Source organism: Paraburkholderia sp. GAS42, assembly GCF_050436565.1.
Lineage (GTDB): Bacteria > Pseudomonadota > Gammaproteobacteria > Burkholderiales > Burkholderiaceae > Paraburkholderia.
Genome location: NZ_JBNDML010000018.1, coordinates 1 through 182,579, shown reverse-complemented (window position 1 = coordinate 182,579; position 182,579 = coordinate 1). Strand labels below are relative to the sequence as shown.

The window sequence follows — 182,579 nt, the reverse complement described above, 5'->3', positions numbered from 1 at the left end:
CGGTCGACGGCTGCGCGAAAAGGCCCTGAAGATGGATCTCAGCGAGGCAACTGGCCTCGCGCCAGACGAGTTTGCTAAAGTGCAGAAGGCGATCGTGACGCTACGTAACAATCTCGTCAACGCAGTCCAGGCCGGCGAATAAGCGTTGAGTAGCCCGATTGACGCAATCCTTTTCGCGCCGTGGCCAATCGAAAGCTCAGCGGCCGTGGCGCAGCCGGGCCGGCCTCCTCGTTAAATTGCGATTTGTTCCCGCGGCGCAAGACTGTTTGTTCGATGCGGGTATTCGAAATCCGGGTCAATGCGCCTACATTCGCGTCTATTGGAGCCGTCGGCCCGATCGGCGTTGAAGCCGAACAACCGATGTTCGAAGGCATGAGTAGGCGCGGCGCGAGCAGCGCCGGCATCCCCACACAGAGGAACGTATGAACGAAGCAGATCAAGGCGCTGTGCGCGAGCTGAGTCATTTCATCGACGGTCAACGCGCCGCTGGCGCGAGCGGGCGGTTCGGCGACGTATTCGATCCGGCGCAAGGCCGGGTGGCGGCCCGCGTGCCGCTCGCAAACGCAGCTGAAGTCGCCGCCGCCGTCGCCGCTGCGAAAGCCGCGTCCCGGCCTGGAGCGAAACCGCGCCGCTGAAGCGCGCCCGTCTGATGTTCAAGTTCAAGCAGCTGCTTGACGCGCATCACGACGAACTCGCCGAGCTCGTTACGCGCGACCACGGCAAGCTGTTTTCGGACGCGAAGGGCGAGGTGCTGCGCGGTATCGAAGTCGTCGAATTCGCGTGCGGCATTCCGAACCTGCTCAAGACCGATTTCACCGATCAGATCGGCGGCGACATCGACAACTGGAATCTACGTCAGCCGCTCGGCGTGGTCGCGGGCGTCACGCCGTTCAACTTCCCGGCGATGATTCCGCTGTGGATGTGTGTGATGGCAGCCGCGTGCGGCAACACGTTCGTGCTCAAGCCCTCGGAGCGCACTCCGTCGGCATCGGTCCGGCTTGCCGAGCTGTTCCTCGAGGCGGGCTTTCCCAAAGGTGTCTTCAATGTCGTGCAGGGCGACAAGGTCGCCGTCGATGCGCTGATCGAGCACCCCGATGTGGCCGCGATATCTGTCGTCGGCTCAACGCCGGTCGCCGAATACATCTACAGCGAAAGCGCAAAGCGCGGCAAGCGCGTGCAGGCGTTGGGCAGTGCGAAGAACCATCTGGTCGTCATGCCCGACGCCAATCTCGACCAGGCCGTCGATGCGCTGATCGCCTCGTCGTATGGCTCGGCCGGCGAGCGCTGCATGGCGACCTCAGTCGCAGTGGCGGTAGGGCGTATTGGCGATGAACTGATCGAGCGCCTCGCGCCGCGCGTCCGCTCGCTCAAGATCGGCGGCGGCATGGAGCCCGATCTGGACATGGGGCCGCTCGTCACCGCCGCGCATCGCGCCAAGGTGTCGGGCTATATCGATGCGGGCGTCGCGGCAGGTGCCAGGCTCGTCGTCGATGGTCGCGGCCATACCGTGCCCGGCCATGAAGAGGGCTTCTTTCTCGGCGGCTCGCTCTTTGACGACGTGAAGCCTGATATGAGCATCTATCGAGAGGAGATTTTCGGGCCGGTCCTCTCAGTTGTCCGCGTGCCTGATCTCGCGAGTGCGATAGCACTCGTCAACGCGCACGAACTGGGTAACTGTGTCTCGCTGTTCACATCCGACGGAGGCGCGGCGCGCGCATTCTCGCGGCAGATTCAGGTGGGCATGGTGGGCATCAACGTGCCGAGTCCGGCGCCGGCGGCGTGGCATTCGTTCGGGGGCTGGAAGCGATCGCTGTTCGGCGATCATCACCAGTACGGCCAGGAAGCCGTGCGCTTTTACACGCGCTACAAGAGCGTCATGCAGCGCTGGCCCGACAGCATCGCCAAAGGTGCGGAATTCGCGATGCCCGTGGCTAAGTAAGCCGACCTGAGCGTGGCGACGCCTCTCTTGCGGGTAGTCGCTCTCGACTGGAAACGTCCTAGAACTTCACCTTCAGCTGAAACCCGATCGTGAACGGCAGATTATCCGAGGGGATCGGCGGAATCAGAATGACGTTCGCACCGACGCGCTTATACTCGAACATCAGAATCGGCGCGACCACAGGCCCGATCGTGTGATCGTGACCGAGTCCCCAGTTGCCGTAGTTGTAGCCTGAGATGATGCCGCCGATCACCGAGAGTCGCACAAAACCCCAGTGCGTGAAGTCTGGCGACCAGACGCCGCCGCCATACCACGACGGACGTGACAGCGAATTGCGAAAGCCGCCAGCCGTCAGCGCCCATTCGTTGTTCAACCAGCATTCGACGCCGAGCCCCGGATTGAACTGGTTGAAGTGTTCATTTGGATCCGGGTTGATGTGATACGACCCGAGCATCACGTCTGCCCAGACGCCGCCCTTGCACCAGTCGGCCGCGTGCGCGGCCGTCGCCATTGTCAGACTCGCGGCTGTTGCCATAACCGCGCATGCCATTTTGATTTTCGCGCGCCAGAAACGCATGTCCTCTCCGCCGTCGGTCGGATGCCGACGTGATCATGTTCTTGTCGAGTGTTTGTGTGACCACCGTCGCGCACTGTACCTCAACCCAAAGGACACGAAGTGGCAGGCACGCTCGGAAAAGCGGGCACGCGAACTGCGCCGCGTGCCGCTCAGGCAGAACAATAACGGAGAACCGATGGCGAATCGGTGAAATAAGGGCCCGCGTGCCTGAGACTACAGGCCCAGATCCGACAGGCCGGGATGATCGTCTGGACGACGCCCGAGCGGCCACCGGTACAGGCGATCGGACTCGCGGATCGGCATATCGTTGATGCTCGCGTGGCGATGCGCCATCAGGCCATCCGCATCGAACTCCCAGTTCTCGTTCCCGTAGGAGCGGAACCAGTTGCCCGAGTCGTCGTGCCATTCGTAGGCAAAACGCACGGCGATCCGGTTATCGGTGAACGCCCACAGCTCCTTGATCAGCCGGTAATCGAGCTCCTTCGCCCACTTGCGCCGCAACAGGCCGACGATTTCCGCGCGGCCGGTGACGAACTCCGCGCGATTGCGCCAGACGCTTTGCGGCGTGTAGGCCAGCGACACACGCTCGGGATCGCGGGTATTCCATCCATCTTCTGCTCCACGTACTTTCTGGATCGCCGTTTCGCGCGTGAAAGGGGGAAGGGGCGGGCGGCTTTCGATCGGTTCGGTCATGACTTCTTCTCCTGAGCTCGGGTGGACGCCCGACGGGCCGACGGGCGAGAGACTGCGGGTTCTGCTTCCAGCAACCGTTCGGCTGCGGCACGCGCATCGAGCGCGGCATCGGGGTCGCCGCTGACGAGCGCCACGCCGATCGCGCCATCAATCAGGATCAGCCATTGACGCGACAGACGCGCAGCGTGTTCTGCGCCCTGATCGGTGGCGTTTTTGCTGGTGGCGTTTTTGTCGATCGATACGACGTATTCATCGCAAACCGAGCGCACGAAGCGCAACAGACGCTCCTTGTGTTCGCGTGCGACGACACGGATCGGATCGTCGGCGGCTTCGATTTCGCCGGCGGCATTGAGGAATGCGCAACCGTGGAAATCGTCCGACGTGAACCACTCGCGCAGCACATCGAACATGCCAATGAGCCTCGCGCGCGGCGTTGTGCCGCGATTCAGCGTGTTGTCGGTGAACCAGTTCATCCAGCGTTCGTCACGCCGTTCGAGTGCGGCAGCGACGAGCGCGTCCTTCGAACCGAAATGCGTATAGAAGCTTTTGCGCGCCGTGCCGGACTGACGGACGATCGCGTCCACGCCGGTCGCGTGAATGCCGCCGGCGTAGATCAGTGCCTCGGCAGCTTCGAGAAGCCGCTCGCGCGCGCCGGCTGTTGACGGGTTGTCATTGGAGGTAGCCATGCACGAAAGGTAGAACGATCATTCTCCCTTGTCAAGTAGCGATGTTGAATCGGGCTGGATCTGGTTCGGCTTCGGCGCTTTGCGTTATCGTGGTGTTCTTCGAAACCTGGATCGACGTCATGCGGACACTCACGCTTCGTGCAGCTTTCACGCGCGTTCTTTTTCTCACGGCGCTTGCAACGGCTGCCGCCTGCACGCCACTTCAGGTCGTCACGCATACGGTAAGCACGACGGAAACCCGCGTTCCCGTCGGGCACTACACGCTTGATCCAGACCATTGCAGCATTACGTTCGACGTCGATCACTTCAAGTATTCGCGCTTCACGATGCGATTCGATCGCAAGACGGCGCAACTCGACTGGAATCCGGGCGGCCTCGATAAAAGTTCAGTGGCCGTCGTGATCGACGCGGCAAGCGTGGATACCAACGTGCCCCTTCTGGACAGGATGGTGAAAGGCGAACAGATGCTGGACGCTCTCCGCTATCCGGAGATACGTTTCGTGAGTACACGTTTTCTGCGCACCGGCGAATCGCGCGGAACGCTGAGCGGTGATCTGACGATTCACGGCACTACGCAGCCAGTCACACTCGACGTGACGTTCAACGGCTTTGCGCCCGATCCGCTCACAAAGAAGGACACCCTCGGCTTTTCGGCGGACGGCCATTTCAGCCGTGCGAAGTTCGGTCTGTCGACGTGGTATCCGGCCGTCGGCGATGACCTGCATGTGCGCATTCAGGCCGAATTCGTGAAGCCGCCCGCGGGAGTTTAGTGTGTGAATGCGTGATTGTGTGATTGTGTGGGTGGGCGGCGAGTGTCGTGGTGAGGTGGTGGTGAGGCCGTCGTGAGGTCGTGGCGAGGCCGTCGTGAGGTCGTCGCGATGCGTTGCGTTGCGTTGCGTCGCGGCAGACGGGCGCCCCGTCGCGCCGACAACACGCGACGGGGCGCTGAATCAGACCGTCGTCCAGTCGAGAATGACCTTGCCGCTTTCGCCGGAAAGCATCGTTGCGAATGCGAGTTCGTAGTCGTCGACGGGAAAACGATGCGTGAGAATCGGCGACAGGTCGAGCCCGCTTTGCAGCATCGCGACCATCTTGTACCAGGTCTCGAACATCTCGCGTCCGTAAATGCCCTTGATTTCGAGACCCTTGAAGATCACCTGAGTCCAGTCGATCGCTGTCTGCGCAGGCGGAATGCCGAGCAGCGCAATCTTTCCGCCGTGATTCATCGCTTCGAGCATGCCTGTAAACGCGCTCGGCACGCCGGACATCTCAAGCCCGACGTCGAAGCCTTCGGTCATGTGGAGATCGTCCATGACATCGCGCAACGATTCGCGCGAGACATTGACCGCCCGCGTTGCGCCCATCTTTCGAGCGAGGTCGAGACGATAGTCGTTGACATCGGTGATCACCACGTTGCGGGCGCCGACGTGCTTCGCGATCGCTACAGCCATGATGCCGATCGGTCCAGCACCGGTGATCAGAACATCTTCTCCGACGAGGTTAAACGAGAGTGCGGTGTGCGTCGCGTTGCCAAATGGGTCGAAGATCGCGGCAAGATCGTCGGAAATCTCGGGCGGAATCTTGAATGCGTTGAAGGCTGGAATCACGAGATATTCGGCAAACGCGCCCTCGCGATTGACACCAACGCCTACCGTATTGCGACACAGGTGACGCCTGCCTGCGCGACAGTTGCGGCAAAACCCGCAGGTAATGTGGCCTTCGCCCGATACACGGTCCCCAATCGCAAAGCCGCGTACCTCCTGCCCCATCTCAACGATTTCGCCAACATATTCATGCCCGACGTGCATTGGCACGGGAATCGTCTTCTGCGCCCAGTCGTCCCATTTCCAGATATGAATGTCTGTGCCGCAAATCGCGGTGCGCGTGATGCGAATCATCACATCGTTGTGCCCGACTTCGGGTTTTTTCACGCGCGTGAGTGTGAGTCCCGGAGCGCGTTCGAGTTTGGCGAGTGCTTTCATGTTGGAGGCTCCGTTTCAGATAATGCCGAGCGTTCGGCCAACTCGCGCGAACGCGTCGACGGCGCGATCGATCTGTTCAGGCGTATGCGCCGCACTCATCTGGGTGCGGATGCGGGCGCGGCCTTTCGGCACAACCGGAAACGAGAAACCGATGACATAGACACCCTCTTGCAGCAGCGCGTCGGCCATACGCGACGCGAGTTGCGCATCGCCAAGCATGACGGGAATGATCGGATGCTCGCCCGGCACGAGCTTGAAGCCGAGCGCGCTCATCGCGCCGCGGAAATGCGCGCCGTTGGCACGCACGCGCTCGCGCAGCTTCGCGCCTTCGTCGCTGGCGAGAAGTTCAAGCACCTTCAGCGATGCCGCGGCAATGCTCGGCGTCAACGTGTTCGAGAACAGGTACGGACGTGAACGCTGCCGGAGCAGTTCAATGATTTCCTTGCGCGCGGCGACGTACCCGCCCGATGCGCCGCCCAGTGCCTTACCCAGCGTACCCGTGATGATGTCGACGCGCGACAGCACACCGCAATGCTCCGGCGTGCCGCGTCCGTGTTCGCCGACAAAGCCGACTGCGTGCGAGTCGTCGACCATGACAAGCGCGCCGTAACGATCTGCGAGGTCGCAGATGCCCGCGAGGTCGGCGATGATGCCGTCCATCGAAAACACGCCGTCGGTGGCGATCAGCTTGAATCGCGCGCCAGCCGCATCGGCTTCGCGCAACTTTGCCTCAAGATCGGCGAGATCATTGTTCTTATAGCGAAAGCGCTTTGCCTTCGACAGCCTCACGCCGTCGATGATGCTCGCGTGATTCAGTTCGTCGCTGATGATCGCGTCGGATTCGTCGAGCAGGGTTTCGAACAAACCGCCGTTCGCGTCGAAACAGCTGGAGTACAGGATGCAGTCTTCCGTCTGCAGAAACGCCGAGATCTCGCGCTCCAGTTCCTTATGCACCGTCTGCGTGCCGCAGATGAAACGCACTGACGCCATGCCGAACCCGTCCCGATCAAGACCGTCTTTCGCCGCAGCAACCAGCCGCGGATCGTTAGCGAGACCGAGATAGTTATTTGCGCAGAAGTTCAGCACCTCGGCGCCGCCTTCGAGGCGCACGTCGGCCGATTGCGGACTGGCGATCACGCGTTCGGTCTTGTAAAAGCCATCGCTGCGAATCTGGTCAATCGTGCTGCGCAGATGGGCAAGAAAGGGATCACGCATGAATCAGGCTCCTGAATGGGTCGGCGGATCACGCCGTGGTAATAGCTCGCGGACCGGCAGCCTGTTATAGTCGGCTGTCAGCTTTACCGGATAAATTCGATTTTTCGAACTAAAGTTCGATATGTCGAACAACTTTAAACGATAGGTCACCCGATGGCAAGTTCCGGGACACGGCGCGCTTCGACTTTGTCCGCGCCCGCATCCACTGCCCAGTCCGCCGCGACGGTCGCGGCGCCACCGCGCGTGGGCGAGCAGATCCAGCGTTTGCGCGGCGAACGACGGATGACGCTCGACGACCTCTCGCGCGCAGCGGGCGTGTCGAAGTCGATGCTGTCGGAGATCGAGCGCGACAAGGCCAACCCGACGATCGCCGTGGCGTGGCGCCTGACGAATGCGCTCGGCGTCAGCCTCGATTCGCTGTTCGCGCAGCAGAAGCCGCCTGAAGCAATTGCCGTGTCCGGGCCGCACGAGATTCCGACGCTGAGCGGGCACGACGGCCGCTATCAATTGCGCGTGTGGGGGCCGATTGAACTGGCCGGGAAGTTCGAGTGGTACGAACTGACGCTGCAGCCGGGCGGGGCGCTCGTCTCGAACGCACACGAACCCGGCACGCGCGAACACCTGACAGTATTGAACGGCACGATCGAGATCGAGGCGGCGGGCACGCACCGCAAGCTGAAGGCGGCCGACACGGCGCGCTATATCGCCGACGAACCGCACGCGATCCGCAACATCGGAAAAGGCGACGCCAAAGCGTTGCTGGTCGTGATCCACGGGTGATGCTCCGATCTGATGTAACCCTTGCACGATAGCGCAGCGGCAAACATCTGGCGCCTCGGCCGAATGGCCGAGGTTGCGTCAACCACTGTATATTTGTACAGTACAGGTGGATTGACCGGAGCCGAACATGAACCATCCAAACGACCATGACCTTGCCGCGCTGCGCTTCCAGGCGGCAGCGCGCGATCTCGAACACATCGTGCGTCACATTGCAGAGCGCTACATCGCGCAGCAGGTGCCACTAACGTGGCGGTTGCTGCACGCGATCGAGGCGGAGGCGCTCGCCGATCTGGGATTTGCAAGCCGCCACGATGCGTTTTTGCTGGTGCTGTTTCAGCGCCCGGACGGCCTGCCGTACCCCGAGACTGACGACACCGCAGACTTCGGCGCATCAAACGCGTTGCCCGCTGTGTTCGCCTTCGCTGTCAGCGCCTATGACAAGGCGCGCAACGCATCCTCGCAGCCCGCGGCAGCGCGTGCGGGGGCAATGCGCTCGCGGCGGACCCGGGCGTGGAGAGGCTGAACCGGCATGCCCGTTCAGCCCGGGCGCGCACTCGAACGCGCCCGTGCGTAGCCGTCGTTGCAGCGTCGTCCAGATTATTGCCAGCCGTGGAAGACCTCGCGCCTGGAAAATCCAGTCTGGATGACCTACACTGCCACGCAACTAACGGATATTCAATCATGGTCACTTCGCCTACTTCCTCGCAGTCGCACCGGCCATCGGCAGTCACCGATCTGTTCGACCAGCAAAGGGAAGACTGGCGTCGTGACCCACGCATTGCGTTCGACGCATGGCTGGCGGGACAAAATTTCCGCCGCTCGTCGGCCGAGGTGTATCGCGCGCAGTGGGGATTATTTCTAGACTGGTTGAAGGTTCGACGAAGAAGTCTCACGACTGTCGACATGCGGACCATTGCTGACTTCGTCGCGGGTCTCGATATCCGAAAACCGCAACGCGTCAGGTATTTGCGCCTGATCGAACGCGTTCTCGATCACGTCCGCGAGATCGAACTGGCATCGACGAACCCGGCGCGCTTCATTGCCCAGGACGGCGAAGCGGCCTGGCGCAATGCTCGCGATAATGAGCCTACCGGATTCCTGACTTCGGTGGAGCGGTCAATGCTGGTCGCACATCTGTTCTCGTCTTTGGCGGACCTCTCCATTGCAGCTCGATGGCGTGAACGTCGCGACCGCGCGTTGATCGCAGTCTTTCTCGGAGGCGGACTCAAGACGGGCGAAGCTCGAGCGCTAACCATTAGTTGCGTGAATTTGGGTTCACCATGGGTTGTGGTCGAGGCGGCCAATCCCGCTTTTACACGACGCACACGGCTCTCGCCGTTCGCCGTGGCTGTCATGGATGCATGGCTGGCGGAACGGCGTCTCTCTGAACTGGCCGGCAATCTCGTATTTCCCGCGTCACCTTCCGGACGGCCGATGCACAAGGCCACGATGCTGCGATCGGTCGATGCACTTATCGAGACAGCGGGCATTGCAGGATCGCGCGCGGCGCGCGCAAGTCCGCATACGTTGCGCAATACGTTCGCGGCGGATCTGTTTGAAACCGGCGTCGAGCCAGAACTCGTTGGTCAGTGGCTCGGATTCATGCAACCTGTCTCCGCGAACCGACTGCATCGTGCGTGGCAAAACTGGACAGGTCAACAGGAAACACCTGCGTCCGACGAACCCGATCCTGCGTCTGCGACGCGCTCCACCTAGGCGCCGGTCCGTGCGCGGGTGGGAATCTCCTCCCGACAGTGCTCACCTTTCGGCTCCCGAAACCGCTCACCTATATAGCGCGGTAAACAAGGTAAGTTCGGACACGCATCGCGCTGTCTCTACTCAGTTCTCCACTGATACGCGCTCGATGGACAAAAACCGGGTCACGGCCTCGAGTCTCGAATCGCCCAAGCCCGAAGAGTGGTCGCATTCCGGACACAGCAATTCGTAACGGTGATCGACCTGCGACAGCTCCGGTTCTCCTTCCTCACATTTCGGGCAGTGCGGCGGTAGAGCGACCTGAGCGTCGGCCAAGGTTCCGATCGCGCCGAGTTCGTCGGGTGTCAAGCGTCCAGCACCTGCAAGCGCGCACAACAGGTCGGCGATCGCCGGATCGATGCCTTCCTGCGCCCGCAGAACAGCGACTTCCTTGCTCAATGCATCAATTTCGTCCGACTGCTCGCGCACCTGCGCATCCAGGCGGTCGCCGCGAGCCTTTGCAGAAGCAATTTGCTGGATGAAGTCGAATTCCTTCCGGCTCGCGTCGCGCACGCCGGACTGATACGTCGCGGCCATGCTACGAAGCGAGTCCAGTTCGACTAGCATCGGTTTCACGCGGCGCTCGGCTTCGGCGACCGCATCCTTGATCTGCTGCGCATAGTGTTCCGTACTTTGGAGCATGTCCGTGTGCAGCGCGTCGATCCGGTCCCGCAATCCCGCATTGGTTGCCTGCTCGGTGTCGAGGCGTTTGCGGAGCGTCTCATTTTCCGCTTCGAGGCGGCGAACCGTCGCCCGCAGACTGTCCTGATGCGCCGATCCATGTGAATTTGCTGCAGCGAGCTCGGTTTCCAGTTCCCGGATCCGGTTCCAGGCTGAGTCGGCGCGAATTTCGGCGCGTTCGACTGCTTCTTCCGACGCGTCCCGACGAATCTCCGCTTCGCGGGTTTTCTGCTCGGCGGCCTGGAGCTGAGCCTGCATCGCCTCGCGATCTTCGTCGAGGGTGGAACGCGCGTGCGTCATCGCCTCCTGGAACAACTCACCCAGTAATTCACCCGCACGGTCTTCAAGTGCTTTCGGAATGGCGCCAACGCCAATACGCACCTTCGATGCGCCGCGAATGCGCTCCCAAAAACTGTCGATGTCCTTCGGAATGTCACTTGCGCTACCCGTTTGAGTCAGGTCGCGCACGGTCGCCATTGAAGGTCGTATGCCCAGGTCAAAAAAAAGTCGCTTGCATGCGTGAAGCGAAAGTTCCTGACGGCGCGCGCCGTTTGCGCGCATCAACTCAAGTTCCTGGCGGATAGCCCGGCGTTCTTCGTCTGAGTTCATTCATGCCTCGATGAAACCACGATTCGGCGAATCATAACAATTTACGTAGTAAACGATACGAATTTATGCTTCGAGGTGTGGTTACTGCTCAGGTGCTGTCCCGGATCGCTTTCTGGTCACGTCTGTTGCTCAATGAGAGGGAATTACCGTGAAACAAAACGAAGAATAGCCAATAAGCGACTGTAAATAAAGGAGATTACGACGTTGTCGGCAAAATTGGGACTGTTTCACGAAGCGTAATGATGGGCTCGATTTTGATGTCCGGAAATTTTCCGGCGACACCGCAAGGTTCTCGTTGAGAGTAATAGAAGTAAACACCCTTGAACCTAGGTTAAAAACGTTAACGCCGCGGCAAACCCTTACCTGGTAAGGATCTCCGGCCGGTGAGGTGAAGCTTTACGGGACAGTTGGTGAGGATTCGCGGGACGCCGCGGTGATGGGGTTCAGGGACGTCGGTGAGATGGTTCAGGACAATGAGTGAGCGGCTTCGGGAGCGCTGCCTGAGGTGAGGGCGCGGCAAAGGTGAGTTTTTTCAGGACCCGATCGGCCGGTGGGCCAGCATTGACCTGAAAGACGACTGAAGAAAGTTGAATTCCGCGGGTGAGCACCTGCGGGACGCTGCCAGGGCCTTCGTTTTGCTCGATTTTTGGCCCCAAAACGACGACTGGTGAGTCATAACGGGACAGAACGCGACTCGAAGGTGAGGTTTTTCGGGGCTCGGATGCCGAAACGCCCCATTTTTGGGCGCTTGCGTGCCTTGCGGTGAGTATTTACGGGAGTTGCGGTGATCGATGCCTTCACCTCGAATCATGATTTCTGGCGTCGACGGGCGCCAGAATCCGCAAAGGTGAGGAGATTCGGGACGTGGATCGGGATATCCATGGAATTCGACGATTGCCCTGCCCCGTGTGTCCATGGTGAGCTTTTTCAGGACCCCTGTTTCGTGATGTGTTCCAGACGGATGAGGTTTTTCGAGGGATAGTTTGTAGTTACTCACCGGAAACGCCCCGCCAGCGTTCGTCGGTGAGAGGACTTTTCGATCGATTCAAGATTGAATGGTGAGGAAATGCGGGAGGTGCGCTGGATTTTCCTCTTTGAGAGCACGGCGATCCATGAAAGCCTTTCGGTGAGTATTTACGGGAGCGTGTCCACCCCGAGACAAAGCTTGATGAATCGATGGTAAGTGCCGGGAATGATTGGCTATTTTTCTCAGATTGCCGAAAGGTGAGAGTTTCCGGGACCCCCAATGCGCGACACGCCCGGCAGCCTTCGTTTGCCCAATGGTGAGCTTTTTCGGGAGTAAAAACGTTGATCTGGTGTGCCACTCGGACGACGATCCCGGGTAAACGGGCCTTCGCGAGCGTCAAAGGTGAGGTTTTTCGGGACTACGTTCCCTTCTATCGATCCTTTTGCCCGTCTGGACCCTCCTCCGCGGTGCCGGGCTGGACGGTCTTATCGATTTTCCCGGCTCAAAATGCCCGCACGGCCAGATCGAAGAGGTGTCCGCTCCGTTTTTTTCGATCCCTGTCGTCAAAATCATGGATTGGTGCTGCTTTGGGCGACCGGCGTCGCAAAATTGCGACGAAGTTGGTCGGTGAGTTGATACGGGAGCTGAAATTACCTCGAATATCGGGCTCAATTTGAACTACTTTTCCAGACCCCGCGACGGGCAACGCTCACCGCCGCGACTACAATTCAGCGGCGGTGAGGACTTACAGGAAGGGTTCGAGGTGAGTTGCCGTTCGTAAACACACTTCACCGGCAATGGTGAGAGGCGCCCTATAGACGTGCTTCACCGCAGCCGGTATCCTTTCGCCAAATCCCTCCTCGACCCGACGCATGGCCACGAAGCGCGCGAAGAAGACTGATGTGGTGAGCCCGAGCTCCGCCGAATTGCGCAAGGCCGTTGAGGCTATTGCCATTCAGCCCAAGAGCGGCAAGATCACACTGCTTACCCGGAAGCTGTTCAATGTGCTGCTTGCGGTGGCTCAGCAGGCAGACGAATCCGGCGACACCTATCGCGCGTTGCTGTCCGACATCGTCGCGAACTCTGCCTTCGATTCGAACGACACGGCGCTTGTTAAGGAGCATCTGCGGCGGATGGTGTCGGTGCAGGTGGAATGGAGCACGGGTACCTCGAGCCAGAAGCCTGGCCGCAAGTGGGGCATTTCCACATTGATCGCCGACGCGGAAATTCTTGAGGATCCGGCGACCCGGCGTGTGTGGGTGGAATTTTCGTTCGCGCCGAAGATCAAGAAAAAGCTGCTCGATCCGGTGCAGTACGCGCGGCTGAGTCTGCAGTTCCAGAGCCAGTTGCGTAGCAGTGCGGGTCTTGCGCTCTATGAAATCTGCGTCCGTTACCTGACGAACCCGAGCCATCTGACGATGCGCGAGGCTTGGGAGTGGTGGCGCCCTATCCTGTCCGGCACGCCGGACACTGAAGCCGGTGACGAAGCAAAGCGCGAATATAAGTACTTCAAGCGCGACTATCTTCGCCCCGCGATTGCGGAAGTGAATGCCGTGACCAACATCTTCGTCGAGCTGATCGAGCATCGCGAAGGCCGGAGGGTCGCGGAGATCCAGTTTCGCGTCACAGAGCGCAAGCAGCCGATGCTGGCGCTCGATGAACATCCGAACGTCTTTGACAGCACGCTCGTCGACCGGATGGTGAAGATCGGCATTCCGCTGAAAGAGGCGCAGACGCTCTACGCCGATAGCGAGGAAAACCGGATCCGTGCGGCCTTGCAGATGACCGAGCAGCGTATGCGCAGCACCACGTTGCCGCCGGTACGCAGCGCCCCGGCGCTGTTCAAGGACGCGTTGAAGAAGGGCTACGCCCCGCCGGTCGAACCGCTGCCGTCTGTGGATGGCGTCAAGGGCATTGCGACCGCCGTGCCGGCGGACGATCTGAAGGCGCGGCTGCTTGGAGAGTATTCCGCCTACCGTCGCAAGGAGGCGCGCGCACTTTACGACGAGCAGGGTGAGTCGGAACGGGATCTGGCGCGCCAGTCATTCGAGGAAGATGAGCTGCCGGCGCTGGGTGCGCATATGCGTGACGACTGGCGCCGTCGCGGCCTGGATTCGAAGCTCGCGGAAACGGCTTTCTTCGACTGGCTGGCTCGCAAGACGTGGGGCGATCCTACCGATGGCGATCTGCTCGCCTTCACCCTGAGCCAGTCCAGAGCCGCCTGACACCGCGGCGTGCTATCGGGATGCCCGCCCGCGTCGGCGCGCATCCCGAGTGGTTTGCTGCGTTACTTCGGCAGCAGCATCTGTTCAATCTGCTTCAGAATGTCATCGCGCTTTTCGCGCGAAAGCCCACGCAACCTGAGTTCCAGACGATCGTCCCCGTACGATTTCAAATCTCCAACTGTCATGCCGTCGAGCTTGATATCAAGTCGTTGGGCGTAGCGTTGACGCCCTGCTGGCTTTGAGCTTTCCTGTGCCGACGCCCTGCCCTTGACGATGTCAGCGACCTGTCGCGTGCTCAGGTCGTCAGAGAGGATCTTGTTGATCAGGCGTAGTGTCGCATCAGCGCCGCGCGCGCTGTGATATCTGCCGACCTGATAGGCCATGTTCGAGCCGAAGCGATCCGGCCGTGCAACCATTTCATGCATGACCGTTTCAGGTAGCTTGGAGATCGACAACGCGACGGCAACCGTCGATTCGTCGAGACCGAGGTGTTCCGCGAGTTCTTTCTGGCTTTGAAAATGTTTGTCGTCGAGAAAGCGCTTCCAGACGACGGCGTTATCGAAGACGGTCTGCGAATCGCGCTGAACATTGAGGTCGTAGCCGAGTTTGTAGCTCTGGATACCGATTGGGAGATCGATAACGATCGCCTTGACGGAGTCTTTGTTCGCCTCTTTCAATGCGCGAACACGGCGACCGCCGTCGCTGACGAAATAGCTCCCTGGACTGTCATAGTCAGGGATCACGTGGATCGCCTGTTGTTGCCCCTGCTTCGCAAGATTGACGGCGAGTTCGGCAATCGACGACTTCAAGTAGAAATGACGCGGATTGAACGGGCTCGGCTTGATCGTCTTCAGCGCAAGTTCAATCACCTGCCCGGGGCGGTACCCGTGTTCAATGCGCCAGGCGTGGTATTCGGCCGATTCACTCGCAGTCTGCGAGTGTGCTGTTTCGTCGGCGACGGCGACGACCGCGATGTCGGGTTGGCTCGAACGGCCTGGCGCCTCCGGAGATTTCGCGTCGTTGCGCTGGACGAGTCCATCAATGGCGTTAAGTCGATCAAGCGCGGTGCGCTTTTCGCTGCTGGTCGTATCCGGACGCGCCTGGAAGCCTTTTGCGAATTGAGAGGGTTTCATTCAGGGTCCTTTATGCGCATAAATTCAGGGAAGCAAGGCGGCGATCTCATTCGCGCACGCCCGTATTTCGAAGCTGGCGAGTTTAGCGCCGCGGTCGTTCATCTGCAGGACGGTCTGTCCAAGCGCCATAGCCTGTTTATAGGCTTCGCGCGTCGGGATCTGCGTTTTGAGCAACGGGAAACCGAGTTCTTCCAGCGCGCGCTTGAGTTCGCGGGTCAGCATGCGCTTCTCTTCTGTTTTGTTTAGAAGGAAGACCGCGCGAAGATCCTCATTCATAACCTGTGCCTGCTGAATGAGTTTGACGAGGCCCACGCTCGACCAATAGTCCGCAGGCGACGAAGAAGTGGGAATGACAGCAACGGTGGCGGCGAGCAGGACAACGCCGGAGACTTTCTCGGTGATGGACGGCGGGCAGTCAACGACGATGATGTCGTAGTCCCCGACGAACTTCTTGATCTCGCGATGGATCTGGCCGCCCGCCTCGGAAAGATTGACGACGGGAAACGGGATTCCCGACTCTCCATCAGACGATGCGCTTGCCCAGTGAACGAGGGTGTTCTGACCATCGGCGTCTACAACGAGGACGCGCTTGCCTTTTTCGTGGAAGGCGGCGCCTAGATGCATGGCGATGGTGCTCTTCCCGACTCCGCCTTTTTGTTGCGTGACCGCGATGATTTCAGCTGCCAATTCTTCACCTCATTTTTAGACGCTGATGGATTTTACCGTGATGAATTTTGATTTCAATGATTTTGTAGCTTAGGCACGACGAATTAACCATTCGGCCAAGGTTTATGCGCATAAACCGACGTGCCCTCTGGTGATTTGCGCGGCGGAGGTGGTTTTCGGACCTGCGGACGCTAAGTGAACTGAGAGCGCGTTGAGAGCAGGCCGCTCGATTTATATCGATACCGCTTCGAGACGGATTGTGATTTTCGGGTCCTGCTTCCAATGCGTTTGCACGTCGACGGACCGGCGAGGGAGTCGCCCTGCGCTAACTGGCAGGTCTTGCCGGATTCGCGTTTATGCGCATAAACCAGGGGGCGGCGCTTCGCCTGTCGATAAAAAATGAGACGCGAGGTCGATGTTGCTTCCGCCAGGCGTAGCGGTTGCCACAGTCGATCGAAATCCAGTTCCGCCACGCAAACTCAATGACCCGTAGGACGTGCCGGATCCGGAGAGCAATCGCGGACGCGTTTATTCGACGACCTACGATCAAAAGGCGCCGCATTCTGCAGTTGGGAGTCGCATGTGTTTGGCTACCCTCGATCTGAACGGAATGAAGATCTGGTTCTTCCCGGAGTCTCGTAGCCCTTCAATACCAACACTCCGCACCCAACTCCGGCAACAAGCACGCACCCCTTATCGCCCCGCGGGCAGCAACAGCTAGCACTGCGGAATAGCGACGCTAAAAGTCGAAAGCGACGAAAGTACGTGGACCGGCGACGCGAACACGAGCCGGCATCACCCGAAAGCCGTCGCGCGGGCACGGACTTCGCAAATCGCGATGCCCGCCCTTCGTCCAATCCGGAAACGCATTCGAGAACCCGTCGACCATCCTCGCAACCCTAAGCCGGGAACGGCCAGAATTAGTACACTCTCAGTTGCTCAACGATCCGCAATCTGCATCCACTCATGATCACCATCTATCACAACCCTCGCTGCTCGAAATCGAGAGGCGCGTGCGACCTTGTCGCCAACGCCGTCAACCCGAAGAACGAACCGGTGGAAATCGTTGAATATCTGAAGAACCCGTTGACGGTCGCTCAACTGAAGGAGCTCAACCGGATGCTGGGTTGTCCCGTGCGCGACATGCTTCGCGACACCGAGCGGGAATTCAGCGAGTTGGGTCTCGCCGATGACGCGAAGACGGACAATCAGTTATACGAAGCAATCGCAGCGCATCCGATTCTGCTACAACGGCCGATCGTCGTGCGGAACGGGCGCGCGGTCATCGGTCGCCCGCCGGAGAACGTGGTAGCGCTGTTCGACGAGGCGGACGGTCAATAACGAAGAAACAGCCTGATCAAAAGCAACGCATCGGTGCGCAAATCATCCCTGGGCTACAAGAACAGCATCTCGAGTGACGATTTTTGTGGGGATGATCCGTAGTTCAGCGAAGGTATCCGCGATACGCTGCTGTGAGGCCAGCACACCGGCGTCGACCGGTTTGTAGATGTGTTCGTAATGGCGAAGACCCGCTTCGATCACATTCGCATCGAGCCCCTGGATCGGCGCGAGCTGGGCCGCCGCCTCTGCGTAGTGGCCGCGCACCCATGCGCCTTCCTTGCCAACTTCTTCGATCACGATGGCTAGCACGTCGCCATTCTGTTGCGCGAATGGCCGTGCGCTCAGGAAGAACTGGTGATGATCCACGATGCCGCTCGCATCGGCGAGCAGTCGAGCGTTCGGTTGGCGCTTTGCCGCTTCGAGGAAGGGATCCCAGATCGCCCATGCGTCGATGGCGCCGCGCTCGAACGCGGCGCGTGCGTCCGCAGGCGGCAGGAAGACGGGCTGGATCTCGGAATACTTCACGCCCGCTTTCTGAAGCGCGGCAACCAGAAACCAGTGCACATCGGAACCCTTGTTGAGTGCGATTTTCTTGCCCTTCAGGTCCGCGAGCGTGTTGATCGGCGCATCCCGGTGGACGAGGATGCCCTCGGCGTGCGGCGTCGGCACTTCATAGGCGGTGTAGACGAAGTTTGCGCCTGCTGCCTGCGCAATCACCGGCGGTGCTTCGCCCACGTAACCGAAATCGATCGCGCCGACGTTCAAGCCTTCGAGCAGTTGCGGACCTGCCGGAAACTCCGTCCATTTGATCGTCACGCCAAGCGGCGCGAGGCGTTTCTCGAGCGTCTGATGCGACTTGAGCAACACCAGTGTGCTCGCGGCCTTCTGGTAACCAATGCGCAGTTCCTTCGCCGACGCGTCAGCGAAAACGGGGAGGGCCGCCGCGGCCAGCGAGGCGCCAGCGCCGACGATAAATGCGCGACGCGTCAATGAAAAAGATCGTGACATAAGAGAGATTTCGACGTTTCGACGGACGCAAGATGGACCGATTGCGCCCAACAATAAAACGCCCGGCGACAAAAACGAACCGATGGATTCGCATAAGCAAATCACGTCGCCCTTTCGTGACGACCACTAGAACAGACCGGTGCGCCACACGCAGTATCGGCCGAATGGCCAGGGTGTATCGCTCTTCAGCGCCCGCTACAATCCAGGTGTCTTTCTCACGTAGCCGCTTCAACCGACACCAGGAACCATCGTGCATCCCCGCAGACAATCGTCTCGGTGGTTGGGCTGGCTTTGACGCTCTTGTTATGGGGCGTCCTGGCCTGACACGTGTTCGGATGGCGAAAACCGACGAACCGGTAACGCGACGCGTCAAACTTGCCCCTCGCGTGCTGGCAGGAATTGACCGCTGACTGGCAACTGCGCCGTGCGCCCCGTCGCTACACTGGTTAACTCAAGCCGGAGCGTTGCCGCGCACAACGCACGTTGCCCGTACTATGCCGATCTGGAGCCCTGCAATGCTGGAATTGAGACCGTCCTGCGAAGGTTGCGGCAAATCGCTGCCGCCGCATGCCACCGACGCAATGATCTGCACATACGAATGCACATTCTGCGAGGTCTGTGCGCTAACCGTACTGCGCAATGTCTGTCCGAATTGCGGTGGCAATTTTCAGCTCCGGCCGAATCGTCCGAAGGCGATGCTCGCGAAACATCCGGCGAGTGCGGAGCGGCACGAAGCGAAGATCGACGAGATGTCGCACGCCGGGTTTTTCGAGCGCTATCGCGCGACACCACCGGCAGCGCGCTGATCGACAAAGCCACCGCCGCGCCAGGAAGCTTACTCGTCCTGGCCAGCCTCGGGGCCGCGCGCGGTGCCGTTGATTTCCTGTGACGCTTCGCGCAGCAGGCTGATATGTCGCCGGTAGTTGCGACAACCGCTGCATGTCGGCAGATGAACGCCGATGGCGATCCACTCGCCCGCTGTCAACGGGCGGTCGAGCGCGTCGGATAACAGTCGCGTGATGTGCTTACACTTGCCCATTGGCATCCTCGCTAGAAAAGCCCTTCTCGGTGAGGCAGGTGCGCAATCGCAGTCGCGCCCGGTAGATCAGGACGCTGCAGTGATTTGCCGTCATTTGAAGTTCGGTGCAGATGTCAGCCGTCTCCAGTTCGAGAAACTCACGCATCATGAATACGCGCCCGATGTGTTCGGGTAGATGGTCGAGACAGATCTCGAACAGTTCCCAGAACTGCTGCTGACGCAACGCGGTTTCGGGCGTTGGCCACGGACGCGGCTTCGCCTGCGCCGACCAGTGGCCGTTCTCCTTGAACAGTTCACGGTCGAGCACGGATTCGTCGTCGAGTTCAGATTCGAGCGCCGAGATGTTCACCGTGCGATGCCGTGCACGCAACGTGTCGACCAGCTTGTGACGCAGGATGCCGAAGACCCATGTCTTGTGCTCCGACTGTGCCGCGAAGCGATCGGCCTGCGTCCAGGCTGCGGTGAGCGCTTCCTGAACTGCGTCCTCCGCGGCTGCTGCGTCGCGGAGTTGCAGTCGCGCGAAGCGCAGCAGGTCGCGCCGTAGTTGAGTCAGGTATGCAGGATCGTCGAATGCTGGCCGCGCCGGGGACGTCATACGCACCGCCCCTGCCGGACAAAGCCACACCCTGACAGATAAACCCGCGCCGCATCAGCACGCGCGTCCAGCGCATCGTGACCTGCCGCGCCCGCGCCCGACCGCACGATGTGCGGCGGTCGGTTTCCTGTGGTCGTCGATGTGATTGCATGATTGCTGTTGTCTCTGTCCGCAGAATCAATCGTATTCATGTGTGCGATGACGGGTTGGTGCCGACGCGGGCTCAGGTGCGTGGCACGGTCAGAAAATAGCCTGTAACTCCCACCGCACGAAACGAGCGCCGGCTTCGGGCACGCGGGTCTCGGTTCGCGGCGTGGATTGGCTCGAGCTTGCCTGCCCGCCATTCTCTCGCACGTTGTCGTGCCGCAAGACGAAATTCTGCGTGTCGCGGGCAGCAGCCCGGTTCAAGTCATCCCGGCTTGGTCGTGCGAATCACGGCTTTATGACAACAGGCTTGCGAATTTCATCGGGCGCGCGGCAGAACGCATCGCGCCGACGCATTGCCCGCGCCCGAACGCGATGAAAAGGCATCCGGACAACACTTCTCGTGAACGCGTCTTTCATCGCAAGAACCCGTTGTGGGCGATCCGAAAGGATCTGACTGAGCGCGAAGCAGACGTGTTACAGTGGGTCTTCCGCTTTCCCTCCGTCGATCGCTCGTGCGATGAAGCGAAAAGCTTCGCGTATCGACGCACGCCAGATCGGACACGATTCCTTCGCTCCCCGCCAGCCCGGATCCAACCGGGCCTGCTTTCCCAGAACTACACGCTGACGGATTGTGCGGATTTTTCCGCCCGACGTCATTTGCGCACGTCTTCACGCGTCACTGTCTTTCGCACCCATCGGCCCGAGCCGCTAACGTCGTGCACAGCCAGCGATCAATGCATCCGGAGTCATCATGGACAACATCGTTAGAAGTTATCGGGGTCTCGAAATTTATCCACTTGTCTACCCGCATCAGCCGCGTGGCGTCGATGGATCGCATCACTACGATCAGGGCTTCGATGCCGCGGTCAGAATCTGCCGTCGCGGCGATGGCAACACGCTCACGTCGAGCCGTGTCTTTCGCGTCTCCAGCATCGTGCCGTTCGAGGGCGCGGGAGAAGCCCGTCGCGCGTCGACCGATCACGCTGAACGCATCATCGATGGCGAAATTGCGGGGCAGTCGATCGCCGGCCTTTGAATAGAAGGCCGCACATGCCGGCGGCCACCATCCGGCAGTTCGACTAATCGATTGAAAAGGAGAGATTTGAATGCAGCAGACGAGAACGAGCCGCGCTGATTACAACGTCACCGCGGCTTCATGCCGGACCACAAGCGGCACGCTGCCGACGCTGAAAGTTATACGTCTGCACGACAAACGGGTGATTTATCCGTTTCAGGGCAAGGCGGACATGCCGCTCTTCGAGAACGCAGCCGAAGCGCAGCATTACGCGGAAACCTATGGCTGGCATCTGGTCGACGCCGATATCGCGGTTCCCGAGTAAAGGCCGCGTCAGACGGCAGAGCGTCCGGGCAGCAACGTATCCGTGGACATCACTACTCAGGCGTCTTGGGCACCGTCGGAACGGGTTTGTAGCGCCACTTGCCCGCGCCGGAATCAATATGCACGGAATCCTGCTTGCGCCGCTCTGCGCGGGCGTCGTCTGCGACGGTGTACTCAATACGGCGATCACGCAAGGGGCGTGTCGCTTCGGGTCGGTAAGGCATGAGACCTCCGTTTTTTATCTGATCGTCAGGTTCCACTCCCCGGGAAAACAGCATAGCCCGTTAAGGTTCGATGCCGCCGCGTGAGCAGTGGTTCAGTTATATGTTGTAACGTGTCCCGGGCTGCTGCCCCAGATTTTCTGTCGTTTATGCGTACCGGACGAAATACCGGGCGACTCCCTTGATGGACAAGGTTTGTAGCCCACTTATCCACAAGGTTGTTCAGCGAAACTGTGGATATCTCGGGCGCACCTCAGGTTATCCACTGGCGGCGGGCAGTGCGGCGCACCGACCCACCCGGCGAACGGCCCTTCTCCCTTCTGTCAACGCCCGCGCGGATGACCGCCTATGATTGACCATTCGGACCTTTCGCGCTTCACGCGCTCCAACCGAGGAAACGAAGATGGCTTATCAGATCGCGGTTATCGTAGGCAGCCTGCGTCGGGATTCGACAAACAGGCAACTGGCGCACGCGCTGACGTCGCTCGCGCCGGCCGACTTTTCGTTCGACTTCGTCGACATCGGCGGATTGCCGCTCTACAGCCAGGATTACGATGCCGATTTCCCGCCGGTCGCGCGGGAGTTCAAGCAGAAAATCCAGGCAGCCGACGGTCTGCTGTTCGTGACACCGGAATACAACCGTTCGATCCCCGGCGTGCTGAAGAACGCGCTCGACTGGGCCTCGCGGCCGTGGGGCAAAAACGCATGGGGCGACAAGCCTGGCGCGGTCGTGGGTACCTCGCCAGGCGCGACCGGTACGGCGCTCGCGCAGCAGCATCTGCGTAACGTGCTCGCATACCTCGATGTAGCGACGCTCGGCCAGCCGGAAATGTTCATCAAGCACAATCCGGCCGCGATCGATGAAACGGCAAGATCCTCGACGATGACACGCGCAAGTTCTTCCAGTCGTTTATCGATCGCTATGTCGCGTGGGTCAAAACGCATGGTGGAACGCGTTAGCGCCTCAAAAGCCCACTAGCGAAAGCACGCAAAAAGACGGCGCTTCCAGAAGGAGCGCCGCGTGTCCTGCTACATGCTGGACGAAAATTCAACCGGTTAAACGTGGTGGTGTCCGGTCACGCGATCCCAGCCGTGACGCACGGCTGCCTTGAAGCGTTCCCACGTATCGCCGTTAGGCGTCGTTTCCCAGTCGCGACGGGCTTCGGGCTCGATATCTTCCCAGGGACGGTCGCGGTAACGCACGTCCTGACCCATCTTCGCGCCGTAGTGATAGGCGCCCGAATAGTCTTCGTAGCGCGCGCCCTGGCCGGCATATTCCTCGTCATAGTGACCGCGGAAGTCCTCCTCGTACTCGAGAAATTCGTCCGGGATTGGCGCGCCTATGCTGCCACCCTCAGCTACGGGCGCGGCGGGCGCCATGTACGCGCCTGATCCCGGCACGGCGCCTGTTGAGACAGCGCGCGCCGCGTCGTCGTAACGTCCGGGCGTGTCGTAGCTTGCCGGCGTACCGGCCAACGGCGCGTGGTCGCGTGGTTGAACGCGCATTGGATCGGCGCCGCCGGGCGGATCGACCGGGTCAACCGATGGCCGTGCCGCAGCCGAAGGCGCCCGCGGCACCGGCTCGCTGACCGGCCGCGTGGACGGCGAAAGCGGCGACGGCATGGCGCCGGCCGCGCCGATGCCCAGTTCATCGAGTATCGAATGGTCGCGGGCGGTTGTCGTGTCCACCATCGGCGAATCCCAGCTCGGCGAGCGTTCGCCTGTTTCGATCGCACCAAGCTTCTTCAGCGTCCGTTCGGCGAGTTCCGCGTGCGACCCGCTCGCTGCGCTCACGCACACGAGTACCGCGCCGCGACGTACAGCGTCGGTGTAGCGCGCAGTCATTGCCGGATCGGCGGGCCGAGGTCCAGAGGCGAAGAGGCTCGACAGAAAACGCTCGATGTTCGCGATGAATCCGTGTCCGGCGGCATTGGGGTCGGCGGCTGGGTCGATTTCGGCTCCGGACGGCGGAACAGGATTGGCCTGCAGTTCGATGTCGGAGCGGGCGAAACCGGTCTGTACGAGCGTGTCGCGCGCGGTTTCGGCCTCGGTGTAAGTGTCGAATAACCCTATCACTGTGTGTCGCATGGCTGCCTCCCTCCAGTTTTGCAGGACCGGTCCGGTGAGGCCGGATCGCGCGACGCGAGGCGCGTCGCCGTCCAACTATCAGAGTGACGCAACGATCATGCCGGGTCGTCAGACGCCTCGTGCCAGGCCGCGCCCATGGCGCATCGGCGGATGCGTCGACGCTGCTGCCGCCCCGACGCCCGCGCATTTTTTACAACACAACGTAATTAGCACTGCGGACGGGCGTCGAATCAGTCGCGTTCGGCTAATCAGCCGGATGCGTCGGGGTAAGCGTGCCTTGAATGGTTTGCAGAATCTTGTCGAGGAGGGCGATATCGAACGGTTTCGACAGCACGCGTACATCGACATGACGCGCCCGTTCCAGTTCTTCCGCGTAACCGGTCACGAGAATCACCGGCAGCTTCGGCTCGAACGCGAGAACCGCCTCCGCGAGGTCAATCCCGTTCATCGCGCCCGGCATGTGGATGTCGGAAATCACGAGGTCGAACGGCAGGGGTTCGGCGGTTTTCAGCTGCCGCGCGTGCGCGTCGTCGAAGAGCTGAATGGCGGCGTCGGCGTTGAACGCGCAGGTGATCTCGTGCCCCATCATTTGCAGCAACGCTTCGGTTCCTGCAGACACCTCTTCGTTGTCTTCGACGAGCAGAATCCGCAGGCCCTGTTGCGGCGTGGACGGTTTGTCCGCGCCCGGCTCAATGGGATAAACGATATTCGGCGCAGCCTCGGCGCGTGGCAGATACAGACGCACCGACGTGCCGGCGCCGATTGCGCTGTCGATCGCGGCGAGACCGCCTGAGCGCTCGCAGAACGCGAACACCTGCGGCAGACCGAGGCCCGTGCCCATGCCTTTCGGCTTTGTTGTGAAGAGCGGTTCGAACGCGCGCGCGAGCACCTCGGGCGGCATGCCGACGCCCGTGTCTTCGAGGGAAATCTGCACGAAGTCGCCGGTCAGCGGAAAGCCGTCGTCATGCCGGAACGCGACGTTACTCGCACGCAGTGTGAAGCGCCCGCCGTTCGGCATCGCGTCGCGTGCATTGACCGCGATGTTGATCAGCGCAAGCTCAAGTTCGGCGACGTCGACGCGCGTCGGCCAGACGCCCGCGCTTACGTCGACGACGAGCGCGACCTTCGCGCCAAGCGATGCCGCGAGCAGTTCGCGACTGCCAGGCAGCCAGCGTCCGACGTCGATCGTTTCGTTACGCAGCGGCTGCTTGCGCGCGACGCCGAGCAGTTGCCGCGTCAGCGACTGGCCGCTTTTCAGTGCGCGCTCGACGGCGGACAGTTCGCGGTCGAGCCCGGGCGCACCACGCCGACGTGCGATCTGCACGTTGGTCGAGACGATCATCAGCAGGTTGTTGAAATCATGTGCGACGCTGCCGACCAGGTTCCCCAGCGCTTCCATCTTGCGCGACTGCCGGTATGCGGATTCGATCGAACGACGCATCGATGCTTCCGCCTGCCAGCGCTCCCACGCTTCTTCTTCCGCACCGAGGCGCTTGAGAGAGAGCCAGATCACGCACCACAACACAATCGATGGCATGAACATCGACAGGATCAGCAGGCTCAGATGGCGATACCAGCCCGCCCAGATCGCCGACGTGCGATAGCCGCACGACACGTACACCGGATACGACCCGACGCGGCGGAACGCGAGAATCACGCTGTCGCCGTCCGCGCCGCGCATCTTGACGACGCCCGCGCGGCGGCCTTCCGACAGCGCTTCGGTGAACGGCGAGCGGGGCGCGGTGAGCGCCGGCTCGCGCAGCCGCTGCGGATATTGCGCGAGCGGGGCACCGTCGGCGCGGGTGAGGCCGAGAGTCATCGGCGCATCGTCGCCGCCGAGGAGTTCGCGATAGAACGCATTGAAGTAACTCGGCCGCAGCGCAACGGAGACGACGCCAGCAAAAGCCCCAGTCTCGTCATGCCGCGCGACACCGGTGTTGAACACCAGTTCGCCGGCGACGTGGCCGGCCATCACCTTCGAAACATGCTCGATCACCTTGTTATCGCGCACGCCGGTGAAATCGTCTCGGCCGGCGATCGAGACTGGCGGCGCCGGATAAAAGCGGCTGCTCACGAGTAGCTCGCCCTCATGGTTGAAGATCGACACCGCGGCGACCTGCGGATAGCCGCCGCCCATCGTGCGCAGCTTTTCGTGGATCCCGGCTTCGCGATCGCGGATGCCGTCGTCGTCGAGCCCGTTCACCAGGTCCACGACGCGCGCGTCAAGCGCTTCGTTCATGTCGAACACTTTCAACGCGTGTTCTTCAGCGACGCGCACGGTGCGCAACGTGACATCGGTCGCGTCGGATTCGCGCGCTTTCAGGTCGCTCCACGCCATCGTCGCAACGTAGATGCACGGCAGCACGACGGCTGCAACGAGCAGCGCGATCAGCGTCAGGCGTCGGATCGCGAAATGATGTTCGGGAGGCGCGGCCGGGAACAGTGTTTCGTCGCGCCGGCTGGCAGGAGGGCGGCTCGCTCGGGACAGGTCGGGCCGGTCAGGGTTCATCGTCGGGAAAGGCTGGAATCGTCGGAAAACGGGGACACCGCGTATGACATCATAAACGAGAAGAAAGTCAGCCCTCGATTTGCGCATTGGCCCAGAGAAAGCTTTTCCGCCCCGCGCGCCGTCCGAAGTGGTTTTTTCGCGAGGCGGATCCAATCAGCGACAAATCCCGAAGCGCAAACGTACACAAAAGGATAAAAGCGAACTTTATATAGTCATGCTGAAACGAGTTTTCTGAATTAAAGCCAATATTGGGTAATTTCTGTTCGCCGATTCCATTTTGGCGCGTTGCTTTTTCGCCAGTTTAATTCAAGAATCATTCTTACGACAATTATGCGTCCGCCATGTTCGGACGTATCTCCCGCGGGGCCCGTCAGACAATGTGCGCATAACGCATGCTGTGGAGGCTCGCGGATGCAGGCGCGAAGGCACCAGGGTCCGAGGTCGTCTACCGCCGCGCCGGTTCACGTACGGGGTAGGCTTCCACCATGCCGGATTGTGTCGTCGTCTTTCGCGCCCACGCACCTTGCCGTGCGCGAGCCGGTTTTGCGCATTCCGCCGTTTGCGGCGTTGCGTGTCCGTATTCTTTTGATTTTTCTCCGCTTTTTCGCTCGCACGGCCGCTCCGACGGCTCAAGAACGGCGTATTGCCGCCGTTAACCCGATTGAGCCAATAACGTCTTCCGACCGCCGCCATGCCTTTGCCCATTGTGATTGCCGACGACTCGCTTCTTGCTCGCAAGGTGCTGACCAAAGCCCTTCCGCAGGACTGGGATGTCGACATCGCCTATGCGTCGAATGGCGTCGAGGCGCTCGATCTGTATCGCGCCGGCAAGGCTTCCGTGATGTTCCTCGACCTGACGATGCCCGACATGACGGGCTTTCAGGTGCTCGAAGCGCTCCAGCATGAGGACCTCAATACGTTCGTGATCGTCGTGTCCGCCGACGTTCAGCCGATGGCGCAGGCGCGTGTGCGCACACTCGGCGCCATCGCGTTCGTCGCCAAGCCGGTGACGCCCGAGGCGGTACTGCCCATCCTCAAGGAGTACGGGTTGTATGTCTGAGCCAGCCCTGAACGAAGACCAGCGCGACGCGCTGCAGGAGGTCGCCAATCTGGCGATGGGTCAGGCCGCGACCCGTCTCGCGACGTTGCTCGACACGTTCATCGAGCTGTCGGTGCCGCGCGTGCGCGTGGTGGACGTAAGCGAGGCGGCCGAGGCCCTGCGCGACATGACCGGCATCAACGAAGCCGTCACCGCGGTCAGACAGGGTTTTCGTTCCGACATCAAGGGTGAGGCGCTGGTGATCTGCCGCAGCGGCAGCATCGCGCAACTGTGCGCGCTCGTGAACGATCCGTATGTCGGCTCGGCGTACGAGTCCGTCTCGCAGGAAGAACTGATTTACGACGTGGCGAACGTGCTGACGGGCGCCTGTGTGTCGTGCATTCTCGACCAGCTTGGCCGCACGCCGGTGTTTTCGGCGCCGGGGCTGCTCGGTGCCGCCATGTCGCTCGACGACGTGTTCCAGCCGAAGGTGCTCGCGTGGGAAGTCGCGCTGCTGGTCGAAGTGAATTTCGCGCTGGAAGACCAGAGCTTCCGCGCCCATCTTGTGATGCTGATGGCGGAAGACTCGATCCGTCACATGAATGAAGCGCTCGACGCGCTGCTGTCCAGTCTATGAATGAAATGTCCGCGTCCTTGAGCGATCTGGTTGTCGAGCGTGTGGGCTTCGGCATCTTTGTGCTCGACCGCGACATGAACGTGCTGATGTGGAACCGGTTCATGCACGACCACAGTGGGCTCTCCGCGGAGCAGGTGGTCGGGAAATCGATATTCGCGAGCTTCCCGGAACTGCCGCGCGTGTGGCTCACGCGCAAGCTCGAAAGCGTGTTCCAGCTGGGCAGCTTTGCATTCAGTTCGTGGGAGCAGCGTCCGTATCTGTTCAAGTTCGACCACGACCGGCCCATCACCGGCGGCGTCGATTTCATGCAGCAGGACTGCACCTTCATGCCGCTCACGCGCGACCGTGAAGTGGTGGCCGTCTGCGTGACGATTTCCGACGTGACGGCGGTCAGCATTGTGCAGCGCGAACGCGAGGAGGCGGTGGCGAAGTTGCAGGAATACGCGGACCGCGACGGCCTGACGGGTATCGCGAACCGACGTTATTTTGAGTCGCGGCTGCGCGACGAATACACCCGCTGGCAGCGGTACGGCGGCGACCTGTCGGTGCTGCTGTTCGATCTCGACCACTTCAAGAAGATCAACGACCGGTTCGGACACGTGGTCGGCGATACGGTGTTGCGCGTGATGGCGCAGCGTGTCGCGGAAGTGGTGAGGGTTCAGGATACCTTCGGCCGGTTCGGCGGCGAGGAGTTTGCGCTCCTGCTGCCGTGCACGCCGCTGGAAGACGCCATGCTGGTCGCCGAAAAGATCCGCCGCAAGATCGGCGACACAGCGATCGACGTGCAGGGCACGCTGGTGCCCGTGACGGCGAGTGTCGGCGGCGCGTGCGCGCGTACCGGCGTGCCGGCCTACGAAGTGCTCATCAACGAAGCCGATGCGGCGCTGTATAGCGCGAAACGACAGGGACGCAATCGCTCGGTCGCGTTCAACTGATTGCGGGCGTTCAGCGGCCGATGCCTGCGATGCGTACCTTCAGTTCCTCGAGCGAGGGCGTCGAACCCTCGACACGCGGCGCTGCGATAAGCAGGCCGGGCTCCGGGCGGCTGTCTCCGTCGGGCGTGATTCCGATGAACGACTCCTGGATCAGCTTGTCGAGCGTCGCGTGGCCGGTCTGAATGCTGGCGGTGACCGACGTCTTTTCAATCGATTGCAACGGGCTGTATTCGTGCCGCGCGGCGTGAACCTCGCACGTTGCCGCGAACAGTAATAGCGATGCAGTGGTGAGCCGGATAGAACGTTTCATGATAATTCCTGTTAGTTGCCGTTTAATCGGCAGGCGCGATCTGTCTTCTCCGGGGGCAATTGGCCGGAGAAATGAAGTCGTATTGATTAACGCGGGCGTGATGTGACCGGCGACCTGTCGCACGCATCGTCGCGACGCTGTGCCATGTCTCGATAAATCGCGTAACCGATGCCTGTTGGGCGCCACGAAGGTTCGCGGCATCTCAATAAGGTCAGTTTAGGCAGCCGGCGTCTGCTGCTGAATAGGAGCAGTCTTAAATGAAGATGGACGTTGTCAGGCGGATTCGGGAGTAGCCGTTCTTCAGTGGATTTGAATCCGGTGCGTGACGATCCGATTATCTTTCCAGCAGAGTTTCATATTTATCCGCGACTTTGGCGCGCGGTTGCCCCGGACTGACGCGGGATTCCGGTCGGCGAGGCCGTCGATCGCCGCGCCACGCAACCCGCCGCATTGTTACGCCGGCCGCGTCCGCCGACGTGTTTTCAGCGGCGATGGCCAAAGATTGTTATACTTTTCGTCGTTTCCGGCATCCCAGCCGGAGTGTTTCGCGCGTGTCCGCGCGCGCGGACGACATGCCCTGCGGGCGGCGACCCAGTCGCTATCAGCGGGCGCTTCAGCGGAGATCGTCTTGGCCGTTTCCAATCTTGTCGTGGACGATACAGAAACCGACGCAGCTGCCGTGACTTCGGGCAGTTCGTTCTATCTCGCAATGCGCATCCTGCCGGCGGCACAGCGCGATGCGATGTATCAGGTCTACGCTTTCTGTCGCGCGGTCGATGACATCGCCGACAGCGACATGCCACGTGCAGAACGTGCCGCCGCGCTCGAGCGCTGGCGTGCCGACATCGACGCGTGCTACGCGGGAACCCCGCGCGCTTCGTTGCGCGCGCTGACCCGGCACATTCACACGTTCCATCTGCAGCGCGAAGATTTCCACGAGATGATCAACGGTATGGCAATGGATGCAGCCGCTGACATCTGCGCGCCCGATGAAGCCACGCTCGACCTCTACTGCGATCGTGTCGCGAGCGCGGCGGGCCGTCTGTCGGTGAGGATATTCGGGATGCAGGAAGCGCCCGGCCGTGACCTCGCGCATCACCTCGGCCGCGCGCTGCAGCTCACCAACATCCTGCGCGATATCGACGAGGACGCCGGCATTCACCGCTGCTATCTGCCGCGCGAACTGCTGGCGCGCGAAGGCATCGCGACCACCGATCCCGACGTCATCGCCGACGATCCGTCGTTGCCGCGCGTCTGCGCCACCCTTGTCGCGCGTGCGCGGGAGCACTTCGCGAAGTCCGACGAAATCATGGACGCGCAACCGCGCCGCGAGGTCCGCGCGCCGCGCATCATGTCCGGCGTCTACCGTTGTCTGCTCGAACGCACCGTTGACCGGGGCTTTGACATCCCGCGCACGAAAGTCAGCAAGCCGCGCGCGCGGCTGCTGTGGATCGTCGCTCGCTACGCGTTCTTCTGATGGCCAGAATTGTCCACGTGATCGGCGCGGGCCTCGCCGGTCTGGCCGCCGCGGTGCAGTTGCAGCGTCGCGGCGCCCAGGTCGTGCTGCATGAGGCTGCCGCGCAGGCCGGTGGACGTTGCCGTACGTATTACGATCGGACACTTGGCGCGACGATCGATACGGGCAATCATCTGATCTTCTCGGGCTATCACTCGACGTTAAGTTACGCACGCGCGATCGGCGCGGCGGATGAACTCGTCGGCCCGACGCAGCCCGAGTTCCCGTTCACGGATCTCGCGATCAGCGAACGCTGGACCGTCAAGCTTTCGCCGGGGCATCTGCCGCTGTGGATCTTCGACGCGAACACTCGCGTGCCCGGCACGTACTGGGCGGATTATCTGTCGATGATGCCGCTGCTGTTCGCAAAGCCCGGCCGCACGATGGCGCAGACGATGCGGTGTAACGGCGTCCTGTGGGATCGTCTGCTGCGTCCGCTGTTTCTCGCTGTGCTGAACGTGGAGCCGCGCGAGGCGACGGCGCAGCTGGCGGGCGCCGTCGCGCGCGAGATGTTCGCGACGGGGGGGCAGGCGTGTCGGCCACTGGTCGCGCGCAACGGGCTCGGCAGCGCGTTTGTCGATCCTGCGTTGCGTCTGCTGCAGCACGGTGGCGCGCAGATCAAGCTCGGCTCGCGGCTCAATGATTTGACGTTCTCCGAATCCGGGCGCGTGTCGACGCTGCATTTCGCCGACGAAAGCATCGCGCTTGGCGCGACCGAAGGCGTGGTGCTCGCCGTGCCACCAAACGTCGCGCAATCGTTCGTGCCGGGTTTGCAGGCGCCGCAGCGCTTCAGCGCGGTCGTCAATGTGCACTTCGCCATCGAGCCGCCGTTTGGCCTGCCACCCATGATGGGTCTCCTGGGCTCGACAGCGGAATGGCTGTTTGCCTTCGACGGCCGGCTTTCGGTGACGATCAACGGCGCCGACCGTTTGATCGGCACGCCGCACGAAGAACTCGCGAAAACGATCTGGGCCGAGGTCGCGCTCGCGGCCGGTTTGCCGGCCGAGCCCATGCCGGTCTCGCAGGTCGTCGTGGAAGAACGTGCGACGTTCGCGTCGCTGCCCGACCAGGAAATGCTGCGCCCAGCCACGCGCACGCGCTGGAACAACCTCATGCTCGCGGGAGACTGGACGGCCACTGGCCTGCCCGCGACGATCGAAGGAGCGATCCGCTCGGGCCAGAAGGCCGCGGACCTGCTTCTGAATGAACCGATGGAACGCCGATGAACGATTTATCACAGATCCCGCCGCTGGACGGCGAGACGTCCGCCACAGCCGCCGCGCTGGCGCCTGCAACCGACGCTACGATGCAAACCGCCGCGCCGCAAAATGCGCCGCTCGAAGCCGCCATCACGCGCGCGACCGATGCGATCCTCGCTGACCAGCGCGCCGATGGCCACTGGGTCTACGAACTCGAAGCCGACGCGACGATTCCCGCCGAATACATCCTGCTCGTCCACTACCTCGGCGAAGAAGCAAACCCGGAACTGGAGCAGAAGATCGGCCGTTATCTGCGCCGTATCCAGCTCGCGGACGGCGGCTGGCCGCTCTTCACCGACGGCGCGCTCGACGTCAGCGCCAGCGTGAAGGCGTATTTCGCGCTGAAGATGATCGGCGATCCGGTGGACGCGCCGCACATGTGCCGCGCCCGCGAGGCGATTCTCGCGCACGGCGGCGCGGAAGCGTCGAATGTGTTCACGCGCATCCTGCTCGCGCTCTTTGGGGTCGTGACGTGGTACGCGGTGCCGATGATGCCGGTCGAAATCTCGCTGCTGCCCAAGTGGTTCCCGTTCCATCTGTCGAAGGTGTCGTACTGGGCGCGGACGGTGATCGTGCCGCTGCTGGTGCTGAACGCGAAGCGTCCGGTCGCGCGCAATCCGCGCGGCGTACGGATCGACGAACTGTTCCGTGGCGCGCCCGTCACGACGGGTCTGTCGCCGCGCGCACCGCATCAGCACAAGGGCTGGTTCGGCTTCTTCCGTGGTGTGGACGGCGTGTTGCGGGTCGTCGATGGCCTGTTTCCGAAGACCCTGCGCCAGCGCGCGGTCAATGCCGCGGTGGCCTTCGTCGACGAGCGTCTGAACGGCGACGACGGCCTCGGCGCGATTTTCCCGGCGATGGCGAACGCGGTCATGATGTACGACGTGCTCGGCTATCCGGCCGATCACCCGAACCGCGCGATCGCGCGCCGCTCGATCGAAAAGCTGCTCGTCATTCACGGCGACGAGGCGTATTGCCAGCCGTGTCTGTCGCCGGTGTGGGACACATCGCTCGCGGCGCACGCGCTGCTCGAAACCGGCGACGCCCGCGCTGAGGAAGCCGCGCTGCGCGGTCTCGAATGGCTGCGACCGCTGCAGATTCTCGATGTGCGCGGCGACTGGATTTCGCGCCGCGCGGACATTCGCCCGGGCGGCTGGGCGTTCCAGTACGCGAACCCGCACTATCCGGACGTCGATGACACGGCTGTGGTCGCGATGGCGATGCATCGCGCAGCCGCGCTGACGCAATCGAACGTCGATAACACAGCCATTGCGCGCGCCCGCGAGTGGGTCATCGGCATGCAGAGCAGCGACGGCGGCTGGGGTGCATTCGAGCCGGAAAACACGCAGTACTACCTGAACAACATCCCGTTCTCCGATCATGGCGCGCTGCTCGATCCGCCGACGGCGGATGTGTCGGGCCGCTGTCTGTCGATGCTCGCGCAATTCGGCGAAATGCCGTCGGCGAGCGAGCCGTCGAAGCGCGCGTACGACTACATCCTGAAAGAGCAGTTGTCCGACGGCAGCTGGTACGGGCGTTGGGGCATGAACTACATCTACGGCACGTGGACGGCGCTCTGCGCGCTGAACGCTGCCGGTATCAAGCACGACGACGTGCGTATCGCCCGCTCGGTGCAATGGCTCGTGAAGATCCAGAACGACGACGGTGGCTGGGGCGAGGACGGCACCAGCTACAAGCTCGACTATCGCGGATACGAGCAGGCGTCGAGCACGGCGTCGCAGACGGCGTGGGCGCTGATGGGTTTGATGGCGGCCGGTGCCGTCGATCACCCGGCGGTTGCGCGCGGTATCGAATACCTGCAACGCGAGCAGCGCGATCATGGTCTGTGGGATGAAACGCGCTTCACCGCGACGGGCTTCCCGCGCGTGTTCTATTTGCGTTATCACGGCTATCGCAAGTTCTTCCCGTTGTGGGCGCTGGCGCGCTACCGGTCGTTGAGGCGCAGTGGCACTACGCGCGTCACGGTCGGGATGTGATGACGGTGTCGCAGACATCGTCCGCACGCGGTGACGCATTGCCCGTGATCGTCGTGACCGGCATGGCGTTCGAAGCGCGGATCGCGCGCGGCGCAGGCGTCGTGGTCGTCTACGCGGCGCGCGCCGATCTGCTCGAACGTGCGCTGAGCGCGGCCGCGGCGCGGGGTTGCAGCGGGATCCTGAGTTTTGGAACAGCCGGCGGTCTTGCGCCGGATCTGGAGCCGGGCACGCTGATCATCGCAGAGGCGGTCGAAGGGCCGTTCGGGCGCATCGTCACCGACGTCGACTGGTCCGCGCGGCTTGCGCGTGCGATCGGCGCCTCGCCATTGAGTGCGCGCCTGCGCCGCGGCGTTCAGGCAGCTGTCACGGCGCCGCTGACGGGCGCTCAGGACAAGCTGGCGCTCAACCGCTCGACCGGCGCGCTCGCCGTCGATATGGAATCGCATATCGCCGGCGCCGTCGCAACGGCACATGGCGTGCCGTTTGCGGTGTGTCGCGCGATTGTCGATCCGGCGTGGCGCACGCTGCCTTCCGCCGCGACGGCCGGCCTGCGTGACGACGGTCATACGGCGCTTGCGCCGATCCTGCGCGAACTGCTGCGGCAGCCGTCGCAACTGGGTGCGCTGCTTCAGCTGGCCGCGGATGCGCGCGCGGCAAAACAATCGCTGGTGCGGGCGCGGCACGCGCTCGGCGCCGCCGGCGCGTTGCGGGCGGCTTGACGCGAGCGGGGCGGCACGCTGCGCCGGGCGAAAACGGTCGCAGCGATCCGCGCGTTTAGAAAAAACCGCCCGACAGGTGCAACCTGTCGGGCGGTTTTCATTCCGGCGCGCAAAGAGCGCGTCTTACTGGACGGTCGGCTTTGGCAACGGAGCAACCTCGGGCGCCTTTTTGTCAGCGGGCGGCGTCGATCCAGACGAACCCGACGCGGGCGCTGCCGACCCTGCCGCACCTTCGCCCGGATCAGCATAGTCCGGCACGCCCGCAGGCGCGGTTCCCGAAGCGCCCGGCGCAGGCGCAGGCGCCGGCGCCGCGCCGGAATCGTCCGGATCGCCATAGTCAGGCGGTGCGGTCGGCGAGGTGCCCACGGCGCCTGCGGCGCGCAGCAACGAAATACGCTGCTGGGTATAGGCATCGCGAACGAACGAATACTTGTCGAGCGCCGCCTGCGACAACAGATCGGTCGCACCCAGCAGGTTGGCGCGCGTGTTGACGAACTGGAGGCCGTAAAGCGGATTGCGCACCGCCGGCTCAGCGTAATTAAGCGGATTGAAGCGGAAATCGACCGCGAACCCGACGCTGTCCCGGAACGAACTCGGCCCGAACAGCGGCAGCACCAGATACGGACCCGACGGCACACCCCAATGGCCCAGCGTCAACCCGAAATCCTGATGATGCTTCGGCAGACCGGCCGGCGTCGCCCAGTCGAGCAGGCCGAAGATGCCGAACGTCGAGTTGAACGCGAAGCGCATGATGTCTTCGGTCGCGTCCGTGATGTTCAGCTGCATCAGGTTATTTGCCGCGTTGCCGAGATCGCCCAGGTTCGAGAAGAAGTTGGTGACGGCCGTGCGCAGCGGGCTCGGCGTCACCTTCTGGTAGCCCTTCGCGATCGGCTGCGCCACGTACGTGTCGAGCGAGTCATTGAACTTGAAGACCGCCCGGTTCATTGGCTCCAGCGGATCGCCGGGCTTGCGGTCGGGACCGGTCGCGCAGCCGGTGACAGCACACGCGACGACCAGCGCCAGCGCGGGGGTTTGCATCTTCATCCGTCGATTCCTCTGTGTCTCTTTGAGGCGCGCTTTGGGCGCGGTTTTCCCATCAGTACAGGTTGAAATACCACAGCGCCGACAAGTGTGCAGAAAAGCGACAACGCGAGCAGCTTCCCCATGCTCGACGTGCCCGGGTGATGCGACAGCCACAGGCTACCGAATGCCGTCGCCGTTGTCGCGGCGCTGAACATCACGGCATGCGTGAGGCTCGATTGCAGCAGCCCGGTCTGGCCATTGCGCCAGGCCATCACGAAGTAGATCTTGAACGCGACACCCACGCCGAGCATCAACGGCAACGCGATGATGTTCGCGAAGTTGAGCGGCATGTTGAAGACGACACACAGTTCGAGCGTCACAACCGCCGACACCAGCAGCGGGATCATCGTGCGCAGCACGTCGCCGAAACGACGCAGCGTAATCCACAGCAGGATCGTGATTGACAGGACCGCCCAGCCGGCGGCCTGCAGGAACGCCTTGATGATCGTGTCGGCGGAATGCAGGATCGAGATCGGGCCGCCGATCGCGCCTGGCTCAGCGGCTTTCACGGCGTGCGCGAAGTGGCGCAGCATCACGTCGTCGCCGGGATCGGCGCCTGGCACCACCTTCGGCGAGATATCGACGAGCGCGTGGCCGTCTGCCGAAACCCAGTTGCGCGCGATCTCTGCCGGCACCGTTTCGCGTGTGATTTGCGTGGGCTGAAGCAGCGCGGTCAATTGCCCGAGCGCGATTTTCAGCGGCGCGGACATCGCCTGCTCGGCGTGGTCGCGGGTGGCGGCATCGGCGGCTGCGAGTTTCGTCAGCGTTGCCGACAGATGCTGCGCTTCGGCGGCGCCGGGCCCCGGGTGATCTTCGGCGGCAAGCGCGAGCTGGTTGGCGGCGCGTTTGAGCGCAGCGACACGGTTGGCGTCGGTGGAAGGCGGTGCGGTGGGTTGCGTCAGCGCCGGCAGCAGTTGCTGCGCGGCGCTCGCGATCAGCGCGAGTTTCTGCGGCTGGTCGGCGGGCACGAAGGTGTCGAGCGTCGTCACGCGGCCAACTTCGGGCAACGCCGACAGCTTCGCCGCCATCTGGTCCGCGACCGCCAGCGAAGGCGCCAGCGCGTGCACATCGTTGACCGACGCCTCGGGGGCATCCTGCAGCGACATCAGCGTCGCCATCGATTCGGTGTGCGGATCCTTCAGATGGAGCGGATTGAAGTCGAAGCGCAGATGCAGAAGCAGCGGCAGCGCGCCGACGATGATGATGAGCGTCGTGATCAGCACGGGCTTGCGGTTGCGGTCGAGGAAATCGTCGACCGGCGCGAGCTGCCTGAAACCGGGCGATACCGGTTCGCCGAGCGGCGCGAACACCTTGAGCAGCGCCGGCAGCAGCGTCATGTTCGTGAGGTACGCGACGAACATCCCGACGCCCGCGATTTTCCCGAGCTCCGACACGCCGCGATAGGCGGTCGGCAGGAACGAGAAGAAACTCTCCGCGACGGCCACGGCGGCGAGCGTCAGCGGCACGCCGATGCTGTGCGCCGTGTTGAGCAGCGCGGCGGGCAGGCGGTCGTCGTGGTGGCGCTCCTCGCGGTACTTCACGCCGAACTGCACGCCGAAGTCGACCCCCAGTCCGACGAACAGCACCATGAACGCGACCGAGATCATGTTGAGCGCGTCGACCATCATCAGGCCGAGTGCGGCGGTAATCGCGAGGCCGACGAACAGTGTGATGAAGACCGCGATGATCACCCGCTTGGAGCGCAGCGCGAGCAACAGGATCACGAGCACGACCATCAGGGTGCCGATGCCATTGACCACGGCGCCGTCCTTCACCGAGGCGAATTCTTCGTCGGCGAGCGGCTGTTCGCCGGTCAGGCGCACGGTCGCGCCGTACTGGGCGTCCAGATGCAGCGCCGCGGCGGTCGCCCGGATCTCCGAGGACGCCCGCGCGCCGGGTTCGAGCGCGCCGAAATCGACGACCGGCTGCACGGTGACGAACGCGCGCGCCGGCTGTTTGGCCGTGTCCTTGTCGACCAGCCCGCGCCACGAGAACACGGCAGGCTGGCCGGCGAGCACGCCGTCGAGCACCGTGGCGCTTTGCGACAGCAGGTGACTCATATCGCCGAGCTTGATCTGACCAATCTGCAACGGCAGCAGCAGGCTCGTGGTCAGGACGCCGGCGAGGCCGGTCAGACTGGGATCCTTTGCCAGCGAATTGATGAGCGGACGCGCCTGCGCAAGCTGCGTTGTGGTCGATTGAACCTGACTGAGCGGCAGAAATAGCAGCCCGTTATGCTCGAAAAACGGGCCGGCCGCAGGCTGCGAGACGGCAACGAATTCCTTAGACTGTTTCTGCAACGCGGCCGTGAGATCGCGCGCGGCGGCATCGGCGAATTCCGGCGCGCGGGCTTCGACAACCACCAGCACGGTCTGGCCACGGTCGGGGAACGCGGCGTCCATCGCGTTTTCGAGGCCCGACCATTGCGCGTCGGTCTCAACCAGGCGGCTTATATCGGTATTGATCTTGAAGTGATGCGCGACGTAAAAGCCGCTCGCGACGGCGAGCAGGAGCGAGAGCGCGATGACCCACAGGGCATAGCGCACCGACCACGCGACGAGGCGGACGAGGGATAACTTCAGCATACAGGTGGGAGAGCCCCTGTTGTTAATGGCGTATTTGGCGGAAGGGCACAAGTATACAGACGCAGCGACCCCGCGCGTGCGAAGGAAGGCGGGGCGGCGCAGTCAAAATCGGTATACTGGCCCTCAATGGTCCCCCGCTGGCGCTTCAGCGGATCATTTTCTTCCCTGTCCTGAAGAGCGTATGAAACGTTATCTGTCTGCATTTTTCGTGGCCGCCGTGATGTCCACAGCGGCCTTCGCACAAACCGCGCCTGACGCGGTCGTGAAAGCCGCGGTCGAAGGCACGGTCAGCGCGATGAAGGCCGACCCGCAGGCGCGTGGCGGCGACATGGGCAAGATCACCCAGGTCGTCGAGGCGCACTTTGTACCGTCGACGAACTTCCAGCGCACGACCCGTATCGCGGTCGGCAAGGCGTGGACAACCGCGACGCCCGAACAGCAGAAGCAGCTGTACGAGCAGTTCCAGAAGCTGCTGGTGGGCACCTACGCCGCTTCGTTGTCGCAATTGCGCGATCAGGACGTCAAGTTCAACTTCCTGCCGTCGACGGCCGCACCGGGCGACAAGGACACCGTCGTGCAGACGCACGTCATCAGTAACGGCGGCGACGATTCGGTCGGCTACCGGCTGGAAAAGACGGCCAGCGGCTGGAAGATCTACGACATCAACATGATGGGTGCGTGGCTGATCCAGGTGTACCAGACCCAGTTCGCGGATCAACTTGCGAAGGGTGGCGTGGATGGTCTGATCAAGTTTCTGACGCAGCACAACGCGCGTGGCGCGGGTTGATCGACCAGAGCCCGGACGCTTTGCACATTACGCGCCGTGCCAGGCCGTGTCCGCCGGCACTCTATCCAACTCCCTGAATAGAAAAAGGCGCAACGGCTAAACCGTTGCGCCTTTCTTATCAAGGCAGAGAAAACCGCCGCCGCTCAAACCACCGTCGCTGCCCGCTCCACCTTCTTACCCTTACCCGCACGGCCGATCTCTTCCAGCTTGATCTCGACGTGACGCGAGAACACGTATTCCGCCGGACGTTGCTTGTCCAAAGGAATGTCCTTCGCGAACGCGCCGGTCGTCTTCGGGCCCGAGATAGCGACCTTCAGTGCCTTCAGCGGATGCGTGACCGTATCCATCACGGCCGTCGCTTCGAAACCGCAGTGGACCATGCAGTCCGCGCACTTTTCGTAGTTGCCGGTGCCGTAGTTTTCCCACTGGGTGGTGTCCATCAGTTCCTTGAAGGTCTCCACATAACCTTCGCCGACCAGATAGCACGGCTTTTGCCAGCCGAACACCGTGCGCGCCGGGTTGCCCCACGGCGTGCATTCATATGTCTGATTGCCGGCCAGGAAGTCGAGGAACATGCTCGACTGGCTGAACGACCAGTTCTTGCCGTTGTTGCCGCGCTTGAAGATTTCGCGGAACAGGTGCTTGGTCTTGTCGCGGTTCAGGAAGTGCTGCTGGTCCGGCGCGCGTTCGTACGCGTAGCCCGGCGACACCGTGATACCGTCGACACCCATCGGGCCGAGCGTGTCGAAGAATGCAGCGACGCGTTCCGGCACGGCGTCGTTGAACAGCGTGCAGTTGATGTTGACGCGGAAACCGCGGCGCTTCGCTTCCTTGATCGCAGCGACGGCCTTCTCGTACACGCCTTCCTGCGACACCGAGTGATCGTGCGCTTCCTTGTCGCCGTCAAGGTGAACCGACCAGACGAAATACGGATTCGGCTCGTAGTCGTCCATCTTCTTTTCCATCAGCAGCGCGTTCGTGCACAGGTACACGAATTTCTTGCGCGCCATGATGCCCTTCACGATCTGCGGCATTTCCTTGTGCAGCAGCGGTTCGCCACCTGCAATCGAAACGACCGGCGCGCCGCATTCGTCGACCGCGCCAAGGCATTCTTCCAGCGACAGACGCTGGTTCAGGATGGGATCCGGATAATCGATCTTGCCGCAACCATTGCAGGCGAGATTGCAGCGGAACAGCGGCTCCAGCATCAGTGCGAGCGGGTAGCGTTTGTTGCCTGCGAGGTGCTGACGCATGATGTATGCGCCAACCCGGACTTTCTGTAGCAGCGGAATAGACAAGGCGTCCTCCTTAAACTTCGCGTGCAGCGAGTGGTTGCGTCAGCTTCAACGGCAACTTGAATTCAACTTTTTCTTCACGGCCCGCCATCGTCGTGACATCGACGGACCCCAATGCGCGCAGCGCATCGATCACGTTTTCAACCATTTCTTCCGGCGCCGACGCGCCCGCCGTAATGCCGACGGTCTGCGCATTTGCAAACCACTCCGGCCGCACTTCGGAACCATCGGCGACGAGGTAGCTCGGCACGTTGGTTTCGCTGCCGATTTCGCGCAGACGGTTCGAGTTCGAGCTGTTCGTCGCGCCGACGACCAGCAGCACATCGACCAGCGTGCACAGCTCGCGCACCGCCGCCTGGCGGTTTTGCGTCGCGTAGCAGATGTCGCGCGTATCCGGGCCGACGATGTCGGTGAAACGGCGCAACAACGCGTCGATGATGCCACGTGTGTCGTCGACCGACAGCGTGGTCTGCGTGACGTACGCGAGCGGCGTGTCGAGCGGCAGGTCGAGCGTGCCGACTTCGGCTTCGCTCTGCACGAGCAGCACCTTGCCCGGAATCTGACCGATCGTCCCTTCGACTTCCGGGTGACCAGCATGACCGATCAAAATTAACGTGCGGCCGGCAGCGACGTACTGACGACCCTGCACGTGCACTTTCGTGACGAGCGGGCAGGTCGCGTCGAGCACGTCGAGGCCGCGTTGTTCCGCGTCCCGTTCGACGGTCTGCGCGACGCCGTGCGCGCTGAAAATCGCGACGGCGCCTTGCGGCACTTCGTCGAGTTCCTCGACGAAGCGGGCGCCTTTCCGGCGCAGGTTATCGACCACATGACGATTGTGGACAATTTCGTGGCGCACATAAACGGGCGCCCCATGTTGTAGCAAAGCACGATCGACAATCTCGATCGCGCGGACAACACCCGCACAAAAGCCGCGGGGTTGAGCAAGGATGACTCGCATAGGCAGGCGAACTCCGACTGACGCGGGTTTCGAAGAAGTCGGTAAAAACGACCTTATCGCCGCGACATCATATTAGATGGTGTGTTAAGTCCGACGAAAGGCCGGTACACCGAAAACCAAACGCGCATTCTAACGCTATCGGGCGAGACGTGCTTTCCAGGACATATCCGATACCACAACCTGTTGTGGCAAGAATGACTCGGTGCAGCATAGGTGCGGAACCCTTAAACTATTGGGCCTTGCGGTATCTGCTTATAACGGCCGCATCGCTGGCTGCTTGATGGGCCTCTTCACTGTCCGGATTACCGGATGCATTTCAAGGCTCGCTGGATGGACGTCGATCGCTTCAAATACATTCCCGTCGCTGGCAGGTTGCTGCCTGAGGCACTGCGCTCGCGCGCTTCCGGGCGGGCACTATCGGTTGAGGGCAACGCATGATGCTGGTTCTGTTTGCGCTTTCGTGTCTTTCGCTGCTGATCTGGGGCGTCCTGCTGCTCGCGCGTGGCGGCTTCTGGCGGGCGCGTCCCGCGGCGCCGCTGCCGGCAAAGCCGCGTGACGCCGGCGGCTGGCCCGCGGTGGCCGCCGTCGTGCCCGCCCGTAACGAAGCCGACGTGATCGCCCGTGCGGTCGCTTCGCTGCTGGGTCAGGACTACGCGGGCGCGTTTCACGTGATCGTCGTCGATGACCACAGCACCGACGGCACTGCCGACGCCGCCCGTGCGGCCGCGCTGCAACTGCAGTGTCCGGACCGCCTGACGGTACTGACCGCGAAGCCATTGCCGGCGGGCTGGTCGGGCAAGGTATGGGCGCAATCGCAGGGCATCGAAGCCGTGAAGACGCTCGGCTTTCCCGCCGACTACCTGCTCCTCACCGACGCCGACATCGGCCATCCCGCCGATGCCGTGACGCAGCTCGTCGCACGGGCTGACGAAGAAAAGCGCGATCTCGTCTCGCTGATGGTCCGGCTGCGCTGCGACTCGTTCTGGGAAAAGGCGCTGATTCCGGCATTCGTGTTCTTCTTCGCCAAGCTGTATCCGTTTTCGTGGGTCAACAACCCGCGCAACAAGACGGCGGCCGCGGCGGGCGGCTGCATGCTGGTGCGCCGCACCGCGCTCGAGGAAGCCGGCGGCATCGAATCGATCCGTGCCGAACTGATCGACGATTGCAGCCTGGCGGCGCGCATCAAGCACCGGGGCGAAGGGCGTCATCCGATCCGGCTGGATGTTGCGGCGCGCAGCATCTCGTTGCGTCCATACGACAGCTGGAAGGACATCTGGAACATGATCGCGCGCACGGCGTTCACGCAGCTGCGCTATAACGGCTGGCTGCTGGCCGGCACGCTGGCGGGCATGACGATCATCTATCTGATTCCGCCGGTCGCGGCGCTCGTGCTCGGGCCGGTCGGCTGGCCGGCGTGGCTCGCCTGGGCGCTCATGTGCTGCGCCTACGCGCCGATGCTCCGGTATTACGGACGTTCGCCGCTGTGGGCGCCGTTCCTGCCGCTGGTGGCGCTGTTCTACGTTGGCGCGACGTTTGCGTCGGCGGTGCGTTACTGGCGCGGCAAGGGCGGTCAGTGGAAGTCGCGGGTTCAGGCGCCAGTGCAGGAACGATAGGCAGGATGGCGGCGCGCAACGCGCCGCCTGCGCATCACAGGCGCGAGCGGCGCCTTGCAGGCATTGGAGACATCCCGGCAGGCGAGGAATGCTGCGCGGGCGTGAGAAGCACTAGAAGCGTCGGACGCGCATCACCGCTGCGTCAGCATCGCGTACATCTGGACGACCATTTCCGGCGAGAACGTGAACGGCACCCAGCCGTGGCCGGTATGACGCAACACTAGCAGACGGTCGCCGTTGGACTGCTTCTGCGCAGCCATCACCGGATTCTTCGTCGACACGAAACGCCAGCCCGGCGGCAGGCCACCCGGCGGCTCGGGCGTCATCGACGCGCGCGCGTTCGCCAGTTCCTCGATCAGTTGACCGACCTGCTCGGGGCGCAGCGAGACCGTCTGGCCGCCAATCGTCATCGTGATTTCGTTCTGCGCCGGACGGGCGATGCTCAGCGTCGGCTTTTCGCCGGCGGTGGGTTCAGCGGCGGGTTCAGCGGATTCCGGCGATCCAGCGGCCTGATCAACAGGCTCAGCCGACGCAGCGGAATGAGCAGACGCGTCCATTGACGGCGCCGTTTCCGCAACGGGTTCTGCGGTGGCCGCGGCTTTCGGGGCCAGCGCGACCTGAATGAGCTGATTGAGCTGATCGACGCCCGTTTCAAGCGCGCCAATCTGTTCTTGAAGATTCATGCGAGGCTTTCTCTGGTAAGACCGGCGATTTTAACCGCTGCGCGCAGCCTTGAACTGACGCCGAACGGCCGACGTTGTAACAAAGTGCGTGTTCGTGCCGTACGGCGGCGACGCTCACGCCTTCAGATATCCGGCCTGCCTGAACCACTCCAGCGCATCGCTCAACCCTTCGCGATAGGGGCGCGCGCGATAGCCGAGTTCGCGCTCCGCTTTCGCCGATGTGAAATACATCTTGTTTTTCGACATCTTCAGACCGTCGACCGTCACGAACGGCTCCCGCTTCGTGATCTTCGCCACCGCTTCCGCGCCGACGGCCAGCGGATACAGCGGCCAGCGCGGCAGCGCGATGGTCGGCGGCTTGCGGCCGGTCAGGTTCGCGATGTCGGTGAGCATTTGCTGCAGCGGCAGGTTTTCGCCGCCCAGAATGTACCGTTCGCCGATCTTGCCGCGCTCCAGCGCCAGGAAGTGCCCGGCGGCAACATCGTCGACGTGTACGAGATTCAGACCCGTATCGACGAAGGCCGGAATCTTGCCCAGTGCCGCCTCGACGATGATGCGGCCGGTCGGCGTCGGCTTGACGTCGCGCGGACCGATCGGCGTCGACGGATTGACGATGACGGCAGGCAGCCCGTCGCTGGCAATCATTCGTTCCACCGCGCGCTCGGCCAGCACCTTGCTACGCTTGTACACGCCGATCGCTTTTTCCGGCGTCAGCGGCGAGGTTTCGTCGGCGGACTGGCCGGAACTCGTCACTTTCAGCGTGGCCACGCTGCTCGTGTAGACAATGCGCTCGACGCTTTCCTTCAAGGCGGCGCGCATCGTCGCCTCGGTGCCCTCGAGGTTCGAGCGCTCGATGTCGAGCGGGTCCGGCGCCCACAGACGATAGTCGGCGGCGACGTGAAACAGATAGCGCACGCCGCGCAGCGCGGCACGCATCGACGCTTCGTCGCGCATATCGCCGACGACGATCTCTGCGTCGAGCGCTTCGACGTTGCGCCGCGGACTCGTCGCGCGCACCAGCACGCGCACGGCGAAACCCTTTTGCTGCGCGATGCGCGCCACCGCCGATCCGACAAAGCCGGAGGCACCGGTGACGAGCACCAGATCGCGATTCTGATCGGTCATTCGTTACGATTTCCCTGCATGGCGCGCGGCATTTTTCGTTCGCGTGAGCGGCGGATAGCGGGCAGCGCCGGTTGAATGGTCGACGGATTGTACGTGGAGCGCGCGATGTGGTCACCGGAGCGCGGCCGCGGCCTCGTTTGCGTCCAGCATCAATTCAGCGGGGCGACTAGAATGCCGGCTTGAAAAGATAGTCAGGAGAGGTCCGCATGACTGCGCCGGATCTGGATTCACGAATCGAAACGTATTACGTGCGCGTGCGCGGCCTTGTGCAGGGCGTGGGCTTTCGTCACGCGACGGTGCGCCAGGCGCACGCGCTCGGCATCAAGGGATGGGTGGCGAACCTCGACGACGGTTCCGTCGAAGCGATGCTGCAGGGCGCGGCCAATCAGGTTGACCGGATGCTGTCGTGGCTGCGTCACGGGCCGCCGGCCGCGCGCGTGACCGAAGTCACCGGCGAAGAACGGTCGACGGAAAAGCGCTACGAGCGCTTCGAGCAGCACTGACCCGAACTGCGCGGCGCGTTCATGCCGCGCCGCGCAAAACCACAACGCTATCGCGCCACCAGCAAACTTTCCGCAAAGCCCCAGTCGCGTTCGATCCACTGATGCTGGCATGTAAAGCCCGCATCGCCCGCGATCGGGCCGACTTCGTCCGCGCGGTATTTGTGGCTGCTTTCCGTCCAGATCGTTTCGCCTTCCTCGAGCGTCACCGTGAGCCTCGCGGCCGCCACGTGCGCCGTCACGCGACGTTTCGCGCGCAGATGCATCTCGATACTGCGTACTTCCGGATTGAAGCGCGCGACATGTTCAAACGCATCGAGCGGAAAATCGCCGCCCAGTTCGCGATTGATCCGCGCGAGCAGGTTCAGGTTGAACGCCGCCGTGACGCCGATCGGATCGTCGTAGGCGGCGACCAGCGTCGGAACTGGCTTGTCGAGGTCGGTGCCGAGAAGCAGCGCGTCGCCGGGCTTGAGCATCGTGCGAATGTCGCGCAGAAAGCGCGTCGCAGCGAGCCGTCCGAAATTGCCGATCGTGCTGCCGAGAAAGAGAACCAGCAGCTGTTCACCGTCGGGCCGTTTTGCGCTGACTTCCGCGAGCCCCGCCAGATAGTCCTTCTCATAACCGACGATCGAAATCCGCTCGATATCGCCGAGTTCGCGCCGGCACAACTGCAAGGCGGTGCGCGAAATTTCAATCGGACAGTAAGACGTGGGGTGCTTTTTACACAGTGCTTCAAGAATCCGGCGCGTTTTGCGACCGCTGCCACTACCGAGTTCGGCGACGGTCACATCCGGTGAAAGCTGCGCGACGATGTCGGTGGCGTGACGCGTCAGCAGACGTTCTTCCGAACGCGTGACGCCGTATTCGGGCAGCGCGGTAATGACTTCGAAGAGCGCGGAGCCCACTTCGTCATACAGATATTTCGAGGGCAATTCCTTCTGCGGTGTCTTTGTGAGGCCGGCGCGGATCTCGACGGCAAATCCGGGCGTTACTTCTTGCAATAGCGCAGGCTGAGTCATGCAGTGTTCCTCTTTTCGGTGGTGGCTGCTGGCCGTGCGGTTTGCGCGCATCGGTGACGCACGCATCGGAAAGGCGGGTAACGTGCACGCGCAGATGATGGAAAAAGACGTGCCTTCAAGCAAGAAACGCGCTTGGCACACGCTCAAGGCAGTTCGGAAAGACTGGGCATCCAGACATGACGGCAAGGGATGAAGTTACGTTCTAGTTCATCGAGCGCCGATGCGCACGGAATAAATGCAGGCGTTGATGGCGGCGAGGCGTCTAGAATGCGGGCTTGCCTTTACGGGGCGGTGACAGTTGTGCCTGCCGCCCGCCTGGATAAATTCCTGCGATGAAAATGAAAGACGCCGCCTTCATGCGCGGCACGACGTGTGCTTGCCTGAATGCGTTGAGCGCCTTGAATACTGCGGCACTGCGGACGGTCGGCCGATGAACCAGTACGAACCGGGGCGTGGCATCGCGTTATCCGTCGGCGCTTCGGCGTTGTTTGCGCTGCTGTCGGCCTACGCGAAACTGCTCGCGCCGCTGACGGGCCTCGATATTTTTGCGTGGAGAATCATCTGGACCGTGCCCGGCGCGCTGCTTCTGATCGCGTTGCGCGGACGGATACCGCAATTGCGGGAACTGGCGGCGCGCGCCGTGAAACGCCCTCGCATCGGGATTGCGCTCGTGATCAGCGCTGCGCTGCTTGGCTTGCAGTTGTGGGTTTTCCTGTGGGCGCCGCTGCACGGCCGCATGCTCGAAGTCTCGCTCGGCTATTTTCTGTTGCCGCTGATGATGGTGCTCGTCGGCCGGTTTTACTACCACGAGCGGCTCGACGGGCTGCAATGGCTGGCAGTTGCGTGCGCGGCGGTGGGCGTGGCGCATGAACTGTGGATGACGCGTGCATTTTCATGGCCGACGATGCTCGTCGCGCTCGGCTATCCGCCGTACTTCGTGCTGCGCCGCAAAATCAACGCGGATTCCCTGACTGCGTTTGCGCTCGAAGTGATGCTGCTGTTTCCCGTTGCGATCGCTTTCGTCTCGACAGGCGGCTCGCTGGCGCTGCTCCACGGCCGCTACGACATGTGGTTGCTGTTATTGCCCGGGCTCGGCGCGTTGAGCACCGCGGCGCTCGCGTCGTATCTGAAAGCGAGCCGGCTGCTGCCGATGGCGCTGTTCGGCATCCTCGGCTATGTCGAGCCCGTGCTGCTCGTGATCGTATCGGTGACGTTGCTTGGCGAAACGCTCTCCGCTGCGCAACTGGCCACCTACGGGCCGATCTGGATCGCCGTCGCGCTGACGGCGCTGCACGGCGTGCGGCTGGTGCGTTTCGCGCCGCGTTAGCGTCGTTGCGGCGCGGCGGGCACAGCGGGATTGATGCGCGTCGCGCCGACCTGTGCCTCGATCGCCTCGCGTAACGCCGGCCGCCATCGAAAGGCGAATAGCGCTTCGGCGAGCACGAAGAGCGGGCCGATCGCGAGGCCGATCAGATCGTCGACGAACGCCGGCTTGCGATGTTCATACGCGACGTGGCCGACCAACTGGAACACCCAGCCGACCACGAAGAGGCCCACACCCGCGAGCAGCCACGTCAGCGTGGACTGCGCCGCGAGCCACTGGCCGACCACAAGGCACAGTGCGAACGCCAGCGCCATCATGATGCCGAGCGGCACATCGAGCGCGAGGTAGTACAGCGTCGTGACGACCAGCAGCAGCCACGCGGGCGAAAGCGGAAAGGGCAACGCGGAGAAGCTCCACGCGGGCCGGCTCAGCAGCACGGCGACGGCGAGCACGATCATCGGAATGCCGACAAAATGCGTGGCGATATTGCGGCGGTCACGGTGATAAGCCGCGTACTGGGTCAATTGTTCTGTGAGTGTTCTCATGGGCGACGTCTCCAGATCGAGGTCTTCATCATCGCGTGCAATGCGATTTTCAAACCTTCGGGTAGTCGACAATCTCGCACAGATACCGCTCAATGAATTCGAGTCTTTCCTCGACTTGCCGTCAACCTGCGTTGCGCGGCACGCTTTAACTGCGTTATAGCGAAATCGATTTTCGATGCGGCGTTGCCGTCGATAATGACCGGAGCCGGTTTTTGCCGGACAAGCGCGCATTCATCGCCTGAAACGAAAAAGGGCGAGTCTTGCGACTCGCCCGCGAGGGACATCTTCCGTTTAAATCGGCGCAACGGAAGATGTCTGGCCGATAACGTTATTGGGTTTTAGTCGTCTCGGCCTTGGTGTTATCTGCTTTTGTCTGCGTAGCGTCAGGTGTCTTGCTGGCATCGGTTTTTGCTTTGGCCTGCGTGGCATCCGCCGCCTTGCTGGAGTCAGTCTTCGCCTTTGCCACATTTGCGTCCGACGGATGCTTTTTGTGCGCAACCTTCGTGTGGGTCTTTGCGGTTGACGCGTGCTTTGCGGCCGGCGCGGCAGCAGTCGTCTTGCTGCCGGCAGTCGTGTCCGTCTTTACTCCGCCGGCTGTCGATGCCTTCAGATGCGCCTCTGTTCCCGCGGGCGCCGAAGCGGGCGCGGTGGTCTGGGCGAATGCTGTCGAGACGAGCAGGGCGGAAGCGAGCGCAGCGAAAATGGTCTTCATTGAGTGACTCCTTTTTATCGCGCCGGGTAAGTGGTCAGCGCTGCCGGTTTAACGTCGGGCAGATGACGCAAGTTGACGTCCTTCTGGTGACAAAACGTAACGGCGCATTGCCCGGCTAAAACCAGAAGAGCCACGGTCGGCAGGACCGCGGCTCTTTTGCGCATACGCCCGACACAATCGAGGCGCGCACATGCCTGAAGCAGTCGCGAAGACGTTGCGATACCGATATACTTTCGCGCTCACCCGAACGGCACAAACAGAACATCAACATCGCATGCATCTCCGTATCCTCGCCGTCGTCGCTCTAGCGTTTTCGATTCCTGCTGCCCATGCCGATTCTTCGCTGGCCACGTGGGGCAAACAACTCTTTTCGCGCACTGAACCCGCCGCGCCATTCGCGTCGGGTGCTTCGTATAAGGTCTGCTTCGTGCCGAACGGCGCAAGCTGTCAGGACCTGCTCGTCGATGAAATCAACAACACCCGGCGCAGTCTGCTGATTCAGGCCTATTCGTTCACGAGCGCGCCGATCGCTTCGGCAGTCAAACGCGCCAAAGACCGGGGCGTGGACGTTCACGTCATTCTGGACAAGAGCCAGGTTTCGCAGCGATATTCGAGCGCGACGTTCCTGCGCAACGCGGGCATTCCTGTCGTGATCGACACGAGGCCTGCGATCGCGCACAACAAGATCATGGTGTTCGACAACGCGAGCGTGTTCACCGGCTCGTTCAACTTCACAAGGTCCGCTGAAGAGCGCAACGCCGAGAACGGGTTTCTGGTTCGAGGCGACGAAAAGATCGTGAAGGCATACGTCGATAACTGGAACGAGCGATTCAGGGTTTCCACGCCTTATTAGCGGTTCAGATCCGGCGCGGCGTAGTGCAGCGTGGACAACATGGCAATTCACACCTATGAAAACCAGTGGTCAGCTGCATGACCGCTGCAACGGCCGCGTGGCTAATCGCCGCTCACTTTTCTGACACCGTTCACGACGCCCACGCATGCTGCGCCCTGGTCTTCAGAAGGCGGCCGATCCGGCCTACAGGTCGACGAGCCAGACGTATAACGGACTGAATCCCAAGGTCGGCCTGCTGTGGCAGGCGAACAGCGACATTCAGGCGTTCGTCGACATCACGCGCAGTCAGGATGTACCGGACTTCGGCGACCTCACGCAGACGTTCAGCAAAACGACGCGCTTCACGCCGCTCACGTCGCAGCATGCGTGGACGCTTGAACTCGGCACGCGAGGAGCGCGCGACCGCGTGAGCTGGGATCTCACCGCGCATCACTCGATTGTGCGCGACCAGTTGCTTCAGTACACGACCAGCCCGGACATTCCCGCCTCGACGTTCAATGCGAACAGGACGGTCATTCAGGGGATCGAGGCGGCTGCGTCGGTCGATCTCTTCCGCGACATCGCGCGGGCGGGAGCGGGCGACAAGGTCACGTTGTCGGGACTCTGGAACCTGAGCGACTTTCGCTTCAAGGACGATCCGCAATGTGGCTCGAATCGCATCGCGGGCGTGCCGGTGAATGTATTGCGTGCATCGCTCGGTTATTCCCGTCCAGACGGTTTTCACATCTCGACGAGTGTCGACTGGGTGCCTGCCGGCGCATGGGCAGACGATGCCAATACGTTGCGCGTGCCCGGCTACGCGCTGCTCGGCGTAGAGGCGGGTATGGACTTTCGCAATGGCGTTTCAGTGTTCGTCGATGCACGCAACCTGACGAACAAACGCTATGTGAGCGACATCAGCACCGTTGCTGACGCTCGCACGGTAAGCAGCACCGCCATTTTCTATCCTGGCTCGGGCCGCAGTGTGTTTGCCGGAATGCGCTACGCGTTCTAAGGATCACATCGATGACCTCGACTCCGCCTCGTCCGGCCCGGAGAAGCGCCCGCTCGTGGAGAACGCCGGCCGTCTGGGCGCGCCAGTTGCCGGCATTCGTCAGATGATTGCAATCGGTCTGAATTACCGCCATCACGCGAAAGACCTCGCGGACGGCGACGCGATCGATATGTCGACTACCGGCTGGGCACGCAACGGCATCAGGTTCGCGACCTGCGCGAATACTGCCTTTTAACTGGTGCTAATGCAGCAAAGCGGGGGCGGCGCGGCTGGCCGCCCCGTGTCAGATCAGATCAGCTGTCGAACACGCCGTGTTCAGCGTGCACAGGCTGTCGATCGACGGCCTGAAGCCGCCAATACCCATTCATCGGCTTGTGCGCCGATGACGAAGACCACGCGGCCGAACCCTGCGCGGCGCTTACGCGCTGCTTGCGGTCGACGTGTAATCCGCGCAGCGTGCAAAGCGGCGCGTCGTCGCTGGGTGCGCACAGCATCGTGACGCCATCGACGTCACGCAGTTCGCCCCAGGCGGGAAAGTCAATGCCCTGATGTGATTCTCTGGACCATCGGTGCTGATCCGTGTCGAGCCAGAGGACAGCGTAATCGTGGTTCACGCTGGGATCCGACCCGTTGATCAAGATCGTAAGACGCATATAAAGCTCCAACGAAAAGACAACGTGAAGGCTTGGATGCCTTTCAGTCTAGGTCGGAGCAACGCTTTAGCAAGACGTTCCCGCAAACTGCGTCACGCACTTGTTACGAAATGCTTTTGCTGCGGTACTGCTGCGCGGCGACAACCGTCGGCAATCGTTGGCTATTGCAGAAATTGCCTGGCAGAGCGATGCGAAATGCGTAAAAACGCCAGTTTCTGGCTATCGACGGCATTGAAAAACACAATTGGGGAAGGGGTTGCGCAACCTCTAGATTTAGAGAGGCACGATGAGACGCGCGGCGTCGGCTCGTGCGCTCGAGGCGCGTAAAGAGACGACAAACGTCCAGCGCGCACCCACAATACAGGTACGGATGGAGGCAACAGATGTCACAGCTCAAAGGCTCCAGAACCGAAGAGAATCTGAAGTTCGCGTTCGCCGGCGAATCCCAGGCAAACCGTCGCTATCTATATTTCGCAGCCAAGGCCGACGTCGAGGGACAGAACGATGTTGCTGCGCTGTTCCGTTCGACCGCCGAAGGCGAGACTGGCCATGCACATGGTCACCTCGAATATCTGGAAGCGACCGGCGATCCGGCAACGGGTTTGCCGTTTGGTCCGTCGCGCCTGAATCTCGAGGCCGCGATTGCCGGCGAAACGCACGAGTACACTGATATGTATCCGGGCATGGCGAAAGCAGCGCGCGAAGAAGGTTTCGATGAAATCGCGAACTGGTTCGAAACGCTGGCCAAAGCCGAGCGCAGTCACGCGAACCGCTATACGAAGGCACTCGAAGCGCTGGTGGACTGACAGGCTCTGCTTGCTGGTCTGAATCGACGCCGCTGAAACAGGCACGCCCCTCACATGCGCATTGCATGCAGTATGCACGTGCGGCGCGTCCGGTCGACGCCGCGCGCACTGCGCGGAGCGGTGCCGCTTCGTCCGATCGCATCGCTTTCGCACAGGAGGAGCCCGACGCCATGCCGCATAAGGAAGGCAGTCTGGACGCGCCCACACGATATCCGCTCGACTGGCTCTCGGACGGGTTCTACGATCAGGCATCGCTCGACAAGGAGTTGTCGCGCGTCTTCGACATCTGCGCTGGATGCCGACGCTGTGTGTCGCTATGTGGCGCGTTTCCGGCACTTTTCGATCTCGTGGACGAAACGGATAGCGGCGAAGCGCACGACGTCGACACGCGCGAGTTCGGCAAGGTCGTCGACCAGTGCTATCTGTGCGACCTCTGCTACATGACGAAATGTCCGTACGTGCCGCCGCATCCGTGGAATGTCGATTTTCCGCATCTGATGCTGCGCGCGAAGGCGGTCGATTACCGGCGCGGCGATGTGCCGTTGCGCGATAAATTCCTCTCCAACACGGATGCGCTCGGCCACTTCGCGGGCATTCCGGTCGTTACGCAGACCGTCAACACTGTGAATCACACGGCGGCCGCGCGCGGTGTGATGGAAAAGGCGCTGGGCGTCGACAAAAAGGCGTGGTTGCCTGATTTCGCCGCGCGCAAGTTTCGCAGCGCTGCGCAGGAATCTCCGAAAAAGCCCGTGCGCGATGGCGAGCGCACGCCCGGCAAGGTCGCGATTTACGCGACCTGTTACGTGAATTTCAATGAGCCTGGTATCGGGCACGATCTGCTTGCAGTGCTCGCGCACAACGAGATTCCTTACGAACTCGTCGCGAGCGAGGCGTGCTGCGGCATGCCTTTGCTCGAACAGGGCAATCTGCAAGGCGTCGCGGGCAAGAAAGAGAAGAACATGCCCGTGCTCGCGAAATACGCGCGCGAAGGCTACGCGATCATCGGCGCGATTCCGAGCTGCGTGCTGATGTACAAGCACGAACTCCCGCTGATGTTTCCCGACGACGAAGACGTGCGTGCCGTCAGCGATGCGTTCTGGGACCCGTTCGAATACTTCGTGTCGCGCCATCGTGATGGCCTTTTGAAGACCGACTTCAAGACTGCGCTCGGCAAGGTGTCATATCACGTCCCATGTCACGCGCGCGTGCAGAACATCGGGCGCAAGACGTTCGAAACGTTGTCGCTCGTGCCCGATACGAAAGTGACCGTCGTTGAGCGCTGTTCGGGCCATGCGGGCACGTTCGGCGTAAAGAAGGAGTTTCACGCGATGGCGATGAAGATCGGTACGCCGGTTTTCAAGGCGATGGCGCAGGCGGAGCCGGATTACATTTCGTCCGATTGCCAGCTTGCAGGACATCACATCGAACAGGGTATCGACGAGAACGGATTGCGCCGCTCGCAGCTCGCGCATCCGCTGACGCTGTTGCGCAAGGCGTACGGCATCTGAGCATCTGACTCCGACAACGTGAGGCACGCCATGAGCATTGCCAGGAATTCGCTGCTGTCGCTGGAAACGTATGCGAAGTCGCGCAAAACGATGCGCGAGCAGGTCATCGAACACAAGAAGGAGCGTACCGTTCCGCTCGGCAATCACGTCACATTCCTGTTCGAGGACGAAACGACGATCCGCTATCAGATCCAGGAAATGCTCCACATCGAGAAAATTTTCGACGAAGCGGGCATTCAGGGCGAGCTCGACGCGTATCTGCCGCTCGTGCCGGACGGCAGCAACCTGAAAGCGACGATGCAGATCGAGTACGAAAACGAAATCGAACGACACGCCGCGCTGGCCCGGCTGATCGGTATCGAGGATCGCGTGTTCGTGCAGGTCGATGGCGAAGCGCCCGTGTACGCAATCGCCGACGAGGACATGGAGCGTGAGAACGCCGAGAAAACTTCAGCGGTGCATTTCGTGCGCTTCGAGTTGACGCCTTCGATGAAGGCGCGTCTGCGCGACGGCGCAGCGCTCAGGATCGGCAGCGATCATCCGAACTACCCGGTGCCGCTTTATACGATCGAGGCTGGGGTTCGCGCCTCGCTGCTCAAGGATCTGAAGTAGCGCGCGCTGCCAGGCGCGGCCGGTCGGGTAAACGCTGGCGGGAGTGCAGATCCGCTGAACGTCCGCGCCATGTACGATGACCGCGTCTGCATAACAGCTGTGGAGTCAGGTGATGAAAACCTCCTGGCGGTGCATCGCCTTGATCTCGTGCTGGCTCGCAGCGGTCGCCACCACAAGCCTTGCCGCTGATTCTTCAGGCACGCCGATTCCGTCCAGTGTCGTCTACGTCGCCGACTTCGATCTCGACGCCGCCGCCGTCAAACCTGACGACAGCCGGCCGCAGCGCGCCCGGCGCCTGATCGGCGGCCTGTTGCCGACCGGCCCGGTGATGCCGGAACAGGATCCGCAGGCACACGCCCAAAAGATCGTCGCCTCGATGGCCGGGCAACTGACCGCCGATCTGACGAAGGCCGGCGTGGACGCACGGCGGCTCGCGCCTGGCGCCGCGCGGCCGGATAAGGGCTGGTTGGTGCACGGCGTTTTCCTGAGCGTCGACGAGGGCAACCGGATCAAGCGTGCGGTTGTTGGCTTCGGCGCGGGGCAGGGCAGTCTGCAGGTCGCGGTGGCCATCGACGATCTCGCCACGCCGGGCCAGCCGCCGCTGTATGAAGACGTTGACAGCGGATCGGGCGGACATAAGCCAGGCGCCGCCATCAAGCTCAATCCGTATGTCGTCGCGGCAAAGTTCGTGCTCGCGGGTCACGACGAAGCCACCATGATCACGCACACCGCACAGCAGATCTCCGACGCGGTGGTTCAGCGTCTGCAAACCGCACCGAAGCAGTAGCTCAAGGCCACCTGAGGCCAGATCATGTACCGTACGATAATATTCAACCATATGGTTGAATAATGCGCGTTGTCCTCCTATACTCGCCTGCATGATCCAATCCGATTCCGCTCTGGACGGCGTCTTCCGTGCGCTGTCCGACCCGACGCGTCGCGCGATGCTGCGTCAGCTGGCCACTGGAGAACGCAATATCCGCGAACTCGCGGCGCCGTTTGACATGTCGTTCGCGGCCGCGTCCAAGCACGTGAAGGTGCTCGAAGGCGCGGGGCTGATCCGCCGGCGCATCGACGGACGCTCGCACGTCTGCCAGATCGAGGCAGGGCCGCTCGCGGCTGTCGATGCATGGCTGCGCTTCTACGAAAGGTTCTGGACCGCACACCTCGGCGTACTCGATGGACTGCTGCGCGAAGCCAGTGAGCGTGACGCAGGTTCTCAACCTTCCCAACCTGATGGGCCAGAACAGAAAGGAGAACACGAATGAACGAAGACGACTGTGGCGTGGCGCAGGGCACCCAGGTGATCCGCTTCGAGCGGTTGCTGCCGGGCCCGATCGAGCGGGTCTGGGCGTACCTGACCGATTCGGAGAAACGCGGCCAGTGGCTGGCATCCGGCGTGATGCCGGTCTATGCAGGCGGCGAATTCGAACTGCACTTCAATCACCGGAATCTGTCGTCAGTTCCGGCGCCGACGCCCGAGCCTTATCGCAAGTATGACAAGGGCCATGTGTCGCGCCATCGCGTGACGCGTTTCGAGCCGCCGCATGTGCTCGCCTTCACATGGGGCGACGAGAAGGAAGGGCAGTCGGAAGTACTGATCGAGTTGAAGCAGGCGGGCGAGCGCGTGCGCCTCGTGCTGACGCACGAAAAGCTGCCGGATCCGCAGCAGCAACTCGGCGTGTCCGGCGGCTGGCATGCGCATCTCGCGGTGCTGGAAGACCGGCTCAACGAGCGGCCGACGCCGTCGTTCTGGGCGATCTTCGCGGAACTCGAAGGCGTGTACGAAAAGCGGCTGCCGAAGTCCTGATCTGCGATGACGCTTCCGTTTTTCACGATCGGCCATTCGACGCATCCGCTGCCCGAATTCATCGGCATGTTGAAGGAGTCGGGCGTCGGGATGCTGGTCGATGTGCGCAGCATTCCGCGTTCGCGCACCAATCCGCAATTCAATCGTGACACGCTGCCCGACGCGCTTGCCGTCGAGCAGATTGGCTATCTGCACGTCGCGGAACTCGGCGGACGGCGCAGCAAAAGTCACGCGCCCGAGCCTTCGCCGAATGGTTACTGGACACATCCGGCGTTCCGCAACTACGCCGACTACGCGATGACAGACGCATTCCGCGATGGCCTCGCGACGCTGCTCGCAACGGGCCACCAGACGCGCTGCGCGGTGATGTGCTCGGAGGCGGTGTGGTGGCGATGCCATCGACGCATCATCACCGACTATCTGCTCGCGGGTGGCGAAACCGTGTTGCACATCATGGGCGCCCACCACGTGGATCCGGCGACGATGACGCCCGGCGCGCAGGCGCAAACCGACGGCACGCTGATTTATCCACCGGAAAAGCGTGACTAGAACCAGCGCCGTTCCCGGCGGGCTGCTCCGCTGCGGGCGCGCTACGCTGCCCGCTTTGCGGGCCGTCCCACGAAAATACGCCGCGTCATATCGAAGGCAACGAGATTGCCCGCGACAACCAGCACCAGCCCCACAATCGCCAGCGCGGACCATCGATATCCTTCGAACACCGTCGACAACGCAAGCGCGACGATCGGAAACAGCACGGTGCAATACGCGGCCCGCTCCGGCCCGATGCGTCCGACCAGCGTCAGATACGCGGTGAAGCCAATCACCGAACCCGGAATCGCGAGATAGAGCAGCGCGCCGAGATAGCGCGGGCCCGGTTCCAGCGCGAAAGGCAACCCGGCGACAAGACTGCCGACCGTCAGCACGCTCGCGCCGATCAGCATCGCCCAGCTGTTGGTGGCGAGCGGATGCAGACCCATGCCCTGCATCCGGCTCGACAGCAGATTGCCCGCCGAAAAGCACATCGTGCCGAGAAACGCGATCCCAAGGCCACGCCACATCGCGACGTCGCCGGCGTGGAGGGCCATCTGCTGCTCGAACAGGCACGCGATGCCAACGAGTCCAAGCAGCGCCCCGATGATCGCGGTCGGCTGCAACGTGCGGCCCATGAAAAGCCTGCCGTTGATCGAGTTCAGGAGCGGTGCCGTCGAGAACACGACGGCGACGAGCCCGCTCGGCACAACCTGCTCGGCGTAGTAGAAGCACAAAAAGTTGACGCAGAAGAGCGCAAGACCCTGCGCGGCCAGGAAGCGCCAGGCGGCGCGCGGCGGCCACATCGGGCGGCGCATCACGCGCAGGATCGCGAACAGCACCAGCGCGGCGAGCCAGAAGCGCAGCGCGATCGATACCGGCGGCGGCGTCACGCCCAGTTGCCATTTGATGGCGATCCACGTGGTGCCCCAGATCAGCACGGTCACGGCGTAGAGAAGCGGATTCATAAGGTTTTGCGCAGAAAGGGGAGAATTCGGGAGCCCGACTATGCGCCCGCGGGCGTCGCGCGACTTGTCCAGGATTGCGCACTTTTCCGGGCGCCGTCAGCGGCGCTCAGGTGTTCCCCGTATACTCGATGCATCTTTCCTGCTTATCGCCGCGCTAGAAGCCGTGAATCCGAACCCGCCCGCTCCCGTGATCGACCTTGCCGAGACGCCGTTTGGCCTGCACTCGGTGTGCCGCACGCTGGGCGAATCGAACGCGACGCTGGAGCGGTTCGCGTGGCTTGGCGACCAGCTGGCAGTCGCGATCTGGCGGCGCGAAACCGAGGAAGCCGAAACGATCTACGACCAGCCGGGCCATCACACGCTCTCGTGTTATCTGAATGGCGGCTACAGGACGGAACGTCAGAAGATGCCGGGTCTGTATGGCGCGCCGAGCCGGCTGTGCGCGCTGCCGGGTGACCATGAGTCGCGCTGGTGGGTGCGCGGACATATGCACTTCATGCATCTGTACTTCCTGCCGGAGCACTTCACGCGCCGCGCCGTGCAGGAACTCGACCGCGAGCCACGCGAACTGACGCTCGCCGATCGCACGTATTTCGAACATGCCGAAATCGCGCAGCTTTGCCAGACGCTCGCCAACGAACTGTGGGATGACCCCGACGGGCGGCTGCGTGCGAACGAGACCGCGCACGACGTGCTGAGCCTGCTGCTGCAGGCGCAATCGGTGCAGCGCACGAACGTGGCGCACAAGGGCGGATTGTCGGTGGCGACGCGCCGGCGCCTGCGCGACTATATCGAGGCGAATCTGACCCAGCCTGACACTCGGCGATCTCGCCGACGTCGCGTGTCTGTCCGAATTTCATCTGGCGCGGATGTTCCGAACGTCGTTTGGTCTACCGCCGCATGCGTGGATCGTGCAGCAGCGCCTCGATCGCGCGCGCGAATTGCTGCGAACGACCGCGCTACCGCTTGAACAGGTTGCGATTCATAGCGGCTACGCGAATCCGAGCCATCTGAGCCATCGCTTTCGCGCAGCATCAGGCGCGACGCCGACGGCTTACCGGCGGGCGATGCGGTCTGTTTGAACCTTCTATCCCCGAACAGGGCTCCGGAAGGCGACAAAAAAGGGACGCCACTTCAACTGGCGTCCCTTCGTCCTGCTGAACTGCTCCGTCAATCCTGACCGCTTACTTCTTCATGATCGCGTACTTGCCCGGGCCCGTGACTGCGAGGAGCAGCAAGCCGCCCATGATGCTGACGTTCTTGTAGAAGTTGATCATGTTGCCCATGTGCTCGGCGCCTTCCATCGTCCAGTAGTGGTGGCCGATCAGCGCGGCGCCGAACGTGTACAGCACGAACAGCAGCGCCAGCGGCCGCGTGAAGATGCCGAGAATCAGCGCGATTGCGACAAATACTTCCATCACCACCGCGATGATCGCCGACAGCATCGGCGCGGGCGCGCCCAGCGACCCCATATAGCCGACCGTGCCGCCGAAGTTGGTCAGCTTGCTCCAGCCGAACGCCAGAAACAGCACCATCAGCAGGACGCGCGCGACCAGAATCAGGCCGTCCCGGTTACGCTCGATCACATCATTCAACATGGTTGTTCTCCTTTTAAAATCGATCAGGACCACAGCGACGATACTTCAATCGGCCGCAGGTCGAATACCAGTACTTCGGCATTGTCGCCGTCCGCAAACTTCAGGGCAGTTTCGTGACGCACCCGCGCGCCGTCGCCTTCGGTCAGACGCGTGCCGTTCACCGTCACACTGCCACGCGCCACATGCATGTACGCAAAACGGTCAGCCGGCAGTTCGAGGCGCGCCGTTTCTTCGCCGTCGAAGAGGCCTGCGTACACCCGCGCGTCCTGACGCACTTCGAGTGAATCGTTCGCTCCGTCCGGCGAAATGATGAGGCGCAATGTGCCGCGCTTGTCGTCCGCCGAAAAATGCTTCTGCTGATAACGCGGCTCGGCGTCCTTCGTCGACGGGGCAATCCAGATCTGCATGAAGTGCACAGGCTCGCTCTTCGAGTGGTTGTACTCGCTGTGCGCGACACCCGTGCCTGCGCTCATCAATTGCACGTCGCCGGGACGGATGACCGAGCCGGTGCCCATCGTGTCCGCGTGTTCGAGCGCGCCTTCCAGCACGTACGAAAAGATTTCCATGTCGCGGTGCGGATGCTTGCCGAAACCGCGAGCGGGCGCGACGCGGTCGTCGTTGATGACGAGCAGGTCAGAAAAGCCCACCTGTTGCGGGTCGAAATACTGTGCGAACGAAAAGCTGTGGCGTGAACTGAGCCAGCCGTGTTCGCCACGACCGCGTTGATCTGCCTTGCGAATGTCCAGCATGTTTGCTTCTCCCGGTAAGTGAGTCGCTCCGGCGGTTGATCTGGTTGTTTCGAGGAACCGTCGTTGTCGCGATGTGAAGCTATTCTAGGTCAATCCACGGGGCTATAATCACATCGAAAAGTGACAGTTCGTCCTGTTTGAGTGGACGATTCACCTCAGGCACTCACCAATGCAACTGGATGATCTGAAGATCTTCGTGGCCACCGTCGACGCCCAGAACTTCACGGCGGCGGCCCGCAAGCTGTCGCTGTCGAAGCAGTTCGTCAGCCGGCGCGTGATGGCGCTCGAAGCGGAACTGGGCGTGCGGTTGCTGGTGCGCAATACGCGCAAGCTGGCGATCACGGATCTGGGTCGTGAACTCTACGAGCGTGCGCGCCGCATCCTGACCGAAGTCGAAGAAGCCGCTCAGGCGATGTCGTCGCAACAGGCCGAGCCGCGTGGTCTGTTGCGCGTCAGTGCGCCGATGTCGTTCGGCATGACGCATCTGTCGCCGCTCGTCACGCAGTTTCTGAAGCGCAACGACGCGGTGCGTTTCGAGGTCGTGCTGAGCGACCGCTCGGTGGATGTGATTGGTGAAGGCTTTGATATGGCGATCCGTATCGGCATGCTGGCCGATTCGACGCTGATCGCGCAGAAGATCGCCGATCTGCGCGTGGTGGCGTGTTGCAGCCCGGGTTATCGCCGGCGGCGCGGCGAGCCTTCGAGTCCGTCACAGCTGGAAAAGCACGAGTGCCTGCTGTACGGGCACCAGCGGCCGGTGATGTGGGAATTCGTGACCGGCGGCGCGCGTAAATCGTTTGAAGTGGCCGGGCGGCTGCATGTGAACAACGGCGAACTCGTGCGCGATGCGGCCGTCGCCGGTCTCGGCATCGCGTGGCTGCCGGAGTTCATCGTCGCGGATGCGTTGCGCGCCGGGACGCTCGTCACCGTGCTGGACGACTTCGAGCCGTCGCCATTCGGCTTGTACGCGGTGTATCCGCAGCATCGGCAGGGTTCGGGGACGATTCGTGCGTTTACGTCGTTCCTGCGCGAGGCGCTGGCGGGCAAGGCTGGGATGTGACGCGGGTTGCTGCGGCGCTGTCGCACCGCGCGATCGCGTAAAACGCATTGAATCCGGGGCGGGTAGCCGGCGCGCCCGGCTTTCCGCGCTTACTCTTACTGCATGGTCTTTTCGTTGTCCTTGGGCGCGACGGCCTTCCCGGCCTTCTTTGCGTTCTTTTGTCTGGCCGCGTCTACCTTGGTGTCGGAAGCCGCGAGGACCGGGTTGGTGTACTCGGCCGTCGCTACCTGGTTGTGCGTCGATCCATATCCGTTCGACGCCTGGCCGCCCGGCTTGTCGCCGTTTTCATCGTCCTCGCTGGGCGGCGGTGGACGCGCGGTCACGGTGCCGGCGTGTGCGTCGCCAGCCACAAACAAGGTCGCCATTGCCACCTGCAACAGGCTGGCCGCCAGTGCTGCGAAGGTCCAGTGCGCTTTCATTTCGCCTCCTTCGGTGTTTCGACGACCGCAGGCGGTGTTTTGACGACAGCAGCCTGTCGGTGCGCTTCTTCGGTCTCGAGTTCCGCGAGCCGTTCGCGCATCGTCGAGTGTTCGTCGTAGAGCCAGTGGAGGAACAGCAGCACGACGACCACCGTACATTCGAAGAATACGCCCGCATTCTGCGCGGCCACATACTGAAGCGCGATCAGGACCAACGTGGCCACGCCGAAAATTGTCCAGCGGACCCGGGGCTTTTCGAGCGCGAACGCGAACCCGACCAGCACGACGAGCAGCACGTCAGCAGCGAGATTGACCCACTCGGGCACGCGGTGCGCGAAGCGGCTGTCGAGCAGGGCTGCGACGTAGTTGAGGTGCAGCAGCACGCCCGGCGTCATGCCGAGCGGCGACCGGTGCAGGTCCACCATATCGCCGCGGCCAAACGCATACGCATGCCAGCCCGCGCCAATCAGGATCGTCTGGCCGTGGATGTGGTTCTCCAGGTCGTCGTCGCTCATTCGTGAGATCGCGTCTGACATCAGGACGCTATCGGCGCTTCTGAACTCGGCGTCCGTCATGAATGTGCCGTATGGAAAACTGTCCGAATCGCGCAAGGCGTCGGCGCGCTGCGCGTTGCGCGCCCGCACGATGGCCATCGTGAACGACTCGGCCGATCCGCCGTCGCGTAAGTGGGCGCGGATCGGCACCTGGCGCGTATCGTCGGGCAGATTGAGATAGCCGCGCGTGATGTTCTTCGTCACGAACGGTTGCCCGTCGAGCACGCCCGATTCGAGGACGCACGGTTTGCTGCTGCAGTTCAGCGTCGTGGGAAGCACGATGTGGCAGCCGGATGTTGCGGCCTTGTTGACGTCGTCGACGAAGGTGGCGGTTTCGCTGCGGTAGTCGCTGTGATCGCGCACGCTGCCGTCCACCACGGGTGAGCGCATGTCGAAGTCGATCGCCACCACGTTGGCGTGCGCGCGGCACAGCCGGGTAATGAGGTCGCCGAGGTAGTCGCGTTTAATCGGCGAGCGGCGGGCGAGCCGGGGATTCTTCCAGAAATCCTCATCGGAAATGAGGACGACGGCGGAATCGGCGGGAAGCGGCGCACGGGCAGTCCACCGGCTGACGACCTGGTACGCCCACATCCGGAGCCTGAGCAGATCGTCGGGACTGTTCTTCGTCCAGTACGCGTTGAGCGCGATGCCCAACGCGCCGATCACGGCCACGCGAATCCAGTAGCCGAGCTTCTTCCTCGCGAGCTGCGCCTTGACGTTCGAGAGCCAGGTCGGCGTGGGCATCGCGGACCCTCCGGTTTGCGACTCACGACTGAGACGGGACGACGCGCACGGGTTGCCCGGCCGGTTTTGTCTGGGGAATCAGGTCAATCGCGGCGGTCTGCGATGTATGAGACCGCCGTCTTGTTTCACTCAGCTCGACATCCGCGTTAGCGGCTGCCACGAATCAGCTTTCTTCCGGAGGCTTTCGCCGCGCGGCGTCAGTTCAGACGCGCCGCATTCGCGCAGCAGATCGCGCAGATCGTTGATGACCGGAAACACTTCATGATTCCAGTCGGCGCCCTGTTTATCGTGCGCGGCCTGTTCGGCTTCGACGATCTCACGGTCTTCCTTAAAGATGCGCTCGGTGAACCACACCAGCAGCGGCCACGCCAGATCGAGCGCGCCCGGAATACCCGGTTTCTTGATCGACAGCAGCCCGAACGTGCGATTCGTACGCTGTTCAGCGTCGACCGGCACGTAGATGATCCAGAGATTCATCACGAGTGTCTGGTCGGAGGTGCGGATCTGTAGCGTCTGATACGGATATTCCGTACGGATCGTCATCACGTCCTTGTCGTTCTGGCCGCCGCCATTGCGGTTCTGACCAAACACAAGCGCCTCGCCGACCGGCTGCTTGCCTTCCATCCGCGCAAACGTGTAATCGACTTCGACCCAGCCTTCGCCGCGACGGCGCCCGAGCGAGCGGGCGCGCATCTGGCCCATCTGCCGGCGGTGCAGGAACTGATGGTTCATGTCCATCAGGTTCTCGTGCATGAACGAGTAGTGACACTTGACCTCGCGGCCAAAACGACGCGTCTTGTACGCCTTGTCCGCGACCGAGGCGAGAGGCGGTAAGGGCTTGTCTTCCGCGAGCGCAGGATCGCCGGGGAACACAAAGATCAGACCTTCGACCTCGCGGCACGGATACGCACGCACGCCGTTCGGGAGCCGCTCACGGCCCAGATACGGGACATCGATGCAGCGGCCTGAGCAGTCGTAGGTCCAGCCGTGATAGCAGCAGCGGATCGATTCGCCATCGACGACGCCCTGATGCAGCGGTACCTGGCGATGCGCGCAGCGGTCTTCAAGCGCGAACACGGAGCCTGATTCTGTGCGCACCAGCACGATCGGCTCGCCGGCGAAACGTACGCCGTGCGCCTTACCGCGCTTGACTTCCCGCGACCAGGCGAGCGGATACCAGTTATCCGGATGAATGGGCACACGGCGCAGATCGCGCACGGGCGCCCCTGCGGGTGCGCCGGAAGCGCCCTCGTCAAGGGTGCTGCTATCCAGCGTGGGAACTGCATGCATGGGCGACGCCTCCTCGCGACTGAACTGGATCTCGGGGTTTCACTATGAGTTGGATGAACATCGCCGGTCAGTCTACTAGAACCAAAGTCCATGCGCAGGGTTTGCGGAACCGGGTTTGCACGCAGTTGACCGGCCGGGTGGGTGCGCATTGTGGCGTCTCGTGGAGCGCGAGCGCCTGAAAAGCGCCCTCTCACGGCTACTTTCGATGCCGGACGTCGGCCCGCGGCGATCTGCCGTTCCGCGCACACGGGGCGGCGCCACGTCCTACAATGGCCGTCATCTTCTTTGAGGGAGGCTCGACCATGAATCCATCCGCTGCGATTGCCGCCATCCTTGCCGCATTGCTGATCGGCGCGATGAGCCCCGGCCCCAGCTTTCTGATTGTCGCGCGCAGTGCGATCGGTCTGTCGCGGCGCGACGGCCTCGCCACGGCGCTGGGCATGGGCGTTGGCGGCGTGTTCTTCAGCGGTATCGCGCTGGTCGGGCTGTACACCGTGCTGGCCGCCGTCGGCTGGCTTTACCTGGGCCTGAAGGTAGCGGGCGGCCTGTATCTGATCTGGATCGCGTCGAAAATCTGGCGCGGTGCATCCTCGCCGTTCACCGTCGACCCGACAGCCGGCAGCGGGCGGCAGAATGCACGGAAGTCGTTCTGGATCGGCCTCAGCACCCAGCTGAGCAACCCGAAGACGGCGATCTACTACGGCAGTATCTTCGCCGCCCTGCTCCCGCATCATCCGCCGCTGTGGTGCTATTTCCTGCTGCCGCCCGCTGTGTTCGCGATCGAAGCCGGCTGGTACACGGTCGTCGCGCTGGGTTTTTCGAGCCGTCGTCCGCGCGAGCTTTATCTCGGCGCGAAGGCATGGGTCGACCGGATTGCGGCGGGCGCGATCGCCGCGCTTGGTCTGCGGCTGATCTGGACGGCGCATAAAACCGGCATCTGATTGTGTGCTGCCGCTGATCGGCTGGCAGCTTTAAAGGCGTCGGCCCTCTGGCCGTTATTGCGCCGGGCCGAAGATGTTGATCATGTTGCCTTCCGGGTCGCGGATCATCGTCGAGCGAAGATGTTCGGAAAGCTGCTGGTCGGCCCACACGATTTCGACGTTGTGCTGTACGAGCGCGGCGGTCGTCGCGGTCAGATCTTCCGTTTCCAGAACCAGCGCTTTCCAGCCGGGCACGTTGAGATGATCGGGCGGCGCGGTGCGGTCGACCGGACGACGCATTTCCCCCGCGCGGGACACCAGTTCGATACGCATGCCACCGGCTTCCACCATCGCATACGCGGCGTTGACGGCGTCGAACCGGCCCCGCTCGCTGACCACGAAGCCGAGCACCGTTTCGTACCACGCGATCATCGCGTTCAGGTCGCGCACGGCCAGCGCGAAGTTATGCAGCCGCAAACCGCTGACTGGCGCGGGACGGGGTTGATTCGTTGACATCACAGGCTCCCTGGGACGAATACGACGCTTCGTCTGGCGTTATTGGTTGAAGGGGTTGAAGGGGTTGAAGGGGTTGAAGGGGTTGAAGGGGGTTGAAGGGGTTGAAGGCCGGCGTATTGCCGGCCTTTATTTGCTTGCGTCAACTGTTCCGCTTACGCTGCGGCTTCTTCGTTCTGCGGGAACAGCGCGCGACGTGTTTCTTCGTCGAACTCTGCCTTCAGTGTCAGCTTTTCCTTCAACGCCTGCGCGCGGGCAGCCGCCGGACGCGCCGAGATTTCGTCGACCACGCGCTTCACGTTCGGATAATCCGTCAGGCCTTTTTCGCCAAGGATGTAGCCGGCGAAGTTCGCCCAGCCCCACAGCGCCATGTCGGCGATCGAGTATTCGTCGCCGGCGAGGTACTTCGACTGTGCGAGGCGATCGTCGAGCACGCGGTAATGACGCTCGACTTCCTTCAGATAACGGTTACGTGCGTAGGGCAGCGCTTCCGGCGCGTGATGCAGGAAGTGGACAGCCTGACCCGAGAACGGCGACAGGCCGGTCGCGACGAACTGCAGCCACGACAGCATCTGCGCGTGTTCCTTCGCCGTCGAAGGCACGAAACGGCCGTGTTTCGCGCCGAGGTACAGCAGGATCGCGTGCGAGTCGAACACGACGACGCCGTCGTCGTCGATCGCGGGCACTTTCGCGTTCGGGTTGATCTTCAGGAATTCGGGCTTGTGCTGCTCGCCCTTGAAGGTATCGACGGCGATGAGTTCGAACGGCGTCTGCAGCTCTTCGAGCAGCAGCGCGGCTTTCATCGGATTCGGCGATGGGTGGAAGTAAAACTTCAGCATGATGTTTCCTTGATGAATGAAAGACGAAAGGACGAGGCTGGCCACGACCATGCGGCGAACCGCGTGGTCGAAGGTCGTTGAGTCGGGAGCGGCGCGCGCCTCACGCGCACCGTGATGACCGGAACCGCTTCGGCCAGCTCAGGCCGGTACGGGATCAGGCGACCGGCGGCGCGTGATCCGAGAGCCGTGCACGATCGTGCGGCGCGGTGAAATCCTGCACTGGACCGAGCGGCACAATGCCGGTCGGATTCACGGAAGGATGGCTCTCGTAGTAATGCCGCTTGATGTGCTCGACATTCACCGTCCCCGCGACGCCCGGCAACTGGTAGATGTCGCGCGTGAAGGCGGACAGATTCGGGTAATCGGCGATCCGGCGCAGGTTGCACTTGAAGTGGCCGACATACACCGCGTCGAAGCGGATCAGCGTCGTGAAGAGACGGATGTCGGCTTCGGTAACATGGTCGCCGGTCAGGAAGCGGCGCGTGGCGAGCTTGCCTTCGAGCCAGTCGAGCGTGTCGAAGAGCGGCACGACGGCTTCTTCGTACGCCTGCTGCGTCGTCGCGAAACCGGCCTTGTAGACGCCGTTGTTGACCGTGTCGTAGACACGCGAATTGATCGCGTCGATCTCTTCGCGCAGTGCGGCGGGATAAAAGTCGCCTGCTTTCGCTCCGATGCCTTCGAACGCCGAATTCAGCATCCGGATGATTTCCGACGACTCGTTATTGACGATCGTCGCCTGTTTCCTGTCCCACAGGATCGGCACGGTGACGCGGCCGGTGTAGCGCGAATCAGCGGCCGTATAGACCTGGTGCAGCAAACCGGCACGGTTGACCGGGTCGGGCACCACGCCCGGACCGTCGGCGAACGTCCAGCCGTTTTCGAGCATCAGCCAGTTGACGACCGACACGCTGATCATGTCTTCCAGCCCTTTGAGCGCGCGCAGGATAAGCGTGCGGTGCGCCCACGGGCAGGCAAGGCTCACGTACAGGTGGTAGCGGCCCGCTTCCGCCCTGAAGCCGCCGACGCCGCTCGGTCCCGCCGATCCATCGGCGCTCACCCAGTTGCGGAACGCCGCGTCCTTGCGCACGAACCGGCCACCGGTCGACTTCGTGTCGTACCACCGGTCCTGCCACTGACCGTTCACGAGAAGTCCCATTTCGCTGCTCCTTGAGTTGTCCTTCAGTTGCCAGCCGGCAACCCGCTTGCATGATCCTGCCAGCCGTCGTCGCTTACTTCGGCGACGGCGTGTTGATGAACTGGACGATGTCCGCAATCGTCTGCTCGGGCGCTTCTTCCATCAGCCAGTGTCCGGAACCCTTGACGATCACGCCCTGCACGTTGGTGTCGACGAGACGCGCCTGATTGATCAGGAAGTCGCCCGACGCCTTTTCGCCGGCCAGCACCAGCATGGGCATCGTCAACGGCGTCTGTGCGAAGTTCGCGAAATCTTCAGCGTCCTGCGGGAAAGCGTGGAAGTACTCGAAACCGGCGGCCATCCGGCCCGGCCGCGCGTAATTCGCGGCATAGCGACGGCGATCCGCTTCCGGTACCGAGTGCGACGGATCGGCGGCGAAGTCGTTCCAGAAGTGCTCGAAGTACGTCCGTTCACGACCTTTCACCAGCGCGAGCGGCGTCGGGCCGTAGAAGTTGAAATGCCACTTGTCGCGCAGCAGCCAGACCTTCTGCCAGTCGCCGACGCCCGGCAGAAACGCATCCATCAGCGTGATGCTTTCGACTTCGTCCGGATACTGCGCCGCATAAGCGTACGCGACCATCAGGCCGATGTCGTGGCCGACGATCTTTACCTTGTGATAACCGAGCTGCTGGACCATTGCGTGGATGTCCTGCGCCATCGTCTTCTTGTCGTAACCGCTTTCCGGAATCGCCGACTGGCCGGCGCCCGGCAGGTCCGGCGCGAGCACGACGCGACGGTCGTCGAGCTGTTTGATCAGCGGCAACCACATATGGCTCGACTCGGCATAGCCGTGCAGCAGCACGACCGGCGTTTCGTCGCCTTGTCCTGCGACGAGGTAGTGCAGATCGATACCGTTCGCATTGATCGAACGATCCTGGACGACGGGATTGGTGGCGGCGTGCGACGCCGGCAGCATTGCGCCAGCGATCAGAAGGGCAGCGCCGACGTGCTTCGCGACTTTATTCAACAGGCTCATGACGGGTTTCTCCGGTGGAAGTCCAGCGATCGGGTCGAACGATCTTCTGGTGACGTGATGCCATGGTGGACTGGCGGACCGGTTTTGCCGTACGATTTTTCCGATGAACTCGTTCGATGGAGTTGAACATGTTGTCAGAAGACGAACTGTCTCTGCTGGAGGCGATCCGGGAAAGCGGCAGCCTGTCGCGCGCGGCGGCGCGGCTGGGCAAGGCGCCGTCGACGGTGTCGCACGCGGCGCGGCAACTGGAAACGCGCTTCGACGCGCTGCTGTTCGACCGTCGCCGTTACCGGCTGCAACTGACGCCGGCAGGTCATCTGCTGGCGGAGGAGGCGGCCCGGCTGATGCAGGACGTGTCGCGGATGACCCAGCGCGTGCGGCAGATCGCGAGCGGTTGGGAAGATCGCCTGTGGATCGTCACCGACGAAATCCTTGAATTCGAGTTCCTGATGCCGGTCGTGCACGCGTTCGACGAGCTGCAGTCAGGTGTCACGCTGCGTATGACCGGCGAAGTGCTGTCCGGCACGTGGGAAGCGCTGCGCGATGGCCGCGCGGATCTGATCGTTGGCGCGACCAATGAGCCGCCGGCGATTCCGGGGCTGCGCTGGTTCGAACTTGGCTCGATGGAGTGGGTGTTCGCGGTGTCGCCGCGCCATCCGCTCGCAGCGATCGAAGAGCCGCTCAGGCGCGAGCAGATCGTCGCGCATCGCGCCGTCGTGGTGGCGGATTCGTCGCGGATGACAGGCGGGCGTGCTTATGGTGTCGTCGGTGGTCAGCCGGCGCTTGCTGTGCCGAGCATGCGCGCGAAGATCCTCGCGCAGCGCGACGCGCTCGGTGTCGGCTGGTTGCCGCGGCACCGGGTTGCGTCGCTGTTGAAAAGCGGCGAGCTGGTGGAAAAGGTCACCGCCGATCCGCGTGAGCCGAATGTGCTGTATGTCGCGTGGCGTGGCGATCACGAAGGCCGTGCGCTGCAGTGGTGGCTCGACCAGTTGCGTCAGCCAAGGCTGGCGCAACGGCTCGTGCAGGGGATGGATATGTTTGCCTGATCTCACACCATCTTGCGGTGCGCATACGAATGGGCTTTGTTATATTCCGCGCCGCGCTTCATCACGTCTGCCTTGCTGTGCTGCCCGCTCATCGCGGGCGCGGGCGTTTGCACGCTCTTTACGGGGAGCGTCGATGCGTCACCGCGACAAGGCAAACGCTTTTAAGTCTCGCTCCAGAGCCGGAGCAGGTTGTGATACACGCCGACGAGCGTGCGCTTCGCCGCTTCGTCACCATTGGTCGCGTTGAGACGCTGGATCGCGTTGTCCATGTCGAACAGCAACGCGCGTTTCGTGTCGTCGCGCACGAGGCTCTGCGCCCAGAAGAAGCTCGACACCCGCGCGCCGCGCGTCACCGGCCGCACCTGATGCAGACTCGTGCCCGGATAAAGAATCGCGTGGCCCGCGGGCAGCTTCACTTCCTGCACGCCGAAGGTGTCTTCGATCAGCAGTTCGCCGCCATCGTATTCGTCGGGCGGCGTGAGAAAGAGCGTGATCGACAGATCGGTGCGCACGCGCGCGCCGTGACCCGGAACGAGACGGATCGCGCCATCGACGTGGCTGCCGAAATGCATGCCGCCTTCGTAGCGGTTAAAGAGCGGCGGATACAGCTTGTTCGGCAGGCCTGCGCTGATAAAAACCGGATGCCGCTCCAGCGATGCGACGATGATCTCGCCCATTTCCTGCGCGATCGGCGAGCCTTCCGCGATCTGCTGGTTGCGCTTGACCGGCGCGCCCTGATAGCCCGCCGTCGCGCGGCCGTCGACCCATGAACTGCTGGCCGCTTCGAGCCGCGCGCGCATGGTGGCGGCGTCTTCGGGACTGAGAACGTCCGGGATCGTGACAATCATTGTTTGATACTTCCTGCGTCAGACCGCCCGCTTCTCCTGAAGAGAAACGGGCGGTGTTTCGTGAACCGTCGCCTGCCTGATCGAGTGCAACGATCAGAAGAAGCGATAGTTTACCGTGGCGAGGAATGTACGGCCGACACCCGGCACTGCACGCCCGCCATCGGACGGGATCAGCGCATCGTAGTACTTCTTGTCCGTGAAGTTCAGCACGTTGAACTGCACGTCGTACTTCTTCGCGTGATACGCGGCCATTGCGTCCCAGCGCGTGTAGCCGCCGACCGACACGTAGTTGTTGTTCGCCGCATAGCGCGACGACGTGTACACCGGGCCGCCGCCGATCTGCCACTGCGGCGTGAAGTCGTACGTCGTCCACAGCGTGATCATGTTGCGCGGCGTGTTGGCGGGCGTCTTGCCGGCGGTGCCGTCGAGTGCCTTCAGCACGGTGCCGTCCATGTACGTGTAGCCGCCGAACACCTGCCACTTGTTCGTAATGTGGCCGGCGAGACCGAGCTGATAGCCGCGCACGCGGATGTCGCCGTCGAGCTGGTAATTGCCGGTCGCATCCAGCGTGCGCGCATTCGTCTTCTCGATGCTAAAGAGCGATTGCGTCACTGACAGACCGCCGCCCAGCAGGTCCCACTTCGAGCCGACTTCATACGAGCGGTTCTTTTCCGGCGGCAGGTTCTGCTGGCCGTTGGTGAGCGTCAGCGCTTCGAGCGATGGATCGAACGACGTGCCGTACGACACGTAGTACGACTGCCAGTCGGTCGGCTGATAAATGATGCCGCCGCGCACGCTGGTGAAGAAGTTTGTCTGCGTCGCGTAGCCCGGCGCGTTGATCGAGTTGTTGATCGACGCTTCATAGCGATCCCAGCGCACGCCGCCTACCACCTTCCAGTGCTCGCCGATCGAGATCGTGTCGTTGGCATAGAGGCCAATGCCGTTCGCGCTCGATTCGGCGAGGTTGGTCGCCACCGTCTTCACATTCGCCGGACGCGTGGTGTACGTCGGATCGACCAGCGGCACGATGGCGAGCGTGTTCGACGGCAGCCCCGGTGTGGTCGACGTGAAGGTCTGGTTGCTATACGTCTCGTGACTCAGGTCGACGCCTGTGATCACATCGTGCTTGAGAAAGCCGGTATTGAACTTCGCTTCGAGATCGGTCGTGTTGTACAGCGAGTGATCGTTGATGTTGCGATCTTTGCCCTGCAATTTCACGTAGAGCGACGAGAGCGGCAGCGACGTGTAATTGCCGTTCGTCAGCGCCGTCGAGGTCGCGAGCGGTCCGGTCAGCACGGACGCCGCGTTGGTCGCGCGCGCTTCGGTGCTGTAGTGGCTGAACTGCGTCTGGTTGCGCAGCGTCAGGTTCTCGTTGAAGCGATGCTGGATGCGCGCGGACAGCGTCTGCACGTCCTGGATCGTACGGTCGTCGGTGAAGCCGTAGAACGTGCCGCGGTTCACCGGCGCCGGATGACCGTTCAGCGACGGTACGCCGTAGTCGGGCTGGTCGCGGTTGTGCTGGATCAGCGCGGACAGTGTGATTTCGGTCGGCGTGCCGATGCCGAACTTCACCTCCGGCGCGACGCCGTAATCCTTGCTCTTCATGACGTCGCGGCTCGAGCCGAGATCCTGACCGAAGGCGTTGATACGGAAGGCGGCGGTGTCGGTAATCGGCTGGTTCAGGTCGACGGTCGTGCGATAGCGGTCGTGCGTGCCGGCCTGCACCGACACGTCGGCGCGCTGCTTCAGCGTCGGCTGCTTGCTGACCTGGTTGATCACGCCGCCCGTCGAGCCGCGCCCGAAGTACAGCGACGAGGGACCGTACAGCACGTCGATCGATTCAAGGTTGAAGGTATCGCGATAGTACTGGCCGCGATCACGGAAGCCGTCGAGGTAGATGTCCGTGCGCGCCGTGAAGCCGCGCAGGTTGATGTTGTTGCCGATCTGCCCGCCTTCGGCTGCGCCGAGCGTGACGCCCGGCACGTTGCGCAACGCGTCGCTGAACGATGTCGCAGCCTGCGATTGCAGCACCGCTTTCGGCACGACAACAACCGCCTGCGGAACGTCGCGCAGCGCGGTCGGCACCTTGGCGCCGACACTCGATTTTTCAGCCTGGAAGTCACTGCTGGTGTCGGCCTGGCCGGTCACCTTGACAGCGGGAAGCGTGTTGCTGGCAGCTGCGGGTTCTGCGGAACCGGCGGCCTGCGCGACCTTCGTGGTTTGCGTGGTTTGCGCCGGTTGAACAGCGGGCGCGGCCGGTTGTGTTGCGGTCTGGGCGTAGAGCGGCGCCGCGAAAACAGTCATGATGGCCGCGGCTAGCGGTGTCGTCCTGATCATCGTGCTTGATTCCCTGTCGTTGTTACGTTGTTTTTGTCGGTCTGGCCGGACGTAAAACGTCCTGCGTCGCCCGCTGCGCGTCATTTCGCGCGCGCGATTCAACCCCGCCAGACCGCTGTTCAGGGACCGGCTAATGTCGTTAAATGCGAATCATTATCATTTCATAAATGGTAACGATTCGCAACAAAGCCATGCGTTATGTGGGTATTTAGTAAGCGCGCTTACAACTGGGATCGGGACGGACAGGCGGGGGTAATCAGTCGATGGCGGCTTCGGCGAGAAGCCATTCCTTGACGGCGACAACCGCGGGCGGGAGGCCACGCGCGTCTTTGTGGACGACGTAGTACGCGAGCTCACAGCTTTGCGCATCGCAGAAAGGCCGCACTAGCCAGCCCGCTGCGAGATCGCCTGCGACCAGCACGCTCCGGCCCGGCTCTTCAGGCACGCGCCGCGCGCTTGATTGCCTGAGGCGGTTGACCGAACGCGCGCAGGAATGCCCGACGCATGCGCTCCGTATCCACAAACCCGGTCTCCGCAGCGACGGTTTCGAGCGAGTGACGCCCCGTTTCGATCATCGAGCGCGCCGCTTCGACGCGCAGGTTTTCGATGGCTTTCGCTGGCGACTGCCGCGTTTCGTCGCGAAATGCGCGACTGAACTGGCGCGGACTCAGATGCGCGACTTCCGCGAGCGTTTCGACCGAGAGACGCTCGCGCAGATGATCTTTCGCCCATGTCAGCGCCGTCTGGATGCGGTCGGAGCGCGGTTGAAGATCGAGCATGGCGGAATACTGCGACTGCCCACCCGTGCGACGGTGATAGACCACGAGCTTTTTGGCGATCGAACGCGACGCCTCGACGCCCAGATCGGCCTCGACGAGCGCCAGACACAGATCGATACAGGCAGTCATGCCCGCCGACGTCCACACCGAACCGTCGACGATGAAGATGCGGTCGTCGTCGACTTTCGTCTTTGGAAAACGGTGTTGCAGTTCGCGTGCGAAGCTCCAGTGCGTCGTGACGCGCTTGCCGTCGAGAATGCCGGCTTCGGCGAGCACAAACGCGCCGGTACAGATGCTCGTGGTGCGCCGGGATGCCGCCAGCGCGCGGTTCAGAAACGCGCACAGACCGGGCGAAGAAGGCTCGAGGAACATCGCGCCGGTGACGACGACCGTGTCGTACGACGGATCGTCGAACGCTTTCGATTCGACCTGCACGCCTGATGAACTACGCACCGGGCCGCCATGCTCCGAAATGACTTCGATCTCGTACGCCGGGCTATCCGCCCCGAGATTGGCGAGTTCGAACACCGACACGGCGACCATGTCGAGAATCTGGAATCCTGGAAAAACCACCACGCCGATTCGCTTCATTACACCACCCTCAGCAATGTCTCAAAACGAGGTAAATACGTCATTTGAGACACAAAGATACGCGCCTAGACTCTCCCATGTCAACACCGGAAGCCGCCCGACAAGGCGACCAACCGGGGCGATATTCCCTTATTGATCAACATGATGGGCGCCGCGCATGGATGAGTGCCGGCGCCTCAAGGAGAGATTCACATGGCAACGTCATCGAACAAGGGCACGGCGCTGATCACGGGCGCATCGTCGGGGATTGGCGCGGTTTACGCGGATCGCCTCGCGCGCCGCGGCTACGACCTGATCCTGGTGGCGCGCGATACGCAACGCCTCGCGAACCTCGCGGACAAACTGTCGAAGGAAACCGGCCGCACGGTCGAAACACTCGCCGCCGACCTGACCGCGAATGCCGATCTACGCCGCATCGAGGCACGCCTGCGCTCCGACGCGGGCATCACGATGCTGGTCAATAACGCTGGCGTCGGCGCGACGTCCAAGCTGATCGATTCCGATCCGGACAGCCTCGAAAGCATGATCCAGCTGAATGTCGTCGCGCTGACGCGGCTGACCTCGGCGGCGGTCCCGGGTCTGGTCGCGCGCGGCAAGGGGATCGTGATCAACATTTCTTCGATCGTCGCGGTTTCGCCGGAGTTGCTGAACGGCGTGTACAGCGGCACGAAGTCGTTCGTGCTGAACCTGACGCAGTCGCTGCATCACGAAGTCAGCGGGCACGGCGTGCAGGTGCAGGCCGTTCTGCCGGGCGCGACCAGCACGGAATTCTGGGATCGCGCGGGGACACCGGTGTCGGCGCTGCCCGAGGCGTGGGTGATGTCGGCGGCCGATATGGTCGACGCCGCGCTCGCCGGTCTCGACCAGGGCGAACTCGTCACGATTCCGTCGTTGCCGGAGGCGGCCGACTGGCAAAAGGCCAACGACGCGCGCCTCGCGCTCGGGCCGAATCTGTCGCACAGCCGCCCGGCCGCGCGTTACGGCGTGGGTAAGGGCGTCGCGGCTTGAGCTTTGCTCTCGCGTATGACGAAAAACGGGCCTGCGATACACGCTGGCCCGTTTTCTGACGCGACATCACGTCGCGCAGTACCTGGGCAGGGAGCATTGCTTCGTGCTCGCGGCTTTTGTCCGCCTGTTCTCCCGGTGATCTATAAATAGATTTCATTCGTCATTTATAGGGGCCGTCAAATGGGCATGCTTCAGGACAAGATCGCACTGGTCGTAGGCGGAACATCGGGTATTGGCGCGGCTGCCGCGGCGCTGTTTGCGGACGAAGGCGCGGAAGTCGTCGTGGTTGGCCGCCGTCAGTCGGAAGGCGATGCGGTGGTCGCGCAGATTCGCGAGAAGGGCGGCCGTGCTTCGTTTATCGCCGCGGACGTTGCGGATGGCGCGAGCGTCGCCGCGATGACCGAAGAAGTGATGCGCCGCCACGGTCGCATCGACTGCGCGTTTAACAACTTCGGCATCAGCGCGGGACGCGGGCCGCTGGCAGAGCAGGACGAAGCAACGTGGGACCGCGTCATCGATATCAACCTGAAGGGCGGATTCAACGTCCTGAAGAGCCAGCTTCCGATCATGGCGCGTCAGGGCAGCGGCTCGATCGTGTTCACCTCATCGGTGCTCGCGGAAGTGTTCGTTCCGGGCCTGGCGATCTACAGCGCGAGCAAAGGCGGGTTGACCGCGCTCGCGCGCTCGGCTGCGATTGAAATGGCGTCGAAGGGCGTGCGCGTCAACGTCGTGAGCCCGGCCATCACGCGCACGCCGATGACGGAAGGTTCGTTCGTCAAGGGCGAGAGCGGCGAGAGCGAACATCCCCTTACGTCGATGCATCCGCTTGGGCGGGTCGCGGAACCGGAGGAAGTCGCGCAGGCCGCGCTGTTTCTGTTGTCAGACCGCGCGTCGTTTATCACGGGACAGGTGTTGAGCGTCGATGGCGGACTGACGTCGCAGTAATTCCGCCGCGTGAAACCCCGCTGACGCTAACGCTAACGCCATCACGAAGTCACGCCGTTAGCGGGGTACTCCCTTCATTGCTGGCGCGCAGTGCTCGTGCAGTCGCGCATAACACTTTTGCGCGCCTCCCCTTCGCTTGCTAGACTGCCTTCGCACATCGTCCGGGCGATTCATCGCCGGTCGCATCGACGCATACCGCGTCGCATGAATTTGCGGAGGCTCCATGTCTTACATGCTGCTCATCGTCGAGCCCATCGAACAGCGCCAACAGCGCACGCTCGAACAGGGCCACGAAGTCTATGACCAGATGGTGCGTTTCGCCGAAGACCTCAAGTCGCGCGGCGTGCTGCGCGGCGTCGAATCGCTGAACTCACAGGCGAAAGGCGCACGTGTCCAGGTGCGCAACGGTCAGAGCAAGGTCATCGATGGTCCGTTCGCCGAGGCGAAGGAAATGATCGGCGGCTTTTTCATCATCGACTGCGAGACGTTGAAGGAAGCCGTCGCGATTGCCGGGGAATGTCCGGCGGCATCCTGGTCCACGATCGAAGTCCGCAAGGTCGGCCCCTGCTGGGACTGAAGCCTTCGCGCGTCCTTCTTCGCGGCTAAGGGAATTCCCTGGCGCGGTCATTCGCGTGTCGATCCTGCCCCGCGTGATTCGTCGTGCATGCAGAAGCCGAAAAACGAACGGCTTTTCTGACCAGCCAGGGAGAACTGCGATGCGATTCATGATCATTGTGAAGGCGACGGCGACATCGGAAGCTGGCGTCATGCCCGACGACGACACCGTGCTGAACGCCATGGGGACGTACCACGAAGAACTCGCGAAAGCGGGCGTGCTGCTCGATGCGAACGGCCTGCGACCGACGTCGAAAGGCTGGCGCATCAAATATTCCGGTGGCAAGCGCGCCATGATCGACGGCCCGTTCGCGGAGACGAAGGAACTGATCGCGGGCTATACGCTGATCCAGGCGCGTTCCCGCGAAGAAGCGATGGAATGGGCGCGCCGCTTCCCCGCGCCATTCGGCGAAGACGCCGACGGCGAGATCGAGGTGCGCGAGCTCTACGAGGCGGAAGACTTCGAACCCGACGGAATGCTCGGACGGACCCGCAAACCGCAGGCGCAGAAGTAGAAGCAGAAGCAGTAACACGCACACCCAACCTTTAATGAGATCCCTCATGCATAAACAGATCTTCGTGAATCTGCCCGTCGACGACCTGCCGAAATCGATGGCGTTTTTCAGCGCGCTGGGCTTGAACTTCAACAAGCAGTTCACCAACGATTCAGGGGCCTGCCTCGTGATTGGCGAAAACATCCACGCGATGCTTCTCGTCAAACCCTTCTTCAAGGGCTTCACAGGCAAGCCGATCGCCGACGCGAAAGCGACGACCGAATGCCTGGTGTGCCTCTCGTGCGAAAGCCGCGCGGAGGTCGACGCACTGGTCGCCAAAGCGGTCGCCGCCGGCGGCACGGCGCCGCGTGCGCCGCAGGATCATGGCTTCATGTACGGCCACGGCTTTGAGGACCTCGACGGCCACATCTGGGAACTGGTGTACATGGACCCGAACGCGGCGGGCGCGCCCTGAGGCCCGTCGTGACGTCGACGGACACGCATCGGGCCATCGAGGCGGTCTGGCGGATCGAATCCGCCAAGGTCATCGCCCACATCGCGCGCATGGTGCGCGACGTGGGCCGCGCCGAAGAGCTCGCGCAGGACGCGCTCATCGCCGCGCTCGAACACTGGCCCGACGCGGGCGTGCCGGCCAACCCGGGAGCCTGGCTGATGGCGACAGCGAAGAATCGCGCGCTCGACTGGCTACGTCAGCAGGCGCTGCACGCGCGCAAGCACGAAGAACTCGGGCGCGACATGGACGCGCTGGAGACGCATGTTGTGCCCGATTTCGTCGACGGACTCGATGCCGCGCGCGAAGACGATATCGGCGACGACCTGTTGCGGCTCGTTTTCACGGCGTGTCATCCGGTGCTTTCGACTGACGCGCGCGTTGCGCTGACGCTGCGTCTGCTCGGCGGCCTGACCACAGATGAAATCGCGCGCGGGTTTCTCGTGCCTGAGCCGACCATCGCGCAGCGCATCGTGCGCGCCAAGCGCACGCTCGCGGCGGCGCACGTGCCGTTCGAAGTGCCGCAGGCTGACGCACGGGCGGCGCGGCTCGATTCGGTGCTCGAAGTGATCTACCTGATTTTCAACGAGGGCTATTCGGCCACGGCCGGCGACGACTGGACGCGCCCCGCGCTCACCGACGAAGCGCTGCGGCTCGGCCGTGTACTCGAAGGACTGACGCCGGGTGAGAGCGAAGTGCATGGTCTCGTCGCGCTGATGGAAATCCAGGCGTCGCGCATGCACGCGCGAACGGACGCGTCAGGCCGTCCCGTGTTGCTGCTCGACCAGGATCGCAGCCGCTGGGATCCGCTCCTGATCCGTCGCGGGCTCGCGGCGCTCGACCGATCGCTCTCGCTGGGCGGCGCGAGCGGACCGTACACGTTGCAGGCCGCGCTCGCCGCGTGCCACGCGCGCGCGCGCACCGCTGCCGAAACCGACTGGTCGCACATCGTCGCGCTCTACGATGCACTCGCGGAGGTGTCGCCTTCGCCGGTTGTCGAATTGAATCGGGCGGTCGCAATCGGCATGGCGTTCGGTCCGCAGGAAGCACTGCCCATCGTGGATGCGTTAGGCGACGAAGGCGCGCTCGCGAACTATCACTGGCTGCCGAGCGTGCGCGGCGATCTGCTCGCCAAGCTCGGTCGTCAGGAAGAGGCGCGCATCGAGTTCGAGCGTGCGGCCGCGATGACGCGAAACGCGCGCGAGCGTGAGTTGCTGCTGGAGCGTGCGGCTGCGATGGGCAAGCACAGCTGAGCATTGGCCCTGCAATGGCGCAATGGCGTCATGCGCGGCGAGCGTTACCGGCGCCCGGCCGACCCGCGCGAGACGCAGGCGCTGACACACTGCTGCGCACATCCGCCTGACCGTGACATACTCTGGAAGACTGTTGCCGGAGTTTCTGACATGACGCACGCCTCCTGCGAACCCGCCCGCATCACCGAACCGGACCTCATCGCCATTCGCGACGACCTGGCGAGCCGTGAGCCGATTTTTCATCGTCCGGAGTGGGGCAGTACGCGTGCAGACTTCGAGCGGATGATTGCTGAGGGCTTCTGGGAAACGGGCGCGTCGGGCCGGCGTTACAGCCGCGCGTTCGTGCTCGACGAACTCGAACGCCGCTATGCGTCGCCGCCACTCGATGACGACTGGGAGAGCTGCGACTTCCATTGCCAGCGTCTCGCCGCCGACATTTATCTGTTGACCTATTCGTTGCGTCAAGGCGCACGCGAGACAAGGCGTTCAACGATCTGGCAGCGTGCCGGATCCGACTGGAAGATCGTTTTCCATCAAGGCACAATCGTTCAGGACGCCTGACGCGTGCCTTGAGGATTGCGCTGCAGCAGGCCTCGGTGCGCGAGCTTCTCAACCAGAAAATCGACGAAACTACGCACCCGCAGCGACAGATGCCGTCCGTGGGGATACAGCAGCACGAACGGCCTCGATGTGCCGCCGAACGCCGATAGCACTTCCACCAGCGAACCTTCGCGCAGATCGCGCTCCACCACGAAGCGGTACGTCTGAAACAGGCCGGCGCCGGCACGCGCTAGCGTCACACCACCCAGCACGTCGCCGCCGCTCGAATAACCGCCCTCGGTTGGGCGTTCGACCATCTGGCCTGTCTCGCGATCGGTGAAAAGCCACGGGATGCGGCGTCCGCTACTTGGCAGATCGAACTGGACGCAGTCGTGTTGCGTGAGGTCGTCGGGCGAGGCGGGCGTGCCCGCGCGCGCCAGATAGCCCGGCGTTGCGACCACGACCAGTTCCGCGTCTTCCAGCTTGCGCGCGATGAGATTGGATTCGTCGGGCGCGCGTCCGCGAATCGCGAGGTCGTAGCTTTCCTCGGCGAAATCGATGTTGCGGTTGCTGATGTGCACGTCGACCTGGACTTGCGGATGGCGGGCCCGAAACTCCGGCAGCAGTGGCAGCACGCGGTAATGCGCATACGGTGTCGGCATGCTGATGCGTAGCTTGCCGGCGGGCGCGGACTGCTCGCCGGTCGCCTGCCGCTCGGCGTCGACGAGTTGCGCCAGCGCGTCGCGACACTGCTCGAAATACGTGCGACCGGCGTCCGTCAGACGAATCTGCCGCGTCGTTCGCACGAACAGCCGCACGCCCATCCGCTCTTCCAGACGCGATACCGAACGGCTCACCGCAGCGGGTGTCACGCCCGCCGCAGTAGCTGCCGCTGTGAAGCTCGCCAGCTCAGCCGCCCGACAGAACAGCTCGATGCTGCCCAGCAGAAGGTCGTCGAATTGCCGTTTCGTATTCATTACACGATGTATGAACAAATTTTCCAATTGCCGGATTTATCGCTGAGAACGACATAAGTATAGTGGTTCGTGCGGGAGCCAGAACACACGTCCGGTTCCTTGCAGCAAGTGCCGCCCGGCGCTTCCTGCAATCGCGTTTTATCTTTGCCGCCGAAACCATGACGACGGCGCGCGCCAGACAGAGAGCGGCCGCGCGCTGATACAGGGATAATCGGTCTAAATAAAGGAGCCGATGATGAACCCGTCCAACACTTCCACCACGCTGCTGGCGAAGCTCGGCATCAGCGTGCCGATCATCCAGGCGCCGATGGCGGGCGTGAGCACGCCCGCGCTGGCCGCGGCGGTGTCGCATGCGGGCGGACTGGGCTCGCTCGGCGTCGGCGCGACGACGGTCGAAGGCGCACGCGCGATGATTCGCGAGACGCGCGCGCTGACGAGCAAGCCGTTCAACATCAATCTGTTCGTGCATGCGCCCGCCACCGCCGACCCGGAACGCGAAGCGCGCTGGCTCGCCTACCTGGCACCGGAGTTCGCACGTTTCGGCGCCGAGCCGCCGAAGGCGCTGCGCGAAATCTACAAAAGCGCGGTCGACGACGACGCCATGCTGGCGATGCTCGTCGAAGAGCGTCCGGCGGTTGTGAGCTTTCACTTTGGCCTGCCGAAGCCGCACATCATCGAAGGTCTGCACGACGCGGGCATCGTCCTGCTGGCAAACGCGACGAATCCGGATGAAGCAGCACAAATCGAGCGGGCGGGCATCGACGCGATCGTGGCGCAGGGCATCGAGGCTGGCGGCCATCGCGGCATGTTCGATCCCGAACAGCCCGACGAAGCGCTCGGTACCCTCGCGCTGGTACGCGTTCTGGTCCGGCAAACGAGCCTGCCAGTGATTGCAGCGGGCGGCATCATGGATGGCGCGGGCATCGCGGCCATGCTCGCGCTTGGCGCGCAGGCGGTGCAGCTTGGAACGGCTTTCGTCGCGTCACCGGAATCGGCTGCGGATGCGGCTTATCGTCAGGCGATCGTTGATCCGGCGGTCCGGACGACATTGATCACATCCATTTCCGGCCGGCCGGCGCGGGGAATCCAGAACCGCATCGCCGAACTGGGACGTGCTGCGGGGCGCCCACCGTTCCCCGATTACCCTATCGCCTATGATGCCGGCAAGGCTCTGCACGCCGCGGCCAAAGCGCAGGGCAATTACGAATACGCGGCGCATTGGGCGGGTCAGGCGGTGCGTTTGTCGCGCGCGATGCCGGCGGCTGAACTGGTGGCGACGCTAGTGCGTGAGACGGCCGAAGCGTTTGAAGCGACCGCTTAGGGCAGCCCGTTCGGGCCACGTCAACTTACTGCTCCTGCCGACGGCGAAACTGCGCAACCTTGTGCCGGTTGCCGCACATCGCCATGCTGCACCAGCGCCGCCGGTGCGACTTGGTGCGGTCATAGAAATGCAGCACGCAATCCGGGTGCTCGCACTTGCGCACGAGGCTAAAGTCGCCCGTTGCAAGCAGTTCCGCCGCCGATTCCGCGAGCGGCATCAATACCTGTTCCGCCGAACGCGCCTCGTATCGGCGACTGATCTGAACGCTCCCGTCCGTCGCGGCTACCAGCTGCGTCTGGTAGTGCCCGTGCGCCAGAAAGTCATTCAGCGCAGCGATTTCCACGGTTTCCTCTGCTTTGCGCTGGGCCAGCAGCGTGCGGACGAGCTCGCGCAATCCGCGCGCCGCGTCGCGTAACGCAAGCGGCTTGAGCGCGGGCGCTTCGCCAGGCACCACCAGATTCATTTCGCCCAGCCAGTTCAGCACGTCCTCGTCCGTCTGCCAGAAGTCGACCATCTGGTCATCGACCACGGCGACCGTGTTGAGCATATCGAGCGCGGGGTGATCGCCGACGAACGACGGCCGGGCACCGGGTGCAGGCGCGAAAGTGTGTGTATGAGCAGAGAGCATGACAGTTCCTGATTCAGTGTTTCCACTGTAACCGTTAAAAATAAGTTTGACAAGTTACGTCGCCGGGCTATGATGTAACCGTTTTACCTAGTTTTTAGCGGTTTCAAACGATCCCTGTCAGGAGAACCTCATGTCTAATGCTTTATCGGCGCAAGCCACTGTTCCTTCGATTTCCCGCGTGGGGCTCAAGCGCGTCGAAGCTGACGGCGTCAGCGTTTTCTATCGCGAAGCGGGGCCGGTCGATGCGCCGGTGATTCTGCTGTTGCATGGCTATCCTTCGTCATCGCATATGTACCGCGATCTGATTCCGCGTCTTGCCGCGCAATATCGCGTGATCGCGCCGGATCTGCCGGGCTTCGGTTTCACGACGGTGCCGGCCGGGCGCGAGTACGTCTACACGTTCGACGGTCTGGCGCAAACGGCTCGGGCGTTTGTGGATGCGCTCGATCTCCAGCGCTACGCACTGTACGTATTCGATTACGGCGCGCCGGTTGGCTTTCGTCTGGCGCTGGCGTGTCCGGACCGCGTGTCGGCACTCGTTTCGCAGAACGGCAACGCGTACGAAGAAGGGCTGGGCGATGCATGGGATCCGATCCGCCGCTACTGGGCCGAGCCGAGCGAAGCCAACCGCAATGTGATCCGCGATGCTGTACTGACACTCGAAGGCACGCGCTGGCAATACACGCACGGCGTGAAGAATCCGGACGACGTCGCGCCCGAGTCGTACACGCTGGATCAGGCGCTGCTGGAGCGTCCAGGCAACAAGGACATCCAGCTCGACCTCTTCCTGGACTACGCTTCAAACGTGAAGATGTATCCGGAATTCCAGGCGTTCTTCCGCGACTTCAAGCCGCCGACGCTCGCGATCTGGGGCAAGCACGACCCGTTCTTCATTCCGCCGGGCGCCGAAGCGTACCGTCGCGACAACCCCAATGTGACTGTAGAGTTTCTGGATACGGGTCACTTCGCGCTGGAAACGCACGTTGATGAAATTGCGGCAGGGATTCACCGGCTGATGCGTTCAGCGCAGGTGTAAGCGGTCGGTTATGGGCGATGGCGGCCGTCCCGGTCGCCATCGGCGTGATGTGCATCATCTCAACGCACGCGAGATTCCGGCGACAGCGCCAGTCCGAAGCGAAGGACGAGGTTCGGAAGTCTCAGAACTCCACATCCAGTTCGTCGATTTCCTCGACTTCCTTCTGCGCGTCGGCGATCCATTCCTGCATCTCGGGCAGCGCGAGTATCGCCTGCCCATACGCGACGATATCCGGATCGAGCTTCACGTCGTACGTGACGAAGCGCGTCACGACCGGCGCATACATCGCATCGGCGACCGTCGGCTTTGCGCCGAACAGAAACGGCCCGCCATATTGCGCGAGACAGTCGCGCCAGATCGCGACAATCCGTTCGATATCGGATTGCGCGCGCGCCCACACCTTGAAATCAGGAAAATGCGCTTTCAGGTTCATCGGCAACGCGGAACGCAGTGAACCGAAGCCTGAATGCATTTCGCCGCAGATCGAACGGCAATGCGCACGCTCGCGGCGGCCGTCGGGCAGCAGGCCCGCGTCGGGACGAATCTCATGAAGATATTCGGCAATGGCGAGCGTGTCCCAGATGCGGATGCCGTCGTGAAGCAGGCATGGCACGAGAATGGAAGGCGACAGCAGCAACAGTTCCGCGCGCGCGCCGGGATCGTCGATTGGCATCACGATTTCTTCGAACGGAAGCCCGCTCAGCTTCACGAGCAGCCACCCGCGCAGCGACCACGAAGAATAGTTCTTGCTGCTGATGGTTAGCGTGGTGTTGGCCATACGTATCTCCTCAACCGATGCGCGGTGCTGTCTGTCATGCACGTTATCGTGCGCGGCGCGCACCAGATCACGGCAAAACGTGCGCCCTGCACGAAAGCGCGCAAGTGCCATGCCAACTGCAGGTGCCTTCGGGGGCCCATGCTGCCGCCTGGCATACGTATTGCCTCATTACAGTCATCACTTTTTTAGAGCATCCGTGCGAAGGGCCATGAATCCGCTGTCCTACCCCGCCTACCAGGCCTTCGCCAATATGATGCAGCCGTTTCGCCACGGCGCATCGCTGGTCAACAGCACGCTTAAGCTGTGGCCAGAAATGGGCGAGACGCCCCACGGCCGGTCGCTTCGCGCCACATGCGAGCTGATTGCGCTGTCGGGTCTCACGCATCAACGGCCGCCATTCGATATTGATTCGATTGAAGTGGATGGTAAAGCCGTTGCCGTCGTCGAGGAAGTCTCCACAGCGACGCCGTTCTGCTCGCTGCTGCACTTCCGCAAGGACCACGCGCCCGCGCAGCCGCAACCGCGCGTGCTGGTGATCGCGCCGATGTCGGGACACTTTGCGACGTTGCTGCGCGGCACGGTCCACACGATGCTCGCCGAGCACGACGTCTACATCACCGACTGGCACAACCCGCGCGACGTCCCGCTTTCGCAGGGCCGCTTCGGCTTCGACGAGTTCGTGCAGACGGTCATCGACTTCACCGAAACCATCGGTCAGGGCACGCACCTGCTGGCCGTGTGCCAGCCGACGGTCGCGGCGCTGGCCGCCGTGGCGCTGATGGCCGCCGACAATCACCCTGCACAGCCCGCCAGCATGACGCTGATGGCGGGCCCGATCGATACACGCATCAACCCGACGCGCGTGAACGAGCTGGCGAAGAGCAAACCGATCGAGTGGTTTGAGCAGAACCTGATCAGCGCCGTGCCGTTCGGTTTTGCAGGCGCAAGCCGGCGTGTCTATCCGGGTTTCGTGCAGCTGAACGCGTTCATGGCGATGAATCTTCAGCGCCATATGGACTCGTTCGCGACGATGCACTACGAGCGTGCGAAAGGCGATCCAATGAAAGCCGACGCAATCCAGATCTTCTACGAAGAATATTTCGCGACGATGGATCTGACCGCGGATTTCTATCTGGAAACCGTCGATACCGTGTTCCAGAAACATGCGTTGCCGCTGCATGCGCTGGAAGTGCGCGGACGACGCGTCGATACGTCGGCGATCCGTCGCACGGCGCTGATGACGGTCGAAGGGGAAAAGGACGATATCTGCGCGGTCGGCCAGACGCTGGCGGCGCAGGATCTCTGCGACAAGCTGCGGCCGTATCTGAAAACGCATCACGTGCAGACGGGCGTCGGACACTACGGCGTGTTCAATGGCAAGCGCTGGGAACGGCATATCTATCCGCGCGTGCGCAGCATGATTCAGGACAATGAGCCGCGTGCGGTCGTCGTGAGCCCCCGCGCGCAACCGATCCAGCTGGCGGCTTCGTCGCTGGTCAATCCGCCGCCGGGTTCGGCGCCCGCCGCGCCCGCCACTGATGAAGAAGCAGACGTCATGACGAACGTCGTTCCGTTACGGCGTAATTCGGCTTCCTCGCATTAGGCCGGGCGATCGCGTGGGTTGAGCGCCTGGCTTAACACGAACGCGAGAACGCGCGAACACGCGCGCGTCGATGAGATCGCGCGCGGTTCGCCAGCGTCTTTACGTCACTTCGCTTTTCCACGGCGTGACCGCCGGCACCTCACACGGCCCTTCAGCATCGATCGACTTGAAGTCGGCGGGAGAGACGATCTCCAGATACTCCATATCTTCGGAATAATCGAACAGGTAGTGGATGATGCCTGGAGCCTGATGCACGCAGTCGCCGGCGGCGACGAGTGTTTCCTTGTCGCCGTACATGAAGCGCGCCCAGCCCTTCAGCATGATCACGATGTGGAAGTCGGCCTCATGACGGTGCCAGCCTGTGCCTGCTGCTGGTGCCATGTTCGCCTTGACGAGCTGCGCGAGCACCTTGCCGCCCGTCGCCTTCGCGATACCGAGATCGCGATACAGAAAGAAGTCGCGCAAGCCCTGGTCCTCCCAGGCGGTGTCCTGCGGACGGACATGCGAAAACTCAGTGGCGAGTCCGGTAGTCATAAGCGCGCTCCAGAATGATGAACGGTCCAGGGAAAACAACACGCGGATCGTCTTTCCAAGCATCAAGCATTCCAGGCGCTCCGCGCTGCTGGGTGCAGCCGTCACGGGTCATGCGTCTTTTGCGACCAGCGTCCAGTTCAGACGAAAACGCGGATGCACGCTGCGCACGCCGAGACGTTCGACGAACAGTGCTAGCGCACCGTCAAGTTGCGCGAGCGCGTTCGCCGCCGCGGGATCGATCGAAGACAAAAGATGCTGCATGGACGTGCTTTCGGCGGCCGCGCCTGCCAGCAAAGCCGGGTTGGCGACGCTGTATTGTGCGATCAGCGTGTCGACCCCGGCCAGTATCGATGTTGCCAGATCGTGGCCGAAAACGACAGGAGAAGACGGCAATGCGGTGCGTGTTTGCCCAATCGGGTGACTGGGCGCACGGGTCCAGTGCAGGCAGGCAAGCAGCGATCCGCTCGCCAGTTCGAGGCTGGGATTCCATACGAAAACGCGGCGAGGCGGGCGGCCAGCGTCGCGCCGGATTCCTGCGTGCGAGCTGCGATGACGCGTCGATCGGCGCGGGAGCGCATATTGCCGACGAAGCGACGCCGGGACACCGCGACCACGTCGTGTCGTGGTTCAACCCCGGTTCGCGACGTAGTCGGGCGTGTGATCGTACCCGGCGTCGGGCACGGCCGGGCGCGGCGCGAGTTCGAGCGGCAGTACGCCGGCCCAGACAGGCAGGCTCATGTCTTCCTCGTCGTCCTTCGGGCCGCCTGTGCGGACCTTGCAGGCGTACTCATCGAGCGCAATCCTCAGCACGGTCGTGGCGGCCAGTTCCTTCGAATTCGCGCGCCGCGCTTCGCGGGAACGGCCACGCGCGATGGTTTCCACGAAGGCGTCGAGCACCGCGGGCTTATGTTCGTCGGGAACCCGCTCGCAGACGCCATAAATGACCGCCGAGCGGTAATTCATCGAATGATGGAACGCCGAGCGCGCCAGCACGAGGCCGTCGAGATGCGTGATCGTCACGCAGATCTGCGCGCCCGACGCCGCCTGCCTGATAAGACGGCTGCCGTTCGAGCCGTGGATGTACAGATGATCCCCTTCGCGCCAGCAGGCCGTCGGAATGCAGTGCACGCCACGTTCGTCTGTGAACGCGACGTGGCAGATGTGCGCGGCGTCGACGATCGCATTGAGCGTCTCACGCTCATACCCGGCGCGTTCAGCGACGCGGCGCACGCGGGTGCGCTCGCTCGGGGCGGTGGCCTTCATGTCCATCTGCAGGGTTCCTTTTGTGTGGGGTCTGCTGGCAGAATAGGGTTTTCGTGGCTCTACGTGTAGACCCACAATGCACTTAAACTCTGGAGCCACAGCTCGATGGATCTTGGATTGCTTCTGTCCGCGTACGCGCGACAGCAGAACGACCGCAAGCTGCCGCGCCAGCGGATGCTCTACGAAGCGTTGCGCAGCGCGATCCTTGACGGCACGATCGCGCAGGGCACGCGGCTCGTCGCGACGCGCGTGCTGGCTGAAGAACTCGGCATCGCGCGCAACTCCGTGCTGTATGCGTACGAGCGGCTCGCCGCCGAGGGCTTTCTCGAAGCCGACCGGCACGGTTCGGTGGTGGCGCACCTGGGTTTGCAGCAGCAGTCGTCCATGTGCGCGGCCGCTCCGCTGCCCGCTACGTTGTCGAAACGCGTGGCGGGGTTGAGCAACGATCGGGATGCGTTGAAGGAGCTCGTCGCGTTTCGCCCCGGGCTTCCGGCGCTCGATGAATTCCCGCTCGCGCAATGGCGTGCCGCGATGGAGCGCGCGTGGCGTGGCATCGATGCATCGGATCTCGGCTATGGTGGAAGTCACGGGCATCCGTGGTTGCGCCGCGCGATCGCGGACTATCTGAAGGTGTCGCGCGGTGTGCGTTGTGATCTCGACCAGGTGTTCGTCACCGATGGCACGCAGACGAGTTTCGACGTCGCCGCACGCGTGCTCGCAGACCCGGGCGATATCGCATGGATCGAAAACCCCGGCTACAACGGCGCGCGCGCCGCGCTTCAGGCGGCCGGCCTGCGCGTCGTGCCGATTCCCGTGGATGCGCACGGCATCGCGCCGACGCCGGCTCACTGGCAACAGTCGCCGCCGAAGCTGATCTATATCACGCCGTCGCACCAGTATCCGCTTGGCAGCGTGCTGAGCCTGGAGCGGCGCGTTGCGTTGATCGACGCGGCGCGCGCACACGGTACATGGATCATCGAAGACGACTACGACAGCGAGTTCCGCCACGAGGGACCGCCGCTGTCGGCGGTGCAGGGGCTCGCGGCCGATACGCCCGTGGTGTACGTCGGCACGTTCAGCAAGACGCTGTTTCCCGCGCTCAGGCTCGGCTTCATGGTTGTGCCTGCACAACTGGCGGATGCAATTTCGCTGACGATGGGCGAAATCTCGCGGCGCGGGCGCGTGGCGGATCAGGTCGCATTAGCGGACTTCATCGATCGCGGCATGTACAGCCGTCACCTGCGACGCATGCGAAGGCTCTATTCGGCACGACGTGAGGCACTGCTCGAAGCGATCGAGTGTCATTTGCGCGGCGTCGTGACGGTGTCGGGTGGCGCGGGTGGCATGCATCTCACCGCGCGGCTTGACGTGCCGCTTTCCGATGTCGAAGTCGGCAAGGTGGCGCTCGTCAGGCGCATCGTCGTGCCGCCGGTCAGCGGTTATTGCCTGCCGGCGCCGGATGCGGAGCGATACAACGGGTTTGTGCTCGGTTACGCGGGTGTGCCGGCTGATGAGACCGATGGCCTCGTCGCGCAGGTGGCGAACGTGATCGAGACGATGCTGTCAGCGCGCGAATCGTAGCGATCCGCGCGCCATGCCCTCAGTCGCGATGGATCACGACTTCAGCGGAACCCAGAGTTCGACGCCGCCCATGCCCGTCGTCGGGTTGAACTGCTCGCTATAGCACTCGAACACGGGTGCATCGGCGACCTGGTGTCCGGACTCCGGCAGCCATTTGTTCCAGATCGTATTCCATGTGCGGCGGATCGCAGAGATGTGATCGCGATGCGTGAATATGGCGTAGCGCTGTTCGCCGATTCGCACACGCGCCAGATCCGCCGGCAGCGATGAAAAGTCCGTGACTTCGACGCCGCACAGATAGTCGAAATTGCCGGCGTCGTCGTTGTTGAAGCAGACGCCGTACGCGATCTGTCCAACCTGTCCCGGCACCTTGCCGATGTGTGGACCGAAGCGCTGCCATTGCGCGGGAATGCCTTCGCTGTGTTCGAAGTGATACCGCTCGCTCAGGCCCGCGACAAGCAGCGGTTTGCCGGTTTCGATGCGCGGCGGCGCGAGGTCTTCGAGAAAGGATTCGTTCATTTTGATGGGCTCCACGAGTTCGATGTTGCACACGTTGCCTTGCGTACGGACCGCTTCGGGCGTGACGCCGAACTGGTCGCGAAACGCGCGGGTGAATGCCTCGTGAGAGCCGTATCCTGCGTCGACGGCCACCGCCAGGATATCGGGCGCGCCATTCGCCAGCGCGCGCGCCGCTTCCGACAGACGACGGCCGCGCACATAGCGCATCACCGTGCGACCTGTCGCGGCTTCGAACGCGCGCGACAGATGGAAGCGCGTGACGCAGCCACTCGTCGCGATATCGTCGAGCGTGATGTCGCTTGCGAAGTGACTTTCGATAAACCAGAGTGCTTTTCCGACGGGGTTCATGCCAGCTCTCATGTCAGCATGGAACCAGCATAGCCGTGGCGAATGCGGCGCATTTGATCGCGCTTGCGCACATCGTCCGCGCGCTCGGACGGGGCAACGTCATTGCTTTCATGGCCCATGATGACGTCTCCCCATGGTTCAACTGCTGCGAGCTGTGGCTCCGCTGCCAGGGCGTTTTGCAGTGCCGTGCGGGGAAGGTAAGGACCCGGGCGAGGACGCGCGTGCGCGCAGGAATGCTGCGCCCGCGAGACTCGCGACCGCTGCGAAGATTGCCCCAGATAGAAACGCAACGTGATAGCCGGCGTTGAGCGCGACGGGCGCCGGTGCGCCGCGCGCAAGAAGCTGGTCGCTGCGCGCGGCGGCGAGGCTCGCCAGAATCGCGAGACCGAGTGCACCGCCCATCATGAACGCCGTGTTGACGATACCTGACGCGAGCCCGGAATCTTCCGGCTTCACGTCGCTCATTGCGGCGAGCAGCAGCGGATTGAACGCGATACCTGCGCCGAAGCCGAGCAGCAGCATGCCGGGCAGCACGTCGATCGGGAAGTGACCATCCACCGGCGCGCGCGCGAAAAGCGCGAGTCCGCACGCCGCGATCAGGAGGCCAACGGCCAGCGGCAATCGCAAACCGAAGCGCATCACGAGCCGCGCAGAGAGCCCAAGCGAGAAGAACGCCATGATCAGGTCCGCGGGCAGAAACGCGAGACCGACCTGCATTGGCTGGTAGCCGAGCACACGCTGCAGATAGAGCGCAGAGATGAAGAACCACGCGAACATCGCAGCTGCCCACAGCACCCCGACGACATTCGCTGTCGCGACATTGCGCAGTGTGAAGAGGCCGAGCGGCATCAACGGATGACGCACGCGCGATTCGATCCACAGAAAGACTACGAGCAGTGCGGTGGCAATGGCAAGAAGGCCAAGCGTGGTGAGAGACGTCCAGCCGGCCTCGTTGCCGTTGACGATCGCATAGACCGCCAGCATCAGCGATGCCGTGACGCTGGCCGCACCCGCGACATCGAGCTTGCCTGCCTCCTGCTTGCCACGCCCTGCTGGCAATAGCGCGAGACACAGTGCATAGACAGCGATGCCGATCGGCAGATTCACGAGGAAAATCCAGTGCCAGCTGAGCACATTGGTGAGTAGCCCGCCGAGCAGCACGCCGATACTGCCGCCGCCCGCGCACACGAAACCGTAGACGCCCATCGCTTTTGCACGCTCGCCCGTTTCGGTAAACAGATTCATGATGAGCGAGAGCGAAACCGCCGATACGACAGCGCCGCCCAGACCCTGAACGGCCCGCGCGCACACGAGCAGAACCTGCGTAGTCGAAATGCCGCAGGCGAGTGATGCAACCGTGAAGAGGGCGATACCGGCAAGGAACAGCCGCCGGTGCCCGAAGAGATCGCCGAGACGCCCGCCCAGCAGCAGAAACCCGCCAAAGGTCAGCATGTACGCGTTGACGACCCACACGAGCGAAGTCTCTGAGAAGCCGAGGTCCGCTGCAATCGACGGCAGCGCGACGTTCACGATTGTCGTGTCGAGGACGATCATCAGCACGCCCATGCACAGGACGATCAGCGCGAGCCAGCGTTTGTTCCCTTCGATGTGGTGCGTCATGCGTGGGTCTCCGTTACGTTCGCTGCGCGCGAACAGAGGGGCCAGTCCCTCATCATCCCGCTTGGGTCGAACTCGAAGTTTAGTACGAGACGGCAGGTTGGGAGCGTGGCCGCGGAGGTCACATCATAAGGGCGTCCCGTGGAGATGGGGTCATGGCGGAACACTCCAGCAAAAACGACGGTGTCAGGATGAACTACATCGCGCGCAACGCAAACCGTTTGAGCTTGCCCGTCTCCGTGCGAGGCAGGGCATCGACGAACGTGATCACGCGCGGGTATTTGTATGGCGCAATCGTATTCTTGACGAAATCCTGCAGTTGCGCGATCAGTCTGTCGTCAGGTACATAGTTTGGGCGCACCACGACGAACGCTTTCACGATCTGCCCGCGCGTTTCGTCGGGCATACCGACGACGCCGCATTCGGCCACCGCTTCGTGCTGCATCAGCGCGCTTTCGACTTCCGGGCCGGAGATGTTGTAGCCCGCGGATACGATCATGTCGTCGGCGCGTGCCTGATAGAACACGTAGCCGTCTTCGTCCTGATACACCGAATCGCCGGGCAGATTCCAGCCGTCGCGCACGAATTTCAGCTGACGCTCGTCTGCAAGATAGCGGCAACCCGTGGGTCCGCGTACCGCAAGCTTGCCGATCGTGCCGCGTGGAACGGGTTGCATTGCATCGTCGACCACCTGCACGACATAACCCGGCACCGCGCGGCCGATCGCATTCGGGCGCACATCATCGGCTGCCGCAGCAATGAAAATGTGGATCAGCTCCGTGCCGCCGATACCGTCGATCATCTCGATGCCGCTCGCGTTGCGCCACAGCGCACGCGTCGAGTCAGGGAGCGCTTCGCCCGCCGACACGCTTTTGCAGAGGCTCGATGTATCGAAGCGCGGCAGCAGCGGCGCCATCTGCCGGTAGAACGTGGGCGCGGTGAACATCACCGTCGCGTGAAAGCGTTCGACGGTTTGCAGCAGCGTTTCCGGCGTGAGTCGCTCGATCAGCACAGTTGATGCACCGGCGCGCAGCGGAAAGCACAGCATGCCGCCAAGGCCGAACGTGAAAGCAAGCGGCGGTGTGCCGCAGAACACGTCATCGGGCGAAGGCTTGAGCACGTGACGCGGAAACAGGTCGCACATCGCGAGCACGTCGCGATGAAAATGCATGCAGCCTTTCGGCGTGCCCGTCGTGCCGCTGGTGAACGCGATGAGACAGACGTCGTCGCTGGCGGTGTCGCACGCGGTAAATTCGGCCGGCTTGTTGACCGCGAGTGTTTCCAGCGAATCAGCGGAGTCATCGTGAAAGACGCGTGTTTGTTTGAGATCCACGCAAAAGAATTCATCGTTGGGATTCGCGCAGCGTTTCAGTTCGTCGAGCAGGCGGTTGTCGCACAGTGCGGCGCTGATCTTCGCCTTGTCGATGATCTGCTTGAGTTCCTTCGCGCGCAGTAGCGGCATGGTCGGCACGACGACGAGCCCGGCCTTGAGCGCCGCGAGAAACGCCACGGCCATCTGCAACGTATTCTGACCACGCAGCAGCACGCGATTGCCGGGACGCAATCCCATTTCTTCGACCAGTACGTGCGCGCTGCGATTCACCAGGGTTAGCAGTTCGCCGTACGTGGTGGACTGCGGTCGTCCGTCCACTTCAGACCAGATTGCGGGACGGTCGCGCCAGCCAGCTTCGACGCTGCGATCCAGCAGTTCCGTCGCGCAGTTGAAGCGCGCGGGATACGCCACGTCAGGGTTGTCCAGCAGAAACACGGGCCATTGATCCTGCGGCGGGAGATTGTCCCGTGCGAAGGTATCGACGTGTGCTGACGGTTCCATCATGGTCTCCGGAGCGGGTGAGATGTTTAGCGGGCTTCGTGAGGGATCACAGCAGTCGCTTCAATTTCAACTTTTGCTTCGTCTTCGATCAGCGCGACCACCTGAACCGCGCTCATCGCGATGTCGTAGTCGCCGATCAGTTCGCGGAATGCGCCACCGATTTCCTTTAACGAAGCGAGGTACTCGCGCTTGTCGGTGACATACCACGTGAGGCGCACCAGATGCTCCGGCTTGCCGTTCGCTTCGCGCAGTACCGCGACTACATTGCGGAGGGCCTGGATCGCCTGCGCGGCGAATTCCGTGCTCTTGAAGCGCGCCTCTTCATCCCAGCCGATCTGTCCGGCGATGAAGACCTGCGTGCCGCTCGCGGCGACGCCATTTGCGTAGCCGCGCGGCTTGACCCAACCGGCTGGCAGCAGAGGTTTTTTCATGAGCGAAGCTCCTGCGTGGATTGGTATTGCGGGGCGAACGCCGTCATGGCGGCGGCGATGTCTTCGGGGATATCGACCGACGCGCCCGTTTCAAGCGACGTCGTCACCAGCACCTGATGTGCGCGGAAACGCACTTCATTACCGCACTGGCCGACGATGTCGATTTTGACCGAGCGTCGGCCAATAGCGTCCAGCGAGAGCGATAGGGTGACCGTTTCACCCATCCGGCTCGGTCGCGAAAACTCGCATTCGAGCTTGACGATCGGTAAGCCGACGCGCCGCGTTTCGATCATGTGCGCGTAGTCGATCTTCAGGCCTTCGGTGAACCAGTCTTCGACCAGTGCGTTGGTCATGATCAGGTATTGAGGGAAATAAACGATGCCCGCCGGGTCGCAATGCGCGAAGCGGATGCGCACGGGCAATTCGAACGCGGCACTCATGGCTTCGGCTCCCGACGTTCACGTTGCGATGCATGCGCCTTAAGCACGTCACGCCCGACGATCAGTTGCTGCACTTCCGTCGCGCCTTCGTAAATACGCAGTGCGCGGATCTCGCGATACAGCATTTCGACGGCCATGCCGCTTTGCACGCCCATACCGCCCCACAGTTGCACGGCCGCGTCGATCACCTGTTGCGCGCCTTCACTGGCATGCCATTTCGCCATCGCTGCTTCGCGTGTGACGTTTTCGCCCTGATCGCGCAGCCACGCCGCGCGGTAGACGAGCAGTGCGCTGCTGTCGATGGTCAACGCCATCTGTGCGAGTTTTGCCTGCGTCAACTGGAAGTCGCCGAGTGTCTGGCCGAACATCTTGCGTGATGCCGCGCGTTCAAGGCCCGATTCCATTGCATGACGTGCAAATCCAAGCGATGCCGCCGCAACCGACGTGCGAAAGACGTCGAGCGTTCGCATCGCTATCTTGAAGCCTTCACCGGGCGCGCCGAGCATGTGACTGCGCGGCACGCGTGCACCCGCAAAATGCAGTCGCGCGAGTGGATGCGGCGCGATCACGTCGATGCGTTCGGCGATCTGCAAACCCGGCGTGTCCGCATCGACGATGAATGCGGAGATGCCGCGTGCGCCGGGCGCTTCGCCGGTGCGTGCGAACACGACGTAAAAGTCGGCGATACCCCCGTTGGATATCCACGTTTTTTCGCCGTCGAGCACGTATGAGTCGCCATCCAGGCGCGCGGATAGCGCCATCGCGGCAACGTCCGATCCGGCTTCCGGTTCGGATAGCGCGAAGGCGGCAATTGCCGTACCGCTAGCGACACGCGGCAGATAGCGCTGCTTCTGTTCATGCGTGCCGGCGAGCGAGATTGCACCGGATCCCAGGCCTTGCATTGCCAGCGCAAAATCGGCGAGGCCTGAATGCTTTGCGAGTGTTTCGCGCAGCAGGCACACGGCGCGCGTGTCGATCGTATCGCCGTGGCCGCCATAAGCCGTGCCGCCGACGCCGTATTTCAGCCAGCCCGCTTCGCCCAGCGCGCGGACGAGATGGCGACAGGTTGCGTCAACGTCATCGTGTTTTTCATCGCGTAGATGTGTCGCGGCCCACGCTTCGATTCCGGCTGCGAGTTCGCGATGACGGTCTTCGAAGAATGGCCATGCGAGTGCGCCATGCATGTCTGGTTTAGCGAAAGCGTTCAACTCAGTCTCCCTCGAACACAGGGCGTGATTTCGCTGCGAATGCGCGATATGCGCGGTCGAAGTCGAGCGTGCTCATGCAGATGGCTTGCGCTTGCGCTTCCGATTCGATCGCTTCGTCGACACTCATGCTCCATTCCTGATGCAGCATCTTCTTCGTGATGCCGTGAGCAAACGTCGGTCCGGCGACAAGGTCAGCGGCAAGCTTTGCCGCTTCATCAAGCAGCGCATCAGGTTCGCACAGGCGGTTGTAAAAGCCCCAAGCGAGGCCTTCTTCGCCGCTGGCAGACCGACCCGTGAGCAGAAGCTCGGTGGCGCGTCCCTGGCCGATGATGCGCGGCAGGATCGAGCACGCGCCCATGTCGCAGCCCGCGAGACCCACGCGGGAAAACAGGAACGCGAGTTTGCTGCGCGCCGTGCCGAGCCGAAGATCGGACGCCATCGCGAGAATCGCGCCCGCGCCGGCACACACGCCATCGACGGCCGCTACTACCGGTTGTGGGCAATGACGGATCGCCTTCACTAGGTCGCCCGTCATGCGCGTGAACATCAGCAGTTCCGGCATCGGCAGATCAATCAGCGGCCCGATGATTTCGTGCACATCACCGCCTGAGCAGAAGTTTTCTCCCGCGCCGTGAATCACGACGGCCTTCACATCCGTTGCATATGCAAGCTGACGAAAGAGGTCGCGCAGTTCCGCGTACGATTCGAACGTCAACGGATTCTTGCGTTCGGGGCGGTTCAATGTGACCGTTGCGACGCCTGCCTTAACCGACCATCCGAAATGCCGTGCTTCGTAATTCGCCAGCGTGACGCGATTGCCGGCGAAGAGCGCATCGGCGTTGTGTTGTGTCATGGAAGTCTTCTCCAGTTCGGTGCGGATCAGCTGCCCAGGTTATCGAGCAGATGTTTCTTGAGCTTGCCTAGACGCAGATGCATCCGCGATTTTTCGTCGAGGTCGAGGCCGCCGAACATTTCGACGACCCACTGTTCGTGCGCAATCGCCATGCTGTCGAAGAGCGCGCGGCCGTCCGCGGTGAGCTTCACGCTGATCGAGCGACGGTCGTTCGGATCGACATCGCGCACCACGAGCCCTTCTTTTTCGAGCTGATCGGTGATGCCCGTGACGTTGCCACCTGTCACCATCATGCGGCGGGACAGCTCGGTCATCTTCAGTCCGTCGGGATGGCGCTCGAGTTGCGCCATCAGATCGAAACGCGGCAACGTCGTGTCGAAATCAGCGCGCAGACGTTTGCGCAATTCGGCTTGCACGAGGTTGGTGGTGGTCAGCATGCGCAGCCACAGACGCAGACCCATATGGCTGTCCGCGCCAGTACTCATCTCAAGATCGACGACGTTGTCGGCGGGTTTGGCCACGCCTTTGCGCGCTGTCTTTGCTTCAGCAGCAGATGTCTTTTTCACTTTGGCTGTAGGGGTCACACTATTTCTCCACCTGAGACGGAGATCGACTGTCCGGTGATTGCATCGGAGCCCGGCGCGCATAGCCAGAGCACGCTGTTCGCGACTTCTTCCGGCGCGACGAAACGGTGTTGCGGATTCTGACGCAGCAGTGCTTCACGCCCTTCCTGCTCGCTGCGTGAAGTCTTCGCGGTGATCTGATCGAGCGATGCGCGCAGCAGTTCTGTTTCGGTATAACCGGGACACACTGCGTTTACGGTGATGCCCTTTGTAGCGACTTCGCGCGCGAGTGAGCGGGTGAGGCCAATCACGCCGTGTTTCGCGGCGCAGTAGGCGGCGACGTAGGCGTATCCCGTCTGTCCAGCCGTGCTTGCGACGTTGACGATCCGGCCTGTGCCGCGTTCGAGCATCGCGGGCAACACGGCGCGCGTGCACAGGAAAACGCCGGTGAGATTCACGTCGAGCATGCGTTGCCAGAGCGACATGTCGGTGTGCGCAAAGGGTGCCGCCTGCGCCTGACCCGCGTTGTTGATGAGCACATCGACCGGGCCCGCACGTTCGGTTGCCCGCGCGAATGCCGCCACAACCGAAGCTTCCTGCGTGACGTCGACGCTGACGAAGCTCACTTCGCCTGCACCGCTTAACGCATCGCGTTGCGCTTCGAGTCTTGCCGCATCGCGGCCCATCAGTGTGACGCGTGCACCCGCACGTACAAGCGCGGTGGCTGTCGCTGCACCGATGCCGCTGCCGCCGCCCGTGACGACGGCATGTCGTCCTTCAAGTCCCTGCCATGCGTTGCTCACACTGTTCCCTCCGCGCGCTGCGCGCGCTCCTGTGGCGACAGCTGCGCGTTCTCGACGGCCTGCGCGCGTTCGCGCTCGAGATTACGTTCAAGCTGCGATTTCGCGGCGATGTACTGCCTCGGCCACGCAACGTCGAAATAGCCGATTCGCGCAGCTTCGTTGAGCGTCCACGAAGGATTGGCCAGATGTGGACGCGCGACCGCGCACAGATCGGCGCGTCCCGCAGCGATGATGCTGTTGACGTGATCCGCTTCCGAAATCGCACCGACGGCGATCGTCGCGATGCCAGCTTCGTTGCGGATGCGATCGGCGAACGGTGTCTGAAACATGCGGCCGTAGACGGGTTTTTCTTCCTTGCTGACCTGTCCCGACGAAACGTCGATCATGTCCACACCTGCCGCTTTGAATGCGCGTGCGATTTCAACGGCATCATCCGGGGTTGTGCCGCCATCGACCCAGTCGTGTGCGGAAATGCGGACTGAAATCGGCTTGTCCGCAGGCCACACCTTGCGGATCGCAGCGAACACCTGCAGCGGATAACGCAGACGGTTCGCGAGCGAGCCACCGTATTCATCCGTGCGTTTGTTGGTAAGCGGCGAGAGAAAGCTCGAAAGGAAGTATCCGTGCGCGCAGTGCAGTTCGAGCCAGTCGAAGCCGGCCTTAACGGCCATTTCCGTTGCACGCACAAATTGCGCTTCGATCGTTCGGAGATCGTCGTGCGTCGCTTCGCGCGACCACTGGCTTACGCCATGCAAATACTGTTGCGGCGAAGCTGAAACCAGCGGCCAGTTGCCGTCTGGAAGTGGCTGATCGATGCCTTCCCATGCGACGCGCGTCGATGCCTTGGCGCCAGCGTGTCCGAGTTGCAAACCGATCTTTGCATCCGACTGACGATGCACGAATTCGACGATCCTTCGCCATGCGTCGAGATGTTCCGGTGCATACATGCCAGGGCACCCGGGCGTGATACGCGCTTCCGGCGACACGCAGGTCATTTCGGTCATCACAAGCGCGGCGCCGCCCATGGCGCGCGCGCCGAGATGCATCAGATGATAGTCACCGGCGATGCCATCGACGGCAGAATACTGCGCCATTGGTGACACGACGACCCGGTTCTTCAACGTGACGCCACGCAGCGTGAACGGAGTGAACATCGGCGGTATCGGACGTTGGTGTTCGGCACGCGCGGTGCCTGATTCGCTCGCGAGCCAGTCTTCGAATTGCGACACGTAGCGCGCATCGCGTGCTCGAAGGTTCTCGTGTGAGATGCGCTGCGAGCGCGTGAGCAGCGAATAGGCAAACTGTTCCGGATCGAACGACGTGTAACGGTTGACGTTCTCGAACCATTCCGTCGAATTGCGCGCAGCGTTTTGAATCCGCAGCACATCGACGCTGCGGACCTCGGTGTAGTGCTTTAGCGCTTCGCCGAGATTGTCGGGATGCGCGTCGATGCTGCTGGCCAGTTCGATTGCATCTTCGAGGGCGAGCTTCGTGCCCGAGCCGATCGAAAAGTGCGCGGTGTGCGCGGCATCGCCCATCAACACGACCGGCGTCTTGCTGCCGTCCGCGCGTGGTTTCCAGTGCACCCATTCCTTGTTGACGACGCGCGGAAAGCGGATCCATTGCGACGAGCCGCGCAGGTGGCTCGCATTGGAAAGCAGCGGATTGCCGTCGAGATATTTCGCAAAGAGCCGCTCGCAGAATGCGATGCCGTCTTCCTTGCTCATCTCTTCAAGACCCGCGGCCCGCCACACGTGCTCAGGTGTTTCGACGATGAATGTCGACGTGTTGTCGTCAAAGCGGTACGCGTGCGCCTGGAACCAGCCCCATTCGGTTTCTTCGAACGCGAACGTGAATGCATCGAAGAGCTTCTTCGTGCCGAGCCAGACGAAACGGCAGTTGCGCATGTCGATGTCGGGCTGATACGTCGCCACGTATTTCTGGCGGATTGCGCTGTTGGCGCCGTCGCAGGCGATGATCAGGTCGGCGTCGTAGACGTCGTCATTCGTCACCTGGGTTTCGAAGACGAGCTTGACGCCCAGTTCCTCGCAGCGCGCCTGCAGGATATTCAGCAGACGCTTGCGGCCAATGCCGCAAAAGCCGTGGCCGGACGAGCGAACCTGTTTGCCGCGAAAGTTGATCTCGATGTCGTCCCAGTGATTGAACGCGTCGAGGATGTGATCGGCACTGGGCGCGTCGGCCGCGCGCAGGTTGCCGAGTGTCTGGTCCGAAAACACGACGCCCCAGCCGAACGTGTCATACGGACGGTTTCTTTCAACCACCGTCACTTCGTGCTGCGGGTTCCGGCCCTTCATCAACAGCCCAAAGTACAGGCCAGCGGGGCCTCCTCCGATACAGACGATTCGCATGCCGTGCTCCAGACGTGGATTTCTGGATTTAATTTAGCCCTTGATAGTTTAGATGTCAAGTAAATTGGAGCTTTGGGGAAATGAAGAATTTCTTCAGACAAGATGGCTGACGACATTGCACTGCGCCGGATGGAGCGCGGTGGCGTCACGCTGACGAGTACCAACCAGATGATCGCGGCACTTGCCGGTAGCTGGGCCACGCCGGAAGGTGGCCGGTTAGTGCAGGTGCTGATGGAAGCGTTGCAAGCTTGAGGAGGAACAGAACCATTCATGGCAACGGTGTATAAAAGAGCTCAAACGGCAAGACGTGCATCACGACCGCCAGCAACCGGAGTTGTAATTAGAAACATGGTGCTACTGTTCGACCACCGCGCTCGTAGTGGCCGTGGCAGTCGAATCGGTCCATGACGCAAGGCGGCTTCACTTAATCGGCCAGAAACGTGGGGGTGTCAGGTGACCGCTGAGCACAAGCGTCTTCAGGAAGAGCGCGAGCAGGAGGTGGCCTGGAAGAAGTGGGGGCCTTATCTATCGGAGCGGCAGTGGGGAACAGTGCGCGAGGACTATAGCGAGTCCGGCGACGCATGGAACTATTTCACTCACGATGAGGCACGTTCCCGCGCATATCGTTGGGGAGAGGATGGCCTCGCCGGCATCTCCGATGACCACCAGCGCCTCTGCTTCGCGCTGGCCCTGTGGAACGGCAGGGACGCCATCCTCAAGGAGCGCCTGTTCGGCTTGACCAACAGCGAGGGAAACCACGGCGAAGACGTCAAGGAATGCTATTTCTATCTCGACTCCACGCCGACCCACTCGTACATGAAGTATCTGTACAAATACCCGCAGGCGGCCTATCCGTACGATGACCTCGTGGCGACCAACCGGCGCAGGAGCCGACAGGATTTCGAATACGAATTGCTCGATACGGGCGTGTTCAACGATGACCGATATTTTGATGTATTCGTCGAATACGCGAAGGCTTCGCCAGAAGACGTTCTCATCGAGATCACCGTTTGCAATCGCGGCCCGGAGGCGGCTACGCTGCACGTGCTGCCGACGGTATGGTTTCGCAACGTATGGTCGTGGGGTGCCGATGTTCCAAGACCGTTACTGCGGCAGTCGGCCGGGCACGACGCCTGCGGTACGGTCGTTGCGTCAGATGCGGATCTCGGAGAGCGGTTCCTCTTTTGCGAAGGCGAATGCTCGCTGCTGTTCACCGGGAACGAGACCAACACCGAGCGCCTTGCGGGCGTTCCCAACCGGACGCCGTACGTCAAGGACGGCATCAACGACTATATCGTTCACGGTCGCGAGGGCGCAGTCGACCCAGCGAATGAAGGCACAAAAGCTGCGGCCCATTATTCGCTCACTGTTGACGCACACGAATCCCGAACGCTTCGCCTGCGTCTGAGCGATCAGGCACCCGCGCCGTCCGCTGCGCCTGGAAACGCGGATGACGGACCGTTCGGAATTGCGTTTGCTACGACAATGAACGCTCGACGGCGCGAAGCCGACGAGTTCTACGCTGAAGTGATCCCTTCTTCGCTGGCCGCGGATGCCGCCAGCGTGATGCGCCAGGCGCTCGCGGGCGTGCTGTGGTCGAAGCAGTTCTACTTCTACGATGTCGACAAGTGGCTTTCGGAGGCCGGCACCGGCCCGTCCGGGTCGAAACGCCGCGCACCCCGCAATGACCGCTGGCGCCACCTGTACAACGCGGACATTCTCTCGATGCCGGACAAGTGGGAATACCCATGGTATGCAGCCTGGGACCTGGCGTTTCATGTCCTTGCGCTGACCCTCGTCGATGAGGACTTCGGCAAGCAACAGCTGGAACTGATGTTCCGGGACCGCTATCTCCACCCGAGCGGACAGATTCCGGCGTACGAGTGGAACTTCGGCGATGTGAACCCGCCGGTGCATGCATGGGCCACGATCTTCACGTATCGACTCGATCAGGCGCGGCACGGAAAGGGCGACGTCGAATGGCTCGAGCGCTCCTTTCAGAAGCTGCTGCTCAACTTCACCTGGTGGGTGAACCGCAAGGATCGCTCAGGGGACAACGTCTTCGAAGGCGGATTCCTGGGGCTGGACAACATCGGGGTTTTCGACCGCAGTGCGCCGCTGCCGACGGGCGGCCACCTGGAACAGGCCGATGGCACAGCGTGGATGGCGCTGTTTTGCCAGAACATGCTTGAGATCGCGATCGAGCTGACGCTCGAGCGGCCCGCCTACATCCAGATGTGTGTCAAGTTCACCTCCCATTTTCTGTGGATTGCGTCGTCCATGCTTCATGCCGGCGAAAATACTGGAATGTGGGACGAAGAAGACGGCTTCTTCTACGACGTGCTTCGACTGCCGAACGGTGGCTCACAGCGCCTCAAGGTTCGCTCCATGGTGGGACTGCTCCCGCTGTGCGCGGTCACCTCCTTTACCGGAGACCTCATGGACGCGGTTCCCGAGGCGAAACTGGGATTGCGCAAATTCATGGAGGCGCGCCCGGAACTCACCGCATTCATTCATAACCCGAACAGGCCTGGCCATGCCGGTCGGAAGCTGGCGGCCGTCCTCGACGAGAGCAAGCTGCGCCGCGTACTGGCGACGATGCTCGACGAAAACGAGTTTCTGAGTCCCTACGGCATACGCTCGCTCTCCCGCTACCACGCGGAACATCCCTACGTGCACCGCGTGGGCGACGAGGAGTACCGGGTGTCATATCTGCCGGCCGAGTCCGATACGGGAATGTTCGGGGGCAACTCCAACTGGCGCGGCCCGATCTGGATGCCGGTCAATGCGCTGATTATCCGGGCCTTGCTGCAGTACTACAGCTACTACGGGAATGATTTCACGGTCGAATGTCCGACGGGCTCCGGCCGGCACATGACCCTGTATCAGATCGCCGAGGAGATTGCGCGTCGGCTGGCCAGCATTTTCCTGCGCGACGACGATGGGCGGCGGCCGGTCTATGGGGGCAGCCGGTTGCTTCAGGAGGACCCGCTATGGCGCGACCATGTCCTTTTCTACGAGTATTTCCACGGCGATAACGGAGCGGGTCTTGGTGCGAGCCACCAGACCGGCTGGACCGCCATCATCGCGCGCGCCATGCATCTCTTTTCGACTACGACGGCAGAGCAATTTCTCGACCTGGGCAAGAGCGCCATTTTTACGGCAGGGGAGAGGCCGATGGGCGACGCGGCAACAGGTTCAAAAGCTGTCGGGCCGAATCGATGATTCCGCTACTTCACGGCCCCAAGCGCAAGCCCCTTAACCAGGTACCGCTGCAACCAGGCAAATACAACCGAAACCGGCAAGGTCGCGCACAGCGTCGCAGCCATCACCAGATGCCATTCGACGACATACTTGCCGGCCACCATATCGGTCACCTGTACGGTTAGCGTCTTGTTCTCAGGCGAGCGGATCAGCGTATAGACCACAGCAAACTCATTCCACGCATTGATGAACGTGAAGATTGCAGTCACGACGATCGCCGGCACGGCCAGCGGCAAAAACACCTTGAAAACAGCCTTCGTCCGACTGCATCCTTCAAGCCAGGCCGACTCTTCAAGATCCCGGGGCACCGTCTGGAAGTAAGACGAAAGCATCCACACCGCAAACGCGATATTGAAGGCCGCATACGAAACGATCACGCCGATCTTCGAATCGACCAGATTACCGTCGCCGTAAGGAATCATCGCTGCAAGCCGGAACAGACCGACCACCAGCAGAATCGGCGAAAGCATCTGCGTAACGAGCAGGAACTGGCGATACACGCCGCGTCCCTTGAACGGAAAGCGCGCAAGCGCATAAGCGGCCGGAAGGCTAACGGCAAGCGCCAGCGCCGTCGAAAGCAGACTGATGACCGTGCTATTACGCAACGCGACGCCGAAATTCGCCGCCGTCCACATATCGACGAAGTTCTGCCACTGCCAGTGCACCGGCAGCCAGCGTGCCGGATAAACAAACACTTCGTTAGCAGGCTTGAGCGCGGTGAAAAGCATCACCGCGAACGGAAACAGGATCACGATAATCAGCGGCGTGAGGGCGAGCCAGCACCACACGGTGCGCTTCATCTTGATGCTCATGCCAGGTCTCCTGACGACTTCGGCTGGATGCGCAGATACGCCATCGAGAACACAAACAGCATCACGAGCATGATGAGCGACACGGCTGCCGCCTGCCCCGGTCTGCCAAGCCGGAAGCCCAGCTCATACAGGTACGTGACGAGAATATGCGTGCCGTTGTCCGGACCGCCCTGCGTCATCACCCAGATAATCGGGAACGAGTTGAACACGTAGATCACGTTCAGCAGGATCGCCATATTGACGAACGGACGCAGCAGCGGCAGCGTGAGCTTGCGGAACATCTGCCACGCGCTCGCGCCATCCATCCGCGCGGCCTCGTAGATGTCGCCCGGCACCGACGACAGGCCGCCAAGCAGGATCGTCACCGTAAAGGGAACCGACACGAGAATACCCACCGCGATTTCCACCGGGAACGCCAGTTCAGGGGTAGCCAGCCAGTGGATCGGACCAGAGATCAGACCAAGGCGTTGAAGCGTGACGTTGACCATGCCGTAGTCGTCGTTGAACGACCAGCGCCAGACCACGGCCGTCATCGTCAGCGATACGGACCACGGCAGCATCACGAGCGTGCGCGCGATGCCGCGGCCGTAGAAATCCTGATTGAGCACCAGCGCAACAGGCACCGAAGTCAGGACAGTGCCGCCGACTACGCACACCGTCCACACGAGCGTACGCCGCAGCGCATCGAGGAACGCGGGATCGGTGAAGACCGTGCGGAAGTTCTCGAGGCCGGTGAAATCGCGGATCGCACCGAAACGCGACACCTCATGCACCGATTGCCACACGATGTTGAAAATTGGATAGGTGATGATGAAGAGCGCGAGGATCAGACTCGGCGCAATCAGCAACCAGGGCGCCGGAAGGCGCGACGAAGCGGGACGGCTCATGCGTGCTCGATCAAAAGAGGCGCCGGCCATGATGCAATATCACGCCGGCGCGCCAGAATGGGCCGATCAAGGCGGGGCTTGAGCAGGCGCCGACACCACCCGTTCAAGCCCGGAAAACATCAAACGGGCCGCAATCGAAGCCATAATGGCTTCGACACGGCCCGCCACATCAATGACCCAGCGCCTTGTTCGCCTGCGTGGCCGCGTCGTTCAGCGCGTCCGCCGGCTTGGCCTTGGCGAGGTAGATCGATTGCATTGAGTTGGTCACGGCTTTCGCGGTGTCTTCCCAGCCCGTCACCGTCGGCGCGAACTTCGCCGTCGGCAGCAGTGCAACGAATGCCTTCGTGTCCGGATCGTTGAACACCGGGTCCGTCGCTTCGGCCTTCGTCGTCGGCAGGAAACCTTCCGTGCTCGTGAATTCGACGCGCGGTTGCTTCGTGAACAGGAAGTCGAGGAACTTCCAGGCGTCCTTCTTCACCTTCGAGTTCTTGAACATCACGATCGAATCGGTGACCGCGTACGTTGCTGCCTTCGTGCCCATCGGCACCGGATCGATACCGTACTTCAGGTTCGGCGCTTCCTTCTTGATCTGCTTGGCGAGGAACGGTGCGGAGATCACCATCGCGACGCGGCCCTGCTTGAACAGATTCTGCACGTCTTCACGGCTGTAACCCGTGACGCCCGGCTGCGTCAGACCTTCGTCGATCATCTGCTTGTACATCGTCGCGGCCTTCACGCCAGCCGGCGAGTTGAACGCGGCCTTGCCGTCCTTGCCCAGTACGTCGCCACCTTCCGTCCACAGCGCGTAGTAGTAGTACACGTCGGTTTCGATTTCCTTGCCTTGCAGACCGAAGCCTGCAACACCCTTGGCCTTCAGTTTCTTCGACGCGTCCATCACGTCATTCCACGTCTTCGGGCCGTTCGGATAGCCGACCGAAGCGAGCAGATCCTTGTTGTAGTACAGCGCGCGTGCCGAAGCTGCGATCGGCAGGCCGTAGGTCTTGCCGCTGATCTCGCTCGGTGCGAGGAACGGGCCGATGAAGCGGCTCTTGAACGAGGCGTCCATGTAGCCGTCGAGCGGCTCGGCAACGCCGTCCTTCACGAAATCCAGCAGCCAGCGCGTGCCGACAATGGCCAGATCGGCGTTTGCGTTGCCCGAAATGTCCGTTTGCAGCTTTTGTTGCAGCGTGTCCCAGTTCACGTCCTCGATCTTGATCGTGGTGCCGGGATTGGCCTTTTCGAACTCCTTGGCCATTTTCTCGAAGTACGGCGCGGTGGCGTCGCTGTAGTGGGCGACGGTCACGCGGACCGTATCGGCGTGTGCCGAGATTGCGATACCTGCAACGGTAAGCGCAACGGCCAGCTTGCCGAGCGTAAGTGAAGCACGTGCATGCAACGACATTTTCGTCTCTCCTGGGGTGGTCTGCCGCCGTAGCCGGCCGCTGGGTTTGGATTGTTTGAAAAAATCCTACAGGACGAAAAAATAGTTGTCACGTAGGGTTCGCCATATTTTTTCTTTGAGCCTTTTCTGCTTAATATGCTGTAAAGAAGGCATATTTTGTGCGGTGCAGGAAAAGACCGGACAAAGGCCGAGCGTGCTGGAAATACCGCTGGGCGCTGTGTTTGTTGGAAATTTACACGCGCCGCGAAGCGAAAAACAACGGCAGACCGCCGCCATTCGAGCGCACGCGGCGGGCACGAATCAGGGGGCAGCACGGGCAGTAACGGCGGCGACGCGGGCATCAGGCGGCGGCGCGCAGGGCAACATCGACGAGGTCGGACATGAATCGCGTGGTCTTGGTGACGGGTGCCTGCGGCGGAATCGGCAGGGTGTTATGCAAACGCTTCGTGGAGCAGGGCGATAAGGTTCTGGCGCTCGATGTCGACGCGACGGCGCTCAATGCGTTGACCGCCGGGCTTGGCGCGGCACACGTTACGCCCGTGGCGGTCGACATCGGCGATGCCGCCGCCGTGAGCGACGCTGTTGCAAAGGCCGCAGCGGCAACCGGCCCTGTTGACGTCGTAGTCGCCAATGCAGGCGCAGCCGAAGGCCTGACGCTCGCCAAAACCGACGCCGCCAGCTGGCAGCGCGACGTCCATCTGAATCTGAACGGCACGTATCACACGGTAGAAGCCGTGCGCGCATCGATGATCGAGCGTGAAAGCGGCGTGCTGGTGCTGATCGGTTCGGTGAACGGCATGGCGTCGCTTGGGCACCCGGCATACAGCGCGGCTAAAGCGGGTCTTATCAGTTACACGAAGGCGCTTGCGCTGGAACTCGGGCGCTATGGCATCCGCGCGAACATCGTCTGTCCGGGCACGGTGAAGACGCAGGCGTGGCAGGCACGTGTCGACAAGAATCCCCAGGTTTTCGAGGCGCTTAAGAAGTGGTACCCGCTGCGCGACTTCGCAACGCCCGACGATATCGCCGACGCGGTACTGTTTCTCGCTTCGCCTGCAGCGCGGGTGATTACGGGCGTGGCACTGCCGGTCGATGGCGGCCTGATGGCGGGCAACCGCATGATGGCAGAGGAATTGACGCTCGAGGCGCTGTAGGGCGCCGGCAGGCAGCTGGTTTGAACAGAATCGCACGATGAACGCATGAACGTCGCGCAACGCGCGCGGCGCTTTCGATCCTGACGAGGGCAGTATGGCAGCGGTGCAACTGAGCGGCATTTTCAAGCGCTACGGCGATACGCAGGTCGTGCATGGCATCGACCTCCATATCGACGATGGCGAATTCGTCGTGCTGGTTGGCCCTTCGGGCTGCGGCAAGAGCACCTTGATGCGCATGGTGGCCGGTCTCGAAGAGATCAGCGGCGGCGATCTGATGATCGGCGGCACGCGTGCGAATGCGCTCGCCCCGCAGGAACGCAATATTTCGATGGTGTTCCAGAGTTACGCGTTGTATCCGCATCTCTCGGTGTACGAGAACATCGCGTTTGGTCCGCGTATCCGGAAGGAATCAGAGAAAAATTTCAAGCCGCGTATCGAGACGGCCGCGAAAATGCTGAACCTCGGCGGCTATCTGGACCGCCTGCCGCGCGCTTTGTCGGGTGGGCAACGGCAGCGTGTCGCGATGGGCCGCGCGGTGGTGCGTGAGCCGTCCCTGTTCCTGTTCGACGAACCGCTTTCGAACCTCGACGCAAAGCTGCGCGTGCAGATGCGCACTGAAATCAAGGCGCTGCATCAACGTCTGAAGAATACGATCATCTACGTCACGCACGACCAGATCGAAGCGATGACGATGGCTGACCGCATCGTCGTGATGAACGCCGGACGCATCGAGCAGGTTGGACGTCCGCTTGAACTTTACGATCGCCCCGCGAACCTGTTTGTCGCGAGCTTCCTTGGCTCGCCTTCGATGAATTTCGCGGAAGGCACGATCGTGCAAGGCGACCTCGGCTTCGTGCTCGCGCTTTCCGATAACCACGTCATTCCGCTGCCGGACGCCGCGAAAGCCTACGCCGCGCCGGGGGCGCGGGTCACACTCGGTATCCGGCCGGAGCACATCGAAACGGACACGACGGCGCACACGGGCGTGACGATGGAAGTCGAAGTCGTCGAGCCGACGGGCGCGGAAACCCATCTATACGGGCAGATTGGCGGCAGCACGTGGTGCGTCACGACGCGTCAGCGCTCGAAGATCGAGCCTGGCCAGCGTGTCGCGCTTGGACTGCCGGCCGGACATCTGCATCTGTTCGACACGGAGAGTGGTGCCAGGCTTGGCTGATCCGCGTGTTGCCGGAGCCGTCGAAGCAATGACGGAACGCGGAGTTTCTAACCCAACAGGAACGCACGGGTGTCCGCTCCGAACCTGATTCCCCACATCCGCAACGCGCTTGCGTCGCTGCGGCCGGCTGAACGCAAGGTTGCCGACATGGTGCTGAGCGACGTCGACTTCGCGATGCGCGCCAGCATCACCGAGCTCGCGCAACGCGCCGACGTGTCGGAGCCATCTGTCACGCGCTTTTGTCGCGCGATCGGTGCGCATGGTCTGCGCGACTTCAAGATGCTGCTCGCGCAAAGCGTCGCGGGCGGATTGCCGTATGCATCGACCGCAGTCGCGCGCGATGACGATCTCCAGACACTCTTCGACAAGGTCAGCGAAGCCGCTGTTCAGGGCATCACGCATGCGCGCGGCGCGCTGGAACCTTCAGCGGTTGAAGCTGCGATTTCGGCGATTGCTACGGCGCGGCGTGTGTATTTCTTTGGCGTCGGCTCGGGATCGGGTCTCGCAGTGCAAGACGCAGCATTGCGTTTCCTGCGGCTCGATATCGCGGCAAGCGCATTCACCGATGGTCATCTGCAACGGCTTTACGCCGGCTTGATGGAACCCGGCGACGTCGCATTCGCGATTTCGCATTCAGGACGTAGCGTCGAAGTGAACGAAAGCATCCAGATCGCAAAGGAACGCGGTGCGACGACGATCGGGCTCACGAACGTAGGTTCGCGTCTTGCGTGGCTCGTAGATATTCCGCTGTTGCTTCGTGTGCCGACCGCGATCGATCCGAATACACCTGGCGTGTCGCGCCTCGTGCATCTGTGCATCATGGACGCACTTGCGATCGGCGTCGCGCTAAGGCTCGGCCCTAAAACGCTTGAAAAGATGCGGCACGCTAAAGCGCGCCTGTCGCAGGAAGCAGAGCCTTCTTCCGGCGACACGCCTTAGTCTGCTTCATTCCACCGCCTCCAGCAGCCCCGCTTTCTTCCGCCGGCTCGCGATCATGCGCACGGCCAGTATGGAGAAGATCACCACCGCAAACGACATCACCGTGGTCGTCGTGCCGAGCGCGTAGATCACGGGCGTCGTCACCGATGTGGTCAGCCCCTGCAATTCCAGCGGCAACGTATTCGCATCGCCGATAGCCTGCGACGTCCGCGCAATCTCGTCCCACGAAAGCGTAAAGCCGAACATGCCGACGCCGATCACGGATGCGCCGATGATCGGCAGCACGACATACAGAAAACGCTGCCATGCCGTCGCGCCCAGATCGTGCGCGGCTTCTTCCCAACTGCGGTTGAAGCGGTTGAACACGGCGAACATGACGAGCAGGCCGAACGGCAGCGTCCACGTCAGATGCGCACCGAGCGCCGACGTGTACAGGCCCATCGAGGTCGTATAGCTGTCGGCGAAGCTCTGCCAGCCAACCGTCGTTGCAAAGGCTTTCACGCCCATATCGAGCAGACGGAACGTCAGGCCAATGCCTAAAGAAACGATGATTGACGGCATGATCAGACTTGCGATGCTCATATAAAACACCGCGCCGTCACCGCGAAAGCGCCGGCGGAATGCGAGACCCGCCATCAGCGAAAACACGACGGTCAGCATCATCGTCACGAGCGCCAGTTTCATCGAGCGGCCAAAGGCGCCCCAGATGTCGATCTGTCCGACACCCTGGCTCAGCTGCTGGAACCAGTGCAGCGAAACGCCGCGCATCGGAAACGTCAAGCCGCCTTCCGGTCCCTGAAACGACAGGATGAAAATCGTGATCGTCGGTCCGTAAAGAAATAGCACGAAGAGTGCAAACAGTGCGGAGAGCCAGTAGAAACTCGCGGGACGCCGGTCGCGTCGCAGAATTTTGGGCGCGGTCATTTAAAGCTCCTTGCGAATATCGACGAGACGCGTCAGCGCCCAGATCATCATCAGCACAATGGCGAGCAGCACCATCGCGTTAGCGGCCGCGGCAGGAAACTGCAGATACGATGTTTGTACCTGAATGATCTTCCCCACCGATGCAATCTGCTGTCCGCCCATCACGCCAACGGTCAGGAAATCGCCCATCACGATCGTCACAACGAAGATCGAGCCGATGATTACGCCGGTTCTGGACAGCGGCAGCACCACGCGCCATACGATCTGCCAGCCGCTCGCGCCGGCATCGCGCGCGGCTTCAATGAGCGAGCGGTCGATACGCATCATCGCGTTGAAAATCGGCACGATCATGAAGAACGTGAAGAGATGCACGAACGCAAGCACGACCGCGAAATCCGAATACAGCAGCCATTCAACTGGTTTATCGACGAGATGCGCGCCCACCAGCGCGTCATTGACGAGCCCATTGCGACCCAGCAGCGGCATCCACGAAATCATGCGGATCACGTTGGACGTCCAGAACGGAATTGTGCAGACAAGGAACAGAATGGTCTGCATGCGTACTGTGCGTATATGAAACGCGAGAAACCATGCAATCGAAAAGCCGAGCACCAGCGTCACCGCCCACACGATCACGCAAAAGCGCAGCGTCGACCAGTAAGTCTTGAGCGTGACGCACACATTGGTCAGGGAACCGCAGCCATCGAAGATCGCCTGATAGTTCTTGAGCGTGAATGCCGGGATGATTTCGTATTCGTTGAAATTCCAGAAGCTCACAACGAGCGTCATCACCAGCGGCACGATGAAGAACAGCAGGAAGGCGAGCGTAAGCGGTGCGGCTTGCCACCACGCGGAGCGCCGCTCCTTGCGGCGTTCGCGTGCGACAGGCGAAGCGGCGATCGTGTCGGGAAGCGTTGCCATCGCGTTGTCCTTGAATGACTTGAGAAGCGAAGCAGGGCGCGCCCTGCCTCATGTACAGACGATCAGGCTGCGATGAACTCGTTCCACTTCTGGACCATGTAGATGTTCTCGTCCATCACCGCGTTCCAGCAGGCGATTGCGCCCATCCGCGCCTGATAGGAACCGCCATCACGCGTGGCACCGGCCTTCTCAAGCGCCTGCCCGTCTGGCGCCTTGATTTCCTGCGTAGCGGGCTTGCCTTCGATCCAGTAGTCCCACTCGTACGCCTGCATTTTCGGCCGTGCTGTTTCAAGTACGGCAGAGTAGTAGCCCTGACGCATCAGATACGCGCCTGCCCAGCCATCGAGGAACCAGTTGATGAACTCATACGCGCCATCGCGCTTGCGGCCCTGCAACGTACGCGGCAAGCCAAAGCCCGACGCCCACGCGCGATAGCCTTCTTTCAGCGGCTGGAACGTGCAGGGCACGCCCATCGTGCGCACCTTCGTCACGGCCGGCGACCACATCGACTGGATCACCACTTCGCCCGACGCCATCAGGTTCACGCTTTCGTTGAAGTCACGCCAGAATGCGCGGAACTGGCCTGCACGCTTAGCTTCGATCAGCGCGGCGATGGTGCCGTCGATCTCCTTCTTTGTCATGTTGCCCTTGTCGCCGTACTTCATCTTGCCGCTGGCTTCGAGTGCCATGGCGGCGTCCATGATGCCGATCGACGGGATGTTGAGCAGCGCCGCCTTGCCCTTGAACTCAGGATTCAGCAGATCGGCCCACGTGCTCACCGGGCGCTTGATCAGGTCCGGACGAATGCCGAGCGTGTCGGCGTTGTACGTCGTCGGGATCAGTGTCATCCATTCGGTGGGCGTGGTGGAAAACTGCGTCGAATGCTCGCCCGTCAGGAACATGACTTTCTTCGGCGCAGTGCCCTGGTCGCCAATCTTCTTGCCGCCGATTTCGCCGCGCGTGAGCACAGGTGTGATCTTGTCCGCATACTTGATCTTCTTCGCGTCGAGGCCGACGAGCGTGCCCGACGGAATCAGCTTCTTCAGCGAGAAGTATTCCGTGTCGGCGATATCGAACGAATTCGGCTGCGTGATGATGCGCTTCGTGACGTCGTCGGTCGTGAGCGGAATGTATTGCAGCTCGATGCCCGTGTCTTCCTTGAACTTCTTCGCGATGTCGGCGCTCTGGTTCACGGCCGTGCCGAGATAGCGCAGCGTGATCTTTTCCTGCGCGTGGACGTATGGGAAGCCGGTGATACCGGCGGCCGCAACCGCACCCTTCAGGAAGGTGCGGCGCGAAAGACCGCCAGGTGCGGCGGCTTCGGGTGCATGCGTTGCTGTCTCAGGGACGGCTGTGGCGGCGGTGTCCACCTGGGCGTCCGTTGTTTTCTTGTCGCTCATGGCAAAGGCTCCTCGTTGCGTTTGTGATGCTTTCAGAGAAAATCGGATCGTTTAAAGCGTGTTTCAATGCGCTTCAGGCAGCAAGCGCATGCGCATGTGCCTCACTCCACCAGACGATGACGCGCGCACCTACCTTCATCTGGGCGGGGTCGTATTCAGCATCGCCGACGAGCGCGATCAGCTCGCGATCGGTATCGGCGGTCACAAGACTCATGCGGACGTGCGTGCCGTGATACTCGGTTGCCGTCACGCGGCATGGCACACCGCCGATGCGGCTCAAGCCTTCGCGGCCGTCCTGCACGGGCACGGTGCCGTGCGGCGCGACGCGCAACTGGTCGGCGCGCACGGTGATCATCTGCTGACCCGCCGGAATCACGTTGTGCGCGCCCAGAAAACGCGCGACGAATTCCGTGCGCGGATGGTTGAACACTTCATGCGGCGTGCCCGCCTGCTCGATCTTGCCGCCGTTCATCACGACGACGAGATCGGCCAGCGCGAGCGCTTCCTCCTGCGAGTGCGTGACGTGAACGAATGTGATGCCGAGATCTTTCTGCCAGCGTTTCAGTTCGGCACGCATCTGCACGCGCAGGAATGGATCGAGTGCGGATAGCGGCTCGTCGAGCAGCAGGCAGCGCGGCTGGTTCAGCAACGCACGCGCGAGTGCGACGCGCTGCTGCTGGCCGCCGGAAAGCTGCGCTGGCTTGCGATGCGCGTATTGGCCCATTGAAACGAGTTCGAGCAGCGCTTTCGCGCGCTGTTCGCGCTCTTCGCGTCCGACGCCGCGCATGCGCAGGCTGAACGCAACGTTATCGAGTGCGGACAGATGCGGGAACAGCGCGTAGTGCTGAAACACCATCGCGGTGCCGCGGTCGCTCGGTTCGAGCAGCGTGACGTTGCGATCGCCGATCAGCACGTCGCCGTCGTTGACGGTTTCGTGGCCGGCGATCATGCGCAACGTCGTGGTCTTGCCGCAACCGGATGGCCCAAGCAGACAGCAATAACTGCCACCTTCGATAAAGAGATCGAGCTTGTCGACGGCCACGCTGTCGCCATAGCGTTTCGTCACGTGAACGAGTTCGATCTGCGACTGCGCGTGCGGATTCGAGGAAGACGATGAAGCGGACGATGAGAGCGGGGCGGGCACGTTACACCTCTTCTGTGGAATGAGCGCGATGAATCTCGCAGCAGTGATGCGTGGTCACGGTGATACGGCCGCGCTTGATGACCCAGGTACGCGGCGGCATGTCGAGCAGGGCGTCGGCGATCCATAGCGTATCGAGCACGACGAGATCGGCGAGCCGTCCAGGCGCGATGCCGTAGTTGCCTTCGATGCCGATTGCACGGGCTGCATTGACGGTGCCCATCGCGAGAATCTGCGCCTGCTGCGATGGCGTGCCGAATTGCGCAGCGTGCGCGAGCAGGTTGCCGATGGTCAGCACGTCCGCGTTGCCGAACGGTGTGAACGCGTTGCGCACGTTGTTCGACGAATACGCGACGTTCACGCCTCCGTCGACGAGCGCGCGCAATGGCGTGAGCGCGCGGCGCGGGTTTTCTGTGTCGCGGCGGGCGCCGAGGTAAAGATCGGTCGCGGGCAGCGTGACGATGTGAATGTGCGCATCGGCGAGCAGTTCGACCAGCGGTGCGAGTTGCGCGGGCGGCAGCGAGCCGAGACTCGTGACGTGTCCAAGCGACACACGGCCCTGATAGCCAGTCTCGATTGTCTTGCGCGCGATGTATTCAGTGGCGAAGAAGCGGGCGTCGGCGGTGTCATCGGCGAAATCGGCGTGCAGGTCGATGTCGACGCTAAAGCGCTGCGCGAGCGCGAATACCGCATCGATATGGGCTTCGGTGTCTTCGCGATTCGCTTCGTTGTAGGGGCAGCCACCGGCGACGTCGGCGCCGAGATTCAACGCTTCTTCCAGCAATTGCAGCGTGCCGGGCGCCTTGATCAGGCCTTCCTGCGGAAACGCGACGATCTGCAGGTCGATCAGATCGCGATATTCGTCGCGCAGTTCGAGCATCGTTTCGACGCCGAGCAGTTGCTGGATCGGATCGACGTCCGGATGCGTGCGCATTGCGATCGTGCCATTGCGCACGGCCATGTCGAGAACACGTCGCGCGCGCGTCAGCATGTCTTCACGGTCGCAACGCGATTTCAGTTCGCCCGTGGTGCGGATCGCTTCTTCCAGTGTGCCGGCAACCGAAGGCCGCGCGCGATGCCACATCGCCTTGTCGAGATGGATATGCGGCTCGATAAAGCCCGGCACGACCGCGCGGCCGGCGGCGTCGATTTCTTCACGAGCCGTGCCGTCCCAACCGGTTGCAAGTGCAACGATGCGGCCAGCGTCGATCACGATGTCGGTGAGCGGCGCGTCGTCGTCGACGCGCGCGTGGCGGATCAGCAGATCGACGTGGCGGGTTGACGAAGTCATGGCGTCGACGTATTCAGTAGCCGAGCGCGACGCCTTCGCCGCGCGGATCGGCACCGCCCTCGAAGAACGGCGACCACGGGCCGCGCAGACGGATCGCCTGCGCCGTGCCAAATAGCGGATGCAGCGCGGCAGCCGCTTCGACCGGATGACCGAGCGCCCGCAGCGCATCGAAGGTCGCGGCGGGCGCGCTGTCTTCGAGCAGCAGACGGTTCGATGCATCGCCCCACGCACGGCCGCACAGCACGCGCGGCGCTTCAATTGCGCGCTGCACGTCCCAGCCGAAATCGGCGACGCGCGTAGCGATCGACGTCTGCGTTTGCGGCTGTCCTTCGCCACCCTGCGTGCCGTAGACGAGATACGGCAGGCCGTCCTTAAGCAGCATCGCGGACATCAACGTCGATGCGGTGCGTTTGCCAGGCGCGAGCGCATTCGGATGACGCGGATCGAGCGAGAAGAACGATCCACGGTTTTGCAACAGCACGCCGGTCGCCGGATCGAGCACCGCCGCACCAAAATCGAAGTACAGGCTTTGCACAAGGCCAACAGCATTGCCTTCGCTGTCGGCTACGCAGATGAACGTCGTATCGCTGCCTTGCGCGACGGCGGCGTGCTGGCGCGTCGCGTCGGCTAGCCACGCATCGCGTTCGCGTGCAGCGAGTGACGCAGCAAGCAGTTCATCAATGGGCACCTTCACAATCAAGGGATCGGTCAGATGCCGGTCGCGATAACCAGATGCCCATTTGATCGCCTGAATCTTCGCGTGAAAATAATCGGCGCCAAGAGGCGCCCGCGGATCGATCTGCACGCCATCCAGAAAGTTGAGGATCATCGCGCCGGCCATGCCTTGCGACGGCGGCGGCATCTGACACACCTCATAGCCGCGATAACGCGTGCGCAGCGGCTTCACCCATTGCGCGCGATATGAGGCGAAATCCGTGGCATCGAGCAGACCGCCCTGCGCATCCACATATGCAGCGGCTGAATCGCCGATGTCGCGATAGAACGCCGACAGGCCATGACGCACGAGGTGTCCGAACGTTCCGGCGAGCGCGGGTTGCCTGAGACGCGCGCCTTCCTTCAGCACGTGACTGTGCTCATCGAAATACGTCGCACGGCAGCCCGCATCGGCGCGCAGTACTTCGGCGTCGTCCGCAAACCAGCGCGCAAGATCGCGTCCGACCGCGACGCCCTCGCGCGCGTAGTCAATCGCGGGAGCGAGCACGCGCTCAAGCGGCAATTTGCCGAAGCGCTCACGCGCCAGCATCCAGCTTCCGACCGCGCCAGGAACCGTCAACGCAGCCAGCGCGCCACGTGTCGATAGTGCTGTGTGACCTGAAAAGCGCTCAAGCGTCGCGCGTCGCGCGCTCTGCCCGCTACCGTCGATGCCGATCGGCGCTTCACCGGCAGGCGCGATCATCCAGAACGCGTCGCCGCCGATGCCCGTCATATGCGGCTGCACGACGTTGAGCATCGCGGCGGCAGTGAGTGCGGCGTCGACTGCGCTGCCGCCTGCGCGCAGCACGGCGAGCGCTTCCTGCGTCGCAAGCGGATGCGCGGTGGCGACCATGCCGCGTTCGGCGCGGCTGACGGGGCGCGTCGTACGCGCGGGCGTTTCGTTCGGGTTGTGCATCATGCGAGCCTAAAGGCCGGCCTCTGCGCCAGAAATCGGGCGCGCCTCAAATGTGCCTAAGGAATTCCTCAGGTCGCGACAACCTCCGCGATGCATCAGGCGGCTCGAGGAAACGCCGCGGCAGCGGCGCTTTCGACGCTGCCGGCGGAGGTCGGGAACACGGCGGCGTCCTGTTCCAGCAGCCCATGTCGCTGCGCGTACAGTACGGGCGCAGGGGTCCAGCGAATGTGATCGAGGATTGCCTTATAGGGCGCTTCGTCGCGCAGCATGGGAGAGATCCGCTCGTCGGGCGTCCGTGGGGGACGCGATGCGAGCGGCTATGCAAGCTCCATGCCGATGAGCGTCGGGGCTTGCCTGTGGGGGTGCCGGTGACAATTGCTGGCCGTTGCCTTGACGGGCGGCGCACCACATTGCGGCACCGCGCGCCAGGGCGGTGCGAAGGTCAAGCTATCGCCACCTTACCCAATCTGCAGAAGGCACGCTCTTCATGCAGCGCAGCGCGAACATCGAGCGGCTGTGGCGGATCCCGGCAATCCGGTACAGCTTCTCGCGTCGGACGTAGCGTCCAGCGGGTACGAAGGCATGTTCTCTCTTCTGCAGTTCTGCTTCCTCCCCTCAGATTTCAGGCGGAGCCCGGCCACCAGGCCCAGCTTCCGTCCCGCGAACGCCGCAATTCGACAATCGACAGCGGGGCAATCTCGATCCGCCTGAACGCTGAGGCCGGTGCGCCCAGCGCGTAAATGATCGCCGCGCGGATCACCACCGCATGCGTGATCGCGACTAAAGCGTCGCCGTCGTGTGCAGGCTGAAGCGCGTCGAGCCACGCGCCGACGCGGGCGAGGACCATGCTGAAGGACTCGCCACCAGGCGGCGCGGCGTCGGGCGAACGCGTCCATGCGGCGAGCGCATCCGGTTCTTCGGCGGCGAGATCGCTGAGCCTTCGGCCGCGCCACTCGCCACAATCGACATCGGCCAGCGCGGGCGCGGCTTCCGTCTTCAACCCAAGCGCTTCAGCCATTTCGCGGACGCAGGTCGCGTCGCTGCGAAAGACGCGCGCGGCTTGAGCGACGCTCTGCGCCCGCTCGCGCCACGCCTCGATCTCGGCCACGCCGCGCGCATCGAGCGGATCGTCGGCGGGGAAAGCGCCCACGCGCATCGCCCGCGTTGCCGCGTGGCTGACCAGCAGCAACCGTGTCTGCATCTCGTGTCCCTTTGTCGGAGGCGTAGCGTTCATCACGCTGGCGCGGCGAAGTTTAGCGCGTAGAATAGCGTCACCGAAGCGCGGAAGCCGGTGTAAGCCCGGCGCGGTCGCGCCACTGTAATCGGCTCAGCATAGAGCCGAAAGCCAGACCTGAGCTTCGAGTCATCCCTTTTCTAGTCGACTGTCGGGGCGCGTAACCCCTGGAGAGATTCATCATGACTGACACCGTTTTCACGCCGGCCGCTCAACCTGCACTGATCCCCCTGCGCGAACTGCTGCCGTGGGTCATCTTCGGCGGCCTGCTGCTTTTGCTTGCGCTGTATTTTGTCGGCGCTGAACAAGGGGCGACGTCGCTCGTCCCTGGCATGATGGTTCACGAATTCGTCCACGACGGCCGCCATCTGCTCGGCTTCCCCTGCCACTAACGGGGGCACACATGGTAGGCAAACTGTTGGTACGCGGCATGCTTGCAGGCATCGCCGCGGGACTCCTCACGTTCGCATTCGCCCGCTTCGCCGGCGAACCCGCGGTCGAGCAGGCAATTACATTCGAAGAGAAAGCCGCAGCGGCGCGTGGCGAAGCGCCGGAGCCTGAACTCGTCAGCCGCGAAACGCAGGCGGGTCTCGGCCTGTTGACTGGCGTGGTCGTGTACGGCGCGGCATTCGGCGGACTCTTCGCGTTGACCTTCGCGTATGCGTATGGCCGCGTCGGCAAGCTGGGCGCGCGGGCGCTGTCCGCGATGCTCGCAGCGGCGGCGTTTATCGCGCTCGTGATCGTGCCGAATCTCAAGTATCCGGCTAATCCGCCTTCCATCGGCGACCCCGAAACGATCGGCCCGCGCACCGGGCTCTTCTTCCTGATGATCGCGATATCGCTGGTTGCGCTGGTGTTTTCGCTGAAGGTGCGGCGACGCGCGGTTGCGCGCTTCGGTCAGTGGAACGCGGCGATCATCGGCGGTGGGGTGTATGTCGCGATCATCGCGGCCGTGCAGATCGCGATGCCGGTGATCAACGAGGTGCCGCAGACTTTCCCGGCCACGCTGCTGTGGCATTTCCGCATTGCGGCGATCGGCATGCAGCTGATCATCTGGACGACGATCGGGCTGCTGTTCGGCTGGCTCGTCGAACGCAGCGAACGCGCGCAACTTCGCGCGGGCGAAGCCAGGACATCCGCGTTGCCTTGATGTCGCTTTGATGTCGCTTTGATGTCGTTTGATACGGGCTCAGGCGGTTCAGCCGGAAGGCAAGGCCTGAGCCTGCAACTGCCTGCATTTCTCCCCGTCTTCTTCTGGCGTATCCAGCCGCTCGCCGCTCAGCCGCGCGCAAGCCGCGCCGACACTTCCAATAACGCGGCGGCTGGCGGCAGACGCAGACGTTTCGCAAGGAGCTCGAGTCCGATGATCGCGACGAGCGAGAGCAATATCAGTTTGAATGCTGCAACAGAAGACACGAGATGACCTGGATGTCGACGATAGCTACGTCATGTGGAAGGGCGGCACGGCGTGCCCGCGTATCAAGCCACAGAGCTTCGCAGCCGTCCGCGCGACAGCGTGTGTTGTGCTGCGTGGTCAGGACTGCGCAGCAGACTCCCGCGTGACGCCCGAGCGGGACGCCGCAGCTGCAGCCGCCGCAGAACGGCGGCGCGCACCGAGCTTCTTCAGCCAGATCATCAGCCCGGTTGCGCTCAATATCGCCACCGCGATGCCGGTGAAGCTCATCAGAATTCGTCCACCGATCCCGATGATCCGGCCGGAATGCAGCGGGTATTGCGCCTGCATGAAGATGTCGCCGGCCGAGCCTTTGCCGGGTATCGATCCGCCTGCCAGCTTGCCGGTATTCGCGTTGTAGTACAGCCACGCGTTGCCGAGACCGGCGTCGCCGTGATCGTGGCCCGGCGCGAAGAATCCCACACCGTATGCATTAAACGACGGCACGTAATACAGCGCGCCCGGCGGCGACTTGAGCCCGCGTTCGCGGCCCGCCTGCGCTGCCATCTGCACGATGCGCTCAGCCGTGAGCGATACGTTGCCGGGCTCGCCGCGACGTTTCAGTTCGGGATTGTTGAACGGCGTCGGCGTGAGCGTCGACACCGTCGAAAGGATCGGGCGCACCACCGGATCGGAGAGATTCATCGAGACCGAAGTCAGCGCGACGATCGCGAGCACGCCCCAGATCCAGACGCCGCCGGAGCGGTGCAGGTCGAACGTCAATGCGTAGCCGCCGCGCCGCACGCGAAACGCAAACGACTTGCGCCACGCCTTCACGCTCGGGAACGACAACACGAGCGCAATCAGGCTATCGAACAGCCACACAATGCCGACGATGCCCATCAGCCACGTGCCCGTGTCGAAGCTGCCCATGAACGGCAGATGCAGCGTGTAGTGCAGCTTGTAGATGAACGGAATCAGGTTGAGTCGCGCGACCGAAACGGCGCCCCATTCGCGCCGGCCCTGAATCTCGCCGGTGGCGGGGTCGACGGCAAGCTGATTGAAGCCGGGCGCGTAAGGCTGGCCGGTCTTCGGATCGGTGCGCGGCAGCACCATCATCTGCAACGTCTGGCCTCGCTCGACGCCGAGCGGCAGATACGTCACGTCGAAGCGCGGATCGGCGGCCTCGATGCGCTTTGCCAGTTCCAGCGAAGGCAGCGCCGGCCCATTCGTGCGCGCGTGGAAGAACGATGGATTCAGCGCCGCGTCGAGTTCGTGATCCCATGCGATCACCGCGCCGGTCAGTCCGGCGACGAACAGGAACAGCGCCGTCGCGACGCCCATCCAGCGATGCAGGCGAACGAGCAGCGGCCTCATGTTGCGCGGGCGCCCGCGCGCGCGGGCCCGGCCGCAATAGATTGCGCAACGAAAAACACGGGAAATCGGCTCTTTGTAAATAAGAATTGTTCGCATCTTAACGGCTGCGGGGCCGGGCCGCAAGTTGTCCGTAAGCCGCCGTTTTAGCGACAAGCCTGACATCGGTTACGCGATGATTTTTCCGGCGATGACGATCGTGAAGATCGTGTTCGTGGATATCGTCGCGGGGCTGTGGTGAGGCGGCGGGTTGTGGCGATAGTCCCGACGTCACGTCATCGCAAACCCGCGGCGGCCTCGATGTTCGAGACCATCATCATGAGACGCGGCGCGACGTCGTCGAGCAGCGCGCGCGCCTGCGGTGTGTGAGCCCGCACGGCGCAGTTGAACACCAGCGTTTCCGAATCGACCGGCGCGCACACCGGTACCGCCACGCCGTACACATTTTTTTGCATGTCGCCGTACGACACGCACACGCCCCGTTCCGCGTAGTCACGCATCGCCTGATCGAGTTGCGAACGATATTGCTGCCACTGGTCAGGTACGCCAACCCTCAGCTGGTTCAGCGCCACTTCGCGTTCCTCGGGTGCCACGGCGGCGAGCCACGCCCGTCCCATCGCCGTGCGCAGAACGGGGCGGATCGCTCCGACGTCGGGCCGCGCGTCGGAGCGTTTGTCGGCTGAACAGCTTTCGATGTAGATCATGTTCGCCTGGTCCCGCATGCCGAGCGACACCGCACCGCGTATCGAGAGGGCGAGTTCGCGCATGAACGGTCTCGCAATCTGGCGGATGCGCATGCCGGAAAGCAGTGGATACCCCATCGACAGCACGCCACCTCCAAGCCGGTATTTGCGCTCCTGCACGTCGTGACGCAGATAGCCGAGCTCCGTCAACGTATAGGCAAGCCGTGAAACGGTGGCTTTGGAAAGGCCGGTTCGCTCGACGAAGTCGCGATTGGCCAGCATTCGTTCGCCGGGCAAAAAGCAACGCAGCATTTCGAGTCCGCGTGCCAGCGTGACGGCGAACTGGCGGTCATCGTCGTCAGGCGGCGCGAACATGGCAAGTCCTGTTCGGGATCAGATTCATGGATGTTTCAGGGCCTTCTCTACGGGCGTGGCGTCAGGCTGTGCGGCAAGTTCGTGTTCGATCGTCTCCACCATGTGCATCAGCTTCGGTGCGATTTCGTCGATTAATGTGCGCCGGGCGAGTTGAGTCTGCGGCACGCCGCAGTTGAACACGAAGATTTCCGAATCGATCGGTGTGCGCATCGGCACGGCGACCGCGTGAATGTCGCGCTTGATGTCGCCCTCGCTAAGGGCGAAGCCGCGTCTCGCGAACGCGCGCAGCGCCGCGTCCACCGATGCGTGATAAGTCTGCCATTGCAAAGGGTCTCTCGTGCGCACCTGTTCGAGCACGGCGCTGCGCTGTGCGGGCGCCGCACGTCCAAGCCAGGCGCGCCCCATCGCCGACGCCAGAACCGGCAGCGAAGCACCCGTATCCGGGCGAAACGCCGGCGAGTCATGTCCCCTTGAAGTCTCGACGTACACGACCTGCGTGCGGTCGCGCATTCCGAGTGACACCGAGCCGCGCGTTGTATCCGCGAGTTCTTTCATCAGCGGCCGCGCCAGTTCCCTGATTCGCAGGCCCTGCAGGAACGGATAGCCCACCGAGACCGCCGCCGACCCCAACCGGTATTTGCGCACGCTGTTGTCGTAGCGCAGAAAGCCGATCATGGCCAGCGTGTACGTGAGACGGGAGACGGTGGCTTTCGAGAGACCAGTACGCTCGGCGAACTCCTTGTTGCCAAGAATCGATTCGCCCACCTTGAAGCAGTTCAGCAACTCGAGACCATGAGCAAGCGTTGTCGCGAACTGCGGGTTACGGGTTGGATTCCCAGTCATGGATGTGATCACCAAAACGCGCGTTTTCGCGCTTCGCCTATTCAATCACAGCGGCGCCGTGATGGCACAGACCGACGCGGGACCGACGATGTTCATCGTCGACACCGACACGCCTGGCTACCGGATGGTGCGCGTCATGTCAACAACACACAGACGTCCCGAACGGCCACCGGCCTGCATGGCGCGCATCAGTGCGCGTTGACCGACGGCAGCGCGAACGGCGTCGCCGGAAGCCGCTGGGGAATGCGCGGCGTCGAGGGAACGCGGCCTGTCTGTGCGGATCAGACAGGCCGTCGTTCGTTATCCGGCGGCGGTTTCGTCGACGCGCCGGACAGCCGGAATGATGTAGTCTCGCGACAGAATCTCCCTGCGCGGATGGTACAGACGCAGGATCAGATAGAAACGGCCACACGGAGCGGGCAGCCAGTTCGAGACACCCTGCTGCGGTGCCTTGTGCTGAATGAAGATGTCGAGCGAGCCGTCCTGTCCGTACCGCAGATCCCGCGAACGGTCGCCGATCGCGTAGCGCCGGATTGGGTTGTCCGCGAAATAGAAGTCGCTGCCGTAGATCGACACGGACCAGAAAGCATCGACGGGCGGCAGGTGTCCGGCCGGAAAATGCAGCACGTATTGACGCGCGCCGTCGAGTTGCTCGCCACTGGCATCGAAGTCGCCGAGCGCGTAGAGCGCTTCGTCGCTTGCAAGCGCGCCGAGGCCTTTCATCGCCGTGCAGGCTCGCGCGAGGTAGTCGGTGCCGAGACGGCCGCCCGCGTAGTTGATCGACCACGGCAGCGCGCGACGGCTGCGGGTATGGCCTTCGATGAGTTGCATTCCTGCTTCGGCCGCCCGGTTTAAGCCTGCCAGTCGCGCTTCGCTGGCGGACTCCACATCGAAGCGCCGGGCGCGCGCGAGTCCGATGCGCGCGAACTGCGCGACGAGACCTGCATCGACCACGGGCGGCGGATTGTCGGTCATCGCTCTTGCAAGATTTTCGAAGAACCCGATGCCGTTGTGCGGCGATGCCTGGTAGTCGGCCACCGCCTTCGGTAACCGGCTTTTTCCGGTGGCCTGTAGCGTGAACTGGGACTGAAAGGCGCACGCTTCCGCCATGTCGTCGGCGCCGTCGATCAGTACGCGTCCGAGCATCCAGACCAGGTTTGTCGGGCAACGGATTTCTACCGTGCCATCGGGCAACGATCCCGACCAGTCAGGTCCGACAATCGCGAAGCGCGCTGCCGAAGGACCCATGACGCGCGGACCGAGATTATGAAAATTGTCGCTATACGCGTCGACGAATTCCATCACGAAGTAGCGTCCGGTCGGCGCAGGTGTCGACAGCACAACCGGTCCATCGGCGAGATTCAGCCACGCCATCGAGTACAGCAGATCGTTGGCCGGCGTGACGACGTCGCGGTCCTCGTGCGTCCATGGGCGCGGACAGTGCGAGAACTGATTGATCGGTGCGCGACCGCGATCCGTCGGCGCATCGACCGCGGTCATCAGGGCACACGTCCGTACGATCTCGACGAGCGGATAGCCGTAGACGAACGCCTGAAGGCCAACGACGTAGGCCCACTCTTCCTGTGCATTGCCACTGATCATGCTGGGACTCCTCCTGTTTGACTACCTGCGTGCGCGGGCCGTTGCCGGCGCACGCCACAGTCGCCGGTCAAGCCGGAACAGTCACCGCACGCCGCATCAGTCCGCGGAATTTTGTCCGCAAAGTATAGGCAGGCGACCCCGTTCAAGTGTTTAACATGGCGAAACCCTAATTCCGTTATCGGGTGGCGCGGGTAGGCTTGACTCCGTTCCACGTATCCCCTTTTAACGGAGCGGTTCTCATGTCTTTATCAGCAGGCGGTTACGCCGCCGCGCGCGTTCTCCCGGCCGCGACGGATGCAACCGAAGTCCTCGCCACACTCGCGCGCGATGCCGTGCTCTACACGCTGCCGTTGTTCGAAATGGCACGTTCGCGTGCGGTAATGTGCCCGCGCCGCGACGACGACGGTCGATTCGCGGGCGACAGCCCTGATTCAACGGTGTGCTGGATCAACCGGCTCATGCGCGACCGTCAGTTGCTCGGTCCGCAGCACCGCAAGGTTGTGACGCCCAACAACGACACGCTGTATATCAGCGCGTGGCTCGACATCGGCGAAGAACCGCTTGTGCTGACTGTTCCCGATACCGCGAATCGATATTACGTACTGGGCCTGCTGGACTTCTATACGAATCCATTCGACTCCATCGGCACACGCACCACCGGCAACGGCGCCCGCAAGTTCCTGCTGCATCATCGCGATACGCCGCCGCCTGCCGATGCCGATCTGACGGATTGCACGCCGATCGCCTGTCCCACGCGTGACGTCTGGTTGATTGGACGTGTGCTGGTCGACGGTCCGCAGGATTTGCCGGCCGTCCACGCGTTGCAGGATCGTTTCCTTCTGACGACCCTGAACGGTGGTCCTGCGCAGCGCCGTTTCGACGTCGCGATGGAACGACGCGAAACGGCGGGCGATGGGCGCCGTTATGCCGAAGTCGTCAACGCGACGCTCGCACGCAATCCGCCTCCCCCGGCAGAACGGGCGGGTCTCGCCCGGTTCGCCGCTGTCGGCATCGGCGCCGGTATCGATGCGTCGACACTCGATGCGGGGCCGCTCGCCGCGCTCGGTGCAGCGATCGAACAGGTGCTCGCCGAACTGGACGTGCCGCATCCGTCGGCACTCGGCGGCGGCTGGTTCCTGCCGGTCGAAGTGCGCGATTCGTTTGGCGGCGATTACTTCACGCGCGCTCACGTCTGCTGGAATTACATCGGCGCGCTGGGCATCGAGGAGGCGATGTACATCTCCGCCGACTGCGACAGCGAAGGGCGACCGCTCGACGGACGCCATGCCTATGAACTGACGTTCCCGCCAGGTGGCCTGCCAGAGGCCCACGCGTTCTGGTCGATCACGATGTACGACAAGACGTCCTGCATGCTGGTGGAGAACGTCATCGACCGTTACTCGGTCGGCGATCGTTCGTCCCACCTTCGCTACGACGAAGAGGGCCTCACGCTGCGCTTTTCGGCGTCCCAGCCGCACGACGCAACGATGCAGCACAACTGGCTTCCGGCGCCGGCGGGACCGTTCTACGTGACCCTGCGCGTGTATATACCGGGCGCGGCGCATCTCGAACACCGCTTCCCGTATCCGCCCATCCGGCGCGTTGAGTCGTGAGCATGCGGCGTGCGCACTGACCGGAACACGCTGGCGCGGGCGTCGCCGCGTTCGGGTTGATCAATCCTGGGAAATCGCTGCGCCGGCTGCGCGGATCTGCGGCGCTGCGCGAGGAGCGGGATTCAGGCGATGTCGGCCTGCCCGCCGGCGTGCGGGATGAACCGGCAGGAGCGGGTTGACCGATCGCCTGGCGGGGCGTCGCCAATCCGGGTTTTGCGCGCCGGGGCCATTGCGGGCATCGCAACCTTCAGGCGGCTACCCGAAGCGTCTCATCGACGATGCCCAGGCGCGGCGGGTGGCAGCGTTTCATGTTCGACGCTGCGTTCGCGGCTCGCGCGAATCATGGCGATTTTCGCGGCAATGCTGGCGAGCACGGCAAGCGCACCGATCGTATCCAGTAAGGCTGAAATCATCGTACGTCTCCGGGTTCAGGTTTGCTGATTGCAGGAGCGGTGCGTGAACGGGCTTCCTGACAACCATAGAACGTGCGGACGCGTCGTTTATTTCATCGCGGGTAGTACGCGCGAACGAAAAACGCCAGCGTGATGCAGGCAGTCAGCAGCAACGTGCCGGAACGGATCACGGCGGGCGGCGCGCGGCGGCCGACCTGCGCGCCGCCGTACCCGCCCGCAATCGCCGCAACCAGCATGACGAGCGTTTCCGGCCAGTGAACCGCGTGAGCGACGATGAAGGTGAGCACAGCCATCGCGTTCGCCGCACTGACGAGGAGCGTCCGGGGCGCGTTCAGTCGCTTCAGGTCGCCGCTGTCGAGCAGCCCCCAGACGGCGATCATCATGATGCCGACGGCGCCGCCGAAATAGCCGCCATAGACGCCCAGCGCGAACTGAACCGCCAGCACGGCAGAGGGCCAGATGCGCCAGCGACGGCGCAGCCGCTCGCCGATCCGGCGTCCGAACGCCAGCGCAAGACTCGCAATCAGAAGCAGCCAGGGCAGCACGAAGTTGAACGCCGCAGGGGACGTCCACAGAAGCAGAAGCGCGCCGGTGACGCCGCCTGCGATCGTCACTGCGACCAGCGGGCGCAGTGATACGGCACCGACAGGGCCGAGCCCATCGCGATACGCCCACGCGCTGGTGATGCCGCCCGGAAACAGCGCGACCGTGCTCGAAGCGTTCGCCTGAACCGGTGGCACGCCCGCAAGAATCAGCGCCGGCAAACTGACGAACGAGCCGCCGCCAGCGAGCGCATTCATCGCGCCCGCCAGCAGACCCGCACCTGACAGTAACAAAAACTGGTTCATTCGAAGGATCGTAGCGACAGCCTTGTGCGTCCGCAATCTGGCTTTTCCAATGCTAGACTTCGCCAAAACCGAAGGGAGCTGCCAATGCGATTCGATCTGACCGACTTGCGGTTATTTTTGAGCGTCGTCGAACACGGCAGCCTGACCCAGGGCGCACGGGCGATGAATCTCGCGTTGGCTTCCGCAAGCGAGCGCATTTCAGGGATGGAGTCCGCGCTCGGCGCGCCGCTCCTCGACCGGACTCGCCGCGGCGTGCGCACAACCGCCGCCGGCGACGCTTTGGTGAGGCACGCGCGGCTGATTCTCGAGCAGGTCCAGCAGATGCGCGGCGAGCTGCATACGTACGCGACGGGTTTGAAGGGGCGCATCAGGCTGCTGTCGAACACCGCCGCGCTCGCCGCCTTTCTTCCGCAGCAGCTCTGCCGCTTTCTGGCGGCGTGGCCTGATCTTTCGGTCGATCTCGAAGAGCGTCCGAGCAGCGAGATCGTCCTCGCGATCGCGGAAGGACGCGCCGAGGTGGGCATCGTCGCGGACATCGCGGATCTGACGACGCTGCAAACCCATCTTTTGGCGCGCGATCAGCTGGTGGTCGTCGTGAGCACGATGCATCGCATGGCCGGGCAGGCCAGCGTGGCGTTTGCGGATATCGTCGGCGAGGCGTTTGTCGGGCTGTCGGATGCGGCGCTGGAAACCCATCTGGGCGAGCGCGCGTCACGTCTTGGCCGGCAGGTGAATTACCGGCTCAAGCTGCGCAGCGCGGAGAACGTGGCGACGCTCGTCGAAGCGGGCATTGGCATCGCGATTTTGTCAGAAGCGTCGGCCGCGGCGCTTCATCGGCCGGGTCTTGCGATTCTGCCGCTCTCTGAGCCGTGGGGGGCGCGGAAACTCCATCTCTGTGCGCGCGATTTCGCGACGCTGACGCCACATGCGAGGCTGCTCGCGCAACATCTCAAGGAGAGCAGCGCGGTGCCAGCTGGCTAGCCGCGCGGCACGGCGTGACTCACGCTTTATCTTTTCCTAACCGCTTGAGTATCGCGATGCCGGCCGCCGGGTTGTGCGCCTTGAATCCGCTGATCACGTAGAGATAGACATCACGGGCAGTGTCTCCGGATGCGCCGGCTTTGCCAACCAGATCAAGCCCTTTCGGCGTGCCGCCGGATGCCCACGTACGCGCACGCTCAGTCCACAGATCGAGTGTCGCGCCCGGATAACCTTGCGATTGCGCTTCGGTCGTGCCCATGATTCGCGCGTAGATGAAAGGCGCGGTCGGGTCCGCGATCTGCGGATATTTCGAGTCACCCGCGATCACGATCGCGACCTCGTATTTGCGGGCTAGAGCGACAAAGGCTTCGTCACGAAAGCTCTCGTGTCGCACTTCGACAGCATGACGGATCGCGCGTCCATCGACACGCTTCGGCAGCAGCTCGAGAAAGCCTTCGAAATCGTCGGGATCGAACTGTTTGGTGGTCGCGAATTGCCAGTTGATCGGCCCGAGCTTGTTCTTCAGTTCGAGCACGCCGCTCGCAAAGAATCGCTCGACGGAATCACCCGCTTCCGAGAGCACCCGCCGGTTAGTGGCGAAACGCGGCGCTTTCAGCGAAAAGACGAAGTCGTCCGGTGTTTCGTCGTGCCACTTTGCGAACGTCGCAGGCTTTTGCGAGCCGTAGAATGTGCCGTTGACCTCGATGGTCGTGAGCTGACTGCTGGCGTATTCGAGCTCGCGCTTTTGCGCGAGCCCTTCGGGATAGAACACGCCGCGCCACGGCTCGAAGGTCCAGCCGCCGATGCCGACCCGGATCTGTCCTGTCTTTTCTGCTGATTTCACCGCCGTCTTTCGCGTCGCCATGAATCACTCCTTCTTGAGCAATCGATGCGCTCAAGTGTAGTGAATCGGCAGGACACGTGCTGCGATTCCTCTTCTGGGAACGCCCCACGCCGCGCTTAGGCCGCTTCTGCCCGCATCGCCTGGTGACGTTTCGCGCCACCGCCAAACGCGCGGCTTTAAAGGCGTTTGCATGCGCAACGAAGTGCATCGCGCACACACTTGATGCGCACGGCACCAGTGAAGTGCGTGAACGCGTATCACATCATCGAAGGCTTTAAGCAATAGATGGCGATTCCGTTATACCGGCGATAACATGCGCAATTACTTCGCTGCGAATTGGCCCTGGACTATAGCTGTTCTGCTGTGAAGATAACCAGAGCCTGCTGACAGGCATTTCAAACCGACGACCCGCTACCGGAGAATTCATGAAAACAAAGATGGCTCGCGTGCTGCATCGCTCATTGCGCATCTCGACTGCTGTTCTCGCCGTGTTCGGCGCAACCGTAGCCCTTAGCGCCAGCGCCGCGGCACCGCAGCCGCTTGGCATCGCGTTCGTCTATCTCGGCAACCCTGGCGACGCCGGCTGGACCTACGCGCACGAGCAGGGCGTCAAGGCCGTTGAGGCGCAGTTCGGCGACAAGGTGAAGGTCACCCGCGTCGAGAATGTGCCGGAGTCGGCGGATTCGGAACGTGTGTTCCGCGATCTGGCGAACAAGGGCAACAGGATCATCGTGGGGTCGAGCTTCGGCTTCCAGGACTTCCAGCTCAAGGTTGCAAAGGATTTCCCGGACACCGTGTTCGAACACGCGACCGGCTACAAGAAGGCCGCGAACTTCAGCACGTATGACGTGCGCACCTATCAAAGCGCGTATCTCGCTGGCCTGATCGCCGGTTATACGACGAAGACGAAGACGCTGGGTTTCGTCGGTTCGGTGCCGGTGCCGGAAGTGGTGCGCAACATCAACGCGTTCACGCTCGGCGCGCGTTCGGTGAATCCGGACGCGAAGGTGAAGGTTATCTGGATCAACAGCTGGTTCGATCCGGGCCGCGAAAAGCAGGCTGCCGAAACGCTGATCGGCGAAGGCGCGGACGTGCTGATCCAGAACACCGATTCGACCGCGACGATGCAGACCGCCGAGCAGAAAAAGGTGCATGCTTTCGGCTGGGATTCGGACATGAAGAAGTTCGGCCCGAATGCGCAGCTGGGCGCGTGCGTGAGCAACTGGGGCGTCTATTACACGCATCTCGTGGAGCAGGTACAGTCCGGCAAGTGGACGAATGCGCCGGTATGGTGGGGTCTGAAAGAGAAGGCGATCGATCTGGCCGACATCAATACGGACGCGGTTTCGCCGGCTACACAGAAAGCAATGGCGCAAAAGCGTGACGACATCATCTCCGGCAGGTTCGATCCGTTCACGGGCCCGCTCAAGGACCAGACGGGCGTCATCAAGGTGGCCGCAGGCAAGTCGCTTAGCGATGCGGAACTGCTGCGTTTGAACTGGTTCGTTCAGGGCGTCGACGGTACGGTGCCGAAGTAACGCTAAACAACAGGAGACATTCAGTGAGCCTCACAGTCGCATCCGGTTCTGCCGGCGAAGCATCCACGTATCCGCCGCAAGGCCTGACCCCGACGCGCGAACAGATCGTGCGTCATCTGCGGCATTCGAGTGCGATCGCCGAACGCGCGACATTGATGGGGCATCACCCGTTCGGCGCGATCCTGGTCGGTCCGGATCAGGAGACCGTGTTGATGGAGCAGGGCAACGTCGACACGGTCAATCACGCCGAATCCGTGCTCGCGCGTGTGGCTGCGCTGAACTTCACGCCGGAGTATCTGTGGGGCTGCACGCTGTACACGTCGGTTGAGCCGTGCTGCATGTGCGCGGGCACGGCTTACTGGGCGAACATCGGTCGTGTGGTCTTCGGCATGACGGAAAAGCGTCTGCTGGAGGCCACGGGCAGTCACACCGAAAATCCGACGATGAGCGTGTCCTCACGCTACGTCTTCGATCATTGCCAGAAGCCCGTGGAACTGATCGGCCCTGTCGAGGAAGTCGAGGAAGAGGTGATGCGCGTTCAAGACGCGTTCTGGAAAACGCGCGTCACGGAGTAGTGGTTTCTGTCGCGGACCTTGCGTGCGGTGCGGGTGCGGACGAGGTGTGCGATCCGCCCGCGCTCGCAACGCCGCTATTCTCGCGCGGGAAATGCACGCTGAGAACGGTAGCGCCCTTCGTGGACTCAACGCTCAACGTCCCACCAAGACGCCGTGTGCGAGCCCGCATGCTGCGCATGCCGGTGCCCGGATGCTGGCCGATCGCATCGGGATCGAAGCCCATGCCGTTGTCCCTCACGGTCAGCCTCACGCCTTCGTTGTCGCTGGCCAGGTCGATATCCACGCGGCTTGCCCGGCTGTGCTTGAGCACATTCGTTAGCGCTTCCTGAAGCGTGCGCATCACATCGAGACTGTGAGACGCCGGCAGATAGCATTGCTCAAGGCCGCTAACGGTCCAGTGACATTCAATGCGATGGCTTTCGAACAGACGCGTCAGCCGGTGCCGCAACGGGCTGATCTGCGCGTCCAGCGCGTATTCGCCCGACTGATGGTTCGATGCTGTATCGATGATGATGCGCAGGTCGTCGCGCAACTCCTTCAGGATCGACAGGAACTGGTCCGGCGCGATGTCATGCGGCGCGCGTTCAAGCGTCGCGATACTGCTGACGAGCGTGCCGCCCAGACCGTCGTGAAGATCGTGCGCGAGATTGAGCCGCTCGCCGAGACGGGCATTTGCCACTTCTAGCGTGTGCTGGCGCTGTAACGTCGATTCGAGTTCGGTCCTGGCGGCTTCGATGCGCACGGTGAGCCTGTCGTTGAACTGCTCGATGCCGCGCAGATTCGCGACAAAACGCCAGGCTAGCACGAGCGCCATGCCGATCGTCTGCAGTTGCGAGGTCAGCGCGGTGTAGTAGTGGTTGTCGCTGAAAATCCCGAGGAACGTCAGCAGATCGTGCGCGCCGGCCGCGACAAAAATCGCGATGCAGAACGACAGGATGCGATGGTCCGTCCGTCCGCTTCGCCACGCGAAGGCCAGAAACGCGAAACAGGTCGCGAAGAACGAGCACGCCTGGGCGGTCGCCAGCACGGCACGCGTAGCGCTCATATGGCTGTGCGGCGTCGCCAGCATCGCGACCGTGCCCAGCGCGACGAGCAGCCAGAGCGCGGCCTCGATGCGAGGCAGCCGCCGCTCGCAAAATCGTGCGATGAACATCGTGAACGATGCGCTATAGACGATCAGCGCGATCGAATTCGCGGCTTCCCAGCTATCGGTGGTGATGAACGGCCAGGGTGTTGTCACGACCTGATTGAGCGCGACCCACCACCACGCCAGCGACATCAGACTGAACCAGCCGTACGGCGCTTCCTGCCTGCGCATCAACCACAGCGACAGAAAGAAGCAGCCCAATGTCGCCGTGACGGCGAGGCTGAAGAGTTGCAGATCGTGACGCAGCCGGTAAGCGCTGTCATATTGCGCGATGACGACAGCAGGATCGCCGATCGACACGGGCCCGAGACCTGGCTGATACTGCGATTGACCCGCGACGCGAACCAGCAGCGTGTTCGTTCCTTCGCGCAGCAGCGGCGGCGGAAGCAGTTGATAGCGAGGCGTGTTCCAGGCGCGCGTCAATGGCTCGGTCAGATGCGGGTCGCGCATCAGTAACGTGCCGTTCAGATAGATGGCGCCGGCCATGTTCAGATAGTCGAGCATCAACGCAACAGGCTGGGCCGTACCCGCCTGTCGCCACGTCAGCCGGTACCAGACGTCGCCGTCGAAGTCGGGCCATCGCGACGACCAGTCATCGGGTAACGAAACAGAAGTCCAGCCGGCGGCCGGCGGCGTATCGGCCGGCTGTGCGGCGCGCGCAGCTTCGATACGCGTGAACGCCCCCGTATCGGACGACGTCTGCGCGGCAGCGATATTCGAGTGCAGCGCGAGCACCGCGACGAACGCCGCGGCAAGCGGCCCGATCAGGGTAACAAGCCATGCGTGCGCGCTTCGAAGACCGCCTGCGTGCGCGAATTTACTGCCAGTTTCTTGTAGATATTCTTGATGTGGCATTCGACCGTCAACCTTGACAGGGACAGCAAACCGGCGATTTCCCGATTGGTCAGCCCCTTGCCCACCAGCGACAGAATTTCGATTTCGCGTGCGCTAAGCGGCGATACGGTGACAGTCTGCGGCGTGTGGATGTCTTCCGTCACAGACGAAGGCCCCGTGGTGCCGACCAGATCGAGAATGCGTCTGGCGACGAACGGATCGATCGGCGCGCCGCCGCGCAGTGCGCTGCGAACTGAGAGCGATATTTCGATGTCGTCGCGTTCCTTGAGCAGATAACCGGTGGCGCCCGCCTGCAACGCAGTCACGATGATGTGCTCGGTGCTCCACGCGGAGATTACCAGAATCGGCAAGGCCGGATCGCGTTCATGCAGCGTGCGGATGAGATCAATGCCGTTGCCGTCCGGCAGCCCGACATCGATCAGCGCCATCGCAAACGGCTGATCCGCGAGCAGTGCTCTGGCGGCGCCGATACTGCCGGCAAACGCTAGCGCTTCATCGGTATAGCCGAGTGTCGCGAGGATGCCGCGCATCCTGTCCTGCATCAAGGGTTCGTCTTCGACGACCAGCAGCGGTCCCGGGAGGACTGACTCGCTGACGTTAGAAAAGGCCTGGCTCATGGATGAAATAGTGGTTTCGAAGGGGTGGGGCGCGGCATGCTTAACCGTACAGTGCGGGCGCACGGCCTGCATCGGCAACTTACCTGAAATCATGTCGCGCGGATGACGAAACTATCGGGTGTCGGGGCTGCATTGCGAATACCTGGTTCCAGGTATTGTTGCTGACGCGTGCGCGCGGTCAAATCGGCGCGTTGTCGGTGGGTGCCTGCAGATGGCCCGGACGTCAATCTAACGCTACACACAAAACGTGCTGTGCAGAGCGTAGTTCCGTGGCGCGGTCCCAAGGGCGCTGCGTGTGTGTTGGAGCCGACGCGGTTGCGGTCGGCTCCTTTTTTTTGGGCACGCGCATCGGTTGCGATGTGCGTCGCAACGCGTTCGCGTCAGGGCAGCCTGTAGTAAAACGTCGTGCCGCAGATGCAGAGCGGCTTTATGAGCGCGCCGGCTGGCCGCGCGCCGGCGTCGTGCCGAAGTACGCGTTGATGCCCGACGGCGCATTCCCCCGGCAGAAAATCAACGCTCAATAAGCCAACCGACCCTCGATTCATACCTGATATACTAAATTCAATATTCCGCCACGATCTTCGCTTATCGCCGGACGCAAGCTGAACGCGTCGCGCGGCCGCGCAGGTCCAACCTGGGGCGACGCATCTTGTCAGAACTTCATACGGAGATAGCGGCGACGCCGCTGACGCTGTCGCTGCGGCCGATCGGCGCGAGCGTGAGCCTGCGCGACCGCGCATACGCGATGCTGCGCCAGGCCATCGCCGACGCCGACATCTACCAGACGCGCGAAGACGTGCGCCTCGACGACCGCGTGTTGAGCGAGTCGCTCGGCGTGAGCCGCACGCCGGTTCGCGAGGCGATGACGCGGCTCGAACAGGAAGGCTTTCTGCGCACGGTGCCGCGGCGTGGCATCTATATCGTGCGCAAGAGCAAGCGTGAAATCGTCGAGATGATCCAGATGTGGGCGGCGCTCGAAAGCATGGCGGCGCGGCTCGCCACGCTGCACGCTACCGACGCGGAGATCGCCCGGCTGCGCCACATGTTCGATCATTTCCACGACACGACGCCGACGGAGCACATCGCCGATTACTCCGACGCGAATATTGCGTTTCACCAGGCGATTGTCGAACTGTCGAAGTCGCAGGTCATTCTCGATACGATCAGGAACATCTTTATTCACGTGCGCGCGATTCGCCGCCTGACGATTTCGCAGAGCGATCGCGCGTCGCGTTCGATCGTCGATCATCTGCGCATCATCGAGGCACTTGAGAAGCGCGATACCGAACTGGCCGAACGGCTCACGCGTCAGCATTCGCTCGACCTCGCTGCATTCGTCGAAGCGCACTGCGATTTCCTCGACTGAATACCGCGTATTGCGACGAGGGTTCATCGAGCACGGAAGCCCGGCACGTCATCTGACGGCCGGGCTTTTTGCGCTGACGCGCTTGCGTGCTGTATTCCGCGCGCTCCGACCGTATTGCGAAGGGCAATCCATAAGCGGGCAAAGGTCGATGCATAAACGATAGCGAATGAACACGATAACGAATTTTGATTATTAGTAATTCTGTAATGTACTTAGCATGACTCCGTATAAGCCGGCGCAGCACGATGCGATACGACGCTCTACGCATAGCGCAAGACACCGGCACAAATCAGATAGCGGAGACAAGGCACATGAATGGAATGACCCGGCAATCCCCGGCGAGCCCCTTTTGGGCGAACCGCTGGTGTCAACTGGTGATCGGCATGTTGTGCATGGCGCTGGTCGCGAATCTTCAGTATGCGTGGACCCTGTTCGTTGCACCGATGAACGCGCGGCATCACTGGGGCGAAGCGTCGATCCAGCTGGCTTTTTCGATTTTCATCCTGACTGAAACGTGGCTCGTGCCGATCGAAGGCTGGCTTGTCGATCGCTTCGGACCTCGCCCGGTGGTTGCTGTCGGTGCGGTCTGCGCGGGTGTCGCGTGGATCATGAATTCGTATGCGACAACGTTGCCTGAACTGTATGCGGCGTCCGTCATTGCCGGGATCGGGGCGGGCGGCGTGTATGGCACGTGTGTCGGCAACGCGCTGAAATGGTTTCCGGACCGGCGCGGTCTCGCGGCCGGGCTGACAGCGGCGGGCTTCGGCGCTGGCGCTGCGGTCACCGTGATTCCAATCGCCAACATGATCACGCGCTCGGGCTACGAACATACGTTTCTGTTCTTCGGCATTCTTCAAGGCGCGAGCATCCTGGTGCTGGCGCTGCTGTTGTTCAAACCTGCGCCGCGCCCGGTATCGGCAGCGAAAAAGAAGTTCGCTGTCAGCAAGGTCGATTACACGCCGGGGCAGATGATCAAGGCTCCGGTGTTCTGGGTGATCTACCTGTCGTTCGTCGCAGTTGCGGCCGGCGGCCTGATGGCGACCGCGCAGATCGGCCCCATCGCGAAAGACTGGGGCCTTGCCCGCCTGCCGATGACCTTCTTCGGCATGACGTTGCCACTCCTCACGATGACGCTTTCCATCGACAACATCTGCAACGGCTTTACGCGTCCGCTCTGCGGCTTCATCTCCGACAAGCTCGGGCGCGAGAACACGATGTTCGTGATCTTTATCGGCGAAGGGCTCGCGCTACTCGGGTTGATGCAGTACGGGACGAACCCGTATGCGTTCATGACGTTCGCGGCACTGATCTTCCTGTTCTGGGGCGAGATCTTTTCGATTTTCCCGGCGATCTGCGCGGACACGTTCGGCAGCAAATATGCGGCTGCCAACGCGGGCACCTTGTATACGGCGAAGGGCACCGCTTCGCTGATCGTGCCGCTTGCGTCAGTGCTGTCCGCGACGGGCGGCTGGAATCTGGTCTTCATCGTCGCAGCCGTGGTGACGATCGCGGCGGGGATCTCGGCGAAGTTCATTCTCGCGCCAATGCGTAAGCGCTGGATCGAATCGAGCGATGGGAGCGCGGTGAATGCCAGTGTCGGCACGGGTTCGCGTCTGAGCCACTGACACTGGCGGCGGGTAACAACAACGGACAACGAGGGTCGCGCAGCACGATAAAACTCACCCCGACGCGAATGCGTCGGGGTGAGTTTTACACGCATAGCGAGCGCGTTTGCCGCGCGTGACAGCGCGGCTGGCTAAAGTTGATTCAGGTTGATTCCGGTTGCCTCAGGCGCCAGCAAGAGCGGGCAGATCGGGTTCACCAGACCAGTACGCTGCGAACGAAAAGCTCTGCGAAGCCGGTTGTGTGGCATGCGCGTTGACGCTGGCCTCCGTGCGCGCCGGCAGGACGTCCGGCGAGAGTGCGGTCTTCTTCGCGAGAATCGCTTCGCTCAGAAACGCCGCGCTGTACGCGTTCAGCAGATGCGGATGGTGCGTCTCGATGTACGCGACGATGCGCGCCTGTTCGCCTTCGATCGAAGTGAGCGATTCAAGCGTCTGTGCGTCCCAGCGGAAGCGCAGTCCAAGTTCGGCGAACGCCGTGTTGAATGCGCAAAGCTGGGTCCGGATTGCCTGTTCGCGTTCCGTGTGGTGTCCGTGGATGTGTGCGTCGCCCATGTTGTCTCTCCGGTGGTCGATTACGTAGACACAGCGTAGGGCGCCAGAACGATAGATGATAGTTAAAGATTATTTCGATAAACATAAGCTTTAACTTATGTATCGCGGAACAAGCGCCTCTCTCATTCGACCGGAAAAGTCATGTACTCGTATTTGATATTCAAAATGAAGAATGTTTCGATGAGCCGTTTTTCATGTGTAGATGGATCTCGTCGAAGCGCAAACGGCAGCGTGGAGGGCTGGAAATGGCCATTCGCCTGATGGAACATACGTGGACCGTCATCAGCCAAAAATCACCCGGCGTCGCTTGCCGATCGTGCTTCATCCGCCACGCAACATTGACGCACCGCCGCAGCACTTTCGCGGAAAGTGAGCAAAACCACCCACCTCAGCCACGCTGCAGAGCAGCACAGACAACCATCGGGCAAAACCCGCTTGACTAATATTGTGTTTGGAATATTGTATATCACGAGACAACACACACGCCCCGCCAAGGAGGAGACGTCATGGCAGAAGTAGTTGGGACCATTGAATCGCAGACCGCCCCTGCAGAAGTTGCGCAGCAAACGACTGACGGCTTTCACCTCGTCATCGATGCCCTGAAGGCAAACGACATCGACACGATCTTCGGTCTGGTCGGCATTCCTATCACCGACCTCGCTCGCCTTGCGCAAGCCGAGGGCATGCGCTTCATCGGCTTTCGCCATGAGCAGCACGCGGGCAACGCGGCGGCTATCGCCGGCTATATGACGAAGAAGCCGGGCATCTGCCTGACGGTGTCCGCACCCGGCTTCCTCAACGGCCTCACGGCGCTCGCGAACGCCACCACGAACTGCTTCCCGATGATCCTCATCAGCGGCTCCAGCGAGCGCGAGATCGTCGATTTGCAGCAGGGCGATTACGAAGAGATGGATCAGCTGAATGCAGCGAAACCCTACGCGAAAGCGGCGTATCGCGTGCTGCACGCTGAAGACATCGGCATCGGCGTCGCCCGTGCGATTCGCGCAGCGGTGTCCGGTCGTCCCGGCGGCGTGTATCTCGACTTGCCGGCGAAGCTGCTGGCCCAGACGATGGACGCCGTGAAAGCGAAGAAGTCGCTGGTGCGCGTCATCGACGCGGCGCCGCGTCAACTGCCCGCGCCTGAATCGGTCAAGCGCGCGCTCGATCTGCTGAAGGGCGCGAAGCGTCCGCTGATCCTGCTCGGCAAGGGCGCGGCCTACGCGCAGGCCGACGCGGAAATCCGCGCCTTCGTCGAGAAGACCGGCATTCCGTATCTGCCGATGTCGATGGCGAAGGGCTTGCTGCCGGATACGCATGAGCAGTCGGCATCGGCGGCGCGCTCGTTCGTGCTGGCCGAAGCGGACGTCGTCGTGCTGATCGGTGCGCGTCTGAACTGGCTGCTGTCGCACGGCAAGGGCAAGACCTGGGGCGCGCCAAAGCAGTTCGTCCAGATCGACATCTCGCCGACGGAAATCGACAGCAACGTGGCGATCGCCGCGCCCGTCATCGGCGATATCGGGTCGTGCGTGTCGGCGCTCGTAGCCGGCATCGATTCGAGCTTCACGAAGCCCAGCATCGAATGGACGGGCGCGATCACCGAGCGCAAGAGCACGAACCTCGCGAAGATGGCCGCGACGCTCGCCAAGAATCCGTCGCCGATGAATTTCCACAGCGCACTGCGCGCGATCCGCGACGTACTGAAGACGCGTCCCGACATCAACGTCGTCAACGAAGGCGCCAATACGCTCGACTACGCCCGCAGCATTATCGACATGTATGAACCGCGCAAGCGCTTCGACTCGGGCACGTGGGGAATCATGGGCATCGGCATGGGCTTCGCGATCGGCGCGGCGGTGACGAGCGGCAAGCAGGTCGTCGCGATCGAAGGTGACAGCGCATTCGGCTTTAGCGGCATGGAACTCGAAACCATCTGCCGCTATGACCTGCCGGTCTGCACGATTGTGTTCAACAACAACGGCGTCTATCGCGGCACGGATGTGAACCCGACTGGCGGCAAGGACGTTGCGCCGACCGTGTTCGTGAAGGGTGCGCGCTACGACAAGATGATCGAAGCATTCGGTGGCATCGGCCACAACGCGACGACACCCGAGGAACTGACGAAGGCGCTGCTCGGAGCGATCGCATCGGGCAAGCCGACGCTCATCAACGCAGTGATCGACGAGGCCGCTGGCACCGAAAGCGGCCGTCTGACGAATCTGAATCCGCAAAGCGCGGCAATGAAGAAATAACTGGCTAATTTACGGAGATACCAAAGTGAGCAAACCCCTCGATGGCATCAAGATCATTGACTTTACTCACGTGCAGGCCGGTCCTGCATGCACGCAGATGCTGGCATGGTTCGGCGCCGACGTGATCAAGGTCGAACGTCCCGGGTCCGGCGACGTCACGCGTAGCCAGTTGCGCGACATTCCGGGCGTCGACGCGCTCTACTTCACGATGCTGAACAGCAACAAGCGTTCGCTGACGCTCGACACCAAGAAGCCGGAAGGCAAGGAAGTGCTCGAGAAGCTGATCCGCGAATCGGACGTGCTCGTCGAAAACTTCGGCCCGGGCGCACTCGACCGGATGGGCTTTTCGTGGGAACGTCTGAACGAACTGAACCCGAAGATGATCGTCGCTTCGGTGAAGGGTTTCAGCGACGGCCACCACTACGATGACCTGAAGGTCTACGAAAACGTCGCGCAATGTGCGGGCGGCGCGGCGTCGACCACCGGCTTCTGGGATGGTCCGCCGACGGTCAGTGCAGCTGCGCTTGGCGACAGCAACACCGGCATGCATCTCGCGATCGGCATCCTGACCGCGTTGATCGGCCGCGACAAGACCGGCAAGGGGCAGAAGGTCGCGGTGTCGATGCAGGACAGCGTGCTGAACCTGTGCCGCGTGAAGCTGCGCGACCAGCAGCGCCTCGATCGAATCGGCTATCTTGAGGAATATCCGCAGTATCCGCATGGCGAGTTCAGCGACGTCGTGCCGCGCGGTGGTAACGCGGGCGGCGGCGGTCAACCGGGCTGGGTGCTGAAGTGCAAGGGCTGGGAAACGGATCCGAACGCGTACATCTATTTCACGGTGCAAGGTCACGCGTGGGAGCCGATCTGCCGTGCACTCGGCAAGCCGGAATGGATCGAGGATCCGGCCTACAAAACGGCCGAAGCGCGTCAGCCGCACATCTTCGAGATCTTCAAGACAATCGAGGAGTGGCTCGCCGACAAGACCAAGTACGAAGCCGTCGACATCCTGCGCAAGTTCGATATTCCGTGCTCGCCGGTTCTGTCGATGAAGGAACTCGCCAACGATCCGTCACTGCGCGCGAGCGGCACGATTGCCGAAGTCGAGCACAAGGAGCGCGGCACTTACCTGACGGTGGGCAGCCCGATCAAGTTCTCGGACCTGAAGCCGGAAATCACCGCGTCGCCGCTGCTGGGCGAACATACGGAAGAAGTGCTGGCAAGCCTCGGCTACAACCGCAACCAGATCGACAATCTGCGCGAATCGAAAGTGGTCTGATCGCGCGGGTGGGTCGCATCTGACGTCTCCGGTTATCAGGTCGTGGAGCGTCGCTGAAACAGCGCCCCGAGCGGGCGCTGTTTTCACTTCAACATGAATAGCCGGATCACAAACGGCAGCTATTTCTGGAGATTCGCTCGAACCATGCAAACAGCCATCGATTATCAGCAACTGGTCACGGCGATCGGCGACGCGGTCGTTATCTCGGGCGGGGACGGCAACATCACGCTGTGGAACCCCGCAGCTGAACGCATGTTCGGCTTCACCGAAGAGGAAGCGTTGGGCAAGTCGCTCGACGTCATCATTCCCGAGCGTCTGCGTGGACGTCATTGGGACGGTTATCACAAGACCATGTCCACCGGACAGACGCGCTATGGCAACGATGTGCTGCGCGTGCCGGCCGTTCATAAGGACGGCCGCGCGCTGTCGATCGCGTTTACGGTCGCGCTGTTGTATTCGCCGGAAAAGGCGTTGACCGGCATCGTCGCGGTCATTCGCGACGAAACCAGTCGCTTTCAGGAAGAGCGCAACCTGCGCAAACGTCTTGCTGAGCTGGAAGCGCAGGCGCCGGCGGGCGCATAAAGTGCCGGCATTTCATCCGCCGGCTCTGTCAGGAGAAATTCGATGCGAGTAGAGACGCTTGGACGATATCAGTTCGAGCTATCGGCGAGGCAGTTCATTCACAACGGCGGCTGGGCTGCGTTCGCTGCGATCAGCACAACGGACGACACCGCCGACGCGCCGGTCGATGTGCTGCCGCTGCAGCAGGTCATGGAAAACGCGATCTTCGAGAGTGAGGCAGCGGCGATTGCCGCTGCGCGCGGCGTCGTGATCGCGTTGCTGAAGCAACCGTTTCCGCCCTCCTGACGGGCGGGAACGGGAACGGCTTCAGCCTGTCGATGCTTCACCGACCGCCCTGAGTTTGATCGCGGGCACGATCATCACCGAAAGCACCACGCCCAGCGAAATCACGAGAATCGACGCAAACGTGAGATGCAGCGACTGGTGCAGCGCCAGTCGCACGGCGTTGTCGTGCAGGTTGTCGGCGGCTGAGTCGAGCAGTTGACGCAACTGGTCGGACGTAACCGCGGCCATGCCCTTCGTGTGGCTCAGCCCGTAGTTGAGCACTGCGCCGAACATCGCGGCGCCCAGCGTGCTGCCCAGATTGCGCGAGAAGAGATTCGACGCAGTCGCGCTGCCGCGCTCCGATGGCTTCACAATTTCCTGAATCAGCATCAGACAGCTCACGCTGACGACGCCCATCCCGAAGCCCATGACCAGCGAACCGAGGCCTGCGAAGACCGGCGTGCTGTCGGGCGTCAGCGTCGCGAAGAACACGGCGCCAAGCGGCAGAAACACGCTGCCGGCGATGAGCGTCCGGCGCAGTCCGATCCGGTGAAACGTGCGCGCGGCGAGGGTGGCGCCGGTCGGCCAGCCGACCATCATCATTGTCAACGCGAGCCCGGCGATCACCGGCGAGCGGTGCAGCACGCCCTGCACGTACATCGGCAGAAACGTGGTCAGTCCCATCAACGCCATGCCCGACAGCACGGTGGCCGCGTTGCACGCGGCGATCGGCCGATGGCTCCACAGTGCAAACGAAATCATCGGATCGGCGGCGCGCCGCTCCTGTGCGACGAAGAGCATCCCGCTCACGACAAACACTGCCAGTTCCAGCGCAGCGCGTTCATAGTCCGACGTGCCGAAATCGGTCAGCGCCATCATGAGCGCCGCGATGGCGACCGTGAACAGCGCGGCGCCCGCGATATCGATCGAAGGCTGTCCGTGCCGTTCGTGTTCGTGCAGATAGCGGATAAAGCCGATTGCCGAAATGATGCCGATCGGTACGTTGATCCAGAAAATCCACGCCCACGACAGATCGTGAATGATCAGACCGCCGAGCATGGGGCCGACCACCGCCGAAATGGCCCAGACACTCGCGAGATAACCCTGGATCTTGCCGCGCTCGCGCGCCGGATAAAGGTCGCCGACGATCGTCAGCGCGACCGGCTGCATGGCCCCGGCGCCGATACCCTGAATCAGGCGGAAGGCGATCATCGCGGGCATCGACCAGGCGAAGCCGGCGAGCACCGAGCCCACCAGAAAAATGGCAATGCCGATCAGCATGACGGGCTTGCGTCCGTACAGGTCGGCGAGCTTGCCGAACACGACGGTCATCGCCGTTTGCGCGAGCAGGAACGACGAGAAGACCCAGCTATACAGATGCAGTCCGCCGAGTTCGGTGACGATCTGCGGCATCACGGTTGAGACAATGGTGGCCTCGATTGCGACCATCGCCATCGATGCCATCACCGCTGCGATCACCAGCGGTCTTACGGTCTTTGTGTGTTGTGACATGTCACCTGTCGGCGGCATCGGGTCCTCGTGTGCATCGTACGCAGGTTGCTGCATCGCGGGAGACGCAGGCGTTCGATGTTATCACCGGGCTCGAAATGGCGTATGGCGCGTGGGTCGCTGCGGGGATTTCACGCAGCGTCTTCTGCCACGTTCGCGACAGTCCGATCCTTATGGCTTTTTCGCCAGGTCGCAGGCGGCACGCCAAATTCGCGCCTGAATGCGCGGTTGAACGCCGCCTCCGAATCGTAGCCGATCTGCTCCGCGACCACGGCCAGCGATGTGCCGCCAGCCAGCATTTGTTGCGCCGCGATCTGCAGGCGCCAGCGCGCGAGATACTGCATCGGCGGCTGGCCCATCAGATCGCTGAATCGTTGCGCCAGCGCCGAGCGCGACAGACCGACCTTGCGCGCGAGTTCCTCCACAGTCCATGCGTACGCGGGCTGCGCATGCAGCATCGAAAGCGCGCGCCCGACGAAGCGATCGCGCACGCCCGCAAGCCAGCCTTTCTGGTTCTCCGGCAGCGCATCGATGCAGCGGCGCACGGCTTCGACAAAGAGCAGTTCCGAGAGCCGCGCGAGGATGATCGTGCTGCCAGCCCGTAACTCGGACGCTTCGGTCGCGGCGAATTTGACTGACGATTCGAGCCACGCACAGTGCGGATCGCCGCGCATATCGATCTTGAAGATGCGCGGCAGCGACGACAGCAACGGATTGCTCAGCACGTCGTCGCAGGCGAGAAAGCCGCAGACCACCTGCGTGCGCGCTCCGCCGCCGCCATGAGACAGCTTCATCACCTGGCCGGGGATCGCATCCAGCTGACCCGCCAGCAGCGCGGCGGCGGGCACCGGATCGAGATCGAGCGCGCTGCCCATTACGTGTGTTTCGCCTTGTGGCACGACGAGCAGTTCGCCCGCGCTGAGATGAATGGCCGACTCGGGCGCGTTCGGCAGCTGCGCCCAGCAGTTGCCCTCTGTGATCAGATGATATGAAACGATGCGCTCGGAGACGGGCAGATACGACGAGCAAAGCGCCGTATCCGTGCGGCCGATCAGGCTCCACGGCGCAGAGAATTCCGCGTTGAGAAAAACCGCGCCGCTCAGGCGCACAACACGAAGCACGTCAGAAACGGCATCCATGAAAGTGTCCGGCAATTCGTCAATTCCGGCGTTCCGCTCAAGAAATCTGGACGCCTGATCGTTTATCGATGCGACCAACGCGCCGATACTAGCATCCACCCTGGCGCACAACAACGCGCCACGCGACGAAAGCAGCGGTCGTGACCTTAATCCGGCGGGGCGTGTACATATCACCAAGGAGACGCTATATGAGCAACGGAACATCCTACGCAGGCAGCTGTTTTTGCGGCGCTGTGCAATTCACGGTCAGCGGTGAACCCGAGGGAATGGGTTATTGCCACTGTGAGTCGTGCCGAAGCTGGTCAGCAGGCCCGGTGAACGCGTTCACGCTATGGAAACCGGAAGCAGTGCACGTCACGCGCGGCGCTGACAATATCGGCACTTACAACAAAACACCGCACAGCTTTCGCAAGTGGTGCAGAACATGCGGCGGACACATTTTCACCGAGCATCCCGGCATGGGACTCACCGACGTCTACGCTGCATCCATTCCCGACTTCCCATACGCCGCCGGCGTTCACGTTCACTACCAGGAAACCAGGCTGCCGATGAAGGACAGCTTGCCCAAGATGAAGGACCTCCCGAAAGAAATGGGCGGCTCGGGCGTTGTCGTCGTGGAATAACGCGGTCCTGCGTTTCGTTCTTTCGCATGTTGGCCTGTGTGTGCGTTGTGTGTGCCTTAACTGGAGTTCAACTATGCCCTCAGAAGTATCACCACCCCCGGCTTCTACCCCTTCGCCCGCGATCGATCTTGCCGCGGTCAAAACCCGTCAGCAGATCGCGTGGTCGACGGGTAACTATGAGGTTGTCGGCACGACGTTGCAGATCGTCGGCGAAAACCTGTGCGAGGCGCTCGACCTGCGTTCCGGCGCGCGCGTGCTCGATGTCGCGGCCGGCAACGGCAATGCGTCGCTGGCGGCGGCGCGTCGCTGGTGCGACGTTACGTCGACCGACTATGTGCCGTCCCTGCTCGAATCAGGCAAGGCGCGCGCGCTGGCCGAAGGTCACGCCATCCACTTCCAGGAAGCGGACGCGGAAAACCTGCCGTTCGCTGATGCATCGTTCGATGTGGTGATGTCGACGTTCGGTGTGATGTTCACGCCGGATCAGGCCAAAGCCGCGAGCGAACTCGCGCGCGTCTGCAAACCCGGGGGGAAGATCGGCCTCGCGAACTGGACGCCCGAGAGTTTCATCGGGCAGGTGTTCAAGACGATCGGCAAGTACATTCCGCCTGCACCGGGCGTCAAGTCACCAGCACTGTGGGGCACGTCGGCGCAGCTGGGCGAACTGTTCGGCGCGACAGCGCTGAAGATCCATACGACCGATCGCGCGTTCGTGTTCCGCTATCGCTCGCCGGCGCACTGGATCGACGTGTTCCGGACCTGGTACGGTCCGATGAACAAGGCATTTGCCGCGCTCGACGCAGAGAAGCAGGCGGCGTTCAATCAGGACCTGATGACGCTGATCGCGAGCCGAAACCGTTCGGGCGATGACACGCTGGTGCTGCCGAGCGAATATCTTGAAGTGGTGATCGAGCGGAAGTGATGGAATGCAGCAGGAACGCCTGTTACGGTTTTCGCACGTGACAGGCGGTTCGTGTCGCGTTTCCCGGCGGCGAGCCGTACCTTTTATGGCGCGCGGTTGACTGTAGAGGTGCATCAATCGACTGCTGTGGTCTTCGCACGCGCATAGCGCGAATTGAGGCCGCTTGCGGTCGTCTTTTTTTACCCCGCTTCGTCCAGCTTGATTGCAAAACCGCGCTGCACACCGGGACGCGCGAACAAGGCCTCGTACCAACGTTTGACATTCGGGAAGTCGTCAAGCGAGACCTGATGGCGCTCGTGTCGCCACGCCCAGCCGAGAATCGCGAAATCCGCCACGGATATGCTATCGGCGACGAATTCAACCTCGGCGAGCCGCCGGTCCAGCACGCCATAGAGTCGGCGCGTTTCCTCCGAGTAGCGCTTGAGTCCGTAACGCCGGTCGGCCTCCGACTCAATCATCCGAAAGTGATGCACCTGGCCAGGCATTGGACCGAAGCCGCCCATTTGCCACATCAGCCATTCAAGTACCGGCACGCGCTCGCGCAAGCTTGCGGGCAAGAACTTGCCTGTCTTTTCGCCGAGATAAAGCAGGATCGCGCCCGATTCGAAGACATTGATCGGTTGAGCGCCGGGTCCATCGGAATCGACGATCGCCGGGATCCGGTTGTTCGGGCTAATGCGCAGGAAATCCGGCTTGTGTTGCTCGCCCTTCGTGATGTCCACCGTCTTGACGGTATACGGCAATTCCATTTCTTCGAGCGCGACGCTGATCTTGCGGCCGTTGGGCGTGTTCCAGGTGTGCAGAGTAATAGTCATGGGAAGCGGCCTGTTATGAAACGATGTGCGTGCGTGCGGGACGATCACTGCGTACAAGCGGCCGTAATGTCCAGCAAGCGGAATGCTTTGCCTTCAGTGGGTGTTGTCCGCGTGACCATCACGATACGGGCGACAGTGGCCGTTCAAATTTGCGGCCGCAGGTTCCTGCCGGCCGAAACGTTGTACGCACACAGCGCACGTAACGGTGCGGCGAGATCGACGCGTGAATGGAACGGTCCTGCGACTCGCCAATCACAACGGCGACCAGCAGCTGATCGAACAGGATTTCAGCTTAGACGAGCGTAAGTGTCACGTCTATGTTGTTCCGCGTTGCGTTCGAATAAGGGCACACAACATGGGCCTTGTTGATGAGGTCCTGAGCCGCTTCGCGTCCCATGCCCGGCAGCGATATCTTCAACTCGACTTCGACGCCGAAGCCATTGGGAATGGCGCCGATGCCCACGGTTCCGTTGACCGACACATCAGCCGGGATAGCGATTTTGTCGCGCGCGGCAACGAATTGCATTGCACCGATAAAGCACGCGCTGTAACCGGCAGCAAAAAGCTCTTCGGGGTTGGTGCCTTTCTCGCCCTTGCCACCCAATCCCTTCGGCCTCGTCAGCTTCAGGTCCAGTCCGCCTTCCGGCGCCACGGCGCGGCCTTCCCGGCCTCCGGTAGCCTCGGCATGAGCGCGGTAGAGAACGTTTTCGATCGACATTGTCAGCTCCTTATCGATGTATCAGATAACGGGCGCAACCAGCGGCGCCCCGGTGATGCTTTAGTGCCCGGCGCTCTGGCCGCCGTCGACGTGCAGGATTTCGCCTGTCACGAACGGCGCCTCACGCACCCGTAAAGACTACGACCTTTTGGGACGTGCCCATGGAAAACCTCGAATATTGGATTCGGCTCTCTTGCCGACCGGGCCGGCAGCTCCGCCAGGTACCCAATCTAGGCGTATTGATGCTCCGGGCAAACACCCACCATGGACAAACAATTTTGCGCGAGCGGAACAAATCGGATCGCGGCTCGATAATTCATGGGCCAGCGTGGGTCGAGCGAGGTCTTGATTCCTTATCTTTGGCAGCCCGCCTTGCGCTCACCCGGCGTCATCCTTTATGCGCGAATGCCAGCACGATCGCGTTGCCCAGTTCGTCGGCGACGCCTGCCGATGCGCCCGGCGCTGTGAACATCGTGAACTCGACATCGGGCAACGCAGGCAGGCCGACATCCGGCGCGACCGCATGCAAGCCGTGCGCGAGCTGTGTATGCGCGATCGGCGTCACCGCAAAGCCGGCCTGCGCGGCGGCACACAGGCCTGCGCCGCTGGGGCATACCAGCACGACCCGGTAATCGCGGCCGGCGCGAGCGAGCGCGGCCAGCGCGGCCTCGCGATACGGGCAAGGTTCTGGAAGCAGCGCTAGCGGCACCGGCACGCCAGGCGCAGGCGAGGCCCACGTCGCGCCGGCCCACACGAGCGGCTCGCTCCACAGCACGCGTCCTGGGCGGGCATCCTGGCAGCGTCCGCCGATCACCACGTCGAATTCGCCCTGGTCCATCGCCTGCAGCAGTTGGGCCGGTATGCCGACCCTGATACTGAACGCGATGCGTGGGTAGCGTACCGCGAATGCCTGCATGACATTCATCAGCCTGACGTTGGCGAGGTCTTCTGAGAGGCCGAGACGGATCGCGCCCTCGCTGGGCCCGCGAAACAGCTGCGCCTGCGCATCATGATTGAGCGCGAGGATGGCGCGCGCGTAACCCAGCAGCAGTTCGCCGTCCGCCGTGAGCGTGACCGAGCGCGTGGTGCGCGCGAGGAGGTCGCGGCCGGTCTGCTTCTCCAGACGCCGGAGATGCGCACTAACCGCGGACTGCGTCAGATTGAGACGGGCCGCGGCGTGTGTGAAGCCTCCTTCCTGGACGACGGCCACGAAAGAGCGGAGCAGAACGGTATCGAACATGGGATAGTCCTTGCCAATACAGTGCGAATGCAACTGAATAGGGCGATGATACTTCGTTTATATTTTGAATTGAAATATGTTCTGATGGCGGCAGTCAACCTACCTGGAGTAGTCCCATGCCGACCTTATTGCATATCGAATCGTCGCCACGCAAGACGCGGTCTGCGTCGCTCGACGTTGCACGTGCCTATCTGGAGGCCTGGCGAGACGCTCATCCGGATCATCCGATCGACGTGCTCGACCTGTGGGCGATCGAGTTGCCGGAATTCGACGGCGACGCGCTCGATGCCAAATACGCGGACCTGAGCGGCACGCCGCTAAGCGTTGCCCAGCAGCAGGCGTGGGCGGGCATCCGGCACCTCGCGCAGCGGCTGCACGACGCGGATACGTTGCTGCTCTCCGTGCCGCTGTGGAATTTTTCCATTCCGTACAAGCTCAAGCATTTCATCGACGTCGTGTCGCAGCGAAACATCCTCTTCTCATTCGATGAGCGTGGGTCCCGGGGCTTGCTGGAAGACAAGAAAGCAGTGGTGATTTATGCGAGAGGCCTCGACTATTCAATGCAGTCGGGCACGCCCGCCCATTCGTTCGATTTTCAGCGGCCCTATATGGAAGCGTGGCTGCGATTTGTCGGCGTCACCGACGTCGAATCGATTGTCGTGGAGAAAACGCTCTTTGGCCCCGAAGTCGATCACGCGGCGAGACAGGCGGCGCGCGAACGGGCAGTGGCGCTGGTGGGGGCAGCTTCCGTTTCGGGTCGGTAGCTGAATTATCCCGAGCTACTAAAGCATAGCGCCACGGCTTACTCCGCCGACATTCGTTACGTGGTGTATGAACTGTTTTGCGCAGTGGTTATAGCGAATCACGTTGCCCTTCGCGACCTGCTGCTCCACTATTTGAAGCGCTTCTCGCAATACGGATCGAGCACAAGGTTCGCTCTTTCAACATTATTAATTGGACTCCTTACCGTATCCACGGCGCAGATCTAGCCCGCGCGGAAACTGACGACGCGTGTGTGCGATATCGCCGCTTCCATTCCTGCCTTTTTTAACGAGGTACTGCTTTGAACACGCTGATAAAGAAATGGTCGTTGTCGCTGGCCGTCGCCGGTTGTCTGTTATCCACCGCCACTGCGCAGGCCGCGTCCGACCCGGACCTCGCAGGCAAGAACGTCGTTCTGGTACATGGCGCCTTCTCGGACGGATCGAGCTGGGACAAGGTGATTCCTCTCCTCGAAGCAAAGGGCCTGCATGTGACGGCTGTGCAAAACCCCCTGACGTCTCTCGGCGACGACGTTTCGGCCACAACCCGCGCGATCGGGCGGCAAAATGGTCCAGTGGTGCTGGTCGGCCATTCGTGGGCGGGCTCTGTCATCACGCAGGCGGGCAACGACGACAAGGTCAAGGCACTCGTATATGTCGCAGCATTTGCTCCCGACAACGGACAATCGGCTAACGACATTCAAAAAGACCTGCCGGCACCGTCATGGGCAGCCGAAATTCATAAGGACGCTGCGGGTTTCCTGACGCTGTCCGATAAGGCGATCGCGGAAGATTTCGCGCCCGATGTTTCGCGGGCGCAAGCGCGTCTGCTCGCTGCGACACAAGAGCCGTGGTTTTCAGGCTGTCTCACCGAAAATATCGGTCACGCAGCATGGCACGACAAGCCGTCCTGGTATGTCCTCACGACGAAAGACCATATAGTCGGTCCCGCATTCCAGATGAAGATGGCGAAACAGATCGGCGCTACGGTCGTCAATGTGGAGGCGAGTCACGTACCGATGCTGTCGAAACCTCAAGAGGTCGCTGCCGCAATCATCTCGGCAGCGCGGCAGGCAAAGTAGCAGCGCGCGCCCGTTGTTCAGAAACCCGCCGACAGATTCGAAGCGAATTCGGTTAATTCGCTCCATGCGACGAATCGCGCAGCGAGTCGTTTAGCAAGTCCAGTTCGACGCCGCACTCGCCGGCAACTGGTTCGGTGGGTCCTAAGCAAGATTGACTGTCTTCAAGACACCCAGCCTATCTGGAGAATCCATATGTCAATGCACAAGAAACTGTGCGCTTTTCTCGCCACCCTTACATTGGCCTGCGTCTCGTTCGCGCAGACGTCCGACGTCAAGCCCGAACGTATCCGCGGCGAAATTGTGTCGCTTCGCGGCGACGTCCTGAAAGTGCATCGCCGCGGCGGTGGCACCGTTTCGATTGAAGTCAAGCCTGACGTCGCGGTAACGGCCCTCAAGGTGGTCAAGCTCTCCGACGTCAAAGTGGGATCGTATGTTGGGACGCCGGCAATTTCGGGTCCGGACGGAAAGCTGACTGCTACGTCAGTGCTGCTCTTTCCGGAAGCAGCGCGTGGCACACAGGAAGGACATTTTGCCTATGATTTTGGCCCCAACAGCACGATGACGAATGCCAACGTGGACAGTCTTGTTACAGCTGCCAGCGGTCGCGAGCTCAAACTCTCCTATAAGGGAGGCAGTAATACCGTGACGGTGCCGGAAAACGTGCCGGTCGTGACCTTTGCTCAGGCGACGCGAGCCGACCTCACATCGGGCAAGAAGGTGATTGTGGTCGTGACCCCGGCTCAGCATGGTGTCTTTGAGGCGCACGTGGTTCTGGTAGAAAAAGACGGGGTTGTGCCGTCGCTGTAGTGGCAATCGGGCGCTGCTGCGCCCGGTTTTTCCATGCTCCGTCGCATAGGCAAAAAGCTGGACACTAAATCGCACCTGACGACAGCAGCGGTCCGCACACGATTAAGTAAAACGAGCCTGGAAATTTTCGCCTACTGCTGCCACGAATGATATATGCGTCTCTAAAGCGAATTTTTGTATGGAGGTCAGGCATGCTTCAAGTGACTGTAGAACTGTTGCCTGGTGATAGGGAACACGGCAAGCGGATCCTCGCGCGGCCTGACAATTACCAGCCCTCCGCCACGCTTGCAGGCTCGATCGAGAAGTCGCCGGGATGCAGGGCGCTTACGCGCTCGGCGTTGCCGCTGAACATACATGACGGCGCGGATCGAATTGAAATCGGACGCGTTTCATGACGTGTCCGAGACATCGGCCAGCGTAGAATCACACACTCACTTCGAGGCACGCTCCATCGCTGCACGTCATATGGATCCGACATGGAAATCAAGTGGATTGAGGACTTCATCGCTCTCTCGCAGTATCAGAGTTTCTCGCGGGCGGCGGAGTTCCGGAATGTCACCCAGTCGGGGTTCAGCAGGCGCATTCAGTCACTTGAGCAGTGGGTTGGCGCGGACCTCATTGATCGCAGCAGCTTCCCTCCAACTCTGACGCCTGCCGGACAACTGTTTCGGGAGGCAGCGGTAGACATACTGGGAAAGCTATTTGATACGCGAGCCATCATTCGTATTGACCAACGCATGGCGGGCAAAGGCTTGCAGATTGCAGCGGGTCATACGATCGCGCTAAGTTTCCTGCCCGGCTGGCTGAAAGCGCTCACTGGCCGTTTCGGGGAGGTACGTGCCCGGGTGATACCCACCAATGTCCACGACTCCATCCTGATGCTCGTGAACGGCAACTGCGAACTGATGTTTGCATATCATCACCCGGAACTCCCCCTCCATCTCGATCCGATCAGGTACGAGCATCTCACCGTGGGCGTCGATGTACTGATACCTGTCTGCCGGCCAAACCCACGTGGTGCGCCCATATTCCGGTTGCCGGGAACGGCGGCCCGTCCATTGCCGTTGATTTCGTATACAGAAACCAGCTATTTCGGCCGCTGCCTCGCACTCCTTTTGAGTCGGGTCGACACGACGCCAGCTTTGCGGCCTCATTACGAGTCCGACATGGCCGAGGTTCTCAAGAAACTGGTGCTGGAAGGCGAAGGAGTCGCATGGCTTCCCAAAAGCTCGATCGTCGCCGAGCTCGACGCGGGTGTTCTGGTTCCAGCGGGCCGGGAGGCATGGACTCTTGAAGTCGAACTTCGCGTCTACCGGGATGCCTCAAATCGCAATGAGTTTTTGGACACGCTTTGGCGCCACCTTCGCGCCGCATCGCAGTCCGTCGATTAGGGGTTATCCCGCCTTATGCGAGTTTCGCATATCCCTATGCAAGACCCGCATCGCGTCTTTTTTGATCATCTCTATCATCCGTCCATACACAGAAACGCCGCCCCGCTAACGGCGTTTTTGCCTCCTGCCAGCGTACGGGGGTCACGTCAGACCTTTGTGCGCCTTTCTCGGACTGATGGAAATGAAAAACCGCCTTACTTTCTATATTCTGGTCGGCATGGCGCTCGGCGTGATTGTCGGTTACATGTGCCATCGGAATGTCGCCGATGCTGCAGAAGCGAAGGCAATCGCAGGCTACTTCTCGATCATTACCGATATCTTCTTGCGGCTTGTGAAGATGATTATCGCGCCGCTAGTCTTCGCCACGCTGGTGTCCGGGCTCGCCGGAATGGAAGGGACGAGCGACGTGCGCAGAATCGGGCTCAGGTCGGTGGGATGGTTCGTGTGCGCCTCGCTTTTCTCGCTTGCGCTTGGTCTCGTCCTTGCGAATGCCCTGCAGCCCGGCGCCGGCTTGCATATGACGCAGACCAGTTCCGATGTTGCCACCGGCCTCAACACCGCGGGTCTGAACTTCAAGGACTTCGTCACGCATGCGTTTCCTTCCAGCATCATCGATGCCATGGCTCGAAACGACATCCTGCAAATCCTCGTCTTTTCTGTCCTGTTTGGCGTCGTACTGAGTGCCATCAGAAAGGACCCGCGCGTCGCACCGCTGATCGCCTGCGTAGACGCGCTCGTACCTGCAATGCTGAAGCTGACCGACTATGTGATGCGACTCGCGCCCATTGGTGTTTTCGGCGCCCTTGCATCCGCGATTACCGTGCACGGCCTGGATGTGCTGACCACGTATGGCAAGCTCGTCGGCAGCTTCTACCTCGGTCTCGCGCTGCTGTGGATTGTCCTCATCCTCGTCGGTCATGTCTTCCTGGGTAAATCGATCTGGATGTTGCTAAAAGCTGTCCGGGAGCCTGCGATGCTCGCCTTTTCGACCGCGAGCAGTGAGGCCGCCTATCCGCGTCTGACCGAGAAGCTGGAAGAGTTCGGTATCGACAAGAAGGTCGTCGGCTTTACGTTGCCGCTCGGCTACGCGTTCAATCTCGACGGATCGATGATGTACCAGGCGTTTGCCGCGATTTTTATCGCGCAAGCATTCGGCATCGACATGCCGCTCAGCGCTCAAATCATGATGTTGCTGGTCCTTATGTTGAGCAGCAAGGGCATGGCCGGCGTCGCAAGAGGTTCCGTGGTGGTGGTCGCTGCGGTTGCCCCGATGTTTCACCTCCCCCCGTCTGGCGTGGTGCTTATCCTCGCCATTGATCAGATTCTCGATATGGGGCGAACCGCCACGAACGTGATTGGTAACAGTATCGCGACGGCTGTTATTGCGAAGTGGGAGACGAGGCGGGTCGTCAAGCGGATCGACGAAGAGGACAGCGTTGCCTTGGGCCAATTGCGAGGCGAGACGAAATGAACAGCGCAAGGGTGCTGAGCGGGAAAAAGTTCGGCGTGGTGGGCGGTCTGGGTCCGCTGGCGAGCGCGGACGTCTTTTTCAAGCTGGTCAAATCGACGCCCGCGTCGAGCGATGCAGAACACGTCGACGTCATTTTTGAGCAGCATCCCTTCCGAAGCGCGGCTATAGGCAGTGAGGCGACGACTCAGCGAAAACTGTACATTTTCGACATGATCAGCGGCTTCGAGAAGCGAGGCGTGACGACCGTCGTACTCCCCTGCTTTCTCAGCCACACGTTTATCGATGAGCTCAAGGCGAACTCGCCCTTGCAGATTGTCGATATGGTCGAAGCCGTCCGCAGCCATGTTCGAAGGAAATTTCCGGCTGCCCGGCGAATCGGCGTGCTGACCTCGGACTACACCAGTCGAAAAGGGCTATTTGAAAAGTATTTCGCGGCGCCGGAGTTTGAAGTTATTCATCCCCGCCCACGTGACGGCATCGATCTCATCACCGAAGCCGTCTACGGCGAGAACGGCGTCAAGAGTGGAAACCTGTCTGGCCGACCCGTTGCGCTTCTGCGCGAGGCGTGCGAGGACCTCATCGCGCAAGGTGCAAATATCATTGTGCCGGGCCTGACCGAGATTGCGCTCGTGGCTGAGGAAATGGGCCCTTTTCGAGTGCCACTGATCGATTCGAATCTCGCGTATGCGCAGTACGTGATAGCGGGCGATTACGGTTTGCCCGAATCCTTTTTCAAAGTGGGTGTAGTCGGTGGAGTTGGGCCCGCGGCTACGGTGGATTTCATGCAGAAGATCGTGCGCAACACGCCGGCGAATCGGGACCAGGACCATATCAGGCTTCTGATTGAACAGAACCCCCAGATTCCCGACCGCACAGAAAACCTGATAGGTGACGGGCCCGACCCAACTATTTCGCTTTACGCGACCTGTAAGAAGCTCGAGTCGGGCGACGCGGACCTCATCGCTATTCCGTGTAACACCGCTCACGCATTTGTTGAACGCATTCAACCGTATCTGGGCATACCGATCGTCAATATGCTGACAGTTACGGTTCGCCATCTCAGGGAGACGTTTCCGCTGCTGCGCTCCGTTGGCGTGCTGGCAACCTCGGGCACGATCGCAAGCGGCGTCTACGAGAAAGCCCTCGAATCAGAGGGGTTGCGGCAAATCGTGCCTGAAGCGGAATTGCAGGCCCGCGTGATGGAAGCGATCTACGGCAAGGAAGGGGTGAAAGCGGGATTCACCACCGGGCGATGCCTGGACGATATCGCCGCTGCAATTGACGGACTCATTGAAGAAGACGTCGAAGTCATCATACTGGGATGTACCGAGTTGCCGCTTTTACTGCCGCAGGCGAGTTTCGTAGGCACGACTGGCGCACGCGTCAGCCTGGTCGATCCAACCGATGTCCTTGCACAGCAATGCGTGGCCCTGGCGACGGCGGCAGCGGAACGGCCCCTTACCCGATCGGCAGACTAACCCGGTCAAAGTCGCTGACTAACGCGGCATACCAGCGAGCGCGGGGTAACGAAGTTCCGCAGTCATTGGACACCTGTGGATCGATGCTGACACCCGCCGAACGTATCGGGCACGACGTGGACGCCTGTAGTAAGTAGTACTGCCTGGTGACGTTGACATGCGACGTCCTTCTTTGCGCTGTTAAATCTTTATAGGAAACTGGATATGAACACCAAGACTACCCTTCAACAGGCCGCCTGTCTGCGCAGGTCTGGCACAACGCTAACCGCTGTGCTTCTCGTATGCGCCAGTTCCTTATATGGCACGAGCGTTTGGGCCGCAGACACGACGTCTGATAACGCGACAGCCACCGAGGCGGCGAGTCCGACAGCCGGATCGCCCCGGATTCTTGTCCTGGCAACCGGTGGCACGATTGCCGGCACAACTGACCCGCGTTCAGCCATTGGCTACAACTCGGGAAACGTAAAAGGCCAGGAACTGGTTCGGGCGGTTCCGGGCATTGAAAAACTCGCGAGCATAACCTCTGAGCAGATATCCAATGTCGGGTCGCAGGATATGACCGACGAGATCTGGTTCCGGCTTGCGCGCCGAATCCAGGAGGCCTTCGATCGAAACGAAGCAGATGGGATCGTGATCACCCACGGCACGGATACGATGGAAGAAACGGCATTCTTCCTGCAAAACGTTGTGCGCCCGGACAAGCCGGTGGTACTTGTAGGGTCAATGCGGCCGGGCGGATCGACGAGTGCGGATGGGCCCAACAATCTTTACGAAGCGGTGGAAGTGGCAGCGAGTCCGAAATCCCGAGGTAGAGGTGTGATGGTGGTCATGAATGACCAGATTCACGCGCCGCGCTGGATTACCAAGACCAACACGACTGCCGTGCAGACTTTTGCTTCGCCGAACGCGGGTGTAATTGGCTATGTCGACCCGGCGAGCATTCGTTTTGTCGCGCCTGCGCTTGCCTCGACACGCGATCCCCTTAGTTTGCCGGCGAACGGTCACCTGCCGCGTGTGGAAATCGTCTATGCCCACAGCAACATGGACGGAGCCCAGATTGACCACGCTATTGCCGACGGAGCGAAGGGTATCGTACTGGCGGGCGAGGGCGATGGCGATGCGTCCAGGGAGGCGCTGGCTGCCCTCGACCGGGCGGCGAAAAAGGGTATCGTGGTTGTCCGCTCGACGCGTGTGATGTCTGGATTCGTCAACAGAAACGTGGAGGTCGAAGACGACAAGCGCGGCTTCGTCGTTTCACTCGATCTGAATCCGCAAAAGGCACGGTTGCTCACCCAGTTGCTCATCGCGAACGGGACGACTAGCCCCGGCAAGGTCCAGCAGGCCTTCTCTGGCACCTTTTGACTGTGGGCCGGAGAGCTCTGATCAGCGACGGTCCGACGCTGATCAGGCAGCGCAAACCGTGAAGGAGGGGTTGGCATGGCGATTTCACGGAAACCGCCATGCCCTGTGCGTGGATTGACGCGCATCATGACAAATTGGCACTACGATCGCGTCATATTTTTTCCTTCTTAAGGTGCAAGGGTGTCTTCAATCCCGATCAACTCCATTTCCGCTTGAGGAGCATGTCCATGGCTGCCGAAACTTTCTTTAGAACCGAACATGATCTGCTTGGCGATCGTGAAGTTCCCGCTGACGTCTACTATGGAGTTCACACGCTACGTGCGCTGGAAAATTTTCCAATTACCGGTTCGCCGATCTCCGTATACCCGGAGTTGATCAAGGCACTGGCTTGCATCAAACAGGCCGCCGCACAGGCGAATCATGAGTTGGGTCTACTCGACAAGGCGCGTTGTGACGCGATCGTCGGTGCCTGCGCTGAATTGCTGGGAGGCAAGCTGCATGATCAGTTTGTGGTTGACGTGATTCAGGGCGGCGCCGGGACCTCGACCAACATGAACGCCAACGAGGTCATCGCCAACCGCGCGCTCGAACTGTTAGGGAAGAAGAAGGGCGAATACCAATATCTGCATCCGAACGAGCAGGTCAACATCGGCCAGAGCACCAACGATGTGTACCCATCGGCCCTGAAAGTCGCGACCTGGTTCGGCATCCAGGGTCTCATCGAGGCAATGGAGGTTTTGCGACACGCTTTTGAAGCAAAGGCGCTGGAGTTCAAGGACGTTCTGAAAATGGGGCGTACGCAATTGCAGGATGCGGTGCCGATGACGCTCGGTCAGGAGTTCAGCACCTACGCCGTGATGCTCGGAGAGGACGAGGAACGGCTTCGAGAGGCGGCGCTGCTGATCTGCGAAATCAACATGGGCGCGACGGCGATCGGAACGGGCATTACCGCGCACCCCGACTATGCACCGCTCATCCTGAAGCATCTGAAGGAAATTACGGGTATTCCACTTATCACGGCACCTAACCTCGTAGAAGCGACGCAGGACTGTGGCGCTTTCGTTCAGTTGTCCGGCGTGCTCAAGCGCGTGGCAGTGAAGCTCTCGAAAACCTGCAACGACTTGCGTCTGCTCTCCAGCGGTCCACGCGCGGGTCTTGGGGAGATCAACCTCCCGCCCATGCAGGCTGGCTCGAGCATCATGCCGGGAAAGGTCAACCCGGTTATACCTGAGGTAATGAACCAGATTGCATTCGAGGTCATCGGCAACGATGTCACCGTGAGTTTCGCGGCCGAGGCCGGTCAGCTCCAGTTGAATGCTTTCGAGCCGATTATCGCGCACAGCCTGTTCAAGAGTGTGACCCACCTGCGCAACGGCTGCCTGACACTCGCCGAGCGGTGTGTCAAAGGAATCACAGCCAACGAGGCTCGCTTGCGCGCGTCGGTCGAGAATTCGATCGGCATCGTGACGGCGCTCAATCCGTACATCGGCTACGCCAACGCGACATCCGTCGCGATGGCGGCACATGCCTCGGGCGGGCGAGTCTACGACATCGTGCTCGAGCGGGGGCTGTTGTCCAGGCAACAACTCGACGAGATCCTCAAGCCAGAGGTACTTACGCAGCCCACGCTGCTTCATATCCCGCCGACACGGTAAGCGATCTGGCCGTATGAAGCGCCTGGTGTCGAGCCGGGAGGTGACGATTGGGCTTCCGGGTTCGGCCATATCCGGTCATCGAGAATTGGCTCGCAGGCGGCCGGTTGTGAGAGTGGACCGGCCTCCAATCACCACGGGGGCTAGCAGGCAGACTTCGCTACATCAAACATTCGCAAGGTCGCGTTCCCCACCAATCGCGTTGGCGCGCGTGCCAGGACACTCGCTGCGTTGACGTCGGGTTTACTCTCCTATCAGAAGCTTACGACGCTACCGTTAAACCGATTAACCGCACAAGGATTGATTTTGCCTTGAGTTCCCGACGCGCCGATGCCACCAATAACCCTACGCGAGGGGCAACCTATGAGAGCGCCTTCCAAACGCTGCGCTAGAGGTGTTGACCGGGTCTTAAAAGCGATTTTTGTAGGCCTATTCGCAGCAACATGTTCTGTTTCTTCGTTCGCGGACCATTTTGTGGTATTGAGCGATTCTCCCCTGCCCGAACGCAAGGAAGCGACCCCCGGGCTGCCAGAAATTAGCTACGCCGGACCCTCAGCCAAGGGCGGGTTGGTGCTCGCAGGGCGTCAAGGCTTCTACAGTAGTTGGGCTGCTCATGTGTCGGACGACGCCACATTCGCCTGGGTGAGCACCTTGCCGCAACAGTGGCCTGGCATCGGCGCGACGGCGGTTGCCGATGCACGCGACGGGGGCTTCTGGGTCGTCGGTCACGGGCGTTCGATGGATACCAGGGCGGCGGAAAATCAGGCCTCGTCCGGTTTGGGCCGGTTGATGGTCACTGAAGCTGCAAGCTACGACAATCTTGCACGACTCGACAAGTCTGGCCAGATGCTTTGGCAACGTCGCCTCTTTGAAGGTCATCAGCGATTCGCCTACTGCGTTCGCGAAGCGCCGGATGGCCCGATTGTCTTGGGCTTTTCCCGTCAGACATACCGTGCAGCGAGTGACAAGTCCAAGTCCGATGCGGTATTTGTTCCGTGGCTGACGAAGTTCGACCCGGCGGGTCACATGCAATGGGATCGTGCGCTTATTGGCGAGGATGTGCCTGCGCTCGAATCTCCCGACCTTCGCGATCCGTCTTGCACAGGCCTGCAGATTTCGGCGAAAGGCCAGATAACGGTTGCGGTTACGGTCATCGAGATCGATGGTGCGACTAAAACGTCCGAAGGAGTCGTTCTTCCCGCCCGATATTGGGACCACACGAGCGCTCGCGGCACCCTCGTTGTTCAGCTTTCCTCAGATGGCCATGTACTTCATTCCTCAAGAACATCGAATGCGTACTCGGCTTATCTATTTGCTCAAGGTAGCGGCTTTTCTCTTGTCGAGCACCTGCGCTACAAACTCGACTCGGGCAGACTGGCTGGTGCTGATTTGCTTCATATGATGTCTGCGATTTTCGATAACGTCAAAGCCACCGGCATCCGCATCACTCGTTTTGACGAGCGACTTCAGACGATTAGCACACAGGAAATCAAGCTACCTGCCCTCGCAGACCGGGTCTCAGCCGTGCTGCAGGCGCGATCGGGAGGATATTTCGTGGCGGGCTGCGATCAGTCCGGCTTCAACTCAATTGTGCACATCACCGCCACGGGATCGATTGGTGCAATTGAGCGCATCAAACCATCTCCAAGCATCAACCAATGCGACACATTCGGACTGGCAAATGGGCGAAACGACGGTGAAGTCCTCGTGTTCTACGGTGGCAGTCTTGACCGTAATAACATTGCTCGGCTGAAAGTGGTTCCAGACTATGTCGCTGCATCTCCCGTAAAAGGTCGAACGTCACCTGCGCCATAAACGACGCTCAAGCACCTTGTGTCGTTCGCGGCAATGCGGGCTGTTTTCATTATTGGAGCTCGTAAAAGTTCGAACCTTCTAGCCAACGTTAGCAAACGGTCGATGAATGTTTTAGAGGGTGCAAACGAGTGTCCGGTTCGTGGCAGCCAATCAGACATCCGCTGAACGCAGATGAACGGCAGGAGCGGGTCGATCGGAGACGCTCGCAGGCGTCGCTCACCGGCCGAGGCACGTGTAAAGACGTGCAGAACTGACGACCGGAAAAGCACCGTTGGAAGGGCAGTTGCGTTGCACCTCGACGCGGGCGGCTGACCGGATTGTGTGATGCCGGGGAGCAAGGTCGGCACGCGAGTTCACGCGCCGTCCAACTTGATTGCCCGCATCGCCTTGACGAACCCGAGAATCGTGATGACGCGCTTGAGGTTGTATGCCAGGACATGCAAACTCATTTCGGTCGCGACGTGACCCAGCCTGTGCGTCTGGAAGTGGGTCGAACCCATCCAGTGCTTGAGCGTGCCGAACACGTGCCCGACTGTACGGCGTCGTATCGTCATTGCATTGAGTTGGCAATCCAGCATTGACTGCATTGCCTCAAGCACCGATTCGTGCTCCCATCGCCGGATACGCCTGTAATCAGATGGTGATTGGCTTTTGATCGGGCAATTCGGGCAGGCCCTGCTCCACGAGGTGCGCAGGGTCATCGGATTGTGGCGCTCAACCGAACTAAACCGGTAAATCGCCCGCTGCCCGCCGGACAGCGATACTGGTCATCGTTAGCGATATAGGCGAAGTCAGTCCGGCCGAACCACCCTTCGGCCCTCGCGCCAGATGTCAGCGATTTCGGCACCATCGCGGCGATGCCTGCGTCATCGCATGCCTTGGTGTGCGGCGGAGTCAAGATTCGCACCGAACTCAGTGTTAGGTACGGCGAATTCCTGTTGGCCGCGACCGCGCAGAACTTGTAGTTGCAACAAATCGTTGAGGGGCAAGCCCATGCCAGGGACGAGCAGACACGCACGGGGCGCGCAGCGACGCATCCAGGTACTGATGGGCTTAATCCTGTTCATTGTGATAGTGGCAGGGGGGTGGATCATTCACCGGACTCGGGCGGCCGCACGCCAGACTTCCGTTGTGTTGGCATCGGCCGCGACGACGGCGAACGACGCGGGAATCTATGACCGCGCAATGCGCTTCGCGATACTGGCGATGGGGAAGAGTTGGCTCTCGCCAGGATCGGTAGCCGCAGAGCCGGAGCTTATGCGTGGCGCGCAAGCATCAATGCAAATTGCGTTGCTCAGCGGGCATCAGGATGCGGTTGATTCCGCCGTCTTTAGCCCGGACGGTAAGCGGGTGGTGACCGCGTCCTGGGATAGGACCGCGCGGGTGTGGGACGTGCCTACGGGCAAACAGATCGTGCAGTTCAGCGGGCATCAGGATCTGGTTTATTCCGCCGCCTTCAGCCCGGACGGCCGACGCGTGGTGACCGCGTCCGCGGACAGGACCGCGCGGGTGTGGGACGTGCCCTCGGGCAAACAGATCGTGCAGCTGAGCGGGCATCAGGATTGGGTTTATTCCGCCGCCTTCAGCCCGGACGGCCGGCGCGTGGCGACCGCGTCCGCGGACAGGACCGCGCGGGTGTGGGACGCGGCGACGGGCCAGGTCATCGCGCGACTCACGGGGCATCGGGGACCGGTTTTCTCCGCCGCCTTCAGCCCGGACGGCCGGCGCGTGGTGACCGCGTCCGCGGACAGGACCGCGCGGGTGTGGGATTCAGCGACCGGCCAGCTGATCGCGCAGCTCACCGGGCATCACGAACTGGTGAGCTCCGCCGCCTTCAGCCCGGATGGCCAGCGCGTGCTCACCGCGTCCGATGACAAGACTGCGCGAGTGTGGGATGCGGCGACCGGCCAGGTCATCGCGCGACTCGCGGGGCATCGGGGACCGGTTTTCTCCGCCGCCTTCAGCCCGGACGGCCAGCGCGTGGTGACCGCGTCCGATGACAAGACCGTGCGGGTGTGGGATGCGGCGACCGGCCAGGTCATCGCGCAGCTCACGGGGCATCAGGGACCGGTGAGCACCGCCGTCTTCAGTCCGGACGGCCGGCGCGTGGTGACCGCGTCCGATGACAAGACCGCGCGGGTGTGGGATGCGACGACCGGCCAGGAGATCGCGCAGCTCACCGGACACCAGGGGCCGGTGAACGCCGCCGCCTTTAGCCTGGACGGTCAGCGGCTTGTGACTGTGTCCCGTGATAGGACCGCACGCGCGTGGGACGCGGCGATGGGCATCTTGCTGCTCAGCGGGCATAAGGGGTGGGTTTATTCCGCCGCCTTCAGCCCGGACGGCCAGCGGGTGGTGACTGCGTCCCGTGATGGCACCGCGCGGGTGTGGGACGTGGCCACGGGCAAACAGATTGCGCAGATCAGCGGGCATCAGGGGGAAGTTTTTTCCGCCGCCTTCAGCCCGGACAGCCGGCGGGTCGTGACCGCGTCCGCCGACGGAACCGCGCGGGTGTGGGACGCGGCCGCGGGCATACAGGTGTTGCTGCTCAGCGGGCATCAGGGACCGGTTGATTCCGTCGCTTTCAGCCCGGACGGCCAGCGGGTGGTGACCGCGTCCTGGGATGAGACCGCGCGGGTGTGGGACGCGGCCACGGGCGAACAGGTGTTGCTGCTCAGCGGACATCAGGGGCTGGTTGATTCGGCCGCCTTCAGCCCGGACGGCCAGTGGGTGGTGACCACCTCTGAGGATCAGACCGCGCGGGTGTGGGACGCGGCCACGGGCAAACAGATCGCCCAGCTCATCGGGCATCAAGGGGCGGTTTTTTTCGCCGCGTTCAGCCCGGACGACCGGCGGGTGGTGACCGCGTCCGCGGATAGGACCGCGCGGGTGTGGGACGCGGCCACGGGCAAACAGATCGCTCAGCTCAGCGGGCATCAGGGCGCAGTCTTTTCCGCCGCCTTCAGCCCGGACGGCCAGCGGGTAGTGACCGCGTCTGTGGACCAGACTGCGCGGGTGTGGGACACGGCGACGGGTCTGGTGATCGCGCAGCTGACCGGGCACCAGGGACCGGTGAGCTCCGCCGCCTTCAGCCCGGACGGCCAGCGGGTGGTGACCGCGTCCGCGGATCATACGGCGCGGGTGTGGCCGATCCGATGGCTCATGCAGAATCGAGGTCGGAGCCTGGCTAAAGCGGTGTGTAACGAAAAGCTCGCGGGAGCAAACCTGATTACAACCGGTGATGAAGCTGCCCTTCCTCTCGTGCGCGGGCGCCTGGCCGAAAACGTATGCGGATCGTAACTTGCCGACCCGACGGGGCGAGCTGCCGCGCTCTACTTCCTGCTCGAGGGACGGCCGCACACCGCCATCCCTTGCGAGCGTGACCGGACCGCCACATGAGTCGCAATTGCTCGCTTCGCCGTCGTGCGAATCGTCGTCCAGAAGGAATTCACCAGCATGGCCATCGGTCAGAAGGACACCACCGCGATCGGCAAGGATGCGGCGCCGCCCGAGGTGCGCGCGAAGCTCGGCCATTACCCGGTGCTGGGCCGCGCGGCCGCGAAGGCGATTCCTCATGCGACGCTCGTCGAGTTCGCGGGATTCGGGCACGCGCCGCAGATGCAGGACCCGGACGCGTCTCACAAGGCGCTGCTCGAGGGACGGACTGGTGGCGGTGCCGACGAATCGCTGAGCGTTCAAACGGCTTTCTGTCCCGCTACCGTACCGAGGCGAAACTTCCTGGCAGCTACTTTATGGTTCTTCGCGGATTTCCAGGGAGGACGCTTGCGGACAGGCTGTAGTCGGCCATGAAGCGACGTTCGCTCGAGCGCTCCCAGCAAACTATTGCATCCATTGGTTGAATCCGCATCCGTAATGCGCCATTCGGGTTTCGCGAGAGATTCGTCTACCTCGTTGCCGGTCCGGACGCAAACGATAAGTATGGTCGGCACACCGCGCGACGGCCCACTCCCGGGCAATTCGAAGGACTTCGTCATCGAGTCGCGTCACTTATTGACACGGTCCCGTGGTATCGCGCCGCACCAGTTGAATGGGCAAAACATCGTGGACCGGCGGTCCCATTCCACCCGCTCTGATGCGCTCCACAAGCCGGCGCGCGGCAGTTCGTGCCATCGCTTCGACAGGCTGTCGGATTGATGTCAGGCCGACCAGTGGCGAGCCTGCCAGCGGCATGTCGTCAAAGCCGATAATCGATAGCCGCCCCGGCACTGCGATGCCCTGCCGTTTTGCTGCTTCAAGCACACCGAGCGCGATGGTGTCATTGCCCGCAACGATGCCAGTGACGCGGTTCTCCTCGCTTAGCATCGCAATGGCGCTGGAATACCCCGCTTCGCTGGTGTAATCACAAAAAATCAACGGTAACGAAGTCGGCGGTATGCCCGCTCCTTCTAACCACTGCATGGCCCCTTTGACGCGGTCTCTGCTTGTCGAAGTGTTCTGCGGACCCATTACAAGCCCGATTCGGCGATGACCGAGTTGGTAGAGATGTTCGGCCGCGATCGCACCAGCGTGAACATTGTCAATCTCTACCGTGTCAACCCTCACATTGTCGACGGACCGAACGACGAGTACCAAGGGAATGCCTCGCCTTTGCATCTCCGCCACGACAGGTGAATCCAGTGTCGCGGTCGCGAAGATCATTCCATCGAGATAGCCATCGATCAAAGGCCGAAACGCGAGCAAATTTCCTGAATCGTTCATCGAGTCGATCATCAGGGTGATCTGGTAATCGAATTCCTGCAGAGCGTCATGTAGATGCGTCAGCAACAACGTCATAAACCGGTTATGCAACGCTCCGACAACCACGCCGATCAGCTTCGTTGCCGACTTACGCGTGGGTCGACCTTGGGACGGAATCCTGTATCCCATTTCGGCAGCGACCGCTTGCACGGCGCTACGGGTGTCGCTACTGATGGCTGGGTGCCCCGTCAAGGAACGAGACACAGTGGACACCGAGATGCCAAGGCGCTCGGCAACATCTTCAAGCCGGACTTTTGAAGACTTTGAGCGAACAATCGAACGCGCGTTAGTTTGCATAAATTTGCATTGGCGGGGTGGTGCAGACAGGTTACTTCACGCTAAGGATGCTGGCCGCTAGGGTAAGTATGGAGCATTTGCGCAAATTTTGCAGAAAAATTTGCGCTACATTTGCATCAACGCAGCAGGCTACCCAACTTCAGACAGCACGCTGCTACCGATCACCCCCCTGCAAAAAGGAAATGCAAATGGCAATCCAATTCTTGAAGCACGGTCGTAGCGCCGAAGAGTCCTCGCAAGACGCCGCGAAGGTTCGCGACGTGGTCACGGGCATCCTCGCCGACGTAGCATCGCGCGGCGACGCAGCGGTCGCTGAACTCTCGGCGAAATTCGACAACTGGTCGCCTGAAAGCTTCCGACTGTCGGAAGACGAGATTGCAAGCTGTGTTCGCTCGCTGTCTCAGCGTCAGCTCGAAGACATCAAGTTCGCACAAGCGCAGGTGCGCAACTTCGCTCAGGCGCAACGCGACTCGCTTCGCGACATCGAGGTGGAAACGCTGCCGGGCGTCGTCCTTGGTCACAAGAACATGCCGGTCGAGAGCGTAGCGTGTTACGTTCCCGGCGGGAAGTTTCCGCTGGTTGCCTCGGCACACATGGGCGTCGTAACGGCCAAGGTTGCAGGCGTTCCGCGCATCATCACCGCATCGCCGCCGGTCGGTGGCAAACCCAACCCGGCTGTGGTCGCCGCCATGCATCTCGGCGGTGCTGATGAGATTTACACGTTCGGTGGTGTTCAGGCCATCGCTGCGATGGCGCTCGGCACGCAGACGATCGATCCGGTTGCAATGGTGGTCGGACCGGGCAACGCATTCGTCGCGGAAGCGAAGCGTCAACTGTTCGGTCGCATCGGCATCGACCTCATCGCAGGACCGTCGGAAACGCTGATCATCGCCGACGACAGCGTCGATGCGGAAATTTGCGCGACGGACCTTATGGGTCAGGCAGAGCATGGCTTCAATACCCCCGCTGTTCTTCTCACCAACTCGCTGCAGTTGGCCAAGGACACCATCGCTGAAGTTGAGCGCCTGCTGAAGATCCTGCCTACGGCGAACACGGCGGGCGTTTCGTGGCGCGACTATGGTGAAGTGATCGTGGTGGACACGCTCGAGGAGATGGTGTCGGAAGCCGATCGCATCGCGTCCGAGCACGTCCAGGTGATGACGCGCGACCCGGACTACTTCCTGAAGAGGATGAAGAACTACGGTGCGCTTTTCCTTGGTGCGCGCACCAACGTCGCCTACGGCGACAAGGTCATCGGTACGAACCACACGCTGCCGACCGGCAAGGCCGCGCGCTACACGGGCGGCCTCTGGGTCGGCAAGTTCATCAAGACCTGCACGTATCAGAAGGTCCTGACGGATGAAGCGAGCGCTTTGATTGGTTCGTACTGCTCTCGGCTCTGCGCCATCGAGGGCATGATCGCCCACGGCGAGCAAGCCAACATCCGCGTGCGTCGCTTCGGCAACCGCGATGTGCCTTACGGTACCGCCGTCCCCGCCTGATTGCCGATAAGGAAACGCTCATGACACGGACCAAGCCGCGGCCGCGAACCGACTTTCACTGGTTCTGCCAGGTTAATACCCAGTGGAAAGACATCGACATCTACGGGCATGTGAATAACGCTGTTCACTACACGTGGTTTGACACCGCAGTCAATGGATGGCTCGTCGAACGAGGCCTCCTGGACCCGGTTCGCGGTGAGGCTGTCGGTTTGGTCGTGCACACGAGCTGCGAGTACTTTGACGAGGTCGTCTTTCCAGACCTCGTCACCTGTGGACTGTCCGTAAGCAGAGTGGGTACAACCAGCGTAACCTATGAGATCAGCCTGTTCAGAAACGACAGTAATCAATCGTTCGCGCATGGCACCTTCGTTCACGCCTACGTCGACCGTATCACTCGCCGGCCGGTCCAGCTTTCTGACGATCTACGTAGCGCGGTGCAACAAATTCAAGGCAGTCGCTGAGAGTCTCTTTGCTGGCGTAGCCAGATCAACTATCTAAAGTGAACGTGTGAAGACAGCGGGCGTCGTGAGCGCTACGGCCACCGTCCGCTTTGCTTCAGGATCTCCGCATGCCGTATCTGCAGTTGGACGTGACCGGCACGTATCCGGTAGAGGCCAAGAAAGCGCTTGCGCAGAAAATGGCGTCGACGTATGCCGACATGATGAAGATAGACATACGACGCATCAGCATCGCCATTCGAGAAGTGGGCAATGGCGGCGTCTGGAGAATCGTGGACGGAGAACCCGTTTCCGCCGCCGTGATGATGTGTGACATTCGAAGGGGACGAACACCCGAGCTGCGCATGCAGGTCGCGAAGGCAAGATCGGCGCACGACGACGCCTAAATTTGCAAACGCCAAGCCTGCTCCGTGTTACAACCTCACCGGGAAGGCATAACGCCCAGGCAAAAGAAAAAAAGCGGAGCAATTCGTGCTCCGCTTCTCCCGGCGACGGCTGCCTATCATTCGCCGCCAAACTGCTGCAGTGTCTCCAGTGCTTCCAGAAGCACGTCCTTGGCAGGTCCCTTCAAATATTTCTTGAGTTCCTTCTCGACTTGGGTCTGCGCCGCGCGCCAGTGCGGCTCAGCCTTTTTCAATACACGGGCACCGGCGGGGCTAAGCTTCGCCAGCTTATAGCGCGCATCCTCATCGCTCGATACCTCAACCCATCCCGCATCGATTAGCAACTTGATGTTGCGCGAGATTGTCGTCTTGTCGAGCGACAACTCAGTCGCAATCTCGTTGTAGGTTGCCGAGCCGAGGCGGTCGAGACCACGCAACAGAGTGAGCTGCGTGATCTTCAGACCCACCGGGCGCAAAGCGTCGTCGTAAATGCTCGTCAGGGCGTTCGCCGAGCGCCTGAACTGGGTGCAATAGCATTCAGTGAACATCGACGGTCCTCCGGATAGACGCGCAGTGTATATGCAACTATCGTATCACCTCTCGACAGCGACGTGTAGAACCGGTGACCGGTTTGAAGTTAGATCTAAAATCGGACTCCGCGCCCATTCAGACTTTATGACAAGGGCATCGAGGGTCCGTAGGGTTCTCACCAGGTTTCAAATCTGCCCATCTTCACTAGACTGATGCATATACATCAGTTGTAGATGCATCTCTCCCCGATTGAATCTAGCCGTTGAAGTCAAGGGTGAGCGCATCAGAAGTGGTAGCAGACGAGACATTGCGCCTTGTTGGGGCCACCCGCGTCGCACTGTCAACTTACGTCCATATAGATGTATATGCAACCGAAAATTAGCGCGATGCTGTCCGGTCTATGCAGTTTTTCGTAAGCTGCATACGTATTCAGTCCGGACACAACCCATAACCTGACTCGCCTCTCCAGGAGCTCTCGGAAATGCCCATCATCGTTTGCAACACTCGCGCAGGACTGGATGTCGATGTCAAGCGGAAGATCGCGAAGGCGATCACCATCACCGTCAACGAGACCATCAAATCCCCGCTCGAAATCATCAGCGTAATCTTTAATGACCTGGCGTCCGAAAGCAGCTACATAGGTGGAGAACCGGGCGGCGACACGCTCATCATGTGTAACATTCGCGCCGGTCGATCCGACGAAGCGAAGCTCACTCTCGTCAAAAAAGTGAGCGCCATTTTCAGCGACTTCGCGGGCATTTCAGAAGACCGCATCGAGACCGGCCTGCTTGAATTCGTTCCCAAGTTCATCATCCGCGGTGGCAAGCAGCTGCCCGATCCGCCTTACGCGTGATCGACATCCCCACGATATGGGCTGTAGATAAGTTCACAAAACTTTGCATACCTATGCATTAGGAGACAGGTTTGGATACCAAGCACTCGACTGCGGCAGGGCATTCGTTACCGAAGATGCTGACGATTGCGACCGCCAGTTTTATTGGAAGTGCCATTGAGTGGTTTGACTTCTTTCTTTACGGGATCACCTCGGCACTTGTTTTTGGCAAGCTGTATTTCCCCGGTGGAGATCAATTGACCGGGACGCTGCTGGCGTTCGGTACGTTCGCGGTCGGTTTCATCGCCCGGCCATTCGGCGGCATCGTCGCGGGCCATCTCGGCGACCGTGTCGGGCGCAAGTTCGTGCTGGTCACGACGCTGCTCGCAATGGGCTTTTCGACCACGCTCATCGGTCTTGTGCCGTCTTACAACAGCATCGGACTCGCTGCGCCGATCCTTCTGATCCTGCTGCGCATCGTGCAAGGGTTGGCCGTAGGCGGAGAATGGGGCGGGGCCGCGCTGATCGCCGTCGAGCACGCAAACCCGAACCGACGTGGCCTCTATGGCAGCTTCCCCCAGATGGGTCTTCCCGCAGGGTTGTGTATGGCAGTGGGCGGAATGGAACTGGCAAGTCGCCTGCCTGAAGCGGAGTTTCTGGCGTGGGGTTGGCGTATTCCGTTCCTGTTCAGTGCTGTCCTTGTCGCTGTCGGTCTCGTGATCCGACTCCGCATCGAAGAGCCGCCAGCTTTCAAGAAGGTACTTGACACCGATGCAACCGTCAAACTGCCTATCGTAGAGGCGGTTCGCCGGTTCCCGAGGGCGATCCTGATGTCTGCGGGACTCCGTTTTGCGGACAATATTTTGTACTACGTATTTACCACCTTCGGCCTGACGTACATGACGAGCCATCTTGGCCTGCCGCGGAAGACGGTGCTTGTCGCGATTCTAATTGCCGCTGCGCTTGAACTGCTGACGAATCCACTTTTCGGCGCGTTATCTGACAAGTTTGGTCGAAAGCAGGTGGTAGTCTTTGGCGCATCGATTGCGGTGGTGGCACCCTTCCCGTTCTTCCACATGATAGGAACTGGGAACCCGACGATGATCCTGCTTGCGGAAATCATGGTGCTCACGATTGGTCACGCTGCTGTGTTCTCGCCGATGGCCGCCTGGTTCGCCGAAATGTTCAGCCCCGAGGTGCGCTATAGCGGGGTGACGATTGGGTTCCAATTGGGCGCATTGGTTGCCGGTGCGCCGACGCCGCTAATCGCGACGGCGCTGCTCGCGAAGTACGGCGACTACACACCCGTGGCCATCTTCGCAATGATTGCGGCCGGCATCACGCTCGTCTGTGCCCTGTTCGCAAGGGTCGCCAACGATCGCAAAGCTCCTTCAACGGCGAGGTTGATTCCGGCTAGCGGAACGCATGAAGGCTGAGCCGCGCTCCGTCGAGATTGATCGCTTCCGCGTGGAGTCGGAACCTGTACCTCGACGAACTGGAGTGGCCTGGAAATCGTGGGTGGCACAACGCACCGCACCTCACGCAACACCACACGACTGCATCAAGAAAATGAAACAACTCGTGACTGACGCCATCTTTTGCGCGAACGACCAAATGGCGATGGTCGCGACCTATCGGCGGGGCCACGCATCGTCAGTGGTCAACTAGTCGTGCGCGACTCTGCTCGCCTGCCTCCGAATGGACTGTCACAAATCGGCGGGCACACGGTGTGGACGCAGCCAGCGAAACAATCAATCAACCGGATTTGAATCAGAGAGGGACATATGTCTAAGGGACTTTTTAGTCTTGATGGTAAGACTGCTGTTGTGACTGGCGCGGGTCGTGGCCTTGGTGCGGACATCGCTTCTTTGCTCGCCGAATCCGGCGCGCACGTCTATCTGCTCAGCAAGGATGCCGGGGAACTGGATAAAGTCGCCGCTAGTATCCATCGAAACGGTGGCGCTTGCACTTCTGTTGTATGCGACCTCTTAAAAGATGAACAACTAGAGCGGACATTCTCCGAACTCCCGACGCTGGACATCCTCGTCAACAATGCGGGTACCAACATCCCTTCACGACTCGCGGACGTCAAAACTTCGGATCTGGACTTTGTCATCGGCTTGAATGTCAGGGCGACGTTCCTGGTAACCCGCGCGGCCGTTCGCAAGATGCTCGAATGCGAAGCGACCGGTGACCGTGCCATCATCAACATTTCGTCGCAGATGGGCCACGTGGGGGCACCTGATCGATCGGTGTACTGCATGACGAAGCACGCGATGGAAGGTCTTACGAAGGCGGCCGCTGTTGAACTCGCGCCCAGAATACGCGTGAACACGGTGGCACCTACGTTCGTCGATACCCCGATGACGCAGCCGTTCTTTGAGAACGAGCAGTTCAAGCGCTGGGTCTTCAACCGGATTCCGATGGGCCGTCTGCTTTCAAGTCACCAAGTCGCTGCGGCGGTGCTGTATCTTGCGTCTCCAGCTGCCGCAATGATCACCGGTACGAGTCTGCGTATCGACGGAGGATGGACTGCGCAGTAAGCGGGCTTGTCTGGCCGCGCCGGAACGATCGATCTGACGCGGCCGAGAGGCCGTAGGGCACGTGGTAGTCGCCGCGCTTACACCGAGGCAGGACGCGTCATTGCTTGGACCGGATAAGGCCGACATTCTCGCGAGCGACCGTTTAACCTGGCGATCAAACGCGCCATTCAGATTTCCGCCGTGACTCATGCGCTTTGGCAGCTCATTCGAGACGGCCTGGTCGAACTGCGCCCGATGAGCTGGATGGGCGGGCCAAACGTGCCGCGCTAACGCGCATGGGCGCAGCGCGGGTTCGTCAAGCGTTCATGCACTGGACCAAAGTCAACGAGCGTGTCGAGGTGGTACTCGGGCGGGAATCGGCCGCAGCGTTGGGCGCGCTCGCCTATCACGTCGCGTCGGATGAATTCCTGACCGCATATGAAAGCGCTCGCGCAAGCAATCCCGCGGCGTCCGGAAAGTGATCCACGGCGAAGGAACGCAATCACTTGCGTGTCCGGAAACCTTGCACATCTGACATTGGAGAGGCACCGCGTCCTGTGAAAAAATGGGGCTTTCCAGGAATGTTGACGCTATGCCCTACCTGCAACTGGACGTAAACGACCACTATTCAGTGGAAGACAAGCGGCGCCTGGCGCTGAAGATGAGCGAGACCTACGCGCGGATGATGTCGGTCGACATCAGGCGTATCAGCGTCGCGATTCGAGAACTGGGAGATGGCGGTGTCTGGCGGATTCCCGAAGCCGGTGAAGAGCCCACCCCGGTCGCGGTCATGATGCTGGACATCAGAAAGGGCAGGACGCCCGAACTGCGTATGGACGTGGCCAAAGCGCTGTGCGCGCACTGCATCGAAATTCTCGGCCTGCGTGAAGACCGGCTCAACGTCGAATTCACCCAGCATTCCGGGGATGAGATGTATCACCCGGCGCTGGGCGGCTATAGCCCGGAGTGGACGCCGGGCGAGCAGTAAGGCGAACTACGCTTAAAGCGCAAGGGGCGTGACACCCGACGCCCGCTGTATGGTTTGCGGTGGCTGACCGAATGCACGCAGGAACGCTTGACGCATCCGCTCCCGGTCACCAAAGCCGGTCTCTCTCGCGACGATCTCGATCGGGTGACGAGTCGTCTCCATCATCAGACGAGCGGCTTCAACGCGAAGCCGCTCGACTGCCTTCGCGGGCGATTGACCCGTTTCCTCACGAAACACACGGCTGAACTGCCGCGAACTGAGCCGTGCCGCTTCGGCCAGCCGCTCGACCGACAAATCGCTCGCCAGGTTTTCGCTCGCGTACGTGAGTGCCATCTGAACGCGGTCTGAGCGCGCGCCCATCTCCAGCAGCGCCGAAAACTGCGACTGACCGCCACCGCGACGCTGATAAAGCACGAGCTTGCGCGCAACCATGCGCGAGGTGTCCAGCCCGAAGTCGTTCTCGACGATCGCAAGCGCGAGATCCACGCCGGCGCTCATGCCGGCCGACGTCCAGATCTGTCCATCCACGACGTAGATTCGGTCTTCTTCGAGCTGTACGTTCGGATACTGCTTCTGGAAGTCACGCGCGTGGAACCAGTGTGTCGTTGCGCGCCTTCCTTCCAGCAGACCTGCAGCAGCCAGAACAAATGCACCCGTACAGATCGACGCAATTCGCCGTGAATGGCGCGGCGCTTCCCGAAGGTAATCCACCAGCGCAGCCGAAGGAAGGCGGCATTCGTTGTCGCCCGCCACGATGAGGGTGTCGTAGCCCTCTTTGGCAAGTGGTTCGCTATGAACCGAAAACCCCTGGGACGAAGCGATAGGTCCACCGTGCTCGGACACGATGCTGAATTCGTAAGCTGCTTCGCCGCGCAGCAGATTGGCGTATTCGAAGACGCTCGCCACTGCGAGCGCGAGCGACTGGAAGTTGGGATAGACGACGAGTCCGACGGTATGCATTGATGCCTCGCGAGTCATGGCTTGATTCGTTGAAGGTAGCACAGAACGGACAGCAACGTAGGTGGAGAAATGGCATAAATCATTGCATATATGGCATTGAGGTCGTAGGCGGCCGAGCTCAGAATTCGCTCCATGAACCGACGCCCTGTTGGTTCAACCACCCACTCAAAGGACTGAAAATGACTTCCTCTACGAACGGTTTTGCGCTGATCACCGGCGCGTCGGCTGGCATTGGCGCCATCTACGCTGACCGTCTCGCCAAGCGCGGCTTCGACCTCATTCTGGTGGCACGCAACCAGACCCGACTGAACGCTCTCGCAGAGCGCCTCACGAAAGAGACGGGCCGCTCGATCGAAACGATTGCCGCGGATCTCAACGACAAGGCTGCGCTCGCGAAAATCGAGACCCTGCTTCGCGAAGACCCGCGCATCACGATGCTGGTGAACAACGCGGGCGTCGGCTCGGTTGCATCGGTTCTCGACGGTCACGTCGACTCCATGGAATCGATGATCAACCTGAACATCACGGCACTGACGCGTCTCACCTACGCGGTTGCGCCTGCGTTCGTCGCCAAGGGCTCGGGCACGATCATCAACATCAGTTCGGTGGTCGGCATTGCAGTCGAACTGCTGAACGGTGTGTACAGCGCCTCGAAATCGTACGTGCTGAGCTTCGGCCATGCGCTTCAGCGCGACCTCGCAGGCAAGGGCGTGCGTGTGCAGACCGTGCTGCCGGCAGCGACGGCAACCGAGTTCTGGGACGTCGCCGGCTATGCGAAGCAAAAGGAAGCCGCGAGCACGATGACGGCCGACGATCTGGTGGATGCCGCGCTCGCAGGCCTCGATCAGGGCGAACTCGTGACCATCCCGACGCTGCACGATGGCGACGACTGGACGAAGTGGGAAGCCGACCGTCGCGCGCTGGCTCCCCGGTTCGCGAATGCCAAGGCCGCGCCGCGCTACACGTCGAACGCCACGACCGCCCAGTAAGCCCACCAACCCATAACGCGAAAGAGATTGATCATGAACCTCCTTAAATTCGGCGCCGCTGCGCTCGCGATGGCCAGTGCCTTTGCATTGCCGGTGGGCGCGTCGGCACAGTCACGCGGCAAGGTCCTCGTTGTGATGTCGAGCGCGCATGAACTCGACCTGCGCGATGGCAAGCACTACGAGACCGGCTACTACCTGAACGAGTTCGTCGTGCCGTATCGCAAGCTTGTCGAGGCAGGCTACGAGCCGGTCATCGCGAACCCGAAAGGCGACATGCCCGTCATGGATGCCAATTCGGACAACAAGATGTTTTTTGGCGGCGATGATGCGGCGCGCGCTGACGCGCTGAAGTACGCGCAAGGCATCGCGCAGCTGAAGCATCCCAAGACGCTCGCTTCGGTGGTCGCCGAGGGAACAGGCGGCTATGTCGGGCTCTTCATTCCGGGTGGCCACGCCCCGATGGTGGATCTGCTGAAGGACCGCAATCTCGGCAAGATCCTGGTCAGCTTCCATGACAGCGGCCGTCCGACTGGAATCATCTGCCACGGACCCATCGTGCTGCTGTCCACGCTGAAGGACCCGGACGCCTTCGTCGCATCGATGATCGCCAATGATGGTAAGGCGAATTCGCTCGCTGCAGGCTGGCCGTATGCCGGTTATCGCATGACCGTGTTCTCCACGGGTGAAGAGCAGCAACTCGAAGGCCCGAACGGTCTCGGCGGCAATGTTCAGTTCTATCCGGTGAATGCACTCGCAGAAGCGGGCGCGCATGTCGATACGGTCGCGAACTGGCACAGCAACGTGGTCGTCGATCGCGAACTGATTACGGGTCAGCAGCCGATGTCGGCACCGGAATTCGGTGACGTCCTGGTGGCGAAACTGAAAGCGCGCACGAACTGATCCCGGTTATCGAGCAAGTTCGTGAAAGGACTGGATGCGTTGTATCCGGTCCTTTTTTCATGGGTTTCCTGATGACCTGAAAACCCTGCTTATTCGACATGGTTTGAGGCATCGGCGTCATCTAAGGTAGTGGCAACAGGTTTCTGGCAGCGCCTGCAACGGCCGCCGTTCCGGTTCCTCAGGTTCCTTTAATCCTCCGGTGAATATCGTCGGTGAACACGCCAACGGTTGGAGAGGGATGCAATGTCGAGAGATCAGGATACATCGCCGCAAGAAGCGCCACGATCGGAGCGTCGTCGTATGAAGCGCGTCGGGGCGTGGGTAGCGGCAGTGCTTGTCATAGGCGTGTGCGGATTTATTGCATTCGCCTGGAGGCCGGCACTTTCGGAAGTGCCGACACCTGACCCGTCGAGCTTTTCGCCAGCTTTGATACAGCAAGGCGCGCGTCTTGCCGCTGCGGGATTCTGCGCGAGCTGTCATACGGTCATGGGCGGCAGGCCATTTGCCGGCGGCTACGCAATGAAGACGGGCTTCGGCACCATCTACTCCACCAACATCTCACCGGATCGCGAGACGGGCATTGGTTCGTGGTCGGAAGAAGCCTTTCTCCGCGCCATGCGTGAAGGCGTGGCGCGCGACGGGTCGCATCTTTTTCCTGCCTTTCCCTACGACCACTTCACCAGGCTGTCGGACGAGGACTTTCACGCGCTGTACGCATTCGTCATGACACAGCAGTCCGTGCACGCAGAGAACCATCCGAACGAGATGCCGTTTCCGTTTGGCATCCGGGCGCTTCAGGCGGGATGGAAGCTGTTGTTTTTCCATCCGGAGCGATTCGAACCGCGAAACGATCGATCGCCCGCCTGGAATCGCGGCGCTTATCTCGCCGAGGGGCTGAGCCACTGTTCCGCCTGCCACACGCCGCGCGGTCCGCTGGGCGAGGAACTCACGAGTCGTCTCTATCAGGGTGCATCGGTCGACGGCTGGTTCGCGCCGGCTTTGACCGCGGCCAATCCTGCGCCGGTGCCGTGGACGTCAGCGGAACTGCACGACTATCTGACGACCGGAGCGAGCCACTATCACGGAACAGCGGCAGGGCCGATGGCGCCCGTCACGCAGGGACTCGGCGCTCTCAGTGCCGAAGACCAGCAGGCGCTGGTGACCTACGTCGAGTCGCTCGGCGACGGCGATGCGAGGGCTGCTCATACGGCTTCGGCGGTGTCATCGGCGCTCGACGTCGATGCGCAGGATCGTAGCCGTATGGCAAGTGCGGGAGGCCGTCTGTTCGTCGCCGCGTGTGCCTCGTGCCATTACAACCGGGCGCCCGACGTCAATCCAGACAGGCCGGAGCTGGGGGTGAACAGCGCCGTGTTTCTGGACGATCCGTCGAACCTCATTCGCGTGATTCTGTATGGCATCAACGCGAAGGACGGCGCCGCCGGCATCGTGATGCCCGGTTTCGCACGTGGCTTGACGGACCACGATGTAGCGAGCATCGCCGGTTATTTGCGCAGTACCCGAACGACCAAAGCGCCGTGGCCGGATCTCGGGAAACAGGTTGCAGCGATCCGTGCCGCAGGGCCAGGAGAAATTCGATGACAACGTTTCGTATCAATGGCCGTCCCGCCACGGTCGACACGGATCCGCAAACACCGCTGTTGTGGGTCATTCGTGACGAGGTCGGCTTGAAAGGCACCAAATTCGGCTGCGGGATTGGCATGTGTGGTGCGTGCACGGTCCATGTCGGTGGTCGCCCGACGCGCTCGTGCGTCACGCAGCTAGGTGCCGTGGAGGGCGCCGATATCACGACGATCGAAGGGCTCGATCCGCACGGCCAGCATCCCGTGCAACGTGCATGGAGAGAACTGCAGGTTCCCCAGTGCGGCTATTGCCAGTCCGGTCAGATCATGCAGGCGGCCGCCATGCTCAAAGATTTTCCCGATCCAACCGACGCGGATATCGACGCAGTGATGACCGGCAATCTATGCCGATGCATGACGTATTCGCGTATCCGGGAAGCAGTCAGGTGGGCTGCGCGGGAACTGGCGGAGAACAAGGCATGAGCAGGACTCAGCATGGCGGCGAAGATTCGGCCGTTAATCTGTCGCGCCGTTCTTTTCTGGTGGCGACAGTTGCCACAGGCGCGTTCTTCTGCTTTTCGCAGGCCGCGTTCGCGCTCAATGCGTTCGGAGGCGCGTCGCCGGCGTCAGCATCAGCGACATCGGGCGAGCCGGCTTTCGAGCCGACCGTGTGGTTCGGGATCGACCACGAAGGCGTTGTGTCCGTGAACGTGCCGAAGGCCGAGATGGGTCAGCACATCGGCACAGCCATAGCGCGGATTCTGGCCGACGAACTCGAAGCCGACTGGAACATGGTCCGGATCGTGGGTGTCGATACCAATCCCAGATGGGGGTTCATGGTCACGGGCGGAAGTACATCGGTGTGGGCGACGTTCCCGGTTTTTAGCCGGGCGGGTGCGGCTGGTCGTATTGCGTTGATCGAAGCAGGTGCGAAGCTGCTGGATGTGTCCGCTGCACAATGTGTTGCCAGGAATGGCACCGTCCATGCGAATGGCCGTTCAATCAGCTACGGCGAGATCGTGCGCCGCGGCAACCTCGGACGCCGCTTTTCCGCCGACGAGTTGAAAGCGCTGCCGATCAAAGGCGCAGCCAATCGTACGTTGATCGGAAAGCCGACCCGGGCGCTCGACGTTCCCGACAAAACCATCGGCGCGGCGGTCTATGGTATCGACGTCGACGTGCCAGGCATGGTCTACGGCCGGCCGAAGCTACCGCCCACACGCTACGGATCGAAGGTGCTCTCGATCGACGACAGTGCTGCGCGAGGTGTCAAAGGCTACCTGCGTAGCGTGGCGCTGGACGATCCGTCCGGAACGGTACCCGGCTGGGTAATGGTGATAGCGGACAGCTTCTACGCGGCGCTACGCGCGGTCGATCTCGTGAAGGTGAAGTGGCAGGTTGGCGACACGGCAACGGTATCCGAAAATGATCTGTTCGACCATGCCGCAGCGCTGGTGGCGGACAGGAGCCAGGGCGCGCTGCTCGACACAGGCGGAGGTGATGTCGACGGTGGCCTCGCACGAGCAGCCAAGACGCTCGAAGGCACTTACACCACAACAGGTGTGCTGCATTTTCAACTCGAACCCGTCAACGCCGTCGCGTTCGAGAAAGACGGCGTCTTCGAAATTCACACCGGCAATCAGGCGCAGGGCTTCATTCTGCCCGTCCTCGCCAAAGCGCTTCAGGTTCCGGTAGAACGCATTGTCATGCGGACGTACCTGATAGGCGGCGGCTTCGGCCGAAGGCTAAACGGCGACTACGCGGTTCCTGCGGCGCTGACCGCGAAAGCGCTGGGGCGTCCGTTCAAGATGGTGCTGACCCGCGAAGACGACACGCGGCTCGACTCGCTGCGCTCGCCCACGCTACAGCGGCTACGCCTTGGCTGGAATAACGATGGAAAGATCGTCGCGATGGAACACGTCGCGGTTGCAGGCTGGCCCAGTCTGACGGTGTTTCCGGGAAACATGCAGAAGGGCACCAATGGTGCTCGGTACGATCCGTTCTCGATCTCGGGCGCGGACCACTGGTACGACGTGGGCGCACTGCGGGTCCGTGCAGTCAACAACGATCTCGCACAAAAGAGCTTTCGTCCGGGGTGGTTGCGAGCAGTCGCGCCAGGATGGACGAACTGGGCGCTCGAGTCGTTCATGGACGAGGTCGCGCATGTGCAGAAAATCGATCCCGTGGCGCTGCGTCTCGCGCACCTCACAGGCGCGGGCCGGAACGCCGGCGCCGCGCCGAGTTCGACGGGTGGCGCGCTGCGGCAGGCCAACGTCATCCGGCGCGTGGCAGCGCGTGCGGGTTGGGGACGCGCGATGCCGCCCGACACGGGTCTCGGCCTTGCCAGTTCGTTCGGACAGGAGCGCGCAATGCCGACATGGTGTGCGTGCGTGGCGCAGGTCAAGATAGACCGTCAGACGGGACACGTAACGGTGCAAAAGTTGTGGATGGGGATCGATGCGGGCTCGATCATCGATCCCGATGGTGCCATGGCGCAGGCCCAGGGCGCGACGTTGTGGGGCTTGAGCATGGCGCTCTACGAAGGCACCGGATTCGAAAATGGGTATGTGAAGGATCTGAATCTGGATACCTATACGCCGCTGCGCATGGCGGACGTTCCGGACATGGACATCGCCTTTGTGGACAGCACGGAGGCGCCTGTCGGACTTGGCGAACCTCCGACTACCGTGGTCGCACCGGCGATCGGCAACGCGATTTTTGCCGCTGTGGGCGTGCGCATGCGCCACCTACCTGTCCGGGCAACGGATATCAGGCTGGCACTGGATCAGGCCCGGCAGAAGACCACGAGCTAACGGAAAACGACATCATGAGACAACCCTTCTACAAAGTTCTGTACGTGCAGGTGCTGCTGGCGATTGCCGCTGGCGTTCTGCTCGGTCACCTGTACCCGCAGTACGCGACCGCAATGAAGCCGCTCGGGGACGCATTCATCAGGCTCATTCGCATGATCATCGGACCGGTGATCTTCTGTACGGTGGTGACGGGCATCAGCAGCATGAGCGATCTGAAAAAGGTGGGACGCGTCGGTGGAAAGGCGCTGGTCTACTTCGAGGTCGTGTCATCCATTGCTTTGGTGATCGGCTTGCTGGCCGGCCATGTGCTGCATCCTGGCGACGGGTTCAATGTGTCGGTCGCGTCGCTGGACACACGGGCGATTGCAGGCTTCGTCAGCCAGTCGGAACATCTCGACGGGCTGACCGGCTTTCTGTTCGGGATCATTCCCGTGTCGTTCTTCGATGCGTTTGCCAAGGGCGACACGCTGCCCATCCTTTTCGTATCCATCATGTTCGGCATTGCGATCTCTGCGGCGGGGGAGCAGGCAAGCGGCGTGACGGCCATGATTGAAAAGCTGTCTGCAGTGTTCTTCTCTCTGGTCAAGATCATCACGAAAGCTGCGCCTGCCGGTGCATTCGGTGCGATATCGTTCACCGTCGGGAAGTACGGAATTGCATCGTTGATACCGCTCTTCAAGCTGATCCTGACGTTCTACGTGACGGCGTTCATCTTTGTTGCAGTGGTGCTTGGGACTGTCGCCAGGATGGCGGGGTTTAGCGTGTTCCGGCTTCTCGCCTATCTGAAGGATGAACTGTTAATTGTGCTTGGAACGAGCACGTCCGAAGCGGTGCTTCCTCAATTGATGCAGAAGCTGGAAAGACTGGGCTGCTCGAAAGCGGTGGTTGGCCTGGTCGTGCCTACCGGGTACTCGTTCAACCTTGACGGCGCCAACATTTATATGACGCTCGCCGTTCTGTTCCTTGCCCAGGCGACGAATATACATCTGACGACCGGTCAGGAATTGACGCTCCTGGCTGTAACCATGCTCACGTCCAAAGGATCCAGTGCGGTTGTCGGTGCAGGCTTTGTTGCGCTTGCGGCAAGTCTTGCGGTTGTGCCTACCGTCCCTGTGGCGGCAATGGTGCTCATCCTGGGCATCGATCGCTTCATGGCGGAATGCCGCTCGTTGGTGAACGTCATTGGCAATGCAGTAGCGGTTGTCGTGGTGTCGGCGTGGGAGGGGGAGCTCGATCGGTCGAAGATGCACGCGGTGCTCTACGGAGAGCGGGATCAACGCATCTCGATCGATGGATCGGTAACGCTGAATGGGTCACAATCTGTCGATAGCGAGGCGCATTATTTCCGAGTCACCGATTTTCCGGCGAGGAAACAGATTCCTTGAGATATCGCGTCGGGGCCGTGAGGGACGAGGCGTATCCATCGCCCCAATTCGAGATTTGCAAATCCGCAACGTAGCGTGCAATCGCAACAGGAGAGCAGCATGCCAACTTATACCGTGATGGCGGCCGCTGGGCGGCTTACCGATCCGCAGAAGCGGGAGATCGCGCGAGACATTACGCGCGTACACAGCGAGGCGACCGGCGCGCAAGGTTTTTTCGCGCAGGTGATTTTTCAGGCCATTCCGGCCGGCGATCACTTCCTCGGCGGAGCACCGCTCGTGTCGGATCAGTTATTCGTCCAAGGACAGATCCGTGCGGGCAGAAGCGCGGATCAGAAGAGGGGTTTGCTCGAAGCTCTCGTCACGCTTGTCGCACACGCAACGGGTGCCGAAAAGCGCTCCGTTTGGGTGTATCTCTCTGAGTTACCGCCGTCCCAGATGGTTGAGTACGGTAAGGTGTTGCCCGCACCTGGAGCCGAATCGGAATGGCTCAATTCAATGCCGGAGCCCGATCGCGAATTCCTTCTCGGTATTGGGAAATAGTTGTCTCCACGTCAGGACCATCCCTCTCGCGGGTTGCTGTAAGCCGGGCGCAAGAGGCCGAGATTCGGAAGGAGAAGAAGAAAGAAAAGTAAGAGAGGCTCCTGAATTGCCTCGCCGTCCAACGGCGGTTGCACTGTCCGTCCGTTTCCGTGTACCTGACAGACAACTCGACGAGATGAACGACTACCCTCGGGAAATCGGAAGGGTCGCTTTGGGGTCCGATGACGACCCCTGGCCGGCGATCGGCTCAATGACCGCATTGGTCGACGAGTTACCGACTGGGTGGTTGTCCGTTGTACCCCGGAAGCTGTCATTGCAGTTGTAGCGGTCTGAACGGCAGTTGTGGGTCGATTCTGTTGAAAAACACGACTGCGATGTCGGCGCCGGGCGTTTTTCTCTCAGCTCCTGCGCTGACAGTTTTGCTTGGGATATGAATTGGAACGGTGATTCGCTGGCCGGAATTGCAT

The 182,579-nt window shown here is 61.8% G+C and carries 172 protein-coding genes, 10 pseudogenes and 1 riboswitch; of the genes and pseudogenes, 95 read left to right on the top strand and 87 right to left on the bottom strand.

The annotated features are described in order from the left end of the window. A pseudogene (locus tag P3T16_RS25150) lies at positions 1–142 on the top strand (MarR family transcriptional regulator); the annotation flags it as partial. Positions 143–422: 280 nt separating this feature from the next. Then, positions 423–1,939, top strand: a pseudogene (locus P3T16_RS25145) (CoA-acylating methylmalonate-semialdehyde dehydrogenase). A gap of 58 nt (positions 1,940–1,997) precedes the next feature. Here the strand turns inward: P3T16_RS25145 and P3T16_RS25140 are convergent. The 3 genes from P3T16_RS25140 to P3T16_RS25130 form a co-directional block, all read right to left on the bottom strand. Further along, positions 1,998–2,489 carry a hypothetical protein gene (locus P3T16_RS25140; RefSeq protein WP_429344346.1) on the bottom strand — a complete coding sequence of 164 codons (492 nt, stop codon included), beginning with the start codon at positions 2,487–2,489 and terminating at the stop codon, positions 1,998–2,000. Positions 2,490–2,729: 240 nt separating this feature from the next. After that, entirely contained in the window at positions 2,730–3,209 is a 480-nt protein-coding gene (locus P3T16_RS25135) for a DUF1348 family protein (RefSeq protein ID WP_429344341.1), read from the bottom strand. Continuing rightward, complete coding sequence (locus P3T16_RS25130) at positions 3,206–3,895, bottom strand: TetR/AcrR family transcriptional regulator (RefSeq protein ID WP_429344340.1); 690 nt, start codon at positions 3,893–3,895, stop codon at positions 3,206–3,208. The genes P3T16_RS25135 and P3T16_RS25130 overlap by 4 nt, the downstream gene beginning before the upstream one ends. A gap of 119 nt (positions 3,896–4,014) precedes the next feature. Here P3T16_RS25130 and P3T16_RS25125 point away from each other — a divergent pair, with 119 nt between their 5' ends. Beyond that, positions 4,015–4,665 (top strand): YceI family protein, encoded by a 651-nt coding sequence (locus tag P3T16_RS25125; RefSeq protein ID WP_429344339.1) that lies wholly within the window; start codon positions 4,015–4,017, stop codon positions 4,663–4,665. A gap of 180 nt (positions 4,666–4,845) precedes the next feature. On the opposite strand, the gene tdh is transcribed toward P3T16_RS25125, so the two are convergent. After that, a complete protein-coding gene (tdh, locus tag P3T16_RS25120) occupies positions 4,846–5,877 on the bottom strand; it encodes an L-threonine 3-dehydrogenase (RefSeq protein ID WP_429256295.1) in 1,032 nt (343 codons plus the stop codon). 15 nt (positions 5,878–5,892) lie between these two features. Beyond that, positions 5,893–7,092 carry a glycine C-acetyltransferase gene (locus P3T16_RS25115; RefSeq protein ID WP_429344338.1) on the bottom strand — a complete coding sequence of 400 codons (1,200 nt, stop codon included), beginning with the start codon at positions 7,090–7,092 and terminating at the stop codon, positions 5,893–5,895. 153 nt (positions 7,093–7,245) lie between these two features. Between P3T16_RS25115 and P3T16_RS25110 the strand changes: the two genes are divergently transcribed. The 3 genes from P3T16_RS25110 (at position 7,246) to P3T16_RS25100 (ending at position 9,588) form a co-directional block, all read left to right on the top strand. Then, on the top strand, positions 7,246–7,872 hold the full coding sequence (locus P3T16_RS25110) for a helix-turn-helix domain-containing protein (protein WP_429344337.1): 627 nt from the start codon (positions 7,246–7,248) through the stop codon (positions 7,870–7,872). Between the two features lie 127 nt (positions 7,873–7,999). Continuing rightward, the gene (locus tag P3T16_RS25105; RefSeq protein WP_429344336.1) at positions 8,000–8,395 is read left to right on the top strand and encodes a DUF2471 family protein; all 396 of its coding nucleotides are present in this window, start codon (positions 8,000–8,002) and stop codon (positions 8,393–8,395) included. A 158-nt stretch (positions 8,396–8,553) separates the two neighbouring features. Beyond that, positions 8,554–9,588 carry a tyrosine-type recombinase/integrase gene (locus P3T16_RS25100; protein WP_429344335.1) on the top strand — a complete coding sequence of 345 codons (1,035 nt, stop codon included), beginning with the start codon at positions 8,554–8,556 and terminating at the stop codon, positions 9,586–9,588. A gap of 123 nt (positions 9,589–9,711) precedes the next feature. Here P3T16_RS25100 and P3T16_RS25095 read toward each other — a convergent pair whose 3' ends face one another. Next, complete coding sequence (locus P3T16_RS25095; RefSeq protein ID WP_429344334.1) at positions 9,712–10,917, bottom strand: DNA-binding protein; 1,206 nt, start codon at positions 10,915–10,917, stop codon at positions 9,712–9,714. Positions 10,918–12,756: 1,839 nt separating this feature from the next. Here P3T16_RS25095 and P3T16_RS25090 point away from each other — a divergent pair. Beyond that, entirely contained in the window at positions 12,757–14,109 is a 1,353-nt protein-coding gene (locus P3T16_RS25090; RefSeq protein ID WP_429344333.1) for a replication initiation protein, read from the top strand. Positions 14,110–14,171: 62 nt separating this feature from the next. Here P3T16_RS25090 and P3T16_RS25085 read toward each other — a convergent pair whose 3' ends face one another. After that, complete coding sequence (locus P3T16_RS25085) at positions 14,172–15,242, bottom strand: ParB/RepB/Spo0J family partition protein (protein ID WP_429256288.1); 1,071 nt, start codon at positions 15,240–15,242, stop codon at positions 14,172–14,174. 24 nt (positions 15,243–15,266) lie between these two features. After that, complete coding sequence (parA, locus tag P3T16_RS25080) at positions 15,267–15,929, bottom strand: ParA family partition ATPase (RefSeq protein WP_228883103.1); 663 nt, start codon at positions 15,927–15,929, stop codon at positions 15,267–15,269. Positions 15,930–16,874: 945 nt separating this feature from the next. Here parA and arsC point away from each other — a divergent pair. Then, complete coding sequence (gene arsC, locus P3T16_RS25075; RefSeq protein ID WP_429256287.1) at positions 16,875–17,249, top strand: arsenate reductase (glutaredoxin); 375 nt, start codon at positions 16,875–16,877, stop codon at positions 17,247–17,249. Positions 17,250–17,291: 42 nt separating this feature from the next. Here arsC and P3T16_RS25070 read toward each other — a convergent pair whose 3' ends face one another. Beyond that, entirely contained in the window at positions 17,292–18,257 is a 966-nt protein-coding gene (locus tag P3T16_RS25070) for a sulfonate ABC transporter substrate-binding protein (RefSeq protein WP_429344332.1), read from the bottom strand. Positions 18,258–18,772: 515 nt separating this feature from the next. Here P3T16_RS25070 and P3T16_RS25065 point away from each other — a divergent pair. After that, positions 18,773–19,063 carry a DUF1272 domain-containing protein gene (locus P3T16_RS25065; protein ID WP_429344331.1) on the top strand — a complete coding sequence of 97 codons (291 nt, stop codon included), beginning with the start codon at positions 18,773–18,775 and terminating at the stop codon, positions 19,061–19,063. A 29-nt stretch (positions 19,064–19,092) separates the two neighbouring features. Here the strand turns inward: P3T16_RS25065 and P3T16_RS25060 are convergent, their stop codons facing one another. Then, positions 19,093–19,302, bottom strand: a complete 210-nt coding sequence (locus P3T16_RS25060) for a zf-HC2 domain-containing protein (protein ID WP_429256284.1) — start codon at positions 19,300–19,302, stop codon at positions 19,093–19,095. Then, a complete protein-coding gene (locus P3T16_RS25055; RefSeq protein ID WP_429256283.1) occupies positions 19,283–19,891 on the bottom strand; it encodes an RNA polymerase factor sigma-70 in 609 nt (202 codons plus the stop codon). The genes P3T16_RS25060 and P3T16_RS25055 overlap by 20 nt, the downstream gene beginning before the upstream one ends. Positions 19,892–20,789: 898 nt before the next feature. Between P3T16_RS25055 and P3T16_RS25050 the strand changes: the two genes are divergently transcribed. Next, positions 20,790–21,074, top strand: a complete 285-nt coding sequence (locus P3T16_RS25050) for a hypothetical protein (protein WP_429256282.1) — start codon at positions 20,790–20,792, stop codon at positions 21,072–21,074. A gap of 70 nt (positions 21,075–21,144) precedes the next feature. Continuing rightward, positions 21,145–21,378 (top strand): DUF6723 family protein, encoded by a 234-nt coding sequence (locus P3T16_RS25045; protein ID WP_429256281.1) that lies wholly within the window; start codon positions 21,145–21,147, stop codon positions 21,376–21,378. Positions 21,379–21,430: 52 nt separating this feature from the next. Here the strand turns inward: P3T16_RS25045 and P3T16_RS25040 are convergent, their stop codons facing one another. Continuing rightward, the gene (locus P3T16_RS25040; protein WP_429256280.1) at positions 21,431–21,601 is read right to left on the bottom strand and encodes a hypothetical protein; all 171 of its coding nucleotides are present in this window, start codon (positions 21,599–21,601) and stop codon (positions 21,431–21,433) included. A 400-nt stretch (positions 21,602–22,001) separates the two neighbouring features. Here P3T16_RS25040 and P3T16_RS25035 point away from each other — a divergent pair. Next, a pseudogene (locus P3T16_RS25035) lies at positions 22,002–22,558 on the top strand (NADPH-dependent FMN reductase). A gap of 96 nt (positions 22,559–22,654) precedes the next feature. Here P3T16_RS25035 and P3T16_RS25030 read toward each other — a convergent pair. Further along, a complete protein-coding gene (locus P3T16_RS25030) occupies positions 22,655–23,686 on the bottom strand; it encodes a hypothetical protein (RefSeq protein WP_429344330.1) in 1,032 nt (343 codons plus the stop codon). A 244-nt stretch (positions 23,687–23,930) separates the two neighbouring features. Next, a complete protein-coding gene (locus P3T16_RS25025) occupies positions 23,931–26,195 on the bottom strand; it encodes an ATP-binding protein (protein WP_429344329.1) in 2,265 nt (754 codons plus the stop codon). A gap of 691 nt (positions 26,196–26,886) precedes the next feature. Here P3T16_RS25025 and P3T16_RS25020 point away from each other — a divergent pair. The 3 genes from P3T16_RS25020 to P3T16_RS25010 are packed head-to-tail and all read left to right on the top strand — an operon-like array spanning position 26,887 to position 28,806. Continuing rightward, positions 26,887–27,255 carry a response regulator gene (locus tag P3T16_RS25020; RefSeq protein ID WP_429256276.1) on the top strand — a complete coding sequence of 123 codons (369 nt, stop codon included), beginning with the start codon at positions 26,887–26,889 and terminating at the stop codon, positions 27,253–27,255. Further along, positions 27,248–27,871 carry a chemotaxis protein CheC gene (locus P3T16_RS25015; RefSeq protein WP_429344328.1) on the top strand — a complete coding sequence of 208 codons (624 nt, stop codon included), beginning with the start codon at positions 27,248–27,250 and terminating at the stop codon, positions 27,869–27,871. The genes P3T16_RS25020 and P3T16_RS25015 overlap by 8 nt, the downstream gene beginning before the upstream one ends. Next, a complete protein-coding gene (locus P3T16_RS25010; RefSeq protein WP_429344327.1) occupies positions 27,868–28,806 on the top strand; it encodes a GGDEF domain-containing protein in 939 nt (312 codons plus the stop codon). Before P3T16_RS25015 ends, P3T16_RS25010 begins: the two co-directional genes overlap by 4 nt. A 10-nt stretch (positions 28,807–28,816) precedes the next feature. Here the strand turns inward: P3T16_RS25010 and P3T16_RS25005 are convergent, their stop codons facing one another. Continuing rightward, positions 28,817–29,116 carry a hypothetical protein gene (locus tag P3T16_RS25005; RefSeq protein WP_429344326.1) on the bottom strand — a complete coding sequence of 100 codons (300 nt, stop codon included), beginning with the start codon at positions 29,114–29,116 and terminating at the stop codon, positions 28,817–28,819. Between the two features lie 628 nt (positions 29,117–29,744). Between P3T16_RS25005 and hpnD the strand changes: the two genes are divergently transcribed. The 4 genes from hpnD to P3T16_RS24985 are packed head-to-tail and all read left to right on the top strand — an operon-like array spanning position 29,745 to position 34,607. Further along, the gene (hpnD, locus tag P3T16_RS25000) at positions 29,745–30,593 is read left to right on the top strand and encodes a presqualene diphosphate synthase HpnD (protein ID WP_429344325.1); all 849 of its coding nucleotides are present in this window, start codon (positions 29,745–29,747) and stop codon (positions 30,591–30,593) included. After that, positions 30,593–31,858 (top strand): hydroxysqualene dehydroxylase HpnE, encoded by a 1,266-nt coding sequence (gene hpnE, locus P3T16_RS24995; RefSeq protein WP_429344324.1) that lies wholly within the window; start codon positions 30,593–30,595, stop codon positions 31,856–31,858. The genes hpnD and hpnE overlap by 1 nt, the downstream gene beginning before the upstream one ends. After that, positions 31,855–33,888, top strand: a complete 2,034-nt coding sequence (gene shc / locus P3T16_RS24990; protein WP_429344323.1) for a squalene--hopene cyclase — start codon at positions 31,855–31,857, stop codon at positions 33,886–33,888. The genes hpnE and shc overlap by 4 nt, the downstream gene beginning before the upstream one ends. Next, on the top strand, positions 33,888–34,607 hold the full coding sequence (locus tag P3T16_RS24985) for a phosphorylase (protein ID WP_429344322.1): 720 nt from the start codon (positions 33,888–33,890) through the stop codon (positions 34,605–34,607). The genes shc and P3T16_RS24985 overlap by 1 nt, the downstream gene beginning before the upstream one ends. A 123-nt stretch (positions 34,608–34,730) precedes the next feature. On the opposite strand, the gene P3T16_RS24980 is transcribed toward P3T16_RS24985, so the two are convergent. Both P3T16_RS24980 and P3T16_RS24975 read right to left on the bottom strand, forming a co-directional pair. After that, on the bottom strand, positions 34,731–35,651 hold the full coding sequence (locus P3T16_RS24980) for an MlaA family lipoprotein (RefSeq protein ID WP_429344321.1): 921 nt from the start codon (positions 35,649–35,651) through the stop codon (positions 34,731–34,733). After that, a complete protein-coding gene (locus P3T16_RS24975; RefSeq protein WP_429344320.1) occupies positions 35,648–38,275 on the bottom strand; it encodes an MMPL family transporter in 2,628 nt (875 codons plus the stop codon). The genes P3T16_RS24980 and P3T16_RS24975 overlap by 4 nt, the downstream gene beginning before the upstream one ends. A 181-nt stretch (positions 38,276–38,456) precedes the next feature. Between P3T16_RS24975 and P3T16_RS24970 the strand changes: the two genes are divergently transcribed. Then, a complete protein-coding gene (locus P3T16_RS24970) occupies positions 38,457–39,062 on the top strand; it encodes an MlaC/ttg2D family ABC transporter substrate-binding protein (protein ID WP_429344319.1) in 606 nt (201 codons plus the stop codon). Positions 39,063–39,205: 143 nt separating this feature from the next. Here P3T16_RS24970 and hpnH read toward each other — a convergent pair whose 3' ends face one another. Both hpnH and ispH read right to left on the bottom strand, forming a co-directional pair. After that, complete coding sequence (gene hpnH, locus P3T16_RS24965) at positions 39,206–40,360, bottom strand: adenosyl-hopene transferase HpnH (protein WP_429344318.1); 1,155 nt, start codon at positions 40,358–40,360, stop codon at positions 39,206–39,208. Positions 40,361–40,370: 10 nt separating this feature from the next. Beyond that, positions 40,371–41,315, bottom strand: coding sequence for a 4-hydroxy-3-methylbut-2-enyl diphosphate reductase (ispH, locus tag P3T16_RS24960; RefSeq protein ID WP_429256264.1), 945 nt, complete (start codon positions 41,313–41,315; stop codon positions 40,371–40,373). Between the two features lie 434 nt (positions 41,316–41,749). Between ispH and P3T16_RS24955 the strand changes: the two genes are divergently transcribed. Next, positions 41,750–42,928 (top strand): glycosyltransferase, encoded by a 1,179-nt coding sequence (locus P3T16_RS24955; protein ID WP_429344317.1) that lies wholly within the window; start codon positions 41,750–41,752, stop codon positions 42,926–42,928. A gap of 131 nt (positions 42,929–43,059) precedes the next feature. Here P3T16_RS24955 and P3T16_RS24950 read toward each other — a convergent pair whose 3' ends face one another. Together P3T16_RS24950 and hpnA are read right to left on the bottom strand one after the other, a co-directional pair. Then, complete coding sequence (locus P3T16_RS24950; RefSeq protein WP_429344316.1) at positions 43,060–43,611, bottom strand: hypothetical protein; 552 nt, start codon at positions 43,609–43,611, stop codon at positions 43,060–43,062. Positions 43,612–43,725: 114 nt separating this feature from the next. Next, positions 43,726–44,736, bottom strand: coding sequence for a hopanoid-associated sugar epimerase (gene hpnA, locus P3T16_RS24945; RefSeq protein WP_429344315.1), 1,011 nt, complete (start codon positions 44,734–44,736; stop codon positions 43,726–43,728). A 206-nt stretch (positions 44,737–44,942) separates the two neighbouring features. On the opposite strand from hpnA, the gene P3T16_RS24940 reads away from it, so the two are divergent. Beyond that, positions 44,943–45,239 (top strand): acylphosphatase, encoded by a 297-nt coding sequence (locus tag P3T16_RS24940; protein ID WP_429344314.1) that lies wholly within the window; start codon positions 44,943–44,945, stop codon positions 45,237–45,239. Between the two features lie 47 nt (positions 45,240–45,286). Here P3T16_RS24940 and egtD read toward each other — a convergent pair whose 3' ends face one another. After that, positions 45,287–46,255, bottom strand: a complete 969-nt coding sequence (gene egtD / locus P3T16_RS24935; protein WP_429344313.1) for an L-histidine N(alpha)-methyltransferase — start codon at positions 46,253–46,255, stop codon at positions 45,287–45,289. Positions 46,256–46,685: 430 nt separating this feature from the next. On the opposite strand from egtD, the gene rarD reads away from it, so the two are divergent. Beyond that, entirely contained in the window at positions 46,686–47,582 is an 897-nt protein-coding gene (gene rarD / locus P3T16_RS24930) for an EamA family transporter RarD (protein ID WP_429344312.1), read from the top strand. Here rarD and P3T16_RS24925 read toward each other — a convergent pair. Continuing rightward, positions 47,579–48,124 (bottom strand): DUF962 domain-containing protein, encoded by a 546-nt coding sequence (locus P3T16_RS24925; RefSeq protein ID WP_429344311.1) that lies wholly within the window; start codon positions 48,122–48,124, stop codon positions 47,579–47,581. The genes rarD and P3T16_RS24925 overlap by 4 nt on opposite strands. 328 nt (positions 48,125–48,452) lie before the next feature. Next, positions 48,453–48,836 (bottom strand): hypothetical protein, encoded by a 384-nt coding sequence (locus P3T16_RS24920; RefSeq protein WP_429344310.1) that lies wholly within the window; start codon positions 48,834–48,836, stop codon positions 48,453–48,455. Positions 48,837–49,110: 274 nt separating this feature from the next. Between P3T16_RS24920 and P3T16_RS24915 the strand changes: the two genes are divergently transcribed. The 3 genes and pseudogenes from P3T16_RS24915 (at position 49,111) to P3T16_RS24905 (ending at position 50,918) form a co-directional block, all read left to right on the top strand. Further along, positions 49,111–49,689, top strand: a complete 579-nt coding sequence (locus P3T16_RS24915) for a phospholipase D family protein (protein WP_429344309.1) — start codon at positions 49,111–49,113, stop codon at positions 49,687–49,689. A gap of 169 nt (positions 49,690–49,858) precedes the next feature. Next, positions 49,859–50,683 (top strand): annotated as a pseudogene (locus P3T16_RS24910) (TonB-dependent receptor domain-containing protein); the annotation flags it as partial. Positions 50,684–50,738: 55 nt separating this feature from the next. Continuing rightward, the gene (locus tag P3T16_RS24905) at positions 50,739–50,918 is read left to right on the top strand and encodes a hypothetical protein (protein ID WP_429344308.1); all 180 of its coding nucleotides are present in this window, start codon (positions 50,739–50,741) and stop codon (positions 50,916–50,918) included. A gap of 58 nt (positions 50,919–50,976) precedes the next feature. On the opposite strand, the gene P3T16_RS24900 is transcribed toward P3T16_RS24905, so the two are convergent. After that, positions 50,977–51,336 carry a DUF3564 domain-containing protein gene (locus tag P3T16_RS24900; protein ID WP_429256252.1) on the bottom strand — a complete coding sequence of 120 codons (360 nt, stop codon included), beginning with the start codon at positions 51,334–51,336 and terminating at the stop codon, positions 50,977–50,979. A gap of 383 nt (positions 51,337–51,719) precedes the next feature. On the opposite strand from P3T16_RS24900, the gene P3T16_RS24895 reads away from it, so the two are divergent. From P3T16_RS24895 to P3T16_RS24865, 7 genes are all read left to right on the top strand, one after another. After that, positions 51,720–52,142: a rubrerythrin family protein gene (locus tag P3T16_RS24895; protein ID WP_429256251.1), complete on the top strand. Its 423-nt coding sequence runs from the start codon at positions 51,720–51,722 to the stop codon at positions 52,140–52,142. A 170-nt stretch (positions 52,143–52,312) separates the two neighbouring features. Then, a complete protein-coding gene (locus P3T16_RS24890) occupies positions 52,313–53,650 on the top strand; it encodes a heterodisulfide reductase-related iron-sulfur binding cluster (protein WP_429344345.1) in 1,338 nt (445 codons plus the stop codon). 30 nt (positions 53,651–53,680) lie between these two features. Beyond that, entirely contained in the window at positions 53,681–54,262 is a 582-nt protein-coding gene (locus tag P3T16_RS24885) for a DUF3501 family protein (protein WP_429256250.1), read from the top strand. A gap of 112 nt (positions 54,263–54,374) precedes the next feature. Further along, positions 54,375–55,049 carry a DUF4410 domain-containing protein gene (locus P3T16_RS24880; protein ID WP_429344307.1) on the top strand — a complete coding sequence of 225 codons (675 nt, stop codon included), beginning with the start codon at positions 54,375–54,377 and terminating at the stop codon, positions 55,047–55,049. Between the two features lie 91 nt (positions 55,050–55,140). Beyond that, a complete protein-coding gene (locus tag P3T16_RS24875; protein WP_429344306.1) occupies positions 55,141–55,530 on the top strand; it encodes an ArsR/SmtB family transcription factor in 390 nt (129 codons plus the stop codon). After that, the gene (locus P3T16_RS24870) at positions 55,527–56,072 is read left to right on the top strand and encodes an SRPBCC family protein (protein ID WP_429344305.1); all 546 of its coding nucleotides are present in this window, start codon (positions 55,527–55,529) and stop codon (positions 56,070–56,072) included. The genes P3T16_RS24875 and P3T16_RS24870 overlap by 4 nt, the downstream gene beginning before the upstream one ends. 6 nt (positions 56,073–56,078) lie before the next feature. Then, on the top strand, positions 56,079–56,621 hold the full coding sequence (locus P3T16_RS24865) for a DUF488 family protein (protein WP_429256246.1): 543 nt from the start codon (positions 56,079–56,081) through the stop codon (positions 56,619–56,621). 41 nt (positions 56,622–56,662) lie between these two features. Here the strand turns inward: P3T16_RS24865 and P3T16_RS24860 are convergent, their stop codons facing one another. Beyond that, positions 56,663–57,568: a DMT family transporter gene (locus tag P3T16_RS24860; RefSeq protein ID WP_429344304.1), complete on the bottom strand. Its 906-nt coding sequence runs from the start codon at positions 57,566–57,568 to the stop codon at positions 56,663–56,665. A gap of 163 nt (positions 57,569–57,731) precedes the next feature. On the opposite strand from P3T16_RS24860, the pseudogene P3T16_RS24855 reads away from it, so the two are divergent. Next, positions 57,732–58,650 (top strand): annotated as a pseudogene (locus tag P3T16_RS24855) (helix-turn-helix domain-containing protein). 102 nt (positions 58,651–58,752) lie between these two features. Here the strand turns inward: P3T16_RS24855 and P3T16_RS24850 are convergent. Next, positions 58,753–59,166 (bottom strand): DoxX family protein, encoded by a 414-nt coding sequence (locus P3T16_RS24850; RefSeq protein WP_429344303.1) that lies wholly within the window; start codon positions 59,164–59,166, stop codon positions 58,753–58,755. 23 nt (positions 59,167–59,189) lie between these two features. Further along, positions 59,190–59,915: a pirin family protein gene (locus P3T16_RS24845; protein ID WP_429344302.1), complete on the bottom strand. Its 726-nt coding sequence runs from the start codon at positions 59,913–59,915 to the stop codon at positions 59,190–59,192. 169 nt (positions 59,916–60,084) lie between these two features. On the opposite strand from P3T16_RS24845, the gene P3T16_RS24840 reads away from it, so the two are divergent. Further along, positions 60,085–60,975 carry a LysR family transcriptional regulator gene (locus P3T16_RS24840; protein WP_429344301.1) on the top strand — a complete coding sequence of 297 codons (891 nt, stop codon included), beginning with the start codon at positions 60,085–60,087 and terminating at the stop codon, positions 60,973–60,975. A gap of 95 nt (positions 60,976–61,070) precedes the next feature. Here P3T16_RS24840 and P3T16_RS24835 read toward each other — a convergent pair whose 3' ends face one another. The 3 genes from P3T16_RS24835 to P3T16_RS24825 all read right to left on the bottom strand — a co-directional run bounded on the left by P3T16_RS24835 (position 61,071) and on the right by P3T16_RS24825 (position 63,982). Beyond that, complete coding sequence (locus tag P3T16_RS24835; protein WP_429344300.1) at positions 61,071–61,394, bottom strand: hypothetical protein; 324 nt, start codon at positions 61,392–61,394, stop codon at positions 61,071–61,073. After that, entirely contained in the window at positions 61,391–62,692 is a 1,302-nt protein-coding gene (locus P3T16_RS24830; protein ID WP_429344299.1) for a CHASE2 domain-containing protein, read from the bottom strand. Before P3T16_RS24830 ends, P3T16_RS24835 begins: the two co-directional genes overlap by 4 nt. A 129-nt stretch (positions 62,693–62,821) precedes the next feature. Further along, positions 62,822–63,982: a Rieske 2Fe-2S domain-containing protein gene (locus P3T16_RS24825; protein ID WP_429344298.1), complete on the bottom strand. Its 1,161-nt coding sequence runs from the start codon at positions 63,980–63,982 to the stop codon at positions 62,822–62,824. Positions 63,983–64,284: 302 nt separating this feature from the next. Here P3T16_RS24825 and P3T16_RS24820 point away from each other — a divergent pair, with 302 nt between their 5' ends. After that, the gene (locus P3T16_RS24820; protein WP_429344297.1) at positions 64,285–64,923 is read left to right on the top strand and encodes a LysE family translocator; all 639 of its coding nucleotides are present in this window, start codon (positions 64,285–64,287) and stop codon (positions 64,921–64,923) included. A 54-nt stretch (positions 64,924–64,977) separates the two neighbouring features. On the opposite strand, the gene P3T16_RS24815 is transcribed toward P3T16_RS24820, so the two are convergent. The 4 genes from P3T16_RS24815 to P3T16_RS24800 all read right to left on the bottom strand — a co-directional run bounded on the left by P3T16_RS24815 (position 64,978) and on the right by P3T16_RS24800 (position 68,425). Then, on the bottom strand, positions 64,978–65,418 hold the full coding sequence (locus P3T16_RS24815; RefSeq protein ID WP_429344296.1) for a VOC family protein: 441 nt from the start codon (positions 65,416–65,418) through the stop codon (positions 64,978–64,980). A gap of 152 nt (positions 65,419–65,570) precedes the next feature. Then, positions 65,571–66,254, bottom strand: coding sequence for a glutathione S-transferase family protein (locus P3T16_RS24810; protein ID WP_429256235.1), 684 nt, complete (start codon positions 66,252–66,254; stop codon positions 65,571–65,573). Between the two features lie 154 nt (positions 66,255–66,408). After that, positions 66,409–67,410: a glutathione S-transferase family protein gene (locus P3T16_RS24805; RefSeq protein ID WP_429344295.1), complete on the bottom strand. Its 1,002-nt coding sequence runs from the start codon at positions 67,408–67,410 to the stop codon at positions 66,409–66,411. 73 nt (positions 67,411–67,483) lie between these two features. Next, entirely contained in the window at positions 67,484–68,425 is a 942-nt protein-coding gene (locus P3T16_RS24800) for an alpha/beta fold hydrolase (RefSeq protein ID WP_429344294.1), read from the bottom strand. A gap of 128 nt (positions 68,426–68,553) precedes the next feature. Between P3T16_RS24800 and P3T16_RS24795 the strand changes: the two genes are divergently transcribed. Continuing rightward, positions 68,554–69,471: a LysR family transcriptional regulator gene (locus P3T16_RS24795; protein WP_429344293.1), complete on the top strand. Its 918-nt coding sequence runs from the start codon at positions 68,554–68,556 to the stop codon at positions 69,469–69,471. A 161-nt stretch (positions 69,472–69,632) separates the two neighbouring features. Here the strand turns inward: P3T16_RS24795 and P3T16_RS24790 are convergent, their stop codons facing one another. The 4 genes from P3T16_RS24790 to P3T16_RS24775 all read right to left on the bottom strand — a co-directional run bounded on the left by P3T16_RS24790 (position 69,633) and on the right by P3T16_RS24775 (position 74,026). Further along, complete coding sequence (locus P3T16_RS24790; protein WP_429256231.1) at positions 69,633–70,319, bottom strand: Fe2+-dependent dioxygenase; 687 nt, start codon at positions 70,317–70,319, stop codon at positions 69,633–69,635. A gap of 93 nt (positions 70,320–70,412) precedes the next feature. Then, positions 70,413–72,656 carry a TonB-dependent receptor gene (locus P3T16_RS24785; RefSeq protein ID WP_429344292.1) on the bottom strand — a complete coding sequence of 748 codons (2,244 nt, stop codon included), beginning with the start codon at positions 72,654–72,656 and terminating at the stop codon, positions 70,413–70,415. A gap of 256 nt (positions 72,657–72,912) precedes the next feature. After that, complete coding sequence (locus P3T16_RS24780; RefSeq protein WP_429256229.1) at positions 72,913–73,101, bottom strand: hypothetical protein; 189 nt, start codon at positions 73,099–73,101, stop codon at positions 72,913–72,915. After that, positions 73,094–74,026 (bottom strand): GlxA family transcriptional regulator, encoded by a 933-nt coding sequence (locus P3T16_RS24775; protein ID WP_429256228.1) that lies wholly within the window; start codon positions 74,024–74,026, stop codon positions 73,094–73,096. Before P3T16_RS24775 ends, P3T16_RS24780 begins: the two co-directional genes overlap by 8 nt. 192 nt (positions 74,027–74,218) lie before the next feature. On the opposite strand from P3T16_RS24775, the gene P3T16_RS24770 reads away from it, so the two are divergent. From P3T16_RS24770 to P3T16_RS24740, 7 genes are all read left to right on the top strand, one after another. Further along, positions 74,219–75,034, top strand: coding sequence for an SDR family NAD(P)-dependent oxidoreductase (locus P3T16_RS24770; RefSeq protein ID WP_429344291.1), 816 nt, complete (start codon positions 74,219–74,221; stop codon positions 75,032–75,034). A gap of 180 nt (positions 75,035–75,214) precedes the next feature. After that, positions 75,215–75,979, top strand: a complete 765-nt coding sequence (locus P3T16_RS24765; protein WP_429256226.1) for an SDR family NAD(P)-dependent oxidoreductase — start codon at positions 75,215–75,217, stop codon at positions 75,977–75,979. Positions 75,980–76,202: 223 nt separating this feature from the next. Further along, positions 76,203–76,556 carry a YciI family protein gene (locus P3T16_RS24760; protein WP_429256225.1) on the top strand — a complete coding sequence of 118 codons (354 nt, stop codon included), beginning with the start codon at positions 76,203–76,205 and terminating at the stop codon, positions 76,554–76,556. Positions 76,557–76,695: 139 nt separating this feature from the next. Then, a complete protein-coding gene (locus P3T16_RS24755; protein ID WP_429344290.1) occupies positions 76,696–77,109 on the top strand; it encodes a YciI family protein in 414 nt (137 codons plus the stop codon). 46 nt (positions 77,110–77,155) lie between these two features. Further along, positions 77,156–77,563, top strand: a complete 408-nt coding sequence (locus P3T16_RS24750; protein ID WP_429256223.1) for a VOC family protein — start codon at positions 77,156–77,158, stop codon at positions 77,561–77,563. Between the two features lie 8 nt (positions 77,564–77,571). Then, positions 77,572–78,852, top strand: coding sequence for an RNA polymerase sigma factor (locus P3T16_RS24745; RefSeq protein ID WP_429344289.1), 1,281 nt, complete (start codon positions 77,572–77,574; stop codon positions 78,850–78,852). A 150-nt stretch (positions 78,853–79,002) separates the two neighbouring features. Continuing rightward, positions 79,003–79,413 (top strand): DUF4440 domain-containing protein, encoded by a 411-nt coding sequence (locus P3T16_RS24740; protein ID WP_429344288.1) that lies wholly within the window; start codon positions 79,003–79,005, stop codon positions 79,411–79,413. On the opposite strand, the gene P3T16_RS24735 is transcribed toward P3T16_RS24740, so the two are convergent. Next, positions 79,401–80,369, bottom strand: coding sequence for a LysR substrate-binding domain-containing protein (locus P3T16_RS24735; protein WP_429344287.1), 969 nt, complete (start codon positions 80,367–80,369; stop codon positions 79,401–79,403). The genes P3T16_RS24740 and P3T16_RS24735 overlap by 13 nt on opposite strands. Before the next feature lie 235 nt (positions 80,370–80,604). Between P3T16_RS24735 and P3T16_RS24730 the strand changes: the two genes are divergently transcribed. Continuing rightward, complete coding sequence (locus tag P3T16_RS24730; RefSeq protein ID WP_429344286.1) at positions 80,605–81,690, top strand: NAD(P)H-dependent flavin oxidoreductase; 1,086 nt, start codon at positions 80,605–80,607, stop codon at positions 81,688–81,690. Between the two features lie 25 nt (positions 81,691–81,715). Here P3T16_RS24730 and P3T16_RS24725 read toward each other — a convergent pair whose 3' ends face one another. Then, positions 81,716–82,318 (bottom strand): CGNR zinc finger domain-containing protein, encoded by a 603-nt coding sequence (locus P3T16_RS24725; protein ID WP_429344285.1) that lies wholly within the window; start codon positions 82,316–82,318, stop codon positions 81,716–81,718. A gap of 130 nt (positions 82,319–82,448) precedes the next feature. Here P3T16_RS24725 and P3T16_RS24720 point away from each other — a divergent pair, with 130 nt between their 5' ends. Beyond that, a complete protein-coding gene (locus tag P3T16_RS24720) occupies positions 82,449–83,354 on the top strand; it encodes an alpha/beta fold hydrolase (protein ID WP_429344284.1) in 906 nt (301 codons plus the stop codon). Positions 83,355–83,475: 121 nt separating this feature from the next. Here the strand turns inward: P3T16_RS24720 and P3T16_RS24715 are convergent, their stop codons facing one another. Beyond that, positions 83,476–84,132 carry a glutathione S-transferase family protein gene (locus tag P3T16_RS24715; protein WP_429344283.1) on the bottom strand — a complete coding sequence of 219 codons (657 nt, stop codon included), beginning with the start codon at positions 84,130–84,132 and terminating at the stop codon, positions 83,476–83,478. Positions 84,133–84,340: 208 nt separating this feature from the next. Between P3T16_RS24715 and P3T16_RS24710 the strand changes: the two genes are divergently transcribed. After that, positions 84,341–85,735 (top strand): polyhydroxyalkanoate depolymerase, encoded by a 1,395-nt coding sequence (locus tag P3T16_RS24710; protein WP_429344282.1) that lies wholly within the window; start codon positions 84,341–84,343, stop codon positions 85,733–85,735. Positions 85,736–85,834: 99 nt separating this feature from the next. Here P3T16_RS24710 and P3T16_RS24705 read toward each other — a convergent pair whose 3' ends face one another. The 3 genes from P3T16_RS24705 to P3T16_RS24695 form a co-directional block, all read right to left on the bottom strand. Next, on the bottom strand, positions 85,835–86,269 hold the full coding sequence (locus P3T16_RS24705) for a cupin domain-containing protein (RefSeq protein WP_429256214.1): 435 nt from the start codon (positions 86,267–86,269) through the stop codon (positions 85,835–85,837). Positions 86,270–86,377: 108 nt separating this feature from the next. Continuing rightward, complete coding sequence (locus tag P3T16_RS24700) at positions 86,378–86,662, bottom strand: hypothetical protein (RefSeq protein WP_429344281.1); 285 nt, start codon at positions 86,660–86,662, stop codon at positions 86,378–86,380. Between the two features lie 234 nt (positions 86,663–86,896). Next, on the bottom strand, positions 86,897–87,538 hold the full coding sequence (locus P3T16_RS24695; RefSeq protein ID WP_429344280.1) for a pyridoxamine 5'-phosphate oxidase family protein: 642 nt from the start codon (positions 87,536–87,538) through the stop codon (positions 86,897–86,899). Positions 87,539–87,637: 99 nt separating this feature from the next. On the opposite strand from P3T16_RS24695, the gene P3T16_RS24690 reads away from it, so the two are divergent. Then, a complete protein-coding gene (locus tag P3T16_RS24690) occupies positions 87,638–89,113 on the top strand; it encodes a PLP-dependent aminotransferase family protein (RefSeq protein ID WP_429344279.1) in 1,476 nt (491 codons plus the stop codon). A 33-nt stretch (positions 89,114–89,146) separates the two neighbouring features. Here the strand turns inward: P3T16_RS24690 and P3T16_RS24685 are convergent, their stop codons facing one another. The 10 genes from P3T16_RS24685 to P3T16_RS24640 all read right to left on the bottom strand — a co-directional run bounded on the left by P3T16_RS24685 (position 89,147) and on the right by P3T16_RS24640 (position 100,098). Then, positions 89,147–89,980, bottom strand: a complete 834-nt coding sequence (locus tag P3T16_RS24685) for an AraC family transcriptional regulator (RefSeq protein WP_429344278.1) — start codon at positions 89,978–89,980, stop codon at positions 89,147–89,149. 138 nt (positions 89,981–90,118) lie between these two features. Further along, positions 90,119–91,600, bottom strand: a complete 1,482-nt coding sequence (locus P3T16_RS24680; protein WP_429344277.1) for a DHA2 family efflux MFS transporter permease subunit — start codon at positions 91,598–91,600, stop codon at positions 90,119–90,121. A gap of 193 nt (positions 91,601–91,793) precedes the next feature. Beyond that, positions 91,794–93,431: an AMP-binding protein gene (locus tag P3T16_RS24675; RefSeq protein ID WP_429344276.1), complete on the bottom strand. Its 1,638-nt coding sequence runs from the start codon at positions 93,429–93,431 to the stop codon at positions 91,794–91,796. A 26-nt stretch (positions 93,432–93,457) separates the two neighbouring features. Further along, on the bottom strand, positions 93,458–93,862 hold the full coding sequence (locus P3T16_RS24670; RefSeq protein ID WP_429256207.1) for a RidA family protein: 405 nt from the start codon (positions 93,860–93,862) through the stop codon (positions 93,458–93,460). Next, positions 93,859–94,278, bottom strand: a complete 420-nt coding sequence (locus P3T16_RS24665; protein ID WP_429344275.1) for an acyl-CoA thioesterase — start codon at positions 94,276–94,278, stop codon at positions 93,859–93,861. The genes P3T16_RS24670 and P3T16_RS24665 overlap by 4 nt, the downstream gene beginning before the upstream one ends. Before the next feature lie 20 nt (positions 94,279–94,298). Next, the gene (locus P3T16_RS24660; protein WP_429344344.1) at positions 94,299–95,486 is read right to left on the bottom strand and encodes an acyl-CoA dehydrogenase family protein; all 1,188 of its coding nucleotides are present in this window, start codon (positions 95,484–95,486) and stop codon (positions 94,299–94,301) included. A 25-nt stretch (positions 95,487–95,511) separates the two neighbouring features. Beyond that, complete coding sequence (locus P3T16_RS24655; protein WP_429344274.1) at positions 95,512–96,363, bottom strand: enoyl-CoA hydratase family protein; 852 nt, start codon at positions 96,361–96,363, stop codon at positions 95,512–95,514. 26 nt (positions 96,364–96,389) lie between these two features. Then, positions 96,390–96,947: a MarR family winged helix-turn-helix transcriptional regulator gene (locus P3T16_RS24650; RefSeq protein WP_429344273.1), complete on the bottom strand. Its 558-nt coding sequence runs from the start codon at positions 96,945–96,947 to the stop codon at positions 96,390–96,392. Beyond that, complete coding sequence (locus tag P3T16_RS24645) at positions 96,944–97,729, bottom strand: SDR family NAD(P)-dependent oxidoreductase (protein WP_429344272.1); 786 nt, start codon at positions 97,727–97,729, stop codon at positions 96,944–96,946. The genes P3T16_RS24650 and P3T16_RS24645 overlap by 4 nt, the downstream gene beginning before the upstream one ends. Beyond that, positions 97,726–100,098: a bifunctional salicylyl-CoA 5-hydroxylase/oxidoreductase gene (locus tag P3T16_RS24640; RefSeq protein ID WP_429344271.1), complete on the bottom strand. Its 2,373-nt coding sequence runs from the start codon at positions 100,096–100,098 to the stop codon at positions 97,726–97,728. Before P3T16_RS24640 ends, P3T16_RS24645 begins: the two co-directional genes overlap by 4 nt. 90 nt (positions 100,099–100,188) lie before the next feature. Between P3T16_RS24640 and P3T16_RS24635 the strand changes: the two are divergent. Together P3T16_RS24635 and P3T16_RS24630 are read left to right on the top strand one after the other, a co-directional pair. Next, a pseudogene (locus P3T16_RS24635) lies at positions 100,189–100,350 on the top strand (isochorismatase family protein); the annotation flags it as partial. 201 nt (positions 100,351–100,551) lie between these two features. After that, positions 100,552–103,323, top strand: a complete 2,772-nt coding sequence (locus tag P3T16_RS24630) for an MGH1-like glycoside hydrolase domain-containing protein (protein WP_429344270.1) — start codon at positions 100,552–100,554, stop codon at positions 103,321–103,323. A gap of 5 nt (positions 103,324–103,328) precedes the next feature. Here the strand turns inward: P3T16_RS24630 and P3T16_RS24625 are convergent, their stop codons facing one another. From P3T16_RS24625 to P3T16_RS24615, 3 genes are all read right to left on the bottom strand, one after another. Next, positions 103,329–104,174 (bottom strand): carbohydrate ABC transporter permease, encoded by an 846-nt coding sequence (locus P3T16_RS24625; protein WP_429256200.1) that lies wholly within the window; start codon positions 104,172–104,174, stop codon positions 103,329–103,331. Next, positions 104,171–105,061, bottom strand: a complete 891-nt coding sequence (locus P3T16_RS24620) for a carbohydrate ABC transporter permease (RefSeq protein WP_429256199.1) — start codon at positions 105,059–105,061, stop codon at positions 104,171–104,173. The genes P3T16_RS24625 and P3T16_RS24620 overlap by 4 nt, the downstream gene beginning before the upstream one ends. 169 nt (positions 105,062–105,230) lie before the next feature. Further along, the gene (locus P3T16_RS24615) at positions 105,231–106,463 is read right to left on the bottom strand and encodes an ABC transporter substrate-binding protein (RefSeq protein WP_429344269.1); all 1,233 of its coding nucleotides are present in this window, start codon (positions 106,461–106,463) and stop codon (positions 105,231–105,233) included. A gap of 380 nt (positions 106,464–106,843) precedes the next feature. On the opposite strand from P3T16_RS24615, the gene P3T16_RS24610 reads away from it, so the two are divergent. The 3 genes from P3T16_RS24610 (at position 106,844) to P3T16_RS24600 (ending at position 109,733) form a co-directional block, all read left to right on the top strand. Further along, entirely contained in the window at positions 106,844–107,617 is a 774-nt protein-coding gene (locus tag P3T16_RS24610) for an SDR family oxidoreductase (protein ID WP_429344268.1), read from the top strand. Positions 107,618–107,711: 94 nt separating this feature from the next. Next, complete coding sequence (locus P3T16_RS24605) at positions 107,712–108,794, top strand: ABC transporter ATP-binding protein (RefSeq protein WP_429344267.1); 1,083 nt, start codon at positions 107,712–107,714, stop codon at positions 108,792–108,794. 69 nt (positions 108,795–108,863) lie between these two features. Beyond that, entirely contained in the window at positions 108,864–109,733 is an 870-nt protein-coding gene (locus P3T16_RS24600) for a MurR/RpiR family transcriptional regulator (protein ID WP_429344266.1), read from the top strand. Positions 109,734–109,739: 6 nt separating this feature from the next. On the opposite strand, the gene P3T16_RS24595 is transcribed toward P3T16_RS24600, so the two are convergent. The 8 genes from P3T16_RS24595 to P3T16_RS24560 all read right to left on the bottom strand — a co-directional run bounded on the left by P3T16_RS24595 (position 109,740) and on the right by P3T16_RS24560 (position 118,241). Continuing rightward, a complete protein-coding gene (locus P3T16_RS24595) occupies positions 109,740–110,657 on the bottom strand; it encodes an ABC transporter permease (protein WP_429344265.1) in 918 nt (305 codons plus the stop codon). Continuing rightward, positions 110,658–111,578, bottom strand: a complete 921-nt coding sequence (locus tag P3T16_RS24590; RefSeq protein ID WP_429256193.1) for an ABC transporter permease — start codon at positions 111,576–111,578, stop codon at positions 110,658–110,660. It abuts the gene before it with no gap. A 62-nt stretch (positions 111,579–111,640) separates the two neighbouring features. Then, positions 111,641–112,978, bottom strand: a complete 1,338-nt coding sequence (locus tag P3T16_RS24585) for an ABC transporter substrate-binding protein (protein ID WP_429344264.1) — start codon at positions 112,976–112,978, stop codon at positions 111,641–111,643. Positions 112,979–113,051: 73 nt separating this feature from the next. Beyond that, positions 113,052–114,122, bottom strand: a complete 1,071-nt coding sequence (locus P3T16_RS24580; protein ID WP_429256191.1) for an ABC transporter ATP-binding protein — start codon at positions 114,120–114,122, stop codon at positions 113,052–113,054. A 1-nt stretch (position 114,123) separates the two neighbouring features. Further along, positions 114,124–115,410 carry an amidohydrolase family protein gene (locus P3T16_RS24575; RefSeq protein ID WP_429344263.1) on the bottom strand — a complete coding sequence of 429 codons (1,287 nt, stop codon included), beginning with the start codon at positions 115,408–115,410 and terminating at the stop codon, positions 114,124–114,126. Between the two features lie 13 nt (positions 115,411–115,423). Beyond that, positions 115,424–117,040, bottom strand: a complete 1,617-nt coding sequence (ggt, locus tag P3T16_RS24570; protein ID WP_429344262.1) for a gamma-glutamyltransferase — start codon at positions 117,038–117,040, stop codon at positions 115,424–115,426. A 95-nt stretch (positions 117,041–117,135) separates the two neighbouring features. Beyond that, positions 117,136–117,309, bottom strand: coding sequence for a hypothetical protein (locus tag P3T16_RS24565; protein WP_429344261.1), 174 nt, complete (start codon positions 117,307–117,309; stop codon positions 117,136–117,138). Positions 117,310–117,662: 353 nt separating this feature from the next. Continuing rightward, positions 117,663–118,241 (bottom strand): histidine phosphatase family protein, encoded by a 579-nt coding sequence (locus P3T16_RS24560; protein ID WP_429344260.1) that lies wholly within the window; start codon positions 118,239–118,241, stop codon positions 117,663–117,665. A gap of 31 nt (positions 118,242–118,272) precedes the next feature. After that, a riboswitch (cobalamin riboswitch) is annotated at positions 118,273–118,415 on the top strand. 41 nt (positions 118,416–118,456) lie between these two features. Here P3T16_RS24560 and P3T16_RS24555 point away from each other — a divergent pair. Both P3T16_RS24555 and P3T16_RS24550 read left to right on the top strand, forming a co-directional pair. Beyond that, entirely contained in the window at positions 118,457–118,666 is a 210-nt protein-coding gene (locus tag P3T16_RS24555) for a CbtB domain-containing protein (protein ID WP_429256186.1), read from the top strand. Between the two features lie 11 nt (positions 118,667–118,677). After that, positions 118,678–119,424 (top strand): CbtA family protein, encoded by a 747-nt coding sequence (locus P3T16_RS24550; RefSeq protein WP_429344259.1) that lies wholly within the window; start codon positions 118,678–118,680, stop codon positions 119,422–119,424. 128 nt (positions 119,425–119,552) lie between these two features. Here P3T16_RS24550 and P3T16_RS24545 read toward each other — a convergent pair whose 3' ends face one another. From P3T16_RS24545 to P3T16_RS24530, 4 genes are all read right to left on the bottom strand, one after another. Further along, positions 119,553–119,690 carry a hypothetical protein gene (locus tag P3T16_RS24545; RefSeq protein ID WP_429344347.1) on the bottom strand — a complete coding sequence of 46 codons (138 nt, stop codon included), beginning with the start codon at positions 119,688–119,690 and terminating at the stop codon, positions 119,553–119,555. Between the two features lie 118 nt (positions 119,691–119,808). Next, positions 119,809–121,044: a PepSY-associated TM helix domain-containing protein gene (locus tag P3T16_RS24540; RefSeq protein WP_429344258.1), complete on the bottom strand. Its 1,236-nt coding sequence runs from the start codon at positions 121,042–121,044 to the stop codon at positions 119,809–119,811. A 272-nt stretch (positions 121,045–121,316) separates the two neighbouring features. Next, complete coding sequence (locus P3T16_RS24535; RefSeq protein ID WP_429256183.1) at positions 121,317–122,099, bottom strand: IclR family transcriptional regulator; 783 nt, start codon at positions 122,097–122,099, stop codon at positions 121,317–121,319. Between the two features lie 24 nt (positions 122,100–122,123). After that, positions 122,124–122,942: an IclR family transcriptional regulator gene (locus P3T16_RS24530; protein WP_429344257.1), complete on the bottom strand. Its 819-nt coding sequence runs from the start codon at positions 122,940–122,942 to the stop codon at positions 122,124–122,126. Here P3T16_RS24530 and P3T16_RS24525 point away from each other — a divergent pair. Then, entirely contained in the window at positions 122,941–123,144 is a 204-nt protein-coding gene (locus P3T16_RS24525) for a hypothetical protein (RefSeq protein WP_429344256.1), read from the top strand. The two genes, P3T16_RS24530 and P3T16_RS24525, sit on opposite strands and share 2 nt — an antisense overlap. A gap of 98 nt (positions 123,145–123,242) precedes the next feature. Here P3T16_RS24525 and P3T16_RS24520 read toward each other — a convergent pair whose 3' ends face one another. Further along, positions 123,243–124,544: a DUF1254 domain-containing protein gene (locus tag P3T16_RS24520; RefSeq protein ID WP_429344255.1), complete on the bottom strand. Its 1,302-nt coding sequence runs from the start codon at positions 124,542–124,544 to the stop codon at positions 123,243–123,245. 239 nt (positions 124,545–124,783) lie between these two features. Here P3T16_RS24520 and P3T16_RS24515 point away from each other — a divergent pair, with 239 nt between their 5' ends. Further along, positions 124,784–126,157 (top strand): DUF1254 domain-containing protein, encoded by a 1,374-nt coding sequence (locus P3T16_RS24515; protein WP_429344254.1) that lies wholly within the window; start codon positions 124,784–124,786, stop codon positions 126,155–126,157. A gap of 269 nt (positions 126,158–126,426) precedes the next feature. Here P3T16_RS24515 and P3T16_RS24510 read toward each other — a convergent pair whose 3' ends face one another. Next, complete coding sequence (locus P3T16_RS24510) at positions 126,427–126,570, bottom strand: hypothetical protein (RefSeq protein WP_429256178.1); 144 nt, start codon at positions 126,568–126,570, stop codon at positions 126,427–126,429. 92 nt (positions 126,571–126,662) lie between these two features. Beyond that, on the bottom strand, positions 126,663–127,418 hold the full coding sequence (locus P3T16_RS24505) for a sulfite exporter TauE/SafE family protein (RefSeq protein ID WP_429344253.1): 756 nt from the start codon (positions 127,416–127,418) through the stop codon (positions 126,663–126,665). A gap of 84 nt (positions 127,419–127,502) precedes the next feature. Here P3T16_RS24505 and P3T16_RS24500 point away from each other — a divergent pair, with 84 nt between their 5' ends. Further along, the gene (locus tag P3T16_RS24500; protein WP_429344252.1) at positions 127,503–128,399 is read left to right on the top strand and encodes a LysR family transcriptional regulator; all 897 of its coding nucleotides are present in this window, start codon (positions 127,503–127,505) and stop codon (positions 128,397–128,399) included. Positions 128,400–128,418: 19 nt separating this feature from the next. Here P3T16_RS24500 and P3T16_RS24495 read toward each other — a convergent pair whose 3' ends face one another. Then, positions 128,419–129,264, bottom strand: coding sequence for a DUF72 domain-containing protein (locus tag P3T16_RS24495; RefSeq protein ID WP_429344251.1), 846 nt, complete (start codon positions 129,262–129,264; stop codon positions 128,419–128,421). A 404-nt stretch (positions 129,265–129,668) separates the two neighbouring features. On the opposite strand from P3T16_RS24495, the gene P3T16_RS24490 reads away from it, so the two are divergent. After that, a complete protein-coding gene (locus P3T16_RS24490; RefSeq protein ID WP_429256174.1) occupies positions 129,669–130,781 on the top strand; it encodes a BMP family ABC transporter substrate-binding protein in 1,113 nt (370 codons plus the stop codon). Between the two features lie 23 nt (positions 130,782–130,804). Next, positions 130,805–131,356: a nucleoside deaminase gene (locus P3T16_RS24485; RefSeq protein WP_429256173.1), complete on the top strand. Its 552-nt coding sequence runs from the start codon at positions 130,805–130,807 to the stop codon at positions 131,354–131,356. Here P3T16_RS24485 and P3T16_RS24480 read toward each other — a convergent pair. Beyond that, positions 131,346–133,358: a 7TM diverse intracellular signaling domain-containing protein gene (locus P3T16_RS24480; protein ID WP_429344250.1), complete on the bottom strand. Its 2,013-nt coding sequence runs from the start codon at positions 133,356–133,358 to the stop codon at positions 131,346–131,348. The genes P3T16_RS24485 and P3T16_RS24480 overlap by 11 nt on opposite strands. After that, positions 133,268–133,975 (bottom strand): response regulator, encoded by a 708-nt coding sequence (locus P3T16_RS24475; RefSeq protein ID WP_429344249.1) that lies wholly within the window; start codon positions 133,973–133,975, stop codon positions 133,268–133,270. Before P3T16_RS24475 ends, P3T16_RS24480 begins: the two co-directional genes overlap by 91 nt. A 646-nt stretch (positions 133,976–134,621) precedes the next feature. Between P3T16_RS24475 and P3T16_RS24470 the strand changes: the two genes are divergently transcribed. Both P3T16_RS24470 and oxlT read left to right on the top strand, forming a co-directional pair. After that, positions 134,622–135,341: a GntR family transcriptional regulator gene (locus P3T16_RS24470; RefSeq protein WP_429344343.1), complete on the top strand. Its 720-nt coding sequence runs from the start codon at positions 134,622–134,624 to the stop codon at positions 135,339–135,341. A gap of 311 nt (positions 135,342–135,652) precedes the next feature. Continuing rightward, positions 135,653–136,966: an oxalate/formate MFS antiporter gene (gene oxlT / locus P3T16_RS24465; RefSeq protein WP_429344248.1), complete on the top strand. Its 1,314-nt coding sequence runs from the start codon at positions 135,653–135,655 to the stop codon at positions 136,964–136,966. Between the two features lie 162 nt (positions 136,967–137,128). Here the strand turns inward: oxlT and P3T16_RS24460 are convergent, their stop codons facing one another. Beyond that, a complete protein-coding gene (locus P3T16_RS24460; protein ID WP_429256169.1) occupies positions 137,129–137,518 on the bottom strand; it encodes a hypothetical protein in 390 nt (129 codons plus the stop codon). Positions 137,519–138,024: 506 nt separating this feature from the next. Here P3T16_RS24460 and oxc point away from each other — a divergent pair. From oxc to P3T16_RS24440, 4 genes are all read left to right on the top strand, one after another. After that, positions 138,025–139,767, top strand: a complete 1,743-nt coding sequence (gene oxc / locus P3T16_RS24455) for an oxalyl-CoA decarboxylase (RefSeq protein ID WP_429344247.1) — start codon at positions 138,025–138,027, stop codon at positions 139,765–139,767. Positions 139,768–139,792: 25 nt separating this feature from the next. After that, complete coding sequence (frc, locus tag P3T16_RS24450) at positions 139,793–141,043, top strand: formyl-CoA transferase (RefSeq protein ID WP_429344246.1); 1,251 nt, start codon at positions 139,793–139,795, stop codon at positions 141,041–141,043. 144 nt (positions 141,044–141,187) lie between these two features. Next, on the top strand, positions 141,188–141,625 hold the full coding sequence (locus P3T16_RS24445; protein ID WP_429344245.1) for a PAS domain-containing protein: 438 nt from the start codon (positions 141,188–141,190) through the stop codon (positions 141,623–141,625). Between the two features lie 42 nt (positions 141,626–141,667). Further along, positions 141,668–141,910, top strand: coding sequence for a hypothetical protein (locus P3T16_RS24440; protein ID WP_429256165.1), 243 nt, complete (start codon positions 141,668–141,670; stop codon positions 141,908–141,910). A gap of 21 nt (positions 141,911–141,931) precedes the next feature. Here the strand turns inward: P3T16_RS24440 and P3T16_RS24435 are convergent, their stop codons facing one another. Together P3T16_RS24435 and P3T16_RS24430 are read right to left on the bottom strand one after the other, a co-directional pair. Beyond that, a complete protein-coding gene (locus tag P3T16_RS24435; RefSeq protein WP_429344244.1) occupies positions 141,932–143,401 on the bottom strand; it encodes an MDR family MFS transporter in 1,470 nt (489 codons plus the stop codon). A 128-nt stretch (positions 143,402–143,529) separates the two neighbouring features. Next, positions 143,530–144,537, bottom strand: a complete 1,008-nt coding sequence (locus P3T16_RS24430) for an AraC family transcriptional regulator (RefSeq protein WP_429344243.1) — start codon at positions 144,535–144,537, stop codon at positions 143,530–143,532. Positions 144,538–144,725: 188 nt separating this feature from the next. On the opposite strand from P3T16_RS24430, the gene P3T16_RS24425 reads away from it, so the two are divergent. Further along, positions 144,726–145,160: a GFA family protein gene (locus P3T16_RS24425; RefSeq protein ID WP_429256162.1), complete on the top strand. Its 435-nt coding sequence runs from the start codon at positions 144,726–144,728 to the stop codon at positions 145,158–145,160. Positions 145,161–145,233: 73 nt separating this feature from the next. Further along, a complete protein-coding gene (locus tag P3T16_RS24420) occupies positions 145,234–146,082 on the top strand; it encodes a methyltransferase domain-containing protein (RefSeq protein WP_429344242.1) in 849 nt (282 codons plus the stop codon). A 179-nt stretch (positions 146,083–146,261) separates the two neighbouring features. Here P3T16_RS24420 and P3T16_RS24415 read toward each other — a convergent pair whose 3' ends face one another. From P3T16_RS24415 to P3T16_RS24400, 4 genes and pseudogenes are all read right to left on the bottom strand, one after another. Further along, entirely contained in the window at positions 146,262–146,897 is a 636-nt protein-coding gene (locus tag P3T16_RS24415; protein ID WP_429344241.1) for a glutathione S-transferase family protein, read from the bottom strand. A 292-nt stretch (positions 146,898–147,189) separates the two neighbouring features. Then, positions 147,190–147,615, bottom strand: a complete 426-nt coding sequence (locus tag P3T16_RS24410) for an organic hydroperoxide resistance protein (protein ID WP_429256159.1) — start codon at positions 147,613–147,615, stop codon at positions 147,190–147,192. Positions 147,616–147,675: 60 nt separating this feature from the next. Continuing rightward, positions 147,676–147,750 (bottom strand): annotated as a pseudogene (locus tag P3T16_RS24405) (3-oxoacyl-ACP reductase); the annotation flags it as partial. Between the two features lie 253 nt (positions 147,751–148,003). Continuing rightward, entirely contained in the window at positions 148,004–148,855 is an 852-nt protein-coding gene (locus P3T16_RS24400) for a LysR substrate-binding domain-containing protein (RefSeq protein WP_429344240.1), read from the bottom strand. 116 nt (positions 148,856–148,971) lie between these two features. Here P3T16_RS24400 and P3T16_RS24395 point away from each other — a divergent pair, with 116 nt between their 5' ends. The 10 genes from P3T16_RS24395 (at position 148,972) to P3T16_RS24350 (ending at position 160,674) form a co-directional block, all read left to right on the top strand. After that, positions 148,972–149,619 (top strand): FMN-dependent NADH-azoreductase, encoded by a 648-nt coding sequence (locus tag P3T16_RS24395; RefSeq protein ID WP_429344239.1) that lies wholly within the window; start codon positions 148,972–148,974, stop codon positions 149,617–149,619. A gap of 299 nt (positions 149,620–149,918) precedes the next feature. Continuing rightward, positions 149,919–150,698, top strand: a complete 780-nt coding sequence (locus tag P3T16_RS24390; RefSeq protein WP_429256156.1) for an alpha/beta fold hydrolase — start codon at positions 149,919–149,921, stop codon at positions 150,696–150,698. A 192-nt stretch (positions 150,699–150,890) separates the two neighbouring features. Then, entirely contained in the window at positions 150,891–151,505 is a 615-nt protein-coding gene (locus P3T16_RS24385; protein ID WP_429344238.1) for a hypothetical protein, read from the top strand. Between the two features lie 191 nt (positions 151,506–151,696). Next, positions 151,697–151,900 carry a hypothetical protein gene (locus P3T16_RS24380; protein WP_429344237.1) on the top strand — a complete coding sequence of 68 codons (204 nt, stop codon included), beginning with the start codon at positions 151,697–151,699 and terminating at the stop codon, positions 151,898–151,900. Between the two features lie 81 nt (positions 151,901–151,981). Beyond that, complete coding sequence (locus tag P3T16_RS24375; protein WP_429344236.1) at positions 151,982–152,896, top strand: LysR substrate-binding domain-containing protein; 915 nt, start codon at positions 151,982–151,984, stop codon at positions 152,894–152,896. A gap of 181 nt (positions 152,897–153,077) precedes the next feature. Further along, a complete protein-coding gene (locus tag P3T16_RS24370) occupies positions 153,078–154,367 on the top strand; it encodes a dicarboxylate/amino acid:cation symporter (RefSeq protein ID WP_429344235.1) in 1,290 nt (429 codons plus the stop codon). Then, positions 154,364–155,845, top strand: a complete 1,482-nt coding sequence (locus P3T16_RS24365) for an aspartate/glutamate racemase family protein (RefSeq protein WP_429344234.1) — start codon at positions 154,364–154,366, stop codon at positions 155,843–155,845. Before P3T16_RS24370 ends, P3T16_RS24365 begins: the two co-directional genes overlap by 4 nt. A gap of 204 nt (positions 155,846–156,049) precedes the next feature. Then, positions 156,050–157,207 carry an asparaginase gene (locus P3T16_RS24360; protein ID WP_429344233.1) on the top strand — a complete coding sequence of 386 codons (1,158 nt, stop codon included), beginning with the start codon at positions 156,050–156,052 and terminating at the stop codon, positions 157,205–157,207. Between the two features lie 227 nt (positions 157,208–157,434). Further along, entirely contained in the window at positions 157,435–158,862 is a 1,428-nt protein-coding gene (gene aspA, locus P3T16_RS24355; RefSeq protein ID WP_429344232.1) for an aspartate ammonia-lyase, read from the top strand. A 360-nt stretch (positions 158,863–159,222) separates the two neighbouring features. Further along, positions 159,223–160,674, top strand: coding sequence for a hypothetical protein (locus P3T16_RS24350; protein WP_429344231.1), 1,452 nt, complete (start codon positions 159,223–159,225; stop codon positions 160,672–160,674). A 353-nt stretch (positions 160,675–161,027) separates the two neighbouring features. Here P3T16_RS24350 and P3T16_RS24345 read toward each other — a convergent pair. Beyond that, positions 161,028–161,563: pseudogene (locus P3T16_RS24345) on the bottom strand (transposase); the annotation flags it as partial. A gap of 158 nt (positions 161,564–161,721) precedes the next feature. Here P3T16_RS24345 and P3T16_RS24340 point away from each other — a divergent pair. After that, positions 161,722–163,974 (top strand): WD40 repeat domain-containing protein, encoded by a 2,253-nt coding sequence (locus P3T16_RS24340; RefSeq protein WP_429344230.1) that lies wholly within the window; start codon positions 161,722–161,724, stop codon positions 163,972–163,974. Between the two features lie 150 nt (positions 163,975–164,124). Beyond that, positions 164,125–164,484: pseudogene (locus tag P3T16_RS24335) on the top strand (alpha/beta fold hydrolase); the annotation flags it as partial. Positions 164,485–164,682: 198 nt separating this feature from the next. Here the strand turns inward: P3T16_RS24335 and P3T16_RS24330 are convergent. Beyond that, the gene (locus P3T16_RS24330; protein WP_429344229.1) at positions 164,683–165,729 is read right to left on the bottom strand and encodes a LacI family DNA-binding transcriptional regulator; all 1,047 of its coding nucleotides are present in this window, start codon (positions 165,727–165,729) and stop codon (positions 164,683–164,685) included. Positions 165,730–165,917: 188 nt separating this feature from the next. Between P3T16_RS24330 and hisD the strand changes: the two genes are divergently transcribed. The 3 genes and pseudogenes from hisD to P3T16_RS24315 all read left to right on the top strand — a co-directional run. Next, complete coding sequence (gene hisD, locus P3T16_RS24325) at positions 165,918–167,231, top strand: histidinol dehydrogenase (RefSeq protein ID WP_429315936.1); 1,314 nt, start codon at positions 165,918–165,920, stop codon at positions 167,229–167,231. Between the two features lie 20 nt (positions 167,232–167,251). Continuing rightward, entirely contained in the window at positions 167,252–167,692 is a 441-nt protein-coding gene (locus P3T16_RS24320; protein ID WP_429344228.1) for an acyl-CoA thioesterase, read from the top strand. A gap of 107 nt (positions 167,693–167,799) precedes the next feature. Further along, a pseudogene (locus P3T16_RS24315) lies at positions 167,800–168,063 on the top strand (tautomerase family protein); the annotation flags it as partial. A gap of 128 nt (positions 168,064–168,191) precedes the next feature. On the opposite strand, the gene P3T16_RS24310 reads toward P3T16_RS24315, so the two are convergent. Continuing rightward, positions 168,192–168,620 carry a MarR family winged helix-turn-helix transcriptional regulator gene (locus P3T16_RS24310; protein WP_429344227.1) on the bottom strand — a complete coding sequence of 143 codons (429 nt, stop codon included), beginning with the start codon at positions 168,618–168,620 and terminating at the stop codon, positions 168,192–168,194. A 464-nt stretch (positions 168,621–169,084) separates the two neighbouring features. On the opposite strand from P3T16_RS24310, the gene P3T16_RS24305 reads away from it, so the two are divergent. From P3T16_RS24305 to P3T16_RS24285, 5 genes are all read left to right on the top strand, one after another. Further along, on the top strand, positions 169,085–169,456 hold the full coding sequence (locus P3T16_RS24305) for a tautomerase family protein (RefSeq protein ID WP_429344226.1): 372 nt from the start codon (positions 169,085–169,087) through the stop codon (positions 169,454–169,456). Between the two features lie 116 nt (positions 169,457–169,572). Then, entirely contained in the window at positions 169,573–170,871 is a 1,299-nt protein-coding gene (locus P3T16_RS24300; protein WP_429344225.1) for an MFS transporter, read from the top strand. A gap of 348 nt (positions 170,872–171,219) precedes the next feature. Continuing rightward, a complete protein-coding gene (locus P3T16_RS24295; RefSeq protein ID WP_429344224.1) occupies positions 171,220–171,978 on the top strand; it encodes an SDR family NAD(P)-dependent oxidoreductase in 759 nt (252 codons plus the stop codon). A 305-nt stretch (positions 171,979–172,283) separates the two neighbouring features. Continuing rightward, the gene (locus tag P3T16_RS24290; protein WP_429344223.1) at positions 172,284–172,439 is read left to right on the top strand and encodes a hypothetical protein; all 156 of its coding nucleotides are present in this window, start codon (positions 172,284–172,286) and stop codon (positions 172,437–172,439) included. A gap of 110 nt (positions 172,440–172,549) precedes the next feature. Next, complete coding sequence (locus P3T16_RS24285) at positions 172,550–172,945, top strand: tautomerase family protein (protein ID WP_429344222.1); 396 nt, start codon at positions 172,550–172,552, stop codon at positions 172,943–172,945. A 12-nt stretch (positions 172,946–172,957) separates the two neighbouring features. Here P3T16_RS24285 and P3T16_RS24280 read toward each other — a convergent pair whose 3' ends face one another. Continuing rightward, positions 172,958–173,905, bottom strand: coding sequence for a GlxA family transcriptional regulator (locus P3T16_RS24280; RefSeq protein ID WP_429344342.1), 948 nt, complete (start codon positions 173,903–173,905; stop codon positions 172,958–172,960). 179 nt (positions 173,906–174,084) lie between these two features. On the opposite strand from P3T16_RS24280, the gene P3T16_RS24275 reads away from it, so the two are divergent. The 7 genes from P3T16_RS24275 to P3T16_RS24245 all read left to right on the top strand — a co-directional run bounded on the left by P3T16_RS24275 (position 174,085) and on the right by P3T16_RS24245 (position 182,112). Further along, positions 174,085–174,894, top strand: a complete 810-nt coding sequence (locus P3T16_RS24275; protein WP_120310692.1) for an SDR family NAD(P)-dependent oxidoreductase — start codon at positions 174,085–174,087, stop codon at positions 174,892–174,894. A 33-nt stretch (positions 174,895–174,927) separates the two neighbouring features. Next, positions 174,928–175,794, top strand: a complete 867-nt coding sequence (locus tag P3T16_RS24270) for a type 1 glutamine amidotransferase domain-containing protein (RefSeq protein WP_429344221.1) — start codon at positions 174,928–174,930, stop codon at positions 175,792–175,794. 300 nt (positions 175,795–176,094) lie between these two features. Next, complete coding sequence (locus P3T16_RS24265) at positions 176,095–177,393, top strand: c-type cytochrome (protein ID WP_429344220.1); 1,299 nt, start codon at positions 176,095–176,097, stop codon at positions 177,391–177,393. Next, positions 177,390–177,857 (top strand): (2Fe-2S)-binding protein, encoded by a 468-nt coding sequence (locus P3T16_RS24260; RefSeq protein WP_429344219.1) that lies wholly within the window; start codon positions 177,390–177,392, stop codon positions 177,855–177,857. Before P3T16_RS24265 ends, P3T16_RS24260 begins: the two co-directional genes overlap by 4 nt. Then, positions 177,854–180,187 carry a molybdopterin cofactor-binding domain-containing protein gene (locus tag P3T16_RS24255; RefSeq protein WP_429344218.1) on the top strand — a complete coding sequence of 778 codons (2,334 nt, stop codon included), beginning with the start codon at positions 177,854–177,856 and terminating at the stop codon, positions 180,185–180,187. Before P3T16_RS24260 ends, P3T16_RS24255 begins: the two co-directional genes overlap by 4 nt. A 14-nt stretch (positions 180,188–180,201) precedes the next feature. Further along, a complete protein-coding gene (locus tag P3T16_RS24250; RefSeq protein ID WP_429344217.1) occupies positions 180,202–181,572 on the top strand; it encodes a dicarboxylate/amino acid:cation symporter in 1,371 nt (456 codons plus the stop codon). Between the two features lie 99 nt (positions 181,573–181,671). Further along, complete coding sequence (locus P3T16_RS24245; RefSeq protein ID WP_429344216.1) at positions 181,672–182,112, top strand: tautomerase family protein; 441 nt, start codon at positions 181,672–181,674, stop codon at positions 182,110–182,112. Positions 182,113–182,579: the final 467 nt, after the last annotated feature.

Coding starts and splice junctions, on each gene's coding strand:
- P3T16_RS25140 (WP_429344346.1), bottom strand. CDS start 2,489: ATGGCATGCGCGGTTATGGCAACAGCCGCGAGTCTGACAATGGCGACG.
- P3T16_RS25135 (WP_429344341.1), bottom strand. CDS start 3,209: ATGACCGAACCGATCGAAAGCCGCCCGCCCCTTCCCCCTTTCACGCGC.
- P3T16_RS25130 (WP_429344340.1), bottom strand. CDS start 3,895: ATGGCTACCTCCAATGACAACCCGTCAACAGCCGGCGCGCGCGAGCGG.
- P3T16_RS25125 (WP_429344339.1), top strand. CDS start 4,015: ATGCGGACACTCACGCTTCGTGCAGCTTTCACGCGCGTTCTTTTTCTC.
- tdh (WP_429256295.1), bottom strand. CDS start 5,877: ATGAAAGCACTCGCCAAACTCGAACGCGCTCCGGGACTCACACTCACG.
- P3T16_RS25115 (WP_429344338.1), bottom strand. CDS start 7,092: ATGCGTGATCCCTTTCTTGCCCATCTGCGCAGCACGATTGACCAGATT.
- P3T16_RS25110 (WP_429344337.1), top strand. CDS start 7,246: ATGGCAAGTTCCGGGACACGGCGCGCTTCGACTTTGTCCGCGCCCGCA.
- P3T16_RS25105 (WP_429344336.1), top strand. CDS start 8,000: ATGAACCATCCAAACGACCATGACCTTGCCGCGCTGCGCTTCCAGGCG.
- P3T16_RS25100 (WP_429344335.1), top strand. CDS start 8,554: ATGGTCACTTCGCCTACTTCCTCGCAGTCGCACCGGCCATCGGCAGTC.
- P3T16_RS25095 (WP_429344334.1), bottom strand. CDS start 10,917: ATGAACTCAGACGAAGAACGCCGGGCTATCCGCCAGGAACTTGAGTTG.
- P3T16_RS25090 (WP_429344333.1), top strand. CDS start 12,757: ATGGCCACGAAGCGCGCGAAGAAGACTGATGTGGTGAGCCCGAGCTCC.
- P3T16_RS25085 (WP_429256288.1), bottom strand. CDS start 15,242: ATGAAACCCTCTCAATTCGCAAAAGGCTTCCAGGCGCGTCCGGATACG.
- arsC (WP_429256287.1), top strand. CDS start 16,875: ATGATCACCATCTATCACAACCCTCGCTGCTCGAAATCGAGAGGCGCG.
- P3T16_RS25070 (WP_429344332.1), bottom strand. CDS start 18,257: ATGTCACGATCTTTTTCATTGACGCGTCGCGCATTTATCGTCGGCGCT.
- P3T16_RS25065 (WP_429344331.1), top strand. CDS start 18,773: ATGCTGGAATTGAGACCGTCCTGCGAAGGTTGCGGCAAATCGCTGCCG.
- P3T16_RS25060 (WP_429256284.1), bottom strand. CDS start 19,302: ATGCCAATGGGCAAGTGTAAGCACATCACGCGACTGTTATCCGACGCG.
- P3T16_RS25055 (WP_429256283.1), bottom strand. CDS start 19,891: ATGACGTCCCCGGCGCGGCCAGCATTCGACGATCCTGCATACCTGACT.
- P3T16_RS25050 (WP_429256282.1), top strand. CDS start 20,790: ATGGACAACATCGTTAGAAGTTATCGGGGTCTCGAAATTTATCCACTT.
- P3T16_RS25045 (WP_429256281.1), top strand. CDS start 21,145: ATGCAGCAGACGAGAACGAGCCGCGCTGATTACAACGTCACCGCGGCT.
- P3T16_RS25040 (WP_429256280.1), bottom strand. CDS start 21,601: ATGCCTTACCGACCCGAAGCGACACGCCCCTTGCGTGATCGCCGTATT.
- P3T16_RS25030 (WP_429344330.1), bottom strand. CDS start 23,686: ATGCGACACACAGTGATAGGGTTATTCGACACTTACACCGAGGCCGAA.
- P3T16_RS25025 (WP_429344329.1), bottom strand. CDS start 26,195: ATGAACCCTGACCGGCCCGACCTGTCCCGAGCGAGCCGCCCTCCTGCC.
- P3T16_RS25020 (WP_429256276.1), top strand. CDS start 26,887: ATGCCTTTGCCCATTGTGATTGCCGACGACTCGCTTCTTGCTCGCAAG.
- P3T16_RS25015 (WP_429344328.1), top strand. CDS start 27,248: ATGTCTGAGCCAGCCCTGAACGAAGACCAGCGCGACGCGCTGCAGGAG.
- P3T16_RS25010 (WP_429344327.1), top strand. CDS start 27,868: ATGAATGAAATGTCCGCGTCCTTGAGCGATCTGGTTGTCGAGCGTGTG.
- P3T16_RS25005 (WP_429344326.1), bottom strand. CDS start 29,116: ATGAAACGTTCTATCCGGCTCACCACTGCATCGCTATTACTGTTCGCG.
- hpnE (WP_429344324.1), top strand. CDS start 30,593: ATGGCCAGAATTGTCCACGTGATCGGCGCGGGCCTCGCCGGTCTGGCC.
- shc (WP_429344323.1), top strand. CDS start 31,855: ATGAACGATTTATCACAGATCCCGCCGCTGGACGGCGAGACGTCCGCC.
- P3T16_RS24985 (WP_429344322.1), top strand. CDS start 33,888: ATGACGGTGTCGCAGACATCGTCCGCACGCGGTGACGCATTGCCCGTG.
- P3T16_RS24980 (WP_429344321.1), bottom strand. CDS start 35,651: ATGAAGATGCAAACCCCCGCGCTGGCGCTGGTCGTCGCGTGTGCTGTC.
- P3T16_RS24975 (WP_429344320.1), bottom strand. CDS start 38,275: ATGCTGAAGTTATCCCTCGTCCGCCTCGTCGCGTGGTCGGTGCGCTAT.
- P3T16_RS24970 (WP_429344319.1), top strand. CDS start 38,457: ATGAAACGTTATCTGTCTGCATTTTTCGTGGCCGCCGTGATGTCCACA.
- ispH (WP_429256264.1), bottom strand. CDS start 41,315: ATGCGAGTCATCCTTGCTCAACCCCGCGGCTTTTGTGCGGGTGTTGTC.
- P3T16_RS24955 (WP_429344317.1), top strand. CDS start 41,750: ATGATGCTGGTTCTGTTTGCGCTTTCGTGTCTTTCGCTGCTGATCTGG.
- P3T16_RS24950 (WP_429344316.1), bottom strand. CDS start 43,611: ATGAATCTTCAAGAACAGATTGGCGCGCTTGAAACGGGCGTCGATCAG.
- hpnA (WP_429344315.1), bottom strand. CDS start 44,736: ATGACCGATCAGAATCGCGATCTGGTGCTCGTCACCGGTGCCTCCGGC.
- P3T16_RS24940 (WP_429344314.1), top strand. CDS start 44,943: ATGACTGCGCCGGATCTGGATTCACGAATCGAAACGTATTACGTGCGC.
- egtD (WP_429344313.1), bottom strand. CDS start 46,255: ATGACTCAGCCTGCGCTATTGCAAGAAGTAACGCCCGGATTTGCCGTC.
- rarD (WP_429344312.1), top strand. CDS start 46,686: ATGAACCAGTACGAACCGGGGCGTGGCATCGCGTTATCCGTCGGCGCT.
- P3T16_RS24925 (WP_429344311.1), bottom strand. CDS start 48,124: ATGAGAACACTCACAGAACAATTGACCCAGTACGCGGCTTATCACCGT.
- P3T16_RS24920 (WP_429344310.1), bottom strand. CDS start 48,836: ATGAAGACCATTTTCGCTGCGCTCGCTTCCGCCCTGCTCGTCTCGACA.
- P3T16_RS24915 (WP_429344309.1), top strand. CDS start 49,111: ATGCATCTCCGTATCCTCGCCGTCGTCGCTCTAGCGTTTTCGATTCCT.
- P3T16_RS24900 (WP_429256252.1), bottom strand. CDS start 51,336: ATGCGTCTTACGATCTTGATCAACGGGTCGGATCCCAGCGTGAACCAC.
- P3T16_RS24895 (WP_429256251.1), top strand. CDS start 51,720: ATGTCACAGCTCAAAGGCTCCAGAACCGAAGAGAATCTGAAGTTCGCG.
- P3T16_RS24890 (WP_429344345.1), top strand. CDS start 52,313: ATGCCGCATAAGGAAGGCAGTCTGGACGCGCCCACACGATATCCGCTC.
- P3T16_RS24885 (WP_429256250.1), top strand. CDS start 53,681: ATGAGCATTGCCAGGAATTCGCTGCTGTCGCTGGAAACGTATGCGAAG.
- P3T16_RS24880 (WP_429344307.1), top strand. CDS start 54,375: ATGAAAACCTCCTGGCGGTGCATCGCCTTGATCTCGTGCTGGCTCGCA.
- P3T16_RS24875 (WP_429344306.1), top strand. CDS start 55,141: ATGATCCAATCCGATTCCGCTCTGGACGGCGTCTTCCGTGCGCTGTCC.
- P3T16_RS24870 (WP_429344305.1), top strand. CDS start 55,527: ATGAACGAAGACGACTGTGGCGTGGCGCAGGGCACCCAGGTGATCCGC.
- P3T16_RS24865 (WP_429256246.1), top strand. CDS start 56,079: ATGACGCTTCCGTTTTTCACGATCGGCCATTCGACGCATCCGCTGCCC.
- P3T16_RS24860 (WP_429344304.1), bottom strand. CDS start 57,568: ATGAATCCGCTTCTCTACGCCGTGACCGTGCTGATCTGGGGCACCACG.
- P3T16_RS24850 (WP_429344303.1), bottom strand. CDS start 59,166: ATGTTGAATGATGTGATCGAGCGTAACCGGGACGGCCTGATTCTGGTC.
- P3T16_RS24845 (WP_429344302.1), bottom strand. CDS start 59,915: ATGCTGGACATTCGCAAGGCAGATCAACGCGGTCGTGGCGAACACGGC.
- P3T16_RS24840 (WP_429344301.1), top strand. CDS start 60,085: ATGCAACTGGATGATCTGAAGATCTTCGTGGCCACCGTCGACGCCCAG.
- P3T16_RS24835 (WP_429344300.1), bottom strand. CDS start 61,394: ATGAAAGCGCACTGGACCTTCGCAGCACTGGCGGCCAGCCTGTTGCAG.
- P3T16_RS24830 (WP_429344299.1), bottom strand. CDS start 62,692: ATGCCCACGCCGACCTGGCTCTCGAACGTCAAGGCGCAGCTCGCGAGG.
- P3T16_RS24825 (WP_429344298.1), bottom strand. CDS start 63,982: ATGCATGCAGTTCCCACGCTGGATAGCAGCACCCTTGACGAGGGCGCT.
- P3T16_RS24820 (WP_429344297.1), top strand. CDS start 64,285: ATGAATCCATCCGCTGCGATTGCCGCCATCCTTGCCGCATTGCTGATC.
- P3T16_RS24815 (WP_429344296.1), bottom strand. CDS start 65,418: ATGTCAACGAATCAACCCCGTCCCGCGCCAGTCAGCGGTTTGCGGCTG.
- P3T16_RS24810 (WP_429256235.1), bottom strand. CDS start 66,254: ATGCTGAAGTTTTACTTCCACCCATCGCCGAATCCGATGAAAGCCGCG.
- P3T16_RS24805 (WP_429344295.1), bottom strand. CDS start 67,410: ATGGGACTTCTCGTGAACGGTCAGTGGCAGGACCGGTGGTACGACACG.
- P3T16_RS24800 (WP_429344294.1), bottom strand. CDS start 68,425: ATGAGCCTGTTGAATAAAGTCGCGAAGCACGTCGGCGCTGCCCTTCTG.
- P3T16_RS24795 (WP_429344293.1), top strand. CDS start 68,554: ATGTTGTCAGAAGACGAACTGTCTCTGCTGGAGGCGATCCGGGAAAGC.
- P3T16_RS24790 (WP_429256231.1), bottom strand. CDS start 70,319: ATGATTGTCACGATCCCGGACGTTCTCAGTCCCGAAGACGCCGCCACC.
- P3T16_RS24785 (WP_429344292.1), bottom strand. CDS start 72,656: ATGATCAGGACGACACCGCTAGCCGCGGCCATCATGACTGTTTTCGCG.
- P3T16_RS24775 (WP_429256228.1), bottom strand. CDS start 74,026: ATGAAGCGAATCGGCGTGGTGGTTTTTCCAGGATTCCAGATTCTCGAC.
- P3T16_RS24770 (WP_429344291.1), top strand. CDS start 74,219: ATGGCAACGTCATCGAACAAGGGCACGGCGCTGATCACGGGCGCATCG.
- P3T16_RS24765 (WP_429256226.1), top strand. CDS start 75,215: ATGGGCATGCTTCAGGACAAGATCGCACTGGTCGTAGGCGGAACATCG.
- P3T16_RS24760 (WP_429256225.1), top strand. CDS start 76,203: ATGTCTTACATGCTGCTCATCGTCGAGCCCATCGAACAGCGCCAACAG.
- P3T16_RS24755 (WP_429344290.1), top strand. CDS start 76,696: ATGCGATTCATGATCATTGTGAAGGCGACGGCGACATCGGAAGCTGGC.
- P3T16_RS24750 (WP_429256223.1), top strand. CDS start 77,156: ATGCATAAACAGATCTTCGTGAATCTGCCCGTCGACGACCTGCCGAAA.
- P3T16_RS24740 (WP_429344288.1), top strand. CDS start 79,003: ATGACGCACGCCTCCTGCGAACCCGCCCGCATCACCGAACCGGACCTC.
- P3T16_RS24735 (WP_429344287.1), bottom strand. CDS start 80,369: ATGAATACGAAACGGCAATTCGACGACCTTCTGCTGGGCAGCATCGAG.
- P3T16_RS24730 (WP_429344286.1), top strand. CDS start 80,605: ATGAACCCGTCCAACACTTCCACCACGCTGCTGGCGAAGCTCGGCATC.
- P3T16_RS24725 (WP_429344285.1), bottom strand. CDS start 82,318: ATGCTCTCTGCTCATACACACACTTTCGCGCCTGCACCCGGTGCCCGG.
- P3T16_RS24720 (WP_429344284.1), top strand. CDS start 82,449: ATGTCTAATGCTTTATCGGCGCAAGCCACTGTTCCTTCGATTTCCCGC.
- P3T16_RS24715 (WP_429344283.1), bottom strand. CDS start 84,132: ATGGCCAACACCACGCTAACCATCAGCAGCAAGAACTATTCTTCGTGG.
- P3T16_RS24710 (WP_429344282.1), top strand. CDS start 84,341: ATGAATCCGCTGTCCTACCCCGCCTACCAGGCCTTCGCCAATATGATG.
- P3T16_RS24705 (WP_429256214.1), bottom strand. CDS start 86,269: ATGACTACCGGACTCGCCACTGAGTTTTCGCATGTCCGTCCGCAGGAC.
- P3T16_RS24695 (WP_429344280.1), bottom strand. CDS start 87,538: ATGGACATGAAGGCCACCGCCCCGAGCGAGCGCACCCGCGTGCGCCGC.
- P3T16_RS24690 (WP_429344279.1), top strand. CDS start 87,638: ATGGATCTTGGATTGCTTCTGTCCGCGTACGCGCGACAGCAGAACGAC.
- P3T16_RS24685 (WP_429344278.1), bottom strand. CDS start 89,980: ATGAACCCCGTCGGAAAAGCACTCTGGTTTATCGAAAGTCACTTCGCA.
- P3T16_RS24680 (WP_429344277.1), bottom strand. CDS start 91,600: ATGACGCACCACATCGAAGGGAACAAACGCTGGCTCGCGCTGATCGTC.
- P3T16_RS24675 (WP_429344276.1), bottom strand. CDS start 93,431: ATGGAACCGTCAGCACACGTCGATACCTTCGCACGGGACAATCTCCCG.
- P3T16_RS24670 (WP_429256207.1), bottom strand. CDS start 93,862: ATGAAAAAACCTCTGCTGCCAGCCGGTTGGGTCAAGCCGCGCGGCTAC.
- P3T16_RS24660 (WP_429344344.1), bottom strand. CDS start 95,486: ATGCATGGCGCACTCGCATGGCCATTCTTCGAAGACCGTCATCGCGAA.
- P3T16_RS24655 (WP_429344274.1), bottom strand. CDS start 96,363: ATGACACAACACAACGCCGATGCGCTCTTCGCCGGCAATCGCGTCACG.
- P3T16_RS24640 (WP_429344271.1), bottom strand. CDS start 100,098: ATGCGAATCGTCTGTATCGGAGGAGGCCCCGCTGGCCTGTACTTTGGG.
- P3T16_RS24625 (WP_429256200.1), bottom strand. CDS start 104,174: ATGAGCATCAAGATGAAGCGCACCGTGTGGTGCTGGCTCGCCCTCACG.
- P3T16_RS24620 (WP_429256199.1), bottom strand. CDS start 105,061: ATGAGCCGTCCCGCTTCGTCGCGCCTTCCGGCGCCCTGGTTGCTGATT.
- P3T16_RS24615 (WP_429344269.1), bottom strand. CDS start 106,463: ATGTCGTTGCATGCACGTGCTTCACTTACGCTCGGCAAGCTGGCCGTT.
- P3T16_RS24610 (WP_429344268.1), top strand. CDS start 106,844: ATGAATCGCGTGGTCTTGGTGACGGGTGCCTGCGGCGGAATCGGCAGG.
- P3T16_RS24605 (WP_429344267.1), top strand. CDS start 107,712: ATGGCAGCGGTGCAACTGAGCGGCATTTTCAAGCGCTACGGCGATACG.
- P3T16_RS24595 (WP_429344265.1), bottom strand. CDS start 110,657: ATGACCGCGCCCAAAATTCTGCGACGCGACCGGCGTCCCGCGAGTTTC.
- P3T16_RS24590 (WP_429256193.1), bottom strand. CDS start 111,578: ATGGCAACGCTTCCCGACACGATCGCCGCTTCGCCTGTCGCACGCGAA.
- P3T16_RS24585 (WP_429344264.1), bottom strand. CDS start 112,978: ATGAGCGACAAGAAAACAACGGACGCCCAGGTGGACACCGCCGCCACA.
- P3T16_RS24575 (WP_429344263.1), bottom strand. CDS start 115,410: ATGACTTCGTCAACCCGCCACGTCGATCTGCTGATCCGCCACGCGCGC.
- ggt (WP_429344262.1), bottom strand. CDS start 117,040: ATGCACAACCCGAACGAAACGCCCGCGCGTACGACGCGCCCCGTCAGC.
- P3T16_RS24565 (WP_429344261.1), bottom strand. CDS start 117,309: ATGCTGCGCGACGAAGCGCCCTATAAGGCAATCCTCGATCACATTCGC.
- P3T16_RS24560 (WP_429344260.1), bottom strand. CDS start 118,241: ATGCAGACACGGTTGCTGCTGGTCAGCCACGCGGCAACGCGGGCGATG.
- P3T16_RS24555 (WP_429256186.1), top strand. CDS start 118,457: ATGACTGACACCGTTTTCACGCCGGCCGCTCAACCTGCACTGATCCCC.
- P3T16_RS24550 (WP_429344259.1), top strand. CDS start 118,678: ATGGTAGGCAAACTGTTGGTACGCGGCATGCTTGCAGGCATCGCCGCG.
- P3T16_RS24540 (WP_429344258.1), bottom strand. CDS start 121,044: ATGAGGCCGCTGCTCGTTCGCCTGCATCGCTGGATGGGCGTCGCGACG.
- P3T16_RS24535 (WP_429256183.1), bottom strand. CDS start 122,099: ATGTTCGCGCCGCCTGACGACGATGACCGCCAGTTCGCCGTCACGCTG.
- P3T16_RS24525 (WP_429344256.1), top strand. CDS start 122,941: ATGGATGTGATCACCAAAACGCGCGTTTTCGCGCTTCGCCTATTCAAT.
- P3T16_RS24530 (WP_429344257.1), bottom strand. CDS start 122,942: ATGACTGGGAATCCAACCCGTAACCCGCAGTTCGCGACAACGCTTGCT.
- P3T16_RS24520 (WP_429344255.1), bottom strand. CDS start 124,544: ATGATCAGTGGCAATGCACAGGAAGAGTGGGCCTACGTCGTTGGCCTT.
- P3T16_RS24515 (WP_429344254.1), top strand. CDS start 124,784: ATGTCTTTATCAGCAGGCGGTTACGCCGCCGCGCGCGTTCTCCCGGCC.
- P3T16_RS24510 (WP_429256178.1), bottom strand. CDS start 126,570: ATGATTTCAGCCTTACTGGATACGATCGGTGCGCTTGCCGTGCTCGCC.
- P3T16_RS24505 (WP_429344253.1), bottom strand. CDS start 127,418: ATGAACCAGTTTTTGTTACTGTCAGGTGCGGGTCTGCTGGCGGGCGCG.
- P3T16_RS24500 (WP_429344252.1), top strand. CDS start 127,503: ATGCGATTCGATCTGACCGACTTGCGGTTATTTTTGAGCGTCGTCGAA.
- P3T16_RS24495 (WP_429344251.1), bottom strand. CDS start 129,264: ATGGCGACGCGAAAGACGGCGGTGAAATCAGCAGAAAAGACAGGACAG.
- P3T16_RS24490 (WP_429256174.1), top strand. CDS start 129,669: ATGAAAACAAAGATGGCTCGCGTGCTGCATCGCTCATTGCGCATCTCG.
- P3T16_RS24480 (WP_429344250.1), bottom strand. CDS start 133,358: ATGCCACATCAAGAATATCTACAAGAAACTGGCAGTAAATTCGCGCAC.
- P3T16_RS24475 (WP_429344249.1), bottom strand. CDS start 133,975: ATGAGCCAGGCCTTTTCTAACGTCAGCGAGTCAGTCCTCCCGGGACCG.
- oxlT (WP_429344248.1), top strand. CDS start 135,653: ATGAATGGAATGACCCGGCAATCCCCGGCGAGCCCCTTTTGGGCGAAC.
- P3T16_RS24460 (WP_429256169.1), bottom strand. CDS start 137,518: ATGGGCGACGCACACATCCACGGACACCACACGGAACGCGAACAGGCA.
- oxc (WP_429344247.1), top strand. CDS start 138,025: ATGGCAGAAGTAGTTGGGACCATTGAATCGCAGACCGCCCCTGCAGAA.
- P3T16_RS24445 (WP_429344245.1), top strand. CDS start 141,188: ATGCAAACAGCCATCGATTATCAGCAACTGGTCACGGCGATCGGCGAC.
- P3T16_RS24440 (WP_429256165.1), top strand. CDS start 141,668: ATGCGAGTAGAGACGCTTGGACGATATCAGTTCGAGCTATCGGCGAGG.
- P3T16_RS24435 (WP_429344244.1), bottom strand. CDS start 143,401: ATGTCACAACACACAAAGACCGTAAGACCGCTGGTGATCGCAGCGGTG.
- P3T16_RS24430 (WP_429344243.1), bottom strand. CDS start 144,537: ATGGATGCCGTTTCTGACGTGCTTCGTGTTGTGCGCCTGAGCGGCGCG.
- P3T16_RS24425 (WP_429256162.1), top strand. CDS start 144,726: ATGAGCAACGGAACATCCTACGCAGGCAGCTGTTTTTGCGGCGCTGTG.
- P3T16_RS24420 (WP_429344242.1), top strand. CDS start 145,234: ATGCCCTCAGAAGTATCACCACCCCCGGCTTCTACCCCTTCGCCCGCG.
- P3T16_RS24415 (WP_429344241.1), bottom strand. CDS start 146,897: ATGACTATTACTCTGCACACCTGGAACACGCCCAACGGCCGCAAGATC.
- P3T16_RS24410 (WP_429256159.1), bottom strand. CDS start 147,615: ATGTCGATCGAAAACGTTCTCTACCGCGCTCATGCCGAGGCTACCGGA.
- P3T16_RS24400 (WP_429344240.1), bottom strand. CDS start 148,855: ATGTTCGATACCGTTCTGCTCCGCTCTTTCGTGGCCGTCGTCCAGGAA.
- P3T16_RS24395 (WP_429344239.1), top strand. CDS start 148,972: ATGCCGACCTTATTGCATATCGAATCGTCGCCACGCAAGACGCGGTCT.
- P3T16_RS24385 (WP_429344238.1), top strand. CDS start 150,891: ATGTCAATGCACAAGAAACTGTGCGCTTTTCTCGCCACCCTTACATTG.
- P3T16_RS24380 (WP_429344237.1), top strand. CDS start 151,697: ATGCTTCAAGTGACTGTAGAACTGTTGCCTGGTGATAGGGAACACGGC.
- P3T16_RS24375 (WP_429344236.1), top strand. CDS start 151,982: ATGGAAATCAAGTGGATTGAGGACTTCATCGCTCTCTCGCAGTATCAG.
- P3T16_RS24370 (WP_429344235.1), top strand. CDS start 153,078: ATGAAAAACCGCCTTACTTTCTATATTCTGGTCGGCATGGCGCTCGGC.
- P3T16_RS24365 (WP_429344234.1), top strand. CDS start 154,364: ATGAACAGCGCAAGGGTGCTGAGCGGGAAAAAGTTCGGCGTGGTGGGC.
- P3T16_RS24360 (WP_429344233.1), top strand. CDS start 156,050: ATGAACACCAAGACTACCCTTCAACAGGCCGCCTGTCTGCGCAGGTCT.
- aspA (WP_429344232.1), top strand. CDS start 157,435: ATGGCTGCCGAAACTTTCTTTAGAACCGAACATGATCTGCTTGGCGAT.
- P3T16_RS24350 (WP_429344231.1), top strand. CDS start 159,223: ATGAGAGCGCCTTCCAAACGCTGCGCTAGAGGTGTTGACCGGGTCTTA.
- P3T16_RS24340 (WP_429344230.1), top strand. CDS start 161,722: ATGGGCTTAATCCTGTTCATTGTGATAGTGGCAGGGGGGTGGATCATT.
- P3T16_RS24330 (WP_429344229.1), bottom strand. CDS start 165,729: ATGCAAACTAACGCGCGTTCGATTGTTCGCTCAAAGTCTTCAAAAGTC.
- hisD (WP_429315936.1), top strand. CDS start 165,918: ATGGCAATCCAATTCTTGAAGCACGGTCGTAGCGCCGAAGAGTCCTCG.
- P3T16_RS24320 (WP_429344228.1), top strand. CDS start 167,252: ATGACACGGACCAAGCCGCGGCCGCGAACCGACTTTCACTGGTTCTGC.
- P3T16_RS24310 (WP_429344227.1), bottom strand. CDS start 168,620: ATGTTCACTGAATGCTATTGCACCCAGTTCAGGCGCTCGGCGAACGCC.
- P3T16_RS24305 (WP_429344226.1), top strand. CDS start 169,085: ATGCCCATCATCGTTTGCAACACTCGCGCAGGACTGGATGTCGATGTC.
- P3T16_RS24300 (WP_429344225.1), top strand. CDS start 169,573: ATGCTGACGATTGCGACCGCCAGTTTTATTGGAAGTGCCATTGAGTGG.
- P3T16_RS24295 (WP_429344224.1), top strand. CDS start 171,220: ATGTCTAAGGGACTTTTTAGTCTTGATGGTAAGACTGCTGTTGTGACT.
- P3T16_RS24290 (WP_429344223.1), top strand. CDS start 172,284: ATGCACTGGACCAAAGTCAACGAGCGTGTCGAGGTGGTACTCGGGCGG.
- P3T16_RS24285 (WP_429344222.1), top strand. CDS start 172,550: ATGCCCTACCTGCAACTGGACGTAAACGACCACTATTCAGTGGAAGAC.
- P3T16_RS24280 (WP_429344342.1), bottom strand. CDS start 173,905: ATGCATACCGTCGGACTCGTCGTCTATCCCAACTTCCAGTCGCTCGCG.
- P3T16_RS24275 (WP_120310692.1), top strand. CDS start 174,085: ATGACTTCCTCTACGAACGGTTTTGCGCTGATCACCGGCGCGTCGGCT.
- P3T16_RS24270 (WP_429344221.1), top strand. CDS start 174,928: ATGAACCTCCTTAAATTCGGCGCCGCTGCGCTCGCGATGGCCAGTGCC.
- P3T16_RS24265 (WP_429344220.1), top strand. CDS start 176,095: ATGAAGCGCGTCGGGGCGTGGGTAGCGGCAGTGCTTGTCATAGGCGTG.
- P3T16_RS24260 (WP_429344219.1), top strand. CDS start 177,390: ATGACAACGTTTCGTATCAATGGCCGTCCCGCCACGGTCGACACGGAT.
- P3T16_RS24255 (WP_429344218.1), top strand. CDS start 177,854: ATGAGCAGGACTCAGCATGGCGGCGAAGATTCGGCCGTTAATCTGTCG.
- P3T16_RS24250 (WP_429344217.1), top strand. CDS start 180,202: ATGAGACAACCCTTCTACAAAGTTCTGTACGTGCAGGTGCTGCTGGCG.
- P3T16_RS24245 (WP_429344216.1), top strand. CDS start 181,672: ATGCCAACTTATACCGTGATGGCGGCCGCTGGGCGGCTTACCGATCCG.